The organism is Pseudofulvibacter geojedonensis (assembly GCF_042675745.1).
GTDB classification, from domain to species: domain Bacteria; phylum Bacteroidota; class Bacteroidia; order Flavobacteriales; family Flavobacteriaceae; genus Pseudofulvibacter; species Pseudofulvibacter geojedonensis.
Genome location: NZ_JBHTJM010000010.1, coordinates 115,343 through 346,028, shown reverse-complemented (window position 1 = coordinate 346,028; position 230,686 = coordinate 115,343). Strand labels below are relative to the sequence as shown.

231 protein-coding genes and 1 other RNA gene (2 of these 232 cut by a window edge) are annotated in these 230,686 nt (G+C 31.5%); 117 read left to right on the top strand and 115 right to left on the bottom strand.

Translation table 11 applies throughout. From position 1 onward, the window contains the following. From ACFQ1O_RS13590 to guaA, 6 genes are all read right to left on the bottom strand, one after another. A protein-coding gene (locus ACFQ1O_RS13590; RefSeq protein WP_377716799.1) for a CTP synthase crosses the window boundary here: on the bottom strand, positions 1-1,568 show its 5' portion. Its footprint begins 40 nt before the window's first position; 1,568 of the gene's 1,608 nt are visible here — the first part of the coding sequence; it begins with the start codon at positions 1,566-1,568; its stop codon lies beyond the left edge, outside the window. 98 nt (positions 1,569-1,666) lie between these two features. Further along, positions 1,667-1,897: a DUF3820 family protein gene (locus ACFQ1O_RS13585; protein ID WP_377716797.1), complete on the bottom strand. Its 231-nt coding sequence runs from the start codon at positions 1,895-1,897 to the stop codon at positions 1,667-1,669. Between the two features lie 49 nt (positions 1,898-1,946). Continuing rightward, on the bottom strand, positions 1,947-2,486 hold the full coding sequence (locus ACFQ1O_RS13580) for a DUF922 domain-containing protein (protein ID WP_377716796.1): 540 nt from the start codon (positions 2,484-2,486) through the stop codon (positions 1,947-1,949). Then, entirely contained in the window at positions 2,486-2,890 is a 405-nt protein-coding gene (locus ACFQ1O_RS13575) for an OsmC family protein (RefSeq protein ID WP_377716794.1), read from the bottom strand. The genes ACFQ1O_RS13580 and ACFQ1O_RS13575 overlap by 1 nt, the downstream gene beginning before the upstream one ends. 8 nt (positions 2,891-2,898) lie before the next feature. Further along, positions 2,899-4,902, bottom strand: coding sequence for a LysM peptidoglycan-binding domain-containing protein (locus ACFQ1O_RS13570; RefSeq protein ID WP_377716792.1), 2,004 nt, complete (start codon positions 4,900-4,902; stop codon positions 2,899-2,901). A 141-nt stretch (positions 4,903-5,043) separates the two neighbouring features. Next, positions 5,044-6,576: a glutamine-hydrolyzing GMP synthase gene (guaA, locus tag ACFQ1O_RS13565; RefSeq protein ID WP_377716790.1), complete on the bottom strand. Its 1,533-nt coding sequence runs from the start codon at positions 6,574-6,576 to the stop codon at positions 5,044-5,046. Between the two features lie 170 nt (positions 6,577-6,746). Here guaA and ACFQ1O_RS13560 point away from each other — a divergent pair, with 170 nt between their 5' ends. Beyond that, positions 6,747-7,172: a DUF2141 domain-containing protein gene (locus ACFQ1O_RS13560; protein ID WP_377716788.1), complete on the top strand. Its 426-nt coding sequence runs from the start codon at positions 6,747-6,749 to the stop codon at positions 7,170-7,172. Positions 7,173-7,193: 21 nt separating this feature from the next. Here ACFQ1O_RS13560 and ACFQ1O_RS13555 read toward each other — a convergent pair whose 3' ends face one another. Beyond that, entirely contained in the window at positions 7,194-7,868 is a 675-nt protein-coding gene (locus ACFQ1O_RS13555; RefSeq protein WP_377716786.1) for a VOC family protein, read from the bottom strand. 3 nt (positions 7,869-7,871) lie between these two features. Continuing rightward, complete coding sequence (locus ACFQ1O_RS13550) at positions 7,872-8,345, bottom strand: Dps family protein (protein WP_377716784.1); 474 nt, start codon at positions 8,343-8,345, stop codon at positions 7,872-7,874. Between the two features lie 104 nt (positions 8,346-8,449). Between ACFQ1O_RS13550 and ACFQ1O_RS13545 the strand changes: the two genes are divergently transcribed. Continuing rightward, a complete protein-coding gene (locus ACFQ1O_RS13545; RefSeq protein ID WP_377716782.1) occupies positions 8,450-9,397 on the top strand; it encodes a hydrogen peroxide-inducible genes activator in 948 nt (315 codons plus the stop codon). A gap of 5 nt (positions 9,398-9,402) precedes the next feature. Then, positions 9,403-10,050, top strand: coding sequence for a hypothetical protein (locus ACFQ1O_RS13540; protein ID WP_377716780.1), 648 nt, complete (start codon positions 9,403-9,405; stop codon positions 10,048-10,050). A 55-nt stretch (positions 10,051-10,105) separates the two neighbouring features. On the opposite strand, the gene ACFQ1O_RS13535 is transcribed toward ACFQ1O_RS13540, so the two are convergent. The 3 genes from ACFQ1O_RS13535 to ACFQ1O_RS13525 all read right to left on the bottom strand — a co-directional run bounded on the left by ACFQ1O_RS13535 (position 10,106) and on the right by ACFQ1O_RS13525 (position 11,693). Beyond that, a complete protein-coding gene (locus ACFQ1O_RS13535) occupies positions 10,106-10,303 on the bottom strand; it encodes a hypothetical protein (protein WP_377716778.1) in 198 nt (65 codons plus the stop codon). Between the two features lie 116 nt (positions 10,304-10,419). Continuing rightward, positions 10,420-11,217 (bottom strand): TIGR00266 family protein, encoded by a 798-nt coding sequence (locus ACFQ1O_RS13530; protein ID WP_377716776.1) that lies wholly within the window; start codon positions 11,215-11,217, stop codon positions 10,420-10,422. Positions 11,218-11,240: 23 nt separating this feature from the next. Continuing rightward, positions 11,241-11,693, bottom strand: coding sequence for a thioesterase (locus ACFQ1O_RS13525; protein WP_377716774.1), 453 nt, complete (start codon positions 11,691-11,693; stop codon positions 11,241-11,243). Positions 11,694-12,096: 403 nt separating this feature from the next. On the opposite strand from ACFQ1O_RS13525, the gene ACFQ1O_RS13520 reads away from it, so the two are divergent. The 4 genes from ACFQ1O_RS13520 to ACFQ1O_RS13505 all read left to right on the top strand — a co-directional run bounded on the left by ACFQ1O_RS13520 (position 12,097) and on the right by ACFQ1O_RS13505 (position 16,002). Further along, positions 12,097-12,441 (top strand): PadR family transcriptional regulator, encoded by a 345-nt coding sequence (locus tag ACFQ1O_RS13520; RefSeq protein WP_377716772.1) that lies wholly within the window; start codon positions 12,097-12,099, stop codon positions 12,439-12,441. Beyond that, on the top strand, positions 12,434-14,206 hold the full coding sequence (locus tag ACFQ1O_RS13515) for a PspC domain-containing protein (protein WP_377716770.1): 1,773 nt from the start codon (positions 12,434-12,436) through the stop codon (positions 14,204-14,206). The genes ACFQ1O_RS13520 and ACFQ1O_RS13515 overlap by 8 nt, the downstream gene beginning before the upstream one ends. 105 nt (positions 14,207-14,311) lie before the next feature. Next, positions 14,312-15,040 carry a head GIN domain-containing protein gene (locus ACFQ1O_RS13510; RefSeq protein WP_377716768.1) on the top strand — a complete coding sequence of 243 codons (729 nt, stop codon included), beginning with the start codon at positions 14,312-14,314 and terminating at the stop codon, positions 15,038-15,040. 137 nt (positions 15,041-15,177) lie between these two features. Next, entirely contained in the window at positions 15,178-16,002 is an 825-nt protein-coding gene (locus ACFQ1O_RS13505) for a GIN domain-containing protein (RefSeq protein WP_377716766.1), read from the top strand. A 62-nt stretch (positions 16,003-16,064) separates the two neighbouring features. Here ACFQ1O_RS13505 and trxB read toward each other — a convergent pair whose 3' ends face one another. The 3 genes from trxB to typA all read right to left on the bottom strand — a co-directional run bounded on the left by trxB (position 16,065) and on the right by typA (position 19,268). Beyond that, positions 16,065-17,027: a thioredoxin-disulfide reductase gene (gene trxB, locus ACFQ1O_RS13500; protein ID WP_377716764.1), complete on the bottom strand. Its 963-nt coding sequence runs from the start codon at positions 17,025-17,027 to the stop codon at positions 16,065-16,067. Positions 17,028-17,142: 115 nt separating this feature from the next. Beyond that, a complete protein-coding gene (locus ACFQ1O_RS13495; RefSeq protein WP_377716762.1) occupies positions 17,143-17,379 on the bottom strand; it encodes a uroporphyrinogen decarboxylase in 237 nt (78 codons plus the stop codon). Between the two features lie 89 nt (positions 17,380-17,468). Continuing rightward, on the bottom strand, positions 17,469-19,268 hold the full coding sequence (typA, locus tag ACFQ1O_RS13490; protein WP_377716760.1) for a translational GTPase TypA: 1,800 nt from the start codon (positions 19,266-19,268) through the stop codon (positions 17,469-17,471). Between the two features lie 187 nt (positions 19,269-19,455). On the opposite strand from typA, the gene kdsA reads away from it, so the two are divergent. Together kdsA and ACFQ1O_RS13480 are read left to right on the top strand one after the other, a co-directional pair. Continuing rightward, positions 19,456-20,274, top strand: a complete 819-nt coding sequence (gene kdsA / locus ACFQ1O_RS13485; protein ID WP_377716758.1) for a 3-deoxy-8-phosphooctulonate synthase — start codon at positions 19,456-19,458, stop codon at positions 20,272-20,274. 42 nt (positions 20,275-20,316) lie between these two features. Further along, positions 20,317-21,264 (top strand): transglutaminase domain-containing protein, encoded by a 948-nt coding sequence (locus ACFQ1O_RS13480; RefSeq protein ID WP_377716891.1) that lies wholly within the window; start codon positions 20,317-20,319, stop codon positions 21,262-21,264. Here ACFQ1O_RS13480 and ACFQ1O_RS13475 read toward each other — a convergent pair. Next, positions 21,261-21,608 (bottom strand): DUF1801 domain-containing protein, encoded by a 348-nt coding sequence (locus tag ACFQ1O_RS13475; RefSeq protein ID WP_377716756.1) that lies wholly within the window; start codon positions 21,606-21,608, stop codon positions 21,261-21,263. The two genes, ACFQ1O_RS13480 and ACFQ1O_RS13475, sit on opposite strands and share 4 nt — an antisense overlap. 153 nt (positions 21,609-21,761) lie before the next feature. On the opposite strand from ACFQ1O_RS13475, the gene ACFQ1O_RS13470 reads away from it, so the two are divergent. The 7 genes from ACFQ1O_RS13470 to ACFQ1O_RS13440 all read left to right on the top strand — a co-directional run bounded on the left by ACFQ1O_RS13470 (position 21,762) and on the right by ACFQ1O_RS13440 (position 26,821). After that, positions 21,762-22,370 carry a hypothetical protein gene (locus tag ACFQ1O_RS13470; RefSeq protein WP_377716754.1) on the top strand — a complete coding sequence of 203 codons (609 nt, stop codon included), beginning with the start codon at positions 21,762-21,764 and terminating at the stop codon, positions 22,368-22,370. A 38-nt stretch (positions 22,371-22,408) separates the two neighbouring features. Further along, positions 22,409-22,705, top strand: a complete 297-nt coding sequence (locus tag ACFQ1O_RS13465) for a winged helix-turn-helix domain-containing protein (protein WP_377716752.1) — start codon at positions 22,409-22,411, stop codon at positions 22,703-22,705. Positions 22,706-22,751: 46 nt separating this feature from the next. Beyond that, positions 22,752-23,261: a Coq4 family protein gene (locus ACFQ1O_RS13460; RefSeq protein WP_377716750.1), complete on the top strand. Its 510-nt coding sequence runs from the start codon at positions 22,752-22,754 to the stop codon at positions 23,259-23,261. 11 nt (positions 23,262-23,272) lie between these two features. After that, complete coding sequence (creD, locus tag ACFQ1O_RS13455; protein ID WP_377716748.1) at positions 23,273-24,643, top strand: cell envelope integrity protein CreD; 1,371 nt, start codon at positions 23,273-23,275, stop codon at positions 24,641-24,643. A gap of 165 nt (positions 24,644-24,808) precedes the next feature. Then, positions 24,809-25,522, top strand: a complete 714-nt coding sequence (locus ACFQ1O_RS13450; RefSeq protein WP_377716746.1) for a SanA/YdcF family protein — start codon at positions 24,809-24,811, stop codon at positions 25,520-25,522. Positions 25,523-25,815: 293 nt separating this feature from the next. After that, positions 25,816-26,214 (top strand): ribosomal maturation YjgA family protein, encoded by a 399-nt coding sequence (locus ACFQ1O_RS13445; RefSeq protein WP_377716744.1) that lies wholly within the window; start codon positions 25,816-25,818, stop codon positions 26,212-26,214. After that, the gene (locus ACFQ1O_RS13440; RefSeq protein ID WP_377716742.1) at positions 26,177-26,821 is read left to right on the top strand and encodes a DUF1361 domain-containing protein; all 645 of its coding nucleotides are present in this window, start codon (positions 26,177-26,179) and stop codon (positions 26,819-26,821) included. Before ACFQ1O_RS13445 ends, ACFQ1O_RS13440 begins: the two co-directional genes overlap by 38 nt. Positions 26,822-26,858: 37 nt before the next feature. On the opposite strand, the gene ACFQ1O_RS13435 is transcribed toward ACFQ1O_RS13440, so the two are convergent. Continuing rightward, the gene (locus tag ACFQ1O_RS13435) at positions 26,859-28,067 is read right to left on the bottom strand and encodes an NAD(P)-dependent oxidoreductase (protein ID WP_377716740.1); all 1,209 of its coding nucleotides are present in this window, start codon (positions 28,065-28,067) and stop codon (positions 26,859-26,861) included. Between the two features lie 194 nt (positions 28,068-28,261). Between ACFQ1O_RS13435 and ssrA the strand changes: the two genes are divergently transcribed. Next, positions 28,262-28,659: a transfer-messenger RNA gene (ssrA, locus tag ACFQ1O_RS13430) on the top strand. 145 nt (positions 28,660-28,804) lie between these two features. Here ssrA and ACFQ1O_RS13425 read toward each other — a convergent pair. From ACFQ1O_RS13425 to ACFQ1O_RS13405, 5 genes are all read right to left on the bottom strand, one after another. After that, the gene (locus ACFQ1O_RS13425; RefSeq protein WP_377716738.1) at positions 28,805-29,173 is read right to left on the bottom strand and encodes a rhodanese-like domain-containing protein; all 369 of its coding nucleotides are present in this window, start codon (positions 29,171-29,173) and stop codon (positions 28,805-28,807) included. Positions 29,174-29,178: 5 nt separating this feature from the next. Then, positions 29,179-29,496 carry a rhodanese-like domain-containing protein gene (locus tag ACFQ1O_RS13420; protein ID WP_377716736.1) on the bottom strand — a complete coding sequence of 106 codons (318 nt, stop codon included), beginning with the start codon at positions 29,494-29,496 and terminating at the stop codon, positions 29,179-29,181. A gap of 21 nt (positions 29,497-29,517) precedes the next feature. Then, the gene (locus tag ACFQ1O_RS13415; RefSeq protein ID WP_377716733.1) at positions 29,518-30,927 is read right to left on the bottom strand and encodes an MBL fold metallo-hydrolase; all 1,410 of its coding nucleotides are present in this window, start codon (positions 30,925-30,927) and stop codon (positions 29,518-29,520) included. A gap of 100 nt (positions 30,928-31,027) precedes the next feature. Then, positions 31,028-31,702 (bottom strand): thioredoxin family protein, encoded by a 675-nt coding sequence (locus tag ACFQ1O_RS13410; protein WP_377716730.1) that lies wholly within the window; start codon positions 31,700-31,702, stop codon positions 31,028-31,030. Beyond that, positions 31,699-32,196, bottom strand: a complete 498-nt coding sequence (locus tag ACFQ1O_RS13405; RefSeq protein ID WP_377716728.1) for a TlpA disulfide reductase family protein — start codon at positions 32,194-32,196, stop codon at positions 31,699-31,701. Before ACFQ1O_RS13405 ends, ACFQ1O_RS13410 begins: the two co-directional genes overlap by 4 nt. 108 nt (positions 32,197-32,304) lie before the next feature. Here ACFQ1O_RS13405 and ACFQ1O_RS13400 point away from each other — a divergent pair, with 108 nt between their 5' ends. The 23 genes from ACFQ1O_RS13400 to ACFQ1O_RS13290 all read left to right on the top strand — a co-directional run bounded on the left by ACFQ1O_RS13400 (position 32,305) and on the right by ACFQ1O_RS13290 (position 53,405). Continuing rightward, entirely contained in the window at positions 32,305-32,760 is a 456-nt protein-coding gene (locus ACFQ1O_RS13400; protein ID WP_377716726.1) for a MarR family winged helix-turn-helix transcriptional regulator, read from the top strand. 22 nt (positions 32,761-32,782) lie between these two features. After that, positions 32,783-33,352 (top strand): YceI family protein, encoded by a 570-nt coding sequence (locus ACFQ1O_RS13395; protein ID WP_377716724.1) that lies wholly within the window; start codon positions 32,783-32,785, stop codon positions 33,350-33,352. A gap of 266 nt (positions 33,353-33,618) precedes the next feature. Continuing rightward, on the top strand, positions 33,619-35,019 hold the full coding sequence (locus tag ACFQ1O_RS13390; protein ID WP_377716721.1) for an anthranilate synthase component I family protein: 1,401 nt from the start codon (positions 33,619-33,621) through the stop codon (positions 35,017-35,019). Positions 35,020-35,025: 6 nt separating this feature from the next. Then, entirely contained in the window at positions 35,026-35,595 is a 570-nt protein-coding gene (locus ACFQ1O_RS13385; RefSeq protein ID WP_377716718.1) for an anthranilate synthase component II, read from the top strand. Positions 35,596-35,624: 29 nt separating this feature from the next. Further along, positions 35,625-36,614, top strand: coding sequence for an anthranilate phosphoribosyltransferase (gene trpD, locus ACFQ1O_RS13380; RefSeq protein ID WP_377716716.1), 990 nt, complete (start codon positions 35,625-35,627; stop codon positions 36,612-36,614). Position 36,615: 1 nt separating this feature from the next. Beyond that, complete coding sequence (trpC, locus tag ACFQ1O_RS13375) at positions 36,616-37,404, top strand: indole-3-glycerol phosphate synthase TrpC (RefSeq protein ID WP_377716714.1); 789 nt, start codon at positions 36,616-36,618, stop codon at positions 37,402-37,404. Continuing rightward, positions 37,401-38,048, top strand: a complete 648-nt coding sequence (locus tag ACFQ1O_RS13370) for a class I SAM-dependent DNA methyltransferase (protein ID WP_377716712.1) — start codon at positions 37,401-37,403, stop codon at positions 38,046-38,048. Before trpC ends, ACFQ1O_RS13370 begins: the two co-directional genes overlap by 4 nt. Further along, entirely contained in the window at positions 38,038-38,673 is a 636-nt protein-coding gene (locus tag ACFQ1O_RS13365) for a phosphoribosylanthranilate isomerase (RefSeq protein WP_377716710.1), read from the top strand. The genes ACFQ1O_RS13370 and ACFQ1O_RS13365 overlap by 11 nt, the downstream gene beginning before the upstream one ends. Beyond that, a complete protein-coding gene (trpB, locus tag ACFQ1O_RS13360; protein WP_377716708.1) occupies positions 38,666-39,850 on the top strand; it encodes a tryptophan synthase subunit beta in 1,185 nt (394 codons plus the stop codon). The genes ACFQ1O_RS13365 and trpB overlap by 8 nt, the downstream gene beginning before the upstream one ends. Positions 39,851-39,852: 2 nt before the next feature. Then, positions 39,853-40,614, top strand: coding sequence for a tryptophan synthase subunit alpha (trpA, locus tag ACFQ1O_RS13355; RefSeq protein WP_377716890.1), 762 nt, complete (start codon positions 39,853-39,855; stop codon positions 40,612-40,614). A 2-nt stretch (positions 40,615-40,616) separates the two neighbouring features. Further along, on the top strand, positions 40,617-40,814 hold the full coding sequence (locus tag ACFQ1O_RS13350; RefSeq protein WP_377716706.1) for a YwbE family protein: 198 nt from the start codon (positions 40,617-40,619) through the stop codon (positions 40,812-40,814). A gap of 36 nt (positions 40,815-40,850) precedes the next feature. Beyond that, a complete protein-coding gene (locus tag ACFQ1O_RS13345) occupies positions 40,851-41,651 on the top strand; it encodes a class I SAM-dependent methyltransferase (RefSeq protein WP_377716704.1) in 801 nt (266 codons plus the stop codon). A gap of 60 nt (positions 41,652-41,711) precedes the next feature. Beyond that, positions 41,712-42,215 carry an FKBP-type peptidyl-prolyl cis-trans isomerase gene (locus ACFQ1O_RS13340; RefSeq protein WP_377716701.1) on the top strand — a complete coding sequence of 168 codons (504 nt, stop codon included), beginning with the start codon at positions 41,712-41,714 and terminating at the stop codon, positions 42,213-42,215. 120 nt (positions 42,216-42,335) lie between these two features. Then, positions 42,336-43,571 carry a DEAD/DEAH box helicase gene (locus ACFQ1O_RS13335; RefSeq protein WP_377716699.1) on the top strand — a complete coding sequence of 412 codons (1,236 nt, stop codon included), beginning with the start codon at positions 42,336-42,338 and terminating at the stop codon, positions 43,569-43,571. 11 nt (positions 43,572-43,582) lie between these two features. After that, entirely contained in the window at positions 43,583-44,188 is a 606-nt protein-coding gene (locus ACFQ1O_RS13330) for a tetratricopeptide repeat protein (protein WP_377716697.1), read from the top strand. Position 44,189: 1 nt separating this feature from the next. Then, positions 44,190-45,185 (top strand): NAD-dependent epimerase/dehydratase family protein, encoded by a 996-nt coding sequence (locus ACFQ1O_RS13325; RefSeq protein ID WP_377716695.1) that lies wholly within the window; start codon positions 44,190-44,192, stop codon positions 45,183-45,185. Positions 45,186-45,197: 12 nt separating this feature from the next. Continuing rightward, complete coding sequence (locus ACFQ1O_RS13320) at positions 45,198-46,211, top strand: glycosyltransferase family 2 protein (protein ID WP_377716693.1); 1,014 nt, start codon at positions 45,198-45,200, stop codon at positions 46,209-46,211. 68 nt (positions 46,212-46,279) lie between these two features. Next, positions 46,280-46,840 carry a hypothetical protein gene (locus ACFQ1O_RS13315; protein ID WP_377716691.1) on the top strand — a complete coding sequence of 187 codons (561 nt, stop codon included), beginning with the start codon at positions 46,280-46,282 and terminating at the stop codon, positions 46,838-46,840. 74 nt (positions 46,841-46,914) lie between these two features. Further along, positions 46,915-48,756, top strand: coding sequence for a cystathionine beta-synthase (locus ACFQ1O_RS13310; RefSeq protein WP_377716689.1), 1,842 nt, complete (start codon positions 46,915-46,917; stop codon positions 48,754-48,756). Positions 48,757-48,824: 68 nt separating this feature from the next. After that, complete coding sequence (locus ACFQ1O_RS13305) at positions 48,825-51,017, top strand: B12-binding domain-containing radical SAM protein (protein WP_377716687.1); 2,193 nt, start codon at positions 48,825-48,827, stop codon at positions 51,015-51,017. 17 nt (positions 51,018-51,034) lie between these two features. Further along, on the top strand, positions 51,035-51,514 hold the full coding sequence (locus ACFQ1O_RS13300; protein WP_377716685.1) for a hypothetical protein: 480 nt from the start codon (positions 51,035-51,037) through the stop codon (positions 51,512-51,514). Between the two features lie 112 nt (positions 51,515-51,626). Beyond that, positions 51,627-52,391: an AraC family transcriptional regulator gene (locus tag ACFQ1O_RS13295; protein WP_377716683.1), complete on the top strand. Its 765-nt coding sequence runs from the start codon at positions 51,627-51,629 to the stop codon at positions 52,389-52,391. A gap of 90 nt (positions 52,392-52,481) precedes the next feature. Further along, complete coding sequence (locus tag ACFQ1O_RS13290; protein WP_377716681.1) at positions 52,482-53,405, top strand: CPBP family intramembrane glutamic endopeptidase; 924 nt, start codon at positions 52,482-52,484, stop codon at positions 53,403-53,405. 91 nt (positions 53,406-53,496) lie between these two features. On the opposite strand, the gene ACFQ1O_RS13285 is transcribed toward ACFQ1O_RS13290, so the two are convergent. Next, positions 53,497-53,724 (bottom strand): VF530 family protein, encoded by a 228-nt coding sequence (locus ACFQ1O_RS13285; protein ID WP_377716679.1) that lies wholly within the window; start codon positions 53,722-53,724, stop codon positions 53,497-53,499. A gap of 6 nt (positions 53,725-53,730) precedes the next feature. Continuing rightward, on the bottom strand, positions 53,731-55,020 hold the full coding sequence (locus ACFQ1O_RS13280; protein WP_377716677.1) for a DEAD/DEAH box helicase: 1,290 nt from the start codon (positions 55,018-55,020) through the stop codon (positions 53,731-53,733). Between the two features lie 107 nt (positions 55,021-55,127). Between ACFQ1O_RS13280 and ACFQ1O_RS13275 the strand changes: the two genes are divergently transcribed. Continuing rightward, positions 55,128-55,838 (top strand): NAD(P)H-hydrate epimerase, encoded by a 711-nt coding sequence (locus tag ACFQ1O_RS13275; RefSeq protein ID WP_377716675.1) that lies wholly within the window; start codon positions 55,128-55,130, stop codon positions 55,836-55,838. A gap of 5 nt (positions 55,839-55,843) precedes the next feature. On the opposite strand, the gene ACFQ1O_RS13270 is transcribed toward ACFQ1O_RS13275, so the two are convergent. After that, positions 55,844-56,734: an AraC family transcriptional regulator gene (locus tag ACFQ1O_RS13270; RefSeq protein ID WP_377716673.1), complete on the bottom strand. Its 891-nt coding sequence runs from the start codon at positions 56,732-56,734 to the stop codon at positions 55,844-55,846. A gap of 97 nt (positions 56,735-56,831) precedes the next feature. Here ACFQ1O_RS13270 and ACFQ1O_RS13265 point away from each other — a divergent pair, with 97 nt between their 5' ends. Further along, a complete protein-coding gene (locus ACFQ1O_RS13265) occupies positions 56,832-57,194 on the top strand; it encodes a DUF983 domain-containing protein (protein WP_377716671.1) in 363 nt (120 codons plus the stop codon). On the opposite strand, the gene yaaA is transcribed toward ACFQ1O_RS13265, so the two are convergent. The 3 genes from yaaA to ACFQ1O_RS13250 form a co-directional block, all read right to left on the bottom strand. Continuing rightward, positions 57,177-57,941: a peroxide stress protein YaaA gene (gene yaaA / locus ACFQ1O_RS13260; protein ID WP_377716669.1), complete on the bottom strand. Its 765-nt coding sequence runs from the start codon at positions 57,939-57,941 to the stop codon at positions 57,177-57,179. The genes ACFQ1O_RS13265 and yaaA overlap by 18 nt on opposite strands. Positions 57,942-58,031: 90 nt before the next feature. After that, on the bottom strand, positions 58,032-59,072 hold the full coding sequence (locus tag ACFQ1O_RS13255; protein WP_377716667.1) for an RluA family pseudouridine synthase: 1,041 nt from the start codon (positions 59,070-59,072) through the stop codon (positions 58,032-58,034). Then, positions 59,056-59,664 carry a PASTA domain-containing protein gene (locus ACFQ1O_RS13250; RefSeq protein ID WP_377716665.1) on the bottom strand — a complete coding sequence of 203 codons (609 nt, stop codon included), beginning with the start codon at positions 59,662-59,664 and terminating at the stop codon, positions 59,056-59,058. Before ACFQ1O_RS13250 ends, ACFQ1O_RS13255 begins: the two co-directional genes overlap by 17 nt. A gap of 83 nt (positions 59,665-59,747) precedes the next feature. Between ACFQ1O_RS13250 and ACFQ1O_RS13245 the strand changes: the two genes are divergently transcribed. The 5 genes from ACFQ1O_RS13245 (at position 59,748) to ACFQ1O_RS13225 (ending at position 67,320) form a co-directional block, all read left to right on the top strand. After that, positions 59,748-60,719 (top strand): D-alanine--D-alanine ligase, encoded by a 972-nt coding sequence (locus tag ACFQ1O_RS13245; RefSeq protein WP_377716663.1) that lies wholly within the window; start codon positions 59,748-59,750, stop codon positions 60,717-60,719. Between the two features lie 91 nt (positions 60,720-60,810). After that, positions 60,811-61,266 carry a pantetheine-phosphate adenylyltransferase gene (gene coaD, locus ACFQ1O_RS13240; protein WP_377716661.1) on the top strand — a complete coding sequence of 152 codons (456 nt, stop codon included), beginning with the start codon at positions 60,811-60,813 and terminating at the stop codon, positions 61,264-61,266. Positions 61,267-61,422: 156 nt separating this feature from the next. Continuing rightward, positions 61,423-61,920, top strand: a complete 498-nt coding sequence (locus tag ACFQ1O_RS13235; RefSeq protein ID WP_377716659.1) for a hypothetical protein — start codon at positions 61,423-61,425, stop codon at positions 61,918-61,920. 36 nt (positions 61,921-61,956) lie between these two features. Continuing rightward, positions 61,957-62,853, top strand: coding sequence for an alpha/beta hydrolase (locus ACFQ1O_RS13230; RefSeq protein WP_377716657.1), 897 nt, complete (start codon positions 61,957-61,959; stop codon positions 62,851-62,853). Positions 62,854-62,994: 141 nt separating this feature from the next. Beyond that, on the top strand, positions 62,995-67,320 hold the full coding sequence (locus ACFQ1O_RS13225) for a T9SS type B sorting domain-containing protein (RefSeq protein ID WP_377716655.1): 4,326 nt from the start codon (positions 62,995-62,997) through the stop codon (positions 67,318-67,320). 53 nt (positions 67,321-67,373) lie between these two features. On the opposite strand, the gene ACFQ1O_RS13220 is transcribed toward ACFQ1O_RS13225, so the two are convergent. Next, a complete protein-coding gene (locus tag ACFQ1O_RS13220; protein ID WP_377716653.1) occupies positions 67,374-69,008 on the bottom strand; it encodes a SulP family inorganic anion transporter in 1,635 nt (544 codons plus the stop codon). Between the two features lie 139 nt (positions 69,009-69,147). On the opposite strand from ACFQ1O_RS13220, the gene ACFQ1O_RS13215 reads away from it, so the two are divergent. Continuing rightward, entirely contained in the window at positions 69,148-70,863 is a 1,716-nt protein-coding gene (locus ACFQ1O_RS13215) for a M14 family metallopeptidase (protein ID WP_377716651.1), read from the top strand. Positions 70,864-70,865: 2 nt separating this feature from the next. On the opposite strand, the gene ACFQ1O_RS13210 is transcribed toward ACFQ1O_RS13215, so the two are convergent. Next, entirely contained in the window at positions 70,866-71,468 is a 603-nt protein-coding gene (locus ACFQ1O_RS13210; protein ID WP_377716649.1) for an NUDIX hydrolase, read from the bottom strand. 113 nt (positions 71,469-71,581) lie between these two features. On the opposite strand from ACFQ1O_RS13210, the gene pyrE reads away from it, so the two are divergent. Continuing rightward, positions 71,582-72,229: an orotate phosphoribosyltransferase gene (gene pyrE / locus ACFQ1O_RS13205; RefSeq protein ID WP_377716647.1), complete on the top strand. Its 648-nt coding sequence runs from the start codon at positions 71,582-71,584 to the stop codon at positions 72,227-72,229. 22 nt (positions 72,230-72,251) lie between these two features. Beyond that, the gene (locus ACFQ1O_RS13200) at positions 72,252-72,638 is read left to right on the top strand and encodes an SRPBCC family protein (RefSeq protein WP_377716645.1); all 387 of its coding nucleotides are present in this window, start codon (positions 72,252-72,254) and stop codon (positions 72,636-72,638) included. 54 nt (positions 72,639-72,692) lie between these two features. On the opposite strand, the gene ACFQ1O_RS13195 is transcribed toward ACFQ1O_RS13200, so the two are convergent. Further along, positions 72,693-73,412 (bottom strand): biotin--[acetyl-CoA-carboxylase] ligase, encoded by a 720-nt coding sequence (locus ACFQ1O_RS13195; protein ID WP_377716888.1) that lies wholly within the window; start codon positions 73,410-73,412, stop codon positions 72,693-72,695. A 152-nt stretch (positions 73,413-73,564) separates the two neighbouring features. Between ACFQ1O_RS13195 and rsfS the strand changes: the two genes are divergently transcribed. The 7 genes from rsfS to ACFQ1O_RS13160 all read left to right on the top strand — a co-directional run bounded on the left by rsfS (position 73,565) and on the right by ACFQ1O_RS13160 (position 79,034). Beyond that, positions 73,565-73,936, top strand: coding sequence for a ribosome silencing factor (gene rsfS / locus ACFQ1O_RS13190; protein WP_377716644.1), 372 nt, complete (start codon positions 73,565-73,567; stop codon positions 73,934-73,936). A gap of 9 nt (positions 73,937-73,945) precedes the next feature. Beyond that, the gene (ftsH, locus tag ACFQ1O_RS13185) at positions 73,946-75,880 is read left to right on the top strand and encodes an ATP-dependent zinc metalloprotease FtsH (protein WP_377716643.1); all 1,935 of its coding nucleotides are present in this window, start codon (positions 73,946-73,948) and stop codon (positions 75,878-75,880) included. Between the two features lie 114 nt (positions 75,881-75,994). Then, positions 75,995-76,597, top strand: coding sequence for an LUD domain-containing protein (locus ACFQ1O_RS13180; RefSeq protein ID WP_377716641.1), 603 nt, complete (start codon positions 75,995-75,997; stop codon positions 76,595-76,597). 1 nt (position 76,598) lies between these two features. Beyond that, complete coding sequence (locus tag ACFQ1O_RS13175) at positions 76,599-77,411, top strand: phosphatidate cytidylyltransferase (RefSeq protein WP_377716639.1); 813 nt, start codon at positions 76,599-76,601, stop codon at positions 77,409-77,411. A gap of 146 nt (positions 77,412-77,557) precedes the next feature. Further along, the gene (locus ACFQ1O_RS13170) at positions 77,558-77,857 is read left to right on the top strand and encodes an acyl-CoA-binding protein (RefSeq protein WP_377716886.1); all 300 of its coding nucleotides are present in this window, start codon (positions 77,558-77,560) and stop codon (positions 77,855-77,857) included. Positions 77,858-77,869: 12 nt separating this feature from the next. Then, complete coding sequence (locus tag ACFQ1O_RS13165; protein WP_377716637.1) at positions 77,870-78,508, top strand: YceI family protein; 639 nt, start codon at positions 77,870-77,872, stop codon at positions 78,506-78,508. Between the two features lie 316 nt (positions 78,509-78,824). Next, positions 78,825-79,034: a hypothetical protein gene (locus ACFQ1O_RS13160; RefSeq protein ID WP_377716635.1), complete on the top strand. Its 210-nt coding sequence runs from the start codon at positions 78,825-78,827 to the stop codon at positions 79,032-79,034. Positions 79,035-79,114: 80 nt separating this feature from the next. Here ACFQ1O_RS13160 and ACFQ1O_RS13155 read toward each other — a convergent pair whose 3' ends face one another. Next, positions 79,115-81,751 (bottom strand): valine--tRNA ligase, encoded by a 2,637-nt coding sequence (locus tag ACFQ1O_RS13155; protein ID WP_377716633.1) that lies wholly within the window; start codon positions 81,749-81,751, stop codon positions 79,115-79,117. A gap of 223 nt (positions 81,752-81,974) precedes the next feature. Between ACFQ1O_RS13155 and ACFQ1O_RS13150 the strand changes: the two genes are divergently transcribed. Continuing rightward, entirely contained in the window at positions 81,975-82,403 is a 429-nt protein-coding gene (locus ACFQ1O_RS13150) for a DUF1573 domain-containing protein (protein WP_377716631.1), read from the top strand. Positions 82,404-82,432: 29 nt separating this feature from the next. On the opposite strand, the gene ACFQ1O_RS13145 is transcribed toward ACFQ1O_RS13150, so the two are convergent. Then, positions 82,433-83,710: an aspartyl protease family protein gene (locus ACFQ1O_RS13145; protein ID WP_377716629.1), complete on the bottom strand. Its 1,278-nt coding sequence runs from the start codon at positions 83,708-83,710 to the stop codon at positions 82,433-82,435. A 165-nt stretch (positions 83,711-83,875) separates the two neighbouring features. Here ACFQ1O_RS13145 and ACFQ1O_RS13140 point away from each other — a divergent pair, with 165 nt between their 5' ends. The 11 genes from ACFQ1O_RS13140 (at position 83,876) to ACFQ1O_RS13090 (ending at position 97,850) form a co-directional block, all read left to right on the top strand. After that, complete coding sequence (locus tag ACFQ1O_RS13140) at positions 83,876-85,087, top strand: pyridoxal phosphate-dependent aminotransferase (protein WP_377716627.1); 1,212 nt, start codon at positions 83,876-83,878, stop codon at positions 85,085-85,087. Positions 85,088-85,160: 73 nt separating this feature from the next. Beyond that, positions 85,161-86,174, top strand: a complete 1,014-nt coding sequence (gene murB / locus ACFQ1O_RS13135; RefSeq protein WP_377716625.1) for a UDP-N-acetylmuramate dehydrogenase — start codon at positions 85,161-85,163, stop codon at positions 86,172-86,174. Between the two features lie 56 nt (positions 86,175-86,230). Beyond that, positions 86,231-87,877 carry a M1 family metallopeptidase gene (locus ACFQ1O_RS13130; RefSeq protein ID WP_377716623.1) on the top strand — a complete coding sequence of 549 codons (1,647 nt, stop codon included), beginning with the start codon at positions 86,231-86,233 and terminating at the stop codon, positions 87,875-87,877. Between the two features lie 246 nt (positions 87,878-88,123). After that, on the top strand, positions 88,124-90,475 hold the full coding sequence (locus tag ACFQ1O_RS13125) for a zinc-dependent metalloprotease (RefSeq protein ID WP_377716621.1): 2,352 nt from the start codon (positions 88,124-88,126) through the stop codon (positions 90,473-90,475). Between the two features lie 104 nt (positions 90,476-90,579). Further along, positions 90,580-90,786: a membrane or secreted protein gene (locus tag ACFQ1O_RS13120; RefSeq protein ID WP_377716619.1), complete on the top strand. Its 207-nt coding sequence runs from the start codon at positions 90,580-90,582 to the stop codon at positions 90,784-90,786. A gap of 23 nt (positions 90,787-90,809) precedes the next feature. After that, on the top strand, positions 90,810-91,919 hold the full coding sequence (locus ACFQ1O_RS13115; RefSeq protein WP_377716617.1) for a glycosyltransferase: 1,110 nt from the start codon (positions 90,810-90,812) through the stop codon (positions 91,917-91,919). Next, positions 91,910-92,479 (top strand): RNA polymerase sigma factor, encoded by a 570-nt coding sequence (locus tag ACFQ1O_RS13110; protein WP_377716615.1) that lies wholly within the window; start codon positions 91,910-91,912, stop codon positions 92,477-92,479. The genes ACFQ1O_RS13115 and ACFQ1O_RS13110 overlap by 10 nt, the downstream gene beginning before the upstream one ends. Then, positions 92,472-93,674, top strand: a complete 1,203-nt coding sequence (locus ACFQ1O_RS13105; protein WP_377716613.1) for an Nramp family divalent metal transporter — start codon at positions 92,472-92,474, stop codon at positions 93,672-93,674. The genes ACFQ1O_RS13110 and ACFQ1O_RS13105 overlap by 8 nt, the downstream gene beginning before the upstream one ends. Before the next feature lie 54 nt (positions 93,675-93,728). Continuing rightward, positions 93,729-94,601, top strand: a complete 873-nt coding sequence (lipA, locus tag ACFQ1O_RS13100; protein ID WP_377716611.1) for a lipoyl synthase — start codon at positions 93,729-93,731, stop codon at positions 94,599-94,601. Further along, a complete protein-coding gene (gene gap / locus ACFQ1O_RS13095; protein ID WP_377716609.1) occupies positions 94,602-95,609 on the top strand; it encodes a type I glyceraldehyde-3-phosphate dehydrogenase in 1,008 nt (335 codons plus the stop codon). A gap of 45 nt (positions 95,610-95,654) precedes the next feature. Further along, on the top strand, positions 95,655-97,850 hold the full coding sequence (locus ACFQ1O_RS13090; RefSeq protein ID WP_377716607.1) for a tetratricopeptide repeat-containing hybrid sensor histidine kinase/response regulator: 2,196 nt from the start codon (positions 95,655-95,657) through the stop codon (positions 97,848-97,850). An 84-nt stretch (positions 97,851-97,934) separates the two neighbouring features. Here ACFQ1O_RS13090 and lpxK read toward each other — a convergent pair whose 3' ends face one another. After that, positions 97,935-98,951, bottom strand: coding sequence for a tetraacyldisaccharide 4'-kinase (gene lpxK, locus ACFQ1O_RS13085; protein ID WP_377716605.1), 1,017 nt, complete (start codon positions 98,949-98,951; stop codon positions 97,935-97,937). 76 nt (positions 98,952-99,027) lie between these two features. Here lpxK and ACFQ1O_RS13080 point away from each other — a divergent pair, with 76 nt between their 5' ends. The 3 genes from ACFQ1O_RS13080 to rluF all read left to right on the top strand — a co-directional run bounded on the left by ACFQ1O_RS13080 (position 99,028) and on the right by rluF (position 101,721). Then, the gene (locus ACFQ1O_RS13080; protein WP_377716603.1) at positions 99,028-100,143 is read left to right on the top strand and encodes a Nif3-like dinuclear metal center hexameric protein; all 1,116 of its coding nucleotides are present in this window, start codon (positions 99,028-99,030) and stop codon (positions 100,141-100,143) included. A gap of 3 nt (positions 100,144-100,146) precedes the next feature. Next, complete coding sequence (locus ACFQ1O_RS13075) at positions 100,147-100,926, top strand: zinc ribbon domain-containing protein (RefSeq protein ID WP_377716601.1); 780 nt, start codon at positions 100,147-100,149, stop codon at positions 100,924-100,926. A 63-nt stretch (positions 100,927-100,989) separates the two neighbouring features. After that, positions 100,990-101,721 carry a 23S rRNA pseudouridine(2604) synthase RluF gene (rluF, locus tag ACFQ1O_RS13070; RefSeq protein ID WP_377716599.1) on the top strand — a complete coding sequence of 244 codons (732 nt, stop codon included), beginning with the start codon at positions 100,990-100,992 and terminating at the stop codon, positions 101,719-101,721. A gap of 38 nt (positions 101,722-101,759) precedes the next feature. On the opposite strand, the gene ACFQ1O_RS13065 is transcribed toward rluF, so the two are convergent. Together ACFQ1O_RS13065 and ffh are read right to left on the bottom strand one after the other, a co-directional pair. Further along, complete coding sequence (locus ACFQ1O_RS13065) at positions 101,760-102,644, bottom strand: bifunctional 5,10-methylenetetrahydrofolate dehydrogenase/5,10-methenyltetrahydrofolate cyclohydrolase (RefSeq protein ID WP_377716597.1); 885 nt, start codon at positions 102,642-102,644, stop codon at positions 101,760-101,762. A 64-nt stretch (positions 102,645-102,708) separates the two neighbouring features. Continuing rightward, positions 102,709-104,037: a signal recognition particle protein gene (gene ffh, locus ACFQ1O_RS13060; protein WP_377716595.1), complete on the bottom strand. Its 1,329-nt coding sequence runs from the start codon at positions 104,035-104,037 to the stop codon at positions 102,709-102,711. A gap of 136 nt (positions 104,038-104,173) precedes the next feature. Between ffh and ACFQ1O_RS13055 the strand changes: the two genes are divergently transcribed. Beyond that, complete coding sequence (locus tag ACFQ1O_RS13055; protein ID WP_377716593.1) at positions 104,174-105,340, top strand: hypothetical protein; 1,167 nt, start codon at positions 104,174-104,176, stop codon at positions 105,338-105,340. 64 nt (positions 105,341-105,404) lie between these two features. Here the strand turns inward: ACFQ1O_RS13055 and argS are convergent, their stop codons facing one another. Next, positions 105,405-107,180, bottom strand: coding sequence for an arginine--tRNA ligase (gene argS / locus ACFQ1O_RS13050; protein ID WP_377716591.1), 1,776 nt, complete (start codon positions 107,178-107,180; stop codon positions 105,405-105,407). A 246-nt stretch (positions 107,181-107,426) separates the two neighbouring features. On the opposite strand from argS, the gene ACFQ1O_RS13045 reads away from it, so the two are divergent. Continuing rightward, the gene (locus ACFQ1O_RS13045; protein WP_377716589.1) at positions 107,427-108,053 is read left to right on the top strand and encodes a MarC family NAAT transporter; all 627 of its coding nucleotides are present in this window, start codon (positions 107,427-107,429) and stop codon (positions 108,051-108,053) included. Between the two features lie 162 nt (positions 108,054-108,215). Here the strand turns inward: ACFQ1O_RS13045 and ACFQ1O_RS13040 are convergent, their stop codons facing one another. From ACFQ1O_RS13040 to rpsL, 38 genes are all read right to left on the bottom strand, one after another. Beyond that, positions 108,216-108,620 (bottom strand): RrF2 family transcriptional regulator, encoded by a 405-nt coding sequence (locus tag ACFQ1O_RS13040; RefSeq protein ID WP_377716586.1) that lies wholly within the window; start codon positions 108,618-108,620, stop codon positions 108,216-108,218. Between the two features lie 19 nt (positions 108,621-108,639). Beyond that, positions 108,640-109,560: a citrulline utilization hydrolase CtlX gene (ctlX, locus tag ACFQ1O_RS13035; protein ID WP_377716584.1), complete on the bottom strand. Its 921-nt coding sequence runs from the start codon at positions 109,558-109,560 to the stop codon at positions 108,640-108,642. Beyond that, positions 109,561-110,520 carry an arginase gene (gene rocF / locus ACFQ1O_RS13030; protein ID WP_377716582.1) on the bottom strand — a complete coding sequence of 320 codons (960 nt, stop codon included), beginning with the start codon at positions 110,518-110,520 and terminating at the stop codon, positions 109,561-109,563. Between the two features lie 161 nt (positions 110,521-110,681). Continuing rightward, positions 110,682-111,968 (bottom strand): citrate synthase, encoded by a 1,287-nt coding sequence (locus tag ACFQ1O_RS13025; RefSeq protein WP_377716578.1) that lies wholly within the window; start codon positions 111,966-111,968, stop codon positions 110,682-110,684. A gap of 146 nt (positions 111,969-112,114) precedes the next feature. Next, positions 112,115-113,404 (bottom strand): phosphopyruvate hydratase, encoded by a 1,290-nt coding sequence (eno, locus tag ACFQ1O_RS13020; RefSeq protein WP_377716575.1) that lies wholly within the window; start codon positions 113,402-113,404, stop codon positions 112,115-112,117. 54 nt (positions 113,405-113,458) lie between these two features. After that, the gene (gene carA, locus ACFQ1O_RS13015; RefSeq protein WP_377716573.1) at positions 113,459-114,580 is read right to left on the bottom strand and encodes a glutamine-hydrolyzing carbamoyl-phosphate synthase small subunit; all 1,122 of its coding nucleotides are present in this window, start codon (positions 114,578-114,580) and stop codon (positions 113,459-113,461) included. Positions 114,581-114,677: 97 nt separating this feature from the next. Then, the gene (rplQ, locus tag ACFQ1O_RS13010; RefSeq protein WP_377716571.1) at positions 114,678-115,145 is read right to left on the bottom strand and encodes a 50S ribosomal protein L17; all 468 of its coding nucleotides are present in this window, start codon (positions 115,143-115,145) and stop codon (positions 114,678-114,680) included. A gap of 61 nt (positions 115,146-115,206) precedes the next feature. Continuing rightward, complete coding sequence (locus tag ACFQ1O_RS13005; protein ID WP_377716569.1) at positions 115,207-116,199, bottom strand: DNA-directed RNA polymerase subunit alpha; 993 nt, start codon at positions 116,197-116,199, stop codon at positions 115,207-115,209. Between the two features lie 96 nt (positions 116,200-116,295). Next, entirely contained in the window at positions 116,296-116,901 is a 606-nt protein-coding gene (rpsD, locus tag ACFQ1O_RS13000; RefSeq protein WP_377716567.1) for a 30S ribosomal protein S4, read from the bottom strand. Between the two features lie 138 nt (positions 116,902-117,039). Next, on the bottom strand, positions 117,040-117,426 hold the full coding sequence (rpsK, locus tag ACFQ1O_RS12995; RefSeq protein ID WP_377716565.1) for a 30S ribosomal protein S11: 387 nt from the start codon (positions 117,424-117,426) through the stop codon (positions 117,040-117,042). Positions 117,427-117,435: 9 nt separating this feature from the next. Then, a complete protein-coding gene (rpsM, locus tag ACFQ1O_RS12990; RefSeq protein ID WP_377716563.1) occupies positions 117,436-117,810 on the bottom strand; it encodes a 30S ribosomal protein S13 in 375 nt (124 codons plus the stop codon). Between the two features lie 2 nt (positions 117,811-117,812). Continuing rightward, positions 117,813-117,929 (bottom strand): type B 50S ribosomal protein L36, encoded by a 117-nt coding sequence (ykgO, locus tag ACFQ1O_RS12985; RefSeq protein ID WP_073370549.1) that lies wholly within the window; start codon positions 117,927-117,929, stop codon positions 117,813-117,815. 128 nt (positions 117,930-118,057) lie between these two features. Then, the gene (infA, locus tag ACFQ1O_RS12980; RefSeq protein WP_069674378.1) at positions 118,058-118,273 is read right to left on the bottom strand and encodes a translation initiation factor IF-1; all 216 of its coding nucleotides are present in this window, start codon (positions 118,271-118,273) and stop codon (positions 118,058-118,060) included. 114 nt (positions 118,274-118,387) lie between these two features. Then, positions 118,388-119,758 (bottom strand): preprotein translocase subunit SecY, encoded by a 1,371-nt coding sequence (gene secY, locus ACFQ1O_RS12975; protein ID WP_377716559.1) that lies wholly within the window; start codon positions 119,756-119,758, stop codon positions 118,388-118,390. A 9-nt stretch (positions 119,759-119,767) separates the two neighbouring features. Beyond that, positions 119,768-120,220, bottom strand: coding sequence for a 50S ribosomal protein L15 (rplO, locus tag ACFQ1O_RS12970; protein ID WP_377716557.1), 453 nt, complete (start codon positions 120,218-120,220; stop codon positions 119,768-119,770). 16 nt (positions 120,221-120,236) lie between these two features. Next, the gene (rpmD, locus tag ACFQ1O_RS12965) at positions 120,237-120,416 is read right to left on the bottom strand and encodes a 50S ribosomal protein L30 (RefSeq protein WP_377716555.1); all 180 of its coding nucleotides are present in this window, start codon (positions 120,414-120,416) and stop codon (positions 120,237-120,239) included. 11 nt (positions 120,417-120,427) lie between these two features. Continuing rightward, positions 120,428-120,952 carry a 30S ribosomal protein S5 gene (rpsE, locus tag ACFQ1O_RS12960; RefSeq protein ID WP_377716553.1) on the bottom strand — a complete coding sequence of 175 codons (525 nt, stop codon included), beginning with the start codon at positions 120,950-120,952 and terminating at the stop codon, positions 120,428-120,430. A gap of 6 nt (positions 120,953-120,958) precedes the next feature. Then, positions 120,959-121,315: a 50S ribosomal protein L18 gene (rplR, locus tag ACFQ1O_RS12955; RefSeq protein WP_377716551.1), complete on the bottom strand. Its 357-nt coding sequence runs from the start codon at positions 121,313-121,315 to the stop codon at positions 120,959-120,961. Positions 121,316-121,430: 115 nt separating this feature from the next. Beyond that, entirely contained in the window at positions 121,431-121,973 is a 543-nt protein-coding gene (rplF, locus tag ACFQ1O_RS12950; RefSeq protein WP_377716549.1) for a 50S ribosomal protein L6, read from the bottom strand. 19 nt (positions 121,974-121,992) lie between these two features. Further along, positions 121,993-122,388 (bottom strand): 30S ribosomal protein S8, encoded by a 396-nt coding sequence (rpsH, locus tag ACFQ1O_RS12945; RefSeq protein ID WP_377716547.1) that lies wholly within the window; start codon positions 122,386-122,388, stop codon positions 121,993-121,995. A gap of 74 nt (positions 122,389-122,462) precedes the next feature. Beyond that, entirely contained in the window at positions 122,463-122,732 is a 270-nt protein-coding gene (gene rpsN / locus ACFQ1O_RS12940; protein ID WP_377716545.1) for a 30S ribosomal protein S14, read from the bottom strand. Between the two features lie 3 nt (positions 122,733-122,735). Next, entirely contained in the window at positions 122,736-123,287 is a 552-nt protein-coding gene (rplE, locus tag ACFQ1O_RS12935; protein ID WP_377716543.1) for a 50S ribosomal protein L5, read from the bottom strand. A 2-nt stretch (positions 123,288-123,289) separates the two neighbouring features. Then, positions 123,290-123,601, bottom strand: a complete 312-nt coding sequence (rplX, locus tag ACFQ1O_RS12930) for a 50S ribosomal protein L24 (protein WP_377716541.1) — start codon at positions 123,599-123,601, stop codon at positions 123,290-123,292. 14 nt (positions 123,602-123,615) lie between these two features. After that, on the bottom strand, positions 123,616-123,984 hold the full coding sequence (gene rplN, locus ACFQ1O_RS12925) for a 50S ribosomal protein L14 (RefSeq protein WP_377716539.1): 369 nt from the start codon (positions 123,982-123,984) through the stop codon (positions 123,616-123,618). A gap of 2 nt (positions 123,985-123,986) precedes the next feature. Then, positions 123,987-124,244, bottom strand: coding sequence for a 30S ribosomal protein S17 (gene rpsQ, locus ACFQ1O_RS12920; RefSeq protein ID WP_377716537.1), 258 nt, complete (start codon positions 124,242-124,244; stop codon positions 123,987-123,989). 15 nt (positions 124,245-124,259) lie between these two features. Then, complete coding sequence (gene rpmC, locus ACFQ1O_RS12915) at positions 124,260-124,448, bottom strand: 50S ribosomal protein L29 (RefSeq protein WP_377716535.1); 189 nt, start codon at positions 124,446-124,448, stop codon at positions 124,260-124,262. Between the two features lie 23 nt (positions 124,449-124,471). Beyond that, positions 124,472-124,891, bottom strand: coding sequence for a 50S ribosomal protein L16 (gene rplP, locus ACFQ1O_RS12910; protein WP_377716533.1), 420 nt, complete (start codon positions 124,889-124,891; stop codon positions 124,472-124,474). Positions 124,892-124,907: 16 nt separating this feature from the next. Then, on the bottom strand, positions 124,908-125,630 hold the full coding sequence (gene rpsC / locus ACFQ1O_RS12905) for a 30S ribosomal protein S3 (protein WP_377716531.1): 723 nt from the start codon (positions 125,628-125,630) through the stop codon (positions 124,908-124,910). A 9-nt stretch (positions 125,631-125,639) separates the two neighbouring features. Beyond that, entirely contained in the window at positions 125,640-126,047 is a 408-nt protein-coding gene (gene rplV, locus ACFQ1O_RS12900) for a 50S ribosomal protein L22 (RefSeq protein ID WP_377716529.1), read from the bottom strand. Positions 126,048-126,052: 5 nt separating this feature from the next. Beyond that, positions 126,053-126,331, bottom strand: a complete 279-nt coding sequence (gene rpsS, locus ACFQ1O_RS12895) for a 30S ribosomal protein S19 (RefSeq protein ID WP_377716527.1) — start codon at positions 126,329-126,331, stop codon at positions 126,053-126,055. 6 nt (positions 126,332-126,337) lie between these two features. Then, positions 126,338-127,162 (bottom strand): 50S ribosomal protein L2, encoded by an 825-nt coding sequence (gene rplB, locus ACFQ1O_RS12890; RefSeq protein ID WP_377716525.1) that lies wholly within the window; start codon positions 127,160-127,162, stop codon positions 126,338-126,340. A gap of 16 nt (positions 127,163-127,178) precedes the next feature. Next, positions 127,179-127,469 (bottom strand): 50S ribosomal protein L23, encoded by a 291-nt coding sequence (rplW, locus tag ACFQ1O_RS12885; protein ID WP_377716523.1) that lies wholly within the window; start codon positions 127,467-127,469, stop codon positions 127,179-127,181. Positions 127,470-127,479: 10 nt separating this feature from the next. Then, positions 127,480-128,109: a 50S ribosomal protein L4 gene (rplD, locus tag ACFQ1O_RS12880; RefSeq protein WP_377716520.1), complete on the bottom strand. Its 630-nt coding sequence runs from the start codon at positions 128,107-128,109 to the stop codon at positions 127,480-127,482. Then, positions 128,109-128,726 carry a 50S ribosomal protein L3 gene (rplC, locus tag ACFQ1O_RS12875; protein ID WP_377716516.1) on the bottom strand — a complete coding sequence of 206 codons (618 nt, stop codon included), beginning with the start codon at positions 128,724-128,726 and terminating at the stop codon, positions 128,109-128,111. The genes rplD and rplC overlap by 1 nt, the downstream gene beginning before the upstream one ends. A gap of 166 nt (positions 128,727-128,892) precedes the next feature. After that, complete coding sequence (rpsJ, locus tag ACFQ1O_RS12870; RefSeq protein ID WP_010181931.1) at positions 128,893-129,198, bottom strand: 30S ribosomal protein S10; 306 nt, start codon at positions 129,196-129,198, stop codon at positions 128,893-128,895. Positions 129,199-129,209: 11 nt separating this feature from the next. After that, the gene (fusA, locus tag ACFQ1O_RS12865) at positions 129,210-131,336 is read right to left on the bottom strand and encodes an elongation factor G (protein ID WP_377716512.1); all 2,127 of its coding nucleotides are present in this window, start codon (positions 131,334-131,336) and stop codon (positions 129,210-129,212) included. An 11-nt stretch (positions 131,337-131,347) separates the two neighbouring features. After that, positions 131,348-131,824: a 30S ribosomal protein S7 gene (gene rpsG, locus ACFQ1O_RS12860; RefSeq protein ID WP_377716509.1), complete on the bottom strand. Its 477-nt coding sequence runs from the start codon at positions 131,822-131,824 to the stop codon at positions 131,348-131,350. 27 nt (positions 131,825-131,851) lie between these two features. Beyond that, entirely contained in the window at positions 131,852-132,226 is a 375-nt protein-coding gene (gene rpsL / locus ACFQ1O_RS12855) for a 30S ribosomal protein S12 (protein ID WP_377716506.1), read from the bottom strand. Between the two features lie 265 nt (positions 132,227-132,491). Here rpsL and ACFQ1O_RS12850 point away from each other — a divergent pair, with 265 nt between their 5' ends. The 8 genes from ACFQ1O_RS12850 (at position 132,492) to rlmB (ending at position 145,928) form a co-directional block, all read left to right on the top strand. After that, positions 132,492-134,162, top strand: a complete 1,671-nt coding sequence (locus tag ACFQ1O_RS12850) for a hypothetical protein (RefSeq protein WP_377716504.1) — start codon at positions 132,492-132,494, stop codon at positions 134,160-134,162. Between the two features lie 163 nt (positions 134,163-134,325). After that, the gene (locus ACFQ1O_RS12845) at positions 134,326-137,520 is read left to right on the top strand and encodes a SusC/RagA family TonB-linked outer membrane protein (protein WP_377716501.1); all 3,195 of its coding nucleotides are present in this window, start codon (positions 134,326-134,328) and stop codon (positions 137,518-137,520) included. A gap of 11 nt (positions 137,521-137,531) precedes the next feature. Further along, the gene (locus ACFQ1O_RS12840; RefSeq protein WP_377716499.1) at positions 137,532-138,968 is read left to right on the top strand and encodes a RagB/SusD family nutrient uptake outer membrane protein; all 1,437 of its coding nucleotides are present in this window, start codon (positions 137,532-137,534) and stop codon (positions 138,966-138,968) included. 81 nt (positions 138,969-139,049) lie between these two features. After that, the gene (locus ACFQ1O_RS12835; RefSeq protein ID WP_377716496.1) at positions 139,050-139,784 is read left to right on the top strand and encodes a hypothetical protein; all 735 of its coding nucleotides are present in this window, start codon (positions 139,050-139,052) and stop codon (positions 139,782-139,784) included. A 167-nt stretch (positions 139,785-139,951) separates the two neighbouring features. Continuing rightward, positions 139,952-143,047 (top strand): SusC/RagA family TonB-linked outer membrane protein, encoded by a 3,096-nt coding sequence (locus tag ACFQ1O_RS12830; protein WP_377716493.1) that lies wholly within the window; start codon positions 139,952-139,954, stop codon positions 143,045-143,047. A gap of 16 nt (positions 143,048-143,063) precedes the next feature. Further along, complete coding sequence (locus ACFQ1O_RS12825; protein ID WP_377716490.1) at positions 143,064-144,524, top strand: SusD/RagB family nutrient-binding outer membrane lipoprotein; 1,461 nt, start codon at positions 143,064-143,066, stop codon at positions 144,522-144,524. A gap of 65 nt (positions 144,525-144,589) precedes the next feature. Further along, positions 144,590-145,099 (top strand): hypothetical protein, encoded by a 510-nt coding sequence (locus ACFQ1O_RS12820; protein WP_377716487.1) that lies wholly within the window; start codon positions 144,590-144,592, stop codon positions 145,097-145,099. A 94-nt stretch (positions 145,100-145,193) separates the two neighbouring features. Continuing rightward, entirely contained in the window at positions 145,194-145,928 is a 735-nt protein-coding gene (gene rlmB / locus ACFQ1O_RS12815) for a 23S rRNA (guanosine(2251)-2'-O)-methyltransferase RlmB (RefSeq protein ID WP_377716884.1), read from the top strand. A gap of 10 nt (positions 145,929-145,938) precedes the next feature. Here the strand turns inward: rlmB and ACFQ1O_RS12810 are convergent, their stop codons facing one another. After that, positions 145,939-146,568, bottom strand: a complete 630-nt coding sequence (locus tag ACFQ1O_RS12810) for a rhomboid family intramembrane serine protease (RefSeq protein WP_377716484.1) — start codon at positions 146,566-146,568, stop codon at positions 145,939-145,941. A 142-nt stretch (positions 146,569-146,710) separates the two neighbouring features. Here ACFQ1O_RS12810 and ACFQ1O_RS12805 point away from each other — a divergent pair, with 142 nt between their 5' ends. After that, the gene (locus ACFQ1O_RS12805) at positions 146,711-147,988 is read left to right on the top strand and encodes a replication-associated recombination protein A (RefSeq protein ID WP_377716482.1); all 1,278 of its coding nucleotides are present in this window, start codon (positions 146,711-146,713) and stop codon (positions 147,986-147,988) included. Between the two features lie 14 nt (positions 147,989-148,002). Here the strand turns inward: ACFQ1O_RS12805 and ACFQ1O_RS12800 are convergent, their stop codons facing one another. The 3 genes from ACFQ1O_RS12800 to ACFQ1O_RS12790 are packed head-to-tail and all read right to left on the bottom strand — an operon-like array spanning position 148,003 to position 149,483. Continuing rightward, entirely contained in the window at positions 148,003-148,251 is a 249-nt protein-coding gene (locus tag ACFQ1O_RS12800) for a hypothetical protein (RefSeq protein WP_377716479.1), read from the bottom strand. Positions 148,252-148,268: 17 nt separating this feature from the next. Then, entirely contained in the window at positions 148,269-148,790 is a 522-nt protein-coding gene (locus ACFQ1O_RS12795) for a hypothetical protein (protein WP_377716477.1), read from the bottom strand. A gap of 9 nt (positions 148,791-148,799) precedes the next feature. Then, positions 148,800-149,483, bottom strand: a complete 684-nt coding sequence (locus ACFQ1O_RS12790; protein WP_377716474.1) for a YjjG family noncanonical pyrimidine nucleotidase — start codon at positions 149,481-149,483, stop codon at positions 148,800-148,802. A gap of 157 nt (positions 149,484-149,640) precedes the next feature. Between ACFQ1O_RS12790 and serA the strand changes: the two genes are divergently transcribed. After that, positions 149,641-151,533 carry a phosphoglycerate dehydrogenase gene (gene serA, locus ACFQ1O_RS12785; RefSeq protein WP_377716471.1) on the top strand — a complete coding sequence of 631 codons (1,893 nt, stop codon included), beginning with the start codon at positions 149,641-149,643 and terminating at the stop codon, positions 151,531-151,533. 38 nt (positions 151,534-151,571) lie between these two features. Here serA and ACFQ1O_RS12780 read toward each other — a convergent pair whose 3' ends face one another. Beyond that, positions 151,572-153,116: a hypothetical protein gene (locus ACFQ1O_RS12780; protein WP_377716467.1), complete on the bottom strand. Its 1,545-nt coding sequence runs from the start codon at positions 153,114-153,116 to the stop codon at positions 151,572-151,574. Positions 153,117-153,275: 159 nt separating this feature from the next. On the opposite strand from ACFQ1O_RS12780, the gene ACFQ1O_RS12775 reads away from it, so the two are divergent. The 8 genes from ACFQ1O_RS12775 to ACFQ1O_RS12740 all read left to right on the top strand — a co-directional run bounded on the left by ACFQ1O_RS12775 (position 153,276) and on the right by ACFQ1O_RS12740 (position 163,080). Beyond that, positions 153,276-154,448, top strand: coding sequence for a 2-isopropylmalate synthase (locus tag ACFQ1O_RS12775; RefSeq protein ID WP_377716464.1), 1,173 nt, complete (start codon positions 153,276-153,278; stop codon positions 154,446-154,448). Positions 154,449-154,450: 2 nt separating this feature from the next. After that, a complete protein-coding gene (gene leuC, locus ACFQ1O_RS12770; protein ID WP_377716461.1) occupies positions 154,451-155,833 on the top strand; it encodes a 3-isopropylmalate dehydratase large subunit in 1,383 nt (460 codons plus the stop codon). Between the two features lie 2 nt (positions 155,834-155,835). Next, complete coding sequence (gene leuD / locus ACFQ1O_RS12765; RefSeq protein WP_377716459.1) at positions 155,836-156,423, top strand: 3-isopropylmalate dehydratase small subunit; 588 nt, start codon at positions 155,836-155,838, stop codon at positions 156,421-156,423. A 3-nt stretch (positions 156,424-156,426) separates the two neighbouring features. Then, complete coding sequence (leuB, locus tag ACFQ1O_RS12760; protein ID WP_377716456.1) at positions 156,427-157,542, top strand: 3-isopropylmalate dehydrogenase; 1,116 nt, start codon at positions 156,427-156,429, stop codon at positions 157,540-157,542. A 312-nt stretch (positions 157,543-157,854) separates the two neighbouring features. Next, a complete protein-coding gene (locus tag ACFQ1O_RS12755; RefSeq protein WP_377716454.1) occupies positions 157,855-159,711 on the top strand; it encodes an ATP-binding protein in 1,857 nt (618 codons plus the stop codon). A 198-nt stretch (positions 159,712-159,909) separates the two neighbouring features. After that, positions 159,910-161,259: a glycoside hydrolase family 19 protein gene (locus tag ACFQ1O_RS12750; RefSeq protein ID WP_377716451.1), complete on the top strand. Its 1,350-nt coding sequence runs from the start codon at positions 159,910-159,912 to the stop codon at positions 161,257-161,259. Between the two features lie 29 nt (positions 161,260-161,288). Continuing rightward, positions 161,289-161,915, top strand: a complete 627-nt coding sequence (locus ACFQ1O_RS12745; protein WP_377716448.1) for a response regulator — start codon at positions 161,289-161,291, stop codon at positions 161,913-161,915. Positions 161,916-161,985: 70 nt separating this feature from the next. Then, positions 161,986-163,080 (top strand): tail fiber domain-containing protein, encoded by a 1,095-nt coding sequence (locus tag ACFQ1O_RS12740; protein WP_377716445.1) that lies wholly within the window; start codon positions 161,986-161,988, stop codon positions 163,078-163,080. 138 nt (positions 163,081-163,218) lie between these two features. Here ACFQ1O_RS12740 and ilvA read toward each other — a convergent pair whose 3' ends face one another. The 6 genes from ilvA to ACFQ1O_RS12710 form a co-directional block, all read right to left on the bottom strand. Continuing rightward, on the bottom strand, positions 163,219-164,481 hold the full coding sequence (gene ilvA, locus ACFQ1O_RS12735) for a threonine ammonia-lyase IlvA (protein ID WP_377716442.1): 1,263 nt from the start codon (positions 164,479-164,481) through the stop codon (positions 163,219-163,221). A gap of 301 nt (positions 164,482-164,782) precedes the next feature. After that, positions 164,783-166,258: a ketol-acid reductoisomerase gene (gene ilvC, locus ACFQ1O_RS12730; protein ID WP_377716440.1), complete on the bottom strand. Its 1,476-nt coding sequence runs from the start codon at positions 166,256-166,258 to the stop codon at positions 164,783-164,785. 4 nt (positions 166,259-166,262) lie between these two features. Further along, on the bottom strand, positions 166,263-166,790 hold the full coding sequence (gene ilvN, locus ACFQ1O_RS12725; RefSeq protein ID WP_377716437.1) for an acetolactate synthase small subunit: 528 nt from the start codon (positions 166,788-166,790) through the stop codon (positions 166,263-166,265). A gap of 6 nt (positions 166,791-166,796) precedes the next feature. After that, a complete protein-coding gene (ilvB, locus tag ACFQ1O_RS12720; protein WP_377716435.1) occupies positions 166,797-168,530 on the bottom strand; it encodes a biosynthetic-type acetolactate synthase large subunit in 1,734 nt (577 codons plus the stop codon). Between the two features lie 13 nt (positions 168,531-168,543). Next, positions 168,544-170,220 carry a dihydroxy-acid dehydratase gene (gene ilvD / locus ACFQ1O_RS12715; RefSeq protein ID WP_377716432.1) on the bottom strand — a complete coding sequence of 559 codons (1,677 nt, stop codon included), beginning with the start codon at positions 170,218-170,220 and terminating at the stop codon, positions 168,544-168,546. 2 nt (positions 170,221-170,222) lie between these two features. Continuing rightward, on the bottom strand, positions 170,223-171,113 hold the full coding sequence (locus tag ACFQ1O_RS12710; protein WP_377716430.1) for a branched-chain amino acid transaminase: 891 nt from the start codon (positions 171,111-171,113) through the stop codon (positions 170,223-170,225). 615 nt (positions 171,114-171,728) lie between these two features. Here ACFQ1O_RS12710 and ACFQ1O_RS12705 point away from each other — a divergent pair. Together ACFQ1O_RS12705 and ACFQ1O_RS12700 are read left to right on the top strand one after the other, a co-directional pair. Further along, positions 171,729-172,727: a sensor histidine kinase gene (locus ACFQ1O_RS12705; protein ID WP_377716427.1), complete on the top strand. Its 999-nt coding sequence runs from the start codon at positions 171,729-171,731 to the stop codon at positions 172,725-172,727. Next, complete coding sequence (locus ACFQ1O_RS12700) at positions 172,717-173,433, top strand: LytR/AlgR family response regulator transcription factor (RefSeq protein ID WP_377716425.1); 717 nt, start codon at positions 172,717-172,719, stop codon at positions 173,431-173,433. Before ACFQ1O_RS12705 ends, ACFQ1O_RS12700 begins: the two co-directional genes overlap by 11 nt. 44 nt (positions 173,434-173,477) lie before the next feature. Here the strand turns inward: ACFQ1O_RS12700 and ACFQ1O_RS12695 are convergent, their stop codons facing one another. From ACFQ1O_RS12695 to ACFQ1O_RS12650, 10 genes are all read right to left on the bottom strand, one after another. Further along, entirely contained in the window at positions 173,478-175,454 is a 1,977-nt protein-coding gene (locus ACFQ1O_RS12695) for an amidohydrolase family protein (protein WP_377716422.1), read from the bottom strand. 134 nt (positions 175,455-175,588) lie between these two features. Continuing rightward, positions 175,589-175,921 carry a ferredoxin gene (locus ACFQ1O_RS12690; RefSeq protein WP_377716420.1) on the bottom strand — a complete coding sequence of 111 codons (333 nt, stop codon included), beginning with the start codon at positions 175,919-175,921 and terminating at the stop codon, positions 175,589-175,591. A gap of 1 nt (position 175,922) precedes the next feature. Next, positions 175,923-176,984, bottom strand: a complete 1,062-nt coding sequence (locus ACFQ1O_RS12685; protein ID WP_377716417.1) for an NAD(P)/FAD-dependent oxidoreductase — start codon at positions 176,982-176,984, stop codon at positions 175,923-175,925. A 70-nt stretch (positions 176,985-177,054) separates the two neighbouring features. Further along, positions 177,055-177,639, bottom strand: a complete 585-nt coding sequence (locus tag ACFQ1O_RS12680; RefSeq protein WP_377716414.1) for a precorrin-2 dehydrogenase/sirohydrochlorin ferrochelatase family protein — start codon at positions 177,637-177,639, stop codon at positions 177,055-177,057. Then, complete coding sequence (gene cobA, locus ACFQ1O_RS12675; protein WP_377716412.1) at positions 177,636-178,409, bottom strand: uroporphyrinogen-III C-methyltransferase; 774 nt, start codon at positions 178,407-178,409, stop codon at positions 177,636-177,638. The genes ACFQ1O_RS12680 and cobA overlap by 4 nt, the downstream gene beginning before the upstream one ends. Continuing rightward, positions 178,399-180,519 carry a nitrite reductase gene (locus tag ACFQ1O_RS12670; RefSeq protein ID WP_377716409.1) on the bottom strand — a complete coding sequence of 707 codons (2,121 nt, stop codon included), beginning with the start codon at positions 180,517-180,519 and terminating at the stop codon, positions 178,399-178,401. The genes cobA and ACFQ1O_RS12670 overlap by 11 nt, the downstream gene beginning before the upstream one ends. Before the next feature lie 241 nt (positions 180,520-180,760). After that, on the bottom strand, positions 180,761-182,005 hold the full coding sequence (locus ACFQ1O_RS12665; protein ID WP_377716407.1) for a sulfate adenylyltransferase subunit 1: 1,245 nt from the start codon (positions 182,003-182,005) through the stop codon (positions 180,761-180,763). A 204-nt stretch (positions 182,006-182,209) separates the two neighbouring features. Then, complete coding sequence (cysD, locus tag ACFQ1O_RS12660) at positions 182,210-183,109, bottom strand: sulfate adenylyltransferase subunit CysD (RefSeq protein ID WP_377716404.1); 900 nt, start codon at positions 183,107-183,109, stop codon at positions 182,210-182,212. A 21-nt stretch (positions 183,110-183,130) separates the two neighbouring features. Next, positions 183,131-183,754: a phosphoadenosine phosphosulfate reductase domain-containing protein gene (locus ACFQ1O_RS12655; protein ID WP_377716882.1), complete on the bottom strand. Its 624-nt coding sequence runs from the start codon at positions 183,752-183,754 to the stop codon at positions 183,131-183,133. A gap of 29 nt (positions 183,755-183,783) precedes the next feature. Next, positions 183,784-184,038, bottom strand: a complete 255-nt coding sequence (locus ACFQ1O_RS12650; protein WP_377716402.1) for a DUF2061 domain-containing protein — start codon at positions 184,036-184,038, stop codon at positions 183,784-183,786. 210 nt (positions 184,039-184,248) lie between these two features. Here ACFQ1O_RS12650 and ACFQ1O_RS12645 point away from each other — a divergent pair, with 210 nt between their 5' ends. The 5 genes from ACFQ1O_RS12645 to ACFQ1O_RS12625 are packed head-to-tail and all read left to right on the top strand — an operon-like array spanning position 184,249 to position 187,328. Then, on the top strand, positions 184,249-184,599 hold the full coding sequence (locus ACFQ1O_RS12645) for a 4Fe-4S dicluster domain-containing protein (RefSeq protein ID WP_377716399.1): 351 nt from the start codon (positions 184,249-184,251) through the stop codon (positions 184,597-184,599). 10 nt (positions 184,600-184,609) lie between these two features. Then, positions 184,610-185,356 carry a serine O-acetyltransferase EpsC gene (gene epsC / locus ACFQ1O_RS12640; RefSeq protein WP_377716397.1) on the top strand — a complete coding sequence of 249 codons (747 nt, stop codon included), beginning with the start codon at positions 184,610-184,612 and terminating at the stop codon, positions 185,354-185,356. Positions 185,357-185,359: 3 nt separating this feature from the next. Beyond that, positions 185,360-186,247 carry a cysteine synthase CysM gene (gene cysM, locus ACFQ1O_RS12635; RefSeq protein ID WP_377716395.1) on the top strand — a complete coding sequence of 296 codons (888 nt, stop codon included), beginning with the start codon at positions 185,360-185,362 and terminating at the stop codon, positions 186,245-186,247. Between the two features lie 50 nt (positions 186,248-186,297). Beyond that, positions 186,298-186,618, top strand: a complete 321-nt coding sequence (locus ACFQ1O_RS12630) for an Hpt domain-containing protein (RefSeq protein ID WP_377716394.1) — start codon at positions 186,298-186,300, stop codon at positions 186,616-186,618. Continuing rightward, positions 186,618-187,328, top strand: a complete 711-nt coding sequence (locus ACFQ1O_RS12625) for a LytR/AlgR family response regulator transcription factor (RefSeq protein WP_377716880.1) — start codon at positions 186,618-186,620, stop codon at positions 187,326-187,328. The genes ACFQ1O_RS12630 and ACFQ1O_RS12625 overlap by 1 nt, the downstream gene beginning before the upstream one ends. Here ACFQ1O_RS12625 and ACFQ1O_RS12620 read toward each other — a convergent pair. After that, a complete protein-coding gene (locus ACFQ1O_RS12620) occupies positions 187,325-188,809 on the bottom strand; it encodes a tetratricopeptide repeat protein (RefSeq protein ID WP_377716393.1) in 1,485 nt (494 codons plus the stop codon). The genes ACFQ1O_RS12625 and ACFQ1O_RS12620 overlap by 4 nt on opposite strands. A 142-nt stretch (positions 188,810-188,951) precedes the next feature. On the opposite strand from ACFQ1O_RS12620, the gene ACFQ1O_RS12615 reads away from it, so the two are divergent. Continuing rightward, a complete protein-coding gene (locus ACFQ1O_RS12615) occupies positions 188,952-189,251 on the top strand; it encodes an STAS domain-containing protein (protein ID WP_377716392.1) in 300 nt (99 codons plus the stop codon). A 2-nt stretch (positions 189,252-189,253) separates the two neighbouring features. Continuing rightward, positions 189,254-190,486, top strand: coding sequence for an oligosaccharide flippase family protein (locus tag ACFQ1O_RS12610; RefSeq protein WP_377716391.1), 1,233 nt, complete (start codon positions 189,254-189,256; stop codon positions 190,484-190,486). Between the two features lie 507 nt (positions 190,487-190,993). Here the strand turns inward: ACFQ1O_RS12610 and ACFQ1O_RS12605 are convergent. The 4 genes from ACFQ1O_RS12605 to ACFQ1O_RS12590 form a co-directional block, all read right to left on the bottom strand. Then, positions 190,994-192,184: a glycosyltransferase gene (locus tag ACFQ1O_RS12605; RefSeq protein ID WP_377716390.1), complete on the bottom strand. Its 1,191-nt coding sequence runs from the start codon at positions 192,182-192,184 to the stop codon at positions 190,994-190,996. 140 nt (positions 192,185-192,324) lie between these two features. Next, a complete protein-coding gene (locus ACFQ1O_RS12600; protein WP_377716389.1) occupies positions 192,325-193,950 on the bottom strand; it encodes a glycoside hydrolase family 2 TIM barrel-domain containing protein in 1,626 nt (541 codons plus the stop codon). Further along, a complete protein-coding gene (locus ACFQ1O_RS12595; protein WP_377716388.1) occupies positions 193,940-194,908 on the bottom strand; it encodes a hypothetical protein in 969 nt (322 codons plus the stop codon). Before ACFQ1O_RS12595 ends, ACFQ1O_RS12600 begins: the two co-directional genes overlap by 11 nt. After that, a complete protein-coding gene (locus tag ACFQ1O_RS12590) occupies positions 194,901-197,948 on the bottom strand; it encodes a 6-pyruvoyl-tetrahydropterin synthase-related protein (protein WP_377716387.1) in 3,048 nt (1,015 codons plus the stop codon). Before ACFQ1O_RS12590 ends, ACFQ1O_RS12595 begins: the two co-directional genes overlap by 8 nt. Positions 197,949-198,114: 166 nt before the next feature. On the opposite strand from ACFQ1O_RS12590, the gene ACFQ1O_RS12585 reads away from it, so the two are divergent. After that, positions 198,115-198,846 (top strand): glycosyltransferase, encoded by a 732-nt coding sequence (locus ACFQ1O_RS12585; protein ID WP_377716386.1) that lies wholly within the window; start codon positions 198,115-198,117, stop codon positions 198,844-198,846. Between the two features lie 103 nt (positions 198,847-198,949). Here ACFQ1O_RS12585 and ACFQ1O_RS12580 read toward each other — a convergent pair whose 3' ends face one another. The 4 genes from ACFQ1O_RS12580 to ACFQ1O_RS12565 form a co-directional block, all read right to left on the bottom strand. Next, entirely contained in the window at positions 198,950-200,680 is a 1,731-nt protein-coding gene (locus tag ACFQ1O_RS12580) for a sensor histidine kinase (protein WP_377716385.1), read from the bottom strand. 34 nt (positions 200,681-200,714) lie between these two features. Further along, positions 200,715-201,251, bottom strand: coding sequence for a heme NO-binding domain-containing protein (locus ACFQ1O_RS12575; RefSeq protein WP_377716384.1), 537 nt, complete (start codon positions 201,249-201,251; stop codon positions 200,715-200,717). Between the two features lie 12 nt (positions 201,252-201,263). Beyond that, entirely contained in the window at positions 201,264-201,665 is a 402-nt protein-coding gene (locus ACFQ1O_RS12570) for a response regulator (protein WP_377716383.1), read from the bottom strand. Positions 201,666-201,789: 124 nt separating this feature from the next. Then, positions 201,790-204,357, bottom strand: coding sequence for a DUF6923 family protein (locus ACFQ1O_RS12565; protein WP_377716382.1), 2,568 nt, complete (start codon positions 204,355-204,357; stop codon positions 201,790-201,792). 288 nt (positions 204,358-204,645) lie between these two features. Between ACFQ1O_RS12565 and metK the strand changes: the two genes are divergently transcribed. Next, entirely contained in the window at positions 204,646-205,899 is a 1,254-nt protein-coding gene (metK, locus tag ACFQ1O_RS12560) for a methionine adenosyltransferase (RefSeq protein WP_377716381.1), read from the top strand. A gap of 68 nt (positions 205,900-205,967) precedes the next feature. Here the strand turns inward: metK and ACFQ1O_RS12555 are convergent, their stop codons facing one another. The 3 genes from ACFQ1O_RS12555 to ACFQ1O_RS12545 all read right to left on the bottom strand — a co-directional run bounded on the left by ACFQ1O_RS12555 (position 205,968) and on the right by ACFQ1O_RS12545 (position 210,524). Further along, on the bottom strand, positions 205,968-208,691 hold the full coding sequence (locus ACFQ1O_RS12555) for a carboxypeptidase-like regulatory domain-containing protein (protein ID WP_377716380.1): 2,724 nt from the start codon (positions 208,689-208,691) through the stop codon (positions 205,968-205,970). Between the two features lie 28 nt (positions 208,692-208,719). Continuing rightward, positions 208,720-209,595, bottom strand: a complete 876-nt coding sequence (locus tag ACFQ1O_RS12550) for a GLPGLI family protein (RefSeq protein WP_377716379.1) — start codon at positions 209,593-209,595, stop codon at positions 208,720-208,722. A 119-nt stretch (positions 209,596-209,714) separates the two neighbouring features. Continuing rightward, positions 209,715-210,524, bottom strand: a complete 810-nt coding sequence (locus ACFQ1O_RS12545) for a GLPGLI family protein (RefSeq protein WP_377716378.1) — start codon at positions 210,522-210,524, stop codon at positions 209,715-209,717. A 139-nt stretch (positions 210,525-210,663) separates the two neighbouring features. Here ACFQ1O_RS12545 and ACFQ1O_RS12540 point away from each other — a divergent pair, with 139 nt between their 5' ends. The 7 genes from ACFQ1O_RS12540 to ACFQ1O_RS12510 all read left to right on the top strand — a co-directional run bounded on the left by ACFQ1O_RS12540 (position 210,664) and on the right by ACFQ1O_RS12510 (position 217,399). Continuing rightward, positions 210,664-212,211 (top strand): sensor histidine kinase, encoded by a 1,548-nt coding sequence (locus tag ACFQ1O_RS12540; protein WP_377716377.1) that lies wholly within the window; start codon positions 210,664-210,666, stop codon positions 212,209-212,211. Further along, positions 212,204-212,890, top strand: a complete 687-nt coding sequence (locus tag ACFQ1O_RS12535; protein ID WP_377716376.1) for a response regulator transcription factor — start codon at positions 212,204-212,206, stop codon at positions 212,888-212,890. Before ACFQ1O_RS12540 ends, ACFQ1O_RS12535 begins: the two co-directional genes overlap by 8 nt. Before the next feature lie 121 nt (positions 212,891-213,011). Next, positions 213,012-213,584, top strand: coding sequence for a Crp/Fnr family transcriptional regulator (locus tag ACFQ1O_RS12530; protein ID WP_377716375.1), 573 nt, complete (start codon positions 213,012-213,014; stop codon positions 213,582-213,584). Positions 213,585-213,655: 71 nt separating this feature from the next. Beyond that, on the top strand, positions 213,656-214,402 hold the full coding sequence (locus ACFQ1O_RS12525; RefSeq protein ID WP_377716374.1) for a DJ-1/PfpI family protein: 747 nt from the start codon (positions 213,656-213,658) through the stop codon (positions 214,400-214,402). 185 nt (positions 214,403-214,587) lie between these two features. Then, the gene (locus tag ACFQ1O_RS12520; protein WP_377716373.1) at positions 214,588-215,373 is read left to right on the top strand and encodes a hypothetical protein; all 786 of its coding nucleotides are present in this window, start codon (positions 214,588-214,590) and stop codon (positions 215,371-215,373) included. A gap of 6 nt (positions 215,374-215,379) precedes the next feature. Further along, positions 215,380-215,991, top strand: coding sequence for a deoxynucleoside kinase (locus ACFQ1O_RS12515; protein ID WP_377716372.1), 612 nt, complete (start codon positions 215,380-215,382; stop codon positions 215,989-215,991). 115 nt (positions 215,992-216,106) lie between these two features. Further along, positions 216,107-217,399, top strand: coding sequence for an OmpA family protein (locus ACFQ1O_RS12510; RefSeq protein WP_377716371.1), 1,293 nt, complete (start codon positions 216,107-216,109; stop codon positions 217,397-217,399). Here the strand turns inward: ACFQ1O_RS12510 and ACFQ1O_RS12505 are convergent, their stop codons facing one another. The 4 genes from ACFQ1O_RS12505 to ACFQ1O_RS12490 all read right to left on the bottom strand — a co-directional run bounded on the left by ACFQ1O_RS12505 (position 217,400) and on the right by ACFQ1O_RS12490 (position 219,153). Continuing rightward, positions 217,400-217,798, bottom strand: a complete 399-nt coding sequence (locus tag ACFQ1O_RS12505; protein WP_377716370.1) for a hypothetical protein — start codon at positions 217,796-217,798, stop codon at positions 217,400-217,402. It abuts the gene before it with no gap. A 73-nt stretch (positions 217,799-217,871) separates the two neighbouring features. Beyond that, positions 217,872-218,567 (bottom strand): lipoyl(octanoyl) transferase LipB, encoded by a 696-nt coding sequence (gene lipB, locus ACFQ1O_RS12500; protein ID WP_377716369.1) that lies wholly within the window; start codon positions 218,565-218,567, stop codon positions 217,872-217,874. A 1-nt stretch (position 218,568) separates the two neighbouring features. Next, on the bottom strand, positions 218,569-218,925 hold the full coding sequence (locus tag ACFQ1O_RS12495; protein WP_377716368.1) for a hypothetical protein: 357 nt from the start codon (positions 218,923-218,925) through the stop codon (positions 218,569-218,571). A 69-nt stretch (positions 218,926-218,994) separates the two neighbouring features. After that, positions 218,995-219,153, bottom strand: a complete 159-nt coding sequence (locus ACFQ1O_RS12490; protein ID WP_377716367.1) for a YqaE/Pmp3 family membrane protein — start codon at positions 219,151-219,153, stop codon at positions 218,995-218,997. 129 nt (positions 219,154-219,282) lie between these two features. Here ACFQ1O_RS12490 and ACFQ1O_RS12485 point away from each other — a divergent pair, with 129 nt between their 5' ends. The 3 genes from ACFQ1O_RS12485 to lysS all read left to right on the top strand — a co-directional run bounded on the left by ACFQ1O_RS12485 (position 219,283) and on the right by lysS (position 221,823). Beyond that, on the top strand, positions 219,283-219,624 hold the full coding sequence (locus ACFQ1O_RS12485; RefSeq protein ID WP_377716366.1) for a CD225/dispanin family protein: 342 nt from the start codon (positions 219,283-219,285) through the stop codon (positions 219,622-219,624). Positions 219,625-219,775: 151 nt separating this feature from the next. Then, positions 219,776-220,042 (top strand): DUF2752 domain-containing protein, encoded by a 267-nt coding sequence (locus ACFQ1O_RS12480; protein ID WP_377716365.1) that lies wholly within the window; start codon positions 219,776-219,778, stop codon positions 220,040-220,042. A 92-nt stretch (positions 220,043-220,134) separates the two neighbouring features. Continuing rightward, positions 220,135-221,823, top strand: a complete 1,689-nt coding sequence (gene lysS / locus ACFQ1O_RS12475) for a lysine--tRNA ligase (protein ID WP_377716364.1) — start codon at positions 220,135-220,137, stop codon at positions 221,821-221,823. A gap of 180 nt (positions 221,824-222,003) precedes the next feature. Here lysS and ACFQ1O_RS12470 read toward each other — a convergent pair whose 3' ends face one another. From ACFQ1O_RS12470 to ACFQ1O_RS12455, 4 genes are all read right to left on the bottom strand, one after another. Continuing rightward, the gene (locus ACFQ1O_RS12470; RefSeq protein ID WP_377716363.1) at positions 222,004-222,645 is read right to left on the bottom strand and encodes a hypothetical protein; all 642 of its coding nucleotides are present in this window, start codon (positions 222,643-222,645) and stop codon (positions 222,004-222,006) included. Between the two features lie 163 nt (positions 222,646-222,808). Then, the gene (locus ACFQ1O_RS12465) at positions 222,809-223,474 is read right to left on the bottom strand and encodes a response regulator (RefSeq protein ID WP_377716362.1); all 666 of its coding nucleotides are present in this window, start codon (positions 223,472-223,474) and stop codon (positions 222,809-222,811) included. A gap of 20 nt (positions 223,475-223,494) precedes the next feature. Further along, positions 223,495-225,582 carry an ATP-binding protein gene (locus ACFQ1O_RS12460; protein WP_377716361.1) on the bottom strand — a complete coding sequence of 696 codons (2,088 nt, stop codon included), beginning with the start codon at positions 225,580-225,582 and terminating at the stop codon, positions 223,495-223,497. A gap of 12 nt (positions 225,583-225,594) precedes the next feature. Continuing rightward, positions 225,595-225,771: a hypothetical protein gene (locus ACFQ1O_RS12455; protein WP_377716360.1), complete on the bottom strand. Its 177-nt coding sequence runs from the start codon at positions 225,769-225,771 to the stop codon at positions 225,595-225,597. Between the two features lie 445 nt (positions 225,772-226,216). Here ACFQ1O_RS12455 and ACFQ1O_RS12450 point away from each other — a divergent pair, with 445 nt between their 5' ends. The 4 genes from ACFQ1O_RS12450 to ACFQ1O_RS12435 all read left to right on the top strand — a co-directional run. Further along, positions 226,217-226,831, top strand: coding sequence for an RNA polymerase sigma factor (locus ACFQ1O_RS12450; RefSeq protein WP_377716359.1), 615 nt, complete (start codon positions 226,217-226,219; stop codon positions 226,829-226,831). Next, positions 226,824-227,522, top strand: coding sequence for a tetratricopeptide repeat protein (locus ACFQ1O_RS12445; RefSeq protein ID WP_377716358.1), 699 nt, complete (start codon positions 226,824-226,826; stop codon positions 227,520-227,522). The genes ACFQ1O_RS12450 and ACFQ1O_RS12445 overlap by 8 nt, the downstream gene beginning before the upstream one ends. A 91-nt stretch (positions 227,523-227,613) precedes the next feature. Continuing rightward, entirely contained in the window at positions 227,614-228,669 is a 1,056-nt protein-coding gene (locus ACFQ1O_RS12440; protein ID WP_377716357.1) for a tetratricopeptide repeat protein, read from the top strand. A 167-nt stretch (positions 228,670-228,836) separates the two neighbouring features. Then, positions 228,837-230,686: the 5' portion of a CHAT domain-containing protein gene (locus tag ACFQ1O_RS12435; RefSeq protein ID WP_377716356.1), read on the top strand. Its footprint extends 121 nt past the window's final position; the window shows 1,850 of its 1,971 coding nt (coding positions 1-1,850); its start codon is at positions 228,837-228,839; the stop codon falls past the right edge of the window.

Here is a 230,686-nt window from a genome sequence, read left to right as displayed (position 1 = left end):
AAGTTTACAAATAAAGGATGTGGATTAGCTACCGTACTTTTATATTCTGGATGATACTGCACTCCCACAAACCAAGGGTGGTTAGGTAATTCTACTACCTCAACTAAACCTGTATCTGGATTTACTCCTGTAGCTTTCATTCCTGCCGCTTCTATTTGTTCCTTGTATGCATTATTAAACTCATAACGGTGTCTATGGCGCTCATCTATCATCGCTTCTCCATATGTTTCATATGCTTTACTTCCTTCAGAAAGCTCACATTTCCAAGCTCCTAAACGCATAGTTCCTCCTTTATCTACAACTGTTTTCTGTTCTTCCATTAAATTAATTACTGGATGAGTTGTAGCTTCATTCATTTCTGTAGAATTAGCCTCGGTTAAGCCTAGTACATTTCTAGCATATTCTATTACAGCCATTTGCATTCCTAAACAAATTCCTAAAAAAGGCACGTTGTTTTCTCTAGCAAACTGAACAGCAGTAATTTTTCCTTCAATTCCTCTTTCGCCAAAACCTGGAGCTACCAGAATTCCATCTACACCTTGTAGATCTGTTTTAGTAACATATTCTGAATGGATTGATTTTACTTTAACTTTTACTTCATTAGCAGCTCCTGCATGAATAAAAGCTTCTAAAATAGATTTGTATGAATCTTGCAATTCTACATATTTTCCAACTAAACCAATAGTAACTGTTGATTTAGGGTTCTTGTACTTATTCACAAAATCATTCCAAGCAGTTAAGTCAGGTGTTTCATTTAATGGCAATTCTAATTGCTTTAATACTACCTGATCTAACTTTTCTTCTAACATTAAATTTGGAACATCGTAGATAGTAGATGCATCTATAGACTGAATAACTGCTTCTTTTTTAACGTTACAGAATAAAGCCAATTTACGGCGAATATCATCAGATAATTCATGCTCTGTTCTACACACTAGTACATCTGCTTTTAAACCACTTTCCATTAAAGCTTTTACAGAGTGTTGAGTTGGTTTTGTTTTTAACTCTCCTGCTGCAGCTAAATAAGGAACAAGTGTTAAGTGAATTGTAATGGCATTTTCATCTCCCAACTCCCACTTCATCTGTCTAACAGCCTCAATGTATGGCAATGATTCAATATCACCTACTGTTCCACCAATTTCAGTAATAACGATATTGTAATCTCCAGATTTTCCTAAAATCTGAATACGTTCTTTAATTTCATTGGTAATATGAGGAACCACCTGAACGGTCTTTCCTAAAAATTCTCCTCTTCTTTCTTTTTGAATAACAGACTGATATATTCTACCGGTTGTAACATTATTAGCTTGAGAAGTTGGAACGTTTAAAAAACGCTCATAGTGACCTAAATCTAAATCGGTTTCTGCACCATCATCTGTTACATAACACTCTCCATGCTCGTACGGATTTAAAGTACCTGGATCTACATTTAAATATGGATCTAATTTTTGGATAGTTGTTCTATACCCTCTAGATTGTAATAATTTTGCTAACGATGCAGCAATAATACCTTTACCTAAGGACGAAGTAACTCCTCCTGTAACAAAAATGTACTTAGCGTTTGACATGTTAAAAGTGTTGTAGTGTGTTGTTAAAATATTTTGCAAAAATAGGCATTAAAACGGCAAATACAACAATATTTACCTTAATCTTATTGATAAGATTATCACTGATTTATTGGATACTTTCTCTTTATATTATGAATAATATCTTCTAGTCCATTTAATTTTAACTCATACACTTGTAACAACATATCTCCTAACTTTCCTTTTGGAAATCCTTTAGCATTATACCAAACTATATAATGTTCTGGTAAATCTATAAGGTACCTGCCTTTATATTTACCATAAGGCATTTTAGTATGCGCCAATTGAATAAGAAATTCTTGTGGATTCAATTTCGTTTTAAGTTTTTTAATCTTGAAGTGTTTATACGAACAATAAGCTCTATTTACTAGCAAATTCTTTTAAAGTATCTAATTCTTTAGCTACTTTAAGCTCCCATTCTTTTTGTTTTAACCTTATCTTAGAATGGTTTGTTTCTTCATCATACAGATTTTGATATGCTTTCTTTTCTTCATGACATTTTTCATATGCATTGCGCATTTCACTTTTTACATTCTCTGAAAAAGTCATTTCACTAAGTAATTTTCTTAATTTGCGAGCATATAACTCTGTAATATCAAAATGTAATTGCTCATGTGCTAATAAGTTTTCATCAGCTAAATACATCTTCATCCATGATTTATTGGCTACAAAAAAACATTCTACATTATAATCTACCGCTACTTTATCATTAACCACCTCTGCACTAAAACCATAAGACATACCTGAATACGTAATTGCTGCATATGGATGATTTTTATCTGGATTGCCCTCAAAATCACTATAGGTCAATTTAAAATCTTCACGCCAAGGTAATTCCTTATCTTGGGCAATCAATAATTGCACAAAACACAATAGTAATATGAAGATTCTTTTTTTCATTATTTCCAGTTAAAAACTACATTCTTTTTTATATCTGGGTGTATACTATACAAAACTGGGCAAGTCATAGCTGCTTTTTCTAAAATGGTTTTGGTTTTATCATCAAAAGAAAAAGGTAAATCGAACACTACATCTATCTTAGTAATTCTCCTTGGTTCCACCCCCATAGTTTTAGTTACTTCAGCATTAGCTCCTTCTATATTAACTTTCATGCCATTAGCCTTAATTCCCATTATAGTTAGCATACAACTTGCTAAAGCTGTTGCTACGGTATCTGTTGGCGAAAAGGCTTCTCCTTTTCCATTATTATCTACTGGAGCATCTGTAATAATTTCATTTCCAGATTTTAAGTGAACCGATTGTGTTCTTAATTGTCCTTTATAAGTAACTTTTGATGTTGCCATTTTATTGCTTATTCTTCTGTTGTAATTTCTTCTGTTTTATTTTCAATAATAACTTCTTCTAAACTAAATTCTGGAGTATAACGTAAAATGTAAACCGAATCGTTTATATAACCTCCTTTTACATTTCTTTTATAATTAAACTTAGCGTCTAAATACTTAGTCTCTCCTATTTGTAATACTCCATCTTCTAAAGTATTTGCTACTCCTTGCCTTAATAAGACATCTAAAGCTACATCAAAACCTCTCATTGCGTACTTATTAGGTAATTTACCATATGTATCTTCGTACTTAACAACAAAAGCATTATCGCTATCTAACTCTGCTGGTTTAGTTGCAGATGGATAATGATAATTTAATTTAGCTTTTAACCTGTTTTTAACTCCTTTTAGTTCAAACCATTTCTGACTACTAGTAGTAAACATGCTTATTTTATTCTTCTTAGTAAAAGTTTCTATTACACTTGTAACTGTTGATATTACATTTTTATCTACTCCCTCTACTATAACTACATTTTCTTTTCCTTCTTCTATTACATTTACAAAATCTTTGGGTATTAACAAACCACCTTTTCTAGGTATGACTAATTTTGCTTCTGGAAACTGACTTATTAGCTCATCTTTAACAGCTTTCATTTTATCGTCTGTTACTGCTGTTTCTTTTTTATTTTTTACCACTCTCCTTTTATCATCGGCCACAATTATTACTTTTTTACCTTTAGCATAATGCTTTAAATAAGTAATCATTGCTTTTCTTTGACTCGCTTCAGAAGTTTCTGTTTGATACAAGTTTTCACTAGCAAAGTCTTCTCTTAAGCCAAATGGTGCTATTAACGGTATATTTTTACTATTCAATACTTTAGCAGCTGTTATTACATTAGCAGAAACTAATGGACCTATTACTACTTCATTTTCTACAAACTCTCTATTTAAAACCTGCTCTATTCTTTTAATGTTGGCTTTTACATCTCCACTATATTCAGTGTCAATTACATTCAACCTTGTAGAGATACCAACTTGTTTTACTGAATCTAGCGCCATTAAAACTCCTGAATAAAAATCTAACGATTTATTCATTGCATTATTCTTTCTTACCAACAACTTTTTCATATTAGAAGTAGAATCTGTATGAATGATATTGTTCATCCTAAAAGGAAGCAAAAGCGTAATATTTCTAGTTTCTTTATTGATGATACTATCAATTAAATTATATGAAGGTCTTTTTAATGTTGATATGTTAGCTTTTGGGTATTTTAAAATCATCCCCAATTTTATTCCTTCTTCTAATTGAGGGTTTAGAGCAATTAAAGAATCTTTAGAAACCCCTAATTTTTTAGACAATCTAAAAAAACCTTCTTTGGGTTGTACTTCATAAAATGCATATAAATTACTTTTAATAGATACCGTTGTTGCTTCTATATTTTCTTCTTTAACAGATTTTATTGTTAGCAGTTGCCCCACTTTCAATCCGTCTACAATGTGCGGATTTAGTTCCTCTAGTTCAGCAATTGTAATTTCATATTGATGTGCAATACCATACTTTGTTTCTTTGGTTTTAACTATATGTTTAATTTCTTTTGGTTTTACAACAACCTTGCTTGAATCTCCAACTAAAAGACTTGCATCAAAAACTGGTATTTTAATTGTTTTTCCTTTTTTTATTTTTTCTGAATATAATTCAGGATTATATTTTTTAATATCTGCTTCAGTTACACTGTTATTAAAAGCAATTTCTTTTAAAGTTTCTTTTTTACCAACCTTATATCTTTTCATATCTACCAAAGTTGGATCATAAGGGTAGTTTTTATTACGCAAAAAAACCAATACTGCTCCAGCAACAATACCTTCTTTTGCATCTGGATTTAGTTCGTATAACTCATAAGGAGACACTTCATATTGCTGTACAATAGCAGCAACTGTTTCTCCCTCTTTTACTGTATGTTCAACAAAACCTTGTGCTAGTGTATTAGCAATAAAACCAAAAACAAATAATACTATAAAAGCTAGTTTTTTCATGTATGTATAAATTTATCTTATTATTCAAAGACAATATTCTTGCCAAAAATAATGGAACTCACAATATAGTACTAATATTATCATCTTAAAAATAGAAAGCCACCAAAATTGGTGGCTTTAACAATATATTAAAATCAATATCTATTCCCACTCAATGGTTGCTGGTGGCTTAGAACTAATATCATACACAACTCTGTTTACCCCTTTTACTTTATTAATGATATCATTAGATACTTTTTGTAAAAACTCATATGGTAAATTTACCCAGTCTGCTGTCATTCCGTCTGTACTCTCTACAGCTCTTAAAGCTACTGCTTTTTCATAGGTACGTTCATCTCCCATTACTCCTACAGATTGTACTGGTAATAAAATTGCCCCAGCTTGCCATACTTTATCATACAAACCATGCTCTCTTAAACCATTAATAAAAATAGCATCTACTTCTTGCAACATAGCAACTTTTTCTGGAGTAATATCTCCCAAAATCCTAATAGCTAAACCTGGACCTGGAAAAGGATGACGTCCCAATAAATTTTTATCTATTCCCATGGCAGCTCCTGCTCTACGAACCTCATCTTTGAATATCATACGTAACGGCTCTACAATTTTCAACTTCATAAAATCTGGCAAACCGCCTACATTATGATGAGATTTAATTGTAGCTGATGGTCCCCCATCTGCCGAAACAGATTCTATTACATCTGGATAAATGGTACCTTGAGCTAACCACTTAACATCTTCTATTAAATTAGCTTCTTGATCGAATACATCAATAAATACTTTTCCTATTGCTTTACGTTTAGCTTCAGGATCTGACAAACCTTTTAATTCATTATAAAACTGTTGTGAAGCATCTACCCCTTTTACATTCAGCCCCATTCCTTCGTACTGTTTTAATACTGAAGAAAACTCATCTTTACGTAAAAGTCCATTATTAACAAACACACAATATAGATTCTCACCAATTGCTTTGTTTAATAAAACAGCGGCAACAGTTGAGTCTACTCCTCCTGAAAGTCCTAAAACTACTTTATCGTTTCCTACTTTTTCTTTAATTTCAGCTACAGTAGCATCAACAAAGTTATCAGGAGTCCACTCTTGAGCAACTCCAGCTATATGTACTAAAAAGTTTTCTAATAATTTAGTACCATCTACTGAATGATATACTTCTGGGTGAAACTGAATTGCATATGTTTGTTCTCCTTCTATTTCATAAGCTGCATTTGCCACATCGTGTGTACTTGCAATACACTTATAATTATCTGGCAAACTCAATATAGTATCTGAATGACTCATCCAAACTTGAGAACCTGCATCAATTCCTTTAAACAATGGCGACTCATTATTGATATATGACAAATTAGCTCGTCCGTATTCACGGGTGTTTGACGATCCTACTTCTCCTCCGTAAAAATGCGCTAAATACTGAGCTCCATAACAGATTCCTAATAAAGGTTTTTTCCCTTTAACTGCAGATAAATCTACCTTTGGCGGATTCTCTCCTCTTACCGAATGAGGTGAACCAGATAAAATAACAGCTTTAAAATTATCAAAATTGTATTTTTTACTGTTGTAAGGATGGATTTCACAGTAAATATTTAACTCTCTAACTCTACGCGCTATCAGCTGCGTAACTTGAGAACCGAAGTCTAGAATAAGTATTTTATTTTCCATGTGCAAAAATAGCAAAATGCCTATTTAACAACCTAGAAAAAAGTTGATTTTGTTTCAGTAAAATCTAATTGACAATTCAGCTTCAAAAAACAACAACTCAGTCAAAGTCTTTTTATTAAACTGTATTAACCATATACCTTTGTTTTTAGAAATCAAAAAACGAACGAATTATGAAAACAATTGCTTTATTAATTACTATGCTTATATCTAGTTTATTTGCAAAGGCTCAAGAAAAAAACACAACTGGAATTACTATTACAGTAACCATTCCTAATGCTAAAAATGATAATGGAAAAATGCTTTTAGGACTACATAGCAAAGAAACTTTTATGAAAGCTAAAGCTTTAAGCAGCGCTAGTAGCATTATAAAAGATGGTAAAGTAACTATTACTTTTAATAATATACCTGAAGGAGAATATGCAATTATGGTACTACATGATGAAAACTTAAATAATCGTATGGACTTTGAACTTAACGGGATGCCTAAAGAAGCTTACGGTATATCTAACAACCCTATGAGCTATGGTCCACCTCAATTTGAAGAAGGAAAGTTTACAGTAGCCAATAAAGATTTAGATTTTGAAATTAGGTTATAGTTTTAATTTAAAACCAATATATTAATGAGCACTTAAAATTAAGCGCTCATTAATATAATTTAAACCATACTTCTTCCCTTTTTCAGTAAAGTTCATTTTAAAGTCTGAAGCATATGTTTTATCACTGGTAGGAAACCACTCTTTTTTCTTTTTATTATCTATTATTATAAAAAGACCTTCTTCATTCCCTACAGATAAAAATCGTTCAAAATTCCCAGAATAAATAGGAATATCTGATGCTTCTGATAAAGCATTATATACTTTTTTAATATTATTTGTAGGCAATCCAATTTCACTTATAGACAGTAAGGACTCCTCGCTAAAAACATTGTTAGAATAACTATCTAATGTTTTTCTAGCAATCAACTCAACAACATTATAATCAGGATCATAAAAATAAATTGCATACGCATCCCAGAAATCAAAATATTGAATCTCATTAGAATTGTGCTCTAAAACTGTAACTCTGTTTTTTAACCAGCTAAGAGCTTGCTCTATTTGGTTTGCAGGAATATTTATAGCATAATGATAAGGTGTTGCATCTTTTTGATAAGTAAATTTCACAATCGTATTACCTATTTGATAAGAGGCAGATTTATCGCTTTCTTCTATTTTTTTCAGACCTAAAGTACTGGAATAAAATTTTTTCTGCTCTATTAGTTTTTGAGTATATAATTCTAATTTTTTAATCTTCATTTCTTATTCCTTTAACCATGATTGCATCATCCAAATTGTCTTTTCTTGTTCTGAAATAAAATCACTCATTAACGAATTGGTTCCTTCATCATTAGCTTCGTCAGATAACTCTAATATTCTTCTCTCAATAATCAATAAATTCGATAATGAATTTACAATTAATAAAACCGATTCAGAATCATTTGTTATGTTTTTACCTACCTCTACCTTACTTGTAATTACATAATCTTGAAAAGTATGTATTGGTGTAACTCCTAAAGTTAAGATACGTTCTGCAATTTCATCGACTTTTATATTGGCATCATTATATAACTCTTCAAATTTTGCATGAAGTTCAAAAAATCGCTTCCCTTTTATATTCCAATGTATACCTCTTAAATTCTGATAATACGTTTGGAAACTTGCCAACAACACATTCAATTCGTTAGCTACTTCTACTGATAATTTTTGATCTAATCCTAAAATATTTGCACTCATATTATTGTTTATTTTTCTTAATCAAAAGTAATATCTATCAAAAACATTTTTATTATAAATTATATTGATAGTTTTTATATCTTTATCACCATAATTGATAACATATGACCATAACACAATTACAATACGTTTTAGCTGTAGCTGAACACCAAAACTTTACCAAAGCTTCTGAATTTTGTTTTGTTACTCAACCTACTCTAAGTATGCAAATACAAAAACTAGAAGATGAACTATCTGTACAGATTTTTGACAGAAGTAAAAAACCTATAGAGTTAACTGAGGTTGGGAAAAAAATAGTTTCTCAAGCAAAAAATATTGTCAACGAATCGGAAAGAATTCAAGACATTATAGATCAAGATAAAGGGTTTATTGGTGGTGAATATACTTTAGGAGTGATTCCTACAATTATGCCAACTTTATTACCTATGTTTTTAAAAACTTTTACAGAAAAACACCCAAAGGTTCAGTTAAAAATAAAAGAGCTAACTACTCCGCAAATCATCAAACAATTAAATGAAGGAAATCTTGATGCTGCATTAGCAGCTACACCATTAGAAGATGAAAACCTAATTGAACGACCACTGTATTACGAACCATTTGTTGCTTATGTACCTAAAGCCCATAGACTGGCACAACACAAGACAATTACCACTGCTGATCTAGACATTAATGATATATTGTTACTTGAAGACGGCCATTGTTTTAGGGATGGAGTTGTAAATTTATGCAGTGCTACAAAATCTAATAAAAATAACACGTTTAGCTTAGAAAGTGGAAGTTTTGAAACTTTAACAAAACTTGCTGATGAAGGATTAGGTATGACTCTTTTACCTTACTTACATTCAAAACAATTACAAGAATGCTACACAGATAGTATTATTCATTTTACAGATCCTAAACCTGCTAGAGAAGTAAGTTTGCTATTTCATAAAAGCGAATTAAAAATTCAAATAACAAAGGCTTTAAAAGATGTTATAGATGCTGTTATTAGAGGTGCTATTGCTTTTCATGATGTAAAAATTATTAGTCCGAAAAAAATATACTCAAATTAAATAGCATGAAAAAAATATTAGATCTCCTAAAAATATTACTACTTATTGTAGTGTTTACTAATTGCGCAACAGATAACGACGACACTTCTATAAGTGCTCCATCTGATTTTTACTACCCAGCTGGAGGCCCAATTCCTTTCTATACCAACGGTAGTACAGGAACTCCAAATATTGACTGGGGAAATGAAACAGGTACTTTTACTTTAAACAGTAATTACACAGGAGTCTCTATAAACAATACTACAGGAATTTTATCTTGGAATGAGGATTTACCACTAAACGAAAACATTATAGAAGTTACAGCCACTAATTCTGCTGGATTTGCAGTTACTACTGTTTTGTTTTTACATCAATTTAGCGGAACATTTAATGGTGGCTACAACAACAACCCATCATCTACAACTGTTAGCAACAATAATTTAAACATTGTTTTTAACACAAACGAAACTATGAGTGCAACAGATTCTGGAAATACTGTAAATGGAACTTGGTCTTTTAACAATGACGGAAAACTTATTTGTTTATACGGCTCTACCGAATTAGAATTAGACTTAACCTATTCGGTTAATGTCACACCTTTATTAGAAGGTTTTACCAGAACAACCGGAAACGCAACTAATAACGGATTTGTTCGTTTAAATTACCAAGAATAATAAATAGCACTATTTTATTGCAACAAAAAAGCCGAGTTTGAACTCGGCTTTTTTGTTATTCTTTTAAGTATATTAAACATTCATTTAATTCGGGTTTTTGTAAAGTAAGGGTTTTAATCCATATTTTCAATTCTTCAATTTCATAAGGTAATAACCTTTCAAAAGCTTTCTGAACTTCTTTACAAAAAAGATTAGCATCAAAACTAACTCTCTCCAGAACTGTCTTTGTGTAATCAAACATCGCTCGCGCCATATTAGTTGGGTTTGGTTGTTATTTCTACATAAATAAACGAAAAAATATTCATTTTATTAGCCATTAAGCCTTAAAAAAAACAATATATCGATAAAATTAACAAAATTTAACAACTATTAAAATCTATTATCGCCATCTAAAAGATCACCTAAACCTCCTAAAATACTTCCCTCTCCTTTACTATTTCCACCTCTTGGTATTGAGGCTACAACTCTAGATGCTAATCTACTAAAAGGCAATGACTGTATATAAACAGTTCCTGGTCCTCTTAAACTTGCAAAAAACAACCCTTCACCTCCAAAAACAGTGTTTTTTATGCCTCCAACAAACTCTATATCATAATCTACATCTTTAGTAAAACCTACTATACACCCAGTATCTACTTTTAGTACCTCTCCAGCTTTTAACTCTTTTTTACAAATAGTTCCTCCTGCATGAACAAAAGCCATCCCATCTCCTTCAAGTTTTTGCATTATAAATCCTTCTCCACCAAAAAAACCTCTACCCAATTTTCTTGAAAACTCAATTCCTACAGAAACTCCTTTAGCCGCACATAAAAAAGCATCTTTCTGGCATATAAACTTATTACCAAATGCTGCCAAATCTATTGGAACAATAGATCCTGGATAAGGAGAAGCAAAGCTAACTTTTCTCTTGTCGTGAGACTCATTTGTAAAAACAGTCATAAATAAACTTTCTCCAGTTAATAATCGTTTACCCGCCGAAAAAAGTTTCCCTAAGACCCCTTTATCTTGATTAGAACCGTCTCCAAAAATAGTATTCATTTGTAAACCACTCTCCATCATCATAAAGGAGCCTGATTCTGCTATTACCCCTTCTTGTGGATCTAATTCTACTTCAACATATTGCATTTCTTCACCATAAATATGGTAATCTATTTCATGTGATTGCATTTCTATTTTATTTTTTTGATTGATTACTTAGCTTTTATACTCCATTCATAAGTATACTTTCCTACTTCGTCTCCTTCATTATCTATACCTACAGAAGTAAGAGTAATTTTTTGTCCCTCTTTAGTTTCAATTGCTTTTTTAATTGCATCATTAATTAAATCACCATCAGAACAAGTAAAAGTTATTCTTCCTACAGCTTTTTTAGAATAGCTTCCTGTATTGTGAGTAACCAACATTGATATTTTGTTACCACTTTCTTGTATTTTTTTTAATACTAAAGCACCTGTAGACAGTTCTGAAGCCATTGCTTGAACAGCAAAATACAAGGAATTAAAAGGGTTTTGATTGATCCATCTATACTTAACAGATGTTACACATATGGCATTAGAAATACTTTTTAACCTAACCCCACATAAAAATGCAGAAGGCAACTTTGCTAATAAAAATAAATTGATTTTTCTAGGAGATATCTTCACGTTAAATAATCTTTTAATGATAGAAACACCAAATTACTTAAAAAAGAACAAATAGTACAATGCATAGCATACTACTCCTGTAAATACTGAGGTTGGGTGTAAAAATCACATCAAACACAATGTTAAAAAAATGTTAATTTAAGGTACTTTGTTTTGCATAGTACCTTTTTTTATTCATATATTTGCATAGGATATTACTATATAAGTCTAATCAACTTTAAAAAATTAGAATCATCCATCATCAAAAAACATCATAAATCATGAATCAAAAAACGAACAAAAACACAAATCAAGCCAAGGAGGAACTTGCTATTAGGTCAGTTTCACAATCTTATAATCAAGAATCTATTAGTTTAACCCTTGGCAATAGCTCTGCTATTAAACAAATTATTAAAGAATTACTATGAAGTTAGAAAACACAAAAGCACAAATGCGTAAAGGAGTGCTAGAGTACTGCATATTATCTATTTTAGATGGACATGATGCTTATGTAGCTGAAATTCTAGAAACGCTAAAAGACGCAAAAATGCTTGTAGTAGAAGGTACAATATACCCACTGCTTACAAGATTAAAGAATGCTGGATTACTTAACTACAGATGGGAAGAATCTACTTCTGGACCACCAAGAAAGTATTACACTTTAACAGAAAACGGAAAAACATTTTTAACAGAATTAACAAAAACTTGGGATAACCTACAACAAGCAGTAACAATTGTAACTAGCAAAAAAAACACTAACGATGAATAAGACAGTAAATATAAACTTAGGCGGTATGATTTTTCATATAGATGAAAATGCATACTTAAAATTACAAAACTACCTGAGTGCCGTAAAACGTTCTTTTGCTGGTGCGTCTGGTGAAGATGAAATAATTGCAGATATTGAAGCGAGAATAGCCGAGTTATTCTCTAATAAAATGCAAAATGAAAGACAAGTTATTGGTATAAACGAAGTAGATGAAATCATCAACATCATGGGGCAACCAGAAGATTATATGGTTGACGAAGATATTTTTGATGAAGTACCAAAAAGCAATACTTATAACAATAATAAAAGAAAATTATACAGAGATACCAATAATAAATATGTGGGAGGGGTTTCTTCCGGATTGGGGCATTACTTTGGAATTAACCCAATAATATTTAGACTATTATTCTTTATTCTAACATTCCCTACTGGTGGAGTAACAATTTTAATATATATACTTTTATGGGTATTAATTCCTGAAGCAAGAACCACCGCCGAGAAGATTGCAATGACTGGAGACCCTATTAATATTGAAAACATAGAGAAAAAAATTCGTGAGGGTTTTGATTCTGCTTCAGAGACCGTAAAAAATGTAGATTACCATAAATATGGAAACAAAGCACAAGATGGAATTTCTAAATTCTTTGACGCTTTAGGCTCTTTCTTTTTAAAACTAATAAAGGTTTTTGGTAAACTCTTTGGGGCATTTCTAGTTTTTATAGGAATTACTACATTAATTAGTTTAGTTATAGGATTGCTAACAGCGGGGTCTTTTAGCGTATTTGGATTTGATTTTTCTAACCAAATAGAACTTTATGATCAAACCTCTCAATGGCCAATGTGGTTAGTTGCTATTAGCGCGTTTTTTGCTGTAGGAATTCCAGCTTTTGTTATAGCTTATTTAGGTTTTAAAATTTTAATTAAAAACTTAAGGTCTATTGGTAATGTTACCAAAATAATCTTGTCTTTTGTATGGTTTTTATCATTAATAGGATTAATTGGATTTGGAGTAAAATCTGCTATAAGCACATCTAGCCAAGCACAGGTAACTATAAAAGAGGATTTACCTGTTACTAAAAACGACACCCTAAAAATACAAATGATTACCAACGAAAACTTCCCTACAGAAATGTACAGAAGAGGTAATGAACAATTTGTATACGACGAAAGTGATGTTAAGCACATCTTAGCTCAGGATATTAGATTAATTGTTAAATCTACTAAAGACTCTATTGCTAATATTAAAATTAGAAAAGAAGCTTACGGAAACAATCATCAATCTGCTAAACAAAGAGCCTTAGATATTGATTATCAATACTCTTTAGAAAATAACACATTATCTTTAAACAATTATCTATTAGCTAGTCCTGAACAAAAATACAACGAACAAGAAGTAGAAGTTACCTTGTATTTACCTGAGGGTATGGTTATGATTGCTGATGAGAACACGTATTATTACCATAGAAATACAGATCACTATAATGATATTCTAGAAAATGGTGATGAAGGTCACTACTTAGAAGTCTTAACTGGAGAAACAAAATGTTTAGATTGCCCAGAAAAAGATATTCATATTGAAGAAACAGAAAATGGAAGAGTTATTATTAATGAGAATGGTTTAAATATTAATATTAGCGAAGGAGACGAAAAAGGAAAAGTTATTATTGATGGTAATGGAATTGATATAGATGTTAATAATGACGAAGAATCTGTAAAAGTAAAAATTGATGAAAACGGAATTAAAATAAAAAAAGATAACGATTAAATGCAGTCAAGTCTAGCAATTACTTACTAGGACTCATCAACCTAAACCAACTAAAAGAGTAGTAATTGTTAGACTTTTTAAATCCTAACTTAAAAAAATCAAAAAATGACAGCTCTAGCAAAATTTTTAATCACTTTAATACTTAGCGTTTTTTTAGTTGGTTGTAATTTCAACCTACAAATTGATCCAGGTGTTAAAGGTAACGGGAACGTACAAACCGAAGAACGAATTGTAAATCAAGACTTTTCAAGTATTAAAGCTTCAAATGGTTTAGATGTATACATCACTCAAAGTACTGATAACCTAGTAAAGGTTCAAGCAGACGAGAACCTTCTTGAAATTATTAAAACAGAAGTTGTAAATGGATGCCTTGAAATTTATACCACCGAAAAAATAGATAAAAGTGAATCTAAAAAAATATTAGTCAATTTTACTGATATTAATGCTATTAAAGCATCTAGTGCTTCTCATGTTGCCGCTACCAACATTTTAAACACTGAAAAATTATCTTTACAAGCAAGTAGTGCTGCAACAGTTAAACTTACTGCAGAAGTAACTAATATTAGTTGCAAAGCTAGTAGTGCTGCAACTATTAAATTAAACGGAAAAACCAATTACATTGAAGCTAAAGCTTCTTCTGCTAGTACTATCAATGCCAAAAACATGTTAGCAGAAAATTGTTTGACGGACGCATCTAGTGCTTCTAGTATTAACGTAAACTGTACTTCTTCTATAGATGCCGAATCAAGTAGTGCTTCTTCTATTAGGTATAGCGGAAATCCGGCTAATGTGCAGAAAGACAACAGTTCTGCTGGAAGCATTAAAGCTTATTAAGCTCTAACTTATAAACATTATTTAGCCAACTAAAAAGTTGGCTTTTTTTATGTGTAAACTTTCATGATTGGGTAATAATGCTTACTTTTTGGCAATGTTTTTGTTTTAAACAATTAAACCTTATTAAAATTAACAATATGAAACTAAAATTGTTATTAGTAACATTTATAATAGCTAGTGTAGGATTTGCTCAGAAAAAAGAAAAGATAAAAGGGAATAAACTAGTAAAAGTTAAACAACATGAGTTAGCCGCCTTTAACTCTCTATCTATTAATGAAGATATAGAAGTTTTTATTTTAAAAGGTACTACTCCAATGATTGAAATTGAAGCAGATGAAAATTTACACGATATAATTTTATTCGATGTAGTTGATGAAAATTTATCGATAAAAACATCTCACAATATTACATCAAAAAAGAAATTGAGTATTCGTGTTACTTTTACAGATGTATTTAATAAAATTGAATTACAAAATAAAGCCGTATTGAACTCTTTAATAGATGTAGAGTTACCTAGCTTAAAGATTTACACAAGAGATGCTTCTAAACTATTTTTTACGGCAAAAGTTGAAGATTTCAAGCTATTTGCTCAAAAAAAATCTAAAATTGAACTCAACCTAAGTGGTGAAAATTGTAACATAGAAATGAGCGAATCCAGCGACATAAAAGCCTTAATTAATGTAAGCACCCTAAAATTTGATTTGTACCAAAAAGCAAATGCAAGAATAGAAGGTGAAACTGGCAACTTACAGTTAAGAGCAGATAATGCTACTAACTTTAGAGGTGATAAATTAACAGCTCAAGATTGTACTATGATAGCTGAAGGAAGTAGCGATTGCCATATAGAAGTTAAAGATAATTTATCCTTAGAAGCTTCTGGTTCTTCAGAAGTATACATTTACAATACTCCTAAAATTGATTTAAGAAAGTTTGCAGATTCTGCAAGACTCTATAAAAAATAAAAATCTATTATATAAAAAAGCCTTCAAGTAACTTGAAGGCTTTTTTATTCTTATCTCTTTTCTTAAGAAACCATTTCTGCTTCTTTAGCAGCTAAATAACGCTCAGCATCTAAGGCTGCCATACATCCTGTTCCTGCAGCAGTAATTGCTTGTCTGTATACATGATCTGCTGCATCTCCTGATACAAATACTCCAGGAACATTGGTTTTAGAGGAACCTGGTTCATTAATAATATATCCTGTTTCATCAAGAGTTATATAATCTTTAAAGATGTCTGTATTTGGTTTATGCCCAACTGCAACAAAGAATCCAGTGGCTGGAATATCTTGTTCCTCTCCAGTTTCTCTATTCTTAACTCTTGCACCAGTTACTCCGTAATCATCACCTAAAACTTCAACAGTTTCAGTATTTAATAAAATTTCAATATTCTCTGTGTTACGTACTCTGGCTTCCATAATCTTAGAGGCTCTAAACTCATCTCTTCTTACCAACATGGTAACTTTACTACATAGCTTAGATAAGTAATGAGCTTCTTCACAAGCTGAGTCTCCAGCTCCTACAATAATTACCTCTTGGTTTTTATAGAAGAAACCGTCACAAACAGCACAAGCAGAAACTCCTCCACCCATTTTTAAATACTTTTGCTCAGACTCTAATCCTAAGTACTTAGCAGAAGCCCCTGTAGAAATAATTACAGTATCACAATGAATTTCTTTTTCATCGTTAATCCACACTTTATGTACATCTCCAGAAAAGTCAACTTTAGTTATCCAACCATCTCTAACATCTGTTTCAAAACGCTCTGCTTGATTGCGTAACTCTATCATCATTTGTGGCCCTGTAATTCCTTCAGGGTAACCAGGAAAGTTTTCTACTTCATTGGTTGTAGTTAACTGTCCACCTGGTTGAGAACCTTGATACATGACTGGTTTCATGTTTGCTCTAGCTGCATAAATAGCTGCAGTATATCCTGCTGGACCTGATCCTATAATTAAGCACTTTACTCTTTCTATTGCTTCTGACATATTTCTTTTTTTTAATTGAGTTGGGGTTAATACGAAAACAAAAATAAAACATTCTAAGAGAACTAACTCCCTAGACTAAATCAATAATAATTATTGATTGATAAAATGTTTTTATTTAGGCTTCTTTTTTAGCGAAAAATGAGTAATATCCATTAATTGCCATAATAGCAGCATTGGTTAAAATAATTGGCAAGCCTACTCTTAAGCTTTCCATCATCAACCCATAAATAACAAACAATAAACATCCTACTATATTTATCATTCGTAACTTTTTAACATCTTTCATTGTAAAAGATATCAATACACATAATGAAGCTAAATAACCTACTATTTCTATTAATGTTATATCCATTTTCTTCTATTTAAATAAAACCATAGCAATGATACAAAAAAAGCCATTGCGGTTAACACAATGGCTTTATATTTATTATCGCAATCTAATTACGTAATCGGATTACGTTTTCTTTCATTTTCTGTTAAATGAACTTTTCTTAATCGTAAGAAATTAGGTGTTACCTCAACATATTCATCTTTTTGTATGTATTCTAAAGCCTCTTCTAATGAAAACTTAATTGCTGGTGCAATCTTAGCTTTATCATCTGCTCCCGCAGAGCGTACATTTGATAGCTTCTTAGTTTTAGTAACGTTTACTACTAAATCATTTCCTTTAGAATGCTCTCCAATAACCTGACCTTCATAAATTTCTTCTCCCGGATCGATAAAGAAACGCCCTCTATCTTGTAATTTGTCAATAGAATAAGGGATAGCAGTTCCTTTTTCCATAGAAATTAACGATCCTTTTTGTCTTTCTGGAATTCCTCCTTTAATAGGTTGATATTCTTTATAACGGTGAGCCATGATTGCCTCTCCTGCTGTAGCAGTTAATAACTGATTACGTAAACCTATAATTCCTCTAGATGGTATTATAAACTCACAAATCATTCTATCTCCTTTTGCTTCCATAGAAGTCATTTCTCCTTTACGTAAAGAAACCATTTCTACTGCCTTTCCTGAAACAGACTCAGGTAAATCTATAGTTAATTCCTCTACTGGCTCACACTTAACTCCATCAATCTCCTTAATAATTACTTGAGGTTGACCAATTTGAAGCTCATATCCTTCTCTACGCATTGTTTCTATTAAAACCGATAAGTGTAATACACCACGACCAAATACTAAAAACTTATCTGCACTACCAGTATCTTGAACTCTTAAGGCTAAGTTCTTTTCTAACTCTTTAGTTAAACGATCTTTAATATGACGAGATGTTACAAATTTACCATCTTTCCCAAAGAAAGGAGAGTCGTTAATGGTAAACAACATACTCATAGTTGGTTCATCAATTGCGATAGTTTGTAATGATTCTGGATTTTCAATATCAGCAATCGTGTCACCTATATCAAAACCTTCCAATCCAACTAATGCACAAATGTCACCAGCTTGAACCTCAGCAACTTTTTTACGTCCTAGCCCTTCAAAAACATGTAATTCTTTAATTTTTGATTTTACAATAGAACCATCTCGTTTACACAAAGAAATTTGCATTCCTTCTTTTAAAGTACCTCTAGTTAAACGACCAATAGCTATTCTTCCTGTAAATGAAGAATAATCTAAAGATGTAATTAGCATCTGGGTATTTCCTTCTGGTACTTTGTATTCTGGAATATGCTCTAAAACCATATCTAATAATGGTTCTATATTCTCTGTTTGGTTTTGCCAATCTTCACTCATCCAATTGTTCTTAGCAGAACCGTATACAGTAGGGAAATCCATTTGCCACTCTTCGGCTCCTAATTCGAACATTAAGTCGAATACTTTCTCATGAACCTCATCTGGCGTACAGTTTTCTTTATCAACCTTGTTTACAACTACACATGGTTTTAAACCTAAATCGATAGCTTTCTGTAATACAAAACGAGTCTGAGGCATTGGCCCTTCAAAAGCATCTACCAATAATAAAACCCCATCTGCCATATTTAATACACGCTCTACTTCTCCTCCGAAATCGGCGTGACCAGGTGTATCAATAATATTAATTTTAGTTCCTTTGTAAGTAACCGAAACGTTTTTAGAAGTAATAGTAATTCCCCTTTCACGCTCTAAATCGTTATTATCTAAAATTAAATCACCTGTATTTTCATTCTCACGAAATAACTGACAGTGATACATAATTTTATCTACCAAAGTAGTCTTACCGTGGTCTACGTGAGCAATAATTGCAATATTTTTAATGGTACTCATTTGTATTCTTTGCTTTTAAGGGCGCAAAAGTAGGTATTTATTTTGGTTTTATAACTACAGTTTCTCTTTAAATTAAACCGCTAACAAAAAGCTAACATTCAGCATTTTACACTCTACCTATTGAGTTTAGAATTATTTAACTAAAAATTGAATGATTAATGCTTAGATTTGCATAAAATTTTGAGACATGAACTTATCTTTAATTCCGAACATAAAACATACTAACAGTAATAACTTCTTTTTATTAGCAGGACCATGTGCTATAGAAAGTGAAGAAATGGCTTTACGAATAGCTGAAAAAGTAATTGGTATTACTGACAAGTTAGAAATACCTTATGTTTTTAAGGGGTCGTTTAGAAAAGCTAATCGCAGTAGATTAGATAGTTTTACTGGAATTGGAGATGAAAAAGCATTAAAAATTTTAAAGAAAGTATCAGACACATTTAATGTACCTACAGTAACAGATATCCACGAAGCATCAGATGCTGCCATGGCTGCAGAATATGTGGACGTTTTACAAATACCGGCTTTTTTAGTAAGACAGACTGATTTAGTAGTGGCTGCAGCTAAGACTGGAAAAGTGGTGAACTTAAAAAAAGGACAATTTATGAGTCCGGAAAGTATGCAACACGCTGTAACTAAAGTAAAAGAATCTGGAAATGAACAAGTGTGGGTTACCGATAGAGGAACAATGTTTGGTTACCAAGATATGATTGTAGACTTTAGAGGCATTCCTACTATGCGTAAGTTTGCTCCTACAGTTTTAGATGTTACTCATTCGTTACAGCAACCTAACCAAAGTACTGGTGTAACAGGTGGTAGACCTGATATGATTGAAACTATTGCCCGTGCTGGAGTAGTTAACAATGTAGACGGATTATTTATAGAAACCCATTTCGATCCTGCTAACGCAAAAAGCGACGGCGCTAATATGCTACACTTAGATCATTTAGAAGGTTTATTAAGTAATTTGGTAGCTATTAAAAAAACAGTGAATAGTTTATAATAATTTGGTTCATTTTTTGATGAATGTAAATTATGAAAAAACATTTACCTTCTCTTATTTTTCTTTTTACAATTTTCTCTTGCTCAAGATTATAGTAAAGTTGATGCTATAGTTGCTAAATACCCTAAAAAGTTTTCATCTATAAATGATTTAGCTCAAAAAATAAAGGATGATTTCACTTCTGAAGAAGATCGAGTTAGGGCAGCTTATTATTGGGTTTCTAATAATATTAGTTATGACTTCAAATACCTTGATAGCGGTAAAACACCTTATAAATCTATTCCTGACGACCACCAATATTCATCAAAATTAGCTAAACAAAAAAGAAAGTATGCAAACAAATGCTTTTCTTCTAAAAAAGCAATCTGTGAAGGCTACTCCCTTATTTTAAACTACATATATAAATATCTCCAAATAGAGTCTATTGTAATAGTGGGTGGCACCAAACAATATACTCGAAAAATTGGTAGAGTTAGAAGCTCCTCTAATCATGCCTGGAATGCAGTTAGAATAAACAATGAGTGGAAACTAATTGATGCTACTTGGTCTACAGGTAACTCGAGGAAAGTTCCTAATAAATTTGATTTTTCTGACGAATACTTTTTTACTCCTCCTGAAAATTTTATTCTTACTCACTATCCAGATAAAAAAGAATGGCAATTCTTAAAAAAAACTATCTCAAAAGAAACTTTTTATTATAACCCTATTTTTCATGGGACTTATTTTAACTCAGGTTTAAAAATCAATCAATTTCATAAAGGGTTAATTAAGATTAAAGATAAAAAAAGTATTAAACTTAATTTTACTGAAATAGATTCTACTAGATATTACAGTTATAAATTTAACAACCAAAAGTTCTCCAACGATTTAACATTTAAAAGGGAGAAGAACAGTTATTTTGTAGATATTCCTTTACCATCGAAAAGACCAAGAGAATTAATTATATATGACGAGATTCATGGTATTATTGAATTTAAACTTATTCCTTAATACAAACTCTTTGTTCTTTCTAATACTTGAACCAAAACCTCAACATTAATATCATCTACGGAAGTATAACGTAGTGAAACCATTTTTTTACGCTTCTCTCCTATCAAGTATTCTTGGTGTACATCTATTAGTTTTCCTTTTACCAAACCTACATCTACATATTGTTTTTTATGGCTAGCATTGAAATAACAAAACGGTTTTCCCTCATAATAATAAAAAGGTATCTTCCATTTATATTTTAATTCTAACCCGGGAATTGTTTGCTCTATTATCAACTGCAATTGTAATAAAATAGTTCTGTACGGTTCTGGTTGTTTCAATATGTAATTCTCTGCTGGATTCAATTTTCATTAATTTTTAATTCGTTATTCCCCCCTCACCCTATCCCTCTCCCCTAGGAGAGGGAATTTGAAAATCTTAAATTTTTCTGAAAATTAGAAAAGAGATTTGGAAAATGATAAAAATCAATTAACTTTGTTTTTCAAAGTACTTTTATTATGACTCAACAAGACTACCTAAAAGACCTTTCAGAAATTAAAGATCTAATGAATAAATCATCTAGGTTTATCTCACTTAGTGGTTTATCTGGTATACTAGCAGGAACTTATGCTTTAATAGGTGCTGCTGTTGCCTATTGGTTGGTAACAACTTATAGTAATGGTGTTTTAATTCTTGATGGATGGATTTTTAGATCTTGTCTTTTAACCTTAGTACTAGTAGCTGTATTTAGCATTATCACAGGTATATTGTTAACCACCAGAAAAGCAAAACAACAAGGAGCTAAAATATGGGATAGTACTTCTAAACGCTTAGTCTTGAATTTTATAATTCCGTTAGTAGTTGGAGGTTTATATATACTAATTATTCTAAGTCAAGGAAAGTACGGACAGTCTGGCGGGCTAATGCTTATCTTTTATGGTTTGGCTTTAGTAAACGCATCAAAATATAGCATTGGAGATATTAGATACTTAGGATACATACAACTGGTTTTAGGATTAATTGGAGCTTGGCAACCAGGCTTTGGTTTTTGGTTATGGGTTTTGGGTTTTGGAGTAATGCATATTATTTATGGAAGTTGGATGCATTTTAAATATGACACTAAATAATTTTTATAGTTGTAGTATTACTATAAGTTTGCAAGATTATGTCTAAAAACATCATTCAACATATTAACAAGATTTTTGACCATAGAATACGCTTAGGTATTATGTCTATTTTGATGGTGAATGAGTATGCAGAATTCAATACTTTAAAAGAATTACTAGGTGCTACAGATGGTAATTTAGCTAGCCATATAAAAGCCTTAGAAAAAGCAGAGTTCATTAATATTGAAAAACAATTTATTGGTAAAAAACCCAATACTCGTTATAGCACTACTCCACTAGGTAGGCAAGAATTTAAAAAACACATTGCAGCAATTGAAAAACTAATAAAAGGGTAAAGATATTTTTTTGTCTTTTTACTTTGAAAAACAAAGTACTTTATAAATGAAATTTAGGAAACAACTCATTAATTGGCTATTTATTATATCTCAAAAGATATACACACAATTATTCAAAAAACATCAGCCGTGGAATATTCATAAAAAGGATCTTTTACAATTACCCAAAGATAGTTTTGGATATCATCTAGGAAGCTTTTTACAGAAAAACGGATTTGAACTCATACCTAAAGTAGAACGTCATGACGCTTACCATGTCTTAACAGGATACAGTACCAACGTAGAAGATGAAATTGCTTTACAATGGTTATGCTTTGGTAACGGAAAAAGAAGTAAGTATATGTATGGAGTCATCATATTAGGCACTGTAATCTTACCTGACTATTACCAATATTACAAAAAATCTTATCGAAAAGGTAAACAAGCTAATACCTTTCATCATTTAGACTATAAAGAATTATTGCAGACACCCATAGAAGACTTACGCCGTTGTTTTTTTACTAATGAAGAAGTTAAAAAACTTAGACAAACTCAATTAGACAACAGTACAATTTAAACATCAGTATTATGGAACAAACACCTATCACACAAAACAAATTCGGCCACTGGTTAAAAACATCTATCACAGCCAGAATGATTATGATTGCTACTATTATTCTTGTTTTATTAATTCCACTAGCTTTTGTAAAAGAGTTAATTAGAGAACGAGAATTTAGACAAACAGATGTAGTAAACGAAATAAATGAAAAATGGGGATCAGAAGTTACACTCTATGGACCTATTTTAAAAGTTCCTTATAAAACCTATAAAGAAAAATCGGTTTTTAACCCAGACACCAAACAGTATGTTGTAGAAAAAGAAAGTTTTATGAACTATGCTTACTTCTTCCCTAAGAAATTAGATTATAATGCTCAAGCCAAATCTAAAACTAAAAAAAGAAACAACTTCGAATCGGTAGTTTACGAAAGTAATATAACTATAACAGGTGCTTTTAACAAGCCTAATTTTAGCTCCAAGTCTATAAAAGATGAAGACATTATTTGGAATAAATCCTCAATAGTTTTTAAAACCTCTAACTTAAAAGGGATTAAAAGTCAAGTTGCCATTCAACTCAACAAACACAGTTATGATTTTGAAACCAATTATCATTCAGAGAAGCAAAACCGTTATGATTTAGATGAACTAGAAAGTAGTTATCTAAAATTAGAAAACCTCGATTTTTCAAAGCCTCAAAGTTTTACGATGAACCTAGCTTATAACGGTAGTAAGAGTATGAAGTTTATACCTATTGGAAAAACCACAACAGCGAAAATGACTTCTAATTGGGTAAACCCGAGTTTTACTGGTAATTTTTTACCTCAAGATGAAGGCGAAAAAGTAAGCAAAGACGGATTTAAAGCCAACTGGAAAGTACTTGATATTAACAGACCTTTTTCTCAACAATTCTTTAATCATTTACCTAACTTAAATGAATATGCTTTTGGCACTAACTTTATAGTTCCGGTAGATGAATACCAAAAAAGTGATCGTTCTACCAAATACGGTTTTATGGTAATTGGTTTAACCTTTCTTATTTTCTTTTTAATTCAGACTATGAGCAAGATTAACATACATCCGTTTCAGTATGTAATGATTGGTGTTGCCCTAGTTATGTTTTACACTTTATTAATATCAATATCTGAGCACTCAAGCTTTTTAAAAGCTTATTTAATTGCCGGAACAGCAGTAATTACATTAATAACATTATACTCTAAATCCATCTTAAAAAACATCAAGTTTCCTGTATTAATAGGTACTTGTTTAACTGTTCTGTACGGATTTATTTTTGTAATTATTCAATTAGAAAATTACGCCTTACTAGTTGGTAGTGTAGGTTTATTTACCATACTAGCCGTAGTTATGTTTGTTTCTAGAAAGATTGATTGGAATAACGGTTAGTTTATTTTGGGCGTTACCCCGATTCACTTCGGGGTCGCGCTTTCATTACTCGCTTTTTTACCAACCGTAAAAAGAGCTTAAACAAACCGTTCAATCGCTAACGCAAAACTTATACTTAAAATGAAAATCAAGCAATATTTAAAAAATTGGTATTCAAATTCAAGAATGCTACTTAACATTACAATATCTCTTTTTGCATTCTTATTATTAGAAATATTCAATTTAAGAACATTAAAGAGAATAGTATTCAAAGTTCCTTTCAAAACCTTGCTACTTATATGCACTTCAGTTTTATTATGCTTACTAATTTGTAATCACATTATTGAACAAAAAACGCAACTAAAAACCTATTCTAATGTTTGTGCTATTCCAAAAAACAAAGTCGGATTACTATTGGGGGCAAGCAAATATATAGGTAATGGACGTATAAATCCATACTACCAATACAGAATAGATGCTGCAATAGAACTCTATAATTCAGGAAAAATTACTCACCTGCTTATAAGTGGCGATAATAGCCGAAAAGGATATGACGAACCAACAGATTTTAAAACTGACTTAATAGCCTTAGGAATCCCTTCAGATAAAATTTATTTAGACTATGCTGGCTTTAGAACTTTAGACTCTATAGTTAGAGCTAAAGAAATCTTCAATCTTAAAAGTTTCACTATTATATCTCAAAATTTCCACAACAAAAGAGCCATCTATTTAGCCGAAAAACACGGATTATCAGTTATAGCCTTTAATGCTAAGGATGTTATAGGAAGACAAGGTGATAAAACGAATAAAAGAGAATATTTAGCTAGAGTTAAAGCAGTAATAGATATACTACTAAAAATAAAACCTAAGTATTTAGGCTCAAAAGTTTTAATTAAATAAATTATGTACACACCTGTTAACATTTCAAAATTAATAGCTGGTATCAGTTTTATTCTTGGCACTTTACTTTTAGTACTATTCTTATTTTTTAAATCCAAGGTTATAATTGGTATTGGCATATACTATGTTCTAGCTGCTTTAGTTATCAATTTACTTTTATTTATTGGTTTAATAGGTAATTTAATTACAAATCAAAAAAATAGGTTTAACACACTAAAAGCTATTGGAATAACATTAATTAATCTCCCGATTGCCATAGGCTATTTCTTTATCGTTTTAAACACTTTATAAATATGTTTTTATTTAATAAAAAATCATTCTTAATTGCTATCACCTTCATATTTATAGAGATAGCGATTGCTATATTCTTTAAAAATGGTTTTATAAGACATACCTTTGGAGATTACCTAGTAGTTATTCTTTTATATTTTTTACTAAGAAGTTTTTTAAATATCTCTAAAAACACCACTGCTTCAATCACTTTATTAATTGCCTTTGCTGTAGAACTTGTTCAGTTAACTCCATTTTTAAAAGCACTTGGATTACAAAATCATACACTTGCTAATTTAATATTCGGAAACACTTTTTCTATATCAGATTTATTAGCTTATACATTAGGTTACTTAACTATCTTATTTTTTAATTCTTCCATCTATGAAAACTTTATTCACCAAGCAAAACACCGTAGTTAGCATCAATATTATTTTTTGTATGATAATAATGTTATTACGCGTTAAATACACCCAAAGCATTACCTATATGTTTTTAATCTGGAACCTATTTTTAGCTGGAATTCCGTATGCTATTTCACAATTATTACGAATTAATTATTGGGTAAAACACAAATCGATTCTATTACTAACCAGTTTAAGCATTTGGCTTTTATTCTTACCTAATTCTCCATACATTATAACCGATTTAATTCACCTCAATCATATCAATTCTGGTATTATTTGGTTTGATGCTTTTCTTATTTTCTTGTTTGCAGCTAATGGTTTACTACTAGCGATTCTTTCTATGGTAGATGTTTATATAATACTGAAAGAAAAATGGAATACTACTTTCGCATCAATTAGTATTGTAATAATTTCATTCTTATCTGGGTTTGGTATTTACTTAGGCAGGTACTTACGCTGGAACTCTTGGGAGCTATTTACCCAACCCAATCATTTACTAAAAGATATTATCATCAGCTTACAAAATACCAAAGCAATAGGTGTAACTATCTGTATGGCAAGTCTGCTTTTATTATTATTCGTTTCGTACTTACATTTATTGCACAAAAAAAACAGCCTCTAATTAAGAGGCTGTTTTTTTATATTCCAAAATATTATTTTTATTCTTTACCGTCTACATAATCTTGCAAATAAGCATAACGCTCTGTTAACTTACCATCTGAGGTAGTCATTTTAGCTCTTTCTAAAACACCATCTTTATCACCATTATAAAAAGCAGGAATTACATGCTCTAAAAACATCTCCCCAAAACCTTCACTAGCATCTTTTGGCAGTTCACAAGGTAAATTATCAACTGCCATTACAACAATTGCTCTTTCATCCATAAAATCTATTTCAGATTCAGTCTCAGGGTCATACCCGTAAATAGGATCTGCAATGGTAGAAGGACGTATAGTACAAGCTACCGGCCCATCAATATCACAAGATACGTCTGCAACAACTTTAATATTAAAATCTTCTGATTTACAATCTTCTCTGGTGAATAAAAATGGAGCACTATTATCGTAAAAATGCCCTGCTATAAAATAGTTTGTTACTTTAGCAAAACGCATAAAATTAGACTCATATTCTCCTGCATTATTATAGAAGTCGTATTTATCTAATACTTGTCCGTCTTTACGTTTATTATAATCTAATACATCTATTTTACAATAAACGGCTTCACTAAACGAATCATTTAAATATTGCTCTATTGTAACTTCTTTAATCTTTAAATGATCAAGAATTTCTTTAGCTCCATGAGCAACTTTACCATTACCAGTTAAACAAATTTTAATGGCTGGCAATTCTAATTTATCTAATTCTTGTTTCATTTCACTTAGATTAGATAAATGCTCTGCCTTAGGCATGTTCCATAAATTATATTTCTTTCCGTATGCTATAAAACCATTATAAGCACCTACTATACCTGCATAGCGACCAAAACCAATCAATCTAGAACCAGAAGGTTTAGTTATTGTTTCATGGTCATACAATTCTATATTTTTTGCCAATACAGCTTGTAATAACTTTCTATTGTAAGGTGCTTTCTTAATTGTATGCGAAAAGAAAAAGTATTTTTTATTTGGAATTAAAGCATCAACCGGAACTTCTTTTACACCCAACATAACTTCGCAATCTGTAACATCAGTAATTGGCATAAATCCCTCTTGAGCATATTGTTCATCTTTAAAAAAACGAATATCTGAAGACTCTACTTCTATTGATGCATCAGGATATTTTTGCTCAACCTCCTTACACATTGCTGGAGGAAATACTACTCTTCTATCTGGTGGGTTTTTACGTTCTTTTATGATTGAAAACTTCATTACAAGCTCTTTTTAGGGTGTTTATTTCTGTTACAAATATAAAATTTTGAGCTAAATATAGCTAAATAAATAACAATACAACCTTCTAGGACCTTCTAGATTATACATTTTTATGAAAAAAATAATTTTAGTGTAACTTTTTATTTTATTTCTCTACTAATTTTATAGATTTGTATTCTGTTCTATGAAATAATGGGGTCGACCGGTTTTGACAGCGAGACCAATGAATTAATAAGCATGTCGAGCATTGATATACAGCTCGTAAATAATGATATCAACTTTTTTAAACGGCGAGAATAACTACGCTTTAGCTGCTTAATATCTGAATTATAGTAAGATCAAGCCTCGGTACACAAGGTGTACAAGCTAAATGTCTGCTGAAAGCCTTGGCTAACGGCGTTCTATTTACAGGCATCGTAAAAGTTGGCATAGAAACTTTAAAGCTTCGGTAAAGTTTCGAAATTTAGAAGATAAGGATAGTATTGGCAGTTTTTGGTCTAGTGCTATTTCGAAAATCAAACAAAAACTAAGCATGTAGAAAGTTACTTTATTGCTTGTTTGGACGAGAGTTCGATTCTCTCCGACTCCACTATAATAAATTCATAATAACTATTTAGTTATTTTCATGAAGTGGTTTATAATTAAGGGGTTAATAAAAACTACTTTAAAAGCATCTCGGTTAAAAGAGATGCTTTTTTTATGAATAAAAAAAGTGGTTTTAAAAAACCACTTGTAAATCATTTCTTTTTTTTCCAACTTGTGTAGCCACCATCTAAATCGTAAACTTCTTTAAAACCCATTTTATTTAATATATGGGCCGCTTTATTACTCCTTCCTCCAGCTTTACAATAAACTACTACTACTTTGTTTTTGTCTAGTTTGGCAACTTGTTGCTTAAAGTTCTTATCAAAAAAATTAATTTCAATAGCCTTGTCTATTTTTCCGTTTGCAACCTCACTAGGTGTTCTTACGTCTAGTATTTGAACATTTTCAGAATCAATCACCTCTGAAAACTCATTTACACCAACAACTTTAATCCCGTCTGATTGCTTTTCTTTACAAGAAAAGAAAATACAAACTACAGCTAAGAAAAACTTTTTAATCATGATTTTTAATTATGTGACACTTCTCCTGCCCACTCCATAAAACCTCCAACTAAATTAAAAGTATTAGGAATAGCACACATTTGATTCATTACTGCACAAGCCTGAGAGCTTCTTCCTCCTGATCGGCAATACACATAATAATTTTTAGATTTATCTAACTCGTTTATTTGATCTAAAAATTGTTGTGGCTCTCGAACATCTATATTAATTGCATTAGGAATAAAACCTTCTTCTACTTCTTCTTGTGTTCTTACATCTAAAACAATAGCATTGTCATCTTTTGCTAATTGTTCTGCCCATTCTTTCTGATTTAAATCGGTCATTTCTTTTTATTTGGGGTTAATTTATAATTCTGACGGACAAACATAGCTTGTCGTTTTTATGTCTGTTTTCTTTATGGCTCCAAATCCACCTTCTATATTCACTACATTTTTTATGCCATTACTTTTCAAAATAGAAGCATGAATTAAAGATCGGTATCCTCCTGCACAGTGAATATGATACCTTTTGCTAGCATCTAACTCTTTTACATGTTCATGTACTGTACTCAATGGTAAGTGAGTAATTCCTTCTATATGTTGTGCTTGATATTCTCCTATTTTTCTAACATCTAAAGGATTCTCTACTTTTCCCTCATTTATTTCTTTCTCAAAATCTTCAGCAGAAATTGATTCTGTAATATCAATAGCATACCCAGCTTCTTCCCAAGCTTGCATTCCTCCTTCTAAATAACCCAAAGAGTTATCATAGCCTACTCTAGCTAACCTTGTAACTACTTCTGATTCTCTTCCTTCTGGAGCAATAAATATTATTTTTTGGTTAAGATCTTCTATTAAAGTACCTACCCATGGTGCAAAACCTCCAGTTATACCAAAATACCAAGCACCTTCTATACTCCCTTTTACATAATCTTGGGGAGAACGAGCATCTATTACTAATATATCTTTTTGTTGTGCTAACTCAGCAAATGTTTTAGCATCTAATGCTGCAGTACCTTTAGAAATAATTGCATCTATCTGTACATTTACTCCTTTATTCATCGCTACATTTTTTGGAAAATATTGTGGTGGAGTAGCTAATCCAGTAGTTAATTCTTTTATAAAATCTTCTTTGCTTAGATCAGTTTGCAGAGCATAATTAACTTTTTTCTGATTACCCAAAGTATCAAAAGTTTCTTTACTCATATTTTTACCACAAGCACTTCCTGCACCATGAGCTGGATAAACAGTTACATTATCAGGCAACACCATTAATTTTGTACGCAAACTATCGTATAAATGTCCCGCCAAATCTTCAGTAGTTAGATTGCTTTTAACCGCTAAATCTGGCCTTCCCACATCTCCAATAAACAGGGTATCACCTGTAAAAACAGCTGTTTCTTTTCCGTTTGCATCCTTTAACAAATAACAAGAAGATTCCATGGTATGACCTGGAGTATGTAACAAGGTAAGTGTAACATCACCTATTTTAAACTCTTCTCCATCTGTACCAGAATGAATATCGAACTCTGTAGTTGCATTAGGACCAAATACAATTGTAGCTCCAGTCTGTTGAGCTAAATCTACATGCCCAGAAACAAAATCGGCATGAAAATGTGTTAAAAACACATATTTAATAGTTGCATTATCTTGTTTTGCTCTATCTATGTATGGCTGAGTTTCTCTTAACGGGTCTATAATTACTGCTTCTCCGTTAGACTCTATATAGTAAGCTGCTTCTGCCAAGCATTTGGTATATAATTGTTCTACTGTCATTTATCTTTCTGTTATTGGAAGGCAAATATACCTATTTTTTATGAGTTATTAAACATAAAAAACCGAGCGCATCACTCGGTTTTCCTATAGATATAGTGGATTACTTCTTAATTGAGCAACCAATTGCCTTGGTCTTTTTCACTACTACTTCCTCTCCTATTAACAATGCGTCTATTGCATTTGCTACATAATGTTCTGTTGCAGCAGAAGCATCTTGATAATTATTATCTATAGCTCCAATATACTTAACTACATTTCCTTTCTCTTGCTTTTGCAATACGAAAACATGAGGTGTTTTAGTAGCTCCATATTGTGGATATATTTTTTGACCATCATCAAATAAATATGGAAAAGTAAAACCTTTTTCTTTTGCTCTTACCTTCATTGCATCAAAACTGTCTGTTGGATAACTTTCTGGATTATTTGGATTAATAGCTATAACTGGGTAACCTTGTTTTATATATTTTTTATCTAGAGCTATTATTCTATCTTCATAAGCAACAGAAAAAGGGCAATGATTACAGGTAAATATTACTATAAAACCTTTCGCAGTATTATAATCTGATAATGAAACCTTCTTATCATTAACATTCATTAAAGAAAAGTCTGTAGCTAAATCTCCAATTTCATAACCTAAAGCTTTTTCTACTTTATTTTTATTTTCTTTATCTACTGCAACTGCTATTTCTTTTTGTTGACTAACTTCTTCTTTATTCTCATTTTTACAAGCTAACAACACAAAACATGCTAACAGACTTAATACTTTTATTTTCATGGTATAAATTGTTTGGTGATTTTTTCTAATTCTGAATAGGTGAATGATTTAGCATAAAACATGCGTCTATTTTTATTATATATTAAAGTAGCTGGTATAGCTCCATCCCAATGTGAATCTATTTTAGGTATCCAGTTGTTTTGATTAGGATCATTTAATAAAATAACTTGAGATTTCAACTTATTCTCTTTCACAAAAGGTTTTAATCTAGTTTCTAATTGTTTGGGCATATCTAAGCTAACTAGTAAAACCTTAACTTTGTCAGAAGCATACTTTTTATTCAATTCTTCAAAAAAAGGAAGTTCTTCTACACAAGGTTTGCACCAAGTAGCCCAAAAATTAACTACATAAGTTGTATCTGAAACCTTATTAAGAAAAGGTTCTAACTCTTCATAATTAACACTTATGATTTCTTGATTTTTAATTGACTTATCTCCTCTGTTCTTACAGGCTATTATTAGTGTTAATAAGATAAAATATTGATAAACTTTCATTTTACTAAGTTAATTAATATTAACAAACTAATAAACTTAAATTCTTGTTAAAAGTTTAATTCAATCTTAAATTAACCATATATTTGTACCTACAACTATTGTATATACATGAGTACTTTAAACCAGTTATTAAAATCAGATGCTAAACTACCTATTGCTAAAGAGGTCGTATTAAGTTTAGTGTTTACTAATAACTACATTACTGATCAGTTAAAGAAATTATTTAAAAATAACGACTTAAGTGGACAGCAATATAATGTGCTTCGTATTTTGAGAGGTCAAAAAGGTATTCCTGTTAATCAACAAACTATTCAAGAAAGAATGGTTCATAAAAACAGTAATACCGGTAGAATTATTGATAAATTAGTTGAAAAAGAATTGGTTAATAGAAAACAATGTCCTGAAAATCGTAGGCAAGTTAAATTAACCATTACCAATAAAGGTCTTAATATATTATTAAATTTAGACCCAAAACTAGATGGTATAGAAAGTAATATTGTAAACAAACTTACTCACAAAGAAGCTACTACTCTATGCTATTTACTAGAAAAATTAAGAACATAAATTAAAACTAAATACTTATAAAATGAAAAACAGAATAACACTTGGTCTAATTGCATTTGTAGCATTTGCATCGTTAGCATTTACTAACTTAGTAACTAAAGAAGTTAAGGTTAAAGAAAGTACCATAAAATGGACTGGGCACAAAGTAACAGGAAGCACACATTACGGAAGTATTAAATTAAAAGAAGGTACTTTAAACTTTGAAGGAGATAAATTAATTGGTGGAATGTTTGTAATGGATATGAACTCTATTCAAACAGAAGATATGGATGCTGAAAAAAATGCATATTTAACAGGACACTTAAAGAATGATGACTTCTTTGGAGTTGAAAAGCACCCAACAGCTACATTAAAAATAACTAATGCTAGGGGCCATAATCATCATTACCATGTATCTGGAGACTTAACCATTAAAGGAATTACTAAAATTGTAAGCTTTGAAATGACAGTGAAAGATAATACTGCCTCAACAAAATTTAAAATAGATAGAACTCAATTTGATATTAAATATGGCTCTGCTAGTTTCTTTGACAACTTAAAAGATAAAGCTATAAGTGATGAGTTTGACTTAGATGTTACTTTAAAGTTTTAACCCACAATAAAACAATAAGTTATAATAACATCTTCTTTACACCCCACTAATCTAGTGGGGTGTATTTTTATGATTATTTATTTGCACATTAAAAATTCTATTTAGATATTTGTAGCCAATAATAAGAACAAATGAATTTAATTTTAAACAATACTTGGTGGTGGAACTCTCGAAAATCAAATTTCGTGAGCTAAATTGCTATTGTATATTTAAAACCAAAATATCAAGGCTTGTCTCTCACGACAAGCCTTTTTTTATGTCAAAAAATGAAAACATTTCAATTACATACCACATCAAAAAAAATACTATCAGATACAATTACACCAGTTAGTATTTATTTAAAAATTAGAGATAAATTCCCTAATAGTCTACTGTTAGAGAGTAGTGACTATCATGCAAATGACAATAGTTTTTCATATATCTGTTTCAATCCTATTGCTAGCATTAAAATAGAGAATGAAATAGTTTCTACTCAGTTTCCAGATGGTTCTTCAAACAGAAAAGACATCACTCCAGAAGTAAATATTCCCCAGGTAATTCATGAATTTGCTGGGTCTTTTAAAGCAGATAAAAGCAACTTAAAGTTTATAAATAATGGTCTATTTGGTTACACCAGTTATGATGCCGTTAGATACTTTGAAGCGGTAAAAATCACTAAAAAAGAAAATGATTTAGTCATACCAGACATGTATTATGCGGTATACCAAAATATAATTGCTATTAATCATTTTAATAATGAAGCTTATTTATTCTCCCATAATTACAAGAGTGAAAACAACATAGCAGAAATAGAGCAATTACTTAAAAATACCACCTATGCACATTACTCATTTAACAAAGACGGTGAGACAACATCTAATTTAACAGACGAAGATTTTAAAAAACAAGTGGCATTAGCTAAACAACACTGTTATAGAGGAGATGTTTTTCAGTTAGTATTATCTAGAAGATTTTCTCAAAAATTTAAAGGAGATGAATTTAATGTTTATAGGGCCTTAAGAAGCATCAATCCTTCACCTTATTTGTTTTATTTTGATTACGGAAATTTCAAAATCTTTGGAAGCTCACCAGAGGCTCAATTAGTAGTAAAAGATAATCATACAGAAATACACCCTATAGCTGGAACTTTTAAAAGAACAGGTAATGACGAAAAAGATGCAGAAGTAGCCAAAGCATTGTTTGCAGACCCTAAAGAAAATGCCGAACATGTAATGCTAGTAGATTTAGCTCGAAACGATTTGAGCAGAAATGGTAGTAATATAAAAGTTACTACCTACAAAGAGCTTCAATTTTTCTCTCATGTAATTCATTTAGTTTCTAAGGTTACTGGTAAAAAACATGCAAATAGTACGACTATGCAAGTAGTTGCAGATACATTTCCTGCTGGCACATTAAGTGGTGCACCAAAACATAAAGCCTTACAATTAATAGAAAAATACGAAAAAACAAATCGAGATTTTTATGGTGGCGCCATTGGTTTCATGGATTTTGATGGTAATTTTAATCATGCAATTATCATTAGAACTTTCTTAAGTAAAAACCATGAGTTGCATTTTCAAGCTGGAGCAGGTATTGTAGCCAAATCGTCAGAAGAAAATGAGACCCAAGAAGTATATAATAAAGTTAGAGCCTTACAAACTGCTTTACAGTTGGCTGAAGAAATATAAAATAGTATGAAAAAGATATTAGTTATAGATAATTACGATAGTTTCACCTACAACCTAGTTCATTATTTAGAAGACTTAGACTGTGATGTTACCGTAAAGAGAAACGATCAACTTTTTATTGATGAAGTTGAAGATTTCGAAAAGATCTTATTATCTCCAGGTCCTGGAATTCCAGATGAAGCCGGATTATTAAAACCTATCATAGAAAAATATGCTTCTAGTAAAAGTATTTTAGGTGTTTGCTTAGGTCAACAAGCTATCGGTGAAGTTTTTGGAGGATCGTTAGAAAACTTAGATGAAGTTTACCATGGCGTGGCAACAAAAGTAAAATTAACCGTTCAAGATGAACAGTTATTTGAAAATCTACCTAGCGAATTTGAAGTAGGTCGTTATCATTCTTGGGTGGTAAAAAGTAACGATTTGCCAGATTGTCTAGAAGTTACCTCAACAGATAAAAACGGACAAATCATGTCGTTAAGACATAAAACATATGATGTAAGAGGTGTGCAATATCATCCAGAATCGGTTTTAACTCCAAATGGAAAACAAATATTAGAGAATTGGATTAACAATTAAAATCATTCAATAACTCTTAAAAACATAAAATGAAACAACTACTAAATAAACTTATTAATCATGAAACCATTGGCTATCAAAATGCTAAAGACATTTTGATAAACATTTCTAATGGGAGTTATAATGAAGCCCAAATAGCTTCTTTTTTAACGGTATTTATGATGCGACCTATAACTTTAGATGAACTAAAAGGATTTAGAGATGCCTTATTAGAACTTTGTATTCCGGTCAATTTATCAGAATTCAACACCATTGATTTATGCGGAACTGGTGGAGATGGAAAAGATACTTTTAACATCTCTACCCTATCTTCTTTTGTAACGGCTGGAGCTGATGTTAAGGTAACCAAACATGGTAATTATGGAGTTTCTTCAGCTTGTGGATCTTCTAATGTAATGGAACACCTTGGGATTAAATTCACCAATGACATCGATTATCTAAAAAAAGCTGTGGATAATGTAGGGATTTGTGTATTACACGCTCCTCTATTCCATCCAGCTATGAAAAATGTAGCCCCCATAAGAAAAGCTTTAGGCATAAAAACATTTTTCAATATGTTGGGTCCAATGGTCAATCCAGCTTTTCCAAAAAATCAATTAGTAGGCGTATTCAACCTAGAACTAGCAAGAATGTATGGTTATTTATATCAGTCAGAAGATAAAAACTACAGCATCTTACACGCTTTAGATGGTTATGATGAAATCTCATTAACTGGCGAAACTAAATTAATTCAAAACAACTCCGAAAAAATGTTGAGTGCAACAGATTTTGGAGTAGAATACCATACTCAAGAAGCTATTTATGGTGGTAACTCTATAAAAGAAGCTGCCTCTATTTTTGTTAACGTACTAGATGGAAAAGGAACCATAGCACAGAACAATGTAGTATGTGCCAATGCAGGCATGGCCATTGCAACCGTAAAAGGTTTAAAGCCAAAAGAAGGGTTTGAATTAGCTAAAGAAAGTTTACTATCTGGAAAAGCTAAAGAAAAATTAACTCAGCTAATAAATTTGAATTAAGATGCATATTCTAGATAGAATCATACAAGATAAAAAGAAAGAGGTTGATCTGAAAAAATCTATTATACCTACTTCTCAGTTAGAACAATCAATCTTATTTACTAAACCTACTATATCATTAGCTGACAACTTAAGAAATAGTAAATCTGGTATTATTGCAGAACACAAAAGACGATCTCCTTCTAAGGCTGTTATCAATCAAAAAGTTTCTGTACAAGATGTAGCTATAAGTTATGAAAACGCTGGTGTATGTGGAATGTCTGTTTTAACAGATGGAAAATATTTTGGAGGCTCTTTAGATGATTTACTTTTAGCTAGAGCTTCTGCTAATATCCCTTTACTTAGAAAAGAGTTTATTATAGACGAATACCAGCTATTAGAAGCCAAGTCTTATGGCGCAGATGTTATCCTTTTGATTGCTACTGTATTAACCAGACAAGAAATAAAACAACTATCTGAGTTTGCAAAAAGTTTACAATTAGATGTATTACTAGAGGTTCATAACCAAGAAGAGTTAGAGAAATCTATTATGCCATCTATAGACATGTTAGGAGTTAACAATCGTAACTTAAAAACTTTTGAAGTCTCTACTCAGATAAGTAAAGACTTAAGCGAGCTAATTCCAAATGATTTTGTTAAGGTTTCTGAAAGTGGTATTAGCTCTATTGAAGCCATTAAAGACTTACAGCAATATGACTACCAAGGTTTTCTTATTGGCGAAAACTTTATGAAAACCGAGAATCCTGGAGAGAGTTGTATCAACTTTGTAAAAGAACTGGAACAATCATGAACAGAAAAGAATCCATATTAAATACTTTTAACAACTGTGCTAAAGAATATGAAGCAAAGCTGATGAACATTGAGCAATATCATAGTGGATTTAATCTGTTCTGTGAAAACATAAATAACCATAACGCTTCACTTCTAGAGGTTGGGTGTGGACCAGGTAATGTAACAAAATATATACTCGACCGGCGTCCTAACTATAACATACTCGGAATTGATATTGCTAAAAACATGATTACACTAGCCAAAAACAATAACCCTTCAGCAGATTTTAAAATCATGAATGCTTTAGATATAGACAAATTAAACCAAAAGTTTAATGGAATTATTAGTGCTTTTTGTTTCCCATATTTATCTAAAGAAGAAGTATTTACATTTATTAAAAAATGTTCGGCGTTATTATTGCCAAATGGTTTACTCTACATTAGTACAATGGAAGATTTATATGCTAATTCCAGATATATAACTTCAAGTTCAGGAAAAAATACAGCTTATCAATATTTTCATGAGAAAGAATATATAAGAGACTATTTGAATCAAAACAGTTTCGAAATATTAAAAATGGTTAATCAAGATTATATTTCTGAAGGTAAAGTCAAAGCTAATGACCTTATTATAATTGCTAAAAAAAGAACAGATGAAGCTTAAAATCTGTGGTATGAAATATCAAGAAAATATCAATCAGGTTACAGAAATAAATCCTGATTTCTTAGGTTTCATTTTCTACGAAAAATCAAGTCGTTTCTTTGATGGAGAAATCCCTAATTTAACTAAAGAGATAAGCAAAGTAGGTGTGTTTGTTAACGCTTCTATTGAATATGTATTAGACAAAGTAAATCACCACCATTTAGATTATATTCAACTACACGGAAATGAAACACCCGAATATTGCAAAAAATTAAAAGCCAAAACTAACTCAAAAACCATTAAAGTTTTTTCTATAAAAGACGAATTTAACTTTACAGTTTTAAGTCAATTCGAAGTAATTTGCGATTACTTTTTATTTGACACGAAAGGAACTTTACCTGGGGGAAATGGATATTCCTTTGATTGGTCAGTTCTGGAGAACTATCCCTCTACCAAACCTTATTTTTTAAGTGGCGGAATTGGTTTAGAAAATGTAACCGATTTACAAGAGTTCTTATCATCTCCTGCTGCTCAATATTGCTATGCTATAGATGTAAATAGCAAGTTTGAAATAGAACCTGGACTTAAAGACACTACTAAATTAACTGAATTTAAAGAACTATTAAAACCGACATCAAATGTCTAATTATCATATTAACGAAAAAGGATTTTACGGTAAGTTTGGAGGAGCATACATACCGGAAATGTTATATCCAAATGTAGAGGAACTAAAACAGTCTTACCTTTCTATTATGCAAGACCCTTCTTTTCAAGAAGAATTTCAGCAACTATTAAAAGATTACGTAGGAAGACCTTCACCTTTATACTTTGCCAAAAGACTTTCAGAAAAGTACAATACTAAAATCTATTTAAAAAGAGAAGACTTAAATCATACTGGTGCACATAAAGTAAATAATACTATTGGTCAGATACTTGTAGCAAAAAAACTAGGTAAAAAAAGAATTATTGCCGAGACAGGTGCTGGTCAACACGGAGTTGCTACTGCTACTGTTTGTGCTTTAATGGGTATTGAGTGTATTGTTTACATGGGTGAAATAGATATTGCTAGACAAGCACCCAATGTTGCTCGAATGAAAATGTTAGGAGCTAAAGTAATTCCTGCTACTTCAGGTAGTAAAACCCTAAAAGATGCTACTAACGAAGCCATTAGAGATTGGATTAATAATCCTGTAGATACTCACTACATAATTGGCTCTGTAGTTGGACCTCATCCTTACCCAGATATGGTTGCCCGTTTTCAATCTATTATATCAGAAGAAATGAAATGGCAATTACAAGAACAAGAAGGGAGAGAGAACCCCGATTATGTTATTGCATGTGTTGGAGGAGGAAGCAATGCCGCTGGTGCTTTTTATCATTTTCTAGACGATACAAGCGTTAATTTAATTGCTGCAGAAGCTGCTGGCAAAGGAGTAAATTCTGGAGAAAGCGCAGCTACATCTGCTTTAGGTAAAGACGGTATTATTCATGGAAGTAGAACATTACTAATGCAAACAAACGATGGGCAAATTATAGAACCTTATTCTATTTCCGCAGGTTTAGATTATCCAGGAGTTGGACCCATGCATGCACATTTATTTGAAAGCGAAAGAGCTGATTTCGTATCTGTCACGGATGATGAAGCAATGGCAGCCGGACTTACCTTATGCCAATTAGAAGGAATTATTCCTGCTATAGAAAGCTCTCACGCTCTAGCGGTATTAGAACAAAGAAAGTTTGACTCAGAAGACATTGTTGTTATTAATTTGTCTGGAAGAGGGGACAAAGATTTAAATACTTACATCAACTATTTTAATTTGTAATGATGAATAGAATTAACCAAAAACTATCAGAAGATAAAAAGCTTCTATCAATATACTTTACAGCTGGCTACCCATCTATTAATGATACAGAAACTGTTTTAAAAAACTTAGAACAATCTGGAGTGGATATGGTAGAAATTGGCTTGCCTTTTTCTGACCCTTTAGCAGATGGCCCTACTATTCAGGAAAGTTCAACTATAGCCTTAAAAAATGGCATGACTACCGAATCACTTTTTGAGCAATTAGAAAACATTAGAGAATCAGTATCTATTCCATTAATCATTATGGGTTACTTTAACCCAATGATACAATACGGTATTGAAGCTTTTTGTAAAAAATGTAGAGAGGTTGGTATTGATGGACTAATTATACCTGATTTACCAGTAGATCAATATTTATCAGAATACAAAGAATTATTTGAGCAATACAATTTAAAAAATATCTTTTTAATTACTCCTCAGACTTCTGATGAACGAATTCGCTTTATAGATACTATATCAGATAGTTTTATTTACATGGTATCATCTGCAAGTACTACAGGTGCAAAATCTGGTTTTGGAAAAGAACAAGAAGCTTATTTTTCTAGAATAGCTAACATGAACTTAAAAAACCCTCAAATAGTTGGTTTTGGTATTTCTAACAATGAAACTTTTACTCAAGCAACTAACAAAGCAAAAGGAGCTATTATTGGCAGTGCTTTTATAAAACATTTAAATAAAAATGGAGTAAATAATATAAAAGCCTTTACAAAAACTATAAGGTAATTATGAACGGTCAAAACAGAAAAGACATTGCAATAGATTCAAAAGTTGCTATCGTTTTAAAAAAAGATCAACTTTCTGGCAATTTAACAGAAGGGATAGTAGTTAAAATATTAACCAAATCGCCTACTCATCCTCACGGTATAAAAGTAATGATAGAAGGTGGCGCTGTAGGAAGGGTTAAAAAAGTTTTTATACATTAGCCGCTCAATAATTGAAAACGTCAACATCTATTCACTATGAAAAAAAGTGACCTGTCACAATTTCTCAGAAAATTCAAATTAATTCATCTAGCAGATAAGACGAGGTTTTATATTGAAAAAAGGAAGAATAAAGCTGAAAATGAGGCGTTCAAAAAAGAGCATCCTTCGTTTAAGTTTCCACCAGATTACTTGATGTATGAATCTTTTCAAATGAGTTATAGAAAATACTATGAGTCTGGAAAAAAAAATGCAGAATGGCTAACAACTCTTTTCTGTAAACACATTGAACTAAAAAATAAAAAAATTCTTGACTGGGGATGTGGACCTGGAAGAATTATTAGACACTTACCAGAAGTTATTAGCAATAATTGCTCTTTTTATGGGACTGATTATAATCAAAAATCAATAAAATGGTGTTCTGAAAACCTATCACGTATCAGTTTTAACCACAATACAATTGATGCTAAATTACCCTATTCAGATAATGAATTCGATGTCATTTATGGTCTATCAATAATTACTCATTTATCCGAAGATAAACATTATGAGTGGTTTCAAGAATTATATCGAATTTTAAAACCAAATGGAATATTACTACTTACAGCTCAGGGCGACAACTTTATTTCAAAATTAACTACTGAGGAACAAGAATCTTATAATAATGGAGAATTAATAGTGAGAGGAAATGTTACTGAGGGGCATAGAGTTTACTCAGCCTTCCACCCAACACCTTTTATGCAAAAACTATTTAAAAATGCAAACATCGTTGATCACATTATTCAAAAACCAATTGACAACTGGATACCTCAGGATATTTGGATTGTTAAAAAAGATTAATTCTCCTTTTCAAAAGCTTCATTGATATAATTAGTTTAGCTTTGCACAAATTTTATACAAATGAGTGATCAAACACACAAAGTAATTACTGTAGATTACAAATTATTTAGAGATACTGCAGAAGGAGAAATGATTGAAACTACAGAAGGAAAGCAACCTTTAGTATTTTTATCTGGTTTAGGACAAATGATTCCTGAGTTTGAAAACAATGTTACTGCTTTAAACGCTGGTGACACTTTTTCTTTCGGTATTAAATCTGAAAACGCTTATGGAACTAGAACCGAAGAAGCTGTTATAGATTTAGCTCAAGATATGTTTATGGAAGATGGTAAATTAGTAGAGCAAGTTGCAGTTGGTAATATGTTACCATTACAAGATCAACACGGGAGAGTGATTCCTGGTAAAGTTCTATCAATAAATGAAACTACTGTTACGGTAGATGTAAACCATCCTTTAGCTGACCAAGATTTACATTTTACTGGTGCTGTGGTAGATGTTAGAGAAGCAACAGCTGAAGAAATTGATCACGGTCACGTTCACGGACCAGGTGGACACGAACACTAAGAACCAAATATTTTTAATATTACAAAGCATCTCTTTTAGAGGTGCTTTATTATTTAATAAGCTCTACATCTATACTTTTCCCCTATCTTTGTTTCGTATTTCTAATATCATTAAACCATTATGAATTTTAAAGAACTCAAACTAAATCGCCCTATTTTAAGAGCTATTGCTGAACAAGGTTATGATACACCTACTTTAGTTCAAGAAAAAGCTATTCCGGTTATATTAGAGAAACACGATTTAATTGCTTCTGCACAAACAGGAACAGGAAAGACTGCAGCTTTTGCTTTACCTATTTTACAGCAATTATTTGATAAACAAGATGCTCCTAAAAAAGGAAAAAAGATACGAGCATTAATTGTGAGCCCAACTAGAGAATTGGCCTTACAAATTGAAGAAAATTTTAAAGTATATAGTACTTATACCAACTTAAGAACAACTGTTGTTTTTGGCGGAGCTTCTATAGAACCTCAAAAAGACATCTTGAGAAAAGGAGTGGATATTTTAGTAGCTACTCCAGGTAGACTGCTAGACTTACACAAACAAGATATAGTTAACCTAGATTATATTGAGACTTTTGTGTTAGATGAAGCCGATTTAATGCTTGATATGGGCTTTATAGATGATGTAAAAAAGATTGAGCGTCTTTGTCCGTCAGAAAAACAAACATTACTCTTCTCTGCTACAATGCCTTATAAAGTAGAGCATTTAGCCAATAGTATATTAACTGATCCTAAAAAGGTGTTTGTTGCTCCAAACTCAGCTACAGCTAAAGGAATTCACGAACTACTTTATTTTGTTCCCAAACCTAAGAAAATCGAACTGTGTTTACATTTATTACGTAATACTATTAAAGGAACAATTGTAATATTTAGACGTACCAAATACGGCGTAGATAAACTAGAAAAAACTTTGTTGAGAAACAACTATAAAGCTGTTAGTATTCACGGTGATAAAAGTCAGAGCGGACGTCAAGAAGCATTAAACAGTTTTAAAAAAGGTGATGCTAATATTTTAATAGCCACAGATGTAGCAGCTCGAGGTATCGATATTGATAGCCTAGATGCAGTTATTAATTTTGACCTACCTAGCAAACCAGAAACTTATGTGCACAGAATAGGTAGAACGGCTAGAGCTGGCAAATCTGGAGGTGCTTATTCTTTTTGTTCTGCAGATGAAAAAGCTTATGTAGTTAGTATTCAAAAACTAATTAATAAACATATAACTGTTGAAGAAGACCACCCCTATCCTTTAGACCCAAAGGCTAAACCAGAAGTTCATAAAAAGAAAGGAAGTAAACACAAAAAAGGACGCAAATCTATTGCTTCTAAAAAGAAAAAGAAACGTTGGTATTAAACTAATTAAAAATGATAAATAAAGTTACTCTAATATTTATTTTATGTTCAATAACTTACTCGTGCAAATCAAACAAAGAAGATAAAGTCCCTGTACAGCATAACCCTTCAAGGCATATAAATCAAGAGATTTTAAACACGAATGCTTATTCATATTATTTGAAAGGAAGATATTTTTTAGAAGCCAATGATTTTGACTCAGCTACTTTTTATCTAAAAAAATCATTGAAATATGAAAAGAACCCAATTACTTACAATGAACTCGGAAGAGTTGAATTATCTAAAAACAATAATTTAGATGCGATAAATTACTTTAAACAAAGTAGAGAAGTCGACCCAACATATTGGATAAATTATATAAATGAATCTCGAGTATTTCTAATACTAAAAAAACACTCAGAAGCAGAAAACATACTAAATAAGTTAATTGAAAGATCAGATTCAGATTATTGGATATCTTATGCAAATTATTATTTAGCGTTAATAAATTACGAACAAGGCAATAATTGCAAAAAAATACAACAACTCATAGAAAAATCTAAAAACATGGAGCTTGACCCTGAAGTAAGCAAACAGTATTTAAAACACAAAAATATAATACTTCAAGATTGTATTTAAAATGAACATCACTTCACTAGTAACCGGAGGAGCAGGATTTATTGGCTCACACGTGGCAAAAGAGTTAATTAAATTAGGCCATAATGTTATCGTATTAGATGATCTATCTGGTGGTAATAAAGACAATGTTCCAACAGAAGCTAATCTTTATGTTGGTTCTATTTGCAATGAAAAATTGATAAATAGCTTGTTTAAAAAATATCTATTTACTTATGTGTATCATTTAGCAGCTTATGCAGCTGAAGGATTAAGTCATTTTATTAGGCGATTCAATTACAACAACAACCTTATTGGTAGTATTAACTTAATTAATGCTTCGGTAAACTATAATGTTAAGTGCTTTGTGTTTACTTCTTCTATTGCGGTATATGGAGAAAACGAATTGCCATTAAAAGAAGAGCAATACCCACAACCAGAAGACCCTTACGGAATTGCTAAATATGCAGTAGAACAAGACCTAAAAAATGCTAAGCAATTATTTGGTTTAGACTCTATTATTTTTAGACCTCATAATGTATATGGCCCTCATCAAAATATTGGCGATAAATACCGTAATGTAGTTGGTATTTTCATGAATCAACTACTACAAAATAAAGCCTTAACCATTTTTGGTGATGGAGAACAAAGCAGAGCATTTACTTATATAGATGATGTTGCTCCGTACATAGCCAACGCTGTCAATATTAAAGAGGCATACAATCAAACCTTTAATATTGGAGATGATACCGTTTATACCGTAAAACAACTAGCCGAAGAAGTTTCAGAATGCTTTAATAGTCAAACAAACATTCAATATTTAGAAAAAAGAGATGAGGTAGAACATGCCTATTCTTGTCATAAAAAATTTGAACAAGTCTTTCAACCTCAACCCTACATAAGCTTAAAAAATGGATTAGAAAAAATGGCTGATTGGGTTAAAGAACACGGTGCAAGAACCAGTAATTCTTTTGAAAATATTGAAATAGAAAAAAACTTACCTCCATCATGGAGAAACTAACAATATAATTTTATGAACCAACAACCACTTGTATCTATTATAATGGCAGTAAAAGATACTGCTCCATATCTTCACGCTTGTATCGATTCTATTATTAATCAGACTTATCAGAACTGGGAATTAATTGCCGTTAACGATCATTCTTCTGATGCGACTCCACAAATATTACAAGAGTATGCAAATAAAGATTCAAGAATTAAGTTTCATAATAGCGATAAACCTAAACTAATTCCTACTCTGCAATATGGTTATCAATTTGTAAAAGGAGAATTACTTAACCGTATGGACTCTGACGATAAAATGCCTGATTACAAAATACAAGTAATGGTAGATGAGTGGTTAAAATACGGTAAAGGAACTGTTATTGCTGGCGGAACAGAACACTTTGTAGACGAGGGAGAAGTTGGTGATGGATTTTTAAAATATGAACGTTGGTTAAACGAGGTTGCAAGAACCAATTCACACTATCAAGAAATATATACGGAATGTGTTATTCCGTCTCATTGTTGGTTATTACATAAAGAAGATTTTGATAATGCTGGCGCTTTTAATCCGTTAATATACCCTGAAGATTACGATTTGTGTTTTCGTTTTTACAGAAACAATTTAAAAGTAGTTGGCTTAGACAAAATTTTACATCATTGGCGAGACCGTTCTAATAGAATTTCTCGTACTTGGGACGAATACAAAGACAACCGTTACTTCGAGTTAAAAGTCCGCTTTTTTTATGAATTAGACCGAGATACAACTAGACCATTAGTACTTTGGGGAGCAGGTAAAAATGGTAAAGACATGGCCAAACATTTACTAACCAACAATGATACCTTTCATTGGGTTTGCGATAATGAAAAGAAAATAGGCAAAGACATTTACGATGTTAGAATGCAACATTATAATGAAGTAAAGAATCTAGATAACCCACAAATTATTGTAGTAACTGCTTCTCCTGATGGCAAAAAAGAAGTTAAAGAGTTATTGAACTCTTGGAACAAACAACCTGTAGAAGATTATTGGTTTTTCTTGTAATCTACAACTTTCACATAAAGCCAACACTATATATTAAGACATTACGTATATTTATTTTTTATATACATATGAAATATACTTTTGTCGCTTTAGGAGCTTTACTTTTATCAAGCTGTTTATCGTCTAACAGCCTGATTAACGAAGAACCGTATTTGTATACACTAGAATCTAAAGAAGGAAAAAAAACTTTCGTCAAAAGTCACAGTACAAATACTTTATCAAAAAATAATTTAGAAAACTTAAAGAAACATTTAACTGATATAAATCCTTCAGATATAGATTTTTCCAAAAAGATAGTTGTAAATTTTATAAACAATAACCCTTCAATAAGTATAAAAAACTATCAAGTTCCATGGGATATATTCTATGGGAATATGCAAAAAAAGTTAAATTCTATTGAGCCCTGTAACCATTTTTGGATTATAAATAAAGATGTCACAGATTTATATTATTACCACGGAAATAAAATAAACTGGATTATAGACAAACAAAACATAATTAAAAAATTATTCTTCAATTATGATAAACTTAATGGTGGTTTTTTAATATTAAAACCAAATGGAGAATATTTTATAAAAAAAGGAGAATACACAAAGTCAGATGTACTGGATATAATGAGAAGTTTTTAATTTTACCTTTGTCTACACCTTTTACAACACTCCTATTTAAACTATCTTTACCCTCTATTTAAATGCTTAAAATTATGCAAGACAACAATATCCTAAACTATATTAAAAATGTATTAGATAATATGCCATCAGACTGGCTAAATCTAACTACACATCGTTTAGATATTTATAATGAATCCCTAGCTAAAACTGAGTTTTTAGATGAATTCATAAACCTATATAAAAGCAATAATTCAGATGCAGAAAAGTTAAAAGAACTACCAACTGCTTACGATTATATTAGGCTAGGTCACCCTTTATCTTGTGTATTAGAATGGGCAATTGCTACAAATTACAACTTAGACGCAAAACATGTAATTAGTTTTTCGTCTAGCGTTACTCCAATACTAGCAGTATTAAGAAAGAATTTATTAGCTAATGAAGAAACTCGTATTGTCTATGCCAATAAGTTACCAGATTCTTTTAACACAGAACTAATTAAAACCGTATACGGATATTCTTTCAACCTAGTTAAACTAAATAATTTATCTGAATTAGACAGTTTTAATGGCAGTACTATTTTAGTAAGTCAACCTGAAAACATTTATGAGTTTGATATAATTCCACAAGTAGATTTTTACATCAACACACACAATGATTACGGTAGTATTTTATTAGCTACCCAAAATCAAAGCAATTATATTTCAGAAATTCAGCATGTAAGAAGACGAGAGACTATTGCTATGACTCCTATTAATTGTTTAGCCGTTTTAAACAAGTTGGTTGGGAATGATTTTTCAGAAAATTCAGTAAAAAACAGAGCTAACAATAAAGCTAGTGTTTTAGATACCATTCAATCAATTACTAATTCTAAGGCAAAAGCAGTAGTAGGTTCTAGCGGTTTATCTATTCAGTACGCTATTATGATGGGGTTAGTAGATCACGCTTTAGAAAATTATAAAGGAAAAGATATTCGTTTTATTGTTCCTCCAAATTGCTATGGTGGAACTAACGATCAGGCTAGAAGAGTTGCAGCATGTAGTGATTTAATTGAAGTAATGGACTTACCAGTTGATGGTGACCAAAATATGGTTGACAGTATTGATGTAGTTTTAAAACAAATAGCACAGGAAGATGCTGTTCCTTATATTATTGCAGAAATACCTACCAACCCTAGAGTTGAAGTTCCAGATCTAATCCAACTAAAAGAAGTATTAAGTAAAGAACGATTCACTAGTACCGAAGAAAAAGCTATTGCTCCAGTTTTTATATTAGATCAAACTTTTTGTCCGAATGTTCACTTTTTAGGCAATAACGACATATTAACTCAAGTACAAACCATTGCTTATGTAAGTGGTTCTAAATTCCCTAGTGGAGGAAAATGTACAGCTGGTTTCTCTATAGCAAACCAAAAAGCAGCACATTTAATGGATAAAATAGAAAACCATTTAGTATTGTGCGATAATGAAGCTACTAGCTTACAATATGAAATATTAGCAGAGCAATTACCATCTATGAATGAGCGAATTCAAAGTGCTTATGTAAATACGCGTGAGTTTGTAACTTATATTGAAGAAACTTTACCCAATGCAAAAATCAATTTTGTATCAGAAGAATTAGCAGAGCAAGGCTTTACTCCATCAGTTTTTTCTCTTGATTTACCAACTAAAGGGAATTCCGAAGAGGAGAGAGAAACTTACAAAAGAGCTTTAAACTTAAAACTAATTAATTTAATGATTAGTAAAATCCCACAAGAAAGTAAGTATTGTGTGAGTTACGGACAATTAAAAGGATGCTATTGGACTATTCCTGCTACCTCAACACAAGGAACTACTAAAGAAGGAGATAAAGATTATATTGCACGTGTAGCATTATCTGGCAACATGGATTTAGAGTTACATAAAAATGTTTTTAAGGAGTTTGTTGATAGTATTTAAGTCAATTTATAACTCTTATACTCAGCAACAATTAATGTATCTTTGTTAGATCAATGTAAAGTACGATTTTGAAAGACCTATTACTCATTACTCCACCTTTTACTCAATTAAATACACCTTATCCGGCTACCGCCTATCTAAAAGGTTTTTTAAACACAAAAGGAATATCATCCTACCAGATGGATTTGGGTATAGAAGTAATTCTTGACTTATTCTCTCAAAATACTTTTACATCTTTATTCGATTTTGCCTATGAGAATGACACTATTGTTAGTGAAAACTGTCAACGTATATATGCGTTAAAAGAGGCTTATCTACAACCTTTAGACGATGTTATAGCTTTTTTACAAGGCAAAAAATCAACTTTAGCTAGACAAATCTGTACAGATAATTTTTTACCAAGAGCTTCTCGTTTTAATCAGTTAGACAATTTAGATTGGGCTTTTGGTAATATGGGAATGCAAGATAAAGCAAAGCATATAGCTACTTTATACCTTGAAGACTTATCAGATTTTATAATAGAATGTATTGATGAAAATTTTGGATTTAGCAGATATGCAGAACGATTAGGGCAAAGTGCGAATTCATTTGATGAATTATACCAACACCTACAAGAACCGAATACTCTAATAGATGAACTTACTTTAGAAATTTTAGAAGAGCGTTTGAATACTGTAAGTCCTAAACTTGTTTGTTTTTCGGTTCCTTTTCCAGGAAATTTATACAGTGCCTTTAGGTGTGCTCAATTTATAAAAGAATATTACCCGAATATTAAAGTTGCTATGGGAGGTGGCTTTCCTAATACAGAACTAAGGTCTTTAACAGATATTCGTGTTTTTGAATTCTTTGATTTTATTACTCTAGATGACGGTGAATTACCCGTAGAATTGTTATACAAATCCATCACCTCTCCAAACAAAGAAAACACCACTTATAAAAGAACTTTTTTGTTAGAGAATAAAGAAGTAACATACAAAAACGATACTACTCAGCCAGATTATAAGCAAAGTGAGGTTGGCACTCCCAATTATTCAGACTTACTATTAGACCAATACATTTCTGTTATAGAAATTGCTAACCCAATGCATAGTTTATGGAGCGATGGTCATTGGAACAAGCTTACAATGGCTCATGGTTGTTACTGGGGAAAATGTACCTTTTGTGATATATCTTTAGATTATATTAAAATTTACGAGCCTATAGCGGCTAAGACTTTAGTTGATAGAATGGAAGAGCTTATTGCTCAAACAGGAGAAAATGGATTTCACTTTGTAGATGAAGCTGCCCCTCCTGCTTTAATGAAAGCCTTAGCATTAGAGATACTAAAACGTAAATTAACTGTTACTTGGTGGACTAATATTCGTTTTGAAAAAAACTTTACAAAAGACCTATGCATTTTACTCAAGGCTTCAGGTTGCATTGCTGTTTCAGGTGGTTTAGAAGTAGCTTCAGATAGACTTTTAAAGCTCATTGATAAGGGAGTAACCGTAAAACAAGTAGCTCAAGTAACTAGAAATTTTACTGAAGCTAACATAATGGTACATTCGTATTTAATGTATGGCTACCCAACACAAACAGAGCAAGAAACAATTGATAGTTTAGAAATGGTCAAGCAACTATTTGAAGTTGGTGTTTTACAATCTGGTTTTTGGCACCAGTTTGCCTTAACCACACATAGTCCAATTGGGGAAGCTCCGTCTGACTATGGAATTACTCCAAACTACAAAGACATAACATTTGCAAACAATGATATCGATTTTACAGACCATACAGGTATAGATCATAACAAGTTTAGTTATGGGCTAAAAAAATCGCTTTTCAATTTTATGCATGGTGTTGGGTTTGATTTCGACTTACAAGACTGGTTCGACTTTACAATTCCTGATACACAAATACATCCCGATTTTATTTACAACTGCTTAACTACAGAACCTAATTTTAAAGTAAAACCAACAGCTAAAATTGTTTGGTTAGGAAACGATCCTTTTGTTGAAGAGTTTACAAAAACCAAAAAAGGAACTACTTGGTATTCGTTACAATTAACTTTTCACAACAACACCGATAGTTTTTCAATTACTACAGATAAAGAAAAAGGAGAATGGTTATTAGGCAAACTAGAGGAACTCTTACCTACTCAAAACAAATCAGTTTCTTTTAACCAATTAAAAGCAGATTTTGAAACATATTTTGATGATTTTGATTTGTTTTGGTTTTCTAAACCTATTCAAACATTAAAAGAAAATGGATTGTTGACTTTATAATTTTATTTATTCATAATATGAAAGCCGTTAGCGTAAAAGAAATTAAAACAGCTTTATCTCATCATTCTCAAGATGAGCTTATAAAAATATGCTTACAGCTTTCTAAGTTTAAAAAAGAAAACAAAGAGTTACTTACTTATTTGCTATTCGAATCTGAGAATGAAGAACTTTTTATTGAGAGTGTTAAAAAAGAAATTGACGAACAGTTTGAAAACGTAAACACCAAAACCTATTACTTTATAAAAAAGAGTGTTCGTAAAATATTAAAAATACTTAAAAAGTATATACGTTATTCTAAACAAATAGAAACAGAAGTCACTTTACTTATTTATTTCTGTCAAAAACTACAAAGTTTTAATCCCAGTATTCAAAAAAACACTGTATTACTTAACATCTACAACAGAGAATTAACTACCATAAAAAAGAAAGTATTGTTACTTCATGAGGATTTGCAATATGATTATGGCTTAGAGATAAAAAAACTTGAAACAACATAACTATCTTTCTCTAAAACAACTTTTATTAGTTTGATTTTTTCATGGAACCCTGTAACATTTTTCGCTTTAAAAAGTCTTAATAATAAAAACGAATTTGAGGCTTACGAATACAATGTTCTTAGGAACTACTACAGATAAATATTATATAGATAATTGTTCTATTTCGATTGTTAATTACACTAAACCTGTATCTGAAGACTGGCACTCACATGAGGATATACACTTATCGTTAATTTTACAAGGTGGTAATTTAGAATCTAGAAAGAATAAAGATGTACAAGTTACTCCTGGAAAAATAATATCATACCATCAGGGAGAAAAACATCGAAATAGATTTACCGAATTTCCGTCTAAAAACTTGAATTTAGAGTTCAATAATGATTTTTTTACCCAAAACGAACTATCTGTAACTTCTCCTAACTTAACAGGAACAAAACAAATTGAACATTATTTAAGTTTAGTTAAAATTTATCAAGAGCTACATATTAATGACCTTTACACAAATGATTCTATTCTACTATCTTTAAAATCATTATTCACCAACAATAATATTTCAAAGTATCAACCCAATTGGGTTCCTACACTTAAAGAAATTATTGAGGATAGATGGGATGAATTTATACCACTAGATGAGTTAGCTCTTAACTTAAATGTTCACCCAGTTACTATTTCTAAATATTTTAAAAAATACTACAATTGTTCTTTAGGTGACTATATGAGAAAGATAAAAGTTCAAAAGGCTATTGATTTATTACTACACACTAAAATGCCCATAACAGAAATAGCATATGCTTGTGGGTTTTCTGATAATAGCCATATGACTCGTATTTTTAAATTATATGTTGGTTTTATTCCTAAAGAAATTAGGTTAGTATAATTTTTAAATGGCTAATTTCATTCTATTTTAAAAAAAAGAATAGATATAACTTGCACTTAAATTATCAATCAAAATAAAAACAATTTAAGTATGCAAAAAATCATTTTTAATTCAAACAAAAAAGTTCGCCCGCTATGGCGTTTAATATTATTTATAGCTATTACATTTTTAATTAATATTCCTTTACAACTAGGTCTACAAAAAATTTTAGATCAGAGTCTTATTAGAGGCTGTATCTCTGGCTCTATTTATTTATTTTCTGTTCTAACTAGCTTATACATTCAAATAAAGTATTTAGACAAATCATCTTTTAAAAAATACGGTTTAAAAATTAACAGGGTATGGCTTAAAGAATTTTTTATTGGCTTCGGTATTGCTATTATTCAATTATCATTGTTTGTTACAATTCTATATTTCACCGGTAATTTAAATGTCACTGATTTTTTTACAACTAGCTCAACAGATTATTCATTTATAGAAGGCTTTTTTTCTGAGCTATTTGGTCTAATAATAGGCAGTACTGTTGAAGAGATTTTCTTTAGAGCTTTTCTTTTTTACATTGCTTATGAAGCTTTAAAAATCATCAAAAAAGACGCTGCAAAAAGAGCTTTTATTATTTTAATAGTTATTGCTCCTCTTTTTGGAATTGCTCATATAAACAACGAAGGAGCTACAATAATATCTACTGTAAATTTGGGCTTAGATGCTATTATGATGTGTCTTCCTTTTTTAATTACAGGTAGATTAGGAATGTCTATAGGAATGCATCTTTCCTGGAACTTATTTCAAGGAGCTATATTTGGATTTGCTATAAGTGGTAATATTGCTAAAGCCAGCTTTTTAAGTGTTAGTACCCCTGACAATCTTTTAACTGGCGGCTCTTTTGGAGCAGAAGGTAGCATTTTGTTTATACTATTAGATATTGTTGCTGTATTAATGATATTATATTGGAAAAAAAGAAATCACTTTGATAACTTGGTTAACCCATATATTATAAAAAATGATCTTGCATAAATACCCACAAAATTAAATAAAGCCTTTATTTTTATTATCTGTTTCGAGATTTGCATAATACTTTTCTCGAAACAGTACAATTATTTACAGCCTATTTCTTTGTCTTAGATAACCATTCCAAATAAAGCTCCTCTACTTTCTTTCTTGCCCAAGGTGTTCTTCTTAAAAACTTTAAGCTAGATTTAATAGATGGATCGTAATTAAAACATCTTATATCAATTTTATACCCAAGATGTTCCCAACCATAATAATCAACAAGATCTTCTAAAATTTGAACTAACTTAACTCCATGTAATGGATTGTTTGGTTGCTGATTCATAAATAATTACTTAGAAGATGGATTATTATTTCTTGAATCACCATTCTTTCTATTATTACGCTTAGGTCTTCTCTTGTAATTATTGCTTTTATTGGAAGGTTTAGAAGAGTTTTTACGTCTTTGCTGCTGTTGCTTTGGAGTTGGTTTAGATCTTTCTAAACTTTCTGTTACCTCATAGCCTTCTAAAATTTCTGTTTTCATTTTCTGGCCAAGTAACTTTTCTATACCTCGCAAATAATCACGTTCTTCTGCAGAAACTAAAGACAATGCTTCTCCGCTAGCACCTGCTCTACCTGTTCTTCCTATTCTGTGAACATAATCTTCCGGAACGTTAGGCAATTCGTAGTTAATTACATGTGGCAATAATGGTATATCCAATCCACGAGCAGCGATATCTGTAGCTACTAACACACGAACCTTATTCGATTTAAATTCTTTTAATGCTTTGGTTCTAGCATTCTGACTTTTATTACCATGAATAGCAGCCGCTGTAATTCCTTTTTTAACTAATTTCTGAGTCAATCTATTAGCACCATGTTTGGTTCTTGTAAATATTAGTACTTGCTTCCATTTTCCATCAGAAATCAATTGAGTAACCAAGGCTGTTTTTTTAGCCTTATCTACTCTATAAGCCTTCTGAACAACCATTTCTGCAGTAGAATTTTCAGGAGTTGCCTCAACTAATACTGGCTCTTGTAAAATACCGCTAGCTAATGCTTTTATTTCTTTAGAAAAAGTAGCCGAAAACAACAAGTTCTGTCGCTTATCAGGCATTAGACTCATTATCTTATCAAGATCCCTTTTAAAACCCATATCTAGCATTCTATCTGCTTCATCTAAAACCAATATCTCTATTCTGGCTAAAGACAAGGCTTTTTGGCTATGTAAATCTATTAATCTCCCTGGAGTAGCAATTAAAATATCTACTCCACTGCGTAAAGTAGCTATTTGTGGTTTAGCCTTTACGCCACCAAAAATAACAGCAGAACGAATATCTACATATTCACTATAAGCTCTAACATTATCATATATCTGGGCAGCTAACTCTCTTGTAGGTGTTAATACCAAAGCACGAATAGGCCTTCTTTTCCATTTGCTATGAGAAGTTAAAATCTCTAACATTGGTAATGTAAAACCTGCTGTTTTACCTGTTCCTGTTTGAGCAGAAGCTAAAATATCTTTTCTTTCTAAAACAACCGGAATGGCTTTTTCTTGTATAGGAGATGGATTGGTGTATCCTTTTTTAGCAATAGCTTTTAATAAAGGATCTGACAACCCTAGTGACTTAAATGACATATAAATTGTTTAGTTGAAATGACAATTTATAGATATCATTCCTTATCTGTGGCAAAGATACAGTTAATTAGTTGAGTAATGAGTTTATATATCATTATCTTTAATACATGATAAAACTCTTTACTGCTCAACAAATTAAAGAATGGGACAACTATACCATTCTTAACGAACCCATTTCTTCTCTTGATTTAATGGAAAGAGCTTCTTTTACTTTTGTAGAGTGGTACCAAAAACATCATAAACACGACAAAACAATATATATATTTTGTGGACCAGGAAATAATGGTGGAGATGGTTTTGCTATTAGTAGGCTTTTACTAGAAAAAGGATATCAAGTTAGGCCCTTTCTGATTAGCAAGAGTTTAAAAAAGCTTTCTATTGACTGTAAAATTAACTATAAAAAAATAAAGCATCACATACAGATAATTGATGACTTAGAAAGCATAGAATCTTTAACAATTCTTGAGAACAGTATTATTATTGATGCGCTGTTTGGGATTGGTTTATCAAGGCCTTTAGAAGGTATTTATAAATTATTGGTTAATCAACTTAACTTAACAAGTAATTATAAAATATCGGTTGACATCCCATCAGGAATGTATTGTGATCGATTAAACAACATAAATGATCGTATATTTAAAACTAACAAGATTATCAGTTTTCAAACACCAAAAAGGGCGTTCTTTTTAAAAGAAAATAATATTTACTATTCTTCTTACACTGTTTTAGACATTGGTCTTTCTAAAGAGTTTTATGAACTTACCAAAAGTGAATGGCACCTAAATGAACAAAATCTAGTCCAAAAAAGACATCTATAGTATAATTAACTTTTATCATTCTCTTTATATCTATCTATAAAAACTGATGGAGTAACACCTACTTTCTTTTTAAACAATCTTGTAAAATACGATGGATCGTTATACCCTAACTCAAAAGCTATTTGTTGAATACTCATTTCACCATGAGTTAATAACCTTTTAGCTTCTAATAAAACTCTTTGATGAATTAAATCACTTGTTGATATATTCAAGGTATTAAAAACGACCCTATTTAAATGTTTTGTACTAACATGTAATGCTTTAGCATAACTACTTGGACTTTTATCTACTAAAAACTTTTCATTAATCAAGACCTCTAGTTTTCTAAACAAAATCACTTGAGAAGGAACTTTACCTACCTCAGTAGTATTATCTATTTTATACGCTCTAGTTGCATCTATATAAAGTAAGTCCACTAATAAACCTAGTTTACGATATTTCATTAAGTTATTCTGTTTATACTCCTGATAAATAGAATTAAAACGCTCTTTAAACTCAAGTATTAAATCTTTCTCTAACTGAATATAAGGTGAATTATATGATGAATAAAACACAGGATATTCATCTATGTTTTTGTTAGGAAAAAGTAAATTATAAAACTCCTTCGAATGAAAAAAAATAAACCCTTCAGCTTCTTCAGAAAATTCCCAATGATGAGTTTGCCCTGGTTTTAATAAAAACAACGCTCCCCTTTTTATTGGATAAGAATTAAAATCAACTTCATGTACACCTTTACCTTTTAAAAAAAGTACTATTAAATAAAAATTATGTTTGTGAGGTTTGGTGATAGATGAATGGTGCTTTTTTAAATGTGTAGAAAATATATTTGCGTAAAAATCATCTCTTTTAATGCTTTTAGAAAACTCTTTTATATGCAGTACTGGCAACAAACTCATATAACAATATTACAACAAAAGCGTGATTTGTCCTAATAATCAAGTTTTTCAGACTACTTACAATAACATATAATATCGAAATTTGCATAAAAAAGACATGAAAAGCCTAAAAACATTATTCAAACTAAAATGTCCTAAATGCACCAAAGGTGATGTTTTTGAAAACCATAAAATATTTAGGTATAGTAAAATGCATACTTATTGCCCAAACTGCAACTATAATAATATGATAGAACCTGGCTTTTTTTACGGAGCTATGTATGTAAGCTATATATTGATGGTAGCAGAAAGTATGGCAACGTTTTTAATTTGTCAAGTATTTTTTGACCAAAACTTTGATTTAAGAATTTTTCCTTTTGTTGTCGGTATACTCTTAATTCTTTCTCCATACAACTACAAACTTTCTAGAGCCATTTGGATTTTTATGTTCTATAAGAAAAAATTACCTAACAAAAACTAACTCATTTTTATCTAAGTTGGAATGTTCATCAGAAAAAGAATAACCCTCGTAATTAAATCCTTTTAAATCTTCTACAGAACTAGCATTTGTATCTACAATATAGCGTACCATTAGTCCTCTTGCCTTTTTAGCAAAAAATGAAATCACCTTCAATTTATCGTTCTTCCAATCTTTAAAAACTGGAGTAATAACATCTGTTTTTAAAGCTTTAACGTCTACCGCAGAAAAATATTCGTTACTAGCTAAATTCACAAACAACTCTCCTTCTTTTAATTCTTCGTTTAGTTTTTGAGTTACTTGCTTTTTCCAAAAGCTATGTAAGTTAGGAGATTTACCAACAGGAAACTTTGTTCCCATTTCCAATCTATAAGGTTGCATTAAATCTAATGGTTTTAACAAACCGTATAAACCAGAAAGAATTCGTAATGTATCTTGAAGCTGTTCTAATTTCCCTTCTTCTATAGTATATGCATCTAAACCATTGTATACATCTCCATTAAAAGCATACACTGCAGGTCTTGCATTATCAGGAGTAAAAGGCAAGTTCCAGTCTTGATTACGCTGCCAATTTAACTCACCCAATTTATCTGAAATTTTCATGAGTTTAGATAGGCTTTTAGGTGACTTTTTCTTTAACAGTTTATTTAAACGTTCTGCCTCTTTTAAGAAACAAGCTTCCGAATATTGACTGGTTGGCAATTCTGATTCGTAATTTAACGACTTAGCTGGTGATACTACTATTTTCATAAAATATTATTTCTACTTCAAATTTAGAAAAAGACATAAAAAAAGATGTACAAAAAGCACATCTTTTATTTATAAAGCTATAAAGAGTTCTTATAAATCTTGATGTTTAGCATAAGCTCGCCACTTTTCAAAACAAGCCTCCATATCTTCAGGAATATCAGAACTAAAGCTCATTTTCTTTCCAGTTGTAGGATGCACAAAACCTAATGTTTTAGCGTGTAATGCCTGCCTAGGTAATATTTTAAAACAATTTTCTACAAATTGTTTGTATTTAGTAAAAGTAGTTCCTTTCAATATTTTCTCTCCCCCATAGCGTTCATCATTAAATAAAGTGTGACCAATATGCTTCATATGAACACGTATTTGGTGAGTTCTACCTGTTTCTAACTCACATTGAACCAAAGTAACATATCCAAAACGTTCTATTACTTTGTAATGGGTTATTGCTGGTTTACCTTTATCTGCTTCATCATCTAAATAAACGGTATTCTGTAAACGATTTTTTGGATGCCTGCCAATATTACCTTCTATAGTCCCTTCATCTTCTTCTACATTCCCCCATACCAGTGCGTAATACAAACGCTCTGAAGTTTTATCGAAAAATTGTTTTGCCAAATGCGTCATTGCTTCTTCTGTTTTAGCAATCACTAGCAATCCACTTGTATCTTTATCTATTCTATGCACCAAACCTGGTCTGTCATCTGCATTTTTAGGCAGGTTTTCGAAATGATATATTAAGGCATTAATTAAGGTTCCAGAATAATTTCCATGACCAGGATGCACCACCATACCCGCTGGTTTGTTCACTACTAATAAATCATCATCTTCATAAACAATATCCAAAGGAATATCTTCTCCCACCAACAAATTTTCGTAAGGCGGATGAGCAAATAACACTTTTACAACATCATTTCCTTTCACCTTATAGTTTTGCTTTACCGGTTTATCGTTTACATAAATATTACCGTCTTTGGCAGCTTGTTGTATTTTATTTCGAGTAGCATTTTCAATAAAATTCATTAAAAACTTATCCACTCTCAAGGGCTCTTGTCCTTTAGTTGCAGTAAATGAATAGTGCTCGTATAAGCCGTCTTCTTGCTGTTCTACTTTATCATTAATTACTTTCGCCATTCTCGTTTCCTCCTTCTTGTTTTGGCTTATCACCATAATCTAACTTACCATCACCTAAAACTAAATCTATAACTGATGTATACGGCAACTTTTCTCCTGCTTCTACCTTTTTACCTTTATACTCTAAATACAAAACAGCATCTTTAGCAAAATGAGGTTTATAAGCAATTTCTCCTATTTTAAAACCCATTGCAGTTAAAGAAGTTACTGCCTGCCTTTTAGTTTTATTTTCTAAACTAGGTAAAGGAATCTTTCTATATTCAGATTTATTAATACTTAAATATATTTTACGTCCCGCTTTAACTTTAGCACCGGGTCTTGGTGTATGCTCAACTATCCCCTCTTTAGGGTACTTTGGATTGTAATCTTTATACTCAACATCATCGGCCAACACAAGACCTCTTTCTTCTAGCATTTTTTTAGCTATATCTAATTTCTTACCAACTAGGTTAGGTACTTCTTTAAACTCATCGTGATTTGTTGTAGCCGCCATCCACTTAGTAAAAGCAAAAAACAACAATAGAAAAATCACTGAAGCAATAACTAATTGCCTTAAGAACACTTTACTAAAAAGAAACTTAATAAGACTCATATTTTTTTATTAGAAGACAAATATAATAATAGTATTTTTGTTGAAGCTAATTAAAAGTCTGTAAGAATTTAAACTTTATAAAAATGTCTAAAAACATTGCCATTTTAATGGGGGGATATTCTAGCGAATATCAAATATCAATTAACTCTGGAAACGTTGTTTACAATGCCATAAAAGAACATTACAATTGTTATAGAGCTTTAATTTTAAAAGAAAAATGGGTATGTTTAGACGAACATGAAAATGAATTTTTAATTGACAAATCGGACTTTTCTATAACAATTAACAAAACCAAAATAACATTTGATTGCGCCTTTAACACCATTCACGGAACTCCTGGAGAAGATGGACACATACAAGGCTATTTATCACTTTTAGGTATACCACAAACAAGTTGTAATTTGTATCAATCTGCTCTTACCTTTAATAAAAGAGATTTATTATCTGTTTTAAAACCATACGGAATAGATATGGCCACCTCTATTTATTATAATAAAGGACAAGAAATTAACACTCGTAAAATTATTGACACTGTAGGTCTACCTTGTTTTGTTAAAGCAAATAGAGCTGGTTCTAGCTTTGGAGTTACTAAAGTTTATAAAGAAGAAGATATAAAAGCTGCAATAGATATTTCTTTAAATGAAGACAGCGAAGTATTAATTGAATCTTTTTTAAATGGTACCGAAGTATCTGTAGGGGTAATTACATATAAAGGAAAAGTAACGGTTCTTCCTATTACAGAAATAGTTTCCGAAACCGATTTTTTTGATTATCAAGCGAAATATGAAGGAAAATCACAAGAAATTACTCCAGCTAGAATTACTCAAAAACAAGCTCAAGAAGTAAGTAAAATAGCTAAGTACATATATGAAACTTTAAATATGAGTGGTTTTTCTAGATCTGATTTTATTTTTCACAACGGAAAACCTCATTTCATCGAAATGAATACAACTCCTGGATTATCTAAAGAAAGTATTTTACCTCAGCAGGCCAAAGAAGCAGGTATTTCTTTAGTTGAATTATTTAGTAATAGCATTGATGAAGCTTTAAAATAATTAAAGATTTACATGTTTTGATTGCTGATTGCAGAACTATTAAGTAACTTTACATAAACAAAAAGACTCCTAATTTTCTAGAGGAATAAATATGAAAAAAGCAGTTTTCCCAGGTTCTTTTGACCCTGTAACATTAGGTCATGTAGACATTATTTCTAGAGCTTTACCTCTTTTAGATGAGTTAATTATTGCTATTGGAGTAAATGATTCTAAAAAATACATGTTTTCTTTAGAAGAGCGTATTCAGTTTATAAAAGATGCTTTTAAAGATGAACCAAAAATTAAAGTAGAAACGTATAAAGGGTTAACCATAGATTACTGCAAAGAAGTTAATGCCGATTATATGCTAAGAGGACTGCGTAATCCTGCCGATTTTGAGTTTGAAAAAGCTATCGCTCAAACTAACAGAAAACTTTCTGGACTAGATACTTTATTTTTGCTAACCAGTGCAGACACCTCTTTTATTAGCTCTAGTATTGTTAGAGATGTTTTACGCAATGGTGGAGATTATACTGTTTTAGTTCCCGATAGCGTTAGGGTTAAATAATTTATACCTCTTATATACATTATAGTTTCTTTTTAATTTACATATTTGTAAAACCTAAAACTCGAACTCTAAAAAAGAGATATCTTTATAAAAAATAATATTTTACATTTGATTACGTTATCATAAAAAACTAACTCACTTTTAACCTATTTAAACATGAAGTTGGTTTTTACTTTTCTTACACTTATTCCATTTTTTATTTTTGGTCAGAACGACTTACCAAAGAGAGAGGCTTTTGAACTTAATTTACCTTTAGGTAACGGAAAGTTTTATCAGTATAAAGTTCCACAATCTAATTACTTTGTTTATAAAACAGATTTACAAATATACCCTACAGAAGAAATTTTTATAGAGATTGAACTTAACGGTTCTAGAATAATCTCTATGAAAACAGTTAAAGAAAAGCTCAATCCATCTAAAACCCTTATCGTTAGTTTTAATCAAGAAACCAAAAACGGGAAAAGTAATATTATGGTTTTAAAAGTTCACAATCCTTTTCCTTTAACATTAAACTATTCAACACTTATTCATTCTTCTGATTCAAAAAAATGGAAATTGCACAAGCCCTATAAAGTAAGTCCATTAAGCAATAGCTATGAAATGTTTAACACACCATTAGTAACTATAGTTTTAAAAAACTGGAAATTTCAATAAAAACTTTTAATTTGGCAATTCATCTATATTCTCTGTTTGAAAAAAAGGTATAAATACAGTTTAACACTATTAGTTCTTTTTGTTTTAGGAACGTGGTATGGTTGTCATCATATATTTCCTTACGCTATTATTAAACCATATAAAGCCATTAATAATATTCAAGCACAAGATTTTAACTTAAAAACTTCTGAACTGAATGTTATAACAAAAGATAGTTTATCCCTAAAAGGTTTATTTATTCAAACTCCATTACCAGAAAAAGGAATTATTATTTTAGTTCATGGTATTGGCAGCTGTAAAGAGCATCAATTTCCGTTAGCTGAAAAATTATCTAATCAAGGATATAGTTCTTATGTTTTTGACGGAAGAGCACATGGAAAAAGCGAAGGTGAATATTGCACTTTTGGTTTTTATGAAAAACAAGATATCTCATCCATCGTAACCTTATTAAAAAACAACAATCCAAATACACCCATTGGTATTTGGGGACATTCATTAGGAGGTGCTATTGCTATTCAGAGTTTAGCGATAGATAAACGTATCGAATTTGGTATTATTGAAAGTACTTTCACAGATGTAAACCAAGTGGTTTTCGATTATAAAAAGCGTATCTTAAAAGGTATTGGCATTCGTTGGCTATCAAATTATATATTAGAGAATGCCGCAAAAATTGCTCAATTTTCTCCAGAGAAAACAAAACCTATCAATGATGTACGTAATATTAGTCAGCCTATTTTATTTACTCACGGAGATGCTGATGATAGAATATCTATTCAATATGGAAAAGACTTATTTAATAATTGCTCTTCAAAAACCAAAAACTTTATTACTGTTCCTGAAGCTGGTCATAACACCTTACATTACATAGGCGGTAAGAAATACTTTCACAAAGTTTTCTCTTTTTTACAAAAAAACACGACAAAAGAACATTAGTCTAGTTGATTACTTCCTTTCATCTAAGAAAAACACCTATTAGACTAAAAACTTTTAATTATCATTCAAGATATACGCTTTTATTACTACCTTATAGTATATTTAAAACCTGAATTATTAGTCGCAAAAAAAACAGTAAATATGCCCCAAAAAATCTTTTACTTCTTTTTATTGCTAAGCTGTCTTGGGTATTCCCAAACAGTATCTGTAGATGATAGTACATATAATGCTACAGACTTAGCAAACTTACTACTTAACGGATCCTGTATAGATCCTGAAAATGCTGCGTATTCTTCTGCGCAATCTGTAGCTTACTTTAACAATAATAATGGTACTTTCCCTTTATCAGAGGGTATAATTATCCGATCGGGTATTGCAGCTCATACAGCTGGTATGTACACAGACACCAATTTAAGCAGCTCTATCAACAATGTGAATGACCCGGATTTAGATGCCATTGCTGATGCTGTTTCTGGACAAAATGGTACTATTACCGATACTGCTTTTTTACAGTTTGATTTTACACCTATATCAAGTGATTTTAATTTTAATTTCATCTTTGCATCTAACGAATACGGTCAGTGGCAATGCGGATTTAGCGATGTTTTTGCTTTTTTAATAACAGACTTAAACACTAACACCACCACTAATTTAGCTGTTATACCCGGCACTACAACTCCTGTTACTGTTACTACCGTTCGTGATAATGCACACAATAATGGTTGTACTTCAGAAAATGCTAACTTATTCGACACTTATAATGTAAACAACCCTGCCGCATCTACAATTAATATGAGAGGTTACACTACTACTATGAGTGCTTCCTCTTCTTTAATACCAGGCAACCCATATAGAATTAGATTGGCTATTGGTGACTTTAATAATCAAGATTTTGATTCAGCTGTTTTTATTGATTCAGGTTCTTTTACCACAAGTATAGATCTAGGAAACGATCAACAACTTTGTGATGGAGATCAATTAATTATAACAACAGGGCTAGACGAAAACGAATACACACATGTATGGACAGAAAATGGTAATCCATCTACAGAAACTTCTAATACGTTAACAATTACATCAGCAGGAACTTATGCCGTATCTGCCACCAAAAACAACACCAATTGCATCATTCAAGATGAGATTATAATAACTGACTTGAGCTACAACACTCCGTCAGATTTATTTAATTGTGATACAGGCGCCTCTTCATATTCATTCAATCTAACTCAAAACGATTTAACTTCTTTAGGGTTAGACCCCGCTATTTACGAAATTGAATATTATAATAACTCTACAAACACTTATCCAGGAAACCCAATCCCTGTCAACCAGGTTACCAACTATTCTAACAACGGTAACCCTGAAGAAATTATTATAAAAATTAAAAATATCAACAATAACAATTATTGTAATGCTAATTTAACTTTTGATTTATTATTAAGTGATGCCCCAGATGCCAATGACAATCCTGACGACATTGAACTTTGTGATGGAGTAACTGGTCTAATAGATTTAACTACTCAAAACAATCAAATATTAAATGGATTAGCACCTGCAGGCCATAATGTAATTTACTTTACATCTCAAACTGATGCTCAGAACAATCAAAACACTATAGGTAATTCTATAGACAGTACTTCTATAAACGGATCTATTACTATATGGGTACGAGTAGAAAACGCTAATAACACTTCTTGTTTTGACATCACTTCTTTTGATATTATAATAAATCCACTACCATCGGTAACCGAACAACCAGATGTAGTTGTTTGTAGCCAGTATACTCTTCCAGATAACCTACAAGCTAATGAATCATATTACAATGCTTCAGGAGGTCCTAATGGTGGAGGACAACAACTCAACCCAAACGATATAATCGATGTTGGAGGAACTTATTACGTTTACATTATTGATGATAATGGATGTGAAAATGAAAGTGATTTTTTAGTTCATATCATAGAAGATTATACTATTCCAATAAATTATTGTGACCAAATGGTAATTCCTCCTCCATTAGAAGGAGTTGATAGCAACTTTTACACAGAAGCATCTCAAGGAGGCACTTTAATTCCTGAAGGTACAGTTATTAGTATTAATCAAAATGGAGATTTAGAATACCAAGGACTTGGCATAACAGTTTCAGGAAACACAGATACTATTTATTATTACGCAGAAATAAATGGCGTATTTTGTGTAGAAATTCCTTTTCCTATTAGCATTTTTGCTAGCCCTCCGGTTGACGAGCCTGAAGATGTAACTACATGCTTAAGTTACACCTTACCTGCTTTAACTAATGGTACGTATAGTGGGTATAATGCGGGAGACAATATTACTAGCTCTCAAACTATTACTATAACCAACACTGAAGATAACAACACTACCAATTTAGCTGGAGATCCAATAATACATACTTGTACAAGTACGAGTAGTTTTGTTGTCACAATTATTAACAACCCTCCTAACTTAACGGAGTGTGGCTCATACACCTTACCTGATTTAGAAGTTGGAGAATATTACTTTGAAGCCAATGGGCAGGGAATCGTAATACCTCAAGGAACGACCATTAATTTAAATGAAAATGGTGATTTGGTCTTTGAAGGAATAAACATTACTATTACTGGCAACACAGACGATATTTACGTTTTTGCTCCCGATACAGAAAATACAGTTAATTGTACCACAAATATGTTTTTTACATTAACTATAAACCCTATCCCTCCTGTAGATACTAGTGATAACATAGTGAGATGTACTACAGATTCTTACACATTACCTACTCTAACAAATGGTAATTACTATACTGAAGCTAGCGGACAAGGAACCCTAATTCCTCAAGGTACTATAATTTCTCTTAACAATACTAGTGGAGACTTAGAATATAGTAATGGTTTAGGTACATTAAACCCAGGTACAGGAAATATAAACACTATACATATTTATAATCAAGTTAATGGATGTGATAGTCCCCCTAGTTCTTTTACAGTAGAAATAAGACCTCTACCAGCAATAGACAACTTAGCAGATGTTTACCAATGCGACCCTTATACTTTGGTTTCTTTAACAAATGGTAATTATTACACCGAGCCTAATGGCCAGGGAGACATAGTTCAAGCAGGAGAAGTAATAACAGAAATAACTACTTTATATATATTTAATGAATGGAATGATTTAGCTGGTTGTACAAATGAGACTACTCTAACTATAAATGTTTTAGGCGTAAATGTAGGTACTATAGAAGATGTTAATGAATGTGATAGCTATACACTTCCTCCTTTATCAATAGGTAGTTATTATTCACAACAGCAAACTTTTCCTCCTAACCCTGCAGATGAGATTGCAACTGGCACCACTTTTACTATCAACTCTCCAGCACCAAATCCAGTTTATGTATACGCATACAACGAAGACAGAGTAGTTTGTGAAAGTCAAACCTCATTTACCATAACCTTAACAGAGACTCCTAACTTACCAAGTTTTTCCAATGAAACTGTTTGTGGTAGTTACACATTACCATCCCTTGACAATTCTAGCTATAATGCTAGTTACTTTAGTCAAGCTAACGGAACATCTCCTATAACCAATAACACCATAATTAATTCTAGTAACGAAATAGAAACACACACAATCTATGTGTACGCTACTGCTTTTGGAAACACCAATTGTTCTGACGAAGAATCTTTTACTGTAACCATTCATCCTCTGCAAGACTTAGAGGTCCAAGGAGGAATTATTTGTGTTGATCCAGTTACTGGAATTGCAGCACCTGGAGATGAGTTGATTTTATCTTCTAATTTAAGTCCTGCCGAATATACTGTTAATTGGTATTTAAATGGTAATCTTGTTCACACTGGAGCAAATTACAGTGCTAATGAAGCAGGCACTTACACTGTAGAACCAATAAGAATAACACCTGACTCTCCTCCAGATTGTGGCTACAATACTACTACAGTAGATGTAGATCACTCTAGTGTAGCTATTGTTAACCCAGAAACCGATGTAATCATTTCTGATTACTTTGAAGATAATTCAATGGTAACAATAAATATCTCAGGAGGCTTTGGAGAGTATATTTATCAATTAGATAATGAACAGCCACAGATTAGCAATGTATTTACTAATATCCCTTCTGGAGATCATACTATTTATGTTATAGATACTAAAAATGGGTGCGGAACAACACCTGTAGATATTACAGTGGTTAATTACCCTAAATTCTTTTCACCAAACAATGACGGTGCCAATGACTACTGGAACATATGGGATTTATCTAGCCAACCAGATGCAGAGATATTTATATTTGACAGGTTTGGTAAGTTTCTTAAACAAATAAAACCTTCTGGTCCAGGATGGGATGGAACCTATAACGGAGCTCCTCATTTTTCTGATGACTATTGGTTTTTAGTAAAATACTTAAATAGACAAGGAGAAGAACGAGAGTTTAGAGCTCATTTTTCTCTTAAGAGATAATCAAAAAAGGCTAGTATATTTACTAGCCTTTTTTGATGTCGAGAATATTTTTTTTAGATAAAATCTCCTTTTGCCATTACATGGTATCGAGGATCATCTATACTATCTTCTATGGCATTCATTAATTTAGGAGACGCTTTTACCATTAAGTTTTTACAGTCTTCAGACAAATGTTTCATTTTAACTTGTTTTCCTGCTTTTTCATACTTCTCAACCAAATTAAACAAAGCTTCAAGTGCTGAATGATCTGATATACGAGACTCTAAAAAATCTATTTCTACTTTTTCAGGATCATTTTTAATATCAAACTTCTCATTAAAAGCCTGAATACTTCCAAAAAACAATGGACCATATATTTCATAAACTTTTGTTCCATCTTCTTTCACTTTTTTTCTAGCCCTAATCTTCTTGGCATTTTCCCAGGCAAATACCAAGGCTGAAATAATCACTCCAATAAATACAGCAATAGCCAAATCTACAAATACAGTTACTACAGACACAATAATTAATACTGCTGCATCAGACTTTGGTATTTTCTTTAATATCCTAAAACTAGACCAAGCGAAAGTTTCAATTACCATCATAAACATGACTCCCACTAGAGCAGCTATAGGAACCATTTCTATATACTTATCTGCAAAAAGTATGAACGATAATAGCGTAAGTGCCATCATAATACCAGATAATCGACCTCTACCACCACTATTAATATTAATAACTGTCTGGCCTATCATTCCACATCCTCCAGTTCCACCAAATAGCCCACTAACTATATTCCCAGCTCCTTGAGCTACACACTCTCTATTTCCATTACCTCTAGTCTCTGTTAATTCATCAACCAGATTCATAGTCATTAAGGTTTCTATCAAACCAACAGAAGCCGCTAAAAAAGCAAAAGGCAATATGAACATAAATGTATCCACATTAATTGGTAAGTTTTGCCACAACTCTAAATTAGGAGTTGGGAATTCACCTTTTAAACCAGTTCCTCCTCCTTCTACGATATACGATCCAACTGTGCTCACATCTAAACCTCCAAATACCACTATCAATGTTGTTATCAAAATTGCTGTTAAAGCAGCTGGCACTTTTTTTGTTAACTTAGGTAAGCCCCAAATAATCGCCATTGTTAGCAACACCAAACCAATCATCATATACAACTCGGTTCCTTCCATATAATAACTAACATACTTCTTCACTCCTTCTGTAGTAACCTCTAACTTTTTATGGGTAAACATTTTTACTTGAGCAATAAAAATGACTATCGATAATCCGTTAACAAACCCCATCATTACTGGGTGAGGTATTAAGCGAACAAACTTTCCTAGCTTAAAAACACCTGCTAATACTTGAATAATTCCCATTAAAATAACACAGGCCATTAAATAAAAGAACCCCATATTTTCAACTGGCTGATCAAACAACATTCCTTTAGTATGCCCGTCTGCAATCATAGACACAAAAATAACTGCTACGGCTCCTGCTGCACCAGAGATTAAACCTGGTCTCCCTCCAAATATTGCGGTTATCAAACCTATCATAAATGCACCCGACAAAGCCATTAACGGATTAATTTGAGCCACAAAAGCAAAAGCTACCACTTCTGGAATCATAGCCAAGGAAACAGTCATTCCAGCTAAAACATCGTTTTTAATTGTTTTCGAGTGTTTACGTATTAATGCATTCATTATAAAAAGTATTAGTTACCAAGCAGTTAACCACCTGTATCTTTTAAGCCTGCAAAAGTACGGTTATTTACAAACTAAACAATAATAATAAGTTAACAACTCTATTTTTTTAAGTATGTTTGGTACTTAAGATTTTTTTATGAAGAAACTCCTGCTATTATTATTCATTATTCTTTTGGCTTGTCAGCAACCAATAGAAGAAAATTCAAGCTATGATTTTAAAACTACTTTTGAAAAAAGTAATGGAACTGAAACGGCTACGTATAATGAAATCATTACCTTCTACAAAGAATTAGCAAAAAAACATTCTACAATATCTATTGATAGTATTGGTAAAACTGATAGTGGTAGACCTTTACACTACATAACCTATCAGCCAAACAACAATACTAAAAACACAATCCTTATCAATAATGGCATTCATCCTGGTGAATCTGACGGAATAGATGCAACAATGATGCTTTTTAGAGATTTTGCCCAAGGAAAAATTGAATCTCCTGAAAAAACTAAAATAGTTACTATACCTGTTTACAATGTCGGCGGTTGTTTAAACAGAAATACCGGAACTAGAACCAATCAGAATGGTCCTAAAGAATATGGTTTTAGAGGAAATGCAAGAAACTATGACCTGAATAGAGACTTTATAAAATCTGACACTAAAAACGCTAAAGCTTTTGCAAAGTTATTTCATAGACTTAAACCTGATGTTTTTATAGACAATCATGTTAGTAATGGCGCAGATTATCAATACACCCTTACTCACTTATTTACGCAACACAATAAACTAAATGGACCTCTAGGTGAGTTTTTAAATAAAACTATGATGCCTGAGGTTGAAAAATCTCTAGCTAAAAAAAACATAGACATTACTCCATACGTAAATGTTTGGGGAACTACTCCAGAAAGTGGTTGGTCTCAGTTTATGGACTACCCAAGATATTCTACTGGTTATACAACACTATTTGATTGTTTAGGATTAATGGTAGAAACTCATATGCTTAAACCGTATAAAGATAGAGTTCTTCAAACCTATGAACTTAATAAGTCTGTTATAGAATTTACTAATCAGTTTTCAAAAGAAATAACAGAACAACAGTTTAGACAATATAACTTTCTAGACAAGGTAAACCGTTATGCTATTGATTGGGAAATAGATTCTACCAAAATAACTCAACTCAATTTTAAAGGTTACGAAGCTAGCTACCCTACAAGCAAAATAACTGGTAAAAAACGATTGTTATATAACAGAAAGAAACCCTATACTAAAACCGTTAGTTATTACAATAATTTCAAGCCTAAGAATTCAGTTTATATTCCTAAAAGCTATGTAATCCCTCATAGTTGGAGTAATGTAATTGAATTGCTAAACATTAATCATATTGCTCTAACTCCAATCAAAAAAGATACTATTATTACTGTAACTTCGTATAAAATAGATGCTTACCAAACTCGTCAATCTCCTTACGAAGGACATTATCAACATTACAACACCACGGTTAAATCATCTAAAGAAAATATTCAATTTAGAAAAGGAGATTTTATAGTTCAACTCACACCCGAAAACTTGCGTTACTTAATTGAAACCTTAGAGCCCGAAGCACCCGATTCTTTTTTTAACTGGAACTTTTTCGATACTATTCTTCAACAAAAAGAACATTTTTCTGCTTATGTTTTTGAAGACAAAGCTGTAGAAATTTTAAATAATGATTTAGATTTAAAAAAAAAATTTGAGAATAGAAAACGTACTGACTCAAGCTTTTCTAACAACCCTTACGCACAATTAGATTGGATACATAAGCATAGTAATCATTACGAAACGAATCATATGCAATATCCTATTTACAGAATTGAATAAAATTACAAACTATCTAGATAAGCTTTAGTTAGCAACTTTACATTGGCATAAGAATTATCAAGTGCTTCTTGAGCTTCTCCGTTGGTTTTCCACACCGCTTTGGTAATTCCTTCTTCCAGTTGAGGAGCTAGTTGACCATTAAAGTCTGTACTCATTAAATACCAATAGGTTACTTTTAATTTATACTGCCCTTTACTTTTGTATATATGATACGTTTCTTGTAAAAAACGTTCTATCGATAAATTCTCTACACCTGTTTCTTCCTCAACTTCTCTCAAAGAGGTTGTTTCTATATTTTCACCTCCTTCTGCTCTACCTTTTGGTAAATCCCATTTTTTGTTTCTTTCAATAAATAACAATTCTCCTTTGGTATTCTTTACCAATCCTCCACCCGCATTAATATAACCTAGGCGTTTTTTAAACATTGGCAATAGTTTTTCTGCATCTGGATGATATAAGTAGGCTTCACTTAAATCATTTCGTTGTAGTTTTCTAATAACATACTCTAAATCAACACTTTTTAAAAGAAACATTTTAAAATTTTTTTCTTTTAAAACTGTATTTGTTAAAATGATGGGCCTATCATTAACAAAAATTTTATACATGTTATTGAGTTATAAAAGTTAGATTGTCGATAAAGGTAAGTTATTTTACTTTTTATACCAATTCTTAATTACATTCATTTATTTATAACTGAAAAAATATGTAGTTTTGCAGCATGATTTTAGACAACAACACCGCTAAGAAAACAGCTGAATTATTATTGCAAATAAACGCTATAAAATTACAGCCTAAAGAGCCTTTTACTTGGGCCTCTGGATGGAAATCTCCTATTTATTGCGACAACAGAATTACTTTATCTTTTCCAGAAGTAAGAACTTTTTTAAAGCAAAATTTAGCTCAACAAATAGAAAGTATTTATGGTAAGCCAGATGTAATAGCTGGTGTTGCTACTGGTGCTATTGGCATTGGTGCTTTAGTTGCAGAAGAACTAAATGTTCCTTTTGTTTACGTTCGCCCAGAACCTAAAAAACACGGAAGAAAAAACCAGATTGAAGGTTTTTTAGAACCTGAAAAAAATGTAGTAGTGGTAGAAGATTTAATTAGCACAGGTGGTAGTAGTTTAAAAGCTGTCGAAGCCTTAAAAGAAAATAATGCTAATGTTCTAGGCATGATTGCCTTATTTACTTATGGCTTTGCTATTGCTGAAGACAATTTTACAAATGCAAACGTTTCATTAAACACCCTAAGTAACTACGATGCTTTATTAGAACAAGCAGTAGACACAAAATATATTTCTGAAGAAGAAAGAAAAACTTTAGAAAATTGGCGTGTCAATCCATCAGAATGGAACACAGTTTGCTAATTAAAATCAAAAAACATTACACATGAACATAGAAGGAAACAAAATAATTGTAAATCAAGCTAAGGGAGACGTTATTTCTTTTTTAACGTCAGTAGAAAACTTTGAAAAATTAATGCCAGAAGGTGCTAAATTTGAAGTGCTGGGAGATGATATATTTTTATTTGCTCTTAAAGGAATGCCAGAAATAAAGCTTCGTTTACAGGAACAAACTGAAGATAAAGTTATTTTAGGAGCAGCTAGCGACAAACTACCTTTTACTTTAACTGCCGATTTAAAAGAAATTGAAACTACCAAAACAGAAGCACAATTGAGCTTTGAAGGTCAATTTAATCCTATGATGGCAATGATGGTTAAAGGTCCCATCACTAAATTTGTTGGACAACTTTCAGAAAAACTAGCACTTATCTAGTTTTTGATAAACATTATTATACTAAAAAGCATTTCTATCTTACAGAAATGCTTTTTAGTATAATAGTTTTACCTCTTTCAACCCAAATTCCTTTACCTCTTCATCTTCTAACAAAACTTGCAATTTACCTGTATCTGTAACATCTTTAATAATACCAATAAACACCTCTTTATTGGGCGTTTGAAATGTAGATGGTTTATTCAATCTAAACAATTCATTTTTAAAATCAGACTCAATTAATTTAAAATCATAAGTTCTTAAACGATCTACCTGAGATTTTAGCTCAGTAATCAAAAGAATTAAAATTTCATCTAGACTATAATGTATTCCTGTAAGCTTTTTTAACGAAGAAGCTTTTTTATATTCAAATTGTAATTGATTCACATTTAACCCAACCCCAATTATCGATTGAGTTGTATTGACATTCTTTACTATATTCTCTATTAAAATTCCACAAATTTTATAATTATCAGACAAAATGTCATTTGGCCATTTTATCTTTAAATTAGGCAACATTAATTTTTTTAAAACATTAAATAAACTTACAGAAACTGCACAATTTAAATAAAACTGCTTATCCAAACTTATAAAAGAAGTGTCTATAAACACACTATAAGTAAGGTTTTTTCCATCTTCAGTCTTCCACTTGCTTCCAAGTTGCCCCCTCCCTTTTGTTTGTCTATTTGCTACTATTACTGTAAAATCCTCTACAGATTTGTTTAATGACATTAGTTTTAAATAGTCATTAGTCGATTCAATGGTATGGAGTTTGATTATTTTGATAACGCAAATGTAAAACTTATAATAATTCTAAAGGTTTAACGATAAAAAAATAATATTTTTGTCGTTAAATTTTATCACAATTCTATTTAACTATAGAATTTGAATCAAATTATTCTAAATTTAAGGAATAGAAAACATATTTAATGACGAAAGATAAGGCAAGTACAGATACTTTAATTGCTACAATTCTAAAAGGAATAGAAGAAGTAAAAGGAAATGATATTGACATTTTAGACCTGCGTGAAATAGAAAATACCGTGTGCGACTATTTTATTATATGTAATGGTACGTCTAACACTCAAGTAAATGCCATTGTAGGGTCAATACAAAAAATAGTAAGTAAGGAAATTAAAGACAAACCTTGGCATATTGAAGGAACAGAAAATGCTGAGTGGATTTTAATGGATTATGTAAATGTAGTTGTTCATGTTTTTCAAAAACACATACGAGAATTCTACGATATTGAAGGTCTATGGGGTGATGCTAAAATAACTTCTATTCAAACCAATTACTAAAAAAATACTATGTCTGAAAACAAAAATAATGAACCAAAAAAATTAAAGTTTAATTCATATTGGATTTATGGATTAGTATTTATTGGTCTTCTTTTCTTTATGATGAATACCGACTCTAAGTCTGGTAATGATGTAAGTATATCTAAGTTTAAGGAATATGTTCCTAAAAACGATATTAAGAAGATTGTAATTGTACCTAACATGAGAATTGCTCATGTTTATTTAACCGAAAACGCTTTAAAAAAGGAAGCCTACAAACAATACAAACCTCAAAAGAGTTTTACATCTTTTATGAGTGAGCTTCCTAACTTCTCTGTAAAATTTATAGATCTACAAAATTTTGAAAATTATTTAGATCAGCAAAAAAAAGAAAACAACTTGAGTTTTAACCTAGAAGCTAAACCTCAAGATACAACTTTTACAGATTTACTTTTGAGCATTCTACCTTTTGTTTTAATAATCGGATTGTGGATATTCTTTATGAAACGTATGTCAGGAGGATCTGGTGGTGGTGCTGGAGGACAGATATTCAACATAGGTAAATCGAGAGCTAAGTTATTTGACCAAAAAACAGATGTAAAAACCACGTTTAAAGATGTTGCTGGTTTAGAAGGAGCTAAAGAAGAAGTTCAAGAAATAGTAGATTTTTTAAAAAACCCAGAAAAATATACTGCTTTAGGAGGTAAAATACCTAAAGGAGCTTTATTAGTAGGACCTCCTGGAACTGGTAAAACATTACTAGCAAAAGCAGTAGCTGGAGAAGCTAAGGTTCCTTTCTTTTCATTATCAGGTTCAGATTTCGTAGAAATGTTTGTAGGTGTAGGAGCGTCTAGGGTTCGAGATTTATTTAAGCAAGCAAAAGAAAAATCTCCTTCAATTATTTTTATTGATGAAATAGACGCTATTGGTAGAGCTAGAGGAAAAAACGCTATGTCTGGAAGTAATGATGAGCGAGAAAATACCTTAAACCAATTACTTACCGAAATGGATGGTTTTGGTTCTAAAGACAATGTTATTGTTTTAGCCGCAACCAATAGGGCTGACATTTTAGATAAAGCCTTAATGAGAGCTGGTAGATTTGACAGACAAATTCATGTAGAACTACCTAACTTAGCAGAAAGAAAAGAAATTTTTGAAGTTCATTTGAGACCTTTAAAAATTGACAAAGATTTAAATGTAGATTTTTTATCGAAACAAACTCCTGGTTTTTCTGGAGCAGACATTGCCAACATGTGTAATGAAGCAGCTTTAATTGCAGCTAGAAATGGTAAAAAATCTATAGAAAAACAAGATTTTCTTGATGCTGTAGATAGAATTGTTGGTGGTTTAGAGAAACGATCAAAAATCTTTTCTAAAGAAGAGAAAGACACTATTGCTTACCACGAAGCTGGACATGCCACGGTAAGCTGGTTCTTAAAGCATGCTAATCCTTTAGTAAAAGTTACTATTGTACCTAGAGGTCGTTCTTTGGGGGCTGCTTGGTACTTACCCGGAGAAACCCACATTACAAGAACAGAGAAATTATTAGATGAAATCTGTGTAACTATGGGAGGTAGAGCTGCAGAACGATTGATATTTAATAAGATCTCTACAGGAGCATTGAGTGACTTAGAAGATGTTACCAAAAAAGCAAAAGCAATGGTAATGATTTACGGGTTGAATGAAAAAGTTGGTAATGTTACTTATTACGACCCTAATGGACAAAACGGATTCACTAAGCCTTATAGCGAAAAAACAGCAGAACTTATTGATGAAGAAATTAAAAACATTATTGAAACACAGTACCAAAGAGCAATTAGTTTATTAGAAGAAAAGAAAGACAAACTAGTTATTCTTGCTGAAAGATTAATTGAACGAGAAGTTATTTTTAAAGATGATCTAGAAGAAATTTTTGGAAGTAACCAATTTAATGAAGAATCTAAAAACTCAACTGAGGAAGAATAAATTTAACATTTATTATAAAATACCAAAAAAAACTTAATTTGAATCATTTTAAATTAAGTTTTTTTTATCTTTGAAATTAAGGCTATTCAACCCTCAGAAGGCGGTGCACACAATATGGGAATATTTAAAAAATTATTTAGAAACAAAAAACAAGCTTCAACAGAATCTCAAGACGAAGAAAGAAGCAAATATATGCCTTCTGAAAAAATCCCAATTGATGAACTTTTCACAATAAATTTCATGAAAAATGGCGGTAAATTTATTTACTGTGATTCTTATGAAGAGATCAACCAAAATTTTTCAAACATTTTAGTAGAAAACAACTGGAATAATAGTAATGTTCTTTGTTTTAACGATGAGTTAAAGAATAAGTTCAAAACTTTCAATTTAAAATTTGAAAATCAAAACCCTTCTTTTTTCTTTACTACTTGCGAAAGCCTAATTGCAGATAAGGGGTCTATATTAATATCTTCAAATCAAATTAAGGAAAATAAAGTAGACAGTCTTCCAGAAAGTTTTGTATTATTCGCTACTACCAGTCAGCTTAAAGAAACTATTAGCGAAGGTTTAAGAAGTATTAAAGACCAAAATAAAAATCAAATACCTTCTAATATCACTACTTTAAAACACTTTAAGCACACATTAGAAGAAAAAGATTTTATGACTTACGGAAGTAGCACAAAAAACTTATATTTGCTGCTACTGGAAGATTTATAAAATGAATGAAACCCTTACCCGTGCCTTATCTGGCTTAGTATATATTACGGTATTTATTGTTGCTATTTACACATCTCAACAAGTACTAACAGCTGTTCTATTTATTTTTGGAGGTATTTCTTGTTGGGAACTAAAAAGACTATTAAAAGAAAAAAGCTCCATTCCATATTTTCAATTAATTATTGTATTTGGGATTCTTGCCTTTAGCACAAATATAAACACTCAAGAAAAAACCTTTTTAGCCCTAGCTGTTTTAAGCTTATTAGTTAACAGCTACCTAACCTATCAATTATTTACTTTAAAGCGATTGAAGGAAAGGAGTTTTTTTAAACAAATACTACCATTAGGATACCTAATAAGCTCTATTAGTTTACTAGCCATTACACCTAGCATACTTGGATCGTACAACCCTAATATTATCTTTGGTATTTTAGTTATTATATGGACAAATGACACTTTTGCCTACTTGGTTGGTAAGAATTTTGGAAAAAGAAAACTTTTTGAAAAAATATCTCCTAAAAAAACTATTGAAGGTTTTATAGGAGGAATGTTATTTGGCGTTTTAACGGGTTGTATTATGGCTTCTTTTGTACAAGAAATTGCTATTATACATTGGATTCTTTTAAGTATTATTATTACCACATTTGGTACAATTGGCGACTTAGTAGCTTCAAAGTTTAAAAGAGAAGCTAACATAAAAGATAGCAGTAATTTAATACCTGGACATGGTGGTTTTTTAGACAGGCTAGACAGTCTTTTATTTGTATCTCCATTTGTTTATTTATACATACAGTTATTAGCGAACACTTTATAAAAAAAAATCTATCAAAAATTACACCCAAAATACCAATACTAGTTCTATAAATTTAGGGCGAGAAAAGATTTATTCTTACCTTTAGACTCCTAGTTAACTTTATTATATCGTATAAATTAAAAGAAGAAGAAAAAATTGTGCTGAAAATGAATGATGAGGAATTACATATACGTTTTTTAAAAGCATTTGATGCAGCGAATGCAATGGAAAATATTGAAATTCCTATTGATTTACGCTTGCAATTTTATGCTTACTACAAACAAGCCACAATAAGTTCAAGTAATTTTTATAATCCAAACGATCCTGTAGATATTAGAAATGCATTTAAAATGAATGCTATTTTACAGGTGAAAGACTTAACTCCAAACGAGGCAAAATTAGCATATATAAAACTGGTAAACCAAACACTTATTAAGTATAAAATCAATCACATTAAACCAATATAAACTATTCTAATTATGAAAAGAGTAATCTTTTTAGCTATATGTTTAGCTACATTTATTTCATGCAAAAAAGAAAATAAACAACAAGAAGAAAACAAAACAGAAACTGTTGCTAAAGCAACTACATACCAAGTAGACCCAAGTGTAACTACTGTTGAATGGACAGCTTATAAAACAACAGCAAAAACCCCTGTTAAAGGGAAGTTTTTAAACTTAAACATCGACTCTCCTATTCAAGCAGAAGCTAAACAAAATGCTTTTGAAGGACTAACATTTAACATACCTGTCTCAAGTTTCTTTTCGAATAACGAAGAAAGAGACACTAAAATTAAAACCGTTTTTTGGGCAGTTATGAAAGAAACCAGTTTAGTTAGCGGCAACTTTTCTGACGTAAAAGGAAATGAAGAGTCTGGAACTATGAATTTGAATTTAAAGATGAATGGAGAAACAATCGCTATTCCTATGCAATATTCAATAGTAGAAAATAAAGTACTCTTAAATGGCACTATTAATAATTTACTAGACTGGAAAATGGAAGAGGCTTTTAACTCATTACATAAGGCATGTGAAACTTTACATACAGGAGAAGATGGAGTTAGTAAAACATGGCAAGAAGTGGCCATTAATGCTGTTGCTGTTTTAAAAACAAAATAAAACACTCTATACATATTGAAAATAAAAGCACGCTATTAGCGTGCTTTTATTTTATATTAACTATCTATCTTGATAAATTATTTACAACAGACCACAGAAGGAATATTGATATTCAATAAATTAAATCCTAATATTAAAATTAAGAAAAAAATAACTTATCCCTCTGGAAAAGAAAACAACTCAGTAATAAAACAATTGATGGAATATATCATCTTAAACCCATAAAAAAGAATAAAAAACCATAACCTATTGATTATCAAGTGTTTTATCCGTAAATTTAAGTGTGTAATTTATAAAACAACTATTATGAAAAAAATTGGGGATTTTATTAGGTATAATCTGTTTACTTTGTTTATCAATCAGTTTCACTAGTGAAAGAGAAAATCAAAAAGTAACTATTTGTCATATTCCTCCTGGGAATCCAGACAATGCTCATGAAATTACTGTAAGCACAAATGCTGTTAGAGCTCATTTAGCTCATGGTGACTCTATTGGAAATTGTCCTTGTGATGATGACGTAAATTAAAATAACTTAATTTAAAAGGAGAAGCCTTTCTTGCTAATAAGAAAGGCTTCTCCTTTTTATTTAGACAAATAAACCGAGTATTAATTTAGCGCAGCTAAACTCTCTTTAATTGTTTCTATTTTAGCTAGAGCGTCACTTTCTTTCTTTCGCTCCATAATAATTACTTGCTCTGGTGCATTAGAAACAAATCGCTCATTAGACAATTTCTTTTGAACAGATTTTAAGAACCCTTCTGCTCTTTCTAATTCTTTTGTTAACTTTTCTATTTCTTCCTCAACATTAATAGCTCCATTCATTGGAATAAAATACTCATTAGATTTCACCCTAAAACTTAATGATCCTTCTACTTTATCACTTACATAACTTAACTCAGAAACATTACCCATTTTAGTAATTACTGAGTCAAAGTTTTTAGCAGATTTCTCATTATTTAAAACAGACAATTCAATAGTATCTTTAAAAGATATGTTCTTATCTTTTCTAATAGTTCGAATACCCGATATTACACCTGAAGCAATTTCAAAATCTTTCAAAATAGTTTTATTAACTTCTTTTGTTTCTGGCCAAGCAGCTACTATTAAGGCTTCGTCTGCTGTTCTTTCTGTAATACTTTGCCATATATCTTCTGTTAAGAAAGGCATATATGGGTGTAATATTTTCAAGTTATTTTCAAATGCATTAATAACTGCATCAAAAGTAATTTTATCTATTGGTTGCTGATAACCTGGCTTTACCATTTCTAACAACCATGAACAGAAATCATCCCAAATTAATTTATAAATAGCCATTAAAGCGTCAGACAAACGATACTTACTAAAATGATCTTCAATCTCTAATAATACTTCTTGAAAACGAGACTCAAACCATTCTAATGCAATTTTACTAGATTCAGGCTGAGCAATAGTTGCATCTACTTCCCATCCGCTAACCAATCTATGAGCATTAAAAATTTTGTTTCCAAAAGCTTTTCCTTGTTGACAGAGAGCTTCATCAAACATTAAATCGTTACCAGCAGCAGAACTTAATAATAGCCCTACCCTTACTCCGTCTGCACTATAATCATCTATTAATTTTAACGCATCTGGAGAATTTCCTAACGACTTAGACATTTTTCTACGTTGCTTGTCACGCACCAATCCTGTTAAATAAACATTTTGAAATGGCTTAGCATCTTTATACTCGTAACCAGCAATAATCATTCTAGCCACCCAGAAAAACAAAATATCTGGTCCAGTTACTAAATCATTAGTAGGATAATAATATTTTATCTCTTCATTTTCAGGGTTTCTAATTCCATCAAAAACAGACATTGGCCATAACCAAGATGAGAACCATGTATCTAAAGCATCAGGATCTTGAGTTAAATCGGATTTAGATAACGAAGTATTACCTGTTTTTTCTTGAGCTAACTTAACTGCATCTTCAACAGTTTCAGCCACAACAAAATCTTCTTTACCATCTCCATAGAAATAAGCTGGAATTTGTTGCCCCCACCATAACTGACGAGAAATATTCCAATCGCGAATATTTTCTAACCAATGACGATATGTATTTTCAAATTTTTTAGGATATAACTGTATTTCATTATCATCACCTAAAACACCTTCTATAGCTGGTTTAACCAACTCCTCCATCTTTAAGAACCATTGATCTGATAATCTCGGCTCAATAATAGCCTTAGTTCTTTCAGAAATCCCTACTCTATTATTATGATCTTCAGTTTTTACTAACTGTCCGTTAACCTCTAATTCTTTAACAATTTCTTTTCTCGCAGTAAAACGATCTTTTCCTTGATAGTGTAACCCAAAGCTATTTAAAGTAGCATCTTCATTGAAAATATCTATTACCTCTAAGTTATGCTTATCTCCTAAAACCTTATCGTTTTCATCATGAGCTGGGGTTACTTTTAAGCAACCTGTACCAAACTCTACATCAACATATTCATCTTCTATAATAGGAATTACTCTTCCAGAAATAGGAACAATAGCTTTCTTTCCTTTTAAATGAGTATGACGTTCATCATTAGGGTTGATACAAATAGCTGTATCTCCTAAAATTGTTTCTGGACGTGTAGTTGCTATGGTTAAAACCTCATTAGAACCTTCTATTTGGTAATTTACATGATAAAGTTTTCCTTGCTTGTCTACATATTCTACCTCTTCATCAGACAATGTTGTTTTAGCTTCAGGATCCCAATTTACCATTCTATACCCTCTGTAAATTAATCCTTTATTGTATAAATCAACAAAAACTTTAATTACAGCTTCGTTCATATCAGCATCCATTGTAAACTTGGTTCTATCCCAATCACAAGAACATCCTAACTTTTTCAACTGTTCTAAAATTACTCCTCCATATTCATGAGTCCAATCCCAAGCGTGCTTTAAAAACTCATCTCTAGTTAAATCATTCTTATCTATACCTTGCTCTTTTAATTTAGCAACAACTTTTGCCTCTGTTGCAATAGATGCATGATCTGTACCAGGAATCCAACAAGCATTTTTACCTTGTAAACGAGCGCGACGTATTAATACATCTTGAATAGTATTGTTTAGCATATGTCCCATATGCAATACTCCCGTAACATTTGGTGGAGGGATAACTATTGTATAGGGTTCGCGTTCATCTGGAGTAGAATGAAAATATCCATTCTCCATCCAGTGTTTATACCATTTTTCTTCTACTGCTGTAGCGTTGTATTTACCTGTACTACTCATTTTTGGTCTGATATTTGTAATATAATTAGCAAAAGTAACTATTAGACTGCTATTTAAAAAGCTTTTAAGGTTTTTGTGATTAATATTTTAGCACAAGTTATTTATATAAAGATTATTGTGGTTGGTCTAGTTCTTTTTGCAGCAATTTAAAGTCTGCTTAATTTTACGTACATTTGAATCTTAAGGTTCTAAATATGTTTAACCTTTACTAAAATTAAAAAAAATGAAAAAGTTATTATTAGGTTTATTCTTCAGTGTTTTCAGCTTAGCAATTTTTGCTCAAGAAGCTAAAATTGAATTTAAAAAAGAAACTATAGACTACGGAAAAATAGAAAACGGAAGTGATGGTATTAGAACTTTTGAGTTCACTAATATTGGTGATGCTCCTTTAGTTATTTCTAATGTTAAATCTAGTTGTGGTTGTACTGTTCCTAAAAAACCAACTGCTCCAATTGCTCCGGGAGAAAATGGAGTTATTGAAGTAAAGTACGATACTAAAAGAACTGGTTTTATTAGAAAAACAATTACTGTAACATCTAATGCTACCAATGTAAAAGGAGGTTTGTCTTACTTAAAAATAAAAGGAGAGATTAAAAAACCTGACACTCAAAGTGTGCTAGAAAAAAAACAAAAATCTATCATGGAACAATAAACGTTTCATTTCATAATACTTTCAATGCTCTAGTTTACTAGGGCATTTTTTATTAACGGAGATTTTAAGTAAATAATCTTTATCAGCTTTTTTCCTTTTCGCTCAACTTTTAATTCTAGACGTTTGTTTTCTTCATCAAAAAACAATGAATTAATTGCTTTTAATTTATATCTAAAAGTTTTAGTTCCATTTACCTCAATTAACTTATCATCCTTTTGCAATCCAACTAAATCTGCAGGAGAGTTTTTTCGCACATGATCTATCACAAATTCTGGACTTAACAAGTAACTTAAATCTACATATGATATAAAGTTATTTTGCTCTAAACTCTTTAATAAAGGGTTGTTTTTATTTGCTTCTACAGCTTCTCCATCTTGTCTTAAAATTATTCCAGTTTTATTGTAATAAAAAGGTTCGTCTATCCATTTATTAGGTTTTAAATACATTTTTTCGTTATTATAATCTAACACTATTGTAAATCTTTTTAATAATTCTGAACCTATACTACCTGCTCTGTTTTTTTGTTCTAATAACTCAGGAGGCAGCTGTTCTTTATAAGGATAGGCTATTTTAACATCTTTAAAAACTTGTCCTACAAAATCTAACATTTCAATTTTACTTCTTTTACCGGTTATTTCGCCAGAAATAGTCATTCCTAAAAAATCTTCATAATATCCAAAGTTTTGCAGCGAGTTAACATCCACATCAAACATCCATAAACTATCACTCATACCAGTATCTAAAAGCAAATTTACTTTCCTGTTATTTACTTTAGCATTTACAAAAGGCTTCCCTTTTATTATATCTAAAGAAACTTTTTCAAAAGAATTCCATCTTCTTTTATAAGTTTCTTCTGGAAATACCCTTATTAATTGAGATTGATAAAGTACTTCTACAACAAAATTTTTAAAAAAATGATATCCTAAAATTCCATGAATTTCTTTCCCTAAATAAGATGATAAATGTTCGTTTTGATTTAATGCCACATAAACCATATGATTATCACATACTAAGCCCCCCACTTTTAGGGTATTCCCTTCAGACTTTAAAGCTTGTATTTCTTCATCGTTAATTCCTTTAATTTTTAACAACCTGGTATTTAACAATGTGATTGAATCTACCTTTTTTACATTAAACAATACTGTTTCTCTAACTCCAGTATCTAATAAGAACGATAATTGTGCTCCATTTACCTCAACAGGAACAATCATTAAATTATTAATTAACTCAAAATGAATTTTAGCTTTCTTCTTTTCGACGGGAAAATCAAAATTAGATTGCGCTGTTGCTTTGCTGCAGCAAAACATTAATAGTAAAAAAGAGATATACAAAGTAAACAAACGCATTATTAGAGAATTAGTATTTACTTAAAGTTACAAACTTCACAGCTTTTTTTAAATCATTTAACAACATTTAACAGTCTTTAAATACAATTAAATTATGTAATTTTGCATACCAAAATAAATAACAAAATGCCACAAATATCTGCTAAAGGAAATGCTATGCCGCAATCACCAATAAGAAAATTGGTGCCATTTGCTGAAGCTGCTAAAAAGAGAGGTACTACTGTATTTCATCTAAACATTGGTCAGCCTGATATTAAAACACCTCAGGTTGCTTTAGATGCCATAAAAAATAATGATATAGAAGTTCTAGCTTACTCAAGATCTGAAGGTTCGGAAGAGTATAGAACTAAAATTGCTAATTATTATAGTAAACATAATGTAGCTGTAAAACACGATGATATAATTGTTACTACAGGAGGTTCAGAAGCTTTATTATTTACTTTTGGAAGCATTATGGATGCTGATGACGAAGTGATTATACCTGAACCTTTTTATGCTAACTACAATGGTTTTTCTACTGCTTCAGGTGTTAAAGTTGTTCCAGTAATGTCTTCTATAGACAATGGTTTTGCTTTACCTCCTATTGAAGAATTCGAAAAGTTAATTTCTCCTAAAACAAAGGCTATTTTAATTTGTAACCCAGGAAACCCAACTGGTTATTTATATAGCAAAGAAGAAATTAAAAAATTAGCAGAAATCGTTAAAAAACATGACTTGTTTTTAATTGCTGATGAAGTATATCGTGAATTTGCATACGATGGATTAACACATCATTCCGTTTTAGCTGAAGAAGGGTTAGACGAAAACGCCATTGTTATTGACTCTGTTTCTAAACGATATAGTATGTGTGGCGCCAGAATTGGTTGCATTGTATCTAGGAATAAAAACTTTATGGCTACTGCCATGAAATTTGCCCAAGCAAGATTAAGCCCTCCAACCTATGCTCAAATAGCTTCTGAAGCTGCTTTAGAAACTCCAGATAGTTATTTTACAGACGTAATTGAAGAATACACAGAAAGAAGAAATACTTTAATTAGTGAATTACAAAAGATAGAAGGTGTAAAAGTTGCAACTCCTAAAGGTGCCTTTTACTGTATTGCAGAGTTACCAGTTCTAAATGCTGATGATTTTGCTCAATGGTTATTAGAAAAATTTGATTTAAACGGTGAGACAATTATGGTAGCTCCAGCAGCAGGTTTTTACTCTACTCCTGGTGTAGGTATGAATCAAGTTCGCATAGCCTATGTATTAGAAAAATTATCTTTAATAACCGCTGCAAATATTTTAAAAGAAGCCTTAGTTGAATATAAAGCGACTGTAGAGGTTGCTACTTTATAATAGAGATTGAGCTTGTCGAAATTAAAAGTAACTTCGACAAGCTCATCTCCTAACTTCAAAAAAATATTTCCTCTTGAATATTCAACACAACATATCGCTCAAACCATATAACACTTTTGGTATAGATGTAAAAGCTATTGATTTTATTTCTGTAAGTAATTTAGCTGAACTGCAAACGGTACTAAAACACCAAAACAGTGATCTTTTTTTGTTAGGAGGTGGAAGTAATATGTTACTTACCAAAGATATTACCAATAAGCTAGTAATTCACCTAAACCTTAAAGGGAAAGAGATTATTAAGCAAAATGAAGATTTTGTCTGGATAAAAGCTAATGCTGGTGAGAATTGGCATGAATTTATTCTTTGGTGCTTAGATCAAGATTTTGGCGGATTAGAAAACATGTCCTTAATCCCGGGTAATATTGGTACAGCTCCTATCCAAAATATTGGTGCTTATGGAAAAGAACTAAAAGACAATTTTATTGAGTGCGAAGCTGTAGAAATTACTTCTGGGAAAGTTCACACTTTCAGTAAAGAAAATTGTCAATTTGGCTATAGAAACTCCATATTCAAAAACGAATTAAAAGACAAATATATTATCACATCGGTTACTTTTAAATTAACCAAACAAAACCACCAACTCAACACTTCATATGGCGCTATTGAGAGTGAACTAGACAAGCAAAAAGTTACCAACCCATCCATAAAAGACATTTCGAATGCCGTAATTACTATTAGACAGTCTAAATTGCCCGATCCTAAAGAATTAGGTAATAGTGGTAGTTTTTTTAAAAACCCTGTAATTTCTCAAGAAGATTTTAAAAAATTTATTTCAAAGTTCCCTGAAGCTCCTAGCTATAGAATGTCAGATAGTGAAGTAAAAATACCTGCTGGTTGGCTTATTGAACAAACTGGATTTAAAGGAAAACGATTTGGAGACGCTGGAGTTCATAAAAATCAAGCCTTGGTCTTAGTTAATTACAACAATGCAACAGGAGAAGAAATATGGGACTTAGCCATGAAAATTAAAACAACTGTTTTAAAAAAATTCAACATAGAGATCAACCCAGAAGTTAATATTTATTAAAAATATTTTTTGAGGTATAATTATTGTTACTTTTACTTTATTAATAAGTAACGAACATGAAAAATATTTATACTTTCTTTTTACTACTTCCATTGTTTCTATCTGCTCAAAACGGATTATTTGAGCATAAGGAAACTTTTACTCGTCAAGATTCTTTAAGAGGTAGTATTACTCCTGAAAGAGCCTGGTGGGACCTAAAACATTACACCTTATCTGTAGAAGTTTTTCCTAAAACTAAAACTATTAAAGGTTCTAATATCATAAATTTTAAAGTATTAAAACCTGCTAAACGATTACAAATAGACTTACAAAAACCACTCAAAATTACTCAAGTTATTTATAAAAATAATGAGCTAAATTTTACTAGAGAGGGAAACGTTTTTTGGATAGATTTTCCTGACAACTTAACTATAAACTCTAACGAAAGTATTACTATTTTTTATGAAGGTACACCTACAGAAAGTAAAAACCCACCTTGGTCTGGCGGAATTACTTGGCGTAAAGATAAAAACGGCACCGATTTTATAGCTTCTTCTAATCAAGGTATTGGTGCTAGTATTTGGTGGCCCAATAAAGACCATAGTTATGATGAACCTGATAATGGAATAGATATGTTTATAACCGTTCCAGAACATTTAACAGATGTTTCTAATGGTAGACTAATCGATATAAAACATAATAAGGAAGCTAAAACTAAAACTTTTCACTGGCAAGTAATAAACCCCATTAACAATTATGGAGTTAATATCAACATTGGTGATTACACACACTTTTCTGAGGTCTACAAAGGCGAAAAAGGTAATCTAGATTGCCAATATTGGGTATTAAAACATCATTTAAGCAAAGCTAAAGAACAATTTAAGCAAGCTACAATGACCATTGAAGCATTTGAACATTGGTTTGGCCCATACCCTTTTTATGAAGATAGCTTTAAATTAGTTGAAGCTCCATACTTAGGAATGGAACATCAAAGTTCTGTTACCTATGGTAATAAATACCGTAATGGTTATTTAGGAAGTGATTTAAGTGGTACTGGGGTTGGATTAAAGTTCGATTTTATAATTGTACATGAGTCAGGTCATGAGTGGTTTGCTAACAATATTACCCATAAAGATGTAGCCGACATGTGGATACACGAAGGTTTTACCGCCTACTCTGAAAATTTATATGTTGACTATCATTTTTCAACTGAAGAAGCAAATACTTATGTTATTGGTACTAGAAGAATGATTAAAAATGATAAACCTTTAATTGGTCAATATTGTGTAAACAACGAAGGTTCAGGAGACATGTATTATAAAGGGGCCAATATTATACACACTATTAGGCAAATGGTAAATGATGATGAAAAATGGAGAAATATTTTACGTGGTTTAAACGAAGAATTCTATCATCAACAAGTTACCACTCAACAGATAGAAAATTATATAATTAACCAATCTGGTTTAGATTTAAAAGGTTTTTTTAATCAATATTTAAGAACCACTAAAATACCTATCCTTGAATATCAAATAGATAAAAATGTTGTTAAATTCAAGTTTAATAATTCAGTTAATAATTTAAACTTCCCCATTAAAGTATATATAAACAATAAAGCAGTATGGCTTAATGTATCTAATAAATTACAAGTTTTTAAAAGTAATAAACCTATAAAAACATTTATAGTAGACAAAAATTTTTACTTAAAACATCAAAAAAAATAGTTTTAAATTCATTGCAAACGAAACCCCTAAACATTTATTTTGTAACACATTTTAAGTTAAAAATGTGAGCATAACAACAAAAAAGCTTCAGTTTAAACAACTCAACACTCTAAAAAAACTCATTTGTATGTAAAAACAACCAAAAAAGCAGTAGTTTAACAGAGGTTAGTATAATAACATACTATACATCAGCACTTTACGTCTTTTCATCGATATATTTGAAACAACCTTTTAATTATTAAGAAAATGAAAAGAATTACCTTATTGAGTCTATTTATGACTTTATTCGCAATGAGTTCTTTGTTAGCTCAAAATGAAACTCAAAGAGTTCATGACCACAGAACTTGTGGTATGGAACAACACATGAGAGAGTTATTACAAAACCCTGATTTTGCTAGAGAATACGCTAGAAGGCAAGCAGCATTCAATGTAAAATACGAAGAAATTAAAACTCAAAAAGCAAACGGTACTTACGAGCGTAGAGCTACGCTTTATATACCAGTTGCAGTTCACTTCCCAACAGGATCAGAATCTGATAGGTCTTGTCTAGAAGCGCATGCTCAAACACAAATTGATGTTATTAATGCAGATTACACTAAAACCAATGCAGATCACGCTTCTAACTGGGCTGCTGCACAATCTCATTATCCAAATACAACTCCTGGATCCGTAGATGTTAAGTTTTGTATCGCAACCAAAAACCACCCAACTGTATCACCTGCTATTGCAGATGGTAATTTAGCAGTAACTATTGGTTCTCAATCTGGATCATATGCCTCTACAGATGTTAACACAACATGGGCTGGTTATATGAATTTTGTTATTAAAAATGCTGGAGATGGTATATTAGGATACTCTCCTTTAGGTGGTAGTATCTCTGGAGGACAGTGTGTTGTAATGAACTTTGGTTCTTATGGTACTGGTTCTGGATGTACTGGTTTTGTTCCACAGGCGCCATACAATTTAGGTAGAACTGTTACTCACGAGTTAGGTCACTTTTACAACTTAGACCACACTTTTAATGGTGGATGTACTGGTCCAAATGATAATGTAGCTGATACACCTGCTGTTGCAAACGCTACTTATGGTACGCCTGCACCGGGATCTGTTGCAGGATGTGTTGCTGGAGAAAAAGCACTTACTATGAACTATATGGATTATGTAAATGATTCACATATGTATATGTTCTCTGCTGGTCAAGCTACTAGAATGGAAGCTTATTTTGCTACTGTAGCTTCAGATTGGAAACAAAATGTACTTTCTTGTCAATCTCCAGATTTTACTGTAACTGCTAATAATAGTCCAGTTGCTGTATGTGCTGGTACAGACCCAGTATTTAACTTTACTTTTGCTACTACTAACGGTTATAATGCTACAACTAACTTAAGTGTATCTGCTGGATTACCTGCTGGGGCAACAGCTACATTTAACCCAACAAGTATGAACGCAGACGGAAACTTTACTTTAACTTTAACAGGTTCTATAGCTGCTGGAAATTACCCAATGACTATTTCTGCTGCGGGTACAACTACTAAAACTGTAGATGTTGTATTAAATGTTTCTGCTGGAACTCCTGCTGTACCAACTTTAACTTCTCCTGCAAACGGAGCTACAAATCAACCTTTAGCTACTACATTAACTTGGGGAGCTTCTGCTAACTCATCTACATATACAGTACAAACTGCTACTGATGCAGCTTTCACAGCAAATGTTACTACTAACAGTGTTAGTGCAACAACTTATAATGCTACTGGTTTAAATTCTAACACTCAATATTTCTGGAGAGTTAAAGCAGTAAACGGATGTGGAGAATCTGCTTATTCTTCGGTATTTAACTTTACAACTGCAACTGTTAACTGTAATGATCAGACTAATTCTAATTCAGTAGCTATACCAAATTCTACTGCAAATGGTACAGAAGCAGCTCCTGGAGTATCAACTATTACAATAGCAGCTGGAAACAACGTTAACATTACTGACGTAAATGTTACAATAGATATTACTTATGAATATATAAATGACTTAAGAGTTGAGTTAGAGCACCCTGATGGAACTAAAATTGATTTAATTAAAAATATAGATGACCAAAGCGGTCCTGGTGCAGGTAATCACTTTACTCAAACTGTTTTAGACGATGCTGGCACAACTGCTATAACTGCTGGAACAGCTCCATTTACAGGTACTTTTAGTCCAGAAAATCCTTTAAACGTATTAAACGGAAAAACTTCTCAAGGAGACTGGAAATTAAATGTTTACGACCAGTGGACAGATAGTACTGGTACTATTAACTCTTTTAAATTAGAAATTTGTGGTAACCCTGTGTTAAGTATTGAAGATGATATCTTTGCTGATAGTTTTGCCGTTTGGCCAAACCCAAATAACGGTAACTTCAATATTGCATTCAACAATGTAAATAAAGAAGCTATCTCTGTAGAATTATACGATATTAGAGGAAGAAAGATCTTTAACCAAGAATATACTCAAAACTCGTCTTTATTCAACCAATCATTTAACTTTAATAATTTAGATAGTGCTATCTACATTTTAAAAGTTAGAAAGGGTACTAAAGAAATAAACAAAAGAATTTTAATTAAATAATCGTTATTTAATCAAACTATTCAACCTATTAAAGGCTCGCAATTGCGAGCCTTTAGTTTTTACAAAAAGCTTTTAGTATCTTTGTAACATATTAAAAAAAATAGATGAAACTTGTATTACTCACTATAGGTCTATTAGCATTAGGTGTTTTAGGAATTGCTATCAAAATATGGGCTAAAAAAGACGGTAAATTTGCTGGAACTTGTGCTAGTCAAAATCCTGCCTTAAACCAAGAAGGAGAAGCTTGCGGTTTTTGTGGTAAGCCACCAGAAGAGTTCGGCTCTTGTAACGAACCTCAACACAAAGAATAATCTTTCCTTTTAAACCATAAGCTATGTTAGATGTACTTTTGTACACTTTTTTTGGAGTAACAGGTATTCTTCTTATTTATTATTTTTTTGTTTTTAGTCGTTTTGCCTTTAGCAAAACACTAAAGTCGAAAAACAATGCATTGCCTCCAGTTTCTGTAATTATTTGTGCAAAGAATGAAGCAGAAAATTTAAAAAAATTTTTACCTAATATCATTAATCAAGAGTATCCGAATTTTGAAATTGTTTTAATTAATGATGCTTCTTATGATGAATCTTTAGATCTCATGGAAGCGTTTCAAAAAAAACACTCTAATATTAAAATTGTTAATGTAGAAAATAACGAAGCCTTTTGGGGAAGTAAAAAATACGCACTTACCTTAGGTATAAAAGCTTCATCTTACGATTACCTTCTATTTACAGATGCAGATTGTATGCCAAAATCTAACCAATGGATTAAAGAAATGGCTAGTCAATTTTCTAACACTAAAAGTTTTATTTTGGGTTATGGTGCTTACCAGAAAAAAAAGTTTTCTTTATTGAATGCTTTAATCAGATTTGAAACTTTACAAACTGCAGTTCAGTATTTTTCTTATGCAAAAATAGGAAATCCATACATGGGTGTTGGGCGCAATCTTGCATATAAAAAACAAGATTTCTTTAAGATTAATGGTTTTATGAACCATATGAAAATTCGCTCTGGAGATGACGATTTATTCATAAATGAAGCAGCAACTGGAAAGCAAACAGTTATTGTTGATTCTGAAAAGTCTCACACAATATCTACTCCTTCAAAAAGCTTTAAAGAATGGTTTCAACAAAAAAGAAGACACATCTCTACAGCTAACTATTATAAAACAAAAGATCAGTTTTTTTTAGGCCTGTATTACATCTCTCAATTTATGTTTTGGATTTTAGCTAGTATTTTACTTGGCCTTTTATTTCAATGGGAAATAGTGCTTATTGTATTAAGCAGTAAACTACTTGTACAATACTTAGTATTTGGTTTTTCAGCTAAAAAACTCAAAGAACAAGATTTAACTTTTGCCCTCCCTTTTTTAGAAATATTTTTAATTATATTTCAATTAGTTATATTTATCACGAATAGTGTATCAAAACCAAATCATTGGAAGTAAATAAAGAAATATTACTAACTCAAATTGCAAAAGCCAAAAAGGGCAACCAAAGTGCTTTTAATTATTTATTAGATCATTTCTGGAACGAAGTTTATCGTTTTCAATTAAAAAGAACTGAAAACGAAACAGACGCAGAAGACATCACTATTCAAACTTTTTCTAAAGCTTTTCATAAAATTGATTTATTTGACGAGCAATATAAATTTAGCACTTGGCTAATTACCATTTCTAAAAATATTCATTATGACTTTTTACGAAAGAAAAAATCATCAATAAGCTCTCAAACCACTACCGATGATGATGATAAAGTATATTCTATTGCAGATCAATCTCCTTCGGCAGAAGACAAACTCATAAACGAACAGAATTTAGCAAAACTCCTAAAGGACATTAAAAAATTAAAACCTCATTATCAAGAGGTAATTCAGTTACGTTATTTTCAGGAAATGAGTTATAATGAAATTGCACAGGAAATTAATGAGCCTTTAAACAACGTAAAAGTTAAATTATTACGTGCCAGAAAATTATTAGCTGAAATTATTCAGAAAAAAAATGATTAAAAAATTAAAGTCTTTAGGCCCTGGACTATTATTTGCTGGAGCAGCCATAGGAGTTTCTCATTTGGTACAATCTACCAGAGCTGGAGCTGATTATGGTTTTAGCTTACTTTGGGCTTTATTTCTTATCAATATAATTAAATATCCTTTTTTTCAATTCGGACCTCGCTATGCACAAGCCACAGGAAATAGCTTGCTAGATGGGTATCAAAAGCTCGGAAAAGGTTTTTTAATTGCTTATTTCATTCTTACGCTAGCTACGATGTTTACCATTCAAACAGCAGTTACAATAGTTACAGCTGGATTAGCTACTACTCTTTTTGGTTTAAATCTCGGATTAGAAACTTGGTCCATTATTATAACTCTTATTTGTGCAGTAATTTTAATTATTGGTAAATTCAAAGTTCTTAACCAGCTAATGAAAGTAATTATCATTACTCTTACAATTAGTACTATTCTAGCTGTTTTCTTTGCATTTAACAACAATACACACCCTATTCAATTAACACAAATGCTGCCTAAAGAAGGTATTGGAATCGCTTTTCTAATTGCTTTTATGGGATGGATGCCAGCACCTCTAGATATTTCTATTTGGCATTCATTATGGGAAACAGAAAAACGAAACAATATAAGTGTAAAAAGTATCAAGTTATTTGATTTTAATACTGGGTATTTTACTACGATCATTCTTGGAGTTGCTTTTATTACTTTAGGTGCTATTGTCATGTACCCATCTGGAGAAAGTTTCTCTCCTAAAGGAGGAAAATTTGCCAATCAACTCATTAATTTATATCAAAAAAGTTTAGGAAGCAACTTCACTATAGTAATAGCTATAGCGGCGTTTACAACCATGTTTAGTACTACTCTCACTACTTTAGATGCTTCTCCCAGAGCTTTAGAAAAAACTACATCTTTACTATTCTCTAAAAATAACTCCTACAAATATTGGATGGCTATTTTAATTGCTGGAACTATTATTATTTTATCCCTATTACTTTCAGAAATGGGTTTATTAATCAAAATTGCTACTGTGCTATCTTTTTTAACAGCTCCTTTTTACGCCATAGCTAACTATATTCTTATCACCAGTAAACACACCCCTAATTTTGCTCAACCAAACTGGTTAATGAAATTATTTAGTTTAATAAGTATCGTACTACTATTTGCTTTTAGTATTTGGTATCTTACCACATTATAAGATTTACTAACTTTTTTCACTTATCTTTGCACCTCGTTAAGTGATTAAGGATCTATGAACACAGACAAAACAAGCGTATTACCACCTAAAGGAAAACCAAAATGGTTAAAAGTAAAACTTCCTGTTGGTAAAAAATATACCGAATTACGAGGATTGGTAGACAAGTACAAATTAAATACTATTTGTACATCTGGTAGTTGTCCTAATATGGGGGAATGCTGGGGAGAAGGAACAGCAACTTTTATGATTTTAGGCAATATTTGTACGCGTTCTTGTGGATTTTGTGGAGTTAAAACTGGCAGACCTGAAACTGTTGATTGGGATGAACCAGAGAAAGTAGCTCGTTCAATTAAAATAATGAACATAAAGCATGCTGTTTTAACTTCTGTAGACAGAGACGACTTAAAAGACATGGGAACCATTATTTGGACAGAAACAGTAAAAGCTGTAAGAAGAATGAGCCCACAAACAACTATGGAAACTTTAATTCCAGATTTTCAAGGTATTGAAAAACACCTAGATAAAATGATTGAGGTAGCTCCAGAAGTTATCTCTCACAATATGGAAACAGTTAGACGCTTAACTCGTGAAGTACGTATTCAAGCTAAATACGATAGAAGTTTAGGAGTTTTAAAATACTTAAAAGATAACGGACAAAGAAGAACCAAAACTGGCATCATGCTAGGCTTGGGTGAAACTAAAGAAGAAGTTATACAAACACTACATGATTTAGCTGAGGTTAATGTAGACATTGTAACTTTAGGTCAATACTTACAGCCGAGTAAAAAACATTTACCTGTTCAGCGATTTGTTACTCCTGATGAATTTAAAGAATACGAAGAGATAGGAAAATCTCTAGGTTTCAGGCATGTTGAAAGTGGTGCATTAGTTAGATCTTCTTATAAAGCTCATAAACACATCTTATAATTGAGTACTATCAAGATTGCAATAAACGGTTTCGGAAGAATAGGTAGAGGTTTATTTAGATTATTAATTAACCATACAAATATAGAAGTAGTGGCTATTAATGATTTGGCCAACACTAAAACCTTAGCTCATCTATTAAAATACGACAGTATTCATGGTATCTGCAGGTCCACTATTGAATCTAATGATAACAATTTAATAGTTGACAATAATTCTATTCCTGTTAGCAATGAATCAGATATTACTAAACTTAATTGGACAGATACACAACCTGACTTTGTAATAGAATGCTCCGGAAAATTTAAAACTTCCAATCAATTAAACTATCACATTAAAAATGGAGCTAAAAAAGTAATATTAGCGGTTCCTCCACAATCAGAAGATATAAAAATGGTTGTTTTAGGAGTTAACGAGGCAATTTTAGATGGAACAGAAACAATTATATCTAATGCCTCATGCACTACCAATAATGCGGCTCCTATGATACAAATAATAGAAAATTTATGTGGAATAGAGCAAGCTTACATAACTACTATACATTCTTTTACTACCGATCAAAGTTTACACGATCAACCTCATAGAGACTTAAGAAGAGCAAGAGCAGCAACTCAATCAATAGTTCCAACTACAACTGGAGCTGCCAAAGCATTGACAAAAATATTCCCTAACCTATCGAATGTAATTGGAGGTTGTGGAATAAGAGTACCCGTTCCTGATGGTTCTTTAACCGACATTACTTTCAATGTAAAAAAAGAAATCTCTATTGAAAAATTAAACTCGGCTTTTAAAAAGGCTTCAGAAACTAACTTAAAAGGAATACTTGCTTACACAGAAGATCCTATAGTTTCTGTAGATATACTTGGTAATCCTCATTCTTGTACTTTTGATGCTCAGCTAACATCAGTTATTGGTAAAATGGTGAAAATAGTTGGTTGGTACGATAATGAAATTGGTTACAGCAATAGACTTGTAGATTTAATTCTACACGCTCATAATATTTCAATTTAACTTTAATAAATATTGTATCTTTATTTTTTTAAGAAATAGATACACGTGAAGTACTTTTTAGCAACCCTATACATTTTAACTTATAGTTTAATAGGTTTTTCTCAAACTGAAACTCAAAGTAGTCAAGATAAAATATATAATTTACTGAATACTGCTAGAGAACTAAAAAAAGACCTAGATTACAGTGAAGCTGTTCGAGTTTGTAACGAGGCCCTAAATTTAGCCTCAGAAATAAAAGACTTTGAAAACGAGGCTATAGCCCACAGAATATTAGGAGAAATTTATCTCGATAATAAAAAGTATGATGATGCTTATTCTTCTTTACAAAAAGCTGCTAATAAACAAAGTAGGTATGAATTCAAAGAAGAACTTGCCAAAACGAGAAACACATTAGGTTTATTACACACTGAACAAGGCTACTATAAACAAGCAGAAAATTATTTTACCTCGGCATTAGACATTTATACCAGTTTACAATTATTTAGTAGTAAAACAGAAGTTTTAAAAAATATTGGAAAAGTATATCTAAATCAAAAAGATTACCAAAAAGCCAATGAAACTTTTGAAAAAGCATTTAAAGACGCTAGCAAGTATGCCCTAGAAGATACCAAAGCAGATATTTATTTACAAAATGCTAAAGCGTTGTTAGGGCTAGGTGAAATTTCTAAAGCTAAAGCTGATTGTATTGATGCTATAGACAGTGGTATGGCAAACGAATACCCTTGGATTGTAACTGAAGGACATATTGTTTTAAGTGAAATATTTGAAGCCAATAATCAAATACCCGAAGCTTTAAACGAACTAAAAAGACACAACAAGTTTAGAGATAGCATTTTTGATTTACGCAAAGACAGGATTACGGCATCTGAATTAGCTAAATTCGATTTTTCTGAAAAAGAAAAATTTATAGAACAACAAGATTTACTTATTCAAAAAAACCAAGAACAATTAAGAATAAATAGGAACTTAAATTTACTAGGGGCTGCCTTTCTTATTCTATTCTTAACTTTTATTTTATACCTATACAATAACAATAAAAAAAGAAAAAAAGCTAATATCTTATTGCGTGACACAAACAATCAACTAACTATTGCTAAAGATGAAGCCGAAAGAGCATCTAAAGCAAAGGCACAGTTTATGTCTACAGTTACCCACGAATTAAGAACTCCTTTATATGCTGTAACTGGATTAACAGATTTACTTTTAGAACAAAGCCCTACTCAAGAACAAGAGCAACATTTAAAGTCTCTACGTTTTTCGGGAGATTATTTGTTAAATTTTATCAACGATATGTTAGATGTTAATAAAATTGAAGCTAATAAAATAGAAATAGAAACCATACCTTTCAATCTTAAAAAACTATCTAGCAATGTTTTAGTAACACTAAACAAAGCAGCAGAAGACAACAAAACAAGCTTAAATCTTAATATAGACGAAAGTGTTCCTGAAAATGTTATGGGAGATAAACTTCGTATCTCTCAAGTTTTAATTAACCTGGTAAGCAACGCTATTAAATTTACAAAAAACGGAAAAGTAGATTTAAACATAAAAAAACTAGAACAGACAAATAATACTATTAGTTTATTATTAGAAGTAAAAGATAATGGTATTGGAATTTCTTATGACAAACAAGAACTTATTTTTGAAAGCTTTTCACAAGGATCAGTTCAAATTAACCGCAAATATGGAGGTACTGGATTAGGTCTTACTATAGTAAAAAACCTTTTAGAATTAATGGGTAGTAAAATTGAATTAAAAAGTGAGCCCGGTAAAGGAACTAATTTCTATTTTAAAATGAATTTTGAAATTGCTCCAGACCATGCAGTAACTCTTGAAGAAAATAATACCGAACCAGAAGATTTCTTAGAAACATTTAAAAACAAGCATATTTTACTCGTTGAAGATGTTAAAATAAACCAGTTAATTACTAAAAAGACTTTGGCTAAAAAAGAAATTACTTGTATAGCTGTAGACAATGGTACAGAAGCTATTAACCAAGCTAAAGAAAATAAATTCGACTTAATATTAATGGATATTCATATGCCCGGTATAAGCGGTATAGAAGCCACCACAGCAATAAGAAAATTTGACACACAAACTCCAATAATTGCCCTTACAGCTATTACTATAGATAAAAGGCAACAAGAAGAGTTTGACAATGCAGGTTTTGATGATATCTTATCTAAACCATTTAAATCAGATATTTTCTTTAACAAAGTTTATAATCAATTGAAGAAATAAAAACTGGCATACTTCTTGTTTAATAAGTAAGTGAGTTAGTTTTTTCAAGATTTTTTTATAAAAAAATCTAGTTTAGTTAGTTTTTTAAAGGCCTGTTTTTTGCAGGTCTTTTTTTATGTAATCAAAAATCATCTCATCAAACTCTTCATTATTATTCATAAATTGAGTTTGTATAGGTAAATACATTACATTTTTTAAACGATCTTTTAACCTCATGTAATCCTTTTCTGTGGTAATAACAAACTCTTTTCTAGCTAATAACTCTATATCCCTTTCAGAAAAATGGTGGTGATCGTTAAAAGCAATATGTTCGTATTTTAACTTCAAACTATTCAAATATCCAAGCAAAGGTCTAGGGTTTGCTATACCTGTAACCAATGTAAACGTGTTTTTCAAATCACGCAACACAAAAGATTTTTCATTATTAAAAATCTTTTCATCATATTTAATTGAGCTAAAAAAAACTTTTTGCCTCTTTAATGGCTGTATTCGTTTTAAAATCTCTTCTTGATCTAATTTACTTAGCTCTGTAGGACATTTAGTAACAATTATTACATCTGCCCTATTAGCTCCTTTTCTAGCCTCCCTTAAATTCCCTGTAGGTAAAATATAGTCGTCTACATACAAGTCATTATATTTAGTTAATAGCACATAAAATCCGGCCTTTACTTTTCTATGCTGATAAGCGTCATCTAATACGATTACCTCTGGATTAACAATATCCTGTAGTTTGTTTATTCCATTTTGTCTATCTGCATCTACTGCAACAGAGCATTTTTTATATTTAGAATAAAATTGCATAGGCTCGTCACCTAATTCATTAGAAGTCACTCCATCTTCTGCAAGAACAAACCCCTTACTTTTTCTTCTATACCCTCTACTAAGTGTAGCTAATTTATATTCATCTTGCAATAATCGTATTAAATATTCTACCATTGGCGACTTTCCAGTTCCTCCAACATTTAAGTTTCCAACTACTATTATAGGTAGCTTATATTTTTTAGATGACAATAATCCTATGTCGAAAAAATAGTTTCGAATAGAAGTTATTAAACCATATAAGATAGCAAATGGAAATAAAATTTTTCTGAGTCCTCGCATATTAACGAAAGTAAACTATCTTCTTGGCTCTGGCAAATTAGATTTTAGGTATATTTGAAAATCTAATTTTACAACTATGCAAATAGCTAACGTTATAGACTTTTTACAAGAACTTGCTCCCGAAGCTTATGCTGAAGATTTTGACAATGTAGGTTTACTTGTTGGTAATAAAAAAAATCAAGTAAATGGTATTTTAATTACTCATGACTGCTTAGAATCTATTGTTGATGAAGCAATTGAAAAAAAATGCAACCTAATTGTTAGTTTTCACCCAATAGTATTTTCAGGAATTAAAAAGTTTAACGGACAAGATTATGTAAACAGGGTTCTTATAAAAGCTATTAAAAATGATATCGCTATTTATGCCACACACACAGCGTTAGACAATGTTCTAAATGGTGTTAATAGTACAATTTGTGATAAATTAGGATTAATTAACAGAGAAATTTTAATTCCCAAAAAAAGCTTTATAAGGAAGCTAACCACATTTGTTCCTAAGGAAAATGCAAATGAATTACGAGATCGCTTATTTGAAGTGGGGGCAGGAAATATTGGTAATTATAGCAACTGTAGTTTTTCTATTGAAGGAAGTGGAACCTTTAAAGGGAATAACAACTCTAATCCTGTTATTGGGGAAAGAGGGAAATTGCATATCGAAAAAGAGATTCAGATTGGTATTACGTTTGAAAAACATTTAGAGTCTAAGATATTAAATATTTTGTTTACCCATCATCCTTATGAAGAGGTCGCTTATGAAATTACCACTCTAGAAAATAAATATCAAAATATAGGAATGGGTATGGTTGGTGAACTAACATCGTCTATAGATGAAAAAGAATTCCTCCCATTTTTAAAAACAAATATGAATACTGACTGCATTAGGCATAGCAATTTGTTAGGTAAAAGCATAAAAAAAATAGCTGTTTTAGGTGGATCTGGTGCTTTTGCTATTAAAGCCGCAAAAAGAGCTGGAGCAGATGCCTTTATAACAGCCGACTTAAAATACCACGATTTTTATCAAGCAGAACAAAGCATTTTATTATGCGATATAGGTCATTATGAAAGCGAACAGTACACAAAATCACTTTTATATGAGTATCTTACCAAAAAAATTGCTAATTTTGCACCTGCCTTACCGGCAAGCAGTATCATTTTATCAGATTTAAATACAAATCCAGTCAACTATTTTTAAGATATGGCAAAGAAGAAAGAAGCTACAGTAGAAGAAAAGTTAAGAGCATTATACGATTTGCAATTAATAGATTCTCGCGTGGATGAAATTAGAAACGTAAGAGGAGAACTTCCTTTAGAAGTTGAAGATTTAGAAGACGAAGTAGCGGGTTTAAACACTAGATTAGAAAAGTTTAATGCTGATATTGAAACTTTAACTTCAGAAATTAGTGCTAAGAAAATTACTATTGATGAAGCTAAAGCTTTAATTAAAAAATACAGCGAACAACAAAAGAATGTTCGTAACAACAGAGAATTTAGCTCTTTAACTAAAGAAGTTGAATTTCAAGAATTAGAAATTCAATTAGCTGAAAAGCATATTAAAGAATTTAAAGCACAAATAGAGCACAAAAACGAAGTTATTAACCAAACTAAAGATCGTTTAGGTGATAAAGAATCGCATTTAAAACACAAAAAAAATGAATTAAATGAGATCTTAGCCGAAACAGAAAAAGAAGAAGAAGCTCTATTAGAGAAATCTGCTAAATACGAAAAGCAAATAGAAGATCGTTTAGTTAAGGCTTATAAGCGTATTAGGAACAACGTTAAAAATGGTTTAGCTGTTGTTCCTGTTGAACGTGGAGCTGCTGGAGGTTCTTACTTTACAATACCGCCACAAGTACAAGCTGAAATCGCTGGACGTAAAAAAATAATTACTGACGAACACTCAGGAAGAATTTTAGTTGATCCTGAATTAGCTACTGAGCAAAAAGTAAAAATGGAAAAAATGTTTGCTAAACTATAATTAGCAACTTTAAACATACAAAAGCTGCCTTATCAGGTAGCTTTTTTTATTACCTTTATTTAGATGCCTGACAAACCACAATTAAAAAGAATTAACAAATACCTAAGCGAAATAGGTTACTGCTCTCGTAGAGCAGCCGATAAACTTATAGACGAAGGAAGAGTAACCATTAACGGATCTATTCCAGAAATGGGTACTAAAATAGCCCCTGAAGATATTGTAAAAGTAGATGGAAAATTAGTTAACAACAACAATGAAAAACCTGTTTACATAGCTTTTAACAAACCTATTGGTATTGTTTGCACTACAGACACACGAGTAGAAAAAGACAATATTATAGATTATATAAATTATCCTACTCGTATTTTCCCTATTGGTCGATTAGACAAACCTAGTGAAGGACTTATTTTTCTAACTAACGATGGAGACATTGTAAATAAAATATTAAGGGCTCGTAATAATCATGAAAAAGAATATTTAGTAACCGTAGATAAACCTATTACTAAAGTCTTTATCCAGAAAATGAGTAATGGAGTTCCTATTTTAGACACAATTACAAGAGAGTGTGAAGTTGAACAAGTAAGTAAATTTATCTTCAGAATAGTACTTACACAAGGTTTAAATAGACAAATACGTAGAATGTGTGAATATTTAGGCTACGAAGTAACTAAACTTAAACGTGTACGTATCATGAATATTAGCTTAGATGTTCCTGTTGGCAAATGGCGAGATATTACTCCTAAAGAACTCAAAGAATTGAATAGACTTACAGAAGATTCTAGTAAAACTGTTTAAAAAAAAAGCCTTGTAATTTGTTACAAGGCTTTTTTTGTTTATTTATTTGCTTTATGCCTCTCTCTAGCCAACAAAGTATTTTTCATTAGCATTGCAATTGTCATAGGTCCAACACCTCCAGGAACAGGAGTGATGTAACTTGCTTTTTTAGAGACATTTTCGAAATCTACATCTCCTTTTATTACATACCCTCTTTTAGCATTTTCATCTGGAACTCTAGTAATCCCAACATCTATAATAACCGCATCATCTTTAACCATCTCTGCCTTTAAGAAATCTGGTATCCCTAAAGCCGAAATAACTATATCTGCTTGACTAATAATCTGTGTAATATTTTTGGTATGACTATGCGTTAAGGTTACCGTAGAATTACCAGGCCAACCTTTACGTCCCATTAAAATACTCATCGGTCTTCCTACAATATGACTACGACCAATAACAACTGTATGCTTACCTTTTGTATCTACATTATAACGCTCTAACAACTCTAAAATTCCGAATGGAGTTGCTGGAATAAACGTACTCATATCTAAAGCCATTTTTCCGAAATTTGTTGGATGAAAACCATCTACATCTTTATCTGGATGAATAGCCATTAATATTTTCTGATCATCAATCTGTTTAGGCAAAGGTAATTGAACAATAAATCCATCTATATGATCATCTTCATTCAACTGCTTTATTTTATTCAATAGTTCTACTTCACTAGTAGTACTTGGCATTTGAACCAAAGTAGACTCAAAACCTACACGTTCGCAAGATCTTACTTTTGAATTTACATAAGTTAAACTGGCACCGTCATTACCTACTATTACTGCTGCTAAATGAGGAACCTTCTCTCCTCTTTCTTTCATTTTTTTTACTTCTACAGCAATTTCATCTTTAATGTCGTTACTTACTTTTTTTCCATCAAGTAATGTCATAGTTGTTGTGTTGTGTGTTATATATAATTAAAAAGCGCTGTCTAGTTATTGACAGCGCATATTTTTATCTCATTCCTTTCATCATTTGCATCATCTTCTTTCCGCCTCCGCCTTGCATCATCTTCATCATCTTGCTCATTTGGTTAAACTGTTTTAACAACTGGTTTACCTCTTGCACAGACCTTCCTGCTCCTTTAGCAATTCTTTTCTTTCTACTAGCATTGATCGTTGCTGGCTTAGTTCTCTCACCTGGAGTCATTGAGTAAATTATAGCTTCAATATGCTTAAAAGCATCATCGTCTATATCAATTCCTTTCATAGCTTTAGAAGCACCTGGTATCATTCCCATTAAGTCCTTCATATTACCCATTTTCTTAACCTGTTGTATTTGGCTTAAAAAATCATCAAACCCGAACTGGTTTTTAGCAATTTTCTTCTGTAATTTTCTCGCCTCTTCTTCATCAAACTGCTCTTGCGCTCTCTCTACTAAAGACACAACATCTCCCATCCCTAAGATACGATCTGCCATACGTGATGGATGGAAAACATCTATTGCTTCCATCTTCTCCCCTGTACCAATAAACTTTATTGGCTTGTTAACTACAGATTTAATAGAAATAGCAGCTCCACCACGAGTATCACCATCTAACTTGGTTAATATAACCCCATCAAAATTTAATACATCATTAAATGCTTTGGCTGTATTAACCGCATCTTGACCTGTCATAGAATCTACAACAAACAAGGTCTCTTGTGGTTGAATTGCTTTATGAATATTAGAAATCTCTGTCATCATTTCTTCGTCTACTGCTAAACGACCAGCGGTATCGACAATAACAACATTATGTCCGTTAGCTTTTGCATGTGCAATACCTGCTTGTGCAATAGCAACTGGATCATTGTTCCCTCTATCTGAAAAGACATCTACCTTTATTTGATCTCCTACAACATGTAACTGATCTATTGCAGCCGGACGATACACATCACAAGCTACTAATAATGGTTTCTTTGTTTTTTTAGTTTTTAAATAGTTTGCTAATTTACCCGAAAAAGTAGTTTTACCAGATCCCTGTAAACCAGACATTAAAATAACAGTTGGCGTACCAGATAAATTAACACCTGCTGCATCACCACCCATTAATTCGGTTAGCTCATCTTTAACAATTTTTACCATTAACTGCCCTGGTTGCAATGTAGTTAATACATCAGATCCAATGGCTTTTTCCTTTACTCTTTTGGTAAACTCTTTGGCTATTTTAAAGTTAACATCGGCATCTAATAAAGCTCTACGTACTTCTTTTAAAGTTTCAGCAACATTTACTTCTGTAATACTACCATGACCTTTTAACACGTGTAGCGCCTTATCTAACTTCTCACTTAAATTATTAAACATAAACTATTTCTGTTTTTAAGAAATGCAAAGATAATGGAAATGCAATGAGTAGCAAAAAGTAATCTATAAGAAATACAAGCTTTCTATTGATAAAAATTGTAATTTTAAACACATAATCAACACAATAACAAATTTAATGTTTAAAAAACTTCTTTACCTTATTCTTTTTACTTCATTAAGTACTTATTCACAAAAAGCCAAACTGCCAGAAAGTAAGTATGTAGATATTGAAGTTAAGAACAGCTTGGTTTATGCTGTTTCTAAAACCAATAAATTAGTTGTATGGGATATGAAAGATGGTTCTATAAAATACATCAAAAAGAACATATCTTGCGTTACTAAAACTAAAAAAGATGATATATACTGTGCAACAACAGACGGTGAAATCTTTAAAGAAACAAGTACTAATAAATGGAAAAAAGAAGGTGGTTTTACAGGGAAACCTTATGCTATTTTTAAAACCAAAAACAACCAAATAGCTTCATTATCTAGTAAGGGTATAAAATTTAATAGCAAGTACTTTTTACCTACCGAAAAACACAGAATTGGCAATGGAATTTATAGCTACAAAAACAACAAACTTAGAAAACCTAACTTAACCTATATAGATTCTAAAGACCGTATTTGGATTAGTTATGACTTTGGTAAATTTTCTGAGGTCTTTATTTTCGACACTAAAAAAAGTTCTTATGTAAACAATAAATTACTTCTTGTTCCTGATGATAAGAAAGATTATAATAGCAAAGAAGAATACATGGCTGTTTTAAGAAAGAAACAACTAAAAAAGTATGACTTCTATATAAAAAAAGAAGGGAAAGAATATAGTTTTAAATTCCCCGTGGAAGCACCTCTATATTTTGGTCTGAAGTCTATTTGTCAAGATGAAAAAGGGAATTATTACTTTAGCGAGGGTTTACCATATTCGCATAGAAATAGTGGAATATTTGCTTATACTAAAACTCCAACCAAGGACTTTTACCAGGCAAAAGAGCATTTAGAAAAACAACTAAAACTCCAACGTAATGAGATTATTGGGCAGGTAGCCTTTAATTCTTATGATAAATCTTTGTATTACTACTCTAATTATGGATTTTATAAAATAACTAAAAAAGAAGGGCAGTTAAATAATGAACTTATTATAGATCCTAATGTCCTACTATATGAAGGTGCTATCTCTCATGAGTACGGAAAACTAATTAACGTGAAAAAGATTGTCTTTACTGGAGAAGAACAATTTGTTTTCTTAACTTCTCAATACGGTTTTGGCCATTTCGACGGTTCGAATATCAACTTATATAATTAACATCCTTAAGCTTCAAATAAAAAAGGTTGATTTGTTTAAAATCAGCCTTTTTTATTTTTTTATTTTACATTCTCTCTGGAACTCGAACTCCCAATAATCCAAAAGCAGATTTTATTACATCTCCTACTACTTTAGACAACTGAACTCTAAACACTTTTTCTTCTTGGGTGTCTGCTCCAAAAATTGAAACATTTTGAAAGAAAGAGTTATAAAGCTTTACTAAATCATAAGTGTAATTAGCTATTAATGCTGGGCTTTCATTTTTAGCAGCTTGTTGGATCGTTTCAGGATACAACATTACTTGTTTTATCAGCTCTTTTTCTTTTTCATGTAATTCAACATCTACAGCTTTTGAAGTATCAAAATCAGCTTTTCTTAAAATTGCTTGAATCCTAGCATAAGTATATTGAATAAATGGTCCTGTATTACCTTGAAAGTCTACCGACTCTTTCGGATCGAATAAAATACGTTTTTTAGGATCGACCTTTAATATAAAGTATTTTAAAGCTCCTAAACCTATTGTATTATATACTTGGTTTTTCTCTTCTTCAGAATACCCGTCAAGCTTTCCTAATTCTTGAGAAATCTCTTTAGCTGTAGTGGTCATTTCATCCATTAAGTCATCTGCATCTACTACCGTTCCTTCTCTACTCTTCATTTTACCAGAAGGAAGATCTACCATTCCGTAACTTAAATGCGATAGGTTCTCGGCCCAATCATAACCTAATTTCTTTAAAATCAAGAACAATACTTTAAAATGATAGTCTTGCTCATTCCCTACCGTATAAATCATTCCGCCAACATCTGGATTATCTTTAATACGCTGAATAGCAGTACCTATATCTTGAGTCATATAAACTGCCGTACCATCTGAACGCAATACCAGTTTTTCATCTAATCCGTCTTCTGTTAAATCGCACCAAACAGAACCGTCTTCTTTTTTAAAGAAAACCCCTCTAGCCAACCCATCTTCAATATTATCTTTTCCTAATAAATAGGTATTACTTTCATAATAATAAGAATCAAAATCAACACCTATGTTTTTATAGGTTACCTCAAACCCATCATACACCCATTGGTTCATTTTCTCCCAAAGTGCCACTACATCTTTATCTCCAGCTTCCCATTTACGCAGCATTTCTTGTGCTTCTTTAAATATAGGTGCTTCTTTCTTAGCCTCTTCTTCATTTATTCCCCCTTCTATTAAACCAGCAATTTCTTCTTTATAAGCTTTATCAAAAGCTACGTAATACTTACCTACTAATTTGTCTCCTTTTAACCCACTTGAATCCGGTGTTTCTCCATTTCCAAATCGCTGCCAAGCCAACATCGATTTACAAATATGAATTCCTCTATCGTTTATAATTTGAGTCTTGTATACTTTTTTTCCGGAAGCTTTTATAATTTCAGCAACCGAATATCCTAACAATACATTTCTTACATGCCCTAGATGTAACGGCTTATTTGTATTTGGCGAAGAATATTCTACCATTACTGCTTTTTCTCCTTCTTTAGGAGAAACAAAACCATAATTCTCTTCTCCTCTAATTGTATTGAATACAGAAATGTAGTAATTATTATCTATCACTAAATTCAAAAAACCTTTAACAACATTAAAAGCTGTAATTTCTTTTACATTATCTACTAAGTATTGTCCAATCGCTTCACCTATTTGTACCGGATTCCCTTTTATAGACCTTAGCATAGAAAACACAACCACTGTAACATCACCTTCAAATTCTTTACGCGTTGCTTGAAACTCTACCGTTGGTAACTCAATATTAAAAATAGACTGCACAGCTTTTTTTACCTCTGCTGTTAAGATTTCCTGAATACTCATGATACTTCAAATAATTAAGCTGCAAAGATAATTTAATTCATTACATAACTACTTTTTAAAACCACATATTTAGGTATTTATATTTGTTAGTTTCACCACACAAATACATCTATAAAAAACAATTATCAGCTTTTAATCGTTAAAAACACACCGTTTGAAGAAATTCACTTTTAGTTAACAAAAGTTATTCTTGTCTCTTATTGTTAAACCAAAAAAAAGATGTTCATTTGCCCAAATTTTTAAAAAATGGAATTATTCCTTTATATATTTGGAGCTTTATTTTCGGTTATGAATCCTTTAGGCACAGTACCTATTTTTGTTAGTTTAACTGAGGGTGACACCAGAAAAGAAATTAACAAAACCTCATTATTAGCAAGCATCAATGTTTTTGTAATACTTGTTATTTCGTTTTTTGTTGGAAAATATGTTTTAGCTTTTTTTGGCATTACCTTAAGTGCTCTTAAAGTTGCTGGAGGCTTGGTTATTGCTTCATCAGGTTTTGCCTTATTGAAAGGTGAGTTCTCTAAAAACAGGGGTATGAATAAAGCTCGAAAACAAGCCGCTCACGATAGAGAGAAAATTTCTCTAACCCCCTTAGCCATTCCTATGATGGCTGGACCTGGTTCTATTTCATTATTAATTAGTTTAAACGAAGAGTACACAAACACTAGCCAAATTACTACAACTTTAATTGCTGTTCTTTTAGTTTGTCTTATTTGTTATATTATGATGAGAGGGTCGCAATATATTATTAGAGTTCTTGGCCCTAATGGTATAAATTCGATATCAAGAATAATTGGTTTTATTGTTATTGCCTTAGGAATAGAATATTTATGGGCTGGAATAACTTCTTTTTTAACTACGCTACCATAACTAGGTAACACTCCTCTATATAAATAGTTTCACTAGAAACTTCTAATAAAATCACAAACCCTTATCCTCTAACGGATTTGTAATATATAGCTATTAAACTACATTTACCCCAAAATGTACTATTAACAAGATAAACATCAATATTCATAAAGCTTTTTGACATTATAAATCTGATAATTTTTTACCTTCTAATATTCCTAAGGTACTATCTCTAACCTCAGACATTAAAGTGTGTAAACTACAAACATCTTCACTTATACAATCGTCACACTTTTCATAAAAATTTAAACTAACACAGGGTAACATTGCAATAGGCCCTTCTAAAACTCTAATCAATGCAGCTAATGAAACACTCTCAGGATCTTTAAGTAAATAATACCCTCCTCCTTTTCCTTTTTTAGACCCCAGAAAGCCACTATTTTTTAACTGTAGTAATATTGCTTCCAAAAATTTTCTTGGAATATTCTTTTCTTCAGCAATCTCAGATATTAGTATTGGAGTGCCAATTTCTTTTTGAGAAATATAGCTTAGTGCTTTTAATCCGTATTTAGTCTTCTTTGATAACATATACTGGGTCTATAAAGGGTTAAAAAACTTCAGCTAACATGCATCTAGCACTTCCGCCACCTAAAGTTTCTATAGTTGATATATTTACCGTCAAAAGGTAACAATATTTTTCAAGTTTAACAAGTTGCTCAGTTTTTAAACTTTCTCTTGCTTGAGTACTCATTACAAGAATTTGCTTATTATTTCCTTTTAACTCTAACATATTGCCAGCAAAAGAATGCATCTGTTCTTCCGTTATTGCAATAATATCTTTATTAGTTTGCTTTAAATGTTGTAAAACATTTTTCTTTTCCTTTTTATCATCTATCGCATCCAAACAAATAACTGCAAATTTTTCACCTATACAAAGCATCACATTTGTATGATAAATAGGTTTCCTATTCCCTTTTACGGTTTGATTAGCTCTAAAAATAACTGGATCATAATCAAAATCCTCGCAAAACTCTACAAATAAATCTTCGTCTGCTCTAGAGGATAATGCACAATAAGCTTTCTTATATTGCCTATCTAAAACCATACTTCCGGTTCCTTCTAGAAAAACACCTTCCTCTTCTGCTTCAGTATAATCGATAACATTATTGATCTGAAGTCCGTTTTCCTCCACTAGCTCTAAAACCTCTTCTCTACGTTCATCTCTACGATTAACGGCTTCCATAGGATATACAGCAACAGTACCTCCTTCATGAAAAGATATCCAATTATTCGGGAAAATAGAATCTGGAGTATGTGGTTCTTTAGTATCTTCTATTACCAACACTTTAACACCTACATCTTTTAATGCCTTTACAAAACCATTAAACTCTTTTAAAGCCTTTTCTTGGATCGCATTTGGAGTAGACAAAATATCTTGTTGAAAATGATTCGATATAGCTGTTTGTTCATTTTTAACAAAAGCAACTGGCCGAACCATTAAAACCGTATTTGTAGTCTGCTTATTCAATTACAGCACTTCTTTTAATTGTTTTGTAACCGCATCTAACACTTCGAAAGCAGTTTCAGCCATTTTATTACCTTTAAAATCTAATAGTGGGTTTACTTCTACAAACTCAACAGAAGCAACCTTTTTAGATGCTAATAACTGATTGATAATTGCTATAATTTCATGTTGATCAAACCCTTTAGGCACCGGTGTTCCTGTTCCGTAAGATATTAAATCACAATCCATACTATCTACATCAAACGAAATATAAATCATATCGCAGTTTGACATAGTATCTAAAACTTCATTTACGCAGGTTTCTAAACCTCTATAACGCACCTCATGAACCATATAGTTTTTAATTCCAAGCTTTGCAATTTGCTTGTCTTCTGGTTCTTCAGTATCTCTTACTCCAAAATAAACTACATCTTGTGCTAAAACTTTAGCCCCATCGACGCCAATATTTTTCATGGCATTCCAATACTTTTCAGTATCTCCAGTTACCTCGTTTATTTGGCAATCTAAATTATCATCGGCTAAAGCAGCAGCCAAAGGCATTCCATGAATATTACCTGAAGGAGAAGTATAAGGTGAATGTATATCTGCATGAGCATCAATCCATACAACTCCTAATCTTTTATTGGGATGAGCAGCTTTGATTCCAGAAATAGTTCCTAAAGCAGATGAATGATCTCCTGATATTACTAACGGAAAATTACCTTCGTTAATATTTCTTGCAACAGAAGTACTCAGCCTTTCACATTGCTCGTAAACACTTTTTACTCTTTTAGCAAAAGAATTGGTAACTTTATTATAAATCGACTCATTCTCTGTTTCTAAATCTTCAAAATCAAACTGATTAAAATAATCATTCTTTTCATTAATAGCTGCTATCTCTATAGCATCAATTCCTAAATCAGACCCTCTGGTTCCAGCTCCAATATCAGATCTGTTTTTTATAATTTTTATCGATTTACTCATCTTGATTTCTTTTTCTTTTACAATCAGACAAAAATACTAGTTTAAAAGACACTGTTAAAGTTACAGGTCGAAATTATACCACTAGTCTTTTTTTGTATAAAAAAAGTGTGCCTACATAGACAAGCTTTGTATGACACACTTTAAGGTTAATTTATATGATGCTATCTTTCATTTACAGGTTTGAAAGATCTTAAATTTTCTCCTGTATAAATCTGACGAGGACGACCAATTGGTTCCTTACGCAAGCGCATTTCTCTCCATTGAGCTATCCAACCTGGTAAACGACCTAATGCAAACATCGGCGTAAACATTTCTACAGGTATTCCCATAGCTCTGTAAATAATTCCCGAATAGAAATCTACGTTTGGATATAATTTTCTATCTACAAAATAAGAATCAGACAATGCTTCTTGCTCTAATCCTTTAGCTATATCTAAAATAGGATCGTTAACTCCTAAATCTGCTAGTACTTCATCAGCAGCAACTTTAATGATTTTAGCACGAGGGTCGAAGTTTTTATAAACTCTATGACCGAACCCCATTAAACGGAAAGGATCTGCCTTATCTTTAGCTTTTCCCATATACTTTTTAGTATCTCCACCATCTAGCTTAATAGCTTCTAACATTTCTAATACTGCTTGATTAGCTCCACCGTGCAAAGGTCCCCATAAAGCAGATATACCTGCCGATAAAGAAACATATAAACCTGCGTGAGAAGATCCTACTATACGCACTGTAGAAGTAGAACAATTTTGTTCGTGATCTGCGTGTAAAATAAGTAACTTGTCTAAAGCATTAGTAACTATTGGGTTGGCCTTGTACTCTTTATTAGGCCTATTAAACATCATTTTCATGAAATTTTCAACATAACCTAAATTATCATCACCGTAATCTAAAGGTAATCCCATTCTCTTTCTATGAGCCCAAGCTGTTAAAACTGGAAATTTCCCCAACACCTTAACTATTGCATTGTACATATCTTCTTCTGAATCTACGTTTACAGAGCTAGGGTTGAACGCTATTAAGGCACTAGTTAATGACGACAGAACTCCCATTGGATGTGCTGATTTAGGAAAACCATCTAATATTTTCTTAACATCTTCATCTACATGAGCTTCAGCTTTTATATCAGCATGGAATTTTTCTAATTGCTCAGCTGTTGGCAATTCTCCAAAAATTAATAAATACGCTACTTCTAAGAAATCAGCTTTCTCTGCTAACTCTTCTATAGAATAACCACGGTATCTTAAAATTCCTTCTTCTCCATTTAAAAAGGTTATGGCACTCTGACAAGAACCTGTATTCTTATACCCCGGATCTATAGTTACTACACCTCCAGATGCTCCTCTTAATGTTTTAATATCTATGGCAACTTCGTTCTCTGTACCAACAATTACTGGGAATTCTATTTTTTTACCGTTTACTTCTAAAGTAGCTATTTCTGACATTGTCTTTTCCTTCCTTTTTAATTATTTATTAATTCGCACGAATTTACAAAATTTCATGTTAACATAAAATTAAATTTTAACATAAAAAAAGCCTTGTTAGTCTACTTCCTAACAAGGCTTTGTATAATTTTATAATACGCTTATAATTACTTTACTTTAAACGCTTTTTCTTGCGGATAATAAGCAACCATTCCTAACTCTTCTTCTATACGCAATAGTTGATTGTACTTAGCCATTCTATCTGAACGAGAGGCAGAACCAGTTTTAATTTGTCCACAGTTTAAGGCTACTGCCAAATCTGCTATAGTATTATCTTCTGTTTCTCCAGATCGGTGAGACATTACAGACGTATAACCTGCATTATGAGCCATATTAACTGCTGCAATTGTCTCTGTTAAAGTACCTATTTGGTTTACTTTAATTAAAATTGAATTAGCAGTATTATTTTCTATACCTCTCGATAAACGCTCTACATTAGTTACAAATAAATCATCTCCAACTAATTGAACTTTATCTCCAACTTTTTCAGTTAAAGTTTTCCAACCATCCCAATCGTTTTCATCCATTCCATCTTCAATAGAGATAATTGGATATTTTGTTGTTAAATCTGCTAAATATTGTGCCTGCTCTTCTGAAGTTCTTACAGCTCCTTTATCACCTTCGAACTTAGTATAATCATATTTACCATTTACATAGAATTCAGCAGCAGCACAATCTAAAGCGATCATGATTTCATCTCCAAAACTATAACCTGCATTCTCTACAGCTAACTTGATTGAATCTAACGCATCTTCAGTACCATCTAAAGTCGGTGCAAAACCTCCTTCATCTCCAACTGCAGTAGATAAATTTCTATCTTTTAATACTTTCTTTAAATGATGGAAAATCTCTGTACCCATTTGCATTGCTTCAGTAAAGTTTTTAGCTTTTACTGGCATTACCATAAACTCTTGAAAAGCAATTGGAGCATCACTATGAGAACCACCATTAATAATATTCATCATAGGAACTGGCAATGTATTAGCAGAAACTCCTCCAATATATCTATACAAAGGCAATCCTAATTCATTAGCCGCTGCTTTAGCACAAGCTAAAGAAACTCCTAAAATAGCATTAGCTCCTAATTTAGATTTATTTGGAGTTCCATCTAAATCTATCATCAATTGATCTATAGTATTTTGCTCAAAAACAGAAATCCCTAATAATTCTTCTGCTATAAGCGTGTTAACATTTTCTACAGCTTTAGACACTCCTTTTCCCATAAAAGCTTTCCCTCCATCACGTAACTCAACTGCTTCATGTTCACCAGTTGATGCTCCTGAAGGAACAGCTGCTCTACCCATTACCCCATTTTCTGTAGTAACATCTACTTCAACAGTTGGATTTCCTCTTGAGTCTAAAATTTGTCTTGCATGAATGTTAATAATCATACCCATAATTTGTTGTATTATAGTTAAAAATTTACAGGCCCGATTGGGCCTGTTTTTAGTTTATGCTTGTTGTAATTTAGCTTTTTTAATATTGGCCACAAATTGATCAAACAAATACGCTGAATCGTGAGGCCCTGGACTTGCTTCTGGGTGATACTGAACCGAAAAACAATTCTTATTTTTCATTTTAAGTCCAGCTACAGTATGATCATTTAAATGAACATGAGAAACTTCAACATCAGTATTTGCTTCTGCCGATTCTCTATCTACAGCAAATCCATGATTTTGAGATGTAATCTCACCTTTTCCAGTTGCTAAGTTTTTAACTGGATGATTTATTCCTCTGTGACCATTATGCATTTTAAAAGTAGAGATACCATTAGCAATTGCTATTACTTGATGCCCAAGACAAATTCCAAACAATGGTAAATCTCTTTTTATAATCTCTTTAGCAACAGCTTGAGCTTCTACTAATGGTTCTGGATCTCCAGGTCCGTTAGACAAGAAATACCCATCAGGATTCCAAGCACTCATTTCTTCAAAAGTTGCATTGTATGGAAAAACCTTAACATAAACTCCTCTAGAAGCTATGTTTCTTAAAATATTTCTTTTTATTCCGATATCTAAAGCAGCAACTTTTAAAGAAGCATTTTCATCACCAAAAAAGTATGGCTCTTTGGTTGAAACTTTTGAAGCCAACTCTAAACCATTCATGTTTGGAACTTCTGCCAATTGCTTTTTTAAACCTTCTATATTATCAACATCAGTAGAAATCACAGCATTCATAGCTCCATTATCTCTAATATATGAAACCAATGCTCTTGTATCTACATCTGATATAGCGAATAGATTATTCGCATTTAAAAAATCTTCTAGAGATTCTTTAGCATCAACCCTAGAATAATCATAACTAAAGTTTCTACAAATTAAACCTGATATTTTAACGCTATCAGATTCATTTTCATTTTCATTTGTACCATAGTTACCAATATGTACATTGGCGGTAACCATTAACTGACCAAAGTAAGACGGATCTGTAAAGATTTCTTGATAACCAGTCATACCCGTGTTAAAACAAACTTCTCCAAAAGAAGTTCCTTCTTTATCTCCTACTGATTTACCATAGAAAATAGTTCCATCAGCTAATAATAAAATTGCTTTTTTACGAGATTGATATTTCATGTGCTGTGTTGTGTGTTATTTGGTGTGCAAAATTAAGTATAAAAAAAAGGATAAACTAAAAAGTTTATCCTTTATTATTTACGAATACGAAATCATTCTATTCTTCTTCTTGAGTTGCTTGAGTCTCAACAGCAGGAGCAGCAGCTTTTTTAGCTCTACCACGACGAGTAGATTTCTTAGCAGCCTTTTTATCTGCGTTATAGATTTCATTGTAATCTACTAACTCAATCATAGCCATATCTGCATTATCACCTAAACGATTACCTAATTTGATAATTCTAGTGTAACCTCCTGGTCTATCAGCAACTTTAGTAGCTACTTCTCTAAATAATTCAGTTACTGCATCTTTTTGTCTTAATTTAGAAAAAACTAAACGACGGTTATGCGTTGTATCTGATTTAGATTTAGTTACTAGAGGCTCTACAAATTGCTTTAAAGCTTTAGCTTTTGCAACAGTTGTATTAATACGCTTGTGCTCTATTAATGAACAAGCCATATTAGCTAACATTGCCTTTCTGTGTGCAGTTTTTCTACCTAAATGGTTTACTTTTTTACCGTGTCTCATGACATTTTAAATTTAACATCATCTTGCTTCAACCCACTATTGAGGAGCAAAATATGATGAATTAATCTTTATCTAATTTATATTTACTTAAATCCATTCCGAAATTTAAACCTTTAACGTTTACAAGCTCTTCAAGCTCTGTTAAAGATTTTTTACCGAAGTTACGGAACTTCATTAAATCATTTTTATTAAAAGAAACTAAGTCTCCTAAAGTATCTACTTCTGCCGCTTTTAAACAGTTCAATGCACGAACAGATAAGTCCATATCAACAAGCTTAGTCTTAAGCAATTGTCTCATATGTAACGATTCTTCATCGTAGGTCTCTGTTTGAGCAATCTCATCAGCCTCTAAAGTGATACGCTCGTCAGAGAATAACATAAAGTGGTGAATTAAGATTTTAGCAGCTTCTGTTAAAGCTTCTTTAGGATGAATAGATCCATCTGTGCTAATTTCAAAAACTAATTTTTCGTAATCGGTTTTTTGCTCAACACGGAAGTTTTCTATACTATACTTAACATTTTTAATTGGCGTGTAGATAGAATCTACAAAGATAGTTCCTAATGGAGCAGTAGCTTTTTTATTTTCTTCTGCAGGAACATAACCTCTACCTTTTTCAATAGTGATTTCCATATTAATGGTAACTTTCGGATCTAAATTACAGATTACTAAATCTGAATTTAATACTTGGAAACCAGAAATAAATTTTTGGAAATCTCCAGCAGTTAACTGCTCTTTTCCAGATACAGATATTGAAACAGTTTCGTTATCTACATCTTCTATTTGTTGCTTAAAACGTACTTGCTTTAAGTTTAAGATAATTTCAGTAACATCTTCAACTACACCAGAGATTGTAGAAAACTCATGATCTACACCTTCTATACGTGTCGAAGTAATAGCAAAACCTTCTAAAGAAGATAATAAAACTCTTCTTAAAGCATTACCTACTGTTAAACCATAACCAGGCTCTAATGGTCTAAACTCGAATTTACCTTCGAATTCAGAAGAGTCAATCATGATTACCTTATCTGGTTTTTGGAAATTTAATATCGCCATTTTTTTCTTCGTTTTAATTGTTACTTAGTTGCGCGGTTTATAAGTTTGAAGAAACACGAACAAACCCTTTGGCCAAGCTTCAATATGATTAATTTATTATTTAGAATATAATTCTACTATTAATTGCTCTTTAATGTTTTCAGGAATCTGAACTCTAGCAGGAACAGAAACAAAAGTTCCTTCTTTAGTAGCTGAGTTAAAAGTCATCCACTCATAAACATTACTATTAGCAGCTAATGAATTCTCAATAGCAACTAAAGATTTAGATTTTTCTCTTACACCAACAACATCTCCAGCTTTTAATTGGTAAGAAGGAATATTTACTATTTCTCCGTTAACTGTAATGTGTCTGTGAGATACTAACTGACGTGCTCCATTTCTTGAAGGAGAAACACCCATTCTATACACTACGTTATCTAATCTAGACTCACATAATTGTAATAAAACTTCACCAGTAATACCTTTACTAGCAGATGCTTTCTTAAATAAGTTAGAGAATTGACGCTCTAATATACCATAAGTATATTTAGCTTTTTGCTTTTCAGCCAATTGGATAGCATACTCAGATTTTTTACCTCTTCTTCTGTTGTTACCATGTTGACCTGGAGGATAATTTCTTTTTTCAAAAGATTTATCATCTCCGAAAATTGCTTCACCGAATTTACGAGCAATTTTAGTTTTTGGACCAGTATATCTTGCCATTTCTAAAAAAATTGTGAGAGGGGTTATGAATTAAGGTCTTACTTTAATCCTTCGATAACCGTTTATTCCTCTCAATGATTATTAAATATAAAAAAACAGAAACACAGCTTTACTGTGCTTCTGTAACTTGTAGTATAATTATACTCTTCTTCTTTTTGGTGGTCTACAACCATTGTGAGGAATTGGAGTTACATCAATGATTTCTGTAACATCAATACCTGAATTATGGATAGATCTGATAGCAGACTCTCTACCGTTACCAGGTCCTTTTACATAAACTTTTACTTTTCTTAAACCAGCTTCATGAGCTACTTTAGACGCATCTTCTGCTGCTAATTGAGCTGCATAAGGTGTGTTCTTTTTAGAACCTCTAAAGCCCATTTTACCTGCTGATGACCAAGAAATAACATCACCTTTTTTGTTTGTTAACGAAACAATGATGTTGTTGAAAGATGAAGTAACATGTGCTTCACCAATTGCCTCAACTACAACTTTACGTTTTTTTGTGCTTTTTGCTTTTGCCATGATTACTTATTATTTAGTTGCTTTTTTCTTGTTAGCAACTGTTTTTCTTCTTCCTTTTCTTGTTCTAGAGTTGTTCTTAGTACGTTGTCCTCTTAATGGTAAACCAGCTCTGTGACGGATTCCTCTGTTACATCCGATATCCATTAAACGCTTAATGTTTAATTGAATTTCAGTACGTAATTCTCCTTCGATAGTATATGTACCTACCTGCTCACGGATTTTACCAATTTGTTCATCGTTCCAATCTGACACTTTGATATTCTCGTCAACTCCTGCATTAGCTAATACTTCTTTAGCTCTGCTAGACCCAACACCGAATATATATGTCAATGCGATTACACCCCTTTTATGTTTTGGGATATCAACACCTGCAATTCTTGCCATAATTACCCTTGTCTTTGTTTAAATCTAGGATTCTTTTTATTAATAACGTACAATCTTCCTTTACGACGTACGATTTTGCACTCTGCACTTCTTTTTTTTACTGATGCTCTTACTTTCATCTGTTAAAAATTTAATATTAAATGCAAGCAAATCACTTACATTTTTTACTCGTTGCAACTTAATTACTTAAACGAGAGCGCAAAAGTAATTAAATTGCTAGAATATTTATAATTTTAACACAAGTATTTTAGTACCTGTATGTTATTCTTGCTTTAGACAAGTCATAAGGACTCATTTCTAGCTTTACTTTATCTCCTGGTAATAGCTTTATATAATGCATACGCATCTTACCTGAGATATGAGCGGTAACTATATGTCCATTCTCTAATTCTACTCTAAACATAGCATTAGATAATGCTTCTATAATACTACCGTCTTGTTCTATTGCTGGTTGCTTTGCCATTTTATTTAGTTATTAGTTATTAGTTATCAATCGTTAGTTTACAAATTATGTACCAAAATATTTTAAGGAACTATTTTAACCTAACTTCAAGATTAACCAACGACTAGCGCCTAATTACGCTACTGCTTTTCTATTTTTACCTGATTGCATTAAACCGTCGTAATGTTTATTTAATAAATAAGCATTTACTTGTTGCATTGTATCTATCGCTACCCCTACTAAAATTAATAAAGAAGTACCTCCGTAAAACAATGCCCATCCTTGTTGTAATCCCATTAAATTATACGCAAAAGCAGGTAATATTGCTATAAGCGCTAAAAACACAGAACCTGGCAAGGTTATATTAGACATAATTTTATCTAGATAGTCTGCTGTTTCTGTTCCAGGTTTAATACCCGGAATAAAACCATTACTACGTTTTAAATCTTCAGCCATTTTATTAGGATTGCTTTGAGGCATCATTGCAGTGTATAAATATGTAAATACAATAATTAATAAAGCAAATACTAAATTATACCAGAAACCAAACATGTTCCCAAACTCAGTTTTTAAGAACTGAGCTACTTCACCGTCACCAAAAGCATTACCTAATGCAGCAGGCACAAACATAATTGCTTGAGCAAAAATGATTGGCATTACTCCAGAAGCATTTAATTTTAAAGGTAAAAATTGTCTAGCTCCTTCTTCATATCCTCCAACAGCAGAACGACGTGCGTACTGCACAGGAACTTGTCTTACAGCCATAATTAGCATAATAGACAATAATATAATTACCAACCAAACAACAACCTCTAATAAAATCATCATTAACCCTCCTGTTCCAGCTTCTCCAGAAAATCTAGACATAACTTCTTGAACAAAAGAACTTGGTAAGGTAGCAATAATACCTACCATAATTAATAATGAGATACCATTTCCTATCCCTTTATCAGTAATTTTTTCACCTAACCACATTGCAAAAATACATCCGGCAACTAAAATAAACACCCAAATTAGGGTCATAAAAGTGTTACCTATTAAGTCTGGAGCTCCTAATTCACCAAATGCAGATGCAGGAACACCTAACTGTTGTAAACCTGTAAGATAGAATGGTGCTTGAACTAAACAAATTAAGATAGTTAACCATCTTGTTATTTGAGTAATTTTTTTCTGACCACTCGCTCCTTCTTTTTGTAATTTTTGCAAATAAGGAATTGCAACTTGCATTAATTGCACAACAATAGAAGCAGAAATATAAGGCATAATACCTAAAGCAAATACTGATGCTTTAGATAAGGCTCCTCCGGTAAAGGCATTTAATATTCCTAAAAAACCTCCTCCACCAAAAGTTTCGCCAAGTTTGCCTAATTCACTTACGTCAATTCCAGGTAATACAATTTGTGCACCAAATCTGTACACCAACAACAAACTTAGAGTTAAAAGAATTTTCTCTTTTAACTCTGTTATTTGCCAAACACTTTTTATTGATTCTATTATTTTTTTCATAAAATAAGTTTATAAAGTTACAGCTTCACCACCAGCAGCCTCAATAGCAGCTTTTGCAGTAGCAGTAAACTTATGAACAGATATTTTTAAACTTGCTTTTAATTCTCCTCTACCTAAGATTTTAACTAAATCGTTTTTACCAACAACTCTGTTAGCTACTAACGTTTCTAAATCTACAGTATCAGTAATTACTCCGGTATCAACTAACCCTTGTAAAGTATCAAGATTTACACCTGCATACTCTTTACGGTTAATGTTTGTGAAACCGAACTTAGGCACACGTCTTTGTAAAGGCATTTGACCTCCTTCAAAACCGATCTTTCTCGAATATCCAGATCTAGACTTAGCCCCTTTATGACCTCTTGTAGCAGTACCACCTTTTCCTGATCCTTGGCCTCTACCAACTCTCTTAGAATTATTATGTACTGAACCTGAAGCTGGTTTTAAATTACTTAAACTCATCGCTATAAGATTTATATTAAGCTTCTTGTACAGAAACTAAATGTTTAACTTTATTTACCATACCAAGGATATTTGGTGTAGCATCGTGCTCAACTGTTTGACCAATCTTCTTTAAACCTAAAGCTATTAATGTAGCTTTTTGTCTTGCTGGTCTGTTAATTGCACTTCTTGTTTTTGTTACTTTGATCTTTGCCATCTTTCCTAGGTTTATCCTTTAAACAATTTCTCTAAAGTAATACCACGCTGCTTAGCAATAGTATCTGCTCCTCTTAATTGTAATAACGCATCAAAAGTTGCCTTAACAACATTATGAGGGTTAGAAGAACCTTGAGACTTAGATAATACATCATGAACTCCAACTGCTTCTAATACGTGACGCATAGCACCACCAGATATTACTCCTGTACCAGGAGCTGCAGGCATAATGTTTACTCTTGCACCACCAAACTTCCCTTTTTGAGGGTGTGGTAACGTACCTTTACGTAAAGGAATACGTACTAAATTTTTCTTAGCGTCTTCTATAGCTTTAGCGATAGCACTGGCAACATCTTTAGACTTACCTAAACCGTGACCAACAACACCATTCTCATCTCCTACTACTACAATAGCAGAAAAACCGAAGGCTCTACCCCCTTTTGTTACTTTAGTTACACGCTGTACACCAACTAAACGATCTTTTAATTCTAATCCTGTTGGTTTTACTAGTTCTGCGTTTTTGTATTTCTGATACATAATTTCTTAGAATTTTAATCCACCTTCTCTAGCTCCTTCAGCTAATGACTTTACTCTACCATGGTATAAGTTACCACCTCTATCAAAAGAGACAATATCTACACCTGCTTTAGCAGCCTTCTCTGCAATGGCTTTACCAACCATAGTCGCTATTTCAGATTTTGTACCTGACTGAGAACTAATTTCTTTATCTCTAGAAGAAGCTGCAGCTAATGTCTTACCAGCAACATCATCTATAACCTGAGCATAGATTTCTTTATTACTTCTAAAAACAGCTAAACGTGGTCTTACAGCAGTACCAGAAACTGTCTTTCTGATTCTGTTATGAATACGCGCTCTTCTATCGTTTTTTGATAATTTCATTTGTTAATTTTTAACTATTTATTAATAGTAAGATGGAATTTAGAAAACAAAAAGTATTATAAAATTTAACGGAAAAAATAATCCTTTTTGTTTCCCAAACTACAAACTTAAAATATTAAGCCGACTTACCAGCTTTTCTTCTAATAACTTCACCTACAAACTTAACACCTTTACCTTTATATGGCTCTGGCTTACGGTAAGAACGGATTTTAGCCGCTACCTGACCTACTAATTGCTTATCGTGAGAAGTTAATTTTACGATTGGATTTTTACCCTTTTCTGAAACAGTTTCTACTTTAACTTCAGGAGCAATATCCATTACTATGTTATGAGAAAAACCTAAAGCTAAATCTAATTTGTTACCTTGATTACTTGCTCTGTAACCAACACCAACTAGTTCTAATTCTTTAGTAAATCCTTTAGACACACCTTCAATCATATTATTAATTAAAGCTCTGTATAAACCATGCTTAGCTCTATGCTGTTTAGCATCAGAGGGACGCTCTAATGTTATAACACCATCTTCTATTTTTACAGTAATATCTTGAACGTCTTGAGTTAATTCTCCTAACTTTCCTTTTACTGTTACTTGTTCGTCTTTTACATCAACTGTAACTCCTGCTGGAATTGTGATTGGACTTTTACCGATTCTTGACATTTCTTTTTCCTTTTAAAAATTAGTAAACGAAACAAAGAACTTCTCCACCAACATTCTCTTGACGTGCTTGCTTATCAGTCATAACTCCTTTAGAAGTTGAAACTATAGCAATACCTAAGCCATTTAAAATTCTTGGTAATTCAGTAGAACCCGCATACTTACGTAAACCTGGCTTACTAACTCTTTGGATTTTTTTAATTACAGACTCTTTATTCTCTCCGTACTTTAAAGCTATTTTAATAGTTCCTTGTACTTTCGAATCTTCGAATTTGTAACTTAATATATAACCTTGATCAAATAAGATCTTAGTTATTTCTTTTTTCAAATTAGAAGCTGGAATCTCAACCACTTTATGGTTAGCTCTTACAGCATTTCTAACTCTTGTCAAATAATCTGATATAGGATCTGTATACATCTATATAAATTTGCGGTTTTGGTTTTCCCCCTGAACTCTTCAGGGGAAACCTGAAACCAATTAAATACTTTTTATTACCAGCTTGCCTTTTTAACACCAGGAATTAATCCTTGGTTAGCCATTTCTCTGAATGTAACACGAGAAATTCCGAACTGACGCATATAACCTTTTGGTCTACCTGTTAATTTACATCTGTTATGTAAACGTACTGGCGAAGCGTTTTTAGGTAACTTTTGTAATGCTTCATAATCTCCAGCTTCTTTTAAAGCTTTTCTTTTTGCAGCATACTTTGCAACCAATTTTTGTCTCTTCACCTCACGGGCTTTCATTGATTCTTTTGCCATGTCTTAGTTCTTTTTAAAAGGTAAACCTAATTCTGTTAATAATGACTTTGCTTCTTTATCTGTATCAGCAGAAGTTACAAAAGTAATATCCATACCCGAAATCTTATTCACCTTATCGATGTTAATTTCTGGGAAAATAATTTGCTCTGTAATTCCTAAGTTGTAATTACCTCTTCCGTCAAAACCATTTGCCTTGATTCCTTGAAAATCTCTAACACGTGGTAAAGAAGCAGTAATTAAACGATCTAAAAACTCATACATTCTTTCTCCTCTTAACGTAACTTTAGCTCCAATTGGCATCCCTTTACGCAATTTGAAAGAAGCAACATCTTTCTTAGAAATAGTAGCTATTGCTTGCTGACCAGTAATTTTAGTTAACTCGTCAATAGCATGATCTATCTGTTTCTTATCTGCAACAGCAGCACCTACACCACGAGAAAGAACAATCTTCTCTAATTTAGGAACTTGCATTACATTTTTATAACTGTATTCTTCTGTAAGAGCAGCAACAATTCTGTCCTTATACTCTTGTTTTAATCTTGGTACGTAAGTCATAACTAAATTACTTCATTAGATTTTTTAGAAAATCTTACTTTCTTATCACCTTCCATCTTGTAACCAACTCTTGTTGTTTCTCCTTTAGAAGTCAACAACGATAAGTTAGAAACATGAATAGAAGCTTCTTTTTTTACAATACCACCTTGAGGGTTTTGAGCGCTTGGCTTAACATGCTTAGAAACCATGTTAACTTCTTCTACTATTGCTCTGTTTTTGGCATGAAAAATCTTGGTAACCTTACCTTCAGATCCTTTATGCTCACCAGCAATAACTCTAACCGTATCTCCTGTTTTAATCTTTAATTTTGTCATCTTTTCTGGATGTATTAAAGCACCTCTGGCGCTAATGATACAATTTTCATAAATTGCTTATCACGAAGTTCTCTTGCAACTGGTCCGAAAACACGAGTTCCTCTCATCTCACCTGTAGGGTTTAATAATACACATGCATTATCATCAAAACGGATATAAGAACCATCTGGTCTTCTTATTTCCTTTTTAGTTCTTACCACTACAGCTGTAGAAACTTGTCCTTTTTTAACTGAACCGTTAGGTGTTACGTCTTTAACTGTAACAACAATTTTATCTCCTACTGAAGCATACCTTCTTTTAGTTCCACCAAGAACACGGATAGTTAAAACTTCCTTTGCTCCTGTATTATCTGCAACTCTAAGTCTTGATTCTTGTTGTAACATAATTATTTCGCTCTTTCAATTATTTCTACTAATCTCCAACATTTAGATTTACTTAAAGGTCTTGTTTCCATGATCTTTACAGTATCTCCAATATTACAATCGTTTTGCTCATCGTGAGCAACGTACTTCTTCGTTTTTAAAACGAACTTACCGTACATAGGGTGCTTTACTTTTTTCACCTCAGAAACCACTATTGATTTCATCATTTTGTTACTAGTAACAACCCCTATTCTTTCTTTTCTTAAGTTTCTTTTTTCCATCTTTCAGCAGAATTATTATAATTCTCTTTTTGTTAGCTCTGTTGAAACCCTAGCTATAGTTCTTCTTGACGTACGCAATTGTAACGGATTATCCAAAGGCTGGATAGCGTGTGCCATTTGTAATTCAGCATAACTCTTTCTAAGCTCAACAAGCTTATCTTGTAAATCAGCTGTAGACAGATCTTTTATTTCTGATTGTTTCATAATAAATCTTTAATAAATTTAAATTACGCTTCGTAATCTCTAGCTATTACATACTTAGTTTTAACCGGTAACTTTTGTGCTGCTAAACGCAATGCTTCTCTAGCAACCTCTTGAGGTACTCCCCCAATTTCAAACAAAATTTTACCTGGCTTTACAACAGCTGCCCAATACTCAACTCCACCTTTACCTTTACCCATACGTACTTCAAGAGGCTTTTTTGTAATTGGCTTGTCTGGAAAAATTTTAATCCATAACTGACCTTCCCTTTTCATATAACGAGTAGCAGCAATACGTGCAGCTTCTATTTGACGAGCAGTAATAAATGATGCATCTAATGATTTGATACCAAACATTCCATTAGAAAGTTGGTGACCTCTATTAGAGTTACCCTTCATACGGCCCTTCTGTACTTTACGATACTTTGTTCTTTTTGGCTGTAACATTTTCTCTTTTGTTTAATTACTTTCTACGACGTGGTTTGTTGTTCCCGCCGCGTCCAGCGCCTTTTCCACCTTGTTGCTTCTTAGATAAACCAACTAATGGAGAAAGTTCTCTTTTACCATAAACTTCACCTTTCATGATCCAAACTTTGATTCCCAATCTACCATAAGTAGTATGAGCCTCTACAAGTGAGTAATCAATGTCTGCTCTAAAAGTAGACAAAGGAATTCTTCCATCTTTGTAAGCCTCCGAACGCGCCATTTCAGCACCATTCAAACGACCAGATATCTGAACTTTAATCCCTTCAGAGTTCATTCTCATTGCAGCTTGTATAGCCATTTTAATAGCACGCTTGTAAGAGATTCTATTCTCGATCTGACGCGCAATACTACTTGCAACTAAATGAGCATCTAATTCAGGACGCTTAATTTCAAATATGTTAATTTGAACTTCCTTACCAGTAATTTTCTTAAGCTCTTCTTTTAACTTGTCTACCTCTTGACCTCCTTTACCAATAATGATACCTGGACGAGCCGTAGTGATAGTAACGGTTACAAGTTTAAGAGTTCTCTCGATTATTACTCTTGAAACACTAGCTTTAGATAAACGAGCGTGGATATATTTTCTAATCTTATCGTCTTCGGCAAGTTTATCACCGTAGTCGTTACCTCCGTACCAGTTAGATTCCCATCCTCTGATTATACCAAGGCGATTCCCGATTGGATTTGTCTTTTGTCCCATACTGTTATCTTAACTTTGTGTATTATTATTTGACCCTAACACTAATGTAACGTGATTAGATCTTTTTCTAATTCTGTGTGCACGACCTTGAGGAGCTGGACGCAATCTTTTTAACATTGATCCTCCATCTACTCTAATCTCTTTCACATATAACTCAGCATCTTCGATACTTGCATCTTCGTTTTTAGCTTGCCAATTTGCAATTGCAGAAAGCAATAACTTTTCTAAACGACGTGAAGCTTCTTTTGAGCTAAATCTTAAAATATGAAGCGCTTTTTCTACTTGCTCACCTCTTACTAAATCCGCCACTAAACGCATTTTTCTTGGTGATGTAGGGCAGTTATTCAACTTTGCGAAAGCAGTTTGCTTTTTCTCAGCCTTAATTCTATCGGCCATTTCTCTTTTACGAACTCCCATAGCTTCTATTTTTTACCTTTATTTTTCGCACCTGCATGTCCACGGAATGAACGCGTTGGTGAAAACTCTCCTAATTTATGACCTACCATGTTCTCTGTAACATAAACAGGTACAAACTGACGACCATTATGAACAGCAATTGTTTGCCCTACCATATCTGGAGAAATCATTGAAGCTCTTGACCAAGTCTTGATAACTGTTTTCTTACCAGACTCAACGTTTGCTTGAACTTTCTTCTCTAAACTATGATGAATATAAGGTCCTTTTTTTAATGAACGTGCCATATCTTATTATTTCTTTCTACGTTCTACAATATACTTATTACTCGCTTTGGTCTTAGATCTAGTCTTGAATCCTTTAGCAGGTAAACCTTTTCTTGATCTTGGGTGTCCTCCAGAAGATTTTCCTTCACCACCACCCATTGGGTGATCAACAGGGTTCATTGCTACTGGTCTAGTTCTTGGTCTTCTACCTAACCATCTTGTTCTACCAGCTTTACCTGATACCATTAATTGATGATCTGAATTAGAAACCGCACCAATAGTAGCTAAACAATCAGCTAAAACCATTCTAGTTTCACCAGATGGCAATTTGATTGTTGCATACTTTCCATCTCTTGCCATTAACTGAGCAAATGCTCCAGCAGAACGAGCCATTACAGCTCCTTGAGTTGGACGTAATTCTATACAAGAAATAATAGTTCCTAAAGGAATAGCACTTAAAGGCATAGCGTTTCCAATTTCTGGAGCAACCGACTTACCTGAAACTATTTTTTGCCCAACCTGTAAACCATTTTGAGCAATTACATATCTTTTTTCTCCATCTGCATATTGCACTAACGCAATAAATGCAGTTCTGTTTGGATCGTACTGAATAGACATAACTTCAGCAGGAGCATCGAAACGCTCTCTTTTGAAATCCATAATACGATACCTTCTTTTATGACCACCACCTCTATAGCGCATAGTCATTTTTCCTTGACTGTTTCTACCACCAGACCTTTTTATCGGAGCCAATAAACTTTTCTCCGGCTTATCAGTAGTGATGGCGTCAAATCCATTTACTACTCTAAAACGCTGAGCTGGCGTGATTGGTTTTAATTTTCTAACTGACATTTCTTGTCTTTATTATTTACATATTAGCATATAAATCAATCGTATCACCTTCAACTAACTGAACCATTGCTTTCTTATAAGCATTGGTCTTAGCAGTTAATATTCCGGTTTTTGTATAACGCTGAGAACGATCTGGTCTCACGTTAATAGTACGCACTTTTTCAACAGAAACTCCATAAGCAGCCTCAACCGCTTTTTTAATCTCTACTTTATTAGCACGCTTATCTACTACAAATGTAAAGCAGTTACTTAACTCACTTGCATTAGTAGCTTTTTCTGTTATAATAGGCTTAACTAAAATTCTCATTCTTAATCAATTATTTAGTTAAATTCGACACTATTCCTTCTAAAGAACTCTCAAAAAGAACTACCGAATTAGCATTCATTAATTCGTAAGTACTTAATTCTGAAGAGTTTACAACATTAGAACGCTTCAAATTACGTGACGACAAATATACATTTTTATTTGATTCACCCAACACAAACAATGATTTTTTATCTGCTAACCCTAAGGAACTCAACATGTTCTTGAATTCTTTAGTCTTTGGAGAATCGAAATTTACGTCTTCTAAAACGATAAGGTTTTTCTCACTAGCTTTAATAGTAAAAGCTGTTTTTCTAGCCAAACGCTTAACATTTTTATTTAATTTAAAACCGTAATTTCTTGGTCTAGGTCCGAACATACGTCCACCACCTCTAAAAACACCAGACTTGATAGAACCTGCTCTTGCAGTACCAGTTCCTTTTTGTTTTTTAATTTTTCTAGTAGAACCAGCAATCTCAGCTCTTTCTTTAGCCTTATGCGTTCCTTGACGTTGATTAGCCAAGTATTGCTTAACATCTAAATAAACAGCGTGATTGTTAGGCTCAATAGCGAAAACAGCATCAGAAAGCTCTACACTTCTACCTGTTTCTTTTCCGTTTATATCTAAAACTGCTACTTTCATTACTTCTCAATAGTTACATAAGCGTTTTTGTGTCCAGGAATAGCTCCTTTAACAACAAGCAAGTTCTTTTCTGGAACTACTTTTAAAACTCTTAAATTTTGAACTTTCACTTTATCTCCACCCATTCTTCCGGCCATCTTCATTCCCTTGAATACTCTCGCAGGATAAGACGCAGCACCAATAGAACCAGGAGCTCTTAAACGGTTGTGTTGACCATGAGTAGCTTGACCTACACCACCAAAACCATGACGCTTTACAACACCCTGAAAACCTTTACCTTTAGAAGTTGCAGATACATCTACGAATTCCCCTTCAGCAAAATGTTCAACAGTGATAGCATCACCTAATTTATACTCTTCTTCAAATCCTTGGAATTCAACAACTTTGTACTTAGGCGAAGTTCCTGCTTTTTTAAAGTGACCTACAGTCGCTTTAGTAGCACGTTTTTCTGCCTTGTCATCGAAACCAAGCTGAAGAGCTTCATACCCGTCAACCTCTTTGGTTCTGACTTGGGTAACGACACATGGACCTGCTTCGATTACTGTACAAGGAATGTTTTTCCCGTTTTCATCGAATAAACTAGTCATGCCGATTTTCTTTCCAATTAACCCAGACATTTAATTTAGTTTTTGATTGCAATTGCAATCTGATTAATAATTATTATTTATTTGATAAAATTCAGGCTCAAAAATACTTTCAAGCCTGAATTGTATTTTATCCGTTTTTCCTTTGCAAACAGCTCAGGACATGTTCTTCTAAAACTATCGTTTTAGAAAGCAGTTATCACACTTTAATCTCTACCTCTACACCACTTGGTAATTCTAACTTCATCAACGCATCGATCGTCTTAGAAGAAGAACTGTAGATATCTAATAATCTCTTATAAGAGCTTAACTGAAACTGCTCTCTAGATTTCTTGTTTACGTGTGGAGAACGTAAAACTGTAAATATCTTTTTATGAGTAGGCAAAGGAATAGGACCCGTAACAACAGCACCTGTACTCTTTACTGTTTTTACAATCTTCTCAGCAGACTTATCTACTAAGTTATGATCGTAAGACTTTAATTTTATTCTGATTTTTTGACTCATTTTTCTTAAAATTAAGCATTAACACCTTTAGCAGCAGCAATTACTTCTTCTGAAACATTAGAAGGTGTTGCAGCATAGTGAGAAAATTCCATAGTAGAAGTTGCTCTACCTGAAGATAACGTACGTAAAGAAGTTACATAACCAAACATTTCTGATAAAGGAACATTTGCCTTAACAACTTTAGAACCTGCACGGTCTCCCATATCGTTAACCTGACCTCTACGTCTGTTTAAGTCACCAACAATATCACCCATGTTTTCTTCTGGAGTAAGAACCTCTAATTTCATGATAGGCTCCATAATTACAGCTTTAGCAGCTTTAGCAGCAGCTTTATAACCTAATTTAGCAGCTAATTCGAATGATAATTGATCAGAATCTACATCATGATAAGAACCATCTTTTAAAGTAATCTTTAAGCTATCCATTTCATAACCCGCTAACGGACCATTCTTCATAGCTTCTTTAAATCCTTTCTCAATAGAAGGTATATATTCCTTAGGAACGTTACCACCTTTAATTTCAGAAACAAATTCTAATCCTTGCTTACCTTCTTCAGCAGGCTCCATAGTAAATACAATATCAGCAAATTTACCACGTCCACCAGATTGCTTCTTGTAAACCTCTCTGTGATCTGCAGTAGCTGTAATTGCTTCTTTGTACTCTACTTGAGGTTGACCTTCGTTAACCTCTACTTTAAATTCACGCTTTAAACGATCAACAATAATATCTAAGTGAAGCTCTCCCATTCCAGAAATAATAGTCTGTCCTGAAGCCTCGTCTGTTCTTACCGTAAACGTTGGATCCTCTTCAGCTAATTTAGCTAAAGCAATACCTAACTTATCTACATCAGCCTTAGTTTTTGGCTCAACAGCAATACCGATTACCGGATCTGGGAAATCCATCGATTCTAAAACGATAGGATTCTTTTCATCAGATAATGTATCTCCAGTTTTAATAGACTTAAAACCTACAGCTGCTCCAATATCTCCAGCCTCTATATATTCAATTGCATTCTGCTTATTAGAGTGCATTTGATAAATACGAGAAATACGCTCTTTCTTTCCTGAACGGTTATTTAACACATAAGAACCCGCATCTAAACGACCTGAATAAGCTCTAAAGAATGCTAAACGCCCTACGAAAGGATCTGTAGCAATTTTAAATGCTAAAGCCGAGAATGGCTCTTTTGCGTCTGGCTTACGAGAAATCTCCTCACCAGTATTAGGATCTGTTCCTACAATCGCCTCCTTATCTGTTGGAGAAGGTAAATAACGACAAACAGCATCTAATAAGAACTGAACACCTTTATTCTTGAATGCAGAACCACAAATCATAGGAATGATAGACATATCCATTACAGCAGCTCTTAATGCAGCATGCACCTCTTCTTCTGTAATAGAGTTTTCATCCTCCATATATTTCTCTAAAAGATTCTCATCGTAAGCAGCAACTTCTTCAATAAGTTTACCTCTTAACTCAGCAGCCTCTTCTTTTAATTCTTCTGGAATATCAATAACATCAAAAGTAGAACCCTGAGTCTCATCATGCCAAACAATAGCACGGTTCTTAACTAAATCTACAATACCCTTGAAGTCGATTTCATCTCCAATATTCATTACAATTGGAACTGCATTAGAACCTAACATATCCTTAACTTGCTGACAAACTGCCATAAAGTTGGATCCTTGACGGTCCATTTTATTAACAAATCCAATTCTAGGAACCTTGTAATTATCTGCTAATCTCCAGTTAGTTTCAGATTGTGGCTCAACACCATCTACTGCACTAAATAAGAAAACCAACCCATCAAGAACTCTTAACGAACGATTAACCTCTACTGTAAAATCAACGTGACCTGGAGTATCAATAATATTAAAGTGATATCCTTTTGTATCTGGAGTAGCTTGACCATTTTCTGTAGGGAACTTCCACTCACAAGTAGTAGCAGCAGAAGTAATTGTAATACCTCTTTCTTGCTCTTGCTCCATCCAGTCCATAGTAGCTGCACCATCATGCACCTCTCCAATTTTGTGACTTACACCCGTATAATATAAAATACGCTCTGTAGTCGTAGTTTTTCCAGCATCAATATGTGCTGCAATACCTATATTTCTTGTATATTTTAAATCTCTAGCCATTTCTATTGGTATTAAAATCTAAAGTGAGAGAATGCTTTATTCGCTTCAGCCATCTTATGAGTATCAACTCTTTTCTTAACTGCAGCTCCTTCTTCTTTTGCAGCAGCCATAACCTCTGCAGCTAATTTAGCAGCCATAGTTTTCTCGTTACGCTTACGTGTATAAGAAATCAACCACTTAATTGCCATAGAAACTTTTCTATCTGGTCTGATCTGCATAGGGATTTGAAATGTAGCCCCACCAACACGACGAGAACGAACCTCCACATGTGGCATAACATTAGATAACGCATCTTTCCAAATCTCTAAAGCTGTTTTTTCTTCGTCTTGATTTTTTTCTTCTATGATATCCATCGCATCATAAAATACTTTAAAAGCAACCGACTTCTTACCATCTAACATCAAGTTGTTTACAAATCTTGTAACTAACTGATCATTAAACCTTGGATCTGGTAAAAGTGGTCTTTTTTTCGCCTTTCTTTTTCTCATGTCTTAACTTTTAAAAGTTTTTTTTAATTACTTTTTAGGGCGTTTTGCACCATACTTAGATCTACGTTGCGTTCTTCCTTCAACACCTGCAGTGTCTAAAGCCCCACGAACAATGTGATATCTAACTCCTGGTAAATCTTTTACCCTTCCTCCTCTAACTAATACTATCGAGTGCTCTTGCAAATTGTGACCTTCTCCACCGATGTATGCATTTACCTCGTTACCGTTCGTTAAACGAACCCTTGCTACCTTTCTCATTGCTGAGTTTGGTTTTTTAGGCGTCGTTGTATAAACACGAGTACAAACACCACGTCTTTGAGGACACGAATTTAAAGCAGCCGATTTACTCTTCTTAGTTATTTTGGCTCTACCTTTTCGTACTAATTGTGAAATTGTTGGCATAAATAATATTAATTAATAAATTTTACTTCCTCTCCTTAGAGGGCTGCAAATGTATGAATAAATTCTTATAAATCAAACGCCAACTCATTAATTTTCAAGAAGATTCAAAAACACTTAACAAACCTGCTATTTAACCCACCTTTTACACCCTTATTCAAACCCTCATTCAACCCATCCCATATAAATAAATCTTAAAAACAACCCAACATATTAGTATTCTATTTAGTTTTACCATTGTAGAATTCAAAACCTTGCTTTACAAAAAATGAACAAGCTACTATTAACACTTATCATACACTTCACCCTCCTAAACTTTAGTTTTAGCCAGAACTTCTACTTAAAAACGAAAACCAACGACAGCACTTCTCAACCTACATTAAACCAACTACTAAACTTTAAAAACCTTAAAGAAATTAACACACACCTTTTAAACACAAAAGAATCCCTATTTAATCAAGGGTATTTTAACACTGAGGTTTCGCCTCTCAAAAAAACAAACGACAGCCTATACACAACCACAATAACCCCAAACAAACAATACACAGAAATACAAATATTTCACAATAAAGAAATACCCAACAAAAAACTAGAAAAAATCCTAACACCAGAAACCAACATAAAAACGTCACACTTCACAAGTAAAACCAAGGATTTAAAGACAAACCTTAACTCCATCATAAAGCATTATGTAGACTCTGGAAAAACATTTAGCAAACTACAACTACAAAACATCACCATAATAGATGATTTAGTGTCCGCCCAACTCAACACAACCACCTCTAAAACAAACTCAATAAACAATATCGTTATTAAAGGTTACGAGAAATTCCCAAGAAAATTCCTAAAACATCAACTTAACATAAGAACAAACAAGAAACTCAACACCTCTGAGTTAGAAAAAAAGTCAAACCAAATCAACAGCTTACGATTTGCCTCAGAATCACAAAAACCAGGAGTTCTATTCACAAAAGACTCAACAGAAGTCTACCTTTATATAACAAAAAAACAAAGCAATTCTTTTGATGGGTTTTTAGGATTTTCTTCCGACACAGAAACCAACAAAATAGAATTTAACGGAAATATAAATCTTCAACTAATCAACAACCTAAACTCAGGAGAAGAACTTCATCTTAGATACCAATCTACAGAAAACGAACAAAGAAAATTAAATTTAAGAACCAACATACCATTTTTATTTAACTCACCAATAAGCTTCGAAGGAGAACTAGACATTTTCAGAAAAGACTCAACCTTTACCAACACCCAACAACACATTAGAACTTTTTATCAAATCAACAGCAATTTAAAAATCGGCACAGGAATAGAGTTCACTAATTCAAATGCCCTAAAAAACCTATCGATAACTAACACCGATTACAAAAAGACCAACTACACTTTAAACATAGAACACTCTAAACCAAGCCAAAACAAACTTTTTGTTAACAAAACCTTAACAAGATTGAAAATTGGAACCGGAAAAAGAACAGGCGAAACAAACACAACTCAACAAAACATATCACTAAGCAGCGAATACACTTTCGATCTTAACCAGAGAAACGCTATATATATCAAAAACCAGAGCCACTATTTAATTAGCGAAAACCTATTAGAAAACGAATCACATTTCATTGGAGGAATCAACTCCATAAGAGGCTTTCAAGAAAACAGCATACCAAGTAATCTATACAACATACTCAACTTAGAATACCGAATTACACTCAACAACTCAATATACATTCACAGCGTTACAGATTATGGATACACCAAAAACCAAATCAACAACGCAACAAACAATTTATTTGGTTTTGGACTAGGTTTTGGACTACAAGCCAACAACAATCTACTTCGTTTTATCTTCGCAAATAGCAAAACCAACAAGGAAATTGTTAAATTTTCAAACTCTAAAATACACCTTAGCCTGAAAACGATATTTTAAACAAAACCCTATAAAACCTATAGAATTACACATAACATATGTTAATTTTATTAACAAAATATGAGTTTTTAATGAGGTATATTATACTTTTTAAGGCCTTTTTATTGTTTTATTAACTTTATTTTAAGACTTTTGTCGTTGGCTAATTCAAATTATTTATAACATGAAAACAAAATTCAATGGAATTTTAACGCTATTGTTAGCGTTTGTCGTGCAGTTAACATTTGCACAAGAACAGACAGTTTCCGGTACAGTGTTAGACGAAAACAGTCTACCATTACCTGGAGCTACTGTCTTAATTAAAGGAACTACCAATGGTACTTCTACTGATTTTGATGGAAAATACTCTATTAAAGCTAAAAATGGAGATACTTTAGAGTTTAGTTATGTAGGTTACGCTACACAAGTTATTGTTGTTAATGGAACTTCTATAAACGCCACTCTAACTCCTGATAATGAGCTAGATGAAATAGTTGTTACCGCATATGGTACACAAAAGAAAGAAGCTATTACTGGTTCAGTTGCCGTTATAAGCAGCGAAGAGTTAGGACAAGTACAATCTGCAAACGTTGTTCAAGGTTTAGAAGGTAAAGTTGCCGGAGTACAAATTGTACAACAAGCTGGACAACCTGGTGCTGCACCAACTGTACGTTTCAGAGGTATTGGTTCTATCAGTTCTTCTTCTGCTCCTTTGTATGTTGTTAATGGCGTACCTTATTCTGGTAATATTAACGCTATAAACCCTCAAGATATAGAGTCTACTACTTTCTTAAAAGATGCTGCAGCTGCTGCATTATACGGAAATAGAGGTGCGAATGGTGTTATTATCATAACAACCAAAAAAGGAAAAACTGATAAGCTAAGTGTTACTGTAGACAATAGAGTTGGTTTTAATAGAAGATCTGCTGAAGACTATGAGATGATAGATAGTTCTTCTGACTACCTAAGAGCTCACTACCAAAATTTAAGAAATGGTTTTGTTGTAGATCAAGGGATGCCTATACAAACAGCTTCTAACTTAGCTGCTACTAACCTAATTACTAATGTTGATGACTTAGGTACAAATGTTTTTCCTGCAAACCCTATAAACTACAACCCATATGATGTAGCTGGAAATTTATTAATAGATCCAAATACTGGTCAATTCAATCCTAACGCTAACTTATTATATAACGAAGATTGGGATGATTACTTATTCAAAAATAACATCACTACTCAATCATACATCAGTGTAGCAAAGGCAAGTAAAGACTCTGATTTTTTACTTTCTTTAGGTTATGAAGACAACGATGGTTATGTAATTAATTCAGGTTTCCAGAGAGTTACTGCTCAGTTAAACACAAATACAAATCTTACCGATAACTTAAAAGTTGGAGGTAACTTACGTTATGCAAACACCAAACAAAACAATGTAGATGGTGATGGAACGGGTAGCTACTCAAACCCATTATCTTGGTCAAGAAGTATTGCGCCTATTTACCCTGTTTTTGCAAGAGACGTAAACGGTAATATGATTTTAAATCAAAACGGCAACCCTCAATATGACGATGGTACTGGAACGATAGCTCCTTCTACTAGACCATATGGACAGTTACAGAATCCTGTAGCAACTGCTTTATTAGATAAAAACGAAAGGGTTACAGACAATGTTTCTGGTCAGGGGTATTTTGATTTTAAATTCTGGAACGACTTCAAGTTCACTTATAACTTAAGTACAGATTTAATACAAAGTAACAACAATACTTTAGATACTCCTTTATATGGAGATGCAGTTACAGCTAACGGTAGAGTTTCTGCCAGTAACAGTAGAACGTTTAGTTTCACCAACCAGCAATTATTAAACTGGAACAAGGAAATAAACAAACACTCTATTGCTGTTTTATTAGGTCACGAATCTATGGACTATGAATTCAGTTTCTTAACTGGTAACAAATTTAACATCTTATTACCTAATAATGATGCTTTAGATTTAGGTGCTGAAACTGACACACCAGCTGGTGGAGGTAAAAGATTCTACTCTTTAGAAGGATATTTCTCTAGATTATCTTATGATTATGACAACCGTTACTACATTAACGGTAGTTTAAGAAGAGATGCATCTTCTGTATTCCACCCAGACAACAGATGGGGTACCTTCTTTGGTATAGGTGGTGCTTGGAGAGTTTCTCAAGAAAGCTTTATGGATAGCGCAGACTGGCTAAACGAATTAAAACTAAAAGCTAGTTATGGTGAACAAGGTAACGATGGTCTTCTTTTACCAACAGGAGGAAGAAACTACTATCCATATCAAGACCAATACATCGTACCTCAAGGTACAGGTCAATTAGGTGTTCAACTTTCAACCTTAGGAAATAAAGATATTACTTGGGAAACCAACCGTAACTTTAATGTTGGATTTGAAACTAGATTCCTAGACAATAGAATAAGCATAGAAGCTGAATACTTTACAAGAAAAGTATCAGACATGCTTTTCCTAACTCCTCGTGCTGGTTCAGCAGGTGGTCGCCCTTTCCCAGAGAATGTTGCTGACATGGAAAATGTTGGTTATGAAATTACATTAGGCGTAGATATTTTAAGAAACAAAGACTACAACTTAAGCTTTAATGCTAATACAACGCATGTTAAAAATGAAGTTACTAAACTATTTGGTGAGAGTAGTGATATCATAACAAACAATCAGTTCCCATTCGCTTTACAAGTTGGACAAGGTAGATATGATTTCTATTTAAGAGAATTCGCAGGAGTTAATCCAGCTAACGGTAATGCTTTATACTATGTAAACGATCCTACTAACTTAGATGTTAATGGAAATATGGTAGTTGAAGTTACTGAGGATATAGGAGCTGCTCAACAAGTTTTCAGTGGAAAAAGCGCTTTACCTGATTTCTATGGAGGTTTCAGCTTTAACGGTAATTACAAGAACATCGATTTTGGTGTAGATTTCTCTTATCAAATAGGTGGTTATGGTATGGATAACGTTTATTGGCGTGCCTTCAACCCAGAACAAGGAGGTAACTTCCATAGCGATGTTTTAGGGTCTACTTGGACTCCTGAAAACACTACTGCTAGCTTACCAAGAGTCACTTATAGTCACCCTACAAACTATGCGGCATCTGATTTAAGATTAATTGATGCTTCATATTTAAGCTTACAAAACATTAGCTTAGGTTATACTCTACCAAACAAGTACACCAAGATACTTGGTTTAGAATCTATAAGATTCTATGGTTTAGCTAACAATGTAAAATTATGGTCTAAAAGAAAAGGTTACGATCCTCGTTTAAGCTTAACAGGTACATCATCTAACGAGTACTCTATTTTAAGCACCACTACTTTTGGTCTTACAGTTAAATTTTAAAAAAAAAAACAATGAAAAAAATATTATTAACAACAATTCTTGCAGCACTGACATTTTCGTGTTCTCAGGACTTTTTAGACAAAGCTCCTAACGAAACAGCATCTCAAGCTCAAATTCAGGATTTAGCAGAGTCTTCTCCTGAAGCCTTATTAGCTTTAAATGTTGGTCAATTAGGTGCAACAAACACATTTTTATACGAGTTCTCTACTAATGGAGGGAACATACATGATGACTTTGGTTTAATGTCTATAGGTCTTGGTTTAGACTTAATGTCTACAGATATGAACATGTCTGTTAATCACTGGTTTGGACGTTATTACAACTACACTGGTAGACAAGAAATAAGTCGTATTACTGATATGGTATGGAATTTCTATTACAGAATTATTACTGACACCAATGCTATTATAACTCAAATACCTCAAACTGCTACTGATCCTGATCTATTAAGTGTTTTAGGTAGAGCTGAAGCTTTAAGAGGTATGGCTTACATGAATCTAATAAGATTGTATGGAGATGGTACTAGAGGTATACCTTTACACTCTCAAGATGTATCTATACCAGGAAGAGCACCACAAGCTGATGTTTACCAACAGGCTTTAGAAGATTTAACCAGAGCTTACACTCACCTAGCAAATTACTCTAGACCAAACAAAACTGAAATTGATCAGAATATTGTTGCTGGTTTATTAGCTAGATTACATTTAGACATGGGTGATTACGGAAACGCTATTACCATGGCTACTCAAGCTAGAAATGGAGTAGCTCTAATGAGTAACGCAGAACAGTTAGATGGATTTGACGACATTTCTAACCCTGAGTGGATGTGGGGAGCTGATGTTACTACTGCTACAAGCACAATTTATGCTTCTTTCTTCTCTCACATAGGAAACTTAAACCCAGGATATGCTGGACTGTTAAATGTTTATAAAAACATTGACAAAAACCTTTATGACCAAATATCTGCTACAGATAACAGATTAAACTGGTTTGATGGTCCTGGAAATGGATTACCTATGTATGCAAACACAAAATTCATCGATGCTACATTCTTTGAAGGAGATTATGTATACATGAGAGGTGCTGAAATGTATTTAATAGAAGCTGAAGCAAGAGCTTTATCTGGAGATGATGGTGGAGCTGCTCAAACTTTATTCAACTTAATATCTACTAGAGATGCTAGCTATACGTTATCTACTAACACTGGAGCTACTTTATTAGATGAAATTAGAACTCATAAAAGAGTTGAAATGTGGGGTGAAGGTTTAGCTTTTTATGACATGAAGAGATGGAATGTAGGTTTAAACAGAGATTATGCAGGTACAAACCATCCAGCTTTTGGACGCTTTAACTTTGCTGCTGGGGCCAACGAACTTACTTTCCAGATTCCAGAAGATGAGATCAACGCTAATACAGACATTAGTCAATCAGATCAAAACCCTCTATAAAAGAGATAAGAATATAATCTTGAATTTTTTAGAAATTCAAGATTATATTTAAAACAATTAGAAATCCTTTAAAATATAATTATGAAAAAATTATTAAAATTATCCGCTTTTGTAGTTTTATCTTTATTCATGTTTCAAAGCTGTAGTGAAGATGAATCTAAAGACGCAATAAGCAATTATTCTGTTTTTGAAGCTGAAGAAGCTGAATTAGGAATTATTGTAGGTGAAACATCAGGAACAAGAACAGTTACTGTTTTAAATTCTTCTGTTGCTTCTTCAGATAGAGTATTTAATATTATTGTAGATACAGATGCAACTACGGCTGACCCTGCCAATTATGATGTAGCTAGTTCTGTTACTATTCCAGCTGGCGAAAGTACAGGAACTTTTGAAGTAACATCTACTAATGCAAATTTAGGGTTAGAATTACATTTAAAAATTGAACCACAAGAAGGTTGGTTTATAGGAAAGGATATTAAATTAAATATTGTTGATATTTGTGCAGATGGTACAGAAAAAGTAACTGTAGATATTGTTTTCGATGGATACGCTACTGAATCTGATTGGAATATTACTGATTCAAACGGAACGGTAGTTATGGAAGTTACTGGTTATGCAACAAATGTTGAGACAGATATTCAATCAGCTTGTTTAGCACATGGTGATTATACATTTACTATCAATGATTCATATGGTGACGGATTAAGTTACCCAGAAAATGGTGAATATAAAGTACTTGTTAACGGCAACCAAGTTGTAATAGGAGGCGGAAACTTTGGATCTTCTGCATCACACAATTTTACTGTAGGAAATTAATCATTTTTCCTTTTTATTTGAATTGAAAAACCTGCTTTTTAGTAGGTTTTTTTTATTTAAAACACTTGTTTTTTAAATGTTAAAACAGTAAAAAAAGAAGTTAAAGTTTGTTTTATTAACTTTTATTTATGATTTTTGGCCTTGGCTAATTCAAATAATTTATAAAAATGAAAACAAAGTTTAATGGATTTTTAACGCTATTACTAGCGTTTGTTGTGCAAATTACCTTTGCACAAGAACAAACAGTATCCGGTACGGTTGTTGACGAAAACAACATTCCGCTTCCAGGAGCCACTGTTTTAATTAAAGGTACTTCAACCGGTACTTCAACAGATTTTGATGGAAAATATTCTATCAATGCAAACAATGGTGACACATTATCATTCAGTTACGTTGGATACGCAACTCAAGATATTGCTGTTTCTTCGAACTCAATTAACGTTACTTTACAACCTGACAATTCTTTAGAAGAAGTTGTTGTAACTGCTATTGGTATTAAGCGTAAACCTGATGAGATTACAACTGCAAATCAAGTTGTAAAAGCTGATGAATTAAACCAAGCTGCTAACCCTAATGCTGTTCAAGCATTATCTGGTAAGGTATCTGGTTTACAAATTAACACTACATCTTCTGGTTTAACACAGAACAATCAAATTACATTAAGAGGACCTCGTTCTATATCTGGTGGTAACGGTGCCTTAATTGTTATTGACAATGTAGTTTCTTCTACGGAAGTTTTCCAAACAATGGATCCTAATACTATAGAAAGTGTTAATGTTATTAAAGGTGCGAATGGAGCTGCTTTATATGGAGAACTTGGAAAATCTGGTGTTATTATAGTAACAACTAAAAAAGGTGTTAAAGGTTCTGATAAGTTTACAGTAGATATTAGTTCTTCTGCTACATTTGAAGAAGTTGCTTTTTTACCTGAAACTCAAGATCGTTTTGGTCAAGGATGGGGAGGTAACATTGAAACTGTTGATCAGAGTTCATGGGGTGTTCCTTATAACGGAGCTCTTATACCTGTAGGTACACCAGATGCCAATGGTGACTACAGATTTTTTGAATACAGTCATATAGAAGATAATATTTTACCATTCTTTCAGACAGGTCTTAACTTACAAAACTCTATATCTATTGCTGGTGGTTCTATGGAATCAGGTTATGTAAACTTAAGTTATTTAAGACAAGATGTAGATGGTATTTTACCTACTACCAAATTATTAAAGAACAACTTCTCTTTAACAACTGGTAAAAAAATAGGTAAATTAACTGCTCAGGCTATTGCTAGATATACAGAAGAAAAAACTGATGACATCAATAACGTTGACGAAAATGGTTTTGGAAGTAGTATTTATAGTCAATTATCACAAATTGCTGGTAACATTCCTATCGAAGCTTTTGATAGTGGAGATAACGCAGATCACTGGACAGTATATGGTACAAGCCCATACTGGACATTGAAAAATGATAGATTAGATGGTAGAAGAAGAATTGTTGATTTAACAGGATCTTTAACTTATGAATTTAACGACAATATTAATGCCGTTTTCAGAGCTAATGTTAGAAACACACAAGATAGTGATGTAACAAGAAGAAATGGTTTTGTTGATGATGTAATATTAGTTGCAGGTAACAACAGAACAATTCGTTCGTATTATAAAACTGATATTGATACTGATAGAATAGTTACTAATGATTTCTTAGTTAACTTTGACTACAACTTAACAGAAGATATTACATTCAAATCTAACGTTGGTGTTAGTACATGGGATCGTAGATATTCTCGTTTAATATCTAGTGGATTAGACTTAGTTATTCCTGGTTTCTTCCACTTAAGTAATTTAGGTACTGTACCAGTAGCACAAGAAGCTAATCTTAGACACAGAAGAGCTGGTGTTTTCGCACAGGTTGATTTAGGTTATAAAGATTATTTATTCTTAAACGCTACAGGAAGAAATGACTGGAATTCAGTTTTACCTGAATCTAACAGAAGTTTCTTTTACCCATCTGTTGGTTTAGCTTTTATTCCTACTAAAGCATTCCCTGAGATAAAAAGTAAAGCTTTTCACAAAGCTAAATTATCTGCTTCTTACGTAAAAGTTGGTACTGCTGATGCTTTAGCTGCTCACCAATTATCTACTGTAGCAATAAACGATACATTCTACCCAAGTTCTGGTAATGTTTCTTTAATTGGTCAGAATTCAGTTGTAGATCCTAATATAGAAAATGAATTTATTAATTCATTTGAAGCAAATGTGAATTTAGAATTTTTAAACATTAAAGGACCTAGAATCACTTTAGATGCTTCTGCTTCATTAAGTAGAAACACTAACCAAATTTTAGAAACTTCTAGTTCATTTGCTACAGGATTTGGTAATGCAGTAGTTAATGTTGGAGAAACTAAATCTAACGCTTTTGAGGTTGATTTAGGTTTTACTCCAGTAAAAACAGAAGATTTTGAATTAAACGGTAGAGTTGGTTTCAGTACCTTTAAGACTACTGTTGAAAAAGTTTCTGATGAATCTGATAGAGTTCGTGTAGACGGTCGTACAAGTACTATAGGTACTTATGCTATTGAAGGAGAAGAGTTCCCAATGTTATTAGGTAATGGTTATGTAAGAGATGATCAAGGTCAAGTTGTTATTGACACTAATGGTAACCCAATCTCTCAATCAGAATTACAGGTTATGGGTCAGACTACTCCTGATTACATCTTAAACTTCTCTGTAAATGCAAGATATAAGAATTTCCGTTTTGCTGCTAATGCAGATTACAGAACTGGACATGTTTTCCATTCAGGTATTAAAAGAAGTTTAGCTAGTGTTGGTAAAACAATTGAAACTACACGTAATGATCGTTTACCATTTATATATCCTAACTCTACTGTACAAGGTACAAATGGTGCTCCTAATACAACAGTTGAAACTGCTGGAGGTAATCCATTAATCCACCCATATAATTTTGCGTATCTTTATTACCAAAACAGCTATATGAGTTTTGATGAAAACTTTATTACAGATGCTACTGCATTTAAATTAAGAGAAGTATCTTTAAGTTACGATTTACCAGTTAAATTTGTTCAACAACTTAAATTGAGTAAATTCAACGTTGGTGTAAGTGCAAGAAACTTATTAACTATTCTACCGTCTAGTAACAAAGACTATACTGATCCTGAATTTGCAGGAAGATTTGGACAGGCTGGGTTCCAGAGAACTCCTCCTACAAGACATTATAGTGTAAGAGTAAACTTTGCTTTTTAAATAAAAAAAATATAAAATGAAGAAAACAATTAAAATAAGCACGTTATTATTACTTTTTATAAGTGTAATATCTTGTGATAGCTATTTAGACGTTAACGATGCGCTAGATAATCAACCATTAGATCAACTTAATCCGAATGAGTTGATGGTTGGTGCTCAAGAAACAACTGCTGCAACTTTTACCAACAGATTGAATCGTGTTGGTAACTTTATGGCTGTAGCTTGGTCTGGAGATTATCAAGCAGTTCAATCTGCTTATCCTGCAGAATCTACTTATTTATTTACCAGTACATTTTACAACGATGTATGGGATGACTTATATAGATATACTTCAAATCTTACAACTATCGAAAATTATAACGATGGTCAAGATTGGAGTAACCATAAAGCTGCTGCTAAAATATTGAAGGCTTTTTACTTACAATATATTGTAGATTTATATGGTAACGCACCTTTTTCAGAAGCTCATAACCCAGCAATATTATTCCCTGTGTATGATAATGGAGAAGATATTTACAAAGGTCTTATTACTCTAACTGATGAAGCAATTGCTTTAATAGATAATAATTCTAACGCTCTTTCAATGAACGCTACTGATATTACTTTTCAAGGTAATATGACTTTATGGAAGCAATTTGCAAACACTGTTAAACTTAGATTATTAAACCGTTTAACTATAAAAGCAGGTCAAGATGCTAACTTAAACACTTATGTTCAGTCTAAATTTGCTGAGTTAAATGGAGTTACTTTTATATCTCAAAATGTAATGGTAAACCCTGGGTATTCTAACCAAGATAACGCTCAAAATCCTTTCTGGGAGTCTTACGGTGCAAATGTTGCAGGTGTTGCTACTTTTAACAATCTTCAGACTGGACCATCTCAATTTGCTTTTAACTTATTAGATAACTCTAATGATCCTAGATTAAACCGTTTATGGAAACCAGGATCTGGAATTTTCCAAGGTACTCAACAAAACGGTGGTGGTGGTGCTGCTAATATTGGAGACGGTATCTTAACAGGTCCAGATCAGCCTTTACCTATAATGTTAGCTGCAGAAAGTTATTTATTACAAGCTGAAGCTATAGAAAGAGGTTTCTTAACTGGAGGTTCTGCACAAGCTTTATTTAACCAAGGTGTAGCTGCTTCATTCAGTCATTTAGGTGCTGGTAGTTCTACTGCTTATTTAGCTGCTAACTCTACAGATCAAAGATTAGCTTATGGAGCAGGTAACAATTTAGAAGCTATTTTAACACAAAAGTGGATTGCTTTAACAAGTGTTTCTGGAGCAGAATTATGGATTGAATACAACAGAACTGGATTCCCTGCAAACTTACCATTGCCAGCAGGTTCAACAGATCCTAATATCCCTGTTAGATTATTATACCCAGCTTCTGAGTATTCTGGTAATTCAGCAAATGTTGTAAACCAAGAAAGAGCTGACGCTTTCACTTCAAAAGTATTTTGGGACGTAAACTAATAAAAGAAAATACGACTAAGCTAATTGAAAAATTAGCTTAGTTAATATCAAAAAATAAAACAAATATGAAAAATTTAAGAAAATTTTTAGCAGTCTTAACTGTAGCTTTCTTAGTTGTTTCTTGTGATCAAGATGAAAGTATTCCTAACATACCTAGAGACAATTCAACTAATGCTACAATTCAAGAAGACAATGTTACAGTAAGTGAAGGTGGGAGCCCAAGTATTACTGTAGTTCAAGAAGGATTAGTTGAGGAAAAATTTGATGCTTTAGAACTTGGTACATTTGTATCTGGTCAAATAGGTATTAGAGTTATTGGTGGTACAGCTGTTCAAGGTGAAGATTTTGATTTCACTATACCTACAGTTCCTCAAGTTAGTTATTTCTTACAGCAAGGAGGATATTACTATGGTTATGATGCTTCTGTGAACTTACAAAACACTCTTAGTAATTTTATTTCTATTACTAACGACGGAGTTACAGAAGGTCCAGAAACTATTGAATTAGCTTTATTCCCTGTTGGAATTGGTGCTGTAGTAATTAATGATACTGTTACTATAACTATTAACGACTAATAAAGTAGTTTATATAACACTCAAAAAACCACCTCATATTCGAGGTGGTTTTTTTATACCATAAATTCAACCTACATTTGCAGTCTAAATTTAAATCATGCAACAAAGTATAATATTCGGATCTAGAGCAGTTATTGAAGCCATTAAAGCCGGTACAGATATAGAAAAAGTTTTCTTACTAAAAGAAGCTCAAAATGATTTATCTAAAGAGTTGTTTGAATTGATAAAAAAAGAAAAAATTTCTTTTCAATATGTTCCTTCTCAAAAATTTAATAAGTATCAAGATAAAAACCACCAAGGAGTTTATGCCAAAGTAGCCTTAGTAAAAACTATAGCTATTGAAGAATTGTGTGAGTCTTTAAATTTAGAAACAAACCCTACTCTACTATTATTAGATCAAATAACTGATGTAAGAAATTTTGGAGCTATTGCTCGTACTGCTGTTTGTACAGATGTAAAAGGAATAATTATTTTAGATAAAGGTAGCGCTCCAATAAATGCAGATGCCATAAAAACTTCGGCTGGAGCATTGTTTAATATACCTGTTTGTAAAGTAAACCACTTAAAAGATGCTATATATCATTTGCAAGGCTCTGGATTTCAAGTGGTTGCCGCAACTGAAAAAACAGATGAAATGATTTATAATATCGACTTAAACAAACCTACTGCTATTATTATGGGGTCTGAAGAACGAGGAATAAACCCATCTACACTTAAAATTTGCGATTACAAAGCAAAATTGCCTATGTATGGAGAAATAGCCTCACTTAATGTTTCTGTAGCTTGTGGAGCATTTTTATATGAAACCGTTAGACAAAAGACTTTATAAAAGTAAATTATTATTCTTCATCTAATATCAAATTACCATCTTCATCTAAAAAAGGAAGGTTAGCTACAAACTTGCCATTTTCGTCAAAATGTTCTAGAAACAATTCTTGATTAGGGGTTAAGGCTGGTCTTTTTATAGCTTGTACTAATATCTCATTTTTAAAAAAGAAACTCAATAAAATTCCTGCTACCATTCCTGCTAAATGACCTTCCCAGGAGACACCATCTACAATTGGTAAAACATACCAAATCATTCCTCCATATAGAAAAACCAAGCACAAAGTCAATGCTATGAGATGATAATTTTTAGAAAAGAACCCTTTTGCCATTATAAAGCTTGCCAACATATAAATTACCCCACTCATCCCTATATGATAAGAATTTCTTCCTATTAACCAGGTTAAAGAACCAGATAGCAATAATCCTATCCAAAAAACTCTTAAGAAGTTTTTTTTATAAAAAACTCTTATTGCTAACATTAACACAAAGAATGTAATAGAATTATTCGTTATATGCTTTAAATCTGAATGTATAAAAGGGGAAGCAACAACACCTATTAATCCAGATAGTTTTCTAGGATAAACTCCAAATTTTGTAAAATCATTTCCAAAATTAATCTCAACTAAAAATACCGTCCACATAAGTAAAATGAACAGAACTGGATAAAAAATAATATTTATTATATCATAAAATCGTTTCATATAATAACTAAGTTACAATTTACTAGCCAAAAAAGAGAAACTGTTAAATTGTCAAAACTACTCATATTTGTATTTTTACCTTATGAACAAACCATTAGCAGAAAGATTACGTCCAAATAGTTTAGAAGATTATATTAGTCAAGAACATTTAGTTGGAGATAAAGGCTCTTTAAGTAATCAAATAAAACAAGGTGTTATTCCTTCTTTAATTTTTTGGGGACCACCAGGAACAGGTAAAACTACATTAGCAAATATCATTGCCAAAACATCTGAACGGCCATTTTATACTTTAAGTGCAATCAATTCTGGAGTTAAAGATATTAGAGAAGTTATAGAATCTGCTAAAAAAAATACAGGCTTATTTACTACTAAAAACCCTATCTTGTTTATTGATGAAATTCATCGATTTAGTAAATCGCAACAAGATTCTCTTTTAGGAGCTGTAGAAAAAGGAATTATTACTTTAATAGGGGCTACAACAGAAAATCCTAGTTTTGAAGTTATTCCTGCTCTATTGTCAAGATGTCAGGTATACATACTCAACCACTTTAGTAAAGAAGACTTAATTACTTTATTAGAAAAAGCCATCCAACAAGATGATATCATTTCAAAAAAGAAAATTATTCTAAAAGAAACTGAAGCGTTACTTAGAATTTCTGGCGGTGATGGTAGAAAACTACTTAATACTTTTGAACTATTAGTAAACAACTCTAATACAGATGAAGTAATTATAACAAATAAATTAGTTTTAAACACAGTACAAAAAAATACAGTACTGTACGATAAAACAGGTGAACAACATTATGATATCATTTCTGCCTTTATCAAATCTATTAGAGGAAGTGATCCGAATGGAGCTGTATATTGGTTAGCAAGAATGATAGAAGGAGGCGAAGATGTTAAGTTTATTGCTAGACGATTAATTATTTTAGCTAGTGAAGATATCGGTAATGCTAACCCAACAGCGCTCATAATGGCAAACAACTGTTTTCAAGCTGTTACTACCATTGGTTTCCCTGAAGCTAGAATTATTTTAAGCCAATGCGTAATTTATCTGGCCACATCTGCTAAAAGTAATGCTTCTTATATGGCAATTGGAAAAGCACAACAACTAGTTAAACAAACTGGAGACTTATCTGTTCCGTTACACTTAAGAAATGCACCTACTAAGTTAATGAAAGATCTAGGGTATGGAGATAATTACCAATACGCACATAACTATGAAAACAACTTTGTTGCTGAGGAATTCTTACCCAACGAGCTAAGCGGCACTACCCTATTCGAACCATCAAATAATGCTCGAGAAAATGCTCAACGTGACTTTTTAAAATTACGTTGGAAAAACAAATATAGATACTAAAAATAGCTTAACTATTAATTGGATAGTTCTTGAAATTTATGTAATTTAACTTCTCCAGAGTAATCAATTATTTCAACTAAAAAACTACCGTTTTCATCATAGTAACCTATTCCCTTTTCTTTATGTAATATTACATGATAAATTCCTTTCTTTGAAGATTTAGAAAGCGTTCCAATACTTATATCGCAGTCTTTCTTTACTATGTTTTTATAAAAAGGCCCGTCTAATACAGTCTGAAAAGCATATTTCTCTCCTTTAAACATGTAATCTGTACCATGATTTAAATAAATACGTTCTTTTTTACAGATTCCTTTTTTAAATTATCCTTATTAACCTTAATTTCTTTTTCAACTACTACAACTTCTTCTTTAGGCTCATATCTATAGTGGTAACCATCAAAAGATTTTAAAGACATTCTAATTGCCTCTAAATAAGAAGCTCTGACGTTTTTAGATATGCTTTTTCCTTCTTTCGTTGTGTAAACAACTTTACCTTCACAATCAACCAAATCTATAGTTGCTTTAGTTGCAAACATGTTGCTCTTAGCATTGATTATCGGTTTTAAGTAAGAACAGGTATTAGTTTTCACTTCTTTTGGCAAATCTTCTGTTTCTAAATAAGCCTCTAACCCCAATTGCTTGAACTTATGCTTTAACAAACTATTTAATTGATATTGATCTTCTGTTTTCTGAAATTCATATTGAATAGGAACAACCACATATTTATAATTATTCAATACTTTTTGTGCACTTACTAATGAAGTAATAAATAATGCTGATATAACGAATAAAAATCTTTTCATTTTTTTTATTTAAAATATTTCTTGTAATTCATTTAAGTGATTTACTTGTTTAATTGTAGTAGGTAAAATTTCTTGATGGTAATTATAGCAAATAGCATCTAATCCTATATCTAGAGCTCCTAAAATATCTGCTTCATAGCTATCGCCTATCATAATAGCGTTTTCTTTTTTAACATTTGCCAATTCCAAAGCCATTTCAAATATTTTAGGGTTGGGTTTTTTAACACCTGCCATTTCAGAATTTACTACCACATCAAAATAACGTATTAAATCTGTATTATTCAATTTACCTACTTGTACTTCCTGAAATCCATTAGTAATAATATGTAATTTATACTTAGGTTTTAAATATTCTAAAAGCTGCTCTGCCCCTTCTAATAAATGAGTTTGCTTAGATAGATAGTATATATACTCATCGGCTATTTTATAAATTACTTCATCTGTAATATTATAATTAATAACATTAAATGTATCTCTTAAACGCTTATACCTTAAGGTTTCTTTATCAATTTTTTCTTCTCTAAACAATTTCCATAGATGTATATTTATCTGTTTGTAAGCAGATAAAAAAGTAATTATATCCACATCTAAAGACAATTTGCTAAAAATAATTCCATAACTTATTTCTGAATTTTTATCAAAATCCCATAAAGTGTGGTCTAAATCAAAAAAAATATCTGTGATCTTTTTCATTGTACAATTTTAAACAAATATAGTAGATGCTAAATTATAAATAGTAAATAAAAACTATTTCCTATAAAAGCAGTATACTTTTTTAAATACTAAAACCTTAAATTAAATATAGTTTTATTAAATTTGCTTGCTTAACAGCAACAACTACAATTCCGTCATGGAAACAAACAACAGAACGTATGTTTTTGACTTCGATAGCACACTTACTCGTGTAGAAGCTCTAGACATTCTTGCCGAAATAACTCTGGCAAACAACCCTGAAAAGCATAAGATCATTGAGGAAATCCAAAATATTACCAATAAAGGTATAGATGGAGACATTTCTTTTACTGAATCTTTAGAGAGTAGAATCAAACTTTTAAACGCTAAAAAAAGTGACTTAAATGAACTTATTAGACGTTTAAAAAGACAAGTATCTAAGTCTATTGAAGACAATAAAGAGTTTTTTGAAACACATGCAGAAGATATTTATGTTATTTCTTGTGGTTTTAAAGAATTCATTGATCCAATTGTAAAAGACTATAATATACCTTCTGAAAGAGTTTATGCTAATACTTTTGAGTTTGATGACAAAGAGGCTATTATAGGTTTTGATTCAGAAAATGTATTATCTCAACATGATGGAAAAATAGATTGTCTTAAGAACTTAAACTTACCAGGGGAAGTACAAGTAATAGGAGATGGATATAGTGATTATGTGATGAGAAAAGCTGGTATTGCAGATAAGTTCTTTGCATACACCGAAAATGTTTCAAGAGATAAAGCCATAGATAACGCAGACCATATTACACCTAATTTAGACGAATTTTTATACTTAAATAAATTGCCAAGAAAGATCTCATTCCCAAAGCACCGTATTAAAATTTTATTACTAGAAAACGTACATCCTGATGCTTTTGAGCGTTTAACTGATGACGGATTTACGGTAGAAACGGTTTCAAGAAGTTTATCTGAAGAAGAACTAATTGAAAGAATAAAAGATATTCATGTTTTAGGAATACGTTCTAAAACACAAGTAACCCAAAAAGTAATTGATGCGGCAGAAAAGCTAATGGCCGTAGGTGCTTTTTGTATTGGTACTAAGCAAATTAATCTAGAAGCTTGTAAAAATAAAGGAGTAGTTGTTTTTAACGCTCCTTATAGCAATACTAGATCTGTTGTTGAATTGGCTATTGGTGAAATTATAATGTTAATGCGATCGGTTTTTGCCCGTAGCACAGAATTACACAATGGTGAATGGAATAAAACAGCAAAAGGATCTAGAGAAGTTCGTGGCAAAAAACTAGGTATAGTTGGTTATGGTAATATCGGTAAGCAATTATCTGTATTAGCAGAATCAATGGGTATGCAAGTTTATTACTATGATATTGAAGATCGCTTAGCATTAGGTAACGCCAAAAAGTGTCATACCTTAGAAGAATTATTATCTACTTCTGATGTAGTTTCTTTGCACATAGATGACAATGCAAACAACAAAAACTTTATTGGAGAAGAAGAAATAAAACATATGAAAGATGGTGCAGTATTAGTGAATCTTTCGAGAGGTTTTGTAGTAGATATTCCTGCTTTAAAAACTGCTCTAGAATCTAAAAAACTATCTGGAGCTGCTGTTGATGTTTTTCCTGTAGAGCCTAGAGCTAACGGATCATTTGTAACCGATTTAAAAGGAATTCCTAATGTAATACTAACTCCTCATGTTGGTGGTAGTACAGAAGAGGCGCAAAAAGATATTGCAGATTTTGTTCCTGGTAAAATCATGAATTACATTAATTCAGGTAATACGGTAGATGCTGTTAACTTCCCTAATATCCGTTTACCAAGACAAAACAATAGACACCGATTTTTACATATTCATAAAAATGTTCCAGGTATTATGGCAAAAATAAATAAAGTAGTTGCTAAATACGATTTAAATTTAACTGGACAATACTTGGCTACCGACGATTCTGTTGGTTATGTAATAGTAGATGTAGATAAAGAATATAATAACGAAGTTTTACAAGCTTTAAAAGATATAGAACATACTATAAAATTTAGAGTTCTTTATTAAAAACGATAAAAAAGCACCTTTTAAAAGGTGCTTTTTTATTATCTCAATAATACTTTAGATTTTTCTTGAATAATTTTATCGACAGGTTTACCTTCTATTTTACTTTCTAACCACGAAAGTATATCTAAGTACAAAAACGCTCTTCTTTCATAAGGATGATCTTCATATACTTTTAACTTAGTGTGAAGGTTTTTAAAAGCCTTTTTAATTTGATGTGGGTAAATATCTGTTACCTCTCTTAAAAACTGAAGCATTTCCTTTTGAACCTGATGTAAATCGTTCATTTTTAACAAAAAACGATAGGTACTCTTTAATTGTTTTTCTAAATTAAAATCTAAACCCTCTTCATAATGTGCTACCAAGTTAAGAATTCTAGAAAAACACATTAAATCTTCCCTACCTTTTAATTCTTTATTGTTTATTATTCTTCCTAAATACTCTATACAACTTTTATTATTACCTGCTCCAAAAAACAAACAACCTATTTTATAATAAAATAACATAATATGATGTTGATCTAATCTGTTTTTATACTTTTCAATTAAAGCTTCTACTTCATCAACTAAAACTAGACCTTCTTTAAAAGCTCCTTTTAAAAAGTAAGCATTCATTTTATTGGTATATAGATACACAAAACCTAAGGTTTCAGTATTATCATTTTTTATGATACGTCCATTCTCTAAATTTTCTTCTAACTTATCTAAAGTCTCTTCAAATTGAGTTTGATGTTTTATAAGAAATAGAGATTCTAATAAATAATGTTGTCCCTTTAAATAAAAAACTGGGTTAACTTCTATCATTTTGGGATACTCACTAAAAAGCATTACCCATTTATTAGCATATTTATAGCATAACAAAAAATCTTGTATTAAAAAACTATACCAAAGTTTTGCTTTATACAACCATAGTTTTTCGCGAAAACTTAATTCCTCAAAATTATACTTTGGCATTCGATCTTGATAATACTCTGTAACTTCACTGTAGTCCTCTTCATTTTTAACATAACCTACTTTTAACAACAAACCATATAACTGCAAAGACAGATTAGATAGTTTACTAGCAATTACATTAAGTTTACTAAGTTCTTTCGCTTGTACTGCCAATTCATCGGCTCTAGAAGCTATACTTCTTGTTATGTATTGTGTTTCTATTACCTTTTCTAGTTCAACTATTTCGTAAGCTAAGTTTTTCTCTTCGTATTCTAAGGCTGTAGTTTTAGCTTTTTCTAATACTTTTAAACTCTGATTATAAAGTCCTTTATTATATAATATAGTAGCATAATCTAATTGTTCTCTTAAAAGAACTCTTATATTTTTATGAGCAGGATTTAAACGTAAACTTTTTAATATTTGCTTATATAAATTTGCCTTTAAATTAGATAATTGTTGCTTTGATACAATTCCCTTTTTAATTATAATTTGTTCATCATACAATTCACTTTTGTCTAAATGGCTAAATAAACTCAAAAACTTTGCATTAGTATTTCCTTCTAATCGGCCTACAAACAACTTAAACTGTCGTTTTTCAGATTTAGAAAGTGACTTAATTAATTTAAAAAGTGGTTCTTTTTGACTATTTAACATTGTAAAACTATAACCTGCTACCTCTTTTAAACACTGAGTTTTTACCTATTATTATTCCTTTTGAACACTGTAAAACTCGAACAAAAAATAACTTATTACTACAACACAAAGTATACATTCGTTTTATAAAACAAAATTTTTTAAACGTATTTTTTAGTTATGAGTACCAATCAAGTTCAAATTTTTGATACAACTCTTAGGGACGGAGAGCAAGTTCCTGGATGCAAACTAAACACCAAGCAAAAATTAATTATTGCCGAAAAATTAGATTTATTAGGTGTAGATATTATCGAAGCTGGATTTCCTGTTTCAAGCCCTGGAGATTTTAACTCTGTATCAGAAATTGCTAAACTGGTAAAAAATGCTACTGTATGCGGATTAACAAGAGCCGTAAAAAAAGATATTGAAGTTGCTGCAGATGCTTTAAAACACGCTAAAAAACCTAGAATTCATACCGGAATTGGAACCTCGGAATCTCATATTAAATATAAATTCAACTCCAATAAAGAGGCTATTATAGAAAGAGCTGTTAAGGCCGTATCGTATGCTAAAACTTTTGTTGAAGATGTAGAGTTTTATGCAGAAGATGCAGGTAGAACAGATAATGAATTTTTAGCGCAAGTTTGCGAAGCAGTAATAAAAGCTGGTGCAACTGTATTAAACATTCCTGATACAACTGGTTATTGTTTACCAGAAGAATATGGTGCTAAAATAAAATACTTAAAAGAAAATGTTACAGGAATAGATAAGGCTATCCTTTCTTGCCACTGTCATAACGATTTAGGTCTAGCAACAGCTAATTCTATTGCGGGAGCAATTAATGGTGCTAGACAAATAGAATGTACCATTAATGGTATTGGAGAAAGAGCAGGAAATACTTCTTTAGAAGAAGTAACAATGATCTTAAAACAACATCCTTATCTAAACTTAAATACTAATATCAATTCTAAAATGCTTACAGATATTAGTCATTTAGTTTCAGATAGTATGGGTATGGTTGTACAACCCAATAAAGCTATTGTTGGTTCTAATGCCTTTGCACATAGCTCAGGTATTCATCAAGATGGAGTAATTAAAAACCGAGAAACATACGAAATTATTGATCCTGCAGAAGTTGGTGTTAATGAATCATCTATTATTTTAACAGCAAGAAGTGGTAGAGCTGCTTTGGCTTACCGAGCAAAAAATGTTGGCTATGAGTTAACTAAGCTAGAGTTAGATAAAGTATATAGTGAGTTTTTAAATTTTGCAGATAAAAAGAAAGAAGTAATCGATGAAGACATTCATCAGATCATGAAATTAACAGGAATTGTAAAACCCGTTTATGCGTAATTATGAAAAAGACATTATTTGATAAAGTATGGGATAAACATGTAGTTGATAGCATACCAGACGGACCACAAATACTATATATAGACAAACATCTTATTCATGAGGTAACTAGTCCACAAGCTTTTAATGAATTAGAAAAACGAGAGATTCCTATATTTAGGCCTCAACAAATAATTGCTACTGCAGATCATAACACTCCTACAGTAGATCAACATTTACCCATTAAAGATGAGTTGTCTAGAAACCAACTGGAACAGCTTACTAAAAACTGTTCTAAAAACAACATAGAACTTTATGGATTAGGACATAAAAATAATGGTATTGTACATGTTATTGCTCCAGAACTAGGAATTACACAACCGGGTATGACAATGGTATGTGGTGATAGCCACACCTCTACTCATGGTGCTTTTGGCACTATAGCTTTTGGTATAGGTACCAGCCAAGTAGCACAAGTATTTGCGAGCCAATGTTTACTTTTAACAAAACCTAAAAGTATGCGTATTAGTGTTAATGGTAACTTATCTAAAGGTGTTACTCCTAAAGATGTAGTACTTTATATTATCTCTAAATTAGGTACAGATGCTGGAACTGGTCATTTTATAGAGTTTGCTGGTGATGTTTTTGAAAACATGAGTATGGAAGGAAGGATGACTGTTTGTAATATGAGTATAGAAATGGGAGCTAGAGGAGGAATGATTGCTCCAGATCAAACTACTTATAACTATGTTCAAAATAGAGAATTTGCTCCTAAAGGTATTGACTTTGAAAATAAAGTGAAAGAATGGAAACTTCTTAAATCTGATATAGACGCTGTATTTGATACTGAATATCAATTCGATGCATCAGATATTGCTCCAATGATTACCTATGGTACAAATCCCGGTATGGGAATCAAAATAACCGATTCTATTCCTGAAGAAGATAATGAATCTTTTGAAAAATCTCTTGCCTATATGGGCTTTCAAAAAGGAGAATCTTTAATTAATAAAGAAATTAACTATGTCTTTATTGGAAGCTGTACAAATTCTAGAATAGAAGATTTTAGAATTGCAGCAGAGTACATAAATGGTAAACAAAAAGCTAAAAACATCAATGCTTGGCTAGTACCTGGATCTCATAAAGTGGCTAATCAAATAAAAGAAGAAGGATTAGATAAGATTTTCACTAAAGCTGGTTTTGAGTTAAGACAACCTGGCTGTTCTGCTTGTTTAGCCATGAACGATGATAAAATTCCAGAAGGAGAGTATTGTGTATCTACTTCTAATAGAAACTTTGAAGGTAGACAAGGACAAGGAGCAAAAACGCTCTTAGCAAGTCCGTTAGTTGCTGCTGCAACTGCTGTAGAAGGAAAAATTATTGACATTACTAAACATTTAAATTAACGATGGAAAAGTTTACAACCATACAATCTACTGCAATTCCATTAGCGATAGAAAATATAGATACCGATCAAATTATACCTGCAAGGTTTTTAAAGGCTACAGACAGAAATGGCTTTGGCGATAATGTGTTTAGAGATTGGCGCTATTATAAAGATGGTAGCATAAACCCAAATTTTATTTTAAACAATTCAACCTACAAAGGAAATATTCTAATAGCTGGTAACAACTTTGGTTGTGGTTCTAGCAGAGAACATGCTGCTTGGGCTATAAGCGATTATGGATTTAGAGCTGTTATATCTAGCTTTTTTGCCGATATATTTAAAGGAAATGCTTTAAACAATGGGTTACTACCTGTACAAGTTAGTCCTGAATTCTTAAAGATATTATTAGAAAAAACAACTAACAACCCCAAAACAATTATTAAAATTGATTTAGTTGAACAAACTATTAGTATCCCTGAATTAGAACTCCAAGAAAGTTTTGAAATCAATAATTACAAGAAGACCTGTCTGTTAAATGGCTATGACGATATTGACTACTTAATTAGCCAACAAGAAAAAATTAAACAATTCGAATTACAAAATAGTTAAGATATGAAGTTGAATATTGCTGTTTTACCTGGAGATGGTATTGGCCCAGAAGTAACCAATCAATCTATTAAAGTTTTAAATGCTATTGCAGAAAAATTCAATCATCAATTCACTTATAAACATGCCTTAATGGGTGCTATTGCAATTGATGAAACTGGAGAGCCTTTACCTCAAAAAACATTAGATATTTGTTTAGATAGTGATGCTATATTATTTGGAGCTATTGGAGATCCTAAGTACGACAATAACCCTAACGCAAAAGTAAGACCTGAACAGGGTTTATTAGCTCTTAGAAAGGCTTTAAATTTATATACCAATATTAGACCTGTTAAAGCTTATGATGCTTTATTAGATAAATCACCTTTAAAAGAACAAATTATTAAAGGTGCAGATATGGTTATTTATAGAGAATTAACCAGTGGCATTTACTTTGGCAAAAAATACTTATCTGAAGACGGTACAAAAGCTAGTGATGATTGTGCCTATACAGAAGAAGAAATTAGTAGAATTACTCATGAAGCGTTTAAAGCTGCGGAAAAAAGAAATAACAAAGTTACTTTAGTAGATAAAGCCAATGTATTAGAAACATCAAGGCTTTGGAGAAAAGTTGTAAGTAACATAGCCAAAGAATATCCTTCTGTAGAGCTCGATTTTTTATTTGTAGACAATGCTGCAATGCAAATGATTTTAAACCCTAAACAATTTGACGTGATACTTACTGAAAATATGTTTGGAGATATTATTTCTGATGAAGCTAGTGTTATTGGAGGATCTATTGGCTTATTAGCTTCAGCCTCTACTGGTAACGACAAGGCGTTATTTGAACCTATTCACGGGTCTTACCCTCAAGCAAAAGGAAAAGGTATTGCCAACCCTATTGCATCTATTCTTTCTTCTGCTATGTTACTTGATCATTTTGGTTTAACAGAAGAAGCTGATGTTATAAGAGAAGCTTCAGAAAAATCTATTGAATTAGGTATTTGTACTCCAGACTTAATTCCAAATAGTACTTATACAACTACTAATGTCGGAGAGTTTATAGAAGAATACATTACCAATATAAATGAATTAAGTCTAAACTCTGATAATATGGAAGTTGGACAATCTACCATAATATAACCTCAACCCCTTACCTAAATAGTAGACCATAAATAAAAAGCACCTCTTTCGAGGTGCTTTTAACGATTTAATTTCGTTTGCTTAAAAACCCATAATAAGCTAAAAACTACTTTATGGTTCAAATATACAAGAGGTACATTTTATGCCTATTAAGTATTATAGTAACCCCCCATTTTTATATACTTAACGTTATAATCACTTAAGCTTACCCCCTATTACTATCCTCTTTATAATTTGCTTAATTGTAGTTCATATTGTCTATTCAATTCAACTTAATATTATTTGTACTTTAGCTCTAAATATGTATCACTCATGAAACCCTTCAACTACTTATTTATTGCTCTACTTTTTTGTTTACATAGTTATGCTCAGATTTCAGACGATTTTAAAACTGTAGAGAAGAGAATTAGTAACATATTCTTTCAAGCTCCAGAAAAAGCAAAATCCGATGCCTATTTATTAAAAGAAATTGCTAAAACAAATGAGGAAAAACAAATAGCTTATAAATTTCTAAGCTATGTTTATGATTTAACTGGAAAGGAAGATTCTGCTCGTTTTTATCTTAATAAGAGATTAAACTTCGCAAAAAAACACTTTAACAAACAATTACCTTATTATGAATCTGTTATTAGTTACGTAAACTGGGGGCTAGATTACATTGCAAGTGATATACTTATAGAAAAATTAACTAGTGCTTTAAATACAATGGAATATGAAGAGTTTCAACAACAAAAGGGGTTAATGTACATGTTAATGGGAGATATTCTATTAAGAGAAAATGATTTAGACAATGCCAGTGCTTATTTTGATAAATCATTCAAACTTATAAAAAGTAAGTATGCTCCCATAGACTACTATCTACGAAAAGGTAAAATTTCCATACTTAAAAACGATTATATAAATGCTGAAAACTTTTTACACAAAGGTCTAAGTATAGATGAAGCAACTACAACTTATACATATCCTAATTTTCTAAATATGCTTGGATATATTTCTATAATGCAGGGTAAATTAGTTAAAGCTCGAAGTTATTTAAACAAATCATTGCGTTACCAAGAAAAAAATAATTTTAAAACCTTTACTGCCAAAACCTATTTAAACTTAGCTTTATTAGCTAGAGAAGAAAACTCTAACACAGAAAAAGAACTTTTAGACAAAGCATTAGAATATAGTAAAAATGAACCTATAGTTACCAAAGATATTTATTTGGCTTATAAAGGTTTCTATGAAAGAAACAAGCAGCTCAAACAAGAACAGATTTATTTAAAAAAGTTTACCAGTCTAAATAACAGCATTTTTAATTCTGAAAAAGCAAAAATAAAATTAGACCTAGAGTCGCGCTATAAATTAAACGAAAGTGAAAAAGAAATAAAGTATAAGGAACAAATCATTCAAGATGATAAAAAAATAAAAAAGTTATATTCTGTAGCATTAATATTATTGTTATTACTTTTTATAACGTTAATCATAGTATTTAGAACAAAAATTAAAGCACATAATAAAAACCGTAAAATTCAAAAATTGTTACATGATGAACAATTAAAATCAACCTTAGAAAATCAACGAATAGAAATTATAAAAGAAAAAATTAAAGCACAAGCAGAAGAACGTGAACGTTTATCATTAGAACTACACGATGGAATTGCTAGTGAAATTAGTGCTTTAAAATTATCACTATCAAATCCTAAAAATGCCACTAACCCATTAATAAATTCTACTATCAATAAAATAGATCAGCTATACCATGAGGTCCGTAATTTATCTCATAATTTAAATCCTGATAGTGTTACAGAAATAGCATTTACTCAGCTAGTAAACAAAATAACAGATATAGTTAAAAACAATGGAATTCAAGTACATAAAAACATAGTAATAAGTACAAAAATAGATGACCTTAATGAAAACACCTTGCTTAATTTATATCGAATTTTACAAGAACTTATCAATAATTTAGTAAAACACTCCAAAGCTACAAGAGCAACTATAGAAGTTTTAGAAAATAACAAAAGTATATTATTAGAAGTTTCAGACAATGGAATTGGTATAGACAACAAGCATAAATTCGGTATTGGCTTAAAAAATATACAGAAAAGAGTATCTGTCTTAAACGGTACCATTATAATTTCATCTGTTAAAGGCACAAAGGTTTCTATTAGTATTCCTTTATAGTTATTACCTATCAACTATAATCAAACTAGGAGTTTTAATTAGCAAAGCTGCCCATCTATTTCTTAATTAACTCAACCTTCTATATATTACTTTTTGTATATAAATTAAGTCTTAACTTATTCTCACCCCTGAAAACCGTTGTGTTTTAATCTATATTCAAATGCATCTTTGCACCAGTAACCCTTAATATTAAAGCATATGAAATTAATTGTACTTAAAACGGTATTTGTTATTATGTTTAGTATAACAAATACTACATCAATTGCACAAAATAATTTAGATAACTTAATTACCAATGCAGATTGGAATAGTCTGTTTCCTAAAAGAGCTGGAACTTTACCAGGACATCCACAAGGGTATACGTCTGATTTTTTCTCCTACACAAATTTTAAAACTGCTGTAGATGAAATGAGCGATTATTTAGTAGAAATACGTAAAAAGCCCGGAGTTTGGGGAGAGTTAACAACAATAACTAAAAAATCTACAAATATTACTTACGTTTATAGTGATGTAGAAACTTGGTGGCATAATAATCCAACTACAGAAATAGTTATAACAGTAGATTTTCAAGATTTTGCAAACAAATTATCCAACACAAACAATAAACGTGAACTAGCAGCTTTCCTAGCTAATATTTCTAAAGAAACAACGGGTGGTTGGCAACTACCAGTGGGTGGTGGTTCCAACGGAGATTATGCTCAATGGGGACTGTATTTTGTTCATGAAGTTGGGTATACCAGCACCAATGGTGCTGGTACATACTCAGATACTTCAAATGCAGACTACCCTCCTAACCCTACTGTAGGCTATTATGGCCGTGGTCCTATACAATTATCATGGAATTATAATTATGGACAGTTCAGTAAATTTTTATATAACGACCCTAGTATTTTATTAAATAACCCAGATTTAATACAACAAGATGGAGTACTAGCATTTAAATCTGCTATTTGGTTCTGGATGATGCCACAATGTCCAAAACCATCTTGTCATCAAGTAATGCATGAGTTATGGGCTGCAGAATCAGGAGATTATACTCAAAACACAATGTACAAGAAAGGTTTTGCACACACCAATAATATTATTAACGGTGGTTTAGAATGTAGAACTACCTCTACACCAGCTTTTACAGAAAAAGTAGTATTAAGGTCTGAGCTATATAAGTATTATTTAGACATAATGGGGTTTACTTCAACAGAAATTGCTCAAGAGGACAGTGGAGAGTATTCTACTCTTTGTTTCCAAAGCAACAGTATAGCTATGCAAGACTATACCAATTGTAACGTAAATGGCACATTAAATATAAACAGTTTAGAAAAAAACTTATCAATTATAAGCCCAAACCCTGCAATAACTAATATAAATATTAGTTGTAACTATAACATTGAGAGTATCTATATTTATACTATTACAGGACATAAAGTAATAGAAAGACCTGTTAATAACCTTTATACGTCAATAAACTTAAGTTCGCTAAACAAAGGTTTATATATAGTAGTCATTAAATCTCAAAATAAACAAAGTACTCATAAACTAATTAAACAATAAAATTATTATTTTTAGTTAACTAAAATTATATGTCAGTCAAAATACTTCTAGTGGATGATCATCAGGTTTTTTCTACCAGTTTAAAACTTGTTTTAGAAGCCAACAGTTACGAGGTAGATATTGCTACACATGTGAATCTTGCTATAAGTTTTTTAAAAGCAAACTCTTATGATTTGCTAATATCTGATATCGAAATGCCCGAAATCAATGGTGTTGATTTTATAAAAATCATTCATAAAAATAAATCAAACTTTAAAAAAACACCTAAGATAATAGTGTTAACCAGTTATCATAAAATAGCTTTATTTAAAAAATTACACGTTTTGGGCATAGACGGCTTTCTAAGTAAAAACACATCACAATTTGAGCTATTAAAAGCTATTCGTAACGTTTTAGCTAATGAAAAATATTATGAAACAAGTATTTATAACAGTTATTTAAAATCTAATTTAAATAATCAATCCATAGATTTTACAGATCGAGAGTTAGATGTTTTAAAATTAATTCTAGAAGAAAAAACTACATCAGAAATTGCTTTAGAGCTCCAAATATCAAAATATACTGTAGAAGGACACAGAAAGAACTTGTTACAAAAAACCAACTCTAAAAATGTAGTTGGACTTATTAAGTATTCACTTCTTAATAATTTATTTTAAGGTTTACCCCTGAAAACCGTTGGTAGAATGTAATGTAAGATAATGAAATTTGTTTCAAATAAATTATATCATGAAAACATTACATTCTATTTTATTAGTTACACTAATATGCATTAGTACTTATGCACAAGTTGGTATTGGCACAACAACTCCTGATAATAGTTCTATATTACATCTTCAAAGTACTGATTCTGGCTTATTAATACCTCGATTAACCTATGGGCAAAAGTTATTAATCAACTCCCCAGCTACAGGCTTATTAATATATCAAACCAATAACGAAGATGGTTTTTGGTATTACGATGGCACTCAGTGGCTACCATTTAAAACTACTTATACATTTAATAATGGTCTAACAGCCTCAGGTAACAATGCTCAATTAGGCGGAACACTTATTCAAGAAACTACTATAGATTTAGGAAACCATGATTTTATTTTAGAAACCAGTTCTACCAGTAGTTATCCTGGCGATTTTGAAATTAAAGGAAATGATCGAACCATATTAAAAACAGCTCTAAATGAAAATTATATCCATTTTGGTGATAATTTCCCTTATTTAGGGACTTCTGTAGATGGTACTACTCTCACCACAATAGGAGGAGATAATTATACTATTGATGTAGTTGCTGGCTTTCAAAGTAATAGTCAAATTGGTGGATCTTCAATAAAATTAGGGTCTGTTGAATATTTAATGGATGGAATAGACGAAATTTATTTAGATGCAGATGCTGGTTTTCATCCAAGAGAAGATCAAACTAGTAGTTTTGGTGCATCTTTAGGTAGCTCAAGTAAACGTTGGGCAAGGCTTTATGCTAATGACGGAGTCATACAGACCTCAGATATGAGATACAAAAACAATGTAAAACCTTTAAAGTATGGCTTAAAAGAGCTATTACAGCTTAACACCTTTACTTATAACTGGATAGAAAATAAAATACAAAAAAAGCAAAAGCAAGAAACTAAAATTGGGGTGTCAGCTCAAGAATTACTAGAAGTCATCCCAGAGGTGGTAAAAACTCATAGTTGGGTTCCTTTAGATGAAAAAGGAAACTACAAACTTGTAAAAAACAAAAAGCTTGGGGTTAACTACTCGGAATTAATACCCGTACTGATTAACTCTATCAAAGAACTTAATAAGGAAATAGAAATCCTAAAACAAAAATAATTAACCCCTGTTTACATAAAGCACTTCAAATAAATTAACCTCTAACAAATTAATTTAAAATTTGGAGTGTGTCATAAAAGAGCATCAGAAATATAGATGCTCTTTTTATTCTTTATAATTCATATTAGATTGTATTAATCAAACCAAAAACTGAAACAAATCGGGTTTGTTGTTTAAATACTCACCATAAAAACTCTTTTTTTTCATTCGCTCTAATAATAAATTAAAATCTTTAGGTTCTTTTAATTGTATTCCTACTACTGCAGGGCCTTGTTCTCTATGATGTTTTTTAGAATATTCAAAATGAGTAATATCATCATTAGGTCCTAATACTTCTGTAACAAACTCTTTTAAGGCTCCCGCTCTTTGTGGAAAACTCACTAAAAAATAATGCTTCAAATTTTCATATAACAAAGCCCGCTCTTTTATCTCTGCTGTTCTCGAAATATCATTATTACTTCCGCTTACTAGGCAAACTATATTCTTTCCTTTTATTTCTTCCTTATAAAAATCTAATACCGCTAATGTTAAAGCTCCAGCCGGCTCTACAACTATAGCATCTTTAGAATATAATTCTAAAATTGTCTGACAAACTTTTCCTTCAGGTACCGTTATCATATCGTCTAACAATTCTTTACATATAGAATAGGTAAGCTCTCCTACTCTCTTAACAGCTGCTCCGTCTACAAACTTATCTACTGAGCTTAAAGTGGTATTTTTATTGTTCTTGATAGAAGTACTCATAGAAGGAGCTCCTCCTGGTTCTACTCCAATTATTTTAGTTGTTGGAGACAATTGTTTAAATACAGAACAAACCCCAGATGCCAAACCTCCACCTCCTACAGGCACAAAAACATAATCTATCGTTTCATTTGTTTGCTCTAACAATTCTAAACCTATAGTTGCTTGGCCTTCTATAACTTTTTCATCATCAAAAGGGTGTATAAAACTTAACTCATTTTCTTTTTCAAATTCTTTGGCTGCCAAATAAGCATCATCAAAAGTGTCACCTACTAATTTAATATCACAGAATTCACCTCCAAATAATCTTACCTGTTCTACTTTTTGATTGGGTGTGGGAACAGGCATAAATATGGTTCCTTTTATTTGCAATTTCTTACACGAAAAAGCTACTCCCTGAGCATGATTTCCTGCACTAGCACAGACTACACCATTAGCTCTTTCGTTGTTAGTTAAAGAACTAATTTTATTATATGCTCCTCTTATTTTATAAGAACGTACTAATTGTAAATCTTCTCTTTTTAAATAGACTTGTGCTCCTACTTTATTCGATGCAGTTATATTTAACTGTAACGGAGTAGGTGTAACCACTTCCTTTATAACTGCTACTGCTTTTTCAACATCTGAAAGTGTTGGACGATAAACTGTTTTTAGCTTCATTATAAACTGATTATTTTTTTAATCTCTATCATTACTTTCTTTTTTCCATTGATAAAAAAAGAAACAAAAAAATCTAGTCTACATAAACCTACACTCATAAAATATCATCCTCAAAGCTAAATTAAAAGAACTCATTCCTGTTTATAATCGGAATTCAAACTGCTTTTAATTTTCAACGCTACTTTCGGTGTTTTTTATGATTAGTTTTATAGATGACAATTCTCTTCGATAAAAAACAAAGCCTTCTAAAACTAGTAGAAGGCTTTGCTTAAAAGTACTTTAAGTAAGTCCCACTAGTGGGCTAGTTTAAGTTAATTTGTTTCATAGCTGTCATAAAACCTCTTAATCTAGCTCCTACTTTTTCAATTGGGTGATTTCTAATACTAGCGTTAATTTTAATAAGCTCTTGATTATCTACCTCATTAGATTTGCTATAGTTAGCTCCTATTAAATCCGTCTTTACTTTACTCATAAAATCTTCTAGTAATGGTTTACAAGCATGATCAAATAAATAACACCCATATTCAGCAGTATCAGAAATAACACTATTCATTTCGTATAACTTCTTTCTTGCTATTAAATTAGCAATTAATGGTGCCTCATGTAATGATTCATAATAAGCCGATTCATGACCAATACCAGCTTCAGTCATCGTTTCAAAAGCTAATTCTACTCCAGATTTAACAAAGGCGACTAACAATGTGCCGTGATCGAAATATTCTTGCTCAGAAATTTCCATAGATCCAGCTGTAGTTTTTTCAAAATTAGTTTCTCCAGTTTCAGCTCTCCACGATAATAAATCATTATCATCTTGCGCCCAATCTTTCATCATCCCTTCAGAAAAACGCCCTTGCATAATATCGTCCATATGCTTTTGAAACAACGGCCTCATAATTTGTTTTAACTCTTCAGATAGTTCATAAGCTTTCAGTTTAGCTGGATTAGAAAGTCGATCCATCATATTAGTAATACCTCCATGTTTTAATGCCTCCGTAATTGTTTCCCAACCATATTGAATTAATTTGGCTGCGTAAGATGGTTCAATTCCTTGTTCCACCATTTTATCAAATGATAAAATAGAACCTGTTTGTAATAAACCACATAATATAGTTTGTTCTCCCATTAAATCAGACTTTACTTCTGCAACAAAAGAAGAACGTAACACACCCGCTCTATGTCCTCCAGTACCTGCAGCATATGCTTTAGCTATAGCCAAACCATCTCCTTTAGGATCATTTTCTGGATGAACGGCTATTAATGTAGGTACACCAAATCCTCTTTTATATTCTTCTCTCACCTCTGTACCTGGGCATTTAGGAGCAACCATTACTACGGTTAAATCTTCTCTTACCTGCATACCTTCTTCTACAATATTAAAACCATGTGAATAGGATAAAGTAGCCCCTTGTTTCATTAATGGCATTACCGTTTTTACAACTGATGTATGTTGCTTATCTGGTGTAAGATTTGCTACTAAATCTGCATTTGGTATTAACTCTTCATAAGTACCAACATTAAAACCATTTTCGGTTGCATTCTTATATGACTGACGTTGTTCTTTAATAGCTCCTTCTCTCAGAGCATAAGAAACATCTAAGCCAGAATCTCTTAAGTTTAATCCTTGGTTTAATCCTTGGGCTCCACAACCCACAATTACTATTTTTTGGCCTTTTAATTTATTTACTCCTTCTTCAAATTCAGACGGATTCATAAACTCACACGTTCCTAATTGCTCTAATTGTAAACGTAACGGTAATGTGTTAAAATAATTAGTCATCTTTTTAATAATTAAATTCTTTTACTATTCTTGATATATTCATGGCTTCTTTTGTAACCGATATTCTTCCTGTTCTTACAAATTGTAAAATCCCAAATGGAAGTAATTGCTTGTATAGTTCTTCTGTTTCATGACGTCTTCCTGTTTTTTCAATTACAAAATAATCGTGAGCAACTGTTACTATATTGGCATTGCTGTTCTTTATAATATTTTGTATTTGTCTATCATCAAACAATAAATTAGTAGCTATCTTAAACAAAGCAGATTCTTGAAAAATAGTCTCCTCATCTGTATGATAATATGCTTTTAACACCTCAACTTGTTTCTCTATCTGCCCTACTAACTTCCTAACTCGTTCTTCGCTGATTGTAATTACAAATACAAAACGAAAAACATCTTTTATCTCAGACTGAGATGCTGTTATACTTTCTAAGTTTATATGTCTTTTTAAGAATATGCCCGATATTCTATTCATTACACCTAAATTATTTTCGGTGTAAACTGATATGGTATATGTTTTATTTTCTCCCATAACTATTTAACTTAATCTACATTCTGAAACGGCTGCTCCTGTTGGCACCATTGGAAAAACATTATCTTCTTTTTCTATAACTACCTCTAAAAAATATGATTCTTTATTCGCAATCATTTCGTTAATAGCATTTTGCAATTCATCTCTTTTCACTACTCTTCTAGCCTTAATATCATAACCTTCAGCTATTTTAACGAAATCTGGATTTTCCATTTCTGTTGAGGCATATCGTTTATCAAAAAACAGTTCTTGCCATTGGCGAACCATACCTAGATAACTATTATTAAGTACTATAATTTTAACTGGTGTTTTAGTCTGAAAAAGTGTACCCAATTCTTGGATATTCATTTGGTATCCACCATCCCCTATAATAGCTACTACCTCTCTGTTTGGCACCCCCATCTTAGCTCCTATGGCAGCCGGTAAAGCAAAGCCCATAGTGCCCAAACCTCCAGAAGTTACTTGACTCCTTGTTTGTGTAAATCGAGCATATCTGCAAGCAAACATTTGATGCTGACCTACGTCTGAAACAATTAAAGCATTGTCATTTGTAGCTTTATTAATTCCTTCTAAAACCTCCCCCATTGTTAAACCCTCTTTAGTTGGTTTTAACTGATCTTTAATAACTTTTTTATACTCTAATTCATGTAAATCCTTAAACTCTTGATGCCAATTAGAGTGTTCATTTTTATTAATAAAAGGTAATAACGCAGCTAATGTTTCTTTTACATTACCTAAAACAGCCACATCTGTTTTAACATTTTTATCTACTTCAGCTGGATCAATTTCAAAATGAACAACTTTAGCTTGCTTTGCGTATCGATTTAAGTCCCCAGTTACCCGATCGTCAAATCGCATACCAATGGCTATTAATAAATCACACTCATTAGTTTTTAAATTAGGTGCATAATGCCCATGCATACCTACCATACCTACATGTAGTGGATGATTGGAAGCTAAACCTGACAACCCTAAAACGGTAGAAGCTGTTGGTATTCCTGTTTTTTCTACAAATGCTTTTAGCTCTTCTTCTGCTCTTCCTAGTATTACACCTTGACCCATTACTATAAATGGTTTCTTGGCTTTGTTAATTAACTTAGCTGCTTCTTTTACTTGCTCAATATCCATTTCTGGTTTTGGGTGGTAACTTCTAACTCCTTTACATTTTTCATAAGAAAAATCTAGACTATTCATTTGAGCATCTTTAGTTATATCTATTAATACCGGACCTGGTCTACCAGACTTAGCTATATAAAATGCTTTAGCAATTACTGAAGGAATTTCTTCTGCCTTAGTTATTTGATAATTCCATTTAGTAACTGGAGTAGATATCCCTACAATATCTGTTTCTTGAAAAGCATCTGTACCTAATAAATGAGATGCCACCTGACCTGTTATACAAACCAGTGGAGTTGAATCTATTTGGGCATCTGCAATACCTGTTACCAAATTTGTAGCACCTGGGCCAGATGTTGCAAAAACAACTCCAACTTCTCCAGTTACTCTTGCATATCCTTGAGCCGCATGTATAGCACCTTGTTCATGTCTGGTTAAAATATGTTTAAATTGGTCTTGGCACTTAAACATTTCGTCATAAACTGGCATAATTGCTCCTCCAGGATAACCATAAGCTAGTGTAGCATTTTCTTCTAGTAGTGATTTTATTACCGCTTCTGCTCCCGTCATTTTAACGGTATTTTCTTTACGGATTTCTTTCTTTTCTAATTCTAATGTTTTCATAATACTAATTAGATTAAAATTCGTCTGTTACACAGCCTTTAGAGGCCGACGAAACTGTTTTAGCATATTTATATAAAGTTCCTCTTGTAGCCTTTAACTCAGGTGGTTTCCACAATGATTTTCGCAAGGCTAATTCTTCTGTTGTTATTTCTAACTCAATGCTATTTTTTTCAGCATCTATGGTAATGATATCTCCATTTTTAACCAAAGCTATTGCTCCTCCCTCTTGTGCTTCAGGAGCTATGTGACCTACAACAAAACCATGAGTTCCTCCAGAGAACCTTCCATCTGTAATAAGCGCTACATCTTTACCCAAACCAGCTCCCATTATAGCTGCTGTAGGTTTTAACATTTCTGGCATTCCTGGGCCTCCTTTCGGGCCTTCGTATCGTATTACTACAACATCTCCTTTTTGTACTTCGCCTCTTTTAATTCCATCATTTGCAGCGAATTCACCGTCATACACTTTTGCTTTTCCAGTAAATTTCAAGCCTTCTTTTCCTGTAATCTTTGCTACAGATCCTTCTAAAGCTAAATTCCCATATAACATTCTTAAATGGCCTGTGGGTTTTATTGGATTAGCAACAGTTCTTATTACATCTTGACCTTGTGGTAAATCTGGAGCATTTTCTAAGTTTTCTGCTAATGTTTTCCCTGTTACCGTAAGACAATCACCATATAACAAACCTTCCTTTAATAAGTATTTTAAAACAGCTGGTATTCCTCCTATTTCATGAACATCTTCCATTAAATACTTTCCACTGGGTTTTAAATCTGCTAAAAAAGGTGTCGTATCACTTATTTGTTGAAAATCTTCTAATGTAAATTCTATATTAGCGGCTCTAGCAATAGCTAAAAAGTGCAATACTGCATTGGTTGAACCTCCTAAAACAGTTACTAATCTTATAGCATTTTCTATAGCTTTTCTTGTAACTATGTCTGATGGTTTGATATCTTTTTTTAATAAATTTTCTAACATTCTTCCTGCCTCAACTGCTTCAAGTTTCTTTTCACTACTTAAAGCAGGGTTAGATGCATTATAAGGTAATGACATACCCAAAGCTTCTATTGCTGAAGCCATAGTGTTAGCAGTATACATACCTCCACATGCTCCTGCACCTGGACAAGCCTTTTGAATGATACTTTTATATTCATGATTATCTATAGATCCTGCCATTTTATTTCCCCAAGCTTCAAAAGCAGAGACAACATCTAGCTTCTTTCCTTCATGACAACCAGAGTCTATAGTTCCTCCATAAATTAATATGGAAGGTCTATTAAGCCTGAGCATAGCCATTAAAGCCCCTGGCATATTTTTATCGCACCCAACAACTGTTATTAACCCATCATAACTCATAGCTTCAACTACGGTTTCCATAGAATCTGCTATTAAATCTCTGGAAGGAAGAGAAAAACGCATTCCGGGTGTTCCCATAGAAATACCATCACTAACTCCAATGGTATTAAATATTAAACCAACCACATTGGTTTGTAAAACCCCTTCTTTTGCTAAAGAAGCTAATCCATTTAAATGCATATTACAAGGGTTTCCTTCATAACCTGTGCTAGCAATACCTACCAGAGGTTTATTCAAATCTTCCTCTGTTAACCCTATGGCATGTAACATTGCTTGTGCCGCAGGTTGTGTATCGTCTTGTGTTATTCTTTTACTGTATTTATTTAGTTCCATTTCTAAACCAATTCAAAGTTTTTGTATTCTCTTTTTGTAACTCTATTCTTGTAAGCTTTAGATAAATCATATCCCATAGAGTCTTCCCATTTTAACTTGAACTTTCTTCCATCTAAAGAGTTTATTCCAGCTATTTCTACTGCGGTTCCTGTAAAAAATGCAGCGTCTGCTTTATACACTTCCTCGGGGGTAAAAAACTTCTCAATTACTTCAAAGCCTAATTCTTCGGCTAATTCAAAAACTGTTTGTCTTGTTATTCCTGAAAGGATATTTCCTAATGGACAGGTATATAAAACCTCATCTTTTTCATAAAAGAAATTTGCCCCAGGTCCTTCAGCTACATTTCCATTCATATCTAACAATAAGGCTTCATCAAAACCTTTTTGTTTAGCCTCTGTAGTAGCTAATATGGAGTTTGTGTAATGCCCAACAACTTTTGCCTGAATATGACTTGATTTTGGATTTGGTCTTTGATAGCTTGAGGTAATTAAGTCTAATTGCTTATCGCCTAAATACCTTCCCCATTCCCATGCTGCTAAAAGAACATGAACCTCTTTGGTTGGCTGTAACGCCATATTTTCTCCTAAATAAACCAAAGGCCTTATATATGCATTTTCAAGATTGTTCCTTTCTAACAATTCATAAGTAAGTTTTGTTAACTCATCTACTGAATAATTTAAATCAATATGCATGACCTCTGCAGAATACTTTAAACGCTCATAGTGCTCTTTGGCTTTAAAAACCTGGACCCCATCTTCTGTTTTGTATGAACGAATTCCTTCAAAGACTCCATTTCCGTAATGAAGTGTTTGAGCATATAAATTGGTAGTGGCTTCTGATGCTAATAGCCAATTACCGTCTAAAAAAACCTGAGTATTCTCTTTGTAATACATGATAATTGAATTTTGGTTGTAAAATTATTCGACCTTGTTTTTAATTAATTTGTTATTTATTCTTTATTTACACTGTTCAGCTACCGACATTTTTCTTGTTTTTGTAATAATTTCAATAGCTAACAACTTTTTTTATTTACATTTTCTAAAGCATAAAAAAAGCCTGAATCTAGAATTGATTCAGGCTTATATTTATACAATAGCAGTCTGGAATCAACTTGGTGGTGAGTTAATAATGACAATAATTACGACTGCTACTATGTTTGTTATTCTATTCATTTGTTTTTTTTAAAGAGATTAATACACTCTTGTTTTCAATAAAAAAAGCCTTCCGTTTCGGGAAGGCTTTTCATAAAAATATTTTAAAATTTATAATACCATTCCCTTATTGTAGTGAAATAATCACGACAATAATTACAGATACGATATTTAAAACTTGTGTATTCATTTTGCTGATGCAAAGATATGAGATAATTTTTCTAATAAACAAATGTTATTTTTCTTTTTACACAAAAAAACATTCTTTCCCTGATAGAAAACAACTGTTCACTCCCATTATTAGTAGGTTAACAGAAAAAAATGTATTTTTAATATTTGAGCAACTATTTTAGTTGAATGCTTCATATTTTAAAGAAACATATCTTATTTCACTTCTTATTTTGGAGTTTTATTCTATGCTTTGTTCTAGATTATTTTTACGATGGAAGTAATTTAATTCAGGCCTTAAAACATGCCGGAATAGAATGTACTTTTTATGCCCTAATTGCATATATTAACTTATTGATTATACTCCCTTTTTTTAAAGAAAAACCTAAAATTATATATATTATTTCTCTAATTGCTTTCTTAAGTATTTTACTCAGCATATATTTAGGCTTAAAGTTAGATAAAGTTTTAATGAATTATGATACTACACGCAATAGCATCTCATTCAGTTTAAATTTTACTTTATTTACCATTATCTCTTACCTATATTGGTTTCTAATTCTATTTTTTATTGAAAAACACCGGCACATTCAATTAAAAACAGAAAAATTACAAGCCGAATTAGAGTTATTAAAATCTCAAGTTAGTCCTCACTTTTTATTCAACTCATTAAACAATATTTATGCTTTAGCTGTTACCAAAAGTGAGCATACACCTGAAATGATTGAAAAGTTATCTGATATTTTGAGATATTTATTAGAAGATGCCACTCAGCATAAAGTTCCCATTACTAAAGAAGCCGATTTAATACAGAAATATATTGATTTACAACATTTAAAAAAAGTAAAAGCTAATAACCATATTAGTTATCTTTCTAACGGCCTTACTCCTCAAATAAGTATTCCTCCTTTATTATTAATTAATTTTGTAGAGAATGCTTTTAAACACAGTGATATACAATATAACAAAGAAGGTTTCTTGCATATTAACTTATCTATAGATGAAAATGATAACGTTGAATTTGAAATTGAAAACTCTAAAGATAAAAAAATGAATACTCTAGGTATTGGTTTAAGTAATACCAGGAAACAATTAGATTTATATTACCAAGGCAATTATAGTCTTGATATTAATAATACTATTTCGTCTTTTAAAGTAACTCTAATACTCCCTGGAAATGTTGAATAAATACAATTGTTTAGTAGTAGATGATGAAACCTTAGCTCAGGAATTGTTAAAAAGTCATATTGCTCAAATTCCTGAATTTAACTTAATTGCTACTTGCCATACTGCTGTAGAAGCAATGAGTGTATTAAAGAGTAACCCAATAGATATTTTATTCTTAGATATACAAATGCCTAATTTAACTGGCTTGGATTTTTTACGTTCTCTAGAAAATCCTCCATTAACCATTTTTACTACAGCTTATTCTGAGTATGCAGTTGAAGGATTTGAATTAAATGCCACCGATTATTTATTAAAACCCATTAGCTTTAATCGTTTCTTTAAAACTGCTAATAAAGTTTTAAACATACTAAATAAACAGTCTTCCTTAACTCAGAACAACGCAGTGCATAATTATTTATTTGTAAAATCTGATGGAAAAGCCATAAAACTAAAATTTGCTGATATTCTATTTATTGAAAGCTTAGAAAAATACGTTCGTTTTTATACTTCTACACAAAAAGTTATTACTTTAATGAGCTTGACAAAGCTAGAGAGCTTATTACCAACTAACTTTATGCGTATTCATAAATCTTACATTGTTAACTTAGAAAAAATAGTAAGTGTAGAAGGTAATAGAGTTCATATAGAAAATAACTATACAGCTAACATTAGTAAAACTATAAAACCCGAATTAATGAAACGTTTAGATGGATTTGGGTTATTGTAATAAAAAAATGAGAGTAACATTACTCTCATTTTTTTATTACAATTTTATTTACTTACTATAAACTTCTTTGTTCTCTTCCTGCCTTTTCCTGTTTGCATTTGTAACAAGTAAATACCTTCTGAAAAACTAGAGACATCTAACTCCAACTCATTATTCACAAACATATTAGATTGAATCTTTACTTCTTTTATCTTTTTTCCTTTAGTGTCATAAAACTGTACTATACTATCTTGTTTTTCATTACCTGCATAATATATTTGTAAATCTTTAGGTGTTACAGTTGGATACACATCAAAATCTAAAGGCAATTGTATATGACTATTAGAACTTAATAAATTGTCTCTATACACTTCTTGGCCTGCTAACCAAGTATAGATAACTTTTGTAGCTCCTATTTGTGTGTTGGGAATGGTAAATATATCCCTATCTATCATTATTAAATCTGCATATTTACCCAATTCTACACTACCTGTTACAGTCTCTTGTCTCATAGTATACGCACCATTTATAGTATAAGCTTTAACTGCGGCAAATACATCTGGTAAGTTTTGAGGAGATCTTGTTAATGAATTCTGAATCCCTACAAACGGACTAATAGCAGATACATTCCAGTCACTACTTAATGTTACTCTTGTTCCGGCATCGTAAAACGACTTTACTGGCACTAAATTATTTGACCTTTCTGCTCCTAACAAGTAATCATTTTCATGCCAATGATTAGGTTGTGTAAAATCTCCCGCTACTTGCATATCTGCAGTTATATTTAACGCCGTAAAGCGAGGAAAATCTGTTGGCTTAACAATTTCTAAATGAGTTAATCTGTGTCTTGCTCCTAAATCTCCGTTTACATTTCTAGCTGCTTCAATTGCGTTTAAACTTTCTGTTATCCCTCTATCTCCAATGGCATGAATAAAGAAATCATAACCTGTTTGTTCAAGAGTAGTTATCAAATTGGTCATTCTTGTTTGATCTATATAATTTACTCCTTTATTGTCTGTAAAACCAAAGCCTAAGTCTACATTATAAGGTTCATGTAAAGCTGCAGTTGAGTTATGAGTAATACCATCGCTGTATAGTTTAATTTGTCTTACTTTAAGCATATCATCTCCTTCATCGTACATAGATTGTAGTATTGGTATTTGAGTAGCATCATCATTATTAGGATATACCCAAGGACATAAACCTACTCTTACTGTTAACAATCCTTCATTTTTTATTTGTCGCCATACTTGCTCAAAGTTTTGTTTCCAATAGGTTCTACCATCTACAAGAGATGTTATTCCGTTTTTAGCTAATAACTGTAAACCATAATATCTTAGGCCTTCATAGTCTATATTTTGTAATGTAGCATTTTGTGCCAATGCAACTTCTCTAGCAGCGTCTCCTGCATTATCTATTAAAATACCATCTGGAGATCCATCTCCCCAACGTCCTTTTACAATATGACCTCCTACTGGATCTGGAGTAGACGCATTGATACCTAGTAAATTTAAACCTGCAGTATTTATCCAAAACGAGTGACTCGTCTCTTCCATTATGAGTATTGGTTGTGTAGGAAATACTTCATCTAATATTAAGCGAGGTTTTCTTGTAGCGTTAAGTAATGTATTAAGTGAGTGTCCCCATCCCATAATCCAGCCATTAGAATTTACTACTGGTGCTGCATTTTGCAACTCTGGTATATGCTGTTCAGCATCTGTTATAGAACTCGTTAATATTACACTTGCTCCATTTTCTGAGCTAGATTCTAGAGCATGAATATGTACATCGTGCATACCGGGTAAAATAACTTTACCATTAGCATTTAAAACCTCTGTCGAATTATTGATATAAATATTTGCTCCAGAGTCAGTTCCTATATATATAAATTTTCCATCTTTAATTGCTACCGCCTCAGCAAATGTATTTGAGGCATCTGCTGTATAAATTTTAGCGTTTTTAATAACCTTATCAGCTATTTGAGCTGAGCTCATTAAACTAACTAACATAATGAATAAACAAATTGGGATCTTACGTATCATAAGCTTGATTTTTAATGTTATTCAAAACTATAAGTTACTAAGTTCTTAGCTAAAATTATTCCTTGAATGGATAAATTTAGGGAATGAATGTATTTTTATAAATAAAAAACCCGCTTATAGCGGGCTTTTATATTTTATAATTCTTCTGGAGCTAATTGTATCTCCAATCCTTCTAAATCTTTAGTTATAGGTATTTGGCAACCTAGTCTAGAATTATCTTCTACATTAAAAGCCTCTGCTAACATAGCTTCTTCTGCATCTTCCATTTCTGGTAATTCATGATCTGATAACACATAACACTGGCAAGAAGCACACATAGCCATTCCGCCACATACTCCAATTGTTCCTTCTGGAGCCAATTCGTATGACTGAACTACCTCCATTAAGTTCATAGCCATATCTGTAGGAGCATCTATTACATGTTTTTCTCCTTCTCTATCTATTATAGTAATAGCAACATCAGACATATTACAATTCGCTTATATTTATTACTTGATCTTTTTTAGCAACCTTATGAGAACCGTCAAATCCAGTTACACCACCTACGGTTGTGTATTTCATAACAAACTTCTTACCAGGATTAATTCTTTTATAAGCACTCTGGCACATTAGAGTTGCTTCGTGAAAACCACATAGAATTAATTTTAATTTTCCTGGATAAGTGTTAACATCACCAATAGCATAAATTCCTTCACGATTGGTTTGGTAATCTAATGCATTGTTAACTTTTATTGCATTTTTCTCTATTTCTAACCCCCAATTAGCAATTGGACCTAACTTAGGCAATAAACCAAATAACGGAATAAAATGATCTGTTTCTTTAATTAGCTCACCTTGTGTTTTATGATTAATTCTAACAGCTTCTACTTTACCTTCTCCAAAAATATCTGTAACCTCAGCTTCAGTAATTAAATTAATTTTTCCAGCTTTTGCTAATTCAGCCACTTTTTCTGCTGAATCTAGAGCTCCTCTAAACTCGTTTCTTCTATGAACCAAAGTCACTTCGCTAGCAACATCTGCTAAAAAAATAGCCCAGTCTAAGGCAGAATCACCTCCTCCTGCTAATACTACTCTTTGGTCTCTGTACACTTCAGGATCTCTAATAACATATACTACTCCTTTATCTTCGTAATCTGCTATATTAGAAATCTGTGGTTTCCTAGGTTCAAAAGACCCCAAACCTCCAGCTATAGCTACCACTGGTGCTTTATGTATAGTACCTTTATTTGTAGTTACAATAAAAGTTCCATCCTCTTGCTCTTCTATAGTATCTGCTCTTTCCCCTAAAGTAAATCCAGGTTCAAATGGCTCTATTTGCTTCATTAAGTTATCTACTAAATCTCCTGCCAACACTTCTGGAAAAGCAGGTATATCGTAGATTGGTTTTTTAGGATATAACTCCGAACATTGTCCACCAGGTTGTGGTAAAGCATCTATTAAATGACATTTCATTTTTAATAAACCTGCTTCAAAAACAGTAAATAATCCGGTTGGTCCTGCTCCTATTATAAGTATATCAGTCTCTATCATTTTTCTTTATTGTTTTGCAAAAATCTTAAAAATTCTTGGTTTTATGAACTCTTTTATTGTTTTATCTATATTAATTATAAATAATAGATTTAGTTAACTTGTTTAAACTGTTAACCTTTTCTCTAAAATTTCCTTTTATATTCGATCTATATTGATTTAAATTCAACACCAAATCATCTATACTTTCTGGAAGAACATCTTCAAAAAATTGCCTCAGACGTTTAGCCATCGTTGGTGATTTTCCATTTGTTGAAATGGCAATTTTCACATTCCCTTTAGTTACTATTCCTCCCAAATAAAAATCACATAAATCTGGTGTATCAGCTATGTTTACCAAAATGTTATTAATAGTTGCATCAATATAAATTTGCTGATTGGTTTTATGATCATTAGTAGCCCCTATAACAATGTGCTGATCTTCTAAATATTTTGCCTTGTATATATCAGATATTAATTCTACTCTATGCTCTTGTGCTAGTTTTTGCAATTCTTTATCAAAAGATATAGATACAACTTTTACATTAGCATTAGGACTAGACTTTAATAAAAAACTTAATTTTTCTAATGCCACTGTCCCTCCACCCACTATCAATACATTTAATTGATGTACTTTTAAAAAAATAGGGTATAAATTATTTCTATTTTCTAAATTCATATGGCTTCAACTTTTCTAGGGATTACCCTTGACTTAATATTTAATATTCGTTCTCTATGATTAACTACTTCTCCTAGAACAATAATTGCTGGATTACTTAGTTCTTTTTCTTGAACTATTTTTTCAATTGTAGTTACTGTTCCTACTCCCACTTTTTCCTGAGAAGTGGTTCCGTTCTGTATAATAGCAACTGGCAAATCATTCTTTCCTTCTGCTTTGAACAAAGCAACTATTTCTTTCAGTTTGCTCATTCCCATTAATATAACTACTGTAGCTGTAGATTTAGCTGCTAAAGCCACATCTTTAGAAATTTGATGGTTTTTAGTGGTTCCAGTAATTACCCAGAAACTTTCTGAACTGCCTCTTTTAGTTAGAGGTATATTCTGGTAAGCTGGTACTGCTAACGATGATGATATACCAGGAACCATATTAACTTTAACACCTAATCTAGAAGCATATTCCATCTCTTCGGCACCCCTCCCAAAAATAAATGGATCACCTCCTTTTAATCGAACAACGTGCCCATTAGAGTAAGCTCTACTTACTATAAGCTCATTGATTTGTTCTTGTTGATAAGAATAACATCCTTTTCTTTTACCAACATAAATTTTTTCTGCTAGTGGATTTACGTACTCTAATAAATCTGTATTCACTATAGCATCATATAAAACTACATTGGCCTGTTTCAACACTTTTATTGCTTTAAGTGTGATTAAATCGATATCTCCTGGCCCTGCTCCTACAACGGTTAATTGTGCTTTATTTCTCATCTTTTCCTATGCTAATCTGTTCTTTTCTATATACGTCTGCTAATTGATAAAAGGCTTTAGCTTCATTTAAATACTCTCTTGCAAAAACTAGGCTAGGTTCATTTTTATTAATCTGATAAACCAAATCATTAAAACTACTTGCCAATTCAATTTTATTCGTATCTATTAACAACTCATCGAAACTTTTTACAATTCCTGCTTGTGTATTGGTTTTTGCGCCCTCAACTGTTAATAGGGCTTTAGCAGTATTAACCAAAACAGCATAAGAATGATAAATGCTATCTGCCCATTGTTCATTATTAAATGCTTCTGTAGCTAACTCTAATTTTTCTTCACTCTCAAACAATAACGTAGCTATTAAATCTATTACTACTCCTGCACATTCCCCTACACCAATTGCTTTAACATAATTTTTATCTTGCCCCCAGTCTATAAAGTCATTCTCAGTAAGATTAGTGATATCTGATAAATGTTTTAATAAATCATAGAAGTAGGTTTTTCCTTGTCTATCGTAATAGGTTAAAAAGTCTTCGCTTTCTTCTTGATGAGCTTCAAAGTCGTTTAATAAAATTCGTAATGCTTCTGGTCCTCTTTTACTAGGCACTTTTACCAGTTTATCTGCAAAACGACCTTGACCATCTCCTAAAACACCTCCACCTATTAATACCTGCAAAGCTGGAGCTACTAATTTATCTTTAGTACGAACAGACATCCCTTGAAAACCTATGTGTGCCATATTATGCTGACCACAAGCATTCATACATCCACTAATTTTAATAGTTAACTCTTTATTGTTAATGTAATCTGGATATTCTTCTTTAAGAATTCTCTCTAACTCAACAGTTACTCCTGTGCTACTTGCTATTCCTAAATTACAAGTATCTGTTCCTGGACAAGCCGTAATATCTAACAAGCTATTATAACCTGCTTCAGCAAATCCTAACTTTTTAAGTTCTACGTAGAAAAACGGTAATAACTCTTCTCGTACATGACGAATTAAAATATTTTGACGTAATGTAAATCGCAGCTCGTTAGCTGCATATTTCTTAATTAAATCTGCTAACAACCTAGCTTTATCTGTATAAAAATCGCCTAAATGAACTTTTATCCCGACCGCAAATAAACCTTCCTGTTTTTGATTAATTACATTAGTTTGTTTCCAATTTTCATAAGCTCTTATTTCTTCTATTTCTACTGAAGGAATGTCTTCTGTTTCAAATACAATTTCTTGTTCAAAAGGCTTTCTATTTATTGGATATGTTTTATAAGCTAAAGCTTTACGTTCTTTATCTACCAATTTAACAAAAGCTTCTAAACCTAAATCTTTTACTAAAAACTTCAACCTAGCCTTCGCTCTTTTAGATCGTTCTCCGTGTCTATCAAAAACTCTTAACACGCCTTCTATAGTTGGTATTAATAAATCTTCTTCTAAAAACTCATAAAAAACATCTGCTTGCCTTGGTTGAGAACCTAAACCACCTGCCAGTAACACTTTAAAACCTCTTTGCTCTTTACCATTTACCTGCTTTGTTTTAGCAATAAATCCCAAATCATGCATAAAAGTTAACCCTGTATCTTCATCTGTTGCAGAAAAAGCCATCTTAAACTTTCTTCCCATTTCTTGACAAATAGGATTACGTAAAAAGAACTCGAATGTTGCATGTGCATATGGAGTTACATCAAAAGGTTCGTTTACATCTATACCAGCAGTTTCTGATGCTGTTACATTCCTTACCGCATTACCACACGCTTCTCTTAAAGTAATATCATCTTTCTCTAACTCCGCCCAAAGTTCCGGAGTCCTGTCTAAACTAACATGATGGATTTGTATATCCTGACGTGTAGTAATATGCAGCCTACCTCTAGAATACTCATCAGACACATTTGCAATACGGTGTAGTTGCTCTGAAGTTACTTTACCATAAGGCAATTTAATCCGAATCATTTGTACTCCAAACTGACGCTGTCCATAAACTCCTCTTGCTAAACGAAGACTACGAAAACGTTCTTCGTCTATTTTACCTTCTTTGAAAAGGCGTATTTTACGTTCTAATTCTAGAATATCTTTTTCTACTACCGGATTTTCAATTTCGGTTCTAAAACTTTGCATTACTTGTAATTTTTGTGTTGTTTAATTGGTATTAAAAAAGCCCTTTTGATTATCAAAAGGGCTTTTGTTTTATAAACGATTTTCAGTTTATTAACTCATTATCCTTTTGACTTTATGGTACTGCATACACATGCTCATTGAAGTGCACATAGCTAGAGTCATTATATTAGTTTTTCTTATTTTCAACTTATATTGGTTTTTGTTGATTTTGGTTATTAATTCTATTCTTAAATCAATTAGTTTAATCAATAAATCCTACACCTGCTGTAGTATTAGTTTGAGCATCAATCAAAATAAAAGATCCGTTAGACTTATTTTCATGATAACTATCATAAAACAAAGACTTACTTAATTTAAAACTCACCTTTCCTATATCATTCAATCCTAATTCATTCACTTCTTCAATTCCTGAATAATCGGTAGCAACGGTATGAGCCACTTTATCTACTTTAGATAAAACTATATTGGTATTATGCTGAATTAAATACTTGGTACCTTGAGCTAACTTTTTTGTATCCATCCAACATATTGTTGCCTCTAATTCCTTAGAGGAATTTGGTACTTCATTAGTCTTTACTATAGTATCTCCTCTACTTACATTTATATCATCTTCTAATTGAATTGTAACTGAGGCTCCCTCGTTTACCTCTGAGAAAGTGCCATCAAAAAACTGAATTTCTTTTACTTTACTTTCTTTTAAAGATGGTAACACAGTTACTTTATCTCCAACTTTAACACTATCTCCATATACTTTACCTGCATAGCCTCTGTAATCGTGATAAGCATCTTGTTTGGGTCTTATTACTGTTTGTACAGGAAAACGAAAATTACTTTTTTGATAAGTCTCTTCTGCTTTTAAACCTTCTAAATAAGATAAAACTGTTGGACCACTATACCAATTGGTTTTTTCTGAATGAGTAACCACATTCTCTCCTTCTAAAGCGCTAATTGGTATAAAAGTAATTTGCTGTTTGTTAAATGTACTCTTACCGTTTAGGGCTTCAAAATCTGATTTTATAGCATTGAAAACATCTTCATTATAATCTACTAAATCCATTTTATTTACAGCTACAATAATATGCTTTACGCGTAATAAGTTATTGATAAAAAAATGACGCTTAGTTTGCTCTATTACTCCATTTCTAGCATCAATTAATATAATAGAGGCCTGAGCATTAGATGCGCCTGTTACCATATTTCTAGTATATTCTACATGCCCAGGAGTATCTGCAATGATATAACTCTTCTTTTCTGTCGAAAAATAAATATGAGCTACATCTATAGTTATTCCCTGTTCACGTTCGGCTACCAAGCCATCTGTAGCTAAAGAAAAATCTAAGTAATCAAATCCTTTTTTCTTACTACTCTTTTTTATAGCTTCTATTTTATCATCTGTTAACGACTTGGTATCATACAGTAATCTTCCTATTAAGGTACTTTTACCATCATCTACACTACCAGCTGTTGCTATTTTTAATACTTCCATTTTCTTTTAGTATTGAGTATATAGTACCTAGTATTAAGACTTTATTAATAATTCAGTACTAAATTATTTTGAATATCTATTGACTATTAGGTGTTTAGTACGTGAGTCTAAACTTGTTTCAGGTTCTCATCATAAATGATTAAATTATCTGATGAGATTCCGAAACAAGTTCGGAATGACTAAAACATTATCTAAATGCCACTTTTAAAAATACCCTTGTTGTTTACGTTTTTCCATTGCTGCCTCTGATCGTTTATCGTCTATTCTAGCTCCTCTCTCAGAAATTGTTGAGACTCTTATCTCATTTACTATCTCCTGAATTGTTTTTGCTTTTGATTCTACTGCTGCTGTACAGGTCATATCTCCAACCGTTCTAAAACGAACTATTCTATCTAATACTTCTTCATCTTCTTCTTTATACACATATTCAGAAGCACTCCATATCAATCCATCTCTAACAAAAGTTGGTCTTTCATGTGAAAAATAAATAGACGGAATTTCTATTTTTTCTTGCTCTATATAACTCCAAACATCTAACTCTGTCCAGTTAGATATAGGAAAAACACGTACATTTTGACCTAATTCTATCTTTCCGTTCAACATATCAAATACTTCTGGACGTTGATTCTTTTCATCCCATTGTCCGAAATCATCTCTAACCGAAAATATACGTTCCTTAGCTCTAGCCTTTTCTTCATCTCTTCTTGCTCCTCCAATACAGGCATCGAACTTAAATTCTTCTATAGCATCTAATAAGGTAGTTGTTTGCAGGCTATTTCTACTAGCATACTTACCTGTTTCTTCTACTACTTTTCCTTGGTCTATAGCATCTTGAACATTTCTTACAATTAAGTTCAAACCTAACTCTCCTACCAATTTATCTCTAAACTCTATGGTTTCCGGAAAATTATGTCCTGTATCTACATGTAATAATGGAAACGGAATCTTAGCCGGAAAAAAAGCTTTCTGTGCTAATCTTACTAAAGTTATAGAATCTTTCCCTCCAGAAAATAATAGAACTGGATTCTCAAACTGAGCAACCACTTCTCTAAAAATATGAATTGCTTCTGCCTCTAAGGCATTATGTTGTAATATCTTACTCATTTTCTTTCTTCTTCTTTTCTATTATTGGTGTATTCCACACTCTCTGTTTTCTAGTACTTTGGTTGGATCGAAATACTTCAGCTCGTTTGGTAAATTATACTCTTTCAAATAAGCATCTAATTGTTCTTCTGACCAATGATAGAAAGGACTTACTTTTAATACTCCATCTTTAGAAAAACTAAAAATATCTAAGCTATCTCTTAAAGCTGTTTGTCCTTTTCTTAAATTGGTAAACCAAACATCTGGTTGCTGTTCTTGCATAGCTCTTTTAAAAGGTTCTATCTTAACTTGCTCTGAAAAAACAGCATGTAGCGGGTCATCTACATTTGGTATTCCCATTACAACATCTCTATGAGCTGCCGTTTGTTTAGGAGTGTACAATTTTATATTTAAACCTAATTTTTTAATTAATTCGTTAGCATGTCTATATGTATTTGGTGTATTGTATCCTGTGTCGCACCAAACCACATTAATATCTTTTAATTCTGACACGACTGCGTGTAAAATAGTTGCTTCATATGGTCTAAAATTAGTTGTAACAACTGGCTTATTTGCAAAACTTAATACCCAAGAAATAATTTCTGAGGGAGATTTATCTGCAAATTCATCATTATACTTTTTAAGTACTTCTTGTTTAATTTCCATTTCGTTCAATTTAGGAGGCTTCATAGCAATTATTTTCCCCAGTTAATTTTATTCCAAATTCTTTCATGAAAAAAATACAACACCATTTTAGTTATTAACTCTACAAAACCAATTGATAATGCTAACTGCAGAGTTCCGGTTATTAACCATGAAATTAATATGGTATCTAAAGTACCTACAATTCGCCAACTAACAGACTTCACTACGCTTCTAAGTGGCTTTTCTGAAGACTTATCTTTGGTATAATCCAGTTCTTTTTGGTGATATACTTTATCTAAAATCATCTTTTCGAATTAATTAACGGGGGCAAATATATAAACTTTTTTCAATTAAACTATATTTCCTATAGATTTTATAGACTATTAGTTTTAACTATATTAAAATATTGATTTTAAAGCCTCTAAAAACTCTTGCATAGTTTAAAATTTACTTTACATTTGCAAACTCTATTTATTCTATAGATTTTATATATTAATTTATTAACCCACATAGTTATGGCAATATTCATAACAGATGAATGCATTAATTGCGGAGCTTGCGAGCCAGAATGCCCAAATAATGCAATTTATGAAGCAAGTGATGATTGGAAATATTCTGACGGAACTTCTTTAAGCGGATCATTAGACTTTCTAGGTAGAAAAACGATTGATGCAGATATTGATCAAGAAGCAATATCTGATGAGTTTTATTATATAGTACCAGATAAATGTACTGAATGTAAAGGATTTCATGAAGAACCTCAATGCGCTGCTGTTTGCCCAGTTGATTGTTGCATTCCAGACGAAGAAAACACAGAAACAGAAAAAGAATTATTACAAAAACAAAAATTGTTACATCCAGTATAAAATGGAAAACATGCAACACCTTAACACTTTACCTTTTTCAATAGAGATTAGTATAAAAGACTCTGTAGAAAAGTTTACTAAAGAGTTATATTATTCCTTATTTGATATAAACTATGCTAATAATTATATCAAGAATATTGAGACTAATTTTATATTAATTTGCAAAAAATTAGATATAAATACTTCAGAAAAAAAATGGAGTGAGTTTAATTCCAAAATATCATCAATAAGAAAAGATCTTATGCTTGATGCAGAAGCAGCCTTACAAAAAGATCCCGCTGCAAAAAGTTTAAAAGAAATATATTTTGCATACCCTGGTTTTTTGGCAATAGCAATTTATAGACTCAGTCATGAACTATTAATTTTAGATATTCCTTTACTTCCAAGAATGATGAGTGAATTCGCTCATAGCTTAACTGGAGTAGATATTCATCCTGGAGCAACGATAGGTAATTCTTTTTTTATTGATCATGCAACAGGAATTGTAATTGGAGAAACTACCATTATAAACAATAATGTTTCGATTTACCAGGGAGTAACACTTGGAGGTATTCAAGTAAAAAAAGAATTGGCCTCTGTAAAAAGACACCCCACTATTGAAAGCAATGTAACTATTTATGCTAATGCTACTATACTAGGTGGTAATGTAGTTATTGGAGAGAACTCCATTATAGGCGCTAATGTTTGTATCACCAAATCTATTCCTAAAAACTCAATTGTTACTTATAAAACAGCTTATAATATTAATCCCTTATAGATCATGAATATCAATCGAAACATAACACAGTTAATTGGTAATACTCCTTTAATTGAAGCTTCTAACCTTATTGACAAAAAGGAAGTGAAATTATTATTAAAATTAGAAAGCCAAAACCCTGGAGGTAGTGTTAAAGACAGGCCAGCCTTTAATATGATTAATCAAGCTTTAAAAAGAGGTGATATAAAGAGAGGAAGTCATCTTGTAGAAGCGACAAGTGGTAATACAGGTATAGCTTTGGCTTTAACAGCTAAATTATTAAACTTAAACATTACTTTAGTTATGCCAGAAAGTGCTACTCTAGAAAGAATAAAAACTATGAAGGCTTATGGAGCCGAGGTAGTATTAACCGATTCCCAAAAAGGTATAGAGTATTCTAGAGATGTAGCTTTAGAAATCCATAAAAATAAAGGGGCTTATATGTTAAACCAATTTGAAAACGAAGATAACTGGAAAGCACACTACAAAACTACTGGTCCTGAAATCTGGAAAGGTACTAATGGAGAAATAACTCATTTTGTATCTGCTATGGGAACAACAGGAACTATTACTGGTGTATCTACATATTTAAAAGAAAAAAACAAAAATATTCAAGTCATAGGTGCACAACCCAAAGCAGGATCTAAAATACCTGGAATACGCAAATGGTCGCCAGAATACATTCCTAGTATTTTTAAACCCGAAAATATAGATAACATACTAGAAGTGAGCCAAGAAGAAGCTACAAAAATGACTCGGAAATTAGCTCTTAAAGAGGGAGTTTTTGCTGGTATGAGTAGTGGTGGTGCTGTTTATTCTGCTTTACAAATAGCCGAACAAATAACAAAAGGAACTATTGTAACCATTATTTGCGATAAGGGCGATCGTTACTTGTCATCGAATTTATTTTAAAAACATCGCTTTATAATACGGTTTATTTAAATATATATTATATTTACGTTATGGGACCTAACTTAAAAAAAATCGAGGAAATTTCTGACGGAGATGATGTTTTTAAGAAAAAAATGATTGACATTATTAAACAGGAATTCCCAAAAGAAAAACAAGATTACTATTTCTATCTTGAGCAAAATAAATATCAGGAGTCTGCTTTAATAATTCATAAATTAAAACACAAAATTAATTTATTAGACTTAGAAGAAGGATTTAAATTAGCTCAAGATTTTGAAGTTGAATTAAAAAATAATAAATTGGATTTAAAAGATAGTTTTGAAGAATTACTCGCTACTATCGAAGCGTATTTAACCACTTTAAGTTTATGATGAATTGTATTATTATTGATGATGAAGAACTAGCAAGAGTTATTATTGAAGGATATTGTAATAAAATAGATCATTTAAACGTAATAGGTTCGTTTGGTAAAGCATTAGATGCTATTACTTTTATCAATAACAATGAGGTAGATTTAATTTTCTTAGATATTCATATGCCAGAGCTTAATGGCTTTGATTTTATTGATAGTTTACACAACCAATCAAATGTTGTATTAACAACTTCTGACAGTAATTTTGCTCTGAATGCTTTTGAATATAAATGCATTATAGATTATTTGGTTAAACCCATTAAATTTCCACGCTTTATAAAGGCCGTTACTAAAATAGATTATAATACTACTAAAACAACTACTGGTAACAATTCTGAAGTTAAAGAAGAAGGTAATAATGAACTGTATGTAAATATTGATAGACGTTTAGTAAAAATATTAATGTCAGACATTTATTTAATTCAAGCCAAAGGAGATTACATCAATATTAAAACCAATCAAAAAAATCATATAGTACACACAACTATGAAAAAAATTGAGGAAAAGTTACCTCAAGAGTTATTCCTTAAAGTACACCGATCTTATATTATAAATTTAAAAGAAATTATAGATATTGAAGATAATAGTGTATTAATTAAAAAAGACGTCGTTCCCGTAAGTCGATCAAACAAGCCTGAATTAATCAAACGTTTAAATAGGTTAAATTAAAATTTGTATAACAAATTTAACCCTATAGATGAAAACTCAAATCCAGCTGCATTACTAGACGCTATATTACTATGTGAACCATATAATTTAGCTATAAATTTATCCTTAACTTTATAAGCTAAACTAGCCTCTAACCTGTAGGTAGACTGGCTAGAATTAGCATCGAAAATTTGTACACCAACAGCCGCTAACATCATCATTTCAAGTTTATTACTTTTGTTTTTTATTTTTGTTTCTGCAAATATTTCTCCTAAAGTATACGAGTCTGGACTAAAGTATTGAAGTGGTTTTGATTCACTAAAACTTATGTAATTACCATTAAGTCCTAGTTTTATTAATTGCTTTGTATTAAATGAATAATATAACGATAAGAAACCTAAGTTTCTAGAATTTTCGTCTGTTTGGTGTGTATATATGTACTGACCATAAAGTCCTATTCTAGACCTTGTAAACCAATGATAATTTACAATACCATGATATTGGGCAATGTCTAAATTTATTAAATCAACATTAAAATTATGGTATTCTTTAGATATGTAAACATTTAAGTTTTGATTATGCTTTGGCTTAGTTTCTAAACCAAGCTTAAATATGAAATCTGAATATGATTGATTTGAACTAGAAATTAAACAACCTATATTAGACACCACTTTAATAGTATTTCTTAAACTAACTGAGTAATCAAAATTAAATGTATTTTGATTAGCTATATTTTGAGATATTGAATTTTTAAAGTGTGAATATCTATATGTTAATCCTATTTTGTGTTTGGTGTTAATTGGATACTTCAACTTAGTTTCTGAATGAAAATTACTATTGTCTCCACTATCGAAAGTCAGTTTAAAATCCTGTGAAACTTCTGGCTTATATAGCTTCTTAATTTTTAACTGTAGCTTTTTTATATTTTCTTCATTCGGGTTGACTTCTAATATTTCTGCAATAACAGTAAGAGCCTTTTTATTTTCATTATTAGCATGATAAGTAAAAGCCAACCCTATCTTAGTTCCAAGAATCGTATTGTTTAATGCCAGTGATTTTTTATAGTATTTTATAGCATTATTATATTGATTCAAACTACTATAAGAATTCGCTAAACCCATATGTACAATAGGATTATTAGGATCTAAAGTCATAATAAACTCATACGACTTTAATCCTTCTTTATACTTTTTTAACCATAAATAAGCTTCTGCTTTGTTTATTAAAAACTCTATATTCTTTGGATCTAACTCTAACAACATATCAAATATCGACAGCGCTTTTTCAGGATTTCCACTTAACCCAACTGCTCGGCCATAACACAATTGAGCTGTACGGTTATCTGGAAATTTATTAAGGTAACTTTTAAAGAACTGTTCTGCTTTTTTAAACTCACCTTTTTCTAATAATTCAAACCCCGTATCTATTTCATTTTGAGACCATAAAACATTTACGAAACAAAAAAACAATAAACTTAAAATTAATTTAAATGACTTACTCATACGTATTGATTAGCATTGCTACAAGTTACAACGAAATAAGCTTTCAATAATCGACAGTAACCTGCGTTCTATCGAAAGATAAGTAATTAAAGTTGTAAAAAAGTAAATCTTTGTAGTATACAAATCAAACAACGATTATATTATGTTACAAATCAATTACAACCAAGGTATATATGAAGTAAATGGAAAATTAGTTAATGAAAATTCTAATAATTTAAAAAATTATTTCAAAGCTTTACTTTCAACAAAAAATGATATAATTATTAACTTAGATAAACTTTCTAGTATTGACTATTCAGGTATTAAAGCAATACACGACATCTATAAAAATGCAATTAGAAATAATAAAATATTGTATGTAGTTGGCAAAACAAACGCTAAAATTAATGACAAAATTGCAAAAAGCAGCTTGAAGTATATCATTAAAAGTGATTTTATATAATTATGCAAACACTTATTAAAATAGCTAGAAAACAGCTGAGTAGCTCTCATGTTTTTTTCCTCAGTGTCCTATTGGTAAATATTGGCAATTATGCTTTTAATTTACTAATGGGACGACTTATGGGGCCTGTTGTTTTCTCAGAAATAGCTTTTTTAGTAACATTATTATTAGCTTTATCTTTCTTGGCAATGACCATACAATTAGTTGCAACTAAATATGTTATTGAGTTAAATACAAAAAACAAAATAGCCTTTACAAGTTATCTCTACAAATGGGCTATTGGATTAGGGTTTATATTTGCTGCTCTTTTTATTCTTTTTGCAACTCCACTAGCCAATACTTTTAAAATACAATCTCCTACCGTATTTTATTTCTTTGGTATGGGTATACCAGTATATTTTGTAATGAGTGTTACTCGTGGTTTAAATCAGGGGCAACAAGATTTCATTAAACTATCTATATCATATATTTCTGAAATGGTGTTTAGGTTTGTAATATCATTTTTATTAATTTTCACAACTTCTTTATCTCCAATTGTAGCGGTTAGCATCGGTATATTAGTCTCTTTTATCGCAGGCTTATGGCCAAATAGTTTTAAATGGTCTTTACTTATCAACTCATTTAAACTATCAAGTTCAATTACTAAACCCATTATTACATTTTTAAGTTTTACAGGTATTTATGAGTGCACACAAATTATAATTAACAATTCTGATATATTATTAGTTAAACACTACTTTGATGCCCATCAAGCTGGTTTATATGCATCTTTAGCCTTAATAGGGCGTGTAGTATATTTTATGATATGGATGCTTATTATGGTTTTTATACCCAAAGTTATTGAGGCAAAACACAGTGGTAAAAACCCCAAAATAATATTATTACCATACTTTAAAGGCATCTTATGTATTACAACTGCTTTAGTTGTTGGCTGTGCTATTTGTCCAGAATTAATTATCTCTATATTTTTTGGTGAAGCTTATATAGAAATGGCTCCGTTACTTTACCAATATGCATTAGCCACTTCTTTGTTTGCTCTAGCAAATTTATTTTGCTATTACTATTTATCATTGTCTATATACAAACCAGTTATTCTTGCCTTTGGTTTTGCTAGTCTTCAGTTAGTTTCAATAGCATTATTTCATAACTCTTTAACTCAAGTTGTTCAAGTTCAAATTGCCATAATGAGTGTGTTACTAATTATATTATTAGCATATTTTTTTAGCAGGAAGTAACTAATATACAGGAGAACTTTTACTAGTGTAACTGTTATATCATTAAAAATTTTGATCGTATATTAAGTTTCTTTTTTTTAAGAGTACTTACGCTAATCAAGAAAAGGCAAAATACTTATTCTTAACAAAATTTCTACTCATACAGTTTATTTAAAATAAACGAGGTTTTTACCTAAACACGGTATGTATTATCAGTTAAAACAAGACTTATACTAAACCTATTTCATTACAAAAAAAGTAGTTTAATATTTCTAACTATTTCCTAAGAATAGAATCAAAAAAACACTTAGCATATAGATTATAATAGGTATTACAAACCAAATATCTCTAATAGAAAATTCATCTATACATTTTTAATAAGAAAGAAGATTGATCGAAATAAAAATTATAAATATTGTTTTACTACAAAAAACTCTTATTTATAATAAATAAGGAAGCCAGCTTTAAATTAATTTAAAGCTGGCTTGTGAGTATACATTACGCATTAAATACTATCAATAAAAACATTTAAAGTGTTGCAACCTCTGCTATTAAATTGTCATTATTAAATACTTCTATATACTTATCACAAATTTTTGACATTGGATAAGCTGTAGCTGCGCGATAATTTTGTTTACCTATTTGAATTCTTTTAACATCATTTAGTACTAAAACCTGTATAGCATTAGCTAGGCTTTCTACATTTAAAGGGTTAAAAAACTCTCCTGTATATCCCTCGTCTGTTATGAGTTCTTTTAGATCTCCTATATTGGGTAGTATTGTTGCTTTACCATAACTTCCTGCCTGGTGTAAAACACCAGAACTCCCTGTGGTAGATGTATATGGAAAGGCTACAATTGCCGCTTCATTAAAAATGGTTTGTACATCTTCTTCTTCTACATAACCAGTGAAACGTATAAAATCTAAATGCTTATACTGCTCTTGTACATTTTTCAAATAATTTGGTGTGTTAGGATTACTAGTACCTGCAATTACTACTTCTATATCTTCTCTTATACGCTGCCTAACACGTTTTACAGCTTCTATTAGAGTTTCAACTTTTTTGTATGTACCAAACTTTCCAAAAGCCATTACTTGTTTTGTTCCTTTCTTAACTTTATAATTTGGTAGTTCTGGTATTTCAAATGTACCATGAGGTATATGTACCACATTACCAGCTTTATATTTCGACTCTAAAATTCGTTTGTACTTAGGTATTGTAACAGCAACCTGATTTGCACACAAAATTAGTTTAGTTAGAACATAACCAATTGTATTATATACCCCTTTTAAAATTGGATTATTAGTAAAGCCCGCACTAGATAAATCTACTGTTTCTAATATATTATGTATTAAAACTGTGTTCTTTACCCCTAACAACCTTGTTAACATAGGAGCCAATAATCCTAATGCTGCTACCACTTTTTTATCGCCAAACTTCATAAACTGAAGATTGAACAACACATGGCTTGGGCCTTGTGATTTAATAGATTTTAAAATTCTAAATAACGATGTATACGAATTAAACTTCCAACACTCTACAATAGTTACTTTTTCTGAGTATGGAAAATCTAAAACCTTCTTTTCTTTTGTTTTGTCACAGAACAATACAACTTCCTCTATCTCTTCTTTTTCTACAAAATTTTTAACTAAATGATAAGCATATTCATTTAATGTAACCTTACTAGGCGGAAAAGATGTCACTATACCAATTTTCATATTACACTCTTTAAAGGGTTTCTACAGATTAAAAGTACAAGCAGTTGCTAAAAAAAACAGTTTAATTTCGTTAGATGCATTATTAGTGTAGATGAATGGTAGTAGCATCGTATGTTATATGATAAAATTATATTACTAGCTTACAGCTTTTTCTTAAGAACCCAAACAATAGTAATACTAATGAGTACAATCACAATAAAACAATAAAACCAATTAAGTCGTTTAAATAGTGGGACATCTATTTCTGATTCTGAATTAGTTAAATAATGGCTCGACAATTTTAATTTACCATTTACATCAATACAACCATAATTCTTTTGAGGATTGCTTTTATGTGGAAGCCGCCCAAATACTTGAGTATCTATTTCAGGAAAATCATACAAAGTCCAACTTAAATAATTAGTTATATTTAAATTTTTAAATTGTTGTTGCATACTTTTATAATATTTAGCCTGGCTGTACTCTGATTGACTAAATGGAAACCAAAAAGAGTTATAACTATGTTTACCAAATTCTTGAATAATTATTGGCTTATTAGTTTCTTTTTGTAAAGTTTCATACTGATCTTTAAGTGCCTCGGGGTCATCGTAATAATGAAATGAAACACAATCTACCTTATTTTTAAGATTATGAGCACTTTTTATATTACTCCAACCTATAGTTATTGGTGTAGACATGTCTAATTGTTTAATTTGGTAGGACATGAAATTTAACCAATTTAAAACACGCATATTACCCCTTGCTTTGAAGTCTAAATCAGGTTCATTTTTTATATCATACTGAATAACAGCAGGGTGGTTCTTTATTTCTTTTATTATTTGCTCAACATGAGATAAACAAGTAGCATATTGGCTTACTTCATAATTGGAATAAAAATCAAAAAAAGTAACAATTACTTGAAGCTTTTTGGCATGTGCTATATCGAGTAATAATTTTAATTTTTCAAGCTTATCAATATGCACTTTACCTTTACCAAACTGTTCATATGGAATAAACACTCTAATTGTATTCAGTCCTAAAGAATTAATTTTCTCAAAATCCTTGCTAACTACATTAACATTAAAGTTTTCCCAAAATTTAAACCAAGGTGTTTTTTGTGAATAATAATTAATTCCTTTTATGGGTTTAATATTTATTTTTTTAGCATGTACTTCATTATTCTGAGTAAGTTCAGAATTACTTTTTTGAATGTGACGAACCCTCCAAAAACCATCTTCTAAGAGCAGTATTACTTTATATGAATCTACAGACTGAGTCTGAACAACAAATGTATCTCGCTTATAAATTGAATTATACTGTGGAACAGCATTATCTTCTAAATATATAAATTGTCCGTCTGCAGAAAAAAGTTTAAAATTTAAATTATGTGATAATGTACCAAACTCATTACTAATACCCTTTTTCTCATTATTTACTAACTGATCTTTTAATTTTACTTGTAATGAATCTGTATAATAATCACTCAACAACTCATGGTCATACGTTTTAAAAGCCAATTGTTTTACTTGCCATGACCTTACATAATCTCGAATTATATTTTTAATTAATATTGGTGTTAAACGACGCCCTTTTAAATCGGAAGTATCTATTTTAATTTTAGGATTGTAATCAGATACCTCAGTAATATTTAATGATATGGGTTTTCTATCTGCTCCAGAATTAAACTCGTAATATACTTTTCCTAACAATCCAAAAAGTAATAAGCTAACTAGTACAAATGCAATTATGGCTAATAACCGTTTTGTGTATTTAGTGTTAAAAAACATGGGCTACGTAATTTAATTCTATATAATTGCTTTTAGCAAATCCTTCAATAAAAGCTTGGATAGAAATTGATTTTGGCTTTTTAGGATGAACCATTTTATAAACAGCTACTCCGTTTATAGTTTTAGCATACCCAAAATATGATGTATTTGCGTCTTGAATTCTAAACCTAACCAAACTTCCGTTTGCTATAACATTTCCGTATACATCTTTTATTTGACTTGTTGTTACACTTGTAAGTTCTTTTCCATCTGCTATATTATTATTTTGCCTGTACTCAATCATAAAATTTTGAGCAAAAGATGGTCTTATTGCAAGTTCTAATCTCTTAGATGAAATATCTTCATTTTTAACCTTTATAAATAATTTACCCGATTTTTTCTTGCTGGGAATAATATCATAATTCACAATATCTACTGCTATAGGATCTTGTTCTTTTAAGATGGTATTGTTTAAAGTTTGAACTTGTAGAGGCTTCATATTTGGATTGTCATACTTATCAAACGGAATAGATACCAACATTGCATAATCATTAGGTAAGGTAGAAATATAAGAAGGCCCCAAGTAAGTTTCTAAGTTGATTGTTTTTTTTTGGGGTAAAATTGTTATTTGCTTAGTGTCCAAAATCTGTCCTTTATGCACCAAATTGCAACTCAAAACACCAGCTTTTTGCGTGTACATTTCATCAATAAAGTATTCTAATATACCTGCTTTGTTCTTCTTTGGTAGTACTAATGTACTAGACAAACTATTTGATACCTCTAAGGTAATGCCTTCTATCTTATTATTAATTGTATATTTAATAACAACCGGAGATGAAGCTAAAACAGTATCTATAGGTTCTCCTATATATTTTACAACTGGAAGAGAACTTATTTTTATTGAATCAGCTTTTTGAACCTTATTGCAAGATACTAAGGTTACTATTAAAAAAAAGAAGAGTATAAATAGTCTAATCATTCCCTATAAAATTATTAACCTTTAGCTGAATATTGTTATTCTGTATAACATTTTTATCTAAAGTACTTTCTAACCTGTTAACTGACAAATCTTTAATATATTCTATTTCGTTATTGGGCATACCATTTATAAAGCAATCTTTTGTTGTTGATTTTAATACCTTAATATCTGTAACTAATTTTGGTTTAATTAAAAAATCTACTTTTCTATGAGGTCTAATACTTGTTTTTACAAAAGCATGATCTACCCACCTAAGCCTAGACGCCTCTTTATAACTAATTAATATTTGAGGTATTGTAACCTCTTTGTTGCCAGAATTATACAACTCACCAATGATATTTTGATTATCAGATTGTTGAACAGCACTTATCTGAACCGCATTATATAGATTCTTAGTAGATACGGTAGACGATACATGTATTACGAAATGATTTGGGATCGTTTTAAATTCTTTAGGATGAAACTCTTGAGGGTTAAAACTTTCTGAACTTTTATTGGTTGTTAACCAAGCAATTTCTTCAAAATCTATTTTAAACGGCACTACCTCATAAGGGCTTAAATTATATTTTGATTGAAATTTGGGTGAAAAAGAGGCTAGCAGATTATTTGAACCATCGTATAACTCTGCTTTAACCTGAATAGATGCAGGAAAATAATCTAAATTCTGAATCTCTCCTATTACATGATAGGCACTATCTTTTTGTATTAATGAAGCATTTAAAACATATACCACTGGCTGGGGTAATATATCCTCATGGTGTGTTTGTTGAGTGGTTATTTTCCTCCTTCCTTGGTTGTAATATTCTACCTTAGGCGTATCAAAAAATTGATTAGATGGAATATACTTTGAAGGCTCTTTGGGAATAATATACCATTTGTCTTTCCTTTTTATTGTTTTAAACTCTTCTGTTTTATCTATACTTTCTAGAGGAGTTATCCATTTAGTTTGTGCTTTAACTATACAAGTATCTCCTTTTCTATTTAATTCTTTAACAACAATACTATCTAATTTAGCATAGGAACTGAGTACCCCATCAGAAACTGCTATTTCTAGCATAAACTGATCTAATGTTTTATGAGATTGCATATCTAAATAACTATGGGCTTTTTCAAAAAAATTAAAATCTAAAGCATCGTAATAATGCTTAACAACATGTTCTGGTGTATTTTGTATACCATAAGTTTTAAACGATGATTGCATAAACCATATAACAGTTAGAAAAACAATTAAATTCCATATTCGCATAGGCTTTACAAAACTTAAACTTGTTGGCTTAACATTAGGTAAAGTATCCGTTAATTTAGGAAAAAACATATATCGCAATAAGGTCCACAACAACAACATTATAAGCATTGAAATTGGAATGAAAGACCATATTATTTTTTGAAAATCAGCTACATCTATTCTTGGCAAAAGTGTTGGCAACGGATCTATATTTTGTTTCTCCCAAACTACTATGTTATTTTCTAATACTACTAGTTTTTCCCAACCTGTAAAAAACAAAATAGGATCGTAAAATTTATCATTAGAAAAAACATACTTTAAATGAAACTTATTAGAATTCGATAAAAACTGTTGTAATGATCCTATTCCTTCTATTCCTCTAAATTTAGAGTTTTCTAATCTTTCAACCGCTTTTGTTGTTAACTCTGGTAATCGTCTAGCTGAATGATAATTTCCATCTACAGTTAAAGCATTTGTTTGCGATGACAACCAAGCCATTTGATCTCCAAATCCCAAGGTTAAATATCGCCATTTGTAATGCATATCCTGATTTAAGAAATTTACTATAGGTAGCATTTTTATAGCTTGAGGCTGAGATGGTCTAAACTTTCCTATGTTTGTGGTAAATACTGCAAAAAAAGCAATAATAGCTCCTATAGAAACAACCATTCCGAAATAATAAATTTTTCCTATTTGTTTTCTTAAATACGATTTATAATCCGATTTAAACAACCTGTAAAACAACTCTCCTACTAAAGGAAAGCTCATTATAGATGCCCAAAAAGTAAATCTATCTAATGTTAATATAGAAAATGCGTTTTCGCCTAACAGCAATTTAGGCAATGGTGTTGTTCCGCCAGTACCTAATAGGAATAACATAGAAAATGACAAACCAAAACATATTAATCTCTTACTAAAGAGTCTATACAGAATATAAGGCAATAGGCATATCACTATACCGTATGGAATAATAAAAAAAACCAACCCAGAGGACAATACTTCTAAAAAATTATCTCGAGATCCATGAGGTATTGGCACCTGAGTAATAGGGTTATTTTTTGTATTAATCCAATAGGGAAGTATACAACCAATTAATAAAATTAAAGAGCCTAAACCAAAACCTATAATTTGTTTAATCGACCCCCATAATGTTTTAATAAAGTGCATTAGTTTCACCTCTTTATAAGACCCTGTATTAGATTTTGCTTTGTCTAAAATAGCTAAACCCAATGTTGGAAATATAAAAAACACCATTCCGAAAATAGGAGTCACATGATGGGAACATACCATTACTGCCATTAGTAGTAATGAGCTAATTAAATAACGTTTCTTATGAGTTATTACCCAATTATACACTTCTGGAATAACGTGCAAGAGTAATGAAACTCCCATAAGTGTTGGCAATTGCCCAAATACATGTAATGTTTCTATATATACAGATGAGAATACACAAAAAACTGCAGCAAAACCTGCATATTTAGTATTTTTAGTAAGTACTAAGCTAAATCGGTACACTCCTGTAATAAATAGTATTATTAGCAGTAATGTAAAAGTAAACAATGCAAATTTAAGTCCTGCTATAAATGACAGTAGAGCTAATAATTGATGTACTAATGGGGGGTACCCCATAACTGTAAAACCCGTATACCATTTATACGACCAAGGTTCACTCCAGTTACTTGCATAATGCTCTGCAAAAAACAAGTGTATAAGTGCATCATAGGTTTCTTCTAATGTAAAAAACATAGCAGTACCATGAAATAATATTCCTAGGCCCAATGCTATTATTAAATATTTACTTGTTAAACTTTTCACTATAATACTTTCGTTAAATCGATGATATAAAGGTACGAATGGTTTTTAAAATACTAACCTATTTAGCCCTACCGTTCATCGACAGATTGTACATCACTCACCGATTTTAACCATTTCAAGGCGTTTATCTCTTCTACTTTTGAATTGTAATCAAAAATCAACAGTTATGAAAGTAGGTATCATAATCCCTTGTTACAACGAAGAAAAAAGATTAAACTTAAGAGCATTTAGACTTTGTCTTGAACGTTTTAAAAGTTTTAATTTATGTTTTGTAAACGATGGCAGTTCAGATAACACTGTAGAAGTTCTTCAGTCGCTAAAAGAAGATTACAAGTCTAGAGTTAGCATTATAGATAAATCTTTAAACGAAGGTAAAGCAGCAGCAATTAGAGATGGTGCTAATTATTTACATCAAAATACTAATATAGGATATATAGGCTACCTAGATGCTGATCTTTCTACTGATTTTGAAGATTTTAATGAATTATTAGAAAGCTTAAAGTCTGACAGAAAATTAATAATGGTTTTTGGATCTAGAAACTGTGGAACAAATAACATTGAACGAAATCCGTTAAGAAAATTATTTTCTACCATTATAATGAAGTTTATTCAATTAATCCTTCAATTACCTATTAAAGATACACAATGTGGTGCTAAAGTATTTAGATCACAATACGTTCCTGTAATGTATAATTCTACTTTTAAAACTAGATGGTTATTTGATGTAGAACAATTTTACAGATTAAAATATCATTTTTCTGACAAGAATTTAATGGATCATATTAAAGAGCAACCTCTAAACAAATGGAATCATGTAGACGATTCGAAATTAACAATAAAAGATAGTGTTCAAATTCCGTTTAAAATTATTCAAGTATGGTATACCTATAGCTTTTAAATCATATTACTTAACCTAATGTCGATTTCTCTTACCTCATAAAGAAATCAAAAAGGTCTTTATTATTACTTGGTATGCAATCCTGAGTTTAGTAGAGGCCTTTTTATTTAGGAAATTTTACATAGAAAGTAGTACCTAAACCTAACTCACTTTCTAACCACAATTTTCCGTGATACATATTTACTATTTTATGCACTATAGATAAACCTATTCCTGTAGAATCTTCAGAAGTATTGTCAAGAGTTTCAAAAACTTCAAATATTTTTGTGTGGTATTTTTTATCAATCCCAATACCATTGTCTGAAACCGAAAAAGTATAAGAGTCTTCCCCTTCTTCAACACCAATCTCAACAATACCGATTTCTTTATCGTTGTATTTAATTGCGTTTACAATTAAGTTTTGAAACAGTTGTTGCAGTTTAAACTTTTCAATATATAATACTGGTAAGTTATTTTTAATACGAACGGTAATGTGATTAGGTATGTGAATTACATCTATAATATCTTCAATTAACTCGTGGGTATTTACATCTTGAAATTCATTGGTAGTTTTACCTATGCTTGCATATTTTAAGATCCCATTTATTAAATGGTCCATCTTATCTATTTTCTTTAGCAGCATGCTAAAGTTATTTCTTGTATTTAAATCGAACCCTAAGCCATTATCATTGTCTTCAAGTATCCAATTAATTAAAGCATTCATACTTCGCAAAGGCGACTTTAAATCATGAGAAACCACATGGGCAAAATTTTTCAACTCTTCGTTTCTATGCTCTAGATTTTCTAGTAAAACTAATCGCTCTTTATCTAAACTTCTCTCTTTATTTAAAGAAATTACACTATTAAATTGAGCTGCTGCTAAATTTGCAACATTTGTAAATACATCTAAATGTTCCTTGTTAAAATAATTTTTCCTAGAGTGTTCTGAGTCTATTACCCCAATCACTTTATTGTTGGCTAAAATTGGAACTGCTAACTCTGAATATCTTTTGATATCATCTTCTATATACCTAGAATCTTTTGATGTATCGTTAATTAACTCAGGTTTACCCTTAAGAGCAACTGTCCCTACTATTCCTTCGCCAAAATCGATTACAATCGGATTGATGATTTGGTTTTCATTATCTAACTTATTGTCATAAGTAGCTACCTGGTATAGTTTTTTATCAATTTCATTAACAGCGTAAATTACGCAGTCTTCTAGTTTTAAAAACCCTGACACTTTTTTGGCTATTTCCCAAGATATTTCTTCTAAACTAGTTTTTCCTAATATTGAAACAGATAGCTCGTTTAGAAGTTTTAACATTCTAGCCTGCCTACTTTTTAATGTTACATCTTCTAATAATGCAACTAAGTACTTAACTTCTCCGTTTGGTTTTCTTATTGAATTTAAATTGACATTACAAATTATTGTATCTCCATTTTTTTTCTTAAAACGCTTTTTACCCGAAAATTTATTTATTTCTCCTTTTTCTAAATAATCTAAAACTTTATAAGTTTCTTCTAAATCTTCTTTAAAAGAAACATCGTTTATAGTTAACTGAGAGAACTCTGCTTTAGAATATCCTAATAGATCGCTCAATGCTTGGTTGGTTTTTACTAATGTCTTTTTACTCGACAAAAAGATACCCAAAGAAGAATTCTCAAAAATGATATTCATTTGAGATGAGCTATCATCTAACAAGGCCTCCATCATTTTATTAGCTGATTCTAACTTTTGATTAGTTTCATACAACTCTAATGATTTCTGCTCTAATATTTGTTCAGCTTGTTTACGGGCTTTTTTAGCTCGATCTAGAGCTCGTTCTAATATTTTTACTTGGTTTTCGCTCATGTAAGTACCCAAATATAAAAAAAAGAACTGTAAGTTATTTCGTTATTGTAAACATGACGTTTGTGCCTGTAGCATCTAGCAATTTATAGTTAATTGAAGCAACTTCTTGATAATGCTCTAAAGTCCTTTCCATTAACCCTAAAGCAAAACCATACATGGCTCTATCTGACTGATATTCTAGTACTAATTTATTTTGCATCTCTTCATGAACAATAAAATAAGGCAATTCTGCATCTGGATATATTTTTCTTACTTGAACATGAATATGTTTTTCTATACCAGCTAAAAGATCAAAAGCAGTTGTATAGTAATCAAATATGTTAGGGTAACTCTTTACTAATACATCAAAAAAATAAACTCCATAAGCATGTATTAAAGTTGGTACTTCAATATTAGTTTGTTTACTTAAACTAGTAATTAAAGCTACCATTTCTTTAAAATCATATGTACCTACTGCAGTATATATTCCGTTAGACTTTAAATCTGATGTTTCTAAAATAGAGTCTAAAACATCTAGGCCAAACTTTTGTTCTACCATCTCTAAAAATTCCGTAAATACAATTCCTTTCATTTCGTTTACAACTTATTTAATTACAAGTTCATTTATGGTCCAATAATCTATTATTCGTTTTATTTGCTCTACATAATCTTTGTAGTCTAGTGGTTTTACTATATATCCTGCAACACCTATTTTATAGGCTTGCAACATATCTACCTGATTATTGGATGTAGAAAAAATAATTATTGGAATGAACTTATGGTTGTCATCAGATTTTAAAATTGATAAAAACTCTAAACCATTCATTTTTGGCATATTTAAATCTAGAAGAATTAGGTTCGGTTTTTTATCCTTAGCTAAATTAAGGGCTTCTTCGCCATTTTTAGCTCTAGTTATAGTATGAGAAAAACCGAGTTTATTCAACGCTCGGTTAAACTTCATAGCTTCTAACTCATCGTCTTCAACAAGTAATATATTTAACTTCATAAAATTGGGAATTTTAATTAAAAGCAACTTATAATATCTAAATTAAAAGCTAAATCAACCGTCTACTTCGGTGAGTAACGTAAAAGTGTAGACGAATAGCTATTATCTATAGATAAATGGCTTTTTATTGTGTTGTTATTTTTATTATATCATATTCTAACGAATTTGTACTAACTTTAACTAAATACAAGCCTGTAGGTAAACTGATTTTATCTAGTCTATAAACATTGTTTCCTGGTTGTAAAGTAAACGAGTCATTCATTACAATTTTTCCAGTAATATCTACAATGGCTATCCTTGCAGATTCTTTAGTTTTAGATGATAAATGCAATGCATTGTTATAATACAATACACTACTTTGTAATTGATTCGAATCAGCCACTCCAAGAGAGCCAAATACAGTTTTCAGTTTTATATTCTCTATGTTTAGTTGTTTTTCCTGTAAATTACCATTTGCCTCCATTGTAAACACTAGAGTTACCACATCATCAAAAGTTGGTGTACCTCCTATTTGAGATGCAAATTCATCAAAATTAATGGTATGTTCTGTTAAGGTATTATTTAACGCAATACTATATTTATATTGATCATTCCAATCTACAATTCCTTTTTTTACAAATCTAACATCTAAAATACCAGTTCCTTTTGCCATAAAAGACAAACTGTTAAAATCTGTAATGTCAACTGCTTTAAATCTAGGTGTAAATGCCTTATATAATGAAACATATTCAGATGTTTCGGCAGATAACATAACATTTCGTTCTATACGCTTTTCACCAGCAGAAACTAACGATGTGTTTTGTGATACTGAATAAGAATTAACCGAAGTAGAGTTAGCAAAATCGTCTACCCCCCAAGGTCCGTCTGACATAAATACATCATCTGGAGTTTGAATACCATCTCCAATTCTAAATCCTATATCAAAAACCTGACCTGTTTCGATATTAATTGTTGATAAGAAGTTTTGATTTAAATCTAAAACAGTAGACATTGTATCTAATCCGCTCGTTTCTGAGGTCTTATATCCTGCATCAAACCAAATTTGTTCTGTTTGATTAACATTAGCTACATCTAAATGTAATTGTCCATTTTCGTATCTACCCTTCTTAATATATACTGGAGGTGGTGTTGATAAATTATACGATTCAATTGGTTTATAAACCTCTAATAAATTAACTACCTCATTCCCTAACGCTAATAATTTATCTACAGAATTTGCCCAAATTTGAAAATTATAATACTCCCCAGCCGATTCATATCTATCTAAATTCCAATGACATTCTAACTTAAAAGCATCTGATGTATCAACATATGCAGAAAAACTCAACGTAAACTCCATTTGCCCTTCTGTATTTTTTATAATAGACTTGATAAAGTTATGCTCTCTTATTTGAATTGTAGATACCGATAACAATTCAGCTCCTAATAACCTATCACAAATAGTTTTAGTGTGTTCGTAAACTCCGTTTTCTGATTTTATAGCCATAATTGTAGCTATAGTTTCGTTGTTATATTCATAATCTACAGATAAAATATCTGTTGCGTTTGTTATAGCTACTAAATCTGTTGGTGTTGACTCTATAGCTTCTTCTTCTCCTATAATCTCTAACGGAATTAAATCTTCTAGAGCAAAACTGTTATTAGACGAGCTCATTGCGTAATTGTTAGCTCTTTGTAACCTTCTTGCCGAGGTTTTATCAAATTGATATCCTGTTCTTATTCGATCGTAGTTACGTTTATTTATTTTTTCTGCCAAACGATTATTACTTTCTAATCCACCATTATCACCTCCAGAAGTAGGCTCTATTACCGGACAAGCTTCTACCCCAGAACATGAAGGATCATCACAATCAACTAACCCATCACCATCATCATCTGTACCATTTGTACAATCTTCTACTGGCACCGGAGCCGTAGGACATCTTGCCCCATCATTACTTGAACTAGAAGGTCCAAAAGCAAACAAGTTTGAACTAATTGGTCCTCCTGCGCTAATATTAGCTACGTCATTAACAATATAAATAGTACCTGTTTGATTAGATGAAACATAAAAATTACCCGCCAAATCAAAATAAACTGCACCATAAGTGTAATTATTGCCAGACATTATTGGCACTTCGCCTAAGTCTTCAACTGCATTAGTAGAAATATCTATTCTATAAAGTTTATTTGAAGCCTTTTCTACTGTATATAATTTTCCATCTACTGCATTAAATGCCCAATCATGTATTGTTAAACTTTGTGGCAATGTTCCATTTCCTAGATGTGTTAAGTAAGTTGGTGACGCTGGATTTAAATCTATCATTGCATAGGTTGTTCCTCCATTTTTAAGATAATAAATACCATCTGGTGCAATATCTCCTATATAGGCATTATTAAATGGTAAAGTTGGAAGCTCATATGTACTTACTTCAAAATCCTTTCCAATTTTAACAATTGTATGTGTAGGTGTTTTTAGTGATCCCCATATATACCCATCTGCTGCATTATAACCTGCTCCATTAATATTACCCGGAGTTACATCTGCAGCTACTAAAAAAGAATTTCCCGAAGCTAAATCTATCGAATAAACATCATTAAACTGAAATAAATAAGCATAATAATCACAATTAAACGGAGTTGATTGTGCATGATTATCTGTTGTAAAAAACAACGCAAATAAACTAATAAGTAGAGTAAATTTAATTTTCATAACAAATCTTTTTTAGTTTGTATGCTTCAAAGATATTTTTTGTTATGGCTACTATTCTTTTTTTTAGTTTAATCCTAAACTGCTATCGACGAATGACATAAAAAATGTCGACGAATAATTTTAGAACTAATTGCTTTTGTAACTATCATACTTTTAATTACTTTTGCTGTCTAATTAAAAACCAGAGGAAGGATTTGACTGATTGCAACCTCATAAAAAAATGCTAAAGCAGTGTAAACTTCTTTAGGCGCATACGTCAAATCTTCTCAGACAATTTAAATTAAAATAATGGCATATTTATTTACGTCAGAATCAGTTTCTGAAGGACATCCAGATAAAGTAGCAGATCAAATTAGTGATGCTTTAATAGATAACTTTTTAGCTTTTGATGAAGACTCTAAAGTTGCTTGTGAAACTTTAGTAACTACGGGACAAGTGGTATTAGCAGGAGAAGTAAAATCTAAAACGTATTTAGATGTACAGAAAATTGCTAGAGAAACCATTAATAAAATAGGATATACCAAAGGTGAGTATATGTTTGATGGAAATTCTTGCGGAGTTTTATCGGCAATACATGAACAATCTGATGATATTAATCGTGGTGTAGATAGAGCTAGTAAAGAGGAACAAGGAGCTGGAGACCAAGGAATGATGTTTGGTTATGCTACCCGTGAAACAGAAAACTTCATGCCTTTAGCTTTAGATTTATCTCATAGAATTTTAATTGAGTTAGCTGAATTAAGAAGAGAAAATAAAGACATTACTTATTTAAGACCCGACTCTAAAAGTCAGGTAACTATTGAATATTCAGACGATAACCAACCTCAACGAATAGATGCTATTGTTGTATCTACTCAACACGATGATTTTGGATCTGACGAAGAAATGTTAGCTAAAATTAGAAAAGACATTGTTGAGATATTAATACCTAGAGTAATTGCTAAATTACCTAAGCATATTCAAGTATTATTTAAAGATGATATTAAATATCATATTAATCCAACTGGAAAGTTTGTTATTGGTGGTCCGCATGGAGATACTGGTTTAACAGGAAGAAAGATAATTGTAGATACTTATGGTGGTAAAGGAGCACATGGTGGTGGAGCTTTTTCTGGAAAAGATCCGAGTAAAGTAGACCGTAGTGCAGCTTATGCTACCAGACATATTGCTAAAAACTTAGTAGCTGCTGGTGTTTGCGACGAAGTATTGGTACAAGTTTCTTATGCTATTGGTGTTGTAGAACCAATGGGGATATTTATCGATACTTACGGGACTTGCCCGTTTAATATGACAGATGGAGAAATTGCAGAAAAAGTATCTGAAATATTCGATATGCGTCCAGCTGCTATAGAAGAGCGTTTAAAATTACGCCAACCAATGTATAGCGAAACTGCTGCTTACGGACATATGGGACGTAAAACAGAAACGATTACTAAAACGTTTACTCAACCTAATGGAGATAGTAAAGAAATTGAAGTAGAATTATTTACTTGGGAAAAATTAGATTATGTAGATCAAGTAAAAGAGGCTTTTGAATTGTAAAAACTTCTAATCTAAAATAACAAAAGCCGAAACTTACGTTTCGGCTTTTTGTTTTATAAAACTGGCGGTTACAAATTATACTTTATTTTAAACACTAAATATCTTGGCTGAACAAAATACTCACTAGTATTTATACTAAAGTCCGAACTGTTATCTTGGTTTAACGACTCTGTATCTAATATATTGGTAGCTCCAATAGTATACTCCCACTTACTATCTTTTTTCTGATAGGTTAAATCTGCATCTAAAAATGAATATTCATTAATTGTTCTTTCTTCGTTTTTATAATTATTATACGTGTAATCTGCTTTAAAAACAAAGTTCTTTAAAAATAAAGCATCAAAACGAATAAACGGTGCCTGAGTTATAAATTTACTCTCGTTTCCTTGTAAATACTTGTTAATCGTAAAACGATAACCAATGTCGAAATTAGGTGCTTCCCTAAAATTGGTTCCCAATCTAGGTGTATAGGTCTGAGTTATTGACTCATTAATAAAACGCTGCCCGTTATTAATTTGGTTAAACTTAGAATAAGAGATGCTAGCTCTAACAGATGCCTTAAACTTACCTATAGTTCTTTCAAACCTACCATTGGCCGACAAGGACTCATCTGCGAAATTAGAGTTCGTAGAAGTAGAAGTTTGCAAATTGGTATTGGGTATAGACTGAGCAATTCCTCTTACCGCATCTTCTCTTTTATTATAATTAATCATAGCAAATACATTGGTGTAATTAAACATGTTAAAACTAAAGTAACTCAAATTAAAATTATGCGATAATGCATTTTCTAATTGCCTATTCCCCGCAAACAGACTATTATAATTATTCATTACCAAACCTTCTGCTAGCTGATTTACATCTGTAAAATCTGTTTGCATCTGGTAATTGATATTAATGTTCTCCGAGCTCTTTAACTGAATTCTTGTATTGAAATCTGGTAATAGCCTCACAAAATTATCCGTATAACCTGTTCCAAACTGTTCGTTATTCATAGAATAGTAATGTAACGATGCTCCTGGAGTAAAAGTAAACTTCCCAACTTTAAGCTTATAATGCAAGCCAACATATAAATCATTAAACTTATAAGCTATATTATTTACCGAGCTACCAATTGATGGAGTTAAATTATTAACTGATCCAGAATCTAATATCTGATACAATTCTGAATTGAATTGTTGTTTGCTAAACATTTCTCCTACGGTAATATTAATATTACTCTTGTCGTTTAACACATACCAATAGTCTATTTTAGCATCAAATTTATTGGTTTTAACTCGCTTCTCTTGATTTAAATTATAACCGTTGGTTGAATTGTCTAAATTCAGTACCGTATCGAACGAGTAAGTATTATTATTCTCGATAATAGCATTATAAAAAGGGTCTTCGTCTTGCCATAAATGCTGAACCTCTAAAGCAAAAATATTTTTATCGTTTAATGTATAGTAATAATTTAAGTTCTGATTTAAGCTAAAAGGGTTTTGCTCTTGTTGCTCTCCTATTAAGTCGTATAAAGACGAATTTAAACCTTGTCTTTCTCTTTGTCCAGATATTTTCACAAAAGCATCATAATCTAACTGATTATTAGAGTTTGGCTTGTAAACAGTACTTAATTTAAATAATCCTAAATCAGATTTCTGATGAGTTTTGCTAGTAGTAGATTCGTCTATAACCTGTTCTGGGACAGTATTATTAGGGTTGTTAGGGTCTGGATGTTCAGGAATGGTTGTTCTAGAAAAACCATTTTCTAACATGTCTGTTCTAGTGCCTGAAAAAATACCAAATCCACTTATATCCCAAGATTTTTTTGGCGAATAACTAAAGTTAGCTGCTCCAAACTTTGTATTGATTTCTTGAGCCTTATCATTTCTCATAGTTAAAAAACCCATATCGCTTGACGCTACATTAAAATTGGTACCACTACTTCTATTAGCTCCTCTAAAACCACCTGTAAACTTAAAATAATCTCTTCTTGTAAATGGTATCTCTCCAATATTATTCATATCGGTAATAATATTCACACTGTATTTAGGGCTATAGTAAAACAACTTAGGGTGTACCAAATAACGTTCGTCTAAGCCTGCACCAGCAGTAACTTCTCCAAACCAAAAGTTCTTTTTACCTTCTTTAAGTTTAATATTAATGGCTATATTATCTTCATCATTACCAAGCCCCCTTAATTGTCCTACATCGTTATGATTCTTTAAAACCTCAACTTTACTTACTGCATCTGCCGGAATATTTTTTGTTGCTAATTTAGAGTCGCCATCAAAAAAATCTTTTCCTTCTACCATTACCTTTCCAACAGTCTTACCTTCTACTTCTATTTCTCCGTCATCGGTAACTTCTACTCCTGGTAATTTATTCAAAACATCTTCTAGCTTTTTCTCTGTTCCGCTTGTAAAAGAATCTGCATTATAAACCAGTGTATCTCCTTTAACAGTAACTGGCATTTCATAAGTTAACTCTACTTCTTCTAAGGTATTGTCTGGCTCTAAACTAAAGTTTTTATTAATATTTTCTTCTTTAGTTTCTACAGTAGTCTTAAGTGTTTTTAAACCTATGTAGCTTACCTGTAATTCATATGTATCATTCTCTTTAAGAGACAATTTGTATTTTCCGTCACTGTTGGTAATTCCATATGAATCTAAGGCCTTGGTTGCTTTATTAATAGCTATTACATTAGCCATTTCTAAAGGATTTCCTAAGGAGTCCTTTACCACACCTTCTACTCTTATTTGAGCAAAAGATTGCCCCCCTATTAACAACAATAGGGCTAATATTATTTTTTGCATGATGATTTTGAGTTAGCTTTTTATTAAATTAATGACGGAATCCTCCTCCACCTCTTCTTCCGCGGTACATTTCACGCATTTCTTCCATCTTTTTCTTTACAATATCATTGTATTCTTTAGTAGTAACTTCTTTTCCTTTAGAGGGAGCTTCTATAGTTTCTTTCTCTCCTGGATTCATTACAATTTTAGTGCAAAGAATCGTTGTTCTATCTGCATTAACCTCTAATATTAAACCCGGTAATCCCCAGTACTTACTCGGTCCTTGACTTACCGGAACCTGTGGTGTGTACCAAGCGGTAACCTCTATCGTTTTTGGCGTTTCTATTTCACTCATAGGATCTTTATTTGAAATAGAATCTTTAGCTAAACTATCTTTATCTTCAGATGTCTTTGGCTTTCTTCTACGCATACTTCTCCAGTCCATTTCATCTACTTCTTTTATAGCTGTAGCTTTATAACAAGTATAATTTCCGATAATTTTGGTTTCGCTTCCCAACTTCCAATCTAACTTTTTTAAAGGCTCTTTTATTAAAAACTGTTTACCAAAAAAATCTCTCTTCTCTAACCATTTATTTTCTTTAATATCTTTATATTGTTTCCCTGGCGAAAAACTTTTACCCATCATTCTTCCCCATCCTCCTCCTTGACCTGGAGCTTCTAGCTTTTCTTCTTCTTTAAAAACAGATTCAGATTTATTGAATGTTAACACATAGGTTTTTTCTAACATTGGTTTCATTCTATCTAACATTTGCTTTTTTTGCTCTTCAGACATTTGCTGAGCTCTTGGTCCCATTTGGCTAAAATCAAAAGAAGTTTTAGACTGATAAATCGCTTTTCCTTGAAAATCTTGAGCAGAAATCAGCATGCTAAAAAGCAATAAAAAAGAAGTAATAATAAGTTTCATTTTGTTTATTTTAAAGTAATTACTCAACATAAGACGACAATCGTCTTAATTTGTTACCACACTTAGAATAAACTTTTTAGAAAAGGTTTAATTTGTAAATGTTAAAAAATACCTTAATACTAATTTCCTATTATCATTACTCTTTGTTCACCATCTCTATTTCTACCTCTCATACGCTCCATCATCTCTTTATTTTTCTTTTCCATTATTTCACTAAACTTTTCTTCTGTAACTACTTTTCCTTTAGTTGGCTCTTTTAAATCGATAGCTTCTTTAGGATTTATTACAATTTTGCTACAAATCAATGTTAATTGCCCATCGTTTATTTCTAAAATTAAGCCCGGTAAACCTTCATATTCAGCAGGACCATTACTAATTGGTATTTGAGGCGTATACCATGCCGTTACCAATCGTTTCTTTTTAACTTCTGTTATCTCACCATCGTTCACGGTTTGCATGGTATATTCATCTTCATAAGTTGCTTTATAGCATTCGTACTCACCAATAAACTTCTTCTCTTTTCCTAACACCCAATCTCTTGGTTGCAATTCATCTTTAATTAAAAACTGTTTCCCCATAATATCTGTTTGGTTACTATATCTTTTTTCTTTTATGTTTTTAAATAACAAATTAGAACTTTCATCTATAGTTATATTGATACCTGAAGTTTGAGGCTGGGGTGCGCTTAACTTTTCTACTTGCTGGTACATAGAAGCTTCTTTGGTAAATTTCAGCGTGTACTCTCTTTGAAATTGTTTCTTTAACTGCTCTTCTATTTGCTTTTGTAAAGCGTCGTTCTGTGGGCCGTCTCCATCTACTTTAAAATCGTCTAACTTTCTATGAGATTTATACGTAGCTATACCTTGAAAATCTTGTGCAAGAATTACTCCCGACAATAATAATACTGCAATAAATAGAACTTTTTTCATTTTAATTTTATTTGATTAATGTTCGTTTTTTAATTAACTACTACAAAGATGAAGCAGATTTATCTTCTTTTAAGTTAATGAGTGTTAACGTGTGTTAATAGAAAGCTTTACTTATTATTTTAAATCTTACTTTTGAAATATGAACAAGAAAAAGTACACCTGGATATTTTATCTTATTGCTTTTACTATTGTTAGTACTATTTTGGTTCAGTTTTACTGGAATTACAAAAACTATCAAGAAAATAAGCAACGAGTTAATAATGAAATTCAGTTAAGTTTTGACAACGCTATTGAAGAGTATTATGCAGACTTAGCTAAAGAAGATCTTTTTACTTTTGTGTCTAGTTCTAATAATTTTCCGGGTTTTCAGAGTTTAGATAGTGTATTACCTAAACAGAAGCAAATAAAGAGTATAAGGAAGAAAACCAAGAATATCGATTTTGCGATTACAGAAATCGAAATAACAGATTCTAGCAAGGTCCATCAAACAATAGATACCGATTCAATATTTATTAACCTTACTAATAATTTAATGATTAATGATACTATTAATGCAGATAGTTCACATCATAAACTTGTTATAAAAGAAAACAACAAGCCTATTAAAATTTTAAGAGGAAATAAATCTATTGATAGTTTAGAATTAAGACACGATTTAAATTCAATCTTTATTTCTTTTTTAAACAAAGAAGTAAATTACCAACAAGTAGATTCATTGTTTCAAAATCAATTAAACAAAAAAAATATAGATTTAGAGTATAGTATAGAACATCGAATTCAAAATCAATTAAAACACCAATCTAACAAAGATCAATCTATAGACGATTCTCAAATCATCAATGCCAAGTCTACTTTTATTAAAGGAAATGAAAAAATCTCTTTACGCTATACAGAAGCCACCAAAGAAGCTTTTAAAAGGAGTAGTACTGGTATACTTTTATCGTTCCTATTATCTCTATCCGTTTTAAGTAGTTTGCTGTACTTACTAAAAGTAATTAACAAACAAAAGGAGTTGGCAGAAATTAAAAACGATCTTATTAGTAACATCACTCACGAGTTTAAAACTCCTATTACAACAGTAAGAACCGCATTAGAAGCTATAGAAAATTTTAATGCAACTAACGATACTGAAAAAACTAAAAAATACCTTTCTATTTCTAACCTTCAGCTTAAAAAACTACATTTAATGGTTGAAAAATTATTAGAAACAGCAACACTAGACAGTGAGAAGCTATTCCTTAAAAAAGAAGATGTCAACCTAATAGACTTATTAGAAACCATTACTCAAAAACATCAATTACTAGCACCAGAAAAAAAGTTGGTATTTAGTAGCAACGTCAATGAAAAAACAATTGCTATTGATGTTTTTCATTTTGAAAATGCCATTTCTAATTTAATTGACAATGCCATTAAGTACGGAGGAGATATTATTGAGGTAAATTGCAATATACTACTCAACCAAATAGAAATATCTATAAGCGATAACGGAACTGGAATTTCTAAAAATCAGCAAGAAAAAATCTTCGATAAATTTTATCGAGTACCTAAAGGAAATACACACGATGTAAAAGGTTTTGGCATTGGCTTGTATTACACCAAAAAAATTGTTGAAAAACATTTGGGTAGCATCATTGTTAACTCAAACAATAATTTAACTCAGTTTAAAATTAGTTTAAAAGATGAATAAACAAGCTATTAAATTACTTTTAGCTGAAGACGAAGTAAGCTTGGGACAAATTGTAAAAGAAAGTCTAGAAACTAGAAACTTTGAGGTATTTCATGCAACTAACGGAGAAGAAGCTTATACTATATACAAAAAAGAAAACCCTAACATTTTGGTTTTAGATGTAATGATGCCTAAAAAAGATGGTTTTACTTTGGCAAAAGAAATAAGAGCAGAAAACCCTGAAATACCAATTATCTTTTTAACTGCTAAATCTCAAACCAAAGATGTGGTAGAAGGTTTTAATCATGGAGGGAATGATTATTTAAAAAAACCTTTTTCTATGGAAGAATTAATTGTTCGTATTCAAGCATTACTCAATAGAATTCCTAAGCAAAATAATCAGTCTGAAATAACTTTAGGCAATTATACATTTAACTACACCAAACAATTACTAGTACACGAGAAAGAAGAAATTTTACTTACTCACCGCGAAGCTGAGTTATTATATCATTTAACTCAAAAAAAGAACGAAATATTAGACCGTAGTTTCATACTAAAAAAACTTTGGGGTAGTGACGATTTTTTCAATGCACGAAGTATGGATGTTTTTATAAGCAAACTACGCAAAAAACTAAAAAAAGACGATAGCATCTCTATAATTAATGTGAGAGGTTATGGCTATAAATTAATCTATTCTTAATTGACTTTTTTAACAAAAACAACTAACTTCGTTTAACCGCAGATAAAAAGAATTGAAACTCCTTTTTATCTTAACTTAGTTACCAGCAACACACAAAAAACCAATCCGAAATAGAAAGTAAATGAACCAAAATCTGACTGATTACATAAAAAGATATGTGACTTTTTCGGAAAAAGAAAATGAAATTTTTCAATCTTATTTAAAATTAAGAAAATTAAAGAAAAAGGAATTTCTGTTAAAAGCAGGTCAATTTTGCAAATCAAGATATTTCATTACAAAAGGCTGTGTTCGTCTATTTTATATAGACAATAAAGGAAACGAACAAATTATACATTTCGGAATTGACAATTGGTGGATAACCGATTATGAAAGTTTGATTACTAATAAATCATCTACACTAAATATCCAAACAATTGAGTATACAGAATTGCTCGAACTTCCACAAGAAAAATTTGACGATTTGTGCGAGAAACTACCAAAAACTGAACGTTTGTTTCGAAAAGTAATGGAAAGAACCTATATACCCATTCAAAAAAGAATCGAGTATATTTACAGTCTTAAAGGTGAGGAACAATTTCGTCTTTTTATATCTGAAAACCCAGAGTTCGCTCAAAGAGTTCCTCAATATATGATTGCCTCATACTTGGGTATGTCGCCAGAGTTCGTTAGTAAAATAAGGGCAAAAATAAAATAAGTCCATTTCTTAATCTTGATTAAGTTTTTTTGTCAATAAAGTATCGACCTTTGTCTAAAACCAGTTTAAATATGAAAAAAACATTTATGTTGATTGCGATTCTGGCTACTATTGGTTGCCAATCTGAGAAATCAAATTCAAACCTTAAAAGCGAGGACACAATTCAAACTAAAAACAAAAAGGATAAGCAAGCAAAACACATAAGACCATTCAAGAAGGAACTCCCAACAATCGGACTCTTAATGTATGACGGTGTTTTACAGGGAGAAGTAATTGCAACATCAGACGTTTTTGCAAAATTAGACAAGAATGGGAATCAGCTTTTCAACGTCATATCAATTGCTGAAACCAATGATCCAATTGTAACAGAGGAGGGAATGAAATTTGTTCCCGATTACTCTTTTGATAATTGCCCAAAATTAACAGCTTTGTTCGTGCCAAGTGCATATGACATGCACGCACAAGTAAATAACGAGAAAATTATCGAATTTATAAGGAGCAAAAACTCGGAGACAAACTATATAGTGAGTAATTGTGCAGGAGCTCAACTAATCGGAAAATCAGGAATTGCGAATGGACATAAAATAGTTACTTGGATTGGTGGCGGAAAACAACTACAAAAAGATTATCCAAATTTAAAGGTGCAAAACGACAGTTTAATAGTGTTTGTGGAAGACGGAAAGTTCAGTTCATCTAATGGAAATTTAGCCAGTTATATTTCTGCCTTAAATCTGTTGGAGAAAATGACAAATTCAGAACATAAGAAATTTGTTGAAAACTACCTTTATCTCGACCAACTCCAAAATTGGAAGAAATAAAGTACTGTAAGTAAAAATCTTTATAAGTAATAACGGTTCAGGTTAAAACCTAAACCGTTTTTTGTTAAAATAATAAGTATATTGCTTAACGAAAAGTAGTTGTTAAAACCCGCACTACTCAAAACCAAAACCGTTAAACAAGCCTTCTTTACATTCCATATAATTATTCGTATTTTGCTCTCTCAATGAAATTATTCACGCATATAGTATTCTTTCTTACGATTCTTAGCGCTTATGCTCAAGAACCAATTTCTGTTACGCTAAAAAGTTCTACTCCTTTACAAGCAGATCGGTTTTTACACAAAGACAACTTTGATGCCTTATACTACATAAAAAACAATACTCTTGTTAAAAAAAGTACTAATGAATTTTACGAGTACAACAATGTGCTGTTGGGAAACATTAGCGCTATAGATGTTTTAAACCCTTTAGAAATTACCTTATTTTACAAAGATTTTAATACTGTTGTACAACTAGACAACACGCTAAATGAGATTAATAAAATAGACTTTAATATTTTACAAGACTTTAAAAATGTAAACTGGGCAGCAACAGCCAGTAACAAAAGACTTTGGTTATATAACAACGATAATTTACAAATAGAAATTTATAATTTTCAGCTAGAAAAGAATGAAGCTACTACCCAACCACTAGCAAAAAATATTATTGCATATAGTAGCAATTACAACTTTTGTTGGTTGCTTACCAATAAGAGTATTTTGCAGTTCAATGTATACGGTAGTTTATTAAACAATATTCCTTTTAATGAGGGCGAAGGTTTTAGCCATTCTAAAAACAATTTTGTTGTTCTTAAAAACAATGAATTGTATTTTATAAAAAGTGAATCGACTACTCCTGTAAAAATTAATTTACCAAAAATGACTATACAAGATTTTTCTTTAAGACATGAAACCTTGTATATTTACAACGGAGAAACTTTGTTTACTTATCAACTTAACTTAGAAAACTAGAACAACATGCACATTGCTATTGCAGGAAACATAGGAGCTGGAAAAACTACTTTAACTAAATTATTAGCAAAACATTACAACTGGGAACCCCAGTTTGAAGATGTTGTAGACAATCCTTACCTAGACGATTTTTACAATAAAATGGAACGTTGGTCTTTTAATTTGCAAGTATACTTCTTAAATTCACGTTTTAGACAAGTTTTACAAATTAGAGAAAGTGGTAAAACAACCATACAAGATAGAACCATTTACGAAGACGCTTATATTTTTGCTCCTAACTTACACGCTATGGGCTTAATGACTAATAGAGACTTTGAAAACTACAAATCTTTATTCGATTTAATGGAATCTATAGTAAAAGGTCCCGATTTACTGATTTATTTACGCAGCTCTATACCTAATTTAGTAAGCCAAATACACAAACGTGGCAGAGATTACGAAAACACTATTAGCATAGACTATTTAAGCCGATTAAACGAACGTTATGAAGCTTGGGTACACGATTACAAAGGAAAATTACTGGTTATAGACGTAGACAACTTAAACTTTGTTGATAAACCAGAAGATCTTGGTTTTGTAATTAATAAAATAGATGCCGAAATACACGGATTGTTCTAAACCAGATTATAACAACAGCCTCTTAAGGCTGTTTTTTTTTGTATCTTTGTTCTAGACTTAAAACTTGCTTAGTTACACACTTTTTTGATTTTACATTAATTAAAAAGAAACTGTAATGTTAACTAAACAATCTAGCTTAAAGCAAACTTTCCTTATTATTTTATTATTCTCTTTTAGTTTTGGTCATGCTCAAATTTGGAAAAAAATTCAGAAAAAAGCAGAAAAGGCTGTTGAACGAAAAATTGAAAAAAAGGTTGAAGATGAAACCGAAAGAGCTATGGATTCTATCTTGAATCCGAATGAAAAAAGAGAACCTACAGACTCACATACCAATCCAGATCATTCAGAAAAAAAAATACCCACTCAAGCTCAAGAAAAAACTGGTTTTACAAAAATAGAAGTTTATAGAAAGTTCGATTTTGTACCCGGTAACAACATCATATTCTTTGACGATTTTTCTAAAGACTTTGTAGGAGATTTCCCTTCTAAATGGAATACCAACGGTTCTGGAGAATTGGTACAATTAAACACTTCTAAAGGCAATTGGTTTGAATTAAAACCTGGTTACAATATTCAATACCTACCGCTAATCACCAATTCTTTACCAGAAGAATATACTATTGAGTTTGATTTATTGGCAGAAGGCTTAGATCATAAAACCTCATCTACAGCTAGATTGTACATTACTTTAGATGATAACAGCAGCTTTAAAACAGGAAAGAACAATGCTACTATAAGCATTCCATTTGGGCAATACTGTGCTTTTGGTATAGGTATAAAAAACCGAATTAACAACAATCATGTTATTAGTAGTACGATTACCGCAGATATTAGAAAAGCAGTAAAAAACTCCCCTCATATTTCTATTGCTGTTAATAAAGAACGCTTTAGGTTATGGATAAACCAAACAAAGTATGTAGATATTCCTCAACTCATTCCTACTCCTAACTTTATAAGCAATGTAAAATTTAACATCTATGGATTCAAAGACGGAAAAGATCGATTGTTTGTTAAAAACATTAAAATAGCCGAAGGCGGATTAGACCTACGAAAAGATTTATTAAATAACGGTTCTGTATCTACTAACGGAATTTTATTTGATACCGGAAAAGCTTCAATTAAACCACAATCTTTTGGAATAATTAGGCAAATTTCGCAAGTTTTACAACAAGACGAAAAATTAAAACTTGTAATTATTGGTCATACCGATTCTGATGGAAGCGAAGATGCTAACCTAACTTTATCTAAAAGACGGGCAGAATCTGTAAAACAAGCCTTGATAAACATTTATAACATTTCTGAAGACAAATTAACTATAGATGGTAAGGGAGAAAGCGAACCAATTGCAGATAATAAATCTATTAATGGAAAAGCGCAGAACAGAAGAGTTGAATTTATTTTAAGATAATTAACTCCCTATTTTATCGATTTCTACACTTACATCTAACTGACTTTTTTTTAAGAATTTATAAACAAAAAACATATCTATAAAAGACACAACACCTAAAAAAAGAATCAAATAAATAATACTATTCATAATAAGTACTAAATTAAAATCGTTGGGCGGATCTGTTTGCATTAAATAAGCCAATATCAATCCTGATCCTGTAAAAGTTAAAGCCGATAATGAATTAAGCACCCAATAAATCAATTTAACCTTTCGCTTTTTGGTGGTATAAACTTGGTTCTTTTTTTCTTTTAAATATTCTACATGAAAGAAAATACTTCCCACTACAAAAGAGAAAATCAAACACGGAATTAATAAATACTCTTGATTCTGATTTATTTTATAAAAAGACAAAGCCATTGATGTTAGCAATAGTGAAACTATTGTAAGCTTTAAGCACATTAAAACAATGCGCAGTACTTTTTTTAGTTTATCATGCTTCAACTTCAAACAGAGTATTGAAATGTTTTAAAAACTTTTGTTGAACTTCTAACATATCTACTTTATCTACTCCTAGTTCTACATTCATAGAAGTTACCCCTTTACCGCGTATACCACAGGGAATAATGTTATCAAAATACCCTAAATCGGCATTAACATTTAAGGCAAAACCATGCATAGTAACCCATCTGCTAGCACGTACGCCCATTGCACAAATTTTACGAGCAAACGGTGTTCCTACGTCTAGCCAAACTCCTGTTTCGCCTTCGCTTCTAGTAGCTTTTAAATCATACTCTTCTAAGGTTAGAATAATAGCTTCTTCTAATAAACGTAGGTATTTGTGTATATCTGTAAAAAAGTTTTCTAGGTCTAAAATAGGATAACCAACAAATTGCCCTGGACCGTGATAAGTAATATCTCCACCTCTGTTTATTTTATAAAAAGTTGCTCCCTTTTCTTTTAACTGTTCTTCGTTCAGTAATAAGTTATCAAAGCTTCCGCTTTTTCCTAAAGTATATACATGCGGGTGCTCTACAAACAATAAGTAGTTTTGGGTTTCTAAACCTGCTTCCTCTCTTCTATTTTTAATTTTAGTATCTACTATAGCTTTAAAGAGTTCTTCTTGGTAATCCCAAGTGTCTTTATAATCTTTTAAACCTAAATCTTGAAAAATTACTTTTTTATTCATTTTATAAAAATCTCTTTACATAAGCTATAACATCTAACCCGTGTCTAAGTTTAGCAAACAACACAAATAAGATTATAAATGCAATTAAAAAACCCAATAACAATCCTACTCCACTATTAGAAGCAACTTTTTTACTTTTTTTCAAGTACGCTTTAGAGGCAGAATTAATCCATTTCCCCACTAATCCAAATAAAGGAACAAATACAAGAACCGTAACTCCCATGCCTATTAAAACAGAAGTGTATGTAGGTTCTTTATAATAAGAATTAACCCATTTAACAATATACTCGTTAACCAATGAAGCAGTTAACACAGATATAATTATGGTTGCATATTTGGTTCTTCTTGTTAGTGCCATAAAACTTTGTTTTACCACACAAAAGTAACCATTTTTAACACTAAAATACTTCTTGTTAAAAAAGTATCACTATTTGTTAGTATTGTTTAAGATAACTAGTGCTGCTATAACCCCTGGAACCCAAGCGCAGCAAGTAAGAATAAAAACGATAATAATAGAACCACAACCTTTATCTAAAACGGCCAATGGTGGAAATAAAATTGAAAGTAAAACTCTCCAAATACTCATATTTATTTTTTTGATTGATTCGCTTTGTAAGTCTCATAAACACTCAGATTGTTACATATCTAAATATTATTTTAATATTATAAATAAAGTAGTACTTTCGTAATAATTAAAACTAATCACTATTAAAAAATGGAAAACTCAACATCATCTTTCGAAAATTTTGATAATAAAGAAATGCCAAAGAATAGCATGGCATTAGCAATTATAGGTACTATATTAGGTTTATGCCCTACTATTTGCTGTATAAATTTTATAACTGGTTTAATAGCTATTTACTTTGCTTCTCAAGTAAAAAAGAAATTTGAATCTGGTGATTATATTAGTGCCGAAAAAGCTGCTAAAAACGCAAAGATTTTATCTTATATTACTTTAGGATTATTTGTTTTAGGAATAATTATTAGTATTGTTACATATGATCCAGCTCAACAAGAAGAAATGAGAGAAAAAATAATGGAAATAATGAATCAATAATAATTTTAAAAAACCGATTCAATTGAATCGGTTTTTATTTTTTATGCTCAAAAAATCACTTTCCATATTCTCTATTTTAATCTTTGGTTTATGTTTTAGGTATTTTTATCTAAATAATCCTGCAGACAACACTTCTCCCTTTGTGGTTTGCATGAGCAAACGTATTGCTAAAATAGATTGCCCTGGATGTGGTGGTCAACGAGCTTTTCATCAATTGCTCCACGGCAACTTTCTCGAAGCTGCCCAACTCAATGTCTTTATCTATTTCTTTGCTCCTTTACTAACTTATATATTTTTAAGTTTTGCTTTAAGACCTTTTAATATTAACCTTCCAGATATTGACATTTCTACCAAAGGGCTCATAATCATCCTGATCATTTTAATCGTTTTTACAATTATTAGAAATATAGCTTTTTAAAACAGCTAATTAACTTCTTGTTATTTATTAAACAATGCTTTCTCTAGTATTGATTTTTATGTAATTTTGCAGCTTATTTAAAATTAATAATCATGCAATTATCAGAACAAGAAATAGTAAGACGTGAAAAACTTACTAAGTTACGTGAAATGGGTATAAACCCATATCCTGCCAACCTTTATCCTGTTAATCATACTTCCAAACAGGTAAAAGCTGATTTTAGCGAGGGTAAACAGGTGATAATTGCTGGTAGGTTAATGTCTAGACGTATACAAGGGAAAGCTTCCTTTGCAGAATTACAAGATAGTGAAGGGAGAATACAAGTGTATTTTAACAGAGACGAAATTTGTACTGGAGAAGACAAAACTTTATATAACGAAGTTTACAAAAAACTATTAGACATAGGTGACTTTATTGGTATTGAAGGAGAGCTATTTACTACTCAAGTAGGAGAAAAAACTATTTTAGTTAAAAACTTTGAGTTATTAAGCAAATCATTAAAACCTTTACCTTTACCTAAAATTGATGCAGAAGGAAATGTTTTTGACGGATTTAATGACCCTGAATTACGATATAGACAACGTTACGCAGATTTAGTTGTAAATCCACAGGTAAAAGATGTGTTTGTAAAAAGGACTAAGTTATTTACTGCCATGAGAAACTTCTTTAACGAAGCTGGATATATGGAAGTAGAAACACCTATTTTACAAGCTATACCAGGAGGAGCAGCAGCAAGACCATTCATTACTCACCATAATTCATTAAACATACCATTATACATGCGTATTGCTAACGAGTTATATTTAAAAAGACTAATTGTAGGTGGTTTTGACGGTGTTTACGAGTTTTCTAAAAACTTTCGTAACGAAGGGATGGATCGTACGCATAATCCGGAATTTACAGCAATGGAAATTTATGTAGCCTATAAAGACTACAACTGGATGATGGACTTTACAGAAAAATTATTAGAGCACTGTGCTATAGCTGTTAACGGTACTACTAAAGCTACTTTTAACGGACAAGAAATAGACTTTAAAGCGCCATATAAGCGTATTACTATGGCAGATTCTATAAAAGAGTTTACCGGTTTTGATATTACAGGAAAAACCGAAGATGAACTAAGAAGTGCCGCTAAAGAAATGGGGATTGAAGTAGATGATACTATGGGGAAAGGAAAGTTAATAGATGAAATGTTTGGTGAAAAATGTGAAGGAAACTACATTCAACCAACTTTTATTACTGACTATCCTAAGGAAATGTCGCCTTTAACAAAAGAGCATAGAGATAACCCAGAGTTAACCGAACGTTTTGAGTTAATGGTTTGTGGAAAAGAGATTGCCAACGCTTACTCTGAGCTAAACGATCCTATTGACCAAAGAGAACGTTTTGAAGCGCAAGCTGCTTTAGCCGAAAGAGGAGATGATGAGGCTATGTTTATAGACCAAGACTTTTTACGTGCTTTAGAATATGGTATGCCACCAACTTCTGGATTAGGAATTGGAATGGATAGATTAATTATGTTCTTAACAGACAATCCGTCTATTCAAGAAGTATTATTCTTTCCACAAATGAAACCAGAGCGTAAAGCAGTTGCTATGACCGACGAAGAGAAAGCAGTATTTAACATCTTAAAAGACAACTCTCCTATAGATTTAAATAACTTAAAAACTCAGTCTGGATTAAGTAATAAAAAATGGGACAAAACCATTAAAGGCTTAACCAAAAACAAACTTGCTAAAGTTAACAAAACTGAAGAAGGCTTGTTTGTTGAAGTTGTTTAATAAAGTATTACATTGAGTCTATCGAAATTCATCAATCATCTTCAATTGACTTCGATAGACTCATTTTTATTATAAAAAATTACATTTTCAGATAAAAAGAAAACCGTTTTACGTTGATGTAAAACGGCCTCACCCCAAATTCAAGTAATAAAATTACTTAACAAAATTTTATTGTACTACTTACAGCAAGCCATTTTCTAGAGCCGCTTGCAGCAAGTTATCTGTTTCTAATTTTTTCTTAAGCCTGTTCTTTCTCTTTTCTATAGCCCCTAAAGACAAGTTTAATTTTTCTGGTAAGTCTTTTGTTTTACAACTTTTAGTTAAATAAAATAACAAATCAACATCTATTAAGTCTATCAAATCTAATACTTGATAAGAATGCTCTTTTATTTTTTTTACTTTAGGACTAAAAAGAAACCCTGAGGAACTCCATATTACCTCAAAACCTTTCTCCAATAACTCTTGATTCAACTCTTCTTGTAGTAAATAAACATTTAACGCATATAATTTTAGCATACGCTTAATTCTATTAACATTAGAGCTATTGCTTATTAGGAATAATTTACATTTAGGATAATTGAATCTTAATTTAGTTAGAAATCGTTCTTCCGAAATAGATGCTTCTTGAATATTATATTCAGAAGATAGTATAACTATATCAAACTCTTTACCTTTTTTAAACAACCTATTAGCCGTAGTTATAGAATCTTCTATCTTTAATTGATATGGTTTATTTGCATATTTAGATAATAACTTTTGATACAAAGCTATTAGTAACGGATTCTTTTCAATTAGTAATATTTGCTGAAGGTTTGCTACCACTTGATAAATTTATTACAGCAAATCTAACTCTAAGTAACAAAAAACAACTAGGGTTTTACCTTTCAATACAAAAGGAAAAACCCTAGTACACTTTAAATATTTTTATAAAAAACTTTTACAGAAAACATCAATTCAACTAAACTACTATTTAACACCTTAAGTATTAGATAAAACCTTTTTCTTTGGCCATAGCCACTAAAACTCTATCTGGTTCTTTCTGAATATCAAAAATTTCTTTTATCTGACGCTTTCTTCGCTCTACTCCGCTTAAAGACAGTGGTAGAATTTTAGGTAAATCAACCATTTTTGTTCCTAAAGACAACTCATACAACAACTGCCTATCTATCTTATCTAAAAAGAAATCATGATTTACATGAGTTCTCAATAGCTTCAAAACTGTTTGACTGTAGTAAGGGGTGTCATCTAAAATAGTTTTAATAGCTGCCATTAAATCTTTAGGTGTAATATCGTTTTTCACTAAAAACCCTTCTGGGTTAATACTTTTTAAAATATTATTCACCCTATAATTATCATTATAAGTTGTTGAAACTATAATTCTTGCCTCTGGTAATTTCTCTCTGAGTTCAATTCCTAAATCTTCTCCCGACAAAAACTTACCATCTAATGAAGGTGGCAACTTCATATCTAAAAAAATTAAATCTGCTGTTTTTTGAGTTTTTATGTAATCTAAAACATCATCGCAATTTGTTAGCATTTCAACAGAAAAGTCTAACTCTTTACTATCTAAACTCAATTTATTTAATGCAAACTTATAAGCCTCTGCAATTATTGGATGATCGTCTATTATTAAAACAGTATATGTTTTCATCTGTTTACAATTATTGCTTTTTAATTGACTTTTAATAATGGGATTTCAATATATAATTTTGTTCCTTTATTAACAACAGAATCTATTTTAAAAAAACCATTTAACTTCTTTATTCTAGACTCTATATTCTTTAAACCAATTCCAGAATATTTTTTTTCTGTAGGAAATCCCATACCATCATCTATTACTTGTAATAACAAATTGGTATTTTTATTTTTTAAAATTACTTGAACTTGTTTTGCTTGAGCATATTTATTAATATTTTGAACAGCCTCCTGTAAAACCCTATAACAATTAATTTTTATTTCATTAGAAATATGACTCCAATGCAATTCCTCTGAGGCTTCTATACTAAATGTAAATCCACCAACTTGCGACTGTTCGTGTAACAGTTGTTCTATTATCTGTATAAAATTTGCCTTATCTATTAATTCGTTTTTTAACTCATGAGAAATAACTCGAATTTCTTTTTCTATTTCTTGTAATTCATCTATGTATTTTTGATGTTGATTTTGAGTAAACTCATCAGCTTGAATATCTAAAAAGCCTAAGCCCATACGTGTACCAAATATTTTCCCTAAAACACCATCGTGTAATTCTTCAGATATCCGATGACGCTCTTTCATTTTTCCTTCATCTAAAATTTCTTGCTGTTTTAACAATAACTGATATACTTCTTGATTAGCCTGTTGCTGAGCTGCCTCTAACTGTAAAGCCTTATTTTTAGAACGTTGCAACCTAACAAAATACAAAAGCGACAAAACTAATATTAAGGCTATTGAACTAATTAATATAATGGTTTGTTGAGCAGATAACCTATTAGCCTCTTCTATATATTCATCTGTTTCAAAACGAATTCTAGCAAATTTATTTTTTAAAAAGTTTTCTTGTTTTGACACCTCTTTTTCAACATCAACATATTCATTTAAATACTTATACGAATTCTTCTTATCTATTTCAGATAAAAATTGTAACGAAGCTAATACATCTCCAGGATGGGCAATTTTTTTTGCTAACCTATTTGCCTCTTTTGCTAATATTAAAGCCTGTACTGTATCTTTAAATTTATAATTATACTCTGCTAAAGAAAGTTTACTAGAAATAATTCCGAGTACATGATTTATACTATCTCTTATTTTTAATGACTCCAATAATTCTTTTTCAACAATAAGAGTATCGTTACTTAACAACCTCGAATAAGCTATATTGGTTTTTAAAGAAGCATAGAGTCTTATATTGTCTTTATAAAGATCTTTCATTTCTAATGCTTTATTAAAATAACTCAAAGCTTGTTTATAATTATTTTGCTCTTTATAAATGAGACCTATATTATTAAGAGTAGCCGCTTTATAAGCACTATTGTTATCTAATTTTTCCAGTACAGACAAAGCCTTTTTGTGGTATTTTTTTGAATTGTTATAGTCATAACTATTACCATACATTACTCCTAATAAATTATAACACTTATATACACCTTTCACTTCATTAGATAACTCATAACTAGGTATTGTTCTAAAAACATTAGATTCACATCCCAAGTAATCTTTAATCTTATATTGTATAAAGGCCATGTTATATAACATTTTTCCTTCATACCTATTATTGCCAAGTCTTTTGTATTTATCATAAGCTTTTTTATAAAAATAATAAGCAGAATCATATACTTCATAGTTCGAAAAAAAACTTCCATAACTCCAATATGACTTAGCTAAACCCAACTCATCATTCAGTTCTTTCGACATTACAAAAGCTTCTTTATTAACTTTTCTAAAAAATAACGAATCTTTTACTTTTTTGGCTTGAAAAGCCACATCTAACAACTTACTGTTTTTAATTGAATCATTACCTATATCATTAATTAACCTATATGCTTCATATAAATATTTTCTTCTTTTCTCAATACTATTCTTTTTATTTTTTGCGGCCTCAATTGATGATTCTATTTGTAAATTTTTAGAAAAAACAACATCTTTTTTATTACAACTGCAATAAACAACCAGTATAAAAATTGCTATATACTTAGGTAAACACTTCAAATTATTCGTTTTAACTTCAAACAAATCTAACAAAAAAACCTTAGTCAATTGCCTAAGGTTTTTACTATTCATTTCGAGTTTTTTTTATTCATCATCATCATTTTCTACCTCTTCATCACCGCCAGTATCTCTAGCCACTTCATCATTTATCTCAACCTCCATTTCTTTTTGAGGTTCATTCATAATTACATCATCTGTAGTACAAGAAAAAAATACGGTTGCAAACATTACTAACATTACTACTTTTTTTAAATTTTTCATCTTTAATAAATTTTGGTTTTTAATTGCGAGCCGTTTAGCTCATTTTCACATTCATTAAGAAGGTGTTTGCCACTCTCTTTCCGTAACCAAAATTTTTTCAGTTTTTTTTATAAAAATTTAAAACATAGCTTAAACCTCATGTATAAAAGGGCTTAACTGTTCTATAATACTTTATTCAAAAAGTTATTTACTCCCTCTAATGAGTTAATTTTATAAAAGCTCTCTCTGTTTTTTCTTTAAGAATCGATAATAATTAAAGTGTATATCGTTTTTCTTCTTACAAAGCTCTTAGTACGGTAAAACCGCCTTTTAAGAAAAAATCATCTTATTAACAATACAACAACATGACTACCAACTACTTGAAACCAGGTGTATTTTTTAAAGAAGTCACCTACGGTAATTTTTAGGGTTTTTTAGTATTATTGCTTTCCCAAAACTCTATTATTTGAATTTTTTATTCCGTAAAAAACAATCTTTTACAGATGATGAAATCATCCGTATTTTAACTTCTAATCATAGATTAGAAAATGCAGTATTGCGCTTTTTATACACAGAAGTGCAACCATCTTTATACAAACTAATTCTTAGTAAAGGAGGTATATCGAATGATGCAGAAGATATCATTCAAGATGCAATAATTGTCTTTTACGAAAAAGCTAAACAAAACCAATTACAAATTGAAAAAACCATAACAGGTTATATTTATACGGTAGGTAAATATATGTGGTATAATAGGTTGAGAAAAAACAAAGAGCATTTGTATTTAGATAGTGATCATGTAATTTCTTTAGGTTTAGATGAATTTGATTTGGAGCTCTTCCATACCAATGAAACGAGATTTGTACAGGAGTTACTTTCTAAAATAAGTAAGGCATGTCAAAACATACTACAGCAAAGTATTTTTGAAAGAATAACTATGGATAAAATTGCTTTATTACACGGTTATAAAAATGAACAAATTGCTAGGAATAAAAAATACAGGTGCTTAAAAGATTTGCGTTCTATAGTTGAACAATCTACTCAATATCAAACAGTGATAAACGAATTGTGTTATGAATAATAAATACCTTATAAAAAAGTTCTTTCGCAATGAACTCACCAAAGAAGAAGCTAAATTATTTTCTCAAAAAAAAGAAGATCCTTTATTTTTAGAGGAGTTAGAAAATGAAATAATAGCTATACAAAGTCGAAAACAGTTAAAACAAAAACTTCAAGGAGTTGGAAAGGATATAAATAATAGTAAAAAAGCTCGCAAAAAGTTTTTCCCTTTAAGCATAGCTGCCTCTGTTATTTTGTTAATTGGTGCTTTTTTCTTTTTCAGTCATTCACCGAACAACCAAGAATTGTTTAACGAATACTACAACACTTATCCAAATATTTATACTCAAAAAGGAAGTGAAAATGAAAACAAAACCATCTTTGAAAAGACTATGATCTTATACGACGCTAAACAATACTCATTAGCTAAACAAAATTTTGAAGTAATAGCAGCAAAAAACACTTTATCGGACGCCGAAAGCTTTTACTACGGTGCTACTTTATTAGAACTTAAAAACACCAAACAAGCCATACAACAATTTAATGGTATTGCTAACGACTCTCCTTTATACAAAGATGCTCAATGGTATTTGGCCTTGAGTTATATACAAGTTAACAACATTGATTTAGCAAAAACTACATTACAAAACCTACAGAATAAAGTTAGTATTAAAAAGCAGGAGAAAATAATTAGTTTACTTAACCAATTATAACCTGCGAAGAGAAAACAATTATGATAAATTAAGTTCTTTTTTAAAAAAATCTAACAACACAAACACCCCACTAAACACCGTGTAATAATTTATGAAAAAACTATTCATACTCTTAACAACTATAATCCCTTATATTATTTATAGCCAAAACAATTATGAGTACAGATCTATTAACGACAGTCTTAATGTTAGTATTAAAAAAAATAATTATGCATCGGTAATAAATTTTGGAGAACAACTTTTAAATAAATTTAAAAATGAATTAGCTGATAGTAGTTTAGTTCGCATTAAACTTAACACTGGATATGCGCATAAGCATAGCGGAAACTTACAAAAGGCTAAACAATATGCCAATGATTGTATCATAAAATTAGAAAAGCAGAATTCAAAAAACATCCAACTAGCTAAAGCATATGAATTACTAGCATTATCATATAACCATAGTAGTGGAAACATTGGTGTAGAGCCTGGCATTGATGCTGCAAATAAAGCCTTAGCTATTCGAAAGAAGATTTTTGGGAATGATCATCATGAACTATACCGACCTTATTTTATTAAGGGTGAATTATATATCATTTTAAGGGATAAGGATGCTAGTCTAGAAAACAATTATAAAGGTTTAAATGTTCTTCAAAAAAAATTTGGAGAAAATCACATTGGTATCACAAGAGGATATAAAAATATAGGTTTGGTTTATGCCAATGAAAATGAATACGACAAAGCTTTGAAACACTTATTAAAAGCGCAAAAAATAAGAGAAAAGTTATTTCCTCATGTATCTCTTTTAGGTCATTCTAATTTATGTACTAACTTAGCTACTTTATATTATAGACTTGGTGAACACAATAAAGGCTTATTATATCAAGAAAAGGCATTAGAATTAAAGCAGAAAATTTTAGGAAAAGACAGCCCTACTTTAATAAATTCTTATGCTAGAGTTGCTGCTTTTGCTACACTTACAAGAAATTATGAAAAAGCGAAGAATTACTTTTCCAAAGCAATTGACTTTACTTTATCTCAAGAAAATATTAAATATGGAGAACTCGCTCAATATTATAATGCCATTGCTAAAATGTACAGTAGTCTTAAGCAGTATCATAAAGCTATAACCTACTTCCATAAGGCTATGATTACCAAAAAAAAGTAGACCTTAAAGTTTCTAACAAACACTTTTCTACTATATTCAACAATTTAGCAGATTCGCACCTAAAAAATAAAGATTTAGACTCTGCCTTATATTATGGTAATAAAGCCTTAATAAACTGGCCTACTACTCTTTATAGTGGAATTGCAAAATCTCACAACATATTAGGCTTGATATATCATGAAAAAAAAGACTTTAAAAAATCGCTAGCTTCTCATAAAAAAGCACTTTTTCACACTCAAAAAATAAGCAATACCAACCCCCTTTCTATAACTGAGAAAAACAATCATATTATTAAAGCATTGATATACGACTCTCAGTTAAACCAAGCAAAAACTCAGTTAGATCAAGTTAAAAATATTGTCTTTTCTGGAAAAAACAATTATGATTTAAAAAACACTAAAAACGATATACTCGTAGAAGAGTATTTAACCAACAGTATTTTATACCATAAAAAAAAATCACTAATAGAGAAAAAAGATCAACATTTAGACTCTATAAAATATTATTACAAACAACTAGATTTTTTTCATGATAAGTTACAAGAAAGAACATTAAACAACAAATCTAACCAGATCTTAGCAGAAATAGGCTACTCTTTTTATGAACGATACATTAATGATCTTGAAAATATTTTTGATTCAAACAACCAACAAAAATCATTTGAATTAGCCGAAAAAAATAAGTCCAGACGCTTACTAGAAAAGATTAATATACAAAACACCTCTTTTAAAAAAATTCCTGATTCCTTATTTAAAGAAGAGAAAAACATTGTAAACCAAATTATCTCAAACGAAACAAAAAAGAATACTGCACACGATAGCTTAAAAAGTAAAATTTCTGATAAAATTTTTGAATTAAAAAGAGAACAAGAGAAACTAGAAAAACTATTTAAGCATAAATATCCAGAATATCATCAACTAAAATACGATACTAAGATTAGTAGTATTAAGGATATTCAAAGCAAACTTTCTACCAATCAAAGTTTATTAGAATATTTTGTTGGAGATGAAAACATTTTCATCTTCGCTATTACTAAAGACATTTATATTGTTAAACAACTTAAAAAAGACTTCCCTCTAAAAGAATGGGTAGAAAACCTCCGTAATGGCATTTACTCCTATTGGAATAATAAAAAGGGCGATTTAGATGAGTACAATAAATTATATCGTAAAAATGCGTTTAATTTATATCATAAATTAATCAATCCAATTAAAAACCTATTAACAGAAGAAGTTATCATTGTGCCTGATGCCGAATTAAACTTCATACCTTTTGATGCTTTATTGACAGATAAAAATGATGACAAATCATATTTAATTAAAGATTATCAAATTAGCTATAATTATTCTGCTACTCATTATTTACAATTACTAAACGGTAAACAAAAAAAAACTACAAAAAGTATTTTAGCTGTTGCCCCTTCTTTTAATAAAAAAGCCTTTGACTATGAGTCTTTACTAGCTAAAAGGTCTGACTTAAGTAATTTAGAATATAACATACCAGAAGCAAAATCTGTTTCTGCTTTATTTAATGGAACCTTATTAGAAAGTAATCATGCTACTAAAGAAAACTTCTTAAAACAAGCTAAAAACTTTAATATCATTCACTTATCCACTCATGCCAAATCTAATGATGCCATGGGAGAGTTTTCATACATTGCTTTTCAAAAAGAAACAGACTCAACTAGTATTAACGATAGTCGTTTATATGTTAACGAATTATACAATTTAGATTTAAATGCTGATTTAGTAGTTTTAAGTGCTTGTGAAACTGGCTTAGGAGAATTAAAACGTGGTGAAGGAGTTATTAGCTTAGCGAGAGGTTTTACCTATGCTGGAGCTAAAAGTACCATTACTAGTTTATGGAGCGTTAACGATGCACAAACTACTAAACTTATGGAATCATTCTACACCAATTTAAAAGAAGGAATGACCAAAGACAAAGCCTTAAGACAAGCTAAATTAGATTACCTTAATAATGAAAATTTAAACGCCCCTTATTTCTGGGCTGGATTCAT

Bases quoted from the DNA above. Each gene is read 5' to 3' on its own strand.
- ACFQ1O_RS13580 (WP_377716796.1), bottom strand. From the start codon at position 2,486: ATGAAAAAAAGAATCTTCATATTACTATTGTGTTTTGTGCAATTATTG.
- ACFQ1O_RS13575 (WP_377716794.1), bottom strand. From the start codon at position 2,890: ATGGCAACATCAAAAGTTACTTATAAAGGACAATTAAGAACACAATCG.
- ACFQ1O_RS13570 (WP_377716792.1), bottom strand. From the start codon at position 4,902: ATGAAAAAACTAGCTTTTATAGTATTATTTGTTTTTGGTTTTATTGCT.
- guaA (WP_377716790.1), bottom strand. From the start codon at position 6,576: ATGGAAAATAAAATACTTATTCTAGACTTCGGTTCTCAAGTTACGCAG.
- ACFQ1O_RS13560 (WP_377716788.1), top strand. From the start codon at position 6,747: ATGAAAACAATTGCTTTATTAATTACTATGCTTATATCTAGTTTATTT.
- ACFQ1O_RS13555 (WP_377716786.1), bottom strand. From the start codon at position 7,868: ATGAAGATTAAAAAATTAGAATTATATACTCAAAAACTAATAGAGCAG.
- ACFQ1O_RS13550 (WP_377716784.1), bottom strand. From the start codon at position 8,345: ATGAGTGCAAATATTTTAGGATTAGATCAAAAATTATCAGTAGAAGTA.
- ACFQ1O_RS13545 (WP_377716782.1), top strand. From the start codon at position 8,450: ATGACCATAACACAATTACAATACGTTTTAGCTGTAGCTGAACACCAA.
- ACFQ1O_RS13540 (WP_377716780.1), top strand. From the start codon at position 9,403: ATGAAAAAAATATTAGATCTCCTAAAAATATTACTACTTATTGTAGTG.
- ACFQ1O_RS13535 (WP_377716778.1), bottom strand. From the start codon at position 10,303: ATGGCGCGAGCGATGTTTGATTACACAAAGACAGTTCTGGAGAGAGTT.
- ACFQ1O_RS13530 (WP_377716776.1), bottom strand. From the start codon at position 11,217: ATGCAATCACATGAAATAGATTACCATATTTATGGTGAAGAAATGCAA.
- ACFQ1O_RS13520 (WP_377716772.1), top strand. From the start codon at position 12,097: ATGAAGTTAGAAAACACAAAAGCACAAATGCGTAAAGGAGTGCTAGAG.
- ACFQ1O_RS13515 (WP_377716770.1), top strand. From the start codon at position 12,434: ATGAATAAGACAGTAAATATAAACTTAGGCGGTATGATTTTTCATATA.
- ACFQ1O_RS13510 (WP_377716768.1), top strand. From the start codon at position 14,312: ATGACAGCTCTAGCAAAATTTTTAATCACTTTAATACTTAGCGTTTTT.
- ACFQ1O_RS13505 (WP_377716766.1), top strand. From the start codon at position 15,178: ATGAAACTAAAATTGTTATTAGTAACATTTATAATAGCTAGTGTAGGA.
- trxB (WP_377716764.1), bottom strand. From the start codon at position 17,027: ATGTCAGAAGCAATAGAAAGAGTAAAGTGCTTAATTATAGGATCAGGT.
- ACFQ1O_RS13495 (WP_377716762.1), bottom strand. From the start codon at position 17,379: ATGGATATAACATTAATAGAAATAGTAGGTTATTTAGCTTCATTATGT.
- typA (WP_377716760.1), bottom strand. From the start codon at position 19,268: ATGAGTACCATTAAAAATATTGCAATTATTGCTCACGTAGACCACGGT.
- kdsA (WP_377716758.1), top strand. From the start codon at position 19,456: ATGAACTTATCTTTAATTCCGAACATAAAACATACTAACAGTAATAAC.
- ACFQ1O_RS13470 (WP_377716754.1), top strand. From the start codon at position 21,762: ATGACTCAACAAGACTACCTAAAAGACCTTTCAGAAATTAAAGATCTA.
- ACFQ1O_RS13465 (WP_377716752.1), top strand. From the start codon at position 22,409: ATGTCTAAAAACATCATTCAACATATTAACAAGATTTTTGACCATAGA.
- ACFQ1O_RS13460 (WP_377716750.1), top strand. From the start codon at position 22,752: ATGAAATTTAGGAAACAACTCATTAATTGGCTATTTATTATATCTCAA.
- creD (WP_377716748.1), top strand. From the start codon at position 23,273: ATGGAACAAACACCTATCACACAAAACAAATTCGGCCACTGGTTAAAA.
- ACFQ1O_RS13450 (WP_377716746.1), top strand. From the start codon at position 24,809: ATGCTACTTAACATTACAATATCTCTTTTTGCATTCTTATTATTAGAA.
- ACFQ1O_RS13445 (WP_377716744.1), top strand. From the start codon at position 25,816: ATGTTTTTATTTAATAAAAAATCATTCTTAATTGCTATCACCTTCATA.
- ACFQ1O_RS13440 (WP_377716742.1), top strand. From the start codon at position 26,177: ATGAAAACTTTATTCACCAAGCAAAACACCGTAGTTAGCATCAATATT.
- ACFQ1O_RS13435 (WP_377716740.1), bottom strand. From the start codon at position 28,067: ATGAAGTTTTCAATCATAAAAGAACGTAAAAACCCACCAGATAGAAGA.
- ACFQ1O_RS13425 (WP_377716738.1), bottom strand. From the start codon at position 29,173: ATGATTAAAAAGTTTTTCTTAGCTGTAGTTTGTATTTTCTTTTCTTGT.
- ACFQ1O_RS13420 (WP_377716736.1), bottom strand. From the start codon at position 29,496: ATGACCGATTTAAATCAGAAAGAATGGGCAGAACAATTAGCAAAAGAT.
- ACFQ1O_RS13415 (WP_377716733.1), bottom strand. From the start codon at position 30,927: ATGACAGTAGAACAATTATATACCAAATGCTTGGCAGAAGCAGCTTAC.
- ACFQ1O_RS13410 (WP_377716730.1), bottom strand. From the start codon at position 31,702: ATGAAAATAAAAGTATTAAGTCTGTTAGCATGTTTTGTGTTGTTAGCT.
- ACFQ1O_RS13405 (WP_377716728.1), bottom strand. From the start codon at position 32,196: ATGAAAGTTTATCAATATTTTATCTTATTAACACTAATAATAGCCTGT.
- ACFQ1O_RS13400 (WP_377716726.1), top strand. From the start codon at position 32,305: ATGAGTACTTTAAACCAGTTATTAAAATCAGATGCTAAACTACCTATT.
- ACFQ1O_RS13395 (WP_377716724.1), top strand. From the start codon at position 32,783: ATGAAAAACAGAATAACACTTGGTCTAATTGCATTTGTAGCATTTGCA.
- ACFQ1O_RS13390 (WP_377716721.1), top strand. From the start codon at position 33,619: ATGAAAACATTTCAATTACATACCACATCAAAAAAAATACTATCAGAT.
- ACFQ1O_RS13385 (WP_377716718.1), top strand. From the start codon at position 35,026: ATGAAAAAGATATTAGTTATAGATAATTACGATAGTTTCACCTACAAC.
- trpD (WP_377716716.1), top strand. From the start codon at position 35,625: ATGAAACAACTACTAAATAAACTTATTAATCATGAAACCATTGGCTAT.
- trpC (WP_377716714.1), top strand. From the start codon at position 36,616: ATGCATATTCTAGATAGAATCATACAAGATAAAAAGAAAGAGGTTGAT.
- ACFQ1O_RS13370 (WP_377716712.1), top strand. From the start codon at position 37,401: ATGAACAGAAAAGAATCCATATTAAATACTTTTAACAACTGTGCTAAA.
- ACFQ1O_RS13365 (WP_377716710.1), top strand. From the start codon at position 38,038: ATGAAGCTTAAAATCTGTGGTATGAAATATCAAGAAAATATCAATCAG.
- trpB (WP_377716708.1), top strand. From the start codon at position 38,666: ATGTCTAATTATCATATTAACGAAAAAGGATTTTACGGTAAGTTTGGA.
- trpA (WP_377716890.1), top strand. From the start codon at position 39,853: ATGAATAGAATTAACCAAAAACTATCAGAAGATAAAAAGCTTCTATCA.
- ACFQ1O_RS13350 (WP_377716706.1), top strand. From the start codon at position 40,617: ATGAACGGTCAAAACAGAAAAGACATTGCAATAGATTCAAAAGTTGCT.
- ACFQ1O_RS13345 (WP_377716704.1), top strand. From the start codon at position 40,851: ATGAAAAAAAGTGACCTGTCACAATTTCTCAGAAAATTCAAATTAATT.
- ACFQ1O_RS13340 (WP_377716701.1), top strand. From the start codon at position 41,712: ATGAGTGATCAAACACACAAAGTAATTACTGTAGATTACAAATTATTT.
- ACFQ1O_RS13335 (WP_377716699.1), top strand. From the start codon at position 42,336: ATGAATTTTAAAGAACTCAAACTAAATCGCCCTATTTTAAGAGCTATT.
- ACFQ1O_RS13330 (WP_377716697.1), top strand. From the start codon at position 43,583: ATGATAAATAAAGTTACTCTAATATTTATTTTATGTTCAATAACTTAC.
- ACFQ1O_RS13325 (WP_377716695.1), top strand. From the start codon at position 44,190: ATGAACATCACTTCACTAGTAACCGGAGGAGCAGGATTTATTGGCTCA.
- ACFQ1O_RS13320 (WP_377716693.1), top strand. From the start codon at position 45,198: ATGAACCAACAACCACTTGTATCTATTATAATGGCAGTAAAAGATACT.
- ACFQ1O_RS13315 (WP_377716691.1), top strand. From the start codon at position 46,280: ATGAAATATACTTTTGTCGCTTTAGGAGCTTTACTTTTATCAAGCTGT.
- ACFQ1O_RS13310 (WP_377716689.1), top strand. From the start codon at position 46,915: ATGCAAGACAACAATATCCTAAACTATATTAAAAATGTATTAGATAAT.
- ACFQ1O_RS13300 (WP_377716685.1), top strand. From the start codon at position 51,035: ATGAAAGCCGTTAGCGTAAAAGAAATTAAAACAGCTTTATCTCATCAT.
- ACFQ1O_RS13295 (WP_377716683.1), top strand. From the start codon at position 51,627: ATGTTCTTAGGAACTACTACAGATAAATATTATATAGATAATTGTTCT.
- ACFQ1O_RS13290 (WP_377716681.1), top strand. From the start codon at position 52,482: ATGCAAAAAATCATTTTTAATTCAAACAAAAAAGTTCGCCCGCTATGG.
- ACFQ1O_RS13285 (WP_377716679.1), bottom strand. From the start codon at position 53,724: ATGAATCAGCAACCAAACAATCCATTACATGGAGTTAAGTTAGTTCAA.
- ACFQ1O_RS13280 (WP_377716677.1), bottom strand. From the start codon at position 55,020: ATGTCATTTAAGTCACTAGGGTTGTCAGATCCTTTATTAAAAGCTATT.
- ACFQ1O_RS13275 (WP_377716675.1), top strand. From the start codon at position 55,128: ATGATAAAACTCTTTACTGCTCAACAAATTAAAGAATGGGACAACTAT.
- ACFQ1O_RS13270 (WP_377716673.1), bottom strand. From the start codon at position 56,734: ATGAGTTTGTTGCCAGTACTGCATATAAAAGAGTTTTCTAAAAGCATT.
- ACFQ1O_RS13265 (WP_377716671.1), top strand. From the start codon at position 56,832: ATGAAAAGCCTAAAAACATTATTCAAACTAAAATGTCCTAAATGCACC.
- yaaA (WP_377716669.1), bottom strand. From the start codon at position 57,941: ATGAAAATAGTAGTATCACCAGCTAAGTCGTTAAATTACGAATCAGAA.
- ACFQ1O_RS13255 (WP_377716667.1), bottom strand. From the start codon at position 59,072: ATGGCGAAAGTAATTAATGATAAAGTAGAACAGCAAGAAGACGGCTTA.
- ACFQ1O_RS13250 (WP_377716665.1), bottom strand. From the start codon at position 59,664: ATGAGTCTTATTAAGTTTCTTTTTAGTAAAGTGTTCTTAAGGCAATTA.
- ACFQ1O_RS13245 (WP_377716663.1), top strand. From the start codon at position 59,748: ATGTCTAAAAACATTGCCATTTTAATGGGGGGATATTCTAGCGAATAT.
- coaD (WP_377716661.1), top strand. From the start codon at position 60,811: ATGAAAAAAGCAGTTTTCCCAGGTTCTTTTGACCCTGTAACATTAGGT.
- ACFQ1O_RS13235 (WP_377716659.1), top strand. From the start codon at position 61,423: ATGAAGTTGGTTTTTACTTTTCTTACACTTATTCCATTTTTTATTTTT.
- ACFQ1O_RS13225 (WP_377716655.1), top strand. From the start codon at position 62,995: ATGCCCCAAAAAATCTTTTACTTCTTTTTATTGCTAAGCTGTCTTGGG.
- ACFQ1O_RS13220 (WP_377716653.1), bottom strand. From the start codon at position 69,008: ATGAATGCATTAATACGTAAACACTCGAAAACAATTAAAAACGATGTT.
- ACFQ1O_RS13215 (WP_377716651.1), top strand. From the start codon at position 69,148: ATGAAGAAACTCCTGCTATTATTATTCATTATTCTTTTGGCTTGTCAG.
- ACFQ1O_RS13210 (WP_377716649.1), bottom strand. From the start codon at position 71,468: ATGTATAAAATTTTTGTTAATGATAGGCCCATCATTTTAACAAATACA.
- pyrE (WP_377716647.1), top strand. From the start codon at position 71,582: ATGATTTTAGACAACAACACCGCTAAGAAAACAGCTGAATTATTATTG.
- ACFQ1O_RS13200 (WP_377716645.1), top strand. From the start codon at position 72,252: ATGAACATAGAAGGAAACAAAATAATTGTAAATCAAGCTAAGGGAGAC.
- rsfS (WP_377716644.1), top strand. From the start codon at position 73,565: ATGACGAAAGATAAGGCAAGTACAGATACTTTAATTGCTACAATTCTA.
- ftsH (WP_377716643.1), top strand. From the start codon at position 73,946: ATGTCTGAAAACAAAAATAATGAACCAAAAAAATTAAAGTTTAATTCA.
- ACFQ1O_RS13180 (WP_377716641.1), top strand. From the start codon at position 75,995: ATGGGAATATTTAAAAAATTATTTAGAAACAAAAAACAAGCTTCAACA.
- ACFQ1O_RS13175 (WP_377716639.1), top strand. From the start codon at position 76,599: ATGAATGAAACCCTTACCCGTGCCTTATCTGGCTTAGTATATATTACG.
- ACFQ1O_RS13170 (WP_377716886.1), top strand. From the start codon at position 77,558: ATGAATGATGAGGAATTACATATACGTTTTTTAAAAGCATTTGATGCA.
- ACFQ1O_RS13165 (WP_377716637.1), top strand. From the start codon at position 77,870: ATGAAAAGAGTAATCTTTTTAGCTATATGTTTAGCTACATTTATTTCA.
- ACFQ1O_RS13155 (WP_377716633.1), bottom strand. From the start codon at position 81,751: ATGAGTAGTACAGGTAAATACAACGCTACAGCAGTAGAAGAAAAATGG.
- ACFQ1O_RS13150 (WP_377716631.1), top strand. From the start codon at position 81,975: ATGAAAAAGTTATTATTAGGTTTATTCTTCAGTGTTTTCAGCTTAGCA.
- ACFQ1O_RS13145 (WP_377716629.1), bottom strand. From the start codon at position 83,710: ATGTTTTGCTGCAGCAAAGCAACAGCGCAATCTAATTTTGATTTTCCC.
- ACFQ1O_RS13140 (WP_377716627.1), top strand. From the start codon at position 83,876: ATGCCACAAATATCTGCTAAAGGAAATGCTATGCCGCAATCACCAATA.
- ACFQ1O_RS13130 (WP_377716623.1), top strand. From the start codon at position 86,231: ATGAAAAATATTTATACTTTCTTTTTACTACTTCCATTGTTTCTATCT.
- ACFQ1O_RS13125 (WP_377716621.1), top strand. From the start codon at position 88,124: ATGAAAAGAATTACCTTATTGAGTCTATTTATGACTTTATTCGCAATG.
- ACFQ1O_RS13120 (WP_377716619.1), top strand. From the start codon at position 90,580: ATGAAACTTGTATTACTCACTATAGGTCTATTAGCATTAGGTGTTTTA.
- ACFQ1O_RS13115 (WP_377716617.1), top strand. From the start codon at position 90,810: ATGTTAGATGTACTTTTGTACACTTTTTTTGGAGTAACAGGTATTCTT.
- ACFQ1O_RS13105 (WP_377716613.1), top strand. From the start codon at position 92,472: ATGATTAAAAAATTAAAGTCTTTAGGCCCTGGACTATTATTTGCTGGA.
- lipA (WP_377716611.1), top strand. From the start codon at position 93,729: ATGAACACAGACAAAACAAGCGTATTACCACCTAAAGGAAAACCAAAA.
- lpxK (WP_377716605.1), bottom strand. From the start codon at position 98,951: ATGCGAGGACTCAGAAAAATTTTATTTCCATTTGCTATCTTATATGGT.
- ACFQ1O_RS13080 (WP_377716603.1), top strand. From the start codon at position 99,028: ATGCAAATAGCTAACGTTATAGACTTTTTACAAGAACTTGCTCCCGAA.
- ACFQ1O_RS13075 (WP_377716601.1), top strand. From the start codon at position 100,147: ATGGCAAAGAAGAAAGAAGCTACAGTAGAAGAAAAGTTAAGAGCATTA.
- rluF (WP_377716599.1), top strand. From the start codon at position 100,990: ATGCCTGACAAACCACAATTAAAAAGAATTAACAAATACCTAAGCGAA.
- ACFQ1O_RS13065 (WP_377716597.1), bottom strand. From the start codon at position 102,644: ATGACATTACTTGATGGAAAAAAAGTAAGTAACGACATTAAAGATGAA.
- ffh (WP_377716595.1), bottom strand. From the start codon at position 104,037: ATGTTTAATAATTTAAGTGAGAAGTTAGATAAGGCGCTACACGTGTTA.
- ACFQ1O_RS13055 (WP_377716593.1), top strand. From the start codon at position 104,174: ATGTTTAAAAAACTTCTTTACCTTATTCTTTTTACTTCATTAAGTACT.
- argS (WP_377716591.1), bottom strand. From the start codon at position 107,180: ATGAGTATTCAGGAAATCTTAACAGCAGAGGTAAAAAAAGCTGTGCAG.
- ACFQ1O_RS13045 (WP_377716589.1), top strand. From the start codon at position 107,427: ATGGAATTATTCCTTTATATATTTGGAGCTTTATTTTCGGTTATGAAT.
- ACFQ1O_RS13040 (WP_377716586.1), bottom strand. From the start codon at position 108,620: ATGTTATCAAAGAAGACTAAATACGGATTAAAAGCACTAAGCTATATT.
- rocF (WP_377716582.1), bottom strand. From the start codon at position 110,520: ATGAGTAAATCGATAAAAATTATAAAAAACAGATCTGATATTGGAGCT.
- ACFQ1O_RS13025 (WP_377716578.1), bottom strand. From the start codon at position 111,968: ATGTCAGAAATAGCTACTTTAGAAGTAAACGGTAAAAAAATAGAATTC.
- eno (WP_377716575.1), bottom strand. From the start codon at position 113,404: ATGGGTATGATTATTAACATTCATGCAAGACAAATTTTAGACTCAAGA.
- carA (WP_377716573.1), bottom strand. From the start codon at position 114,580: ATGAAATATCAATCTCGTAAAAAAGCAATTTTATTATTAGCTGATGGA.
- rplQ (WP_377716571.1), bottom strand. From the start codon at position 115,145: ATGAGACACGGTAAAAAAGTAAACCATTTAGGTAGAAAAACTGCACAC.
- ACFQ1O_RS13005 (WP_377716569.1), bottom strand. From the start codon at position 116,199: ATGGCGATATTAAATTTCCAAAAACCAGATAAGGTAATCATGATTGAC.
- rpsD (WP_377716567.1), bottom strand. From the start codon at position 116,901: ATGGCAAGATATACTGGTCCAAAAACTAAAATTGCTCGTAAATTCGGT.
- rpsK (WP_377716565.1), bottom strand. From the start codon at position 117,426: ATGGCAAAAGCAAAAAGCACAAAAAAACGTAAAGTTGTAGTTGAGGCA.
- rpsM (WP_377716563.1), bottom strand. From the start codon at position 117,810: ATGGCAAGAATTGCAGGTGTTGATATCCCAAAACATAAAAGGGGTGTA.
- ykgO (WP_073370549.1), bottom strand. From the start codon at position 117,929: ATGAAAGTAAGAGCATCAGTAAAAAAAAGAAGTGCAGAGTGCAAAATC.
- infA (WP_069674378.1), bottom strand. From the start codon at position 118,273: ATGGCAAAGCAACCAGCAATAGAACAAGACGGTAGTATTATAGAAGCA.
- secY (WP_377716559.1), bottom strand. From the start codon at position 119,758: ATGAAAAAAATAATAGAATCAATAAAAAGTGTTTGGCAAATAACAGAG.
- rplO (WP_377716557.1), bottom strand. From the start codon at position 120,220: ATGAGTTTAAGTAATTTAAAACCAGCTTCAGGTTCAGTACATAATAAT.
- rpmD (WP_377716555.1), bottom strand. From the start codon at position 120,416: ATGGCAAAGATCAAAGTAACAAAAACAAGAAGTGCAATTAACAGACCA.
- rpsE (WP_377716553.1), bottom strand. From the start codon at position 120,952: ATGTATCAGAAATACAAAAACGCAGAACTAGTAAAACCAACAGGATTA.
- rplR (WP_377716551.1), bottom strand. From the start codon at position 121,315: ATGAAATTATCAAAAAACGATAGAAGAGCGCGTATTCATAACAGAATC.
- rplF (WP_377716549.1), bottom strand. From the start codon at position 121,973: ATGTCAAGAATCGGTAAAAGTCCAATCACAATTCCAGCAGGAGTTACA.
- rpsH (WP_377716547.1), bottom strand. From the start codon at position 122,388: ATGTATACAGATCCTATATCAGATTATTTGACAAGAGTTAGAAATGCT.
- rpsN (WP_377716545.1), bottom strand. From the start codon at position 122,732: ATGGCAAAAGAATCAATGAAAGCCCGTGAGGTGAAGAGACAAAAATTG.
- rplE (WP_377716543.1), bottom strand. From the start codon at position 123,287: ATGACTTACGTACCAAGATTAAAACAAGAGTATAAGGACAGAATTGTT.
- rplX (WP_377716541.1), bottom strand. From the start codon at position 123,601: ATGACAAAATTAAAGATTAAAACAGGAGATACGGTTAGAGTTATTGCT.
- rplN (WP_377716539.1), bottom strand. From the start codon at position 123,984: ATGTTACAACAAGAATCAAGACTTAGAGTTGCAGATAATACAGGAGCA.
- rpsQ (WP_377716537.1), bottom strand. From the start codon at position 124,244: ATGGAAAAAAGAAACTTAAGAAAAGAAAGAATAGGGGTTGTTACTAGT.
- rpmC (WP_377716535.1), bottom strand. From the start codon at position 124,448: ATGAAACAATCAGAAATAAAAGATCTGTCTACAGCTGATTTACAAGAT.
- rplP (WP_377716533.1), bottom strand. From the start codon at position 124,891: ATGTTACAGCCAAAAAGAACAAAGTATCGTAAAGTACAGAAGGGCCGT.
- rpsC (WP_377716531.1), bottom strand. From the start codon at position 125,630: ATGGGACAAAAGACAAATCCAATCGGGAATCGCCTTGGTATAATCAGA.
- rplV (WP_377716529.1), bottom strand. From the start codon at position 126,047: ATGGGAGTTCGTAAAAGAGAAATGGCCGATAGAATTAAGGCTGAGAAA.
- rpsS (WP_377716527.1), bottom strand. From the start codon at position 126,331: ATGGCACGTTCATTAAAAAAAGGACCTTATATTCATCATAGTTTAGAG.
- rplB (WP_377716525.1), bottom strand. From the start codon at position 127,162: ATGTCAGTTAGAAAATTAAAACCAATCACGCCAGCTCAGCGTTTTAGA.
- rplW (WP_377716523.1), bottom strand. From the start codon at position 127,469: ATGAGAATTTTAGTTAAGCCTATTATAACAGAAAAAGCTACTAATGCA.
- rplD (WP_377716520.1), bottom strand. From the start codon at position 128,109: ATGAAAGTAGCAGTTTTAGATATAAACGGAAAAGAAACAGGTAGAAGT.
- rplC (WP_377716516.1), bottom strand. From the start codon at position 128,726: ATGTCTGGGTTAATTGGAAAGAAAATCGGCATGACTAGTTTATTCGAT.
- rpsJ (WP_010181931.1), bottom strand. From the start codon at position 129,198: ATGAGTCAAAAAATCAGAATAAAATTAAAGTCTTACGATCATAACTTA.
- fusA (WP_377716512.1), bottom strand. From the start codon at position 131,336: ATGGCTAGAGATTTAAAATATACAAGAAATATAGGTATTGCAGCACAT.
- rpsG (WP_377716509.1), bottom strand. From the start codon at position 131,824: ATGAGAAAAAGAAAGGCGAAAAAAAGACCACTTTTACCAGATCCAAGG.
- rpsL (WP_377716506.1), bottom strand. From the start codon at position 132,226: ATGCCAACAATTTCACAATTAGTACGAAAAGGTAGAGCCAAAATAACT.
- ACFQ1O_RS12850 (WP_377716504.1), top strand. From the start codon at position 132,492: ATGAACAAGCTACTATTAACACTTATCATACACTTCACCCTCCTAAAC.
- ACFQ1O_RS12845 (WP_377716501.1), top strand. From the start codon at position 134,326: ATGAAAACAAAATTCAATGGAATTTTAACGCTATTGTTAGCGTTTGTC.
- ACFQ1O_RS12840 (WP_377716499.1), top strand. From the start codon at position 137,532: ATGAAAAAAATATTATTAACAACAATTCTTGCAGCACTGACATTTTCG.
- ACFQ1O_RS12835 (WP_377716496.1), top strand. From the start codon at position 139,050: ATGAAAAAATTATTAAAATTATCCGCTTTTGTAGTTTTATCTTTATTC.
- ACFQ1O_RS12830 (WP_377716493.1), top strand. From the start codon at position 139,952: ATGAAAACAAAGTTTAATGGATTTTTAACGCTATTACTAGCGTTTGTT.
- ACFQ1O_RS12825 (WP_377716490.1), top strand. From the start codon at position 143,064: ATGAAGAAAACAATTAAAATAAGCACGTTATTATTACTTTTTATAAGT.
- ACFQ1O_RS12820 (WP_377716487.1), top strand. From the start codon at position 144,590: ATGAAAAATTTAAGAAAATTTTTAGCAGTCTTAACTGTAGCTTTCTTA.
- ACFQ1O_RS12810 (WP_377716484.1), bottom strand. From the start codon at position 146,568: ATGTGGACGGTATTTTTAGTTGAGATTAATTTTGGAAATGATTTTACA.
- ACFQ1O_RS12805 (WP_377716482.1), top strand. From the start codon at position 146,711: ATGAACAAACCATTAGCAGAAAGATTACGTCCAAATAGTTTAGAAGAT.
- ACFQ1O_RS12800 (WP_377716479.1), bottom strand. From the start codon at position 148,251: ATGTTTAAAGGAGAGAAATATGCTTTTCAGACTGTATTAGACGGGCCT.
- ACFQ1O_RS12795 (WP_377716477.1), bottom strand. From the start codon at position 148,790: ATGAAAAGATTTTTATTCGTTATATCAGCATTATTTATTACTTCATTA.
- ACFQ1O_RS12790 (WP_377716474.1), bottom strand. From the start codon at position 149,483: ATGAAAAAGATCACAGATATTTTTTTTGATTTAGACCACACTTTATGG.
- serA (WP_377716471.1), top strand. From the start codon at position 149,641: ATGGAAACAAACAACAGAACGTATGTTTTTGACTTCGATAGCACACTT.
- ACFQ1O_RS12780 (WP_377716467.1), bottom strand. From the start codon at position 153,116: ATGTTAAATAGTCAAAAAGAACCACTTTTTAAATTAATTAAGTCACTT.
- ACFQ1O_RS12775 (WP_377716464.1), top strand. From the start codon at position 153,276: ATGAGTACCAATCAAGTTCAAATTTTTGATACAACTCTTAGGGACGGA.
- leuC (WP_377716461.1), top strand. From the start codon at position 154,451: ATGAAAAAGACATTATTTGATAAAGTATGGGATAAACATGTAGTTGAT.
- leuD (WP_377716459.1), top strand. From the start codon at position 155,836: ATGGAAAAGTTTACAACCATACAATCTACTGCAATTCCATTAGCGATA.
- leuB (WP_377716456.1), top strand. From the start codon at position 156,427: ATGAAGTTGAATATTGCTGTTTTACCTGGAGATGGTATTGGCCCAGAA.
- ACFQ1O_RS12755 (WP_377716454.1), top strand. From the start codon at position 157,855: ATGAAACCCTTCAACTACTTATTTATTGCTCTACTTTTTTGTTTACAT.
- ACFQ1O_RS12750 (WP_377716451.1), top strand. From the start codon at position 159,910: ATGAAATTAATTGTACTTAAAACGGTATTTGTTATTATGTTTAGTATA.
- ACFQ1O_RS12745 (WP_377716448.1), top strand. From the start codon at position 161,289: ATGTCAGTCAAAATACTTCTAGTGGATGATCATCAGGTTTTTTCTACC.
- ACFQ1O_RS12740 (WP_377716445.1), top strand. From the start codon at position 161,986: ATGAAAACATTACATTCTATTTTATTAGTTACACTAATATGCATTAGT.
- ilvA (WP_377716442.1), bottom strand. From the start codon at position 164,481: ATGAAGCTAAAAACAGTTTATCGTCCAACACTTTCAGATGTTGAAAAA.
- ilvC (WP_377716440.1), bottom strand. From the start codon at position 166,258: ATGACTAATTATTTTAACACATTACCGTTACGTTTACAATTAGAGCAA.
- ilvN (WP_377716437.1), bottom strand. From the start codon at position 166,790: ATGGGAGAAAATAAAACATATACCATATCAGTTTACACCGAAAATAAT.
- ilvB (WP_377716435.1), bottom strand. From the start codon at position 168,530: ATGAAAACATTAGAATTAGAAAAGAAAGAAATCCGTAAAGAAAATACC.
- ilvD (WP_377716432.1), bottom strand. From the start codon at position 170,220: ATGGAACTAAATAAATACAGTAAAAGAATAACACAAGACGATACACAA.
- ACFQ1O_RS12710 (WP_377716430.1), bottom strand. From the start codon at position 171,113: ATGTATTACAAAGAGAATACTCAGGTTTTTTTAGACGGTAATTGGCTA.
- ACFQ1O_RS12705 (WP_377716427.1), top strand. From the start codon at position 171,729: ATGCTTCATATTTTAAAGAAACATATCTTATTTCACTTCTTATTTTGG.
- ACFQ1O_RS12700 (WP_377716425.1), top strand. From the start codon at position 172,717: ATGTTGAATAAATACAATTGTTTAGTAGTAGATGATGAAACCTTAGCT.
- ACFQ1O_RS12695 (WP_377716422.1), bottom strand. From the start codon at position 175,454: ATGATACGTAAGATCCCAATTTGTTTATTCATTATGTTAGTTAGTTTA.
- ACFQ1O_RS12690 (WP_377716420.1), bottom strand. From the start codon at position 175,921: ATGTCTGATGTTGCTATTACTATAATAGATAGAGAAGGAGAAAAACAT.
- ACFQ1O_RS12685 (WP_377716417.1), bottom strand. From the start codon at position 176,984: ATGATAGAGACTGATATACTTATAATAGGAGCAGGACCAACCGGATTA.
- ACFQ1O_RS12680 (WP_377716414.1), bottom strand. From the start codon at position 177,639: ATGAATTTAGAAAATAGAAATAATTTATACCCTATTTTTTTAAAAGTA.
- cobA (WP_377716412.1), bottom strand. From the start codon at position 178,409: ATGAGAAATAAAGCACAATTAACCGTTGTAGGAGCAGGGCCAGGAGAT.
- ACFQ1O_RS12670 (WP_377716409.1), bottom strand. From the start codon at position 180,519: ATGCAAAGTTTTAGAACCGAAATTGAAAATCCGGTAGTAGAAAAAGAT.
- ACFQ1O_RS12665 (WP_377716407.1), bottom strand. From the start codon at position 182,005: ATGGAAGTATTAAAAATAGCAACAGCTGGTAGTGTAGATGATGGTAAA.
- cysD (WP_377716404.1), bottom strand. From the start codon at position 183,109: ATGAGTAAGATATTACAACATAATGCCTTAGAGGCAGAAGCAATTCAT.
- ACFQ1O_RS12655 (WP_377716882.1), bottom strand. From the start codon at position 183,754: ATGGAAATTAAACAAGAAGTACTTAAAAAGTATAATGATGAATTTGCA.
- ACFQ1O_RS12650 (WP_377716402.1), bottom strand. From the start codon at position 184,038: ATGATTTTAGATAAAGTATATCACCAAAAAGAACTGGATTATACCAAA.
- ACFQ1O_RS12645 (WP_377716399.1), top strand. From the start codon at position 184,249: ATGGCAATATTCATAACAGATGAATGCATTAATTGCGGAGCTTGCGAG.
- epsC (WP_377716397.1), top strand. From the start codon at position 184,610: ATGCAACACCTTAACACTTTACCTTTTTCAATAGAGATTAGTATAAAA.
- cysM (WP_377716395.1), top strand. From the start codon at position 185,360: ATGAATATCAATCGAAACATAACACAGTTAATTGGTAATACTCCTTTA.
- ACFQ1O_RS12630 (WP_377716394.1), top strand. From the start codon at position 186,298: ATGGGACCTAACTTAAAAAAAATCGAGGAAATTTCTGACGGAGATGAT.
- ACFQ1O_RS12625 (WP_377716880.1), top strand. From the start codon at position 186,618: ATGAATTGTATTATTATTGATGATGAAGAACTAGCAAGAGTTATTATT.
- ACFQ1O_RS12620 (WP_377716393.1), bottom strand. From the start codon at position 188,809: ATGAGTAAGTCATTTAAATTAATTTTAAGTTTATTGTTTTTTTGTTTC.
- ACFQ1O_RS12615 (WP_377716392.1), top strand. From the start codon at position 188,952: ATGTTACAAATCAATTACAACCAAGGTATATATGAAGTAAATGGAAAA.
- ACFQ1O_RS12610 (WP_377716391.1), top strand. From the start codon at position 189,254: ATGCAAACACTTATTAAAATAGCTAGAAAACAGCTGAGTAGCTCTCAT.
- ACFQ1O_RS12605 (WP_377716390.1), bottom strand. From the start codon at position 192,184: ATGAAAATTGGTATAGTGACATCTTTTCCGCCTAGTAAGGTTACATTA.
- ACFQ1O_RS12600 (WP_377716389.1), bottom strand. From the start codon at position 193,950: ATGTTTTTTAACACTAAATACACAAAACGGTTATTAGCCATAATTGCA.
- ACFQ1O_RS12595 (WP_377716388.1), bottom strand. From the start codon at position 194,908: ATGATTAGACTATTTATACTCTTCTTTTTTTTAATAGTAACCTTAGTA.
- ACFQ1O_RS12585 (WP_377716386.1), top strand. From the start codon at position 198,115: ATGAAAGTAGGTATCATAATCCCTTGTTACAACGAAGAAAAAAGATTA.
- ACFQ1O_RS12580 (WP_377716385.1), bottom strand. From the start codon at position 200,680: ATGAGCGAAAACCAAGTAAAAATATTAGAACGAGCTCTAGATCGAGCT.
- ACFQ1O_RS12575 (WP_377716384.1), bottom strand. From the start codon at position 201,251: ATGAAAGGAATTGTATTTACGGAATTTTTAGAGATGGTAGAACAAAAG.
- ACFQ1O_RS12570 (WP_377716383.1), bottom strand. From the start codon at position 201,665: ATGAAGTTAAATATATTACTTGTTGAAGACGATGAGTTAGAAGCTATG.
- ACFQ1O_RS12565 (WP_377716382.1), bottom strand. From the start codon at position 204,357: ATGAAAATTAAATTTACTCTACTTATTAGTTTATTTGCGTTGTTTTTT.
- metK (WP_377716381.1), top strand. From the start codon at position 204,646: ATGGCATATTTATTTACGTCAGAATCAGTTTCTGAAGGACATCCAGAT.
- ACFQ1O_RS12555 (WP_377716380.1), bottom strand. From the start codon at position 208,691: ATGCAAAAAATAATATTAGCCCTATTGTTGTTAATAGGGGGGCAATCT.
- ACFQ1O_RS12550 (WP_377716379.1), bottom strand. From the start codon at position 209,595: ATGAAACTTATTATTACTTCTTTTTTATTGCTTTTTAGCATGCTGATT.
- ACFQ1O_RS12545 (WP_377716378.1), bottom strand. From the start codon at position 210,524: ATGAAAAAAGTTCTATTTATTGCAGTATTATTATTGTCGGGAGTAATT.
- ACFQ1O_RS12540 (WP_377716377.1), top strand. From the start codon at position 210,664: ATGAACAAGAAAAAGTACACCTGGATATTTTATCTTATTGCTTTTACT.
- ACFQ1O_RS12535 (WP_377716376.1), top strand. From the start codon at position 212,204: ATGAATAAACAAGCTATTAAATTACTTTTAGCTGAAGACGAAGTAAGC.
- ACFQ1O_RS12530 (WP_377716375.1), top strand. From the start codon at position 213,012: ATGAACCAAAATCTGACTGATTACATAAAAAGATATGTGACTTTTTCG.
- ACFQ1O_RS12525 (WP_377716374.1), top strand. From the start codon at position 213,656: ATGAAAAAAACATTTATGTTGATTGCGATTCTGGCTACTATTGGTTGC.
- ACFQ1O_RS12520 (WP_377716373.1), top strand. From the start codon at position 214,588: ATGAAATTATTCACGCATATAGTATTCTTTCTTACGATTCTTAGCGCT.
- ACFQ1O_RS12515 (WP_377716372.1), top strand. From the start codon at position 215,380: ATGCACATTGCTATTGCAGGAAACATAGGAGCTGGAAAAACTACTTTA.
- ACFQ1O_RS12510 (WP_377716371.1), top strand. From the start codon at position 216,107: ATGTTAACTAAACAATCTAGCTTAAAGCAAACTTTCCTTATTATTTTA.
- ACFQ1O_RS12505 (WP_377716370.1), bottom strand. From the start codon at position 217,798: ATGGCTTTGTCTTTTTATAAAATAAATCAGAATCAAGAGTATTTATTA.
- lipB (WP_377716369.1), bottom strand. From the start codon at position 218,567: ATGAATAAAAAAGTAATTTTTCAAGATTTAGGTTTAAAAGATTATAAA.
- ACFQ1O_RS12495 (WP_377716368.1), bottom strand. From the start codon at position 218,925: ATGGCACTAACAAGAAGAACCAAATATGCAACCATAATTATATCTGTG.
- ACFQ1O_RS12490 (WP_377716367.1), bottom strand. From the start codon at position 219,153: ATGAGTATTTGGAGAGTTTTACTTTCAATTTTATTTCCACCATTGGCC.
- ACFQ1O_RS12485 (WP_377716366.1), top strand. From the start codon at position 219,283: ATGGAAAACTCAACATCATCTTTCGAAAATTTTGATAATAAAGAAATG.
- ACFQ1O_RS12480 (WP_377716365.1), top strand. From the start codon at position 219,776: ATGAGCAAACGTATTGCTAAAATAGATTGCCCTGGATGTGGTGGTCAA.
- lysS (WP_377716364.1), top strand. From the start codon at position 220,135: ATGCAATTATCAGAACAAGAAATAGTAAGACGTGAAAAACTTACTAAG.
- ACFQ1O_RS12465 (WP_377716362.1), bottom strand. From the start codon at position 223,474: ATGAAAACATATACTGTTTTAATAATAGACGATCATCCAATAATTGCA.
- ACFQ1O_RS12460 (WP_377716361.1), bottom strand. From the start codon at position 225,582: ATGAATAGTAAAAACCTTAGGCAATTGACTAAGGTTTTTTTGTTAGAT.
- ACFQ1O_RS12455 (WP_377716360.1), bottom strand. From the start codon at position 225,771: ATGAAAAATTTAAAAAAAGTAGTAATGTTAGTAATGTTTGCAACCGTA.
- ACFQ1O_RS12445 (WP_377716358.1), top strand. From the start codon at position 226,824: ATGAATAATAAATACCTTATAAAAAAGTTCTTTCGCAATGAACTCACC.
- ACFQ1O_RS12440 (WP_377716357.1), top strand. From the start codon at position 227,614: ATGAAAAAACTATTCATACTCTTAACAACTATAATCCCTTATATTATT.